Source organism: Lysinibacillus sp. JK80, from assembly GCF_027557635.1.
Lineage (GTDB): Bacteria > Bacillota > Bacilli > Bacillales_A > Planococcaceae > Lysinibacillus > Lysinibacillus capsici.
Window position 1 is genome coordinate 3,547,091 of the sequence record NZ_CP058997.1, and the last position, 230,686, is coordinate 3,777,776.

At 35.2% G+C, this 230,686-nt stretch carries 217 protein-coding genes, 1 other RNA gene, 5 pseudogenes and 1 riboswitch (2 of these 224 cut by a window edge); of the genes and pseudogenes, 55 read left to right on the plus strand and 168 right to left on the minus strand.

Annotation, left to right across the window (positions count from 1 at the left end):
* Together HXV90_RS17855 and mnhG are read left to right on the plus strand one after the other, a co-directional pair.
* Positions 1-124, plus strand: the final stretch of a protein-coding gene (locus tag HXV90_RS17855) for a Na(+)/H(+) antiporter subunit F1 (RefSeq protein WP_004228375.1). It extends 158 nt beyond the left edge of the window; only the last 124 of its 282 coding nucleotides appear in the window; its start codon lies off the left edge, out of view; the stop codon is at positions 122-124.
* Positions 108-476: a monovalent cation/H(+) antiporter subunit G gene (gene mnhG, locus HXV90_RS17860; protein ID WP_004228373.1), complete on the plus strand. Its 369-nt coding sequence runs from the start codon at positions 108-110 to the stop codon at positions 474-476. The genes HXV90_RS17855 and mnhG overlap by 17 nt, the downstream gene beginning before the upstream one ends.
* 44 nt (positions 477-520) lie before the next feature.
* Here the strand turns inward: mnhG and cysC are convergent, their stop codons facing one another.
* The 4 genes from cysC to HXV90_RS17880 all read right to left on the minus strand — a co-directional run bounded on the left by cysC (position 521) and on the right by HXV90_RS17880 (position 4,099).
* Positions 521-1,114, minus strand: coding sequence for an adenylyl-sulfate kinase (gene cysC / locus HXV90_RS17865; protein ID WP_269897696.1), 594 nt, complete (start codon positions 1,112-1,114; stop codon positions 521-523).
* Complete coding sequence (sat, locus tag HXV90_RS17870) at positions 1,111-2,250, minus strand: sulfate adenylyltransferase (RefSeq protein WP_269897697.1); 1,140 nt, start codon at positions 2,248-2,250, stop codon at positions 1,111-1,113. Before sat ends, cysC begins: the two co-directional genes overlap by 4 nt.
* 70 nt (positions 2,251-2,320) lie before the next feature.
* On the minus strand, positions 2,321-3,385 hold the full coding sequence (locus HXV90_RS17875) for a sulfate permease (RefSeq protein ID WP_048394449.1): 1,065 nt from the start codon (positions 3,383-3,385) through the stop codon (positions 2,321-2,323).
* A gap of 12 nt (positions 3,386-3,397) precedes the next feature.
* Entirely contained in the window at positions 3,398-4,099 is a 702-nt protein-coding gene (locus tag HXV90_RS17880; protein ID WP_112116459.1) for a phosphoadenylyl-sulfate reductase, read from the minus strand.
* Positions 4,100-4,560: 461 nt separating this feature from the next.
* Between HXV90_RS17880 and HXV90_RS17885 the strand changes: the two genes are divergently transcribed.
* From HXV90_RS17885 to HXV90_RS17900, 4 genes are read left to right on the plus strand one after another with little or no spacing between them, the layout of a single operon-like run.
* Positions 4,561-5,613, plus strand: a complete 1,053-nt coding sequence (locus HXV90_RS17885; RefSeq protein WP_269897698.1) for a sulfate ABC transporter substrate-binding protein — start codon at positions 4,561-4,563, stop codon at positions 5,611-5,613.
* An 11-nt stretch (positions 5,614-5,624) separates the two neighbouring features.
* Positions 5,625-6,458: a sulfate ABC transporter permease subunit CysT gene (gene cysT, locus HXV90_RS17890; protein ID WP_048394444.1), complete on the plus strand. Its 834-nt coding sequence runs from the start codon at positions 5,625-5,627 to the stop codon at positions 6,456-6,458.
* A gap of 10 nt (positions 6,459-6,468) precedes the next feature.
* Entirely contained in the window at positions 6,469-7,344 is an 876-nt protein-coding gene (gene cysW / locus HXV90_RS17895; RefSeq protein ID WP_269897699.1) for a sulfate ABC transporter permease subunit CysW, read from the plus strand.
* 15 nt (positions 7,345-7,359) lie between these two features.
* Positions 7,360-8,430: a sulfate/molybdate ABC transporter ATP-binding protein gene (locus tag HXV90_RS17900; protein ID WP_269897700.1), complete on the plus strand. Its 1,071-nt coding sequence runs from the start codon at positions 7,360-7,362 to the stop codon at positions 8,428-8,430.
* A gap of 43 nt (positions 8,431-8,473) precedes the next feature.
* Here the strand turns inward: HXV90_RS17900 and cysI are convergent, their stop codons facing one another.
* The 7 genes from cysI to HXV90_RS17935 form a co-directional block, all read right to left on the minus strand.
* Entirely contained in the window at positions 8,474-10,189 is a 1,716-nt protein-coding gene (gene cysI, locus HXV90_RS17905; protein ID WP_054549433.1) for an assimilatory sulfite reductase (NADPH) hemoprotein subunit, read from the minus strand.
* Between the two features lie 123 nt (positions 10,190-10,312).
* Complete coding sequence (locus tag HXV90_RS17910) at positions 10,313-12,106, minus strand: assimilatory sulfite reductase (NADPH) flavoprotein subunit (protein ID WP_269897701.1); 1,794 nt, start codon at positions 12,104-12,106, stop codon at positions 10,313-10,315.
* Positions 12,107-12,149: 43 nt separating this feature from the next.
* Positions 12,150-12,299, minus strand: a complete 150-nt coding sequence (locus HXV90_RS17915; protein ID WP_004228347.1) for a YezD family protein — start codon at positions 12,297-12,299, stop codon at positions 12,150-12,152.
* Complete coding sequence (locus HXV90_RS17920) at positions 12,299-13,039, minus strand: sirohydrochlorin chelatase (protein WP_112116472.1); 741 nt, start codon at positions 13,037-13,039, stop codon at positions 12,299-12,301. The genes HXV90_RS17915 and HXV90_RS17920 overlap by 1 nt, the downstream gene beginning before the upstream one ends.
* A 12-nt stretch (positions 13,040-13,051) precedes the next feature.
* Positions 13,052-13,825: a uroporphyrinogen-III C-methyltransferase gene (gene cobA / locus HXV90_RS17925; RefSeq protein WP_112116474.1), complete on the minus strand. Its 774-nt coding sequence runs from the start codon at positions 13,823-13,825 to the stop codon at positions 13,052-13,054.
* A 352-nt stretch (positions 13,826-14,177) separates the two neighbouring features.
* Complete coding sequence (locus tag HXV90_RS17930) at positions 14,178-14,381, minus strand: hypothetical protein (RefSeq protein WP_016991509.1); 204 nt, start codon at positions 14,379-14,381, stop codon at positions 14,178-14,180.
* Positions 14,382-14,516: 135 nt separating this feature from the next.
* Positions 14,517-16,025, minus strand: a complete 1,509-nt coding sequence (locus HXV90_RS17935; protein ID WP_048394430.1) for a leucyl aminopeptidase — start codon at positions 16,023-16,025, stop codon at positions 14,517-14,519.
* 123 nt (positions 16,026-16,148) lie between these two features.
* Between HXV90_RS17935 and HXV90_RS17940 the strand changes: the two genes are divergently transcribed.
* Positions 16,149-16,631, plus strand: coding sequence for a divergent PAP2 family protein (locus tag HXV90_RS17940; RefSeq protein WP_048394429.1), 483 nt, complete (start codon positions 16,149-16,151; stop codon positions 16,629-16,631).
* Positions 16,632-16,720: 89 nt separating this feature from the next.
* Here HXV90_RS17940 and HXV90_RS17945 read toward each other — a convergent pair whose 3' ends face one another.
* The 6 genes from HXV90_RS17945 to HXV90_RS17970 all read right to left on the minus strand — a co-directional run bounded on the left by HXV90_RS17945 (position 16,721) and on the right by HXV90_RS17970 (position 22,926).
* Complete coding sequence (locus HXV90_RS17945) at positions 16,721-17,050, minus strand: YuiB family protein (RefSeq protein ID WP_004228336.1); 330 nt, start codon at positions 17,048-17,050, stop codon at positions 16,721-16,723.
* Between the two features lie 244 nt (positions 17,051-17,294).
* On the minus strand, positions 17,295-19,088 hold the full coding sequence (locus HXV90_RS17950) for a carbon starvation CstA family protein (protein ID WP_237898570.1): 1,794 nt from the start codon (positions 19,086-19,088) through the stop codon (positions 17,295-17,297).
* A 117-nt stretch (positions 19,089-19,205) separates the two neighbouring features.
* Positions 19,206-19,949, minus strand: coding sequence for a LytR/AlgR family response regulator transcription factor (locus tag HXV90_RS17955; protein ID WP_054549438.1), 744 nt, complete (start codon positions 19,947-19,949; stop codon positions 19,206-19,208).
* 6 nt (positions 19,950-19,955) lie between these two features.
* Positions 19,956-21,707 (minus strand): sensor histidine kinase, encoded by a 1,752-nt coding sequence (locus HXV90_RS17960; RefSeq protein WP_257962018.1) that lies wholly within the window; start codon positions 21,705-21,707, stop codon positions 19,956-19,958.
* 25 nt (positions 21,708-21,732) lie between these two features.
* Complete coding sequence (locus tag HXV90_RS17965; protein WP_036078588.1) at positions 21,733-22,230, minus strand: NUDIX hydrolase; 498 nt, start codon at positions 22,228-22,230, stop codon at positions 21,733-21,735.
* A 321-nt stretch (positions 22,231-22,551) separates the two neighbouring features.
* Entirely contained in the window at positions 22,552-22,926 is a 375-nt protein-coding gene (locus tag HXV90_RS17970; protein WP_269897702.1) for a HesB/IscA family protein, read from the minus strand.
* Positions 22,927-23,112: 186 nt separating this feature from the next.
* On the opposite strand from HXV90_RS17970, the gene HXV90_RS17975 reads away from it, so the two are divergent.
* Positions 23,113-23,805 (plus strand): DUF2225 domain-containing protein, encoded by a 693-nt coding sequence (locus HXV90_RS17975; protein WP_269897703.1) that lies wholly within the window; start codon positions 23,113-23,115, stop codon positions 23,803-23,805.
* A 50-nt stretch (positions 23,806-23,855) separates the two neighbouring features.
* On the opposite strand, the gene HXV90_RS17980 is transcribed toward HXV90_RS17975, so the two are convergent.
* Entirely contained in the window at positions 23,856-24,092 is a 237-nt protein-coding gene (locus HXV90_RS17980; protein ID WP_004228295.1) for a NifU family protein, read from the minus strand.
* An 83-nt stretch (positions 24,093-24,175) separates the two neighbouring features.
* Here HXV90_RS17980 and HXV90_RS17985 point away from each other — a divergent pair, with 83 nt between their 5' ends.
* A complete protein-coding gene (locus HXV90_RS17985; protein ID WP_054549443.1) occupies positions 24,176-24,511 on the plus strand; it encodes a YuzD family protein in 336 nt (111 codons plus the stop codon).
* Between the two features lie 54 nt (positions 24,512-24,565).
* Here the strand turns inward: HXV90_RS17985 and HXV90_RS17990 are convergent, their stop codons facing one another.
* Entirely contained in the window at positions 24,566-25,630 is a 1,065-nt protein-coding gene (locus tag HXV90_RS17990; protein ID WP_004228288.1) for an NAD(P)/FAD-dependent oxidoreductase, read from the minus strand.
* 269 nt (positions 25,631-25,899) lie between these two features.
* Between HXV90_RS17990 and HXV90_RS17995 the strand changes: the two genes are divergently transcribed.
* A complete protein-coding gene (locus HXV90_RS17995) occupies positions 25,900-26,136 on the plus strand; it encodes a YuzB family protein (RefSeq protein ID WP_004228286.1) in 237 nt (78 codons plus the stop codon).
* Between the two features lie 79 nt (positions 26,137-26,215).
* Here HXV90_RS17995 and HXV90_RS18000 read toward each other — a convergent pair whose 3' ends face one another.
* Both HXV90_RS18000 and HXV90_RS18005 read right to left on the minus strand, forming a co-directional pair.
* Positions 26,216-26,968, minus strand: coding sequence for a TIGR01457 family HAD-type hydrolase (locus HXV90_RS18000; RefSeq protein ID WP_066038189.1), 753 nt, complete (start codon positions 26,966-26,968; stop codon positions 26,216-26,218).
* Complete coding sequence (locus HXV90_RS18005; protein WP_048394413.1) at positions 26,965-27,417, minus strand: DUF86 domain-containing protein; 453 nt, start codon at positions 27,415-27,417, stop codon at positions 26,965-26,967. Before HXV90_RS18005 ends, HXV90_RS18000 begins: the two co-directional genes overlap by 4 nt.
* 88 nt (positions 27,418-27,505) lie before the next feature.
* Between HXV90_RS18005 and HXV90_RS18010 the strand changes: the two genes are divergently transcribed.
* The gene (locus HXV90_RS18010) at positions 27,506-27,772 is read left to right on the plus strand and encodes a DUF3055 domain-containing protein (RefSeq protein WP_009371988.1); all 267 of its coding nucleotides are present in this window, start codon (positions 27,506-27,508) and stop codon (positions 27,770-27,772) included.
* An 83-nt stretch (positions 27,773-27,855) separates the two neighbouring features.
* Here HXV90_RS18010 and HXV90_RS18015 read toward each other — a convergent pair whose 3' ends face one another.
* The 15 genes from HXV90_RS18015 to sufC form a co-directional block, all read right to left on the minus strand.
* Positions 27,856-28,050, minus strand: coding sequence for a hypothetical protein (locus HXV90_RS18015; RefSeq protein WP_175400780.1), 195 nt, complete (start codon positions 28,048-28,050; stop codon positions 27,856-27,858).
* A gap of 51 nt (positions 28,051-28,101) precedes the next feature.
* A complete protein-coding gene (locus HXV90_RS18020; protein WP_066038191.1) occupies positions 28,102-28,629 on the minus strand; it encodes a D-glycero-alpha-D-manno-heptose-1,7-bisphosphate 7-phosphatase in 528 nt (175 codons plus the stop codon).
* A 113-nt stretch (positions 28,630-28,742) separates the two neighbouring features.
* Complete coding sequence (locus HXV90_RS18025; RefSeq protein WP_004228271.1) at positions 28,743-29,090, minus strand: YutD family protein; 348 nt, start codon at positions 29,088-29,090, stop codon at positions 28,743-28,745.
* 33 nt (positions 29,091-29,123) lie between these two features.
* The gene (gene lipA, locus HXV90_RS18030) at positions 29,124-30,041 is read right to left on the minus strand and encodes a lipoyl synthase (RefSeq protein ID WP_004228269.1); all 918 of its coding nucleotides are present in this window, start codon (positions 30,039-30,041) and stop codon (positions 29,124-29,126) included.
* Between the two features lie 107 nt (positions 30,042-30,148).
* Positions 30,149-30,946 carry a sporulation protein YunB gene (yunB, locus tag HXV90_RS18035; RefSeq protein WP_048394406.1) on the minus strand — a complete coding sequence of 266 codons (798 nt, stop codon included), beginning with the start codon at positions 30,944-30,946 and terminating at the stop codon, positions 30,149-30,151.
* A gap of 23 nt (positions 30,947-30,969) precedes the next feature.
* A complete protein-coding gene (locus tag HXV90_RS18040) occupies positions 30,970-32,079 on the minus strand; it encodes an HD-GYP domain-containing protein (protein WP_066038192.1) in 1,110 nt (369 codons plus the stop codon).
* Positions 32,080-32,112: 33 nt separating this feature from the next.
* Entirely contained in the window at positions 32,113-33,480 is a 1,368-nt protein-coding gene (locus HXV90_RS18045; RefSeq protein ID WP_269897704.1) for a bifunctional metallophosphatase/5'-nucleotidase, read from the minus strand.
* 20 nt (positions 33,481-33,500) lie between these two features.
* Complete coding sequence (locus HXV90_RS18050; RefSeq protein WP_054549446.1) at positions 33,501-34,325, minus strand: sulfite exporter TauE/SafE family protein; 825 nt, start codon at positions 34,323-34,325, stop codon at positions 33,501-33,503.
* Positions 34,325-35,182 (minus strand): DUF72 domain-containing protein, encoded by an 858-nt coding sequence (locus HXV90_RS18055; RefSeq protein WP_054549447.1) that lies wholly within the window; start codon positions 35,180-35,182, stop codon positions 34,325-34,327. The genes HXV90_RS18050 and HXV90_RS18055 overlap by 1 nt, the downstream gene beginning before the upstream one ends.
* A 156-nt stretch (positions 35,183-35,338) precedes the next feature.
* A complete protein-coding gene (locus HXV90_RS18060; RefSeq protein ID WP_257962015.1) occupies positions 35,339-36,337 on the minus strand; it encodes an ABC transporter substrate-binding protein in 999 nt (332 codons plus the stop codon).
* A 242-nt stretch (positions 36,338-36,579) separates the two neighbouring features.
* Positions 36,580-37,977, minus strand: coding sequence for a Fe-S cluster assembly protein SufB (gene sufB, locus HXV90_RS18065; RefSeq protein ID WP_016993620.1), 1,398 nt, complete (start codon positions 37,975-37,977; stop codon positions 36,580-36,582).
* 99 nt (positions 37,978-38,076) lie between these two features.
* A complete protein-coding gene (sufU, locus tag HXV90_RS18070; protein WP_016993621.1) occupies positions 38,077-38,502 on the minus strand; it encodes a Fe-S cluster assembly sulfur transfer protein SufU in 426 nt (141 codons plus the stop codon).
* Positions 38,492-39,721, minus strand: a complete 1,230-nt coding sequence (locus HXV90_RS18075; protein WP_048394396.1) for a cysteine desulfurase — start codon at positions 39,719-39,721, stop codon at positions 38,492-38,494. Before HXV90_RS18075 ends, sufU begins: the two co-directional genes overlap by 11 nt.
* On the minus strand, positions 39,721-41,028 hold the full coding sequence (sufD, locus tag HXV90_RS18080) for a Fe-S cluster assembly protein SufD (RefSeq protein WP_048394394.1): 1,308 nt from the start codon (positions 41,026-41,028) through the stop codon (positions 39,721-39,723). Before sufD ends, HXV90_RS18075 begins: the two co-directional genes overlap by 1 nt.
* Before the next feature lie 18 nt (positions 41,029-41,046).
* Positions 41,047-41,826 carry a Fe-S cluster assembly ATPase SufC gene (gene sufC / locus HXV90_RS18085; RefSeq protein ID WP_016994918.1) on the minus strand — a complete coding sequence of 260 codons (780 nt, stop codon included), beginning with the start codon at positions 41,824-41,826 and terminating at the stop codon, positions 41,047-41,049.
* Positions 41,827-42,467: 641 nt separating this feature from the next.
* On the opposite strand from sufC, the gene HXV90_RS18090 reads away from it, so the two are divergent.
* The gene (locus HXV90_RS18090) at positions 42,468-43,370 is read left to right on the plus strand and encodes a glutamate biosynthesis transcriptional regulator GltC (protein WP_048394390.1); all 903 of its coding nucleotides are present in this window, start codon (positions 42,468-42,470) and stop codon (positions 43,368-43,370) included.
* Positions 43,371-43,399: 29 nt separating this feature from the next.
* Here the strand turns inward: HXV90_RS18090 and HXV90_RS18095 are convergent, their stop codons facing one another.
* The 19 genes from HXV90_RS18095 to HXV90_RS18185 form a co-directional block, all read right to left on the minus strand.
* Positions 43,400-44,446: a glycosyl hydrolase family 18 protein gene (locus tag HXV90_RS18095; RefSeq protein ID WP_269897705.1), complete on the minus strand. Its 1,047-nt coding sequence runs from the start codon at positions 44,444-44,446 to the stop codon at positions 43,400-43,402.
* A gap of 22 nt (positions 44,447-44,468) precedes the next feature.
* Positions 44,469-46,220 carry a polysaccharide deacetylase family protein gene (locus HXV90_RS18100; protein ID WP_269897706.1) on the minus strand — a complete coding sequence of 584 codons (1,752 nt, stop codon included), beginning with the start codon at positions 46,218-46,220 and terminating at the stop codon, positions 44,469-44,471.
* Entirely contained in the window at positions 46,217-48,085 is a 1,869-nt protein-coding gene (locus HXV90_RS18105) for a glycosyltransferase family 2 protein (RefSeq protein ID WP_269897707.1), read from the minus strand. The genes HXV90_RS18100 and HXV90_RS18105 overlap by 4 nt, the downstream gene beginning before the upstream one ends.
* Entirely contained in the window at positions 48,082-49,515 is a 1,434-nt protein-coding gene (locus HXV90_RS18110; protein WP_241489981.1) for a polysaccharide deacetylase family protein, read from the minus strand. The genes HXV90_RS18105 and HXV90_RS18110 overlap by 4 nt, the downstream gene beginning before the upstream one ends.
* Before the next feature lie 17 nt (positions 49,516-49,532).
* Positions 49,533-50,858: a nucleotide sugar dehydrogenase gene (locus HXV90_RS18115; RefSeq protein ID WP_259949638.1), complete on the minus strand. Its 1,326-nt coding sequence runs from the start codon at positions 50,856-50,858 to the stop codon at positions 49,533-49,535.
* A gap of 467 nt (positions 50,859-51,325) precedes the next feature.
* Positions 51,326-54,505: a hypothetical protein gene (locus HXV90_RS18120; RefSeq protein WP_269897708.1), complete on the minus strand. Its 3,180-nt coding sequence runs from the start codon at positions 54,503-54,505 to the stop codon at positions 51,326-51,328.
* The gene (locus HXV90_RS18125; RefSeq protein WP_054549456.1) at positions 54,502-55,923 is read right to left on the minus strand and encodes a glycosyltransferase family 2 protein; all 1,422 of its coding nucleotides are present in this window, start codon (positions 55,921-55,923) and stop codon (positions 54,502-54,504) included. Before HXV90_RS18125 ends, HXV90_RS18120 begins: the two co-directional genes overlap by 4 nt.
* Positions 55,924-56,967: a HEAT repeat domain-containing protein gene (locus tag HXV90_RS18130; protein ID WP_269897709.1), complete on the minus strand. Its 1,044-nt coding sequence runs from the start codon at positions 56,965-56,967 to the stop codon at positions 55,924-55,926.
* A complete protein-coding gene (locus tag HXV90_RS18135) occupies positions 56,964-57,836 on the minus strand; it encodes a response regulator (RefSeq protein WP_269897710.1) in 873 nt (290 codons plus the stop codon). Before HXV90_RS18135 ends, HXV90_RS18130 begins: the two co-directional genes overlap by 4 nt.
* Before the next feature lie 202 nt (positions 57,837-58,038).
* Positions 58,039-58,890, minus strand: a complete 852-nt coding sequence (locus HXV90_RS18140; RefSeq protein ID WP_269897711.1) for a MetQ/NlpA family ABC transporter substrate-binding protein — start codon at positions 58,888-58,890, stop codon at positions 58,039-58,041.
* Positions 58,891-58,958: 68 nt separating this feature from the next.
* Positions 58,959-59,627 carry a methionine ABC transporter permease gene (locus HXV90_RS18145; RefSeq protein ID WP_004228234.1) on the minus strand — a complete coding sequence of 223 codons (669 nt, stop codon included), beginning with the start codon at positions 59,625-59,627 and terminating at the stop codon, positions 58,959-58,961.
* Positions 59,617-60,645: a methionine ABC transporter ATP-binding protein gene (locus HXV90_RS18150; RefSeq protein WP_004228232.1), complete on the minus strand. Its 1,029-nt coding sequence runs from the start codon at positions 60,643-60,645 to the stop codon at positions 59,617-59,619. The genes HXV90_RS18145 and HXV90_RS18150 overlap by 11 nt, the downstream gene beginning before the upstream one ends.
* Positions 60,646-60,727: 82 nt before the next feature.
* Positions 60,728-60,831, minus strand: a riboswitch (SAM riboswitch).
* A gap of 56 nt (positions 60,832-60,887) precedes the next feature.
* A complete protein-coding gene (locus HXV90_RS18155; RefSeq protein WP_048394370.1) occupies positions 60,888-61,199 on the minus strand; it encodes a thioredoxin family protein in 312 nt (103 codons plus the stop codon).
* A 14-nt stretch (positions 61,200-61,213) separates the two neighbouring features.
* Positions 61,214-61,555 carry a toprim domain-containing protein gene (locus HXV90_RS18160; RefSeq protein WP_004228229.1) on the minus strand — a complete coding sequence of 114 codons (342 nt, stop codon included), beginning with the start codon at positions 61,553-61,555 and terminating at the stop codon, positions 61,214-61,216.
* Between the two features lie 91 nt (positions 61,556-61,646).
* Positions 61,647-62,027 (minus strand): glycine cleavage system protein GcvH, encoded by a 381-nt coding sequence (gene gcvH / locus HXV90_RS18165; protein WP_004228227.1) that lies wholly within the window; start codon positions 62,025-62,027, stop codon positions 61,647-61,649.
* An 81-nt stretch (positions 62,028-62,108) separates the two neighbouring features.
* Positions 62,109-62,465, minus strand: a complete 357-nt coding sequence (locus HXV90_RS18170; RefSeq protein ID WP_004228225.1) for an arsenate reductase family protein — start codon at positions 62,463-62,465, stop codon at positions 62,109-62,111.
* Between the two features lie 182 nt (positions 62,466-62,647).
* Positions 62,648-64,432, minus strand: a complete 1,785-nt coding sequence (locus HXV90_RS18175) for an acyl-CoA dehydrogenase family protein (protein ID WP_269897712.1) — start codon at positions 64,430-64,432, stop codon at positions 62,648-62,650.
* A 126-nt stretch (positions 64,433-64,558) separates the two neighbouring features.
* Positions 64,559-65,731 (minus strand): acetyl-CoA C-acetyltransferase, encoded by a 1,173-nt coding sequence (locus HXV90_RS18180; protein ID WP_036078642.1) that lies wholly within the window; start codon positions 65,729-65,731, stop codon positions 64,559-64,561.
* A gap of 50 nt (positions 65,732-65,781) precedes the next feature.
* Positions 65,782-68,166 (minus strand): 3-hydroxyacyl-CoA dehydrogenase/enoyl-CoA hydratase family protein, encoded by a 2,385-nt coding sequence (locus HXV90_RS18185; protein ID WP_036078644.1) that lies wholly within the window; start codon positions 68,164-68,166, stop codon positions 65,782-65,784.
* A 380-nt stretch (positions 68,167-68,546) separates the two neighbouring features.
* Between HXV90_RS18185 and HXV90_RS18190 the strand changes: the two genes are divergently transcribed.
* Together HXV90_RS18190 and HXV90_RS18195 are read left to right on the plus strand one after the other, a co-directional pair.
* Entirely contained in the window at positions 68,547-68,864 is a 318-nt protein-coding gene (locus HXV90_RS18190) for a thioredoxin family protein (protein ID WP_036078646.1), read from the plus strand.
* Positions 68,865-68,922: 58 nt separating this feature from the next.
* Entirely contained in the window at positions 68,923-69,426 is a 504-nt protein-coding gene (locus HXV90_RS18195; RefSeq protein WP_258860853.1) for a C39 family peptidase, read from the plus strand.
* 16 nt (positions 69,427-69,442) lie between these two features.
* On the opposite strand, the gene spoIIP is transcribed toward HXV90_RS18195, so the two are convergent.
* The 11 genes from spoIIP to HXV90_RS18250 form a co-directional block, all read right to left on the minus strand.
* Positions 69,443-70,324: a stage II sporulation protein P gene (gene spoIIP / locus HXV90_RS18200; RefSeq protein ID WP_269897713.1), complete on the minus strand. Its 882-nt coding sequence runs from the start codon at positions 70,322-70,324 to the stop codon at positions 69,443-69,445.
* A complete protein-coding gene (locus HXV90_RS18205; protein WP_269897714.1) occupies positions 70,314-70,853 on the minus strand; it encodes an RNA polymerase sigma factor in 540 nt (179 codons plus the stop codon). Before HXV90_RS18205 ends, spoIIP begins: the two co-directional genes overlap by 11 nt.
* Positions 70,854-70,965: 112 nt before the next feature.
* Positions 70,966-71,853, minus strand: a complete 888-nt coding sequence (locus HXV90_RS18210; RefSeq protein ID WP_016992340.1) for a 5'-3' exonuclease — start codon at positions 71,851-71,853, stop codon at positions 70,966-70,968.
* Positions 71,854-71,968: 115 nt separating this feature from the next.
* Complete coding sequence (locus tag HXV90_RS18215) at positions 71,969-72,955, minus strand: agmatinase family protein (RefSeq protein WP_269897715.1); 987 nt, start codon at positions 72,953-72,955, stop codon at positions 71,969-71,971.
* 378 nt (positions 72,956-73,333) lie between these two features.
* Positions 73,334-74,326, minus strand: a complete 993-nt coding sequence (locus HXV90_RS18220) for a polysaccharide deacetylase family protein (protein ID WP_036078656.1) — start codon at positions 74,324-74,326, stop codon at positions 73,334-73,336.
* A 4-nt stretch (positions 74,327-74,330) separates the two neighbouring features.
* Positions 74,331-75,077: a hypothetical protein gene (locus HXV90_RS18225; RefSeq protein WP_231595696.1), complete on the minus strand. Its 747-nt coding sequence runs from the start codon at positions 75,075-75,077 to the stop codon at positions 74,331-74,333.
* Positions 75,058-76,731: a GNAT family N-acetyltransferase gene (locus tag HXV90_RS18230; RefSeq protein ID WP_269897716.1), complete on the minus strand. Its 1,674-nt coding sequence runs from the start codon at positions 76,729-76,731 to the stop codon at positions 75,058-75,060. The genes HXV90_RS18225 and HXV90_RS18230 overlap by 20 nt, the downstream gene beginning before the upstream one ends.
* A gap of 1 nt (position 76,732) precedes the next feature.
* Complete coding sequence (locus tag HXV90_RS18235; RefSeq protein ID WP_199768277.1) at positions 76,733-77,863, minus strand: glycosyltransferase family 4 protein; 1,131 nt, start codon at positions 77,861-77,863, stop codon at positions 76,733-76,735.
* A 10-nt stretch (positions 77,864-77,873) separates the two neighbouring features.
* Positions 77,874-78,509 carry a sugar transferase gene (locus HXV90_RS18240; protein WP_048394351.1) on the minus strand — a complete coding sequence of 212 codons (636 nt, stop codon included), beginning with the start codon at positions 78,507-78,509 and terminating at the stop codon, positions 77,874-77,876.
* Positions 78,510-78,650: 141 nt separating this feature from the next.
* Positions 78,651-79,100, minus strand: a complete 450-nt coding sequence (locus HXV90_RS18245; RefSeq protein WP_054549471.1) for an SACOL1771 family peroxiredoxin — start codon at positions 79,098-79,100, stop codon at positions 78,651-78,653.
* A gap of 68 nt (positions 79,101-79,168) precedes the next feature.
* Positions 79,169-80,770, minus strand: a complete 1,602-nt coding sequence (locus HXV90_RS18250) for a Na/Pi cotransporter family protein (protein WP_257962037.1) — start codon at positions 80,768-80,770, stop codon at positions 79,169-79,171.
* A gap of 224 nt (positions 80,771-80,994) precedes the next feature.
* Here HXV90_RS18250 and HXV90_RS18255 point away from each other — a divergent pair, with 224 nt between their 5' ends.
* Positions 80,995-81,612 (plus strand): 3-ketosteroid-delta-1-dehydrogenase, encoded by a 618-nt coding sequence (locus HXV90_RS18255; RefSeq protein WP_269897717.1) that lies wholly within the window; start codon positions 80,995-80,997, stop codon positions 81,610-81,612.
* A 38-nt stretch (positions 81,613-81,650) separates the two neighbouring features.
* Here HXV90_RS18255 and HXV90_RS18260 read toward each other — a convergent pair whose 3' ends face one another.
* The 3 genes and pseudogenes from HXV90_RS18260 to HXV90_RS18270 all read right to left on the minus strand — a co-directional run.
* A complete protein-coding gene (locus HXV90_RS18260; RefSeq protein WP_269897718.1) occupies positions 81,651-83,264 on the minus strand; it encodes a GNAT family N-acetyltransferase in 1,614 nt (537 codons plus the stop codon).
* Between the two features lie 133 nt (positions 83,265-83,397).
* A complete protein-coding gene (locus HXV90_RS18265) occupies positions 83,398-85,086 on the minus strand; it encodes an FAD-dependent oxidoreductase (protein WP_269897719.1) in 1,689 nt (562 codons plus the stop codon).
* A gap of 232 nt (positions 85,087-85,318) precedes the next feature.
* Positions 85,319-85,536: pseudogene (locus HXV90_RS18270) on the minus strand (glutathione-dependent formaldehyde dehydrogenase); the annotation flags it as partial.
* A gap of 208 nt (positions 85,537-85,744) precedes the next feature.
* On the opposite strand from HXV90_RS18270, the gene HXV90_RS18275 reads away from it, so the two are divergent.
* A complete protein-coding gene (locus HXV90_RS18275; RefSeq protein ID WP_231595704.1) occupies positions 85,745-86,431 on the plus strand; it encodes a ZIP family metal transporter in 687 nt (228 codons plus the stop codon).
* Positions 86,432-86,471: 40 nt separating this feature from the next.
* Here the strand turns inward: HXV90_RS18275 and HXV90_RS18280 are convergent, their stop codons facing one another.
* Complete coding sequence (locus tag HXV90_RS18280; protein WP_269897720.1) at positions 86,472-87,443, minus strand: S-layer homology domain-containing protein; 972 nt, start codon at positions 87,441-87,443, stop codon at positions 86,472-86,474.
* Between the two features lie 513 nt (positions 87,444-87,956).
* Here HXV90_RS18280 and HXV90_RS18285 point away from each other — a divergent pair.
* A complete protein-coding gene (locus tag HXV90_RS18285) occupies positions 87,957-88,856 on the plus strand; it encodes a 3-hydroxyacyl-CoA dehydrogenase (protein WP_004228188.1) in 900 nt (299 codons plus the stop codon).
* Positions 88,857-88,907: 51 nt separating this feature from the next.
* On the opposite strand, the gene HXV90_RS18290 is transcribed toward HXV90_RS18285, so the two are convergent.
* Both HXV90_RS18290 and HXV90_RS18295 read right to left on the minus strand, forming a co-directional pair.
* Complete coding sequence (locus tag HXV90_RS18290) at positions 88,908-89,099, minus strand: hypothetical protein (protein WP_269897721.1); 192 nt, start codon at positions 89,097-89,099, stop codon at positions 88,908-88,910.
* 3 nt (positions 89,100-89,102) lie between these two features.
* The gene (locus HXV90_RS18295; RefSeq protein ID WP_048394336.1) at positions 89,103-89,651 is read right to left on the minus strand and encodes a sigma-70 family RNA polymerase sigma factor; all 549 of its coding nucleotides are present in this window, start codon (positions 89,649-89,651) and stop codon (positions 89,103-89,105) included.
* Positions 89,652-89,824: 173 nt separating this feature from the next.
* Here HXV90_RS18295 and HXV90_RS18300 point away from each other — a divergent pair, with 173 nt between their 5' ends.
* A complete protein-coding gene (locus HXV90_RS18300; protein ID WP_082148167.1) occupies positions 89,825-89,980 on the plus strand; it encodes a YvrJ family protein in 156 nt (51 codons plus the stop codon).
* A gap of 421 nt (positions 89,981-90,401) precedes the next feature.
* Here HXV90_RS18300 and HXV90_RS18305 read toward each other — a convergent pair whose 3' ends face one another.
* Positions 90,402-90,899 carry a GNAT family N-acetyltransferase gene (locus tag HXV90_RS18305; RefSeq protein WP_048394335.1) on the minus strand — a complete coding sequence of 166 codons (498 nt, stop codon included), beginning with the start codon at positions 90,897-90,899 and terminating at the stop codon, positions 90,402-90,404.
* Between the two features lie 108 nt (positions 90,900-91,007).
* On the opposite strand from HXV90_RS18305, the gene HXV90_RS18310 reads away from it, so the two are divergent.
* Entirely contained in the window at positions 91,008-91,586 is a 579-nt protein-coding gene (locus HXV90_RS18310) for a DinB family protein (protein ID WP_269897722.1), read from the plus strand.
* A 76-nt stretch (positions 91,587-91,662) separates the two neighbouring features.
* Here the strand turns inward: HXV90_RS18310 and HXV90_RS18315 are convergent, their stop codons facing one another.
* On the minus strand, positions 91,663-92,001 hold the full coding sequence (locus tag HXV90_RS18315; RefSeq protein WP_066037157.1) for a hypothetical protein: 339 nt from the start codon (positions 91,999-92,001) through the stop codon (positions 91,663-91,665).
* A gap of 169 nt (positions 92,002-92,170) precedes the next feature.
* A complete protein-coding gene (locus HXV90_RS18320; RefSeq protein ID WP_269899045.1) occupies positions 92,171-93,019 on the minus strand; it encodes a pyridoxamine kinase in 849 nt (282 codons plus the stop codon).
* 178 nt (positions 93,020-93,197) lie between these two features.
* On the opposite strand from HXV90_RS18320, the gene HXV90_RS18325 reads away from it, so the two are divergent.
* Both HXV90_RS18325 and HXV90_RS18330 read left to right on the plus strand, forming a co-directional pair.
* Positions 93,198-93,752 carry an ECF transporter S component gene (locus HXV90_RS18325; protein WP_269897723.1) on the plus strand — a complete coding sequence of 185 codons (555 nt, stop codon included), beginning with the start codon at positions 93,198-93,200 and terminating at the stop codon, positions 93,750-93,752.
* A gap of 132 nt (positions 93,753-93,884) precedes the next feature.
* Positions 93,885-94,325, plus strand: a complete 441-nt coding sequence (locus HXV90_RS18330) for a cell wall hydrolase (RefSeq protein ID WP_004228176.1) — start codon at positions 93,885-93,887, stop codon at positions 94,323-94,325.
* A 153-nt stretch (positions 94,326-94,478) separates the two neighbouring features.
* Here HXV90_RS18330 and HXV90_RS18335 read toward each other — a convergent pair whose 3' ends face one another.
* From HXV90_RS18335 to HXV90_RS18345, 3 genes are all read right to left on the minus strand, one after another.
* A complete protein-coding gene (locus HXV90_RS18335) occupies positions 94,479-96,701 on the minus strand; it encodes a 5'-nucleotidase C-terminal domain-containing protein (protein ID WP_269897724.1) in 2,223 nt (740 codons plus the stop codon).
* A gap of 200 nt (positions 96,702-96,901) precedes the next feature.
* Complete coding sequence (locus HXV90_RS18340; RefSeq protein ID WP_269897725.1) at positions 96,902-98,188, minus strand: MFS transporter; 1,287 nt, start codon at positions 98,186-98,188, stop codon at positions 96,902-96,904.
* A 134-nt stretch (positions 98,189-98,322) separates the two neighbouring features.
* Entirely contained in the window at positions 98,323-99,783 is a 1,461-nt protein-coding gene (locus HXV90_RS18345) for an amidase (protein WP_269897726.1), read from the minus strand.
* Positions 99,784-99,913: 130 nt separating this feature from the next.
* Here HXV90_RS18345 and HXV90_RS18350 point away from each other — a divergent pair, with 130 nt between their 5' ends.
* Positions 99,914-100,645: a response regulator transcription factor gene (locus tag HXV90_RS18350; RefSeq protein WP_269897727.1), complete on the plus strand. Its 732-nt coding sequence runs from the start codon at positions 99,914-99,916 to the stop codon at positions 100,643-100,645.
* A 164-nt stretch (positions 100,646-100,809) separates the two neighbouring features.
* Here HXV90_RS18350 and HXV90_RS18355 read toward each other — a convergent pair whose 3' ends face one another.
* From HXV90_RS18355 to HXV90_RS18380, 6 genes are all read right to left on the minus strand, one after another.
* The gene (locus HXV90_RS18355) at positions 100,810-101,706 is read right to left on the minus strand and encodes a hydroxymethylglutaryl-CoA lyase (RefSeq protein ID WP_066037149.1); all 897 of its coding nucleotides are present in this window, start codon (positions 101,704-101,706) and stop codon (positions 100,810-100,812) included.
* A 19-nt stretch (positions 101,707-101,725) separates the two neighbouring features.
* The gene (locus HXV90_RS18360; RefSeq protein WP_016995237.1) at positions 101,726-103,081 is read right to left on the minus strand and encodes a tripartite tricarboxylate transporter permease; all 1,356 of its coding nucleotides are present in this window, start codon (positions 103,079-103,081) and stop codon (positions 101,726-101,728) included.
* Entirely contained in the window at positions 103,078-103,518 is a 441-nt protein-coding gene (locus tag HXV90_RS18365; protein WP_048394316.1) for a hypothetical protein, read from the minus strand. The genes HXV90_RS18360 and HXV90_RS18365 overlap by 4 nt, the downstream gene beginning before the upstream one ends.
* A gap of 3 nt (positions 103,519-103,521) precedes the next feature.
* A complete protein-coding gene (locus HXV90_RS18370; protein ID WP_048394314.1) occupies positions 103,522-104,778 on the minus strand; it encodes a hydroxymethylglutaryl-CoA reductase, degradative in 1,257 nt (418 codons plus the stop codon).
* A 137-nt stretch (positions 104,779-104,915) separates the two neighbouring features.
* Entirely contained in the window at positions 104,916-105,464 is a 549-nt protein-coding gene (locus tag HXV90_RS18375) for a helix-turn-helix domain-containing protein (protein WP_112116562.1), read from the minus strand.
* Positions 105,465-105,716: 252 nt separating this feature from the next.
* Positions 105,717-106,094 (minus strand): DUF3221 domain-containing protein, encoded by a 378-nt coding sequence (locus HXV90_RS18380; protein WP_269897728.1) that lies wholly within the window; start codon positions 106,092-106,094, stop codon positions 105,717-105,719.
* A 384-nt stretch (positions 106,095-106,478) separates the two neighbouring features.
* On the opposite strand from HXV90_RS18380, the pseudogene HXV90_RS18385 reads away from it, so the two are divergent.
* A pseudogene (locus tag HXV90_RS18385) lies at positions 106,479-106,771 on the plus strand (IS3 family transposase); the annotation flags it as partial.
* A gap of 624 nt (positions 106,772-107,395) precedes the next feature.
* Here HXV90_RS18385 and HXV90_RS18390 read toward each other — a convergent pair.
* The 6 genes from HXV90_RS18390 to HXV90_RS18415 form a co-directional block, all read right to left on the minus strand.
* Positions 107,396-107,545, minus strand: a complete 150-nt coding sequence (locus HXV90_RS18390; RefSeq protein WP_004228154.1) for a hypothetical protein — start codon at positions 107,543-107,545, stop codon at positions 107,396-107,398.
* Positions 107,546-108,509: 964 nt separating this feature from the next.
* A complete protein-coding gene (locus HXV90_RS18395; protein WP_269897729.1) occupies positions 108,510-109,055 on the minus strand; it encodes a hypothetical protein in 546 nt (181 codons plus the stop codon).
* A gap of 686 nt (positions 109,056-109,741) precedes the next feature.
* The gene (locus HXV90_RS18400; RefSeq protein ID WP_269897730.1) at positions 109,742-111,559 is read right to left on the minus strand and encodes a DUF2357 domain-containing protein; all 1,818 of its coding nucleotides are present in this window, start codon (positions 111,557-111,559) and stop codon (positions 109,742-109,744) included.
* Positions 111,543-113,447, minus strand: a complete 1,905-nt coding sequence (locus HXV90_RS18405; RefSeq protein WP_269897731.1) for an McrB family protein — start codon at positions 113,445-113,447, stop codon at positions 111,543-111,545. The genes HXV90_RS18400 and HXV90_RS18405 overlap by 17 nt, the downstream gene beginning before the upstream one ends.
* The gene (locus tag HXV90_RS18410) at positions 113,422-113,700 is read right to left on the minus strand and encodes a hypothetical protein (RefSeq protein WP_269897732.1); all 279 of its coding nucleotides are present in this window, start codon (positions 113,698-113,700) and stop codon (positions 113,422-113,424) included. The genes HXV90_RS18405 and HXV90_RS18410 overlap by 26 nt, the downstream gene beginning before the upstream one ends.
* A gap of 311 nt (positions 113,701-114,011) precedes the next feature.
* Positions 114,012-114,524 carry a hypothetical protein gene (locus HXV90_RS18415; RefSeq protein ID WP_269897733.1) on the minus strand — a complete coding sequence of 171 codons (513 nt, stop codon included), beginning with the start codon at positions 114,522-114,524 and terminating at the stop codon, positions 114,012-114,014.
* 268 nt (positions 114,525-114,792) lie between these two features.
* Between HXV90_RS18415 and HXV90_RS18420 the strand changes: the two genes are divergently transcribed.
* Complete coding sequence (locus HXV90_RS18420; protein ID WP_269897734.1) at positions 114,793-115,077, plus strand: hypothetical protein; 285 nt, start codon at positions 114,793-114,795, stop codon at positions 115,075-115,077.
* An 83-nt stretch (positions 115,078-115,160) separates the two neighbouring features.
* Here HXV90_RS18420 and HXV90_RS18425 read toward each other — a convergent pair whose 3' ends face one another.
* The 5 genes from HXV90_RS18425 to HXV90_RS18445 form a co-directional block, all read right to left on the minus strand.
* Positions 115,161-115,499: a nucleotide pyrophosphohydrolase gene (locus tag HXV90_RS18425; protein WP_269897735.1), complete on the minus strand. Its 339-nt coding sequence runs from the start codon at positions 115,497-115,499 to the stop codon at positions 115,161-115,163.
* Position 115,500: 1 nt separating this feature from the next.
* On the minus strand, positions 115,501-117,138 hold the full coding sequence (locus HXV90_RS18430; RefSeq protein WP_269897736.1) for a DUF2075 domain-containing protein: 1,638 nt from the start codon (positions 117,136-117,138) through the stop codon (positions 115,501-115,503).
* Between the two features lie 316 nt (positions 117,139-117,454).
* Entirely contained in the window at positions 117,455-118,519 is a 1,065-nt protein-coding gene (locus HXV90_RS18435; protein ID WP_269897737.1) for a Shedu immune nuclease family protein, read from the minus strand.
* A 135-nt stretch (positions 118,520-118,654) separates the two neighbouring features.
* Complete coding sequence (locus HXV90_RS18440) at positions 118,655-119,257, minus strand: hypothetical protein (RefSeq protein ID WP_269897738.1); 603 nt, start codon at positions 119,255-119,257, stop codon at positions 118,655-118,657.
* 44 nt (positions 119,258-119,301) lie between these two features.
* Positions 119,302-119,697, minus strand: a complete 396-nt coding sequence (locus HXV90_RS18445) for a hypothetical protein (RefSeq protein ID WP_269897739.1) — start codon at positions 119,695-119,697, stop codon at positions 119,302-119,304.
* Positions 119,698-120,426: 729 nt separating this feature from the next.
* On the opposite strand from HXV90_RS18445, the gene HXV90_RS18450 reads away from it, so the two are divergent.
* Together HXV90_RS18450 and HXV90_RS23535 are read left to right on the plus strand one after the other, a co-directional pair.
* Positions 120,427-120,552 carry a hypothetical protein gene (locus HXV90_RS18450; RefSeq protein ID WP_269897740.1) on the plus strand — a complete coding sequence of 42 codons (126 nt, stop codon included), beginning with the start codon at positions 120,427-120,429 and terminating at the stop codon, positions 120,550-120,552.
* The gene (locus HXV90_RS23535; RefSeq protein ID WP_442916340.1) at positions 120,528-120,686 is read left to right on the plus strand and encodes a helix-turn-helix domain-containing protein; all 159 of its coding nucleotides are present in this window, start codon (positions 120,528-120,530) and stop codon (positions 120,684-120,686) included. The genes HXV90_RS18450 and HXV90_RS23535 overlap by 25 nt, the downstream gene beginning before the upstream one ends.
* A 74-nt stretch (positions 120,687-120,760) precedes the next feature.
* Here HXV90_RS23535 and HXV90_RS18455 read toward each other — a convergent pair whose 3' ends face one another.
* The 16 genes and pseudogenes from HXV90_RS18455 to HXV90_RS18525 all read right to left on the minus strand — a co-directional run bounded on the left by HXV90_RS18455 (position 120,761) and on the right by HXV90_RS18525 (position 138,416).
* Positions 120,761-122,200, minus strand: coding sequence for an ApeA N-terminal domain 1-containing protein (locus HXV90_RS18455; protein WP_269897741.1), 1,440 nt, complete (start codon positions 122,198-122,200; stop codon positions 120,761-120,763).
* Between the two features lie 875 nt (positions 122,201-123,075).
* Complete coding sequence (locus HXV90_RS18460; RefSeq protein WP_269897742.1) at positions 123,076-123,963, minus strand: tyrosine-type recombinase/integrase; 888 nt, start codon at positions 123,961-123,963, stop codon at positions 123,076-123,078.
* A gap of 312 nt (positions 123,964-124,275) precedes the next feature.
* Positions 124,276-124,653, minus strand: coding sequence for a hypothetical protein (locus HXV90_RS18465; RefSeq protein ID WP_269897743.1), 378 nt, complete (start codon positions 124,651-124,653; stop codon positions 124,276-124,278).
* Positions 124,654-124,682: 29 nt separating this feature from the next.
* The gene (locus HXV90_RS18470; RefSeq protein WP_269897744.1) at positions 124,683-125,306 is read right to left on the minus strand and encodes a reverse transcriptase/maturase family protein; all 624 of its coding nucleotides are present in this window, start codon (positions 125,304-125,306) and stop codon (positions 124,683-124,685) included.
* 964 nt (positions 125,307-126,270) lie between these two features.
* Positions 126,271-126,771 (minus strand): annotated as a pseudogene (locus HXV90_RS18475) (TatD family hydrolase).
* Between the two features lie 126 nt (positions 126,772-126,897).
* On the minus strand, positions 126,898-127,959 hold the full coding sequence (locus HXV90_RS18480) for an adenine nucleotide alpha hydrolase family protein (protein ID WP_269897745.1): 1,062 nt from the start codon (positions 127,957-127,959) through the stop codon (positions 126,898-126,900).
* Positions 127,959-128,600: a hypothetical protein gene (locus HXV90_RS18485; RefSeq protein ID WP_258860370.1), complete on the minus strand. Its 642-nt coding sequence runs from the start codon at positions 128,598-128,600 to the stop codon at positions 127,959-127,961. Before HXV90_RS18485 ends, HXV90_RS18480 begins: the two co-directional genes overlap by 1 nt.
* 65 nt (positions 128,601-128,665) lie before the next feature.
* Positions 128,666-130,648, minus strand: a complete 1,983-nt coding sequence (locus HXV90_RS18490) for a DUF262 domain-containing protein (protein ID WP_258860369.1) — start codon at positions 130,646-130,648, stop codon at positions 128,666-128,668.
* Between the two features lie 207 nt (positions 130,649-130,855).
* Positions 130,856-133,279, minus strand: coding sequence for a CFI-box-CTERM domain-containing protein (locus HXV90_RS18495; RefSeq protein ID WP_269897746.1), 2,424 nt, complete (start codon positions 133,277-133,279; stop codon positions 130,856-130,858).
* 88 nt (positions 133,280-133,367) lie between these two features.
* Positions 133,368-134,570, minus strand: a complete 1,203-nt coding sequence (locus HXV90_RS18500) for a dynamin family protein (protein WP_269897747.1) — start codon at positions 134,568-134,570, stop codon at positions 133,368-133,370.
* Between the two features lie 10 nt (positions 134,571-134,580).
* Positions 134,581-135,150, minus strand: coding sequence for a hypothetical protein (locus HXV90_RS18505; protein WP_269897748.1), 570 nt, complete (start codon positions 135,148-135,150; stop codon positions 134,581-134,583).
* Positions 135,147-135,830 carry a hypothetical protein gene (locus HXV90_RS18510; RefSeq protein ID WP_269897749.1) on the minus strand — a complete coding sequence of 228 codons (684 nt, stop codon included), beginning with the start codon at positions 135,828-135,830 and terminating at the stop codon, positions 135,147-135,149. Before HXV90_RS18510 ends, HXV90_RS18505 begins: the two co-directional genes overlap by 4 nt.
* Before the next feature lie 54 nt (positions 135,831-135,884).
* Positions 135,885-136,046 carry a hypothetical protein gene (locus tag HXV90_RS23540; protein ID WP_442916326.1) on the minus strand — a complete coding sequence of 54 codons (162 nt, stop codon included), beginning with the start codon at positions 136,044-136,046 and terminating at the stop codon, positions 135,885-135,887.
* A gap of 184 nt (positions 136,047-136,230) precedes the next feature.
* Positions 136,231-136,506, minus strand: a complete 276-nt coding sequence (locus HXV90_RS18515) for a hypothetical protein (protein WP_269897750.1) — start codon at positions 136,504-136,506, stop codon at positions 136,231-136,233.
* Between the two features lie 306 nt (positions 136,507-136,812).
* Positions 136,813-137,049 (minus strand): hypothetical protein, encoded by a 237-nt coding sequence (locus tag HXV90_RS18520; protein WP_269897751.1) that lies wholly within the window; start codon positions 137,047-137,049, stop codon positions 136,813-136,815.
* An 89-nt stretch (positions 137,050-137,138) separates the two neighbouring features.
* Positions 137,139-138,416, minus strand: coding sequence for a dynamin family protein (locus HXV90_RS18525; RefSeq protein WP_269897752.1), 1,278 nt, complete (start codon positions 138,414-138,416; stop codon positions 137,139-137,141).
* Positions 138,417-138,614: 198 nt separating this feature from the next.
* Here HXV90_RS18525 and HXV90_RS18530 point away from each other — a divergent pair, with 198 nt between their 5' ends.
* Positions 138,615-140,258, plus strand: a complete 1,644-nt coding sequence (locus tag HXV90_RS18530; RefSeq protein ID WP_269897753.1) for a competence protein CoiA — start codon at positions 138,615-138,617, stop codon at positions 140,256-140,258.
* Here HXV90_RS18530 and HXV90_RS23545 read toward each other — a convergent pair.
* From HXV90_RS23545 to HXV90_RS18540, 3 genes are all read right to left on the minus strand, one after another.
* Positions 140,205-140,663: a DEAD/DEAH box helicase family protein gene (locus HXV90_RS23545; protein ID WP_442916341.1), complete on the minus strand. Its 459-nt coding sequence runs from the start codon at positions 140,661-140,663 to the stop codon at positions 140,205-140,207. The genes HXV90_RS18530 and HXV90_RS23545 overlap by 54 nt on opposite strands.
* A gap of 233 nt (positions 140,664-140,896) precedes the next feature.
* Positions 140,897-141,196 carry a hypothetical protein gene (locus HXV90_RS18535; RefSeq protein ID WP_048390948.1) on the minus strand — a complete coding sequence of 100 codons (300 nt, stop codon included), beginning with the start codon at positions 141,194-141,196 and terminating at the stop codon, positions 140,897-140,899.
* 1 nt (position 141,197) lies between these two features.
* Positions 141,198-141,488: a hypothetical protein gene (locus HXV90_RS18540; protein ID WP_066037122.1), complete on the minus strand. Its 291-nt coding sequence runs from the start codon at positions 141,486-141,488 to the stop codon at positions 141,198-141,200.
* A 115-nt stretch (positions 141,489-141,603) separates the two neighbouring features.
* On the opposite strand from HXV90_RS18540, the gene HXV90_RS18545 reads away from it, so the two are divergent.
* Positions 141,604-141,948: a helix-turn-helix domain-containing protein gene (locus HXV90_RS18545; protein WP_048390943.1), complete on the plus strand. Its 345-nt coding sequence runs from the start codon at positions 141,604-141,606 to the stop codon at positions 141,946-141,948.
* Positions 141,949-142,740: 792 nt separating this feature from the next.
* Here HXV90_RS18545 and HXV90_RS23550 read toward each other — a convergent pair.
* Positions 142,741-142,785 (minus strand): annotated as a pseudogene (locus tag HXV90_RS23550) (hypothetical protein); the annotation flags it as partial.
* A 924-nt stretch (positions 142,786-143,709) separates the two neighbouring features.
* Here HXV90_RS23550 and HXV90_RS18550 point away from each other — a divergent pair.
* The 3 genes from HXV90_RS18550 (at position 143,710) to HXV90_RS18560 (ending at position 146,645) form a co-directional block, all read left to right on the plus strand.
* A complete protein-coding gene (locus HXV90_RS18550) occupies positions 143,710-144,351 on the plus strand; it encodes a hypothetical protein (protein WP_269897754.1) in 642 nt (213 codons plus the stop codon).
* A gap of 444 nt (positions 144,352-144,795) precedes the next feature.
* Positions 144,796-145,704: a ParB/RepB/Spo0J family partition protein gene (locus HXV90_RS18555; protein WP_269897755.1), complete on the plus strand. Its 909-nt coding sequence runs from the start codon at positions 144,796-144,798 to the stop codon at positions 145,702-145,704.
* A gap of 20 nt (positions 145,705-145,724) precedes the next feature.
* Complete coding sequence (locus tag HXV90_RS18560; RefSeq protein WP_269897756.1) at positions 145,725-146,645, plus strand: ParB/RepB/Spo0J family partition protein; 921 nt, start codon at positions 145,725-145,727, stop codon at positions 146,643-146,645.
* A gap of 224 nt (positions 146,646-146,869) precedes the next feature.
* Here the strand turns inward: HXV90_RS18560 and HXV90_RS18565 are convergent, their stop codons facing one another.
* The 12 genes from HXV90_RS18565 to HXV90_RS18620 form a co-directional block, all read right to left on the minus strand.
* Entirely contained in the window at positions 146,870-147,937 is a 1,068-nt protein-coding gene (locus tag HXV90_RS18565) for a DUF4145 domain-containing protein (RefSeq protein WP_269897757.1), read from the minus strand.
* Complete coding sequence (locus tag HXV90_RS18570; RefSeq protein ID WP_269897758.1) at positions 147,937-148,104, minus strand: hypothetical protein; 168 nt, start codon at positions 148,102-148,104, stop codon at positions 147,937-147,939. The genes HXV90_RS18565 and HXV90_RS18570 overlap by 1 nt, the downstream gene beginning before the upstream one ends.
* Positions 148,105-148,307: 203 nt before the next feature.
* Positions 148,308-148,724: an MPN domain-containing protein gene (locus HXV90_RS18575; protein WP_269897759.1), complete on the minus strand. Its 417-nt coding sequence runs from the start codon at positions 148,722-148,724 to the stop codon at positions 148,308-148,310.
* A 52-nt stretch (positions 148,725-148,776) separates the two neighbouring features.
* On the minus strand, positions 148,777-148,992 hold the full coding sequence (locus HXV90_RS18580; RefSeq protein WP_269897760.1) for a YdbC family protein: 216 nt from the start codon (positions 148,990-148,992) through the stop codon (positions 148,777-148,779).
* Between the two features lie 6 nt (positions 148,993-148,998).
* Complete coding sequence (locus tag HXV90_RS18585) at positions 148,999-152,172, minus strand: helicase-related protein (RefSeq protein WP_269897761.1); 3,174 nt, start codon at positions 152,170-152,172, stop codon at positions 148,999-149,001.
* A 277-nt stretch (positions 152,173-152,449) separates the two neighbouring features.
* Positions 152,450-154,258 carry a hypothetical protein gene (locus tag HXV90_RS18590; protein WP_269897762.1) on the minus strand — a complete coding sequence of 603 codons (1,809 nt, stop codon included), beginning with the start codon at positions 154,256-154,258 and terminating at the stop codon, positions 152,450-152,452.
* Between the two features lie 241 nt (positions 154,259-154,499).
* Positions 154,500-156,728: a BREX-1 system phosphatase PglZ type A gene (pglZ, locus tag HXV90_RS18595; protein WP_269899046.1), complete on the minus strand. Its 2,229-nt coding sequence runs from the start codon at positions 156,726-156,728 to the stop codon at positions 154,500-154,502.
* Positions 156,662-157,003 (minus strand): hypothetical protein, encoded by a 342-nt coding sequence (locus tag HXV90_RS18600; RefSeq protein ID WP_269897763.1) that lies wholly within the window; start codon positions 157,001-157,003, stop codon positions 156,662-156,664. The genes pglZ and HXV90_RS18600 overlap by 67 nt, the downstream gene beginning before the upstream one ends.
* Before the next feature lie 186 nt (positions 157,004-157,189).
* Complete coding sequence (pglX, locus tag HXV90_RS18605; RefSeq protein ID WP_269897764.1) at positions 157,190-160,693, minus strand: BREX-1 system adenine-specific DNA-methyltransferase PglX; 3,504 nt, start codon at positions 160,691-160,693, stop codon at positions 157,190-157,192.
* A 49-nt stretch (positions 160,694-160,742) separates the two neighbouring features.
* Complete coding sequence (gene brxC / locus HXV90_RS18610) at positions 160,743-164,333, minus strand: BREX system P-loop protein BrxC (protein ID WP_269897765.1); 3,591 nt, start codon at positions 164,331-164,333, stop codon at positions 160,743-160,745.
* Between the two features lie 12 nt (positions 164,334-164,345).
* The gene (locus HXV90_RS18615; protein ID WP_269897766.1) at positions 164,346-164,894 is read right to left on the minus strand and encodes a BREX protein BrxB domain-containing protein; all 549 of its coding nucleotides are present in this window, start codon (positions 164,892-164,894) and stop codon (positions 164,346-164,348) included.
* Positions 164,872-165,483 carry a BrxA family protein gene (locus HXV90_RS18620; protein ID WP_269897767.1) on the minus strand — a complete coding sequence of 204 codons (612 nt, stop codon included), beginning with the start codon at positions 165,481-165,483 and terminating at the stop codon, positions 164,872-164,874. The genes HXV90_RS18615 and HXV90_RS18620 overlap by 23 nt, the downstream gene beginning before the upstream one ends.
* Positions 165,484-165,543: 60 nt before the next feature.
* On the opposite strand from HXV90_RS18620, the gene HXV90_RS18625 reads away from it, so the two are divergent.
* The 6 genes from HXV90_RS18625 to HXV90_RS18650 all read left to right on the plus strand — a co-directional run bounded on the left by HXV90_RS18625 (position 165,544) and on the right by HXV90_RS18650 (position 171,816).
* Complete coding sequence (locus tag HXV90_RS18625; protein ID WP_269897768.1) at positions 165,544-166,740, plus strand: competence protein CoiA family protein; 1,197 nt, start codon at positions 165,544-165,546, stop codon at positions 166,738-166,740.
* A gap of 408 nt (positions 166,741-167,148) precedes the next feature.
* Positions 167,149-168,609 carry a YfjI family protein gene (locus HXV90_RS18630; protein WP_269897769.1) on the plus strand — a complete coding sequence of 487 codons (1,461 nt, stop codon included), beginning with the start codon at positions 167,149-167,151 and terminating at the stop codon, positions 168,607-168,609.
* Between the two features lie 310 nt (positions 168,610-168,919).
* Positions 168,920-169,105 carry a helix-turn-helix domain-containing protein gene (locus HXV90_RS18635; RefSeq protein WP_258860346.1) on the plus strand — a complete coding sequence of 62 codons (186 nt, stop codon included), beginning with the start codon at positions 168,920-168,922 and terminating at the stop codon, positions 169,103-169,105.
* 79 nt (positions 169,106-169,184) lie between these two features.
* Complete coding sequence (locus tag HXV90_RS18640) at positions 169,185-169,466, plus strand: Arm DNA-binding domain-containing protein (RefSeq protein ID WP_269897770.1); 282 nt, start codon at positions 169,185-169,187, stop codon at positions 169,464-169,466.
* Positions 169,463-170,362: a tyrosine-type recombinase/integrase gene (locus HXV90_RS18645; RefSeq protein WP_269897771.1), complete on the plus strand. Its 900-nt coding sequence runs from the start codon at positions 169,463-169,465 to the stop codon at positions 170,360-170,362. Before HXV90_RS18640 ends, HXV90_RS18645 begins: the two co-directional genes overlap by 4 nt.
* 290 nt (positions 170,363-170,652) lie before the next feature.
* Positions 170,653-171,816 carry a site-specific integrase gene (locus tag HXV90_RS18650; RefSeq protein WP_269897772.1) on the plus strand — a complete coding sequence of 388 codons (1,164 nt, stop codon included), beginning with the start codon at positions 170,653-170,655 and terminating at the stop codon, positions 171,814-171,816.
* Positions 171,817-172,079: 263 nt separating this feature from the next.
* On the opposite strand, the gene HXV90_RS18655 is transcribed toward HXV90_RS18650, so the two are convergent.
* The 18 genes and pseudogenes from HXV90_RS18655 to HXV90_RS18740 form a co-directional block, all read right to left on the minus strand.
* The gene (locus HXV90_RS18655) at positions 172,080-173,402 is read right to left on the minus strand and encodes an HNH endonuclease (RefSeq protein ID WP_269897773.1); all 1,323 of its coding nucleotides are present in this window, start codon (positions 173,400-173,402) and stop codon (positions 172,080-172,082) included.
* Positions 173,395-173,748 (minus strand): hypothetical protein, encoded by a 354-nt coding sequence (locus HXV90_RS18660; RefSeq protein ID WP_269897774.1) that lies wholly within the window; start codon positions 173,746-173,748, stop codon positions 173,395-173,397. Before HXV90_RS18660 ends, HXV90_RS18655 begins: the two co-directional genes overlap by 8 nt.
* Positions 173,748-174,857 carry an AAA family ATPase gene (locus HXV90_RS18665; protein WP_269897775.1) on the minus strand — a complete coding sequence of 370 codons (1,110 nt, stop codon included), beginning with the start codon at positions 174,855-174,857 and terminating at the stop codon, positions 173,748-173,750. The genes HXV90_RS18660 and HXV90_RS18665 overlap by 1 nt, the downstream gene beginning before the upstream one ends.
* Entirely contained in the window at positions 174,839-175,621 is a 783-nt protein-coding gene (locus HXV90_RS18670; protein WP_269897776.1) for an SRA domain-containing endonuclease, read from the minus strand. Before HXV90_RS18670 ends, HXV90_RS18665 begins: the two co-directional genes overlap by 19 nt.
* A 959-nt stretch (positions 175,622-176,580) precedes the next feature.
* Positions 176,581-177,006, minus strand: a complete 426-nt coding sequence (locus tag HXV90_RS18675) for a hypothetical protein (RefSeq protein WP_269897777.1) — start codon at positions 177,004-177,006, stop codon at positions 176,581-176,583.
* Entirely contained in the window at positions 176,973-177,368 is a 396-nt protein-coding gene (locus tag HXV90_RS18680) for a hypothetical protein (protein WP_442916342.1), read from the minus strand. Before HXV90_RS18680 ends, HXV90_RS18675 begins: the two co-directional genes overlap by 34 nt.
* A 255-nt stretch (positions 177,369-177,623) precedes the next feature.
* Positions 177,624-178,157 carry an Eco57I restriction-modification methylase domain-containing protein gene (locus HXV90_RS18685; protein ID WP_269897779.1) on the minus strand — a complete coding sequence of 178 codons (534 nt, stop codon included), beginning with the start codon at positions 178,155-178,157 and terminating at the stop codon, positions 177,624-177,626.
* A gap of 167 nt (positions 178,158-178,324) precedes the next feature.
* A complete protein-coding gene (locus tag HXV90_RS18690; RefSeq protein ID WP_269897780.1) occupies positions 178,325-178,621 on the minus strand; it encodes a hypothetical protein in 297 nt (98 codons plus the stop codon).
* Positions 178,622-178,881: 260 nt separating this feature from the next.
* A pseudogene (locus HXV90_RS23555) lies at positions 178,882-179,961 on the minus strand (Eco57I restriction-modification methylase domain-containing protein).
* A complete protein-coding gene (locus tag HXV90_RS18700; RefSeq protein WP_269897782.1) occupies positions 179,925-180,221 on the minus strand; it encodes a DNA methyltransferase in 297 nt (98 codons plus the stop codon). Before HXV90_RS18700 ends, HXV90_RS23555 begins: the two are co-directional and overlap by 37 nt.
* Before the next feature lie 14 nt (positions 180,222-180,235).
* Positions 180,236-180,460 carry a hypothetical protein gene (locus tag HXV90_RS18705; RefSeq protein ID WP_269897783.1) on the minus strand — a complete coding sequence of 75 codons (225 nt, stop codon included), beginning with the start codon at positions 180,458-180,460 and terminating at the stop codon, positions 180,236-180,238.
* 194 nt (positions 180,461-180,654) lie between these two features.
* On the minus strand, positions 180,655-181,374 hold the full coding sequence (locus HXV90_RS18710) for a type I restriction endonuclease (protein WP_269897784.1): 720 nt from the start codon (positions 181,372-181,374) through the stop codon (positions 180,655-180,657).
* 483 nt (positions 181,375-181,857) lie between these two features.
* Positions 181,858-182,307, minus strand: a complete 450-nt coding sequence (locus HXV90_RS18715; RefSeq protein WP_269897785.1) for a hypothetical protein — start codon at positions 182,305-182,307, stop codon at positions 181,858-181,860.
* A gap of 580 nt (positions 182,308-182,887) precedes the next feature.
* Positions 182,888-184,015 (minus strand): XRE family transcriptional regulator, encoded by a 1,128-nt coding sequence (locus HXV90_RS18720; RefSeq protein WP_269897786.1) that lies wholly within the window; start codon positions 184,013-184,015, stop codon positions 182,888-182,890.
* Positions 184,016-184,036: 21 nt separating this feature from the next.
* Complete coding sequence (locus tag HXV90_RS18725; protein WP_269897787.1) at positions 184,037-184,744, minus strand: DUF5986 family protein; 708 nt, start codon at positions 184,742-184,744, stop codon at positions 184,037-184,039.
* Positions 184,745-184,963: 219 nt separating this feature from the next.
* Positions 184,964-185,146 (minus strand): hypothetical protein, encoded by a 183-nt coding sequence (locus HXV90_RS18730; protein ID WP_269897788.1) that lies wholly within the window; start codon positions 185,144-185,146, stop codon positions 184,964-184,966.
* Between the two features lie 674 nt (positions 185,147-185,820).
* On the minus strand, positions 185,821-187,533 hold the full coding sequence (locus HXV90_RS18735) for a rhomboid family intramembrane serine protease (protein WP_269897789.1): 1,713 nt from the start codon (positions 187,531-187,533) through the stop codon (positions 185,821-185,823).
* Positions 187,534-187,570: 37 nt separating this feature from the next.
* Positions 187,571-187,981, minus strand: a complete 411-nt coding sequence (locus HXV90_RS18740) for a hypothetical protein (protein WP_269897790.1) — start codon at positions 187,979-187,981, stop codon at positions 187,571-187,573.
* A gap of 197 nt (positions 187,982-188,178) precedes the next feature.
* Between HXV90_RS18740 and HXV90_RS18745 the strand changes: the two genes are divergently transcribed.
* Positions 188,179-188,520: a helix-turn-helix domain-containing protein gene (locus HXV90_RS18745; protein ID WP_269897791.1), complete on the plus strand. Its 342-nt coding sequence runs from the start codon at positions 188,179-188,181 to the stop codon at positions 188,518-188,520.
* Between the two features lie 180 nt (positions 188,521-188,700).
* Positions 188,701-189,624: a DUF5655 domain-containing protein gene (locus HXV90_RS18750; RefSeq protein ID WP_269897792.1), complete on the plus strand. Its 924-nt coding sequence runs from the start codon at positions 188,701-188,703 to the stop codon at positions 189,622-189,624.
* A gap of 80 nt (positions 189,625-189,704) precedes the next feature.
* Here HXV90_RS18750 and HXV90_RS18755 read toward each other — a convergent pair whose 3' ends face one another.
* The 3 genes from HXV90_RS18755 to HXV90_RS18765 are packed head-to-tail and all read right to left on the minus strand — an operon-like array spanning position 189,705 to position 194,502.
* Positions 189,705-190,988 (minus strand): McrC family protein, encoded by a 1,284-nt coding sequence (locus HXV90_RS18755; protein WP_269897793.1) that lies wholly within the window; start codon positions 190,986-190,988, stop codon positions 189,705-189,707.
* 6 nt (positions 190,989-190,994) lie between these two features.
* The gene (locus HXV90_RS18760) at positions 190,995-193,577 is read right to left on the minus strand and encodes an McrB family protein (protein WP_269897794.1); all 2,583 of its coding nucleotides are present in this window, start codon (positions 193,575-193,577) and stop codon (positions 190,995-190,997) included.
* Between the two features lie 37 nt (positions 193,578-193,614).
* Complete coding sequence (locus tag HXV90_RS18765) at positions 193,615-194,502, minus strand: HNH endonuclease (protein ID WP_269897795.1); 888 nt, start codon at positions 194,500-194,502, stop codon at positions 193,615-193,617.
* A 591-nt stretch (positions 194,503-195,093) separates the two neighbouring features.
* Between HXV90_RS18765 and HXV90_RS18770 the strand changes: the two genes are divergently transcribed.
* The 3 genes from HXV90_RS18770 (at position 195,094) to HXV90_RS18780 (ending at position 197,395) form a co-directional block, all read left to right on the plus strand.
* Positions 195,094-196,110, plus strand: coding sequence for a hypothetical protein (locus HXV90_RS18770; protein WP_269897796.1), 1,017 nt, complete (start codon positions 195,094-195,096; stop codon positions 196,108-196,110).
* Positions 196,111-196,112: 2 nt separating this feature from the next.
* The gene (locus HXV90_RS18775) at positions 196,113-196,694 is read left to right on the plus strand and encodes a lecithin retinol acyltransferase family protein (RefSeq protein WP_269897797.1); all 582 of its coding nucleotides are present in this window, start codon (positions 196,113-196,115) and stop codon (positions 196,692-196,694) included.
* A gap of 245 nt (positions 196,695-196,939) precedes the next feature.
* Positions 196,940-197,395, plus strand: a complete 456-nt coding sequence (locus tag HXV90_RS18780) for a JAB domain-containing protein (RefSeq protein ID WP_269897798.1) — start codon at positions 196,940-196,942, stop codon at positions 197,393-197,395.
* Here HXV90_RS18780 and HXV90_RS18785 read toward each other — a convergent pair.
* A complete protein-coding gene (locus HXV90_RS18785) occupies positions 197,392-198,645 on the minus strand; it encodes a hypothetical protein (protein WP_269897799.1) in 1,254 nt (417 codons plus the stop codon). The two genes, HXV90_RS18780 and HXV90_RS18785, sit on opposite strands and share 4 nt — an antisense overlap.
* 156 nt (positions 198,646-198,801) lie before the next feature.
* Here HXV90_RS18785 and HXV90_RS18790 point away from each other — a divergent pair, with 156 nt between their 5' ends.
* The 5 genes from HXV90_RS18790 (at position 198,802) to HXV90_RS18810 (ending at position 202,358) form a co-directional block, all read left to right on the plus strand.
* Positions 198,802-199,359, plus strand: coding sequence for a hypothetical protein (locus tag HXV90_RS18790; RefSeq protein ID WP_269897800.1), 558 nt, complete (start codon positions 198,802-198,804; stop codon positions 199,357-199,359).
* Positions 199,349-199,513 (plus strand): hypothetical protein, encoded by a 165-nt coding sequence (locus HXV90_RS18795; RefSeq protein WP_269897801.1) that lies wholly within the window; start codon positions 199,349-199,351, stop codon positions 199,511-199,513. Before HXV90_RS18790 ends, HXV90_RS18795 begins: the two co-directional genes overlap by 11 nt.
* 107 nt (positions 199,514-199,620) lie before the next feature.
* Complete coding sequence (locus HXV90_RS18800) at positions 199,621-200,871, plus strand: DNA primase family protein (RefSeq protein ID WP_269897802.1); 1,251 nt, start codon at positions 199,621-199,623, stop codon at positions 200,869-200,871.
* Complete coding sequence (locus tag HXV90_RS18805; protein WP_269897803.1) at positions 200,868-201,089, plus strand: helix-turn-helix domain-containing protein; 222 nt, start codon at positions 200,868-200,870, stop codon at positions 201,087-201,089. Before HXV90_RS18800 ends, HXV90_RS18805 begins: the two co-directional genes overlap by 4 nt.
* Before the next feature lie 102 nt (positions 201,090-201,191).
* Positions 201,192-202,358 carry a site-specific integrase gene (locus HXV90_RS18810; protein ID WP_269897804.1) on the plus strand — a complete coding sequence of 389 codons (1,167 nt, stop codon included), beginning with the start codon at positions 201,192-201,194 and terminating at the stop codon, positions 202,356-202,358.
* A 145-nt stretch (positions 202,359-202,503) separates the two neighbouring features.
* On the opposite strand, the gene ssrA is transcribed toward HXV90_RS18810, so the two are convergent.
* The 5 genes from ssrA to secG all read right to left on the minus strand — a co-directional run bounded on the left by ssrA (position 202,504) and on the right by secG (position 207,414).
* Positions 202,504-202,859: a transfer-messenger RNA gene (ssrA, locus tag HXV90_RS18815) on the minus strand.
* A 344-nt stretch (positions 202,860-203,203) separates the two neighbouring features.
* Positions 203,204-203,671, minus strand: coding sequence for an SsrA-binding protein SmpB (gene smpB / locus HXV90_RS18820; RefSeq protein WP_048390901.1), 468 nt, complete (start codon positions 203,669-203,671; stop codon positions 203,204-203,206).
* A gap of 71 nt (positions 203,672-203,742) precedes the next feature.
* Positions 203,743-206,214, minus strand: coding sequence for a ribonuclease R (gene rnr, locus HXV90_RS18825; RefSeq protein ID WP_054549540.1), 2,472 nt, complete (start codon positions 206,212-206,214; stop codon positions 203,743-203,745).
* A gap of 37 nt (positions 206,215-206,251) precedes the next feature.
* Positions 206,252-206,998 carry an alpha/beta hydrolase gene (locus HXV90_RS18830; RefSeq protein WP_269897805.1) on the minus strand — a complete coding sequence of 249 codons (747 nt, stop codon included), beginning with the start codon at positions 206,996-206,998 and terminating at the stop codon, positions 206,252-206,254.
* Positions 206,999-207,186: 188 nt separating this feature from the next.
* Positions 207,187-207,414, minus strand: coding sequence for a preprotein translocase subunit SecG (gene secG, locus HXV90_RS18835; protein ID WP_004228101.1), 228 nt, complete (start codon positions 207,412-207,414; stop codon positions 207,187-207,189).
* Positions 207,415-207,619: 205 nt separating this feature from the next.
* Here secG and HXV90_RS18840 point away from each other — a divergent pair, with 205 nt between their 5' ends.
* The 7 genes from HXV90_RS18840 to dltD all read left to right on the plus strand — a co-directional run bounded on the left by HXV90_RS18840 (position 207,620) and on the right by dltD (position 215,181).
* On the plus strand, positions 207,620-208,867 hold the full coding sequence (locus HXV90_RS18840) for a transglutaminase domain-containing protein (RefSeq protein WP_269897806.1): 1,248 nt from the start codon (positions 207,620-207,622) through the stop codon (positions 208,865-208,867).
* 148 nt (positions 208,868-209,015) lie between these two features.
* Positions 209,016-210,662 (plus strand): alkaline phosphatase, encoded by a 1,647-nt coding sequence (locus HXV90_RS18845; RefSeq protein WP_269897807.1) that lies wholly within the window; start codon positions 209,016-209,018, stop codon positions 210,660-210,662.
* Positions 210,663-210,942: 280 nt separating this feature from the next.
* Complete coding sequence (locus tag HXV90_RS18850) at positions 210,943-211,080, plus strand: teichoic acid D-Ala incorporation-associated protein DltX (protein ID WP_004228095.1); 138 nt, start codon at positions 210,943-210,945, stop codon at positions 211,078-211,080.
* Positions 211,081-211,097: 17 nt separating this feature from the next.
* Complete coding sequence (gene dltA, locus HXV90_RS18855) at positions 211,098-212,573, plus strand: D-alanine--poly(phosphoribitol) ligase subunit DltA (protein ID WP_103118779.1); 1,476 nt, start codon at positions 211,098-211,100, stop codon at positions 212,571-212,573.
* A complete protein-coding gene (gene dltB / locus HXV90_RS18860) occupies positions 212,570-213,733 on the plus strand; it encodes a D-alanyl-lipoteichoic acid biosynthesis protein DltB (protein ID WP_269897808.1) in 1,164 nt (387 codons plus the stop codon). The genes dltA and dltB overlap by 4 nt, the downstream gene beginning before the upstream one ends.
* Before the next feature lie 42 nt (positions 213,734-213,775).
* Positions 213,776-214,009 carry a D-alanine--poly(phosphoribitol) ligase subunit 2 gene (gene dltC, locus HXV90_RS18865; RefSeq protein WP_016994756.1) on the plus strand — a complete coding sequence of 78 codons (234 nt, stop codon included), beginning with the start codon at positions 213,776-213,778 and terminating at the stop codon, positions 214,007-214,009.
* Entirely contained in the window at positions 214,006-215,181 is a 1,176-nt protein-coding gene (gene dltD, locus HXV90_RS18870) for a D-alanyl-lipoteichoic acid biosynthesis protein DltD (RefSeq protein WP_269897809.1), read from the plus strand. The genes dltC and dltD overlap by 4 nt, the downstream gene beginning before the upstream one ends.
* 114 nt (positions 215,182-215,295) lie before the next feature.
* Here dltD and HXV90_RS18875 read toward each other — a convergent pair whose 3' ends face one another.
* From HXV90_RS18875 to HXV90_RS18925, 11 genes are all read right to left on the minus strand, one after another.
* Complete coding sequence (locus HXV90_RS18875; protein WP_269899047.1) at positions 215,296-215,460, minus strand: hypothetical protein; 165 nt, start codon at positions 215,458-215,460, stop codon at positions 215,296-215,298.
* Positions 215,461-215,595: 135 nt separating this feature from the next.
* The gene (locus HXV90_RS18880; protein WP_048390887.1) at positions 215,596-216,126 is read right to left on the minus strand and encodes a DUF6241 domain-containing protein; all 531 of its coding nucleotides are present in this window, start codon (positions 216,124-216,126) and stop codon (positions 215,596-215,598) included.
* 309 nt (positions 216,127-216,435) lie between these two features.
* On the minus strand, positions 216,436-217,728 hold the full coding sequence (gene eno / locus HXV90_RS18885; protein ID WP_048390885.1) for a phosphopyruvate hydratase: 1,293 nt from the start codon (positions 217,726-217,728) through the stop codon (positions 216,436-216,438).
* Between the two features lie 2 nt (positions 217,729-217,730).
* Positions 217,731-219,272, minus strand: a complete 1,542-nt coding sequence (gene gpmI / locus HXV90_RS18890; RefSeq protein WP_269897810.1) for a 2,3-bisphosphoglycerate-independent phosphoglycerate mutase — start codon at positions 219,270-219,272, stop codon at positions 217,731-217,733.
* The gene (gene tpiA, locus HXV90_RS18895; protein ID WP_048390882.1) at positions 219,265-220,026 is read right to left on the minus strand and encodes a triose-phosphate isomerase; all 762 of its coding nucleotides are present in this window, start codon (positions 220,024-220,026) and stop codon (positions 219,265-219,267) included. Before tpiA ends, gpmI begins: the two co-directional genes overlap by 8 nt.
* A 19-nt stretch (positions 220,027-220,045) precedes the next feature.
* On the minus strand, positions 220,046-221,230 hold the full coding sequence (locus HXV90_RS18900) for a phosphoglycerate kinase (protein WP_026023505.1): 1,185 nt from the start codon (positions 221,228-221,230) through the stop codon (positions 220,046-220,048).
* 542 nt (positions 221,231-221,772) lie between these two features.
* Positions 221,773-222,789: a type I glyceraldehyde-3-phosphate dehydrogenase gene (gene gap, locus HXV90_RS18905; protein WP_269897811.1), complete on the minus strand. Its 1,017-nt coding sequence runs from the start codon at positions 222,787-222,789 to the stop codon at positions 221,773-221,775.
* A gap of 126 nt (positions 222,790-222,915) precedes the next feature.
* Positions 222,916-223,968, minus strand: coding sequence for a sugar-binding transcriptional regulator (locus HXV90_RS18910; RefSeq protein ID WP_054549559.1), 1,053 nt, complete (start codon positions 223,966-223,968; stop codon positions 222,916-222,918).
* Between the two features lie 175 nt (positions 223,969-224,143).
* Entirely contained in the window at positions 224,144-224,266 is a 123-nt protein-coding gene (locus HXV90_RS18915) for a hypothetical protein (protein ID WP_004228055.1), read from the minus strand.
* A 261-nt stretch (positions 224,267-224,527) separates the two neighbouring features.
* A complete protein-coding gene (locus HXV90_RS18920) occupies positions 224,528-224,761 on the minus strand; it encodes a glutaredoxin family protein (protein ID WP_054549560.1) in 234 nt (77 codons plus the stop codon).
* A 52-nt stretch (positions 224,762-224,813) separates the two neighbouring features.
* The gene (locus tag HXV90_RS18925; protein WP_066037092.1) at positions 224,814-225,731 is read right to left on the minus strand and encodes a DMT family transporter; all 918 of its coding nucleotides are present in this window, start codon (positions 225,729-225,731) and stop codon (positions 224,814-224,816) included.
* A 122-nt stretch (positions 225,732-225,853) separates the two neighbouring features.
* Between HXV90_RS18925 and HXV90_RS18930 the strand changes: the two genes are divergently transcribed.
* Positions 225,854-227,224, plus strand: a complete 1,371-nt coding sequence (locus tag HXV90_RS18930) for an aminotransferase-like domain-containing protein (protein ID WP_269899048.1) — start codon at positions 225,854-225,856, stop codon at positions 227,222-227,224.
* A gap of 54 nt (positions 227,225-227,278) precedes the next feature.
* Here HXV90_RS18930 and HXV90_RS18935 read toward each other — a convergent pair whose 3' ends face one another.
* From HXV90_RS18935 to HXV90_RS18945, 3 genes are all read right to left on the minus strand, one after another.
* A complete protein-coding gene (locus tag HXV90_RS18935; protein ID WP_269897812.1) occupies positions 227,279-229,552 on the minus strand; it encodes a S9 family peptidase in 2,274 nt (757 codons plus the stop codon).
* A 147-nt stretch (positions 229,553-229,699) separates the two neighbouring features.
* Positions 229,700-230,449 (minus strand): TPM domain-containing protein, encoded by a 750-nt coding sequence (locus HXV90_RS18940; protein ID WP_269897813.1) that lies wholly within the window; start codon positions 230,447-230,449, stop codon positions 229,700-229,702.
* A protein-coding gene (locus HXV90_RS18945) for a LemA family protein (RefSeq protein ID WP_048390866.1) crosses the window boundary here: on the minus strand, positions 230,449-230,686 show its end. It continues 344 nt past the right edge of the window; only the last 238 of its 582 coding nucleotides appear in the window; its start codon lies off the right edge, out of view; its stop codon occupies positions 230,449-230,451. The genes HXV90_RS18940 and HXV90_RS18945 overlap by 1 nt, the downstream gene beginning before the upstream one ends.

Sequence of the window (230,686 nt, forward strand, 5' to 3'; positions counted from 1 at the left end):
AGTGGAAACAAGCTTCTTTCTTGAAATCATTTTATTGCTAGCAATTTTATCGTTTATCGGTACGATGGCCTTCTCTAAATTCATAGAGAAAGGAGATATCATCAAACGTGACAATTCTCGCTAATAGTTTAGTTATCTTTTTCATTACTGTTGGAGTACTCTTTATTGTCGTGACAGCTATCGGACTTGTCCGTTTACCTGATTTGTATACACGTGCCCATGCCGCTTCAAAAAGTGCAACACTTGGCGTCATGTGTGTACTGATCGGTGTATTCTTTCACTTTTGGCTCATTGAAGATCATTTCAACCCTCGTATTTTACTGGGGATACTCTTCCTCTTTATTACTGGTCCTGTTGGCGGACACATTATGACGCGTTCTTCCTATATTGCTGGTGTTAAGCCATGGAAAGGTACAGTACGTGATGAACTAGGTCCTGAAATTGACAGAATGAAAAAGGAACAAGGTGTAAAATAAACGTAAAAATCTGCCCGATTACTAAATCGAGCAGATTTTTTTAGTTAAATATATCCCTTGGCAGTTAAAATATTTGTCAGTTGCTCCACACATTCTTCAATGGAATGCTGTTCTGTATCCAAAATAACTTCTGGGTTAATCGGTTCTTCATATGGAGCGCTAATCCCTGTAAAATTAGCAATTTCAGCATTCCTTGCTTTTTTATACAAACCTTTAGGATCTCTTTTTTCACATGTTTCTACTGAACACTTTACAAAGACCTCTAAAAATTCACCATCCTCTACAAGTTCACGGACTACCTGACGATCTTCTCGATAAGGTGAAATAAAAGCCGTTAGCACAATTTGACCGCTCTCTATAAATAACTTTGAGACTTCACCTATTCGACGAATATTTTCCTTGCGCCCTGCCTCATCGAATCCTAAGTCACTATTTAAGCCATGACGCACATTATCACCATCTAATACGAAGGCTTGATTGCTCCTTTCAAATAATCGACGGGCAAATGCATTAGCCACTGATGATTTTCCTGAAGCAGATAAACCCGTAAACCATAAAATAAAGCTTTGATGTTGATTTTTTGAACGGCGTTCTTCTTTTGTAATGGAGGCTTCATGCCAAACAATGTTTGAACTCATTTCACTACCTCCTTACTCATGCCTTTAATTAAAATGTCTACGACTTCTTTACGACTGAATGTACTTGGTGGTACTTCTCCATTTCGTAGCATCTCACGTACCTTCGTTCCTGATAGAATGACATGGGCAGAGCTATCATGTGGACACGTCTTTGTCGTCGCCATGCCTTCACATTGCTGGCAATAAAAGCTATGCTCAAATTTCAGTGGGACAATTCCTAATTCATCTTCTGTAAACTGTTCAAAAATCTTTTGTGCATCATATGTGCCATAATAATCACCAACACCTGCATGATCACGACCAACAATAAAATGAGTACAGCCATAATTTTTTCTAACAAGTGCATGAAAAATAGCTTCCTTTGGTCCTGCATATCGCATAGCGGCTGGGAAAATACCTAATTGTACACGACTTTCAGGATAATAGTTTTCTAATAAAACCTCATAGCTCTCCATACGTATAGCAGCTGACACATCATCTGACTTTGTTTCTCCAACAAGTGGATTTAGAAATAACCCATCAATCGTTTCAAGTGCTGCCTTTTGAATATATTCATGCGCCCTATGGACTGGATTACGTGTTTGGAAGCCAACAACAGTTTTCCATCCCTTGTCAGCAAATAATTGTCGCGTTTCTATTGGGTCAAATGAATAAGCAGGGAACTTTTGTGTAAGACGTTTAATTAACGTAATTTTCCCTCCAACATAAATGGCAGGACGATCAAAAAGCTTTTGAACGCCCGGATGTGCTAAATCCTCTGTTCCATAGACAAGTAAAGCCTCTTTCCGTTTATTCGGCTCATAAATATCTGCTACTTCAATAACGCCATATACTTCATCACCATAAACCAGCTTCACCTCGTCACCAGGCTGTAAAATGGACGCTTTCTCTTTTGTAACAGGTAATGTAATCGGAATACTCCATACTACACCTGATGCTAAACGACTTTGTGCCACGACTGACTCATAGTCTACTTGTGTTAAAAAACCTTCAATTGGGCTATACCCCCCTATAGCAATTAGCTCTAAATCACTCAACGAAATTGCATCCAACTCAATTTCCTTATGAATAGTTGTGATTTTTTTTTCCGGATTAAATGCTTGCACAAGTAGTCCACCATGTGGTTGTAGACTCATAAAAATCTCCTCCTAATTCTAGTAAAATACTAAGTTTTGTAGTCAAAAGATAGTGATGATATGATTCAATTTAAATGCCTTCCCCTGCATCATAGATAGACTGCTCTTCTTCACGCATCGTACGCATCAGACTAATGACCCCTAGCGTCCCAACAATAATGCTGCCATTTAAAATAATGGCATAAAGGTCTTTTTCTAAAAATAACTGCACTAAAAAATAAGAAATGACTAATGAAAAGATGGGTGATACAACCCAAATACGTATAATTTTTTTCACAATATGCTTATGGAAGATTTGCTTTCCGTTTTTCGCCATCCCCATCCCAATGATGGATGAAGAAGTGACTTGTGTTAAGGGTACTGGAAGCCCAAAAATTGAGCTTACGCCAACAAGCAGTGCACCTGTACTTGAAATGAGAATGCCCTCTGCCTTTTGAAAGCGCACTATTTTTTTACCGTTTGTTTCAAGCACTCGTTTACCAAGTAGCAGAGCACCTATTGCGACAAATGCACCGCCAAGCACAATGCCCGTTGTCACATCCATCATTCCTGCTCCCACCAAGGGTCCAACTGCATTGGCAACATTATTCATCCCCGCTGAAAATGCTTCGAAAAATCCTGCTAAAACGAGAAGAACAGTTAAAATTGGCCGATCTTTCAGCAACCCTGTGTTTTGTAACTTATATAATAACTTTCCACATACAAGAGCAATGACAAAGGCAACAAGCGGTACAATCACCCAAAATGATATAATGACAAGCAGCGAATTGACGAATAGTACTTTATAGGCAATTCCTACACCCACGACAGCACCCACTGTTACTTCACTCGTTGATAAGGGAATGCCTAAAAGATTGGCGAAAAATAACGAGCTTGTCGCAGAAATCAAGATAATGATGACAACCTTTACCGTAATATATTCCTGGGGCATAATGCCTGAGCTTATCGTTTTAACTACCTCTCCTCCGCCTAATACAGCTCCACTGTAGACGCCTATCGCGCATAAAAGCAATGCTTGCCACGCTTTTTTGATGGCACCTGCCCCATAAGCAACACCCATTGAGGCTGCTGCACCGCTTGCTCCTATGTTCATCGCAAAAAATAAACTAATAGCTATTGCAAAATATTCAAGCATGGCAGAACTCCTTTATTCATGTAACCCGCACTCGGTTTTACCAGAACCTTGCCATCTACCTGAACGTAAATCCTCCATTGTAAATGCTGGTTTCGTACAATGCTCACAGCCGATGCTTGGATAGCCTTGATCGTGTAACGGATTATATGGCAAACTGTGCTTCGAAACATAACGCCAGACATCCTTCCAAGTCCAATGAATCAATGGACAAACTTTAATCGATTTAAATTTATCGTCACGATTTAAAAAGTTTGTTTGTTGACGTGTTGGTGATTGCTCACGACGTAAACCTGATATCCAAGCCTTTTTACCTGATAAGGCTTCGTGTAAAGGTTTTATCTTACGAATATCACAGCACTTATTTGGGTTAGACTTCCATAGTTCGTCACCATGTTGTGTAGCTTGTTGCTCAAGTGTAAGGGCTGGCTTTTTCATGACAATGTTAAGTTGTGGATATTTTTCTTTGACTTTATGAATGGTTTCATATGTTTCTTTAAAGTGTACATCTGTATCTAAAAAAACAATCGTAGCGTTAGGCTTTACCTTTGAAATGAGATCAATTAAGACAATGCCCTCAATACCAAAGCTACATGCATAGACGATTTCATCTCCATATTCTTGATAGCTCCACTGTAAAACCTCTAGTGCAGCCTTATACATATCATCAACCTGAAAATCAATGATCGGTTCTTGCCAATTTTCGTAAGTTAACATCGAATCCCCCTCATAGCAAAAAAGGCGTTCTAACAAAAGACATAGGAAAAACAGGTCTTTGTTAAAACGCCTCTAGTTTGACTAGCCAGCTCTATATTTAATGATTGTTCACTAGTAGTTGTTACCTCGTACTACAATCATTCTTCTTATTACCAAATATATACTAAAGTACACCAAGCAGTCAACTAGGTTTTTTAAATATCTTTTCCATACACCCATTATTTTTGCTCTTTGCTGCATATGATGAGTGGTATCTAAGGACACTTCTATTAATTTTCAAAATAAATAATCTTTTTTATAATTCCTTGTTGACTAATAGGAAATATATGTTTAATGTATTACTAAAGCTTTGACCTAAAAAACGCTGATCAGAGGATCTGAAGGCCATCTACCCAATGTTGTCATATCATTGTGGGGGATGGCTTTTTGCATTCTTAAGACAGAAAAGGGGCGGATTAACTATGAAAAAAAAGAGCTATGTTCTCCAATCATTGGCATTATTAACTATTCTAACGCTTAGTTTAACTGGCTGTGGAAGTGCTAATTCAGATGAAAAAGCAAGCGGTCAGGAAGACAAGAAGTCTGTAGAGCTACTAAATGTTTCCTATGATCCAACACGGGAACTTTACGATGAGTTCAACAAAGATTTTATAAAAAAATGGAAGGCTGATACTGGCCAAGACGTCACAATCAATCAATCACATGGTGGATCTGGCAAACAGGGGCGTGCAGTTATTGATGGTCTTGAAGCCGACGTTGTGACACTCGCACTCGCTTACGATATTGATGAAATTGCTCAAACTCGTGAGCTGCTGAATAAAGATTGGCAAACCGAATTTGATCTTAATTCGACTCCCTATACATCTACAATTGTTTTTTTAGTTCGCAAGGGCAATCCAAAGAACATACAAGATTGGGATGATTTGATTCAAGATGATGTATCTGTCATAACGCCTAATCCCAAAACATCTGGAGGTGCACGGTGGAACTACTTAGCTGCTTGGGCTTATGCCGAAAAGTTATATAACAATAATGAGACAAAAATAAAAGAATTTATGAAATCACTTTACAGCAATGTAGAAGTACTTGATTCTGGCGCTCGTGGAGCTACAACAACATTCGTAGAACGTAAAATTGGAGATGTCTTAATTGCGTGGGAAAATGAAGCATACCTCTCTCTCAATGAATTAGGTAAAGATGAATTTGAAATCATCACGCCTTCTTTAAGTATTTTAGCAGAGCCACCAGTTGCAGTTGTAGACAAAATCGTAGATAAAAAGGGGACACGTGAAGTCGCTGAAGCTTACTTACAGCATTTATATAGTGATACAGGGCAAGAAATTGCGGCGAAAAATTATTATCGACCACGTAGTGAAACGATTCTAGCAAAGTATAAAGATCAATTCCCTCAGCTTGAACTTGTTTCCATCGATGATTTTGGTGGTTGGTCACAAGCACAAGCAACCCATTTTAAAGATGGTGGTACCTTTGATGAAATTTACGTACCACAATAAGGAGCGTTTTGATGAGCAGTTTAATCATTCCTAAAAAATCGCGTCGAATTATTCCAGGCTTTCATTTATCTCTTGGTTATACAATGCTTTACGTAAGTTTACTAGTGTTACTACCACTTTCCATGATTTTCATTCATACCATGTCCTTAAGCTGGTCAGCATTTATAGATATCATTACAGATCCCCGTGCTGTTGCTTCCTACAAAGTGAGCTTCAGCACTGCACTGATTGCAGGCTTACTAAATGTTTTTTTCGGTACGACTATTGCATGGGTTCTCGTTCGCTATCAATTTCCCTTTAAACGAATCATTGATGGGCTTGTAGACTTACCTTTTGCATTGCCTACTGCTGTCGCTGGAATTGCTTTAACATCTCTTTATGCGCCAAATGGTTGGATTGGTCAATTTTTTGATTTTAAAATTGCCTTTACACCTCTTGGCATCATTATTGCTTTAACCTTTATCGGGCTACCCTTTGTTGTACGAACGGTCCAGCCCGTTTTACAAAATATCAGTGCTGAGGTGGAGGAAGCTTCGGCAAGCCTTGGAGCCAATCGTTTACAAACCTTCCGTAAAGTCATCTTACCAGAGCTAGTACCAGCTATTTTAACTGGCTTTTCCTTGGCCTTTGCGCGCGCTTTAGGTGAATATGGCTCGGTTGTTTTTATTGCAGGAAATATGCCGATGAAAACGGAAATTACGCCGTTAATTATTATGACAAAGCTTGAGCAATATGATTATGCGGGGGCAACTGCCATAGCTGTTGTCATGCTTGTGACATCCTTTATTTTGTTGTTCACCATTAACTTGATACAATGGCTAGCCAATCGTCGGTTTGTACATTAGGAGGTACTATATGGAACAATCAACTTTTATTCAGCAGGCTAGTACAGAAAAAAGGAAAGCAGCTACACAGACTGCTGCCTTACAGGAGCCTCGTATTATTCGCTATACGTTAATATTTATTGCCTTAGCTTTTTTAGCTTTCTTTATCGTACTACCTTTAGTATCTATTTTTATTACAGCCTTTCAAAAAGGATCCGATGTTTACTTTACTGCGATTACACATCCAGATGCATTAGCTGCTATTAAGCTTACATTAATCGTCGTAGCCATTACTGTACCCCTCAATGCAATCTTTGGCGTAATGGCTGCCTGGGCACTTACAAAGTTTAATTTTAAGGGGAAAAATCTATTGCTTACTATGGTAGATTTACCTTTTGCAGTTTCACCTGTTATCGCAGGTTTAGTATTTATTTTATTGTTTGGCTCACAGGGACTATTTGGTGAATGGTTGTTTGCACATGATATTAAAATTGTTTTTGCACTACCTGGCATTGTCCTTGCCACAATTTTCGTCACATTACCCTTTGTTGCACGTGAATTAATACCGCTGATGCAAACCCAAGGTATATCTGAGGAAGAAGCGTCCATTTCATTGGGGGCAAGTGGCTTTAAAACCTTTTGGTATGTCACATTACCCAATATTAAATGGGGACTATTCTATGGTTTGATTTTATGTAATGCACGAGCCATCGGAGAATTCGGGGCTGTGTCTGTGGTATCTGGTCATATTCGTGGCATGACAAATACGATGCCCCTTCATATTGAAATTCTCTATAATGAATATCAATTTGCAGCAGCCTTTGCAGTTGCTTCCTTAATGAGCGTAATGGCCATCTTTACATTAATTGTGAAAGACATTATTGCTTGGAAATCAAAATCTAGTTAAAAGGAGATGGTCTCAATGAGTATACAAATTCAAAACGTATCCAAAAAATATGGGTCCTTTCAGGCACTAGAGGATATATCCGTACATATTCAGTCCGGGGAGCTAGTAGCACTGCTTGGCCCTTCTGGATCAGGAAAAACCTCATTATTACGTGTGATTGCTGGGCTTGAAACAACGGATGTCGGCAATATTTTATTTGATGGTCAATCTATCACAGATCGTCATCCAAAGGAACGCAATGTGGGCTTTGTCTTTCAACATTATGCGCTTTTTCGCCATATGACGGTCTTTGACAATGTAGCTTATGGCCTGAAGGTACGTCCTCGAAAAAGCAGACCTTCAAAACAACAAATCAAAGATAAAGTGATGGAATTATTGCAACTTGTGAAGCTTGAAAATTTCTCAGATCGATATCCAACACAGCTCTCAGGTGGGCAACGACAACGTGTCGCACTGGCAAGAGCACTTGCTGTAGAGCCAAAGGTACTGTTACTAGATGAACCATTTGGAGCTCTCGATGCAAAAGTACGCAAGGAGTTACGTCGCTGGCTTCGAAAGTTACATGATGAATTTCATATTACAAGTATTTTTGTGACACATGACCAAGAGGAAGCTCTCGATGTTGCAGATCGCATTGTGGTCATGAATAATGGCAAAATCGAGCAAATTGGTAGTCCAGATGAGGTCTATACAAACCCCAAAAGTCCGTTTGTCTATGACTTCTTGGGCAATGTTAATCTATTTAAAGGTCGCTTACATAATGGTAAGCTCATGCAGGGTGAAGTTGCACTTGATGTACCTGATGCCCTAACACATTCAGAGGACAATGCGATAGGGTTTGTACGTCCACATGATATTCAGATTGAGAAAACAAGTATTTCAGGTACAGTTCCTGTTAAAATCAGCCACATTCATTTACTAGGACCTATCGTTCAAATTGAACTACGCCGTGAGGATCTTGATGAATTTTTAGAAGCGGAGTTATCAAAAGAACAATTTCATCTTCTTCAACTGAAGGTGGGCGATCAGGTATTTGTAAAGCCGAAACAATTAAAGGTGTTTATTCCTGAGGATTATTCTATATAAAAAACCATGTAGCAAATTTTTCTTTGCTACATGGTTTTTATTTTTAATGAAATTCTCTTCCATCATAGACAGCTGTGACATACCCAGCACGAATGACAAAGTCTCCAAAATGTTCGCCCTCTAAACGTTCCTTTGAAAAATGCAGAAGAATTGGTCGTAGCTCTGCTAAAATTTCCTCCTCACCAATATTTTCACGATAGATTTTATTTAAGCGATTGCCTGTAAAACTTGCACCAAGGTACATATTGTATTTACCTGGCCCTTTGCCAATAAAGCCGATTTCACCCATTGCTGCACGTGAACAGCCATTTGGACAACCAGACATGCGAATAACAATTTCTGTTTCATTTAAGCCAGCCTCATCAATAATGGCATCAATTTTTGTTATAAGAGAAGGTAAATAGCGTTCTGCTTCTGCCATGGCTAAGCCACATGTCGGTAATGAGACACAGGCAATGGAATTGCGGCGTAAGGCAGAATAATGCGCACCGTCTGTTAGCTTGTATTGTTCAATAAGCGTATTTATTTGTTTCTTTTTCTGGGGTGTTACATTGCTAATCATTAGGTTTTGGTTCGGTGTTAAACGAAAATCACCCGTGTGCACCTTAGCTATTTCACGTAAGCCAGTTAACAACTGATAATCCTCAAAGTCTTTTATACGGCCATTTTGAATAAATAACGTATAATGCCAATGACCATCTGCCCCTTTAATCCAGCCAAATTCATCACCTGTACGCTCAAAAGTATAAGGACGAGCCTGCTGAATTTCCCAGCCTAGACGACGCGTTAATTCTTCTTGGAACCATTCAAGTCCTCTCGCATCAATCGTGTATTTAAATCGTGCATTTTTACGGACAGAGCGATTCCCATAATCACGCTGTATCGTTATTATTTTTTCTGCTGTTTCTAGTAATTTATCTGGCGTTATAAAGCCAATTTCACGAGCAAGCTGTGGATAGGTTTCATGATCACCATGTGTCATGCCCATGCCTCCACCAACCGCTACGTTAAAACCAACAAGCTGATTGTCTTCAACGATGGCAATCAGTCCGATATCTTGTGAAAAAACATCTACATCATTACTTGGTGGAATCGCAATACCAATTTTAAATTTACGCGGCAAATATTGAGCTCCATAAATCGGTTCAATTTCTACATCCTGACTATCTACTACCTTTTCTCCATCTAACCATAATTCATGATAAGCGCGTGTTCTCGGCAGTAAATGCTCACTTAGTTTTGCAGACCAATTATAAACCTCTTCATGTAATGCAGACTGGTTTGGATTGACATTACACATCACATTACGGTTCACATCTCCACATGCAGCAAGAGAATCCAATAACACCTCATTGATTTCCTGCATATATTTTTTAACATTCCATTTTAAAATGCCATGTACTTGAAATGCTTGGCGTGTTGTTAATTTTAAAGAGCCATTGCCATACTTTCTAGCCATTTCATCCATCACAAGCCATTGCGCTGGGGTAGCTGCTCCACCTGGTGTTCGTACACGTACCATAAATTGATAGGCCGGTTCCAGCTTTTGTTTCTGACGTTCATTCCGAAGATCTCGATCGTCCTGTAAGTAACTGCCATGAAATTTCATAAGGCGATTATCGTCCTCTGGGATACCAGAGCTTAATGGATTATTCATGGTACGTTCGAGTGTTCCACGTAGGTAATTACTTTCGGTTTTAATACGCTCTACATCACTTGGTTTCCCGGGCTGTGGAGGTAACACTATTTTTTCAGTCATTCTTTATCGCTCCTTTAATCCATTACACCTCAGCGTATTGGGCATACCTGAGGGTTTACTTGCTAACAAAGAGATCAACTCATTAATAAGGGAAGGTTTTCGAGAAATTTGTGTTGAACTCCATTAATAAACGTCACGTTGGTAGCGTTTTTGCTGTTTTAATTCATTCACATAGGCTTTTGCTTCCTCTGGTGTTTTCTGTCCTTGCTGCTCAATAATTTGATGAATGGTTGCATCCACATCAGATGCCATTGATTTTTCGTCACCACATACATAAATGACAGCCCCCTGCTCCAGCCACTCATAAAAACTTGCGGCATTTTCATGCAATTTATGTTGAACATAGATTTTTTGGTCTGTATCACGTGAAAAGGCCACATGCATGTGACTTAATGTGCCAGCAGCTAGCCAACGTTGCCAATCCGTTTGATAGAGGAAATCCGTAACAAAATGCTGATCACCAAAGATGAGCCATGCTTTCCCCTCAATCCCTAACTCTTCTCGCTCCTCTAGAAAAGCTCGATATGGTGCAACACCTGTGCCTGCACCAATCATAATAATTGGCGTTTCATTATTCTCTGGCAATCTGAAATTCGGATTTTTATGAACATAGATTGGTAATGTATCACCTATTTGTATTCGTTCTGCCACACTTCCAGAGCAAACACCAAGACGTTGTCTACCTGCTGTTTCATAGCTTACCTTGCCAATCGTTAAATGAACCTCTTCGCTATTGGCCTTTTGGCTACTAGCAATAGAATAAAGTCGAGCTGGAATTTTACGCAGTAACTCTACAAATTGCTGTGCACTCCAAGTAAATGGTGTAAATTCCTCTACTAGGTCGAGCAAGTCTCTTCCTTTTGCATAGTCCTTCCAGGCTTTCGGTTCTTCAAATAGCTTAGAAAATTCTTTATGCTCTGTATAAGCAGCAATTTTTTCGAGTAACGGTTTAGATAACACCGTAATTTCTAATTTTTTCTGTAGTGCTTCTTTTATTGTTATTGTTTCATCAAAAACAGTCACTTCTGTCTCCGAATCAAATTGAAGTGCTGTCAGCAATGCATTGACTAATTGTTCATCATTCTCTGGCAGAATGCCAATGCTATCGCCAGGTTCAAAATGAAAATTAGCTCCCTCAATCGATAATTCAAGATGACGCGTCTCTTTATTGGAGCCACGACCATTTAGATTTATATTTTCAAGTACTTCAGCGTAAAATGGATTTTTTCTTGAATATGTAGATTCTTCAAGTACTTGCGCCCCTTCGTTGTGTGCTGAAGTAGACGTTGCTGAAGTTGTGTGCTGAAGAAATTCCTGTTGAACCGCAGAGAACCACTGTGCAGCTGCGTCATCATAATCTACATCGCAATCTATACGAGGAACAATTCTTGTTGCACCTAATTGCGCAAATCGCTCATCGAAGTCCTTACCTGTCTTACAAAAAAATTCATAGGAGCTATCCCCTAAAGCAAGAACCGAATATTGTAGGTGTTCTAGCTTAGGCGCCCGTTTGCTATGCAAAAATTCATAGAATTGTATCGCTTGATCTGGTGGATCTCCCTCTCCATGTGTACTCACAATAAGTAATAGATTGGTGATCTTTTTTAAATTACTAGCTTTAAATTTCCCTAATGATGAGACAGTTACATCTACCTGCTGCTCTTTTAAAGCTGCTGCATACTTTTCAGCTAATCCTTGACTATTGCCTGTTTGGGAACCATATAAAATTGTTATTGTTTTGGTAATCGGCTGGGCTGCTGGTGGTGCCTGTTCAACAATTGCTTCAAGAGTTGCTTGGGGAGCACTTAGGTAACCGTTTAGCCAAAATTTTTGTTCAATTGTTAATTTAGGGAGAAGCTCGTTTAATAACTTCACCTGCTCTTCATTAAATGGACTGTTTATTACTTGTAATTTCAATCTTTGCCACCTCACGAATCATCTTCATTTCATATTTTTTAATTTATCGAAGCCTTATTTTTTCCTTTTTCTCAATCTGAACCACATAGGAATTTTGAACAATCAATGTAATTGATCCGTGGTTCACAGTATTTAACATTTGGCGGACATTATCTAATGCTAGATTTACATTTTCAGTTCTTTTATCTACCATTACGAAACACCTTCCTCTTTAAAATGTAGTAATTCATCAATACGTTCCACTAATACTTTTTTCACATTGTCGTCATAGCCTAAGCTTTCACATAACATAATGTTTTGACTGTCAAAGCCTTGTAATCGCTTGGCAATACTTTGTCTTAAAATGCCTGTAAATAATAAATAAGGGACAATAAAAACTTGCTGTTGCTTCCCTTTAACTTGCAGTAACCAGTCTTCAAAGGTTGGTCCCATTCCGTATAAGAAGCATGTATCAACGGCTTTATAGTGATATTTAGTACGTAGCCTTTTGGCAATTTTGGCTAAATCCCTCTTGACGGCTGGATCACTACTCCCACGTCCTATGAGTAAAACACTCGCATTGCTGTTAGGTTGCTGTTTTTCTATTATCCTAGCTTGTAATGTGTCAATTAATCGTTCATGAATGCCAAGAGGCTCACCATATGTAAACTTTACATATGGGTATAGTTTTTGAGCTTTTGCCATTTCTTTCGGAATATCATGTTTTGCGTGTTGAGCAGCTAGTAGGAGAATAGGCATTACGGCAATCGCTGTTGCCCCTTTCCGAATACAGCTAGCAATGCCTTCTGCAATGGTTGGTGTTGCCAGCTCTAGAAAGCATATTTCCTGAATAGGTACTGTCACTTCTTGTTGTACACCTTGAAGAAAGTTTACGGCCTGCTCTACACCTTCCTTGACACGACTGCCATGTGCAATATATAAAATAGCCTGCATAATCCCACAACCTTATCCCGTTATTTGGATTGGCTGTGCGGGGTTTTGCTCAAACCAATGAATGGTTTCTCTTAAGGTCACAACCTTCCCTACTAATATGATGCTAGGGTTATGAATATTTTCTGTACGCACAATTTCCTCAATTGTAGCTAAAGTCCCCGTAACAGTTCTTTGCTTAGTAGAAACTGTTCCCCAGTGAATAACAGCCACAGGCGTTTTTTCATCACGGCCAAATTTGAGTAATTGTTGACGGATATACGGAAGATTACCAACACCCATATAAATGGCAATCGTATCAATTCCTTTTGCAAGACTTTCCCAACGGATAGCATCTTCTTTTCCATCCTGCATATGCCCAGTAACCATAGCAAAACTTGAACCTAAGTTACGATGTGTGACAGGAATACCTGCATATGCTGGAGCTGCTATACCTGACGTAATACCAGGCACAATTTCAAAGGGAATTTGATGCTTCGCTAACACATCTGCCTCCTCTGCCCCTCTACCAAAAACAAATGGGTCTCCTCCTTTTAATCTTGTGACAACATATCCTTGTTGGGCATAATCAACAAGCGTTTGGTTGATTTGCTCCTGAATCATGGCATGTTGCTGAGGCAATTTCCCGCAAAAGATTAATTTAGCGTCTTTCTTGGCATAGGCTAATAGCTCTTTATTAATGAGTCTGTCATATAAAATGACATCTGCACATTCAATGCAACGTAATCCTTTAATCGTAAGGAGGTCAACATCTCCAGGACCTGCACCAACAATATAAACTTTCCCCATTTCATCTCACTCCTTCTGTCAATTACGCCTCGTTGTCATGGCATTTCAGATTGATTAAACTTACTAATAAGGGTCCTCGATTTTCTAAACCTGACACTTTGCTTTCGGTACAAAAACCTTTACTAAATTAAGATAAAGAAAAAAGGCTAATATTATCCTTAGACACAAAAATGCCTATGAATAATAAAAGCCTCTAGTTTGCTAGTCAGCCACATATTTAATTCTTAGTAATATAATAAGAATAATAAATAATTTAGTATATTCTGTCAACACTAAATTTGATACTTCGTTAGGCACAATAAAAACCAGTTGTCGATATCAAGATCGACAACTGGCTGATCTAATTATGTGCTTACCATGGTCTACGATATCGCGGACCTGGTCGAAAATATGGACCTGGTGGATACGGTCGATAGTTTGGATAATATGGATTGTAAGGATATTGATTAAATTGAGAGCCAAGGAAACTGCCTAAAAAACCACCAAAAAACGGTGCGCCAAATGGCCAAATAAAGCCTCCAAATCCTCCGCCTGGATAACCTCCGAAATTGCGCATATGCTACCTCCCCTTTTTACTCTATCGTATGAAGGAAGATACATCTATCATATGTAGAATGCCTATTCTATCGGGATTAGTGCATAAATCACAAAAAATCAGCGAGAATAAACTCCCGCTGATTGACATGCTTTATTATTTTTCTTCCCCTAAACGTTGGACAAAATTCGCGAGTGTACGGACCATAACACCAGTACCACCCTTAGGTCCTAAATCATGTACAGCTACTGCATCAGATGTGCCTGCTATATCCAGGTGAATCCATGGTGTATCACCAACAAATTCGCCCACAAAACCGCCTCCGAAAATCATATGACCATCACGACCAGGTGAATTATTTAAATCAGCTACATCTGATTTTCGAATTCGTTTTTTATCATTTTCTGTTAAAGGCATACGCCAAACAAATTCATCGGTCTCTTTTGCAGCTTCCATAAATGCTTCAAAAAATGCATCATCATTTGCAAGAGCACCTGTTTTATCCATACCTAGTGCAGTAATAACGCCTCCAGTTAAAGTAGCAACATCGATCAGTGATGTAGCCCCTTGCTGTTTAGCATATGTAGTTGCATCTGCCAGAACTAAACGCCCTTCTGCATCCGTATTTAATACTTCTACCGTTTTTCCGCTGTACGTCGTAATCACATCATCTGGTTTAAACGCTGTATCAGACACCATATTATCTGTAGAACCGATAACGGCTACAACATTTTTATTTGGACGTAATTCACCGATAATTTTCATCGCACCAAGTACAGCAGCGGCACCGCCCATATCACCTTTCATACCAACCATAGAGTCCTTTGGTTTTAAAGAATAGCCGCCTGTATCATACGTTACACCCTTACCAACAAGGCCAATTGGATCTTCAAAATCTTCAGTCGCTTTATATTTTAAGGTAATTAATCGTGGTTCTTCATAAGAGCCTTGGTTAACACATAATATACCACCCATACCTAGTTCCTCTAATTGTGCTTTATCTAATATCTCTACTTCAAAATCGTATTCCACAGCAAGAGATTGTGCATAGTTAGCTAAATCCGTAGCTGTTAGTAGGTTTGGAGGTAAATTAATTAAGCTACGAGCTTCATTGACAGCATCTGCATAAATCACACCTACCTCAAAGCTTGCCACCACTTCATCTAAATCCTCTGCTGTAGTCACAAGGTGAACAGCATCAATACGTTTATCTACTTCGTTTGAAGTTGTTTTATAATGTGGGACAGCATAATAGCCAAGGCCAATTCCTTCACCTGCTAAAAATGCTACATCTGCTGTTGAAATTGACTCTGTTGTAAATGATTCAAGCCAGATGGAATACTCTTTTACTTTTAAAGATCTTAATTCTTTTCCCACTAAACCAAATGCTGTGCGAATATCACCTTCTGTGAGGTTTTTACGCTCATCTAAACCTACAAATACAATACGTTTCAGGTTAGCATGGTCTTTCACAAATGGTAATTTCGTTAGTTTCTTTAATTCAGTTGAGACGTCTCCTGCACTAATCCATGTATCAAGGGCTTCACCGTAAAAAGATGAAAAGCTTGCCCAGTCCTGCATTTGTTCACGATGTTTTGTGACTCCTACCACTAATAGTTCAGTAGAAATCGTTTCAAATGTTTTTGCTTCTTTTACAATATGCATGTAAATTCCTCCATTCCATATACTATTATAACGAAGTTTCTGAAAAGCGCGTAATATTTGCCTATATCTTCTTTTAGAAAATAATGAATGTTATAATAAAAGCAATTATTTGCGAAGGTTGTGATGAAATTGAGTTTACTCCACAATACCCCATTACTAATTGCCCTCTTTGCGGTTCTCTTTGCACAGTTTGTTAAAATCCCCATTCATTTTTTAATGACCAGACAAGTAAAATGGGGACTTTTTACCTCAACAGGTGGAATGCCTAGTTCTCACTCTGCTTCTGTCACTGGATTGGCAACCTCAATTGCCTATGAGACGGGTTTGGAATCCCCCATTTTTGCGGTAGCCGCAATGTTTTCCATTATCGTGATGTATGATGCTAGTGGTGTTCGTTACCAAGCAGGTCAGCATGCAGCCATTTTAAATCAACTGCGTAAGGATTTCCAAACATTGCTTCATGATTTAAAAAAATGGCCACAGATGGACGGACAAGAAAAAATGGAGGAATTAAAAACATTATTAGGCCATAAACGAAGTGAAGTATTTTTTGGGGCTCTAACGGGTATTTTTATCGCCATCATAGCCTACGAGTTTTTCATCTAACAGACATCAACACATCCTCTAGAGGAGGCTGTGTTTTTTTGTATAAAAAAAGTATTCTTTCTTCAATTGAAGAAAGAATACTAAGCACGTTAGAACATTCGATAGCCACTTTTACGTAAATAAATCATCACGATACCAGCCACAATAGAACCCGCAAAGCCACCTGATAAAATAGCAATATCCACAAACTGAAGTGCCTGTAATTTATCAATTAATGCTGGGAATGCAGAGCCTGGCTTAAAAATATAATCTAAGAAGCTTACTTCATCTACAATAAAGATGACAACAATTGGATACACAATTGCCATTAACCATGTCATCCGTAACAGCATATTTAACAAGAATCCGATACCAAAGAACATGACGAAAAATAACAAAATAGAAATGATTAACTGCACTAATGAAACTGGACCATCCATGTATGTATAACCTCCGTTTTCCTCTCATTAGTTTACATGATTACGACACCGCTTTCAATGAACATATCCTTGTTTTCGCTTGTTCGTCATATTTAGGAAAATCATCAATCGATCATCTATGGTTGATCTTTGAATTTAGGGGTATATGCTTCTTCCGCGGTATTTGCTTCTCCTTCGTCGTAGATGCTTTTTTCACCAAAAAACTATTGAAGACAAATGCTTATCTTCAATAGTTTCTATGATTTTATGAAGTTGATTGAGCTACTAAAAACTTTGGTGATTTCCAAAGCTGTGCCCATTTTTTAAATGCTGTCAGCACAATTAAGAAGCCAAGCATTAACATGATAACAGATAAAATCCCATTTAACATATTAAAGCCTGCAGCGGCTGGATTCCAGTATACATTTTTAATCATCCAATAGCCTGCAACGTTGACCGTAATGTATAAATAAGCCAATGGGATAAAGCATGTCAATGCATAGATGCGTTTATCTGCGACCTTCAATACCATCGTCACTCCACATACTAGACCAATGGCTGCCATTAGCTGATTGGATACACCAAATAATACCCAGATTGAGCTTATATCCCCTGAATACAATAAATAGCCCCACATAAAGCAGGCAAGTGCACTAGCAAAAATTGTACCTGGTACCCAATTGGTACGCTTCAGTGGTTTATAAACATTGCCACCAAAATCTTGTATTAAATAACGAGCTACCCTTGTTCCAGCATCAATGGCTGTAAGAATGAAAACCGCTTCAAACATAATGACAAATTGATAGAAATACGAAGATAACTCTGCGAACCAAGGAATACCTGTAAAGATATCTGTCATACCAACTGCTAGCGTTACAGCACCTCCTGTTCGTCCTTCCAAGTCCATGCCGATACTTTGAGACAATGCTTGTAGATGAACGGGCTCCATTCCTAATGTAGCAAATACAGCTGGTGCTGAGTTAATCGCAAAATAGTCGGCTGGATGAAGAGCAGTAGCTGCGATTAAAGCCATCACACCTACTAGTGACTCTACTAACATAGCACCAAAGCCTACAATACGGATGTCCTCCCAACGATCAATCATCTTAGGTGTTGTTCCTGAGCCTACAAAAGCATGGAAGCCAGAAATGGCACCACAGGCAATTGTAATAGAAACAAACGGCCACACAGGACCGGCAATTACTGGTCCACCACCATGAATAAACTCTGTCAATGGTGGGAATTGAATAGCAGGATTAACAAAGAAAACGCCAATAATTAGTGCAATAAATACCCCAATCTTCATGAAACTACTTAAATAATCACGAGGTGCTAATAAAAGCCACACAGGTAATGCAGCGGCAAAAAAGGCATAGATTGGTAAGATGATAGCTAATGTATCCCGATCAAATGTTAAAAAATCACCGAATGCTGTGCCTTGAATAAGCGGTCCGATAAATACCCCAATCATTAATAAAATAAAGCCTACAGTAGATGTAACAATTAAATTGCCTGTTTTACGATAGGCAATACCCACAAGCATGGCGATTGGTATCGTAATACCTACAGCAAACGTTCCCCATGGATTGCGCTCTAAAGCACCTAACACCACCATCGAGAGACCTGCCATTGTAATCGTAATAATGAATAGCATCGCAAGGCCTGTACAGAAACCTGCGATAGGGCCTAACTCCTCCTTCATCACTTCTGATAGGGATTTACCACCATGACGCATGGAAGCAAATAAAACAACAGCATCATGAACTGCCCCACCAATTACTGCTCCGATTAATAGCCATAGAAGTCCAGGCAAATACCCAAATTGTGCAGCTAGGATTGGTCCAACTAAAGGTCCTGCTGCTGCAATCGCTGCAAAATGATGCCCAAAGGTTACCCACTTATTCGTCGGAACATAGTCTTTACCATCTTCCAAAGCGTGGGCTGGGGTGGGCGTATCATCTTTTATTTTAAGTACCTTCTTTGTAAAGAAAATGCCATACAAACGATAGCTGATCATCAAAATACAAATAGACCCTATCACTATTGTAATCGCATTCATGCAAACACCCCTTTTACTTTTTCCACATCATAGCAAAGGAATGTCCATATTATTCGTAAAATAACTGAAATGTCAGAAATTAAAGTTGAAAGGTAGTAGTTGTCCATTGAAATGCAACTACTTCGATAGGTCAAAAATTTTCCGTACATCCTTCATATATAGCCTACTTACTGGAATGGAATGTCTGTTATGCACAATTAAATTAAATTTAGAACTACTCCAAGGCTCTAATTCCACAATATGCTCTAAATTGACAATATACGCGCGATGGACACGTACAAAGCCTTTTAAGGTAAGTCTTTTTTCTAACGCGGCCAATGATTCAGAAGCAAAAAAACGCCCCTGCTCTGTCACAACAACCGTTTTACTATCCTCAGAGGTACAATACAAAATATCCTGTATTTTCAATAATAAAATTCGATCGTTTACATAAACTGTTAACTTATCGAGCTTGTCCAACTGAGATGCCTTTAACTCCTCCATTGTTTTTGCTTGCGCAGCTCTTTTTTTAGCTAACAGTTTTTCCACAGCTGTTTGTACCCTTTCTGCCTCAAAGGGTTTCAATATATAATCAAATGCATTGACTTCAAATGCCTGCAAAGCATAGTCATCGTAGGCTGTAGCAAAAATAATTTCAGGTCTCTGTGCATTCAGTAATAATTGTTTAGCTAAGTCAAGTCCATTGTTCATGCCTAATTCAATATCTAGAAATATACAATCGACTTCTTCAAGCTGTGACGCTTTGCACAACTCCTCAAGATTTTCAGATTCACCACAAACATTCACTAATGCTGTTTGCTCTAATAAATATCGCAGTTCCGCGCGTGCTAAGGGTTCATCATCCACAATATATACATTCAAATTTTTCTACTCCCATCTAGTCGCCTTTAACGGCAGTTGAATCATAATTTTTGTGCCCACATCTAACGTACTTGTTATATGAAAATCCGCTTCAGAACCATAAATTTCATGGATCCTCTGATAAATATTCCAAAGAGCGGTTCCTGTCCCCTGTTCGGATTGCATTATACGCTTGCCAAGTTGTTTTACCTGCTCCTTCCTCATACCACAGCCGTTATCTTCCGTTAACAGGACCAGCTTATCATTCACACGTTGTACTTTGACATAGATTTTGCCTTCATTACGATTTTTAAAGGCATGATAAATAGCATTCTCGACAAGAGGCTGTAAGGTAAATGGAGGAATTTGCACATCAAAGAGTGTTTCATCCATGATAAATTCAACTTCGTAACGATTTGGAAACCGTGTTTGCTCAATAGATAAATAAGCTTCAACATGATCTATTTCATTTTTCAATGGAATGAGCATTTGCCGTGCGCCCTGCAAATTGCTTCTAAAAAATGTACTAAGCTTGATTAATAATGCTCTTGCCTCATCTGCATCTGTCCGAATCAAGCTTGAAATAGTATTCAGACTATTAAAGAAGAAATGTGGATGAACTTGTGCTTGTAATGCCTTGATTTCAGCATCCTTTAATAATTTACGCTGTTGCTCAATCTCAGCATATTCAAGCTGAGAGGAAAATAGTCTACTCAAACCCTCTGCTAGCTCCTTCTTCACCCCTGTCAAAGAATCCGCTTTAGTGAAATAAAGCTTTAAGCTTCCAACTGTTCGATGCTGTACCTTCAAGGGCAAGACAATGGCAGCACTTAATGGGCAGCTAGTGTGTGGACATTGAATTTCCTTTTGAGATGTAGCCATTAAAATTTTGCCTTCCTCTAATACTCGTTTTGTCAAAGCTGTCATGATTTCTCGATGAATTAAATGATGATCCTCACCAACGCCAACATGTGCTAACACCCCATTTTTATCGGTAATAGCGACCGCATCTACTTTTATTTCTCTTTTAATAATTTCTGCAACCGTTTGGCATGATTCTTCATTCAAGCCCTTACGAAAATGCTCAATTGTTTGTTGGGCAATTGAAAAAGCTTGATGGGTTTGTAATGCCTTTGTTCGCTCCTCTTCATCAATAAACGTTTTAATAATCATGAAAAATAAAAATATCCCAAAGGCATTCATTAAAATCATCGGCATTGCAATTAATGAGACTAACTGCAAGGCCTGCTCAAATGGCTTCGCGACTACTAAAATCACCAGCATTTGAATCGTTTCTGCACAGATGCCGATAATAACTGCTTTCTTATAGGAAAAAGTTTGACGTATTTTAAAGCGTTTACTTAAACCACCTGTAATAAAGCCAGCTAGAATCGTTGAAACACCGCAGGCTATTGCTGTAAAACCACCAAGTGTAATTCGGTGAATACCTGCAATAATTCCTACACATACACCAACAAGTGGTCCACCAAAAATTCCTGCAATGGCGACACCAATTAATCTCGTATTAGCAATGGCCTCCTCCGCATTGATCGTACTATGTATCATCTGATTTAAAGGATGGATTGTCCCACTTTCAATTTTAATCCCTGTATAACTGCTGATAATACATAGGCTACTAAAGATAATAATGAGCCATATTTTCTCTTTCGTTCCTTGCTCCTGAAACAGCTTTTCTCGAAAGAGTCGCCATCTTGACATTAAAAAGGCAAACACAATGATCAGCCCAACTCGCTCTAACATAAATAAAAACAGCTCCATCAAAGGTCACCTCCTAAAAGTCATATTATTTTTTAAAGAATAAACGATAAGAGGTATAACCAAAAATATCACCAGGATTAATCCCTTCTATCGCCTCTAATTGATGTCTTTCAAATTGATTGGAAGCCATTTCCTTTAACATCACAGAGGTTGTTTCATCTTGTGCTAGTTCCTGTGGATACAACCATTTAGCTTCTAAAATTTCTTTTTCTTGAATGGAAACCTGCTGCTGCTCATCTAGCATTCGACAATAAAAAATGGCCATATTATCACTGATGTCATCACGGATGACACCTGTTCTAAATCCAATTAAGCCTGAGACTCTACAATCGATGCCTGTTTCTTCTTTGATTTCACGAATGACCGCCTCATCTACCGTTTCTCCTGCATTAACAAAACCTGCTGGCAATGACCAACGTCCTTTCAATCCGCTATAAGCCTTTTTCACAACTAGCCATTGTCCAAGCTCATTCACCGTAACTCCTGATACACCCAACCATATTTTCCCTCGATCTTTTCTCATAACCTTCACCTCTATCTACCTATTATACCTGCTCACTTTCTATGGAATGAAGCATTTATTCTGAATTTTACAGTTAATCCACAGTGAAAATGCTTCTTTCATTCAACCTCAATGAAAGAAGCTATTATACATTGCCTTGAATTTCACTAAATAAGGTCATAAAAATTTGTTGGAAGTGTCAGATGATTTTTAACATAGTTACTTACAAACGGGAAAATAAAAAGAAAGAAAAAAGCTCCTTTCATTCATCATGTTTTGCAACATCATCAATCAAAGAAGCCTATTATTGTTAGCCCATTATTCGAATGGATTTATTTACTTTTACTCACAAACCTCAGGCGTACCTTCACGCTTTGCTGTTCTGAAAGACGTACCACAGCCACATGATGCAATGGCATTTGGATTATCGATTGTGAAGCCACCGCCCATTAGCGATTGTTTATAGTCAATTTTTGTTCCCATCAAAATCGGCGCATCTTCACGGGAAACAAGAATTGTTAAACCATGCTGAACATCTTCAAAATCATCATCTTTTTTCTCTTTATCAAAATGCATGCCATAGGATAGCCCGCTACAGCCGCCACCATTCACCACTACACGTAAAAAAGAACCTCGTTCTTCATTATGCTCCATCATTTCATTAATATGAAAGCCAGCAGCCTGTGTCACTTCTATAATTTGCTTTGTACTTGTCATCCCAATCACCTTCCTTCTTACGTATTATCATAACAATTTTGACCATTGTATGACAAACATTCAGCTTCAAGTCGATTTTAAGTTATAATTCTCATATTTTTCACATTAATAGTATTTTTTATTCATGTTAATAAAAACATCATTGGTATAATAGTTACAACGAATTCTTGGCAGGGGGTAATATATATGGAGATTTCACCATATTATGAGAAAAAAATTCAATGTTTAAATTGCAAAAAAGAATTTCCAACATTAAAAGTGCGTTCAAAATTTATTAAAGTAGATCATACGAAAACAGATTTTCAACCTATTTATGCAGATGAAGTGAATGCTCTCTATTATAATGTTTTTGTATGTGAACATTGTGGCTTTTCCTTTACAGAAGACTTTACAAAATATTTTGCACCGGGTATCCAAGATGATATACGTACACAAATTACAGAAAAATGGGTGCATCATGATTTCAAGGGTGAACGTACCGTATTTCAAGCGATTCAAGCCTATAAGTTAGCGTTTCTTTGTGGCACGATTAAAAAAGAAAAAAATGTAGCGATTGCTGGACTAACTCTACGTCTTGCATGGCTTTATCGTTCCTTAAACAATAGTGGACAAGAAGAGCGCTTTATGAAATTAGCACGTGATTATTATATGGAATCTTATTCTACCGAGGACTACAGCTCTACACAAATGTCAGCTGTCCGAATTATGTATATGATTGCTGAATTATCTAGACGTATTGGAGATATTGAAAATGCGACACGCTTCTTTTCTAGAGTCATTGAAAAACAAAGTGTCGGTGGTGAGGCAAAAATTATAGATATGGCGAAAGAACAGTGGGCCATTATTCGTGAAGAAAAAGAACATGCGCGTCATAAATAGGTAAATAAAAAAGTTCTAGCTTGCAAACAGCTAGAACTTTTTAAAAAGGCTTAGAATACTTGCTCTACTTCCACGATACCTGGTACTTCTTCTAATAATGCTCGTTCAATACCAGCTTTTAATGTAATCGTAGAACTTGGGCAACTGCCACAAGCACCTAATAAACGTAATTTCACAACGCCATCCTCAACATCTACTAATTCACAGTCTCCACCGTCACGTAGTAAGAATGGACGTAATTTATCTAATACCTCTTGAACTTGGTCGTTAATTGTTGCTTCTGCCATTTATCTCGACTCCTTTCCTTATAATGATTATAATGTTAGCAACAGAAAAAATCCAATATTGAATCACAAGGAGAGAAAATACTATGCCATCAACAAAACCTATGATTGAAATTTATGGAACAGCTGTCATCTGTGCTAGTTGTGTCAATGCCCCATCTTCCAAGGATACATATGAGTGGCTACAAGCAGCCATCAATCGCAAATATCCAGATCAAGCATATGATATTCGCTATATCGATATTGAAGGTCCAATTGAGAATGAACGCGACCAAGAGTATGCGTCACGTATTCAAGACGATGAATTTTTCTACCCCCTTGTCCTCATTAACAATGAGGTAGTTGGAGAGGGCTATGTCCAATTAAAGCCTGTATTTACGGCCCTTGAAAATTTAGGGTTTGTCCCAGACGAAACGGTTTAATAAAAATAAAGGGATTGTTTCAAAATGATTTTTGAAACAATCCCTTTTAGCTAATTAATCATTTTGACGTTTGTAATACCATAATAATCCTGATTTCATTAAGCGAGCGATACGCCCAGTTACTGTTGTATCAGCTAAGTATACAAAGCCTTGTTTTTTACCAAGAGCTCCCATAAAGCCTTTTAATTTAATATCTGGCATCTTCTCTGGTAAATGTTCACCTTTCCAACGCATACGAAGTACTTTCACAATTTGCTCCGCTTGTTCCTCTGCTAATTGTGCTGTTGGGGCTAAATCTGATGAAGCACAATCTCCTACAACATAGACATGTTCATCATCGAGTAAATTAAAATACTGTGTGACAAGTGGACGGTCATGTTTATCTTTCTCAACATCCATATCACGCACAATTTTGACTGGCTGGACACCTGCAGTCCAAACCACTGCATCGAGTAAAATTTCATCATCATGATTAAAAATTTTACCTGGCTCTACTCTTGTAATATTTGAATTGGCAACCACATCAACATTATGCTTAACAAACCAATCCTTTACATACTTACTTAGTTTTTCTGGAAAATCTTTCAATATACGTTGACCACGGTCAAATAGCTTGATTTTTAAATCTGAGCGACTTTCACGTAGCTCACTTGCAAGCTCAATTCCACTTAGGCCAGCCCCTATAATTCCAACTGTAGACCCAGCTGGTAACCCACAAAGTGCTTGGAATGTTGCACGTGATTTACCCATTGTTTGAATGCTGTACGTATACTCTTCCGCACCTGGTACACCATGATATTTATCTTCACAGCCAAGCCCAATGACTAAATCATCATATTCTATACGTTGTCCGTCTTCAAGAATGACTACTTTTTCCGCACGATTAATTTCAACGACTTCTCCATATACGGCTGTTAAACGTTCATGCTCTGGGAAGCTTACACGAATTTCTTTATCTGTTGCTGTCCCTGCCGCCAATGCATAAAACTCTGTTTTTAAACTATGGAAAGGGGCTCTATCTACTATAACTACCTCTCTGTCTAATGGTAGGCTGTTTAATAGACGAAGCATGACACGCATATTGCCGTAGCCGCCACCTAAAAGTACTAATTTTCCCATAATAGTCTCCTTTTATATCTCTTTTAATAATTGTTCACAAAGTATCCACAAACGAGTATAACCGATTGTGAGAAGTTTCACAATATCAGAATGAAATTTTGTGAAAGATTTCACAAAATAAACGAGAACCTGTTCATTTCTATTGATTTTTAAGCCATTAATAACAAATTCCCTTTATCTTTTATTAAAAAACGTTTCTTTTCTCTTAAACATAAATAATTGACGAAAATCGTAAAACCGAGTAGCATTACTTTGGTGAGGTGACATGGATGAATCCAATGGTTGAATTTTGTATAAGTAATTTAGCAAATGGCTCTCAAGCAACTTATGAAGTACTCGAACGCGATCCAAACATCGACGTTTTGGAATATGGCTGCCTCAGTTATTGTACAAAGTGCTCAGAATCCTTTTATGCAATAGTAAACGGTGAATTAGTAGAAGCAGATTCTCCTGATGAATTAACGAAAGCCATTTATCAATTTATTGAAGAAAATCCTTTATGGTAGTTTTCTAAAATACCTATATGAATAAATTTGAACAAATAAAAAGGATGTTATGCTGAAAATTAGCATAAACATCCTTTTATTACTTTAGTACGTCCACTACATATGTAGGTTGGCATTCTTTTTCGAGGACAATCTTTGTAGGCGTCACCCCAGTATTCACATGAATGGTGTCACAGCCAAATCGAATGCCACACATAATGTCCGTATCATAATTATCACCGATCATTACCATGTCTTCTTTCGCAATTCCATGTTCGGTCGCAATTACTTCCAGCATGGCTGGCGATGGCTTACCAATATAGATTGGTTCAACATCTGCAACTTCTCCTACCAATCGTGCAAAAGAACCATTGCCTGGTAAGAACCCGTATTCTGTTGGGAATTTAATATCTTGATTCGTGGCAATAAAGGTCGCTCCTTGCTGAACAAAAACCGTGGCCCTAGCAAGTGCCATATAATCAAGCGTACGATCAATCCCCATAACAAATACATCGGGCTCATCCTCAACAGGCACAATATTTTCATTGAGTAGTGCCTGACGAATACCATCTGTACCCATCATCGCTACTTTTTTGCTTGGAAAATGTAGGGCCACATACTTTGCTGTGACCAATGCACTTGAATAAATATGCTCTAATGGCGCGTTCACGCCAATAGACAGTAAAGCTTCTTGCAGTTGTTCTCGCGTCTTCGAAGAATTATTCGTTACATAGAATGGCTCAATTCCTGCTTGCTGTAAACGATGAATAAAAGCTACCGCAGAAGGAATACCTTCCTTCCCACGGTAGACAGTACCATCTAAATCAAAGCAATAGGCCTTATATTGTTTCATTGATGATCCTCTGGCAAAAATGCTGAAACAGGTCCTAATTCATTTGTTAAATAATTATGAACTGCTGGCGAGAACTGCTTTAAAGCCATTAGATTGGCTGTTAGTACATGGATAACCTCTTGGATATCTACCTCTATAAACTCACGCACTAGCATTTTACGTAAGCCAACAACTGCTTTGTATGGTGCTTCCAAATCAGCAGCTACAACTTTTTCATCGACTAAAATATCAATAATATCCTCGTAGCTTCCTGGATCGCGCATAATGAAACCGTCAATCATTAAATTTCCTACATCCATCATTGACTCCATAATGTTGTGTCCAATTCGCTCGATAGCTAATTTCTTTATATCATTCTGAAGCCAGTTATCCTCTGTCTCCAAAATAGTTAATAGCCCATCTAAGTACTGTAAATTTTTTGTGATTTTATTACGATCTACAAAATACACAAGGAAAGCCCCCATTCAAATCTTTAAAAGTTGATAGTCTTTTCTCTTCTATAGTACCATAACTATAGGATTGGAAGGAGATTAAAAGATGGAACGTTTTTTTTTATATGATGATGTAGAAGATACGAAAACAAGATTTGTTAGTTTTGCTGGACAAAAGCTACGTTATGATTTAGCTATATTACAATCTGGCCGCTTCTTTGGAAAAGTGCTTGTCATGGATATCCAGTTCGGTCGCTTTGCTATTATTGGTCCTGATGATGTAGAAGAGCCTGGGTACTTAGAACATGTGTACAATCGCACAGAGGAAGAAACAATCGAATTACGGGAATACTTGCGTGAATTATTGAACTAACACCCATTTTATTGGGTGTTTTTTTATATAACATAAAAAAATTTCGCTAGCCATGGGCGATTGCGAAATCTTTTTACGTATTGTTATTTATTTAAAGTGGATGGATTATCTTTATTATGGGGCTTGTCTTTATTTTCATTATCATTTTGCTTTTTCGCTTGCTGATTTTGACCAATCACAGCTAAATCGTCTACACTAATATCAAAACCATACCCATATTCCTCTCGATCTAATGGCTTTTTATTGCGTTTTTCTTTTGCCAACATCATCACCTCCATTCATAAATTATCCCTTTTTTAATGATTTATACGCCCTTTTTCTCAATACGTTTAAGCTGTGACATCCTTAATAATCCACTGGGCAGCGCTTATTAAATCTGGAAAGACAGCATCTGCTAATGAATCTTGTTCCCCTAGGAAAACACCCTTTGTTCCTGCCCGTTTTCCTGCAATAATATCCGTATCTGTATCGCCTACCATATAGGATTTTGATAAATCAATGTTATATTTCTTTCCTAAATCCACAATTAATTTGCTATTGGGCTTGCGGCAGTCACAACCTGACTTAGGTTTGTGCGGACAATAAACGACTTCATGGATCACTGCCCCTTTTTTCTTTAGCTCCTTCACCATATGTTCATGTATTTTCTGTAAGCCACTTTCCTTCATAAAGCCTAAACCAACCCCACCTTGATTTGTCACGACAAACACATAATCAAAATGCTTATTTAGCTTTCTGATTGCCTCAGGCACTTGCGGTAAAAAGTACAAATCCTTAGGCTTATTCACAAACTTCACACGATTGGTCAGTACTTCATTGATAACACCATCACGATCTAAAAATACGGCTCTTTTCATTTGCAACACACCTTCGATAAGCTGTTTTGTGCTCTAGTTTTCCCCAATTACACAAAAGCTAACAATCATGAAAAAAACCTGATGCCTATCACATCAGGTTTTTGTATAAGAGTTTATTCTGCTAAAGGTTCATGGTCTGTTGGCTTTGTTACTTCACTCATATCCACTACTTCTGGCTGTTTCATAACTTTCCCCAATTTACGTAATACGAAATAAGCACAGCCAAAATTACAGTATTCATATAGATAATCTTGAAGCGTACTTATTTTTGTATCAAAAGTGGATTTTTGATTTTTATCATCAAAAAACCCCTTTAAACGTAACTGGTTATAGCCCCAATCACCTACAATATAATCGTATCTGGCTAAGATATCTGAGTATCTTTCCTGAAAAACTTCCTCCTGAAAGGCCTCGCGATAATCTTCTATTAGTTCATATTCTAATCCTTCAACTATGATCAAAGTGACACCACCCTTTTCGTTCAGCCTTGACGTTTACACTTCCGCTTGTAATTGACGTTCTTTCGTTGCAGCATTTACTTGTTCGTCTGCATGATAACTACTACGTACAAGTGGGCCAGCCTCACAATGCTTAAAGCCTTTCTCCATGGCAATCTTACGCAGTTTACCAAATTCTATTGGTGAATAGTATTTTTTAACTGGTAAATGCTTTTTCGTTGGCTGTAAATATTGACCGATCGTCATAATATCTACATTATTTGCACGTAAATCGTCCATGACTTCTAAAATTTCTTCATGTGTTTCGCCTAATCCAATCATTAGTGATGATTTCGTTGGAATTTCAGGCTGCATCTCTTTAGCTAAACGCAGGAACTCTAAAGAGCGTTCGTATTTTGCACGAGCGCGCACTCTAGGTGTTAAACGGCGTACTGTTTCAATATTATGATTTAAAATATCTGGTTTTGCATCCATTAACATTTGAAGGTTCTCCTTCATCCCGCCTAAATCTGATGGCAATACCTCAACAGATGTGAAAGGACTTTTACGACGAATTGCACGTACTGTTTCTGCTAAAACTTGCGCTCCGCCATCCTTTAAATCGTCACGTGCGACCATTGTAATAACAACGTGCTTTAAATTCATAATGGCTACTGAATCTGCAACGCGCTCTGGTTCTGCCAAATCTAGTTCATTTGGTAAACCTGTTTTCACTGCACAGAAACGACAAGCACGTGTACAAACGGAACCAAGAATCATCATGGTAGCAGTACGTCTCTCTCCCCAGCATTCATGGATGTTTGGACAACGAGCTTCTTCACATACTGTATGCAGATTTTTCTCACGCATCAGCTTTTTAAGCCCTTTATATTCATCATTCGTGTTTAGTTTTATTTTTAGCCAATCTGGTTTTCTTACATGTTCTTCTTTACTTGTAGGTTTACAAGATGTCATACGAATATCGCCCCTATCAAAAATATACATTTTTTAATATTAACTATCTTCACTGTTGTCAATGTAACATATTAAAGGCACTCCAACAACTATCACAACAAACATTTCTATTTATAAGGGACAGGTATTTCTATGGACGGTTGTGGCGCGTCACTACTATTGGTATAAATGTTTGGAACAGGTCCCCTTGTTAGACCCATCGCTACAGGTATATCCTGGGCAACGGTAGAAGACTTACTAGCGAAAGGAACAATAATCTGAACATTTACCTCTAAATGAATACCTACCTCCACATAAGCACTATTGATTCCAAATTCTTGAATAGAGGATGTCACATTACTATGAACATTCCCAATCACATGGAAGCGAATCGGGATCTTTGGCCCCAAATTTCCAAGCAAGGGAATATTGGCTGCTTGACCAAGCGGTACAAAAAAGACAATGCCATCACCATCTTGGATCCTGTTAATATCATATTCAACATTATCTAATTCAGGTAAATGGGATAGCTCTCCCTGTTCAGCTTGCTCCAAATACATTTTAACAAGCTCTAATGTCTCTGCTCGAACACGATTAATGATTTCTGTATTAAACTTAGTCGTCATCATTTCAGACGTACCTGGAGGAATATCTTCAATGATATCATTTACATCTAATACATTAGAGGTACGTGAATTAATGGCTTTACTCACAACATATGAGGCAATCTTCGTAGTTTGCACTTCCGCATATTGCAAATAGGTTGGCATGAGCCGTTCATTTAAATAATAAATAAATAATATAAGGCAAACAACCATACTAACAATTAAAATCGTTAATTTATTAAGACGCATTCCCCTTCTACCATATGAGCGTAATTTCATTCTTTTTCGAGGGAAAAACAAAAAAATCTCCTCCTGTTCCATAACGTATGAACAGGAGGAGTAATTTATTCTACTTTTGCGGGAACCACATAATCCGTCTCAACATTTTCAATTGTTACATCAGGATAATCCACTAAATTAATTTCATATGTAGCTGCGAGCAATTGATCTTGTTCTTCAAAAATACGAATCCATGGTAATGCCGCATCCAACGTGTTTTGTCTAGATACAATCCCACGGCGTCCATCTGATAATTTTAAAATAACACCATTTGGATAATGAACAACAGCTCTTTTTAAAGCTTTTACAATTCGAGCATCATAAAGAGTGCCCGAGCCAGCTTCAACAATAGCTAGTCCTTGTGAAGGGAGCATCTTCTCCCGGTATACACGATTCGTTGTCACCGCATCAAAAACATCTGCAACACCAATTATCTTGGCAAATGGATGAATTTCAAAGTCAACAAGTCCTCTTGGATAGCCACTTCCATCAATACGTTCATGGTGTTGGAAAGCACAGTGCGCCACAAGCAGAGAGATTGAATGTAAATTCCGTAATAAATCAAAACCGTAACGAGCATGCATCTTCATCATTTCAAACTCATCATTCGTTAAACGTCCTGGCTTTGTTAAAATATCTTTCGGTACCATTAGTTTACCGACATCGTGTAATAATGCACCTATCCCGATCAAACGTAAATCCTCAGCAGAGTAGCCAAGTTCTTTGGCAATGGCAATAGAATACAATGTCACTTGGAAAGAGTGTTGATATAAATATTCATCAAATAAATAAGCATCTGTTAAAATGGTTAGAATTTCATTATTTCCAGTAACTGCAGAAAGTAATTCATCTACGATCGAAACAATTGTCTTTGATTGCTGATCTAATATATAAGAAGCATTTACTGGATTCAAACCATCAATGGACTGGAACGAATCCTTTATAGTTTTGATGACTTTATTTCGCATAGCAGGTGGAACGGTCTCTTCTACTTCTATTCCCTCAGAAATCTCATCGTCAATATATAAATAATGTGTATTTAACTGTTGAAGTCTTTGAATAATACGGTCATTAATGACAACATCTTTCTTTAAAAGCGGATGACCTGCCTCATTCCAAATGGTTCTTCCTAATACCATTCCTTCTTTTAATACATCGATTGAAATTAATCGCATGACTTCTTCCCCATTCCATTCTTTAAACTCTCTCTATTGTTTAAAGAATCTTTGACCATAATCTATCATAATGTTTCGTAAAAATTCAGGTAAAATATATTGTTTTTTTGCATATTTAAAACTTGGATAAAAATAACCAAATGTAAACAGATCCAATGTGACCAGTTTATAAATGTGATTTTGATCTGCTAGCTTACCATTAATTAATAATTGCCGATTTTCATTCATGGAAAATCCATATGTCAATATTTTTCCAAAAATGACGCCTCTAAACCCTAATCCTTTTAGTTCGATATAGGGCCATTCTTCATTTTTGGATTGCATATAAATTTCTTTCATTTCAGCGACGGATAATTCAATTGTACATAAATTAATTGGATGTGGAAAAATTCGGTGCAAATCTAAGGCAGTCACTATTCCCTTAGGAAGACCATCTAAAAATATTCCTGCATTGAATAATGCACAGTCCGCTCCGCTTTTTTCCAAAATTGCATGTGCAAATAAATCAGATAGCTGTGAATAATGGAACCATTCCTTGTTGTAGGCTTTCTTTGTTGTAAAAACTGGAGTATCCAATATTCTATTTCCTTCATCCTCCAAAAACTGTACCACTTTCTGTTCATTTTTAACAATTGGCAAATCCTTATTATGAATTAAAGTATCCTTTTTTTCAACAATTTCCCTCAATTTTTTATCATATTCTATGATAAGATGTCCAGTATATTGGCCAAACTTACCTCCACCTGTCAGTAAAACCCCATTAATCACTTTGCCCTCTGGTAGGACATGATGAGTATGAGAGCCGAATATAACATCAATTTCTGGACACTCATCCGCTAAGAGCTCATCCTCTGTAATGCCTAAATGGGATAAGCATACAACAATGTCTACTTCTTCACGTAGTTGATGCGCTAAACGTAGCAGTGTACTTCTAGCGTCGTCCATATGCCAATTTAATTCTTCATAATATACTTCAAACATGGCCGTGGCTGCAATGACGCCAATCTTCGTACCCATTGCTGTTGTTAAGATTACATAAGGCTTCATCCATGCTGGCTTCTTCCCGTGGGAGGCATATACATTTGCAACCACAACATCAAAATTAGCATTGTCATATAAGTGGAAGAGCTCTTCATGGGATAATGTAATACCTTCATTGTTGCCGATTGTCACCACATCGTAACCCGCCTCATTTAGCAATCGCACATTACCTTTCCCAACTGTTGCTTCTGTATAAATGTTGGAACGATCTAAATGATCTCCCACATCAAACAAATAGCTTGTTTCCCCGATATTCCCTAATTTATTGCGCATTTCTTTCACATAGCTTTGCATTCGTGGCCAATACTTAAAATGACTATGCAAATCATTTGTGTGAAAAATATGGATCTTTTCAAGCATTAAAGCCACCTCACTTCAAATTAAGCTAATATGCCTTCTATAATAGATCGAATTCCTAGTAATAATAGAATAATCCTTAAAGCTAGTACAAGTGTATCGGATTTAATCCTCTTATTTAACGCAGCACCCAGCTTTGCTCCAACATAAGCACCAGGAATAACTGGAATAGTATAAAGCCAGGGTACATGACCGAAATAAACATGGCTTGCAGAATTAACAATGGACGTTAAAAATACCATAAACATCGATGTTGCCACCGCGACATGTGGGGGGAATAAGAATAAAATAATCATTGCTGGCACGATCATGGAGCCGCCACCTATTCCAAATAAACCAGAAGCAAAGCCAATACCAAATGTTAATGTAATAGCAAACCAAATGGGATAGCCATATACATAGGTTTTTCCCTCAGAGTCAGTAAACTCTTGCTGCATACCATTTTTTACAAACCATTTTACAGGCTTCAGTTTGTCTCTCACAAGCAAAATAATCGATAAAATAATAAGTAAAATACCGAAATATAAATTAAAGGATGGTAAATCTAATCCTTTATTGACCCATGCGCCAAGGATTGTTCCTGGAATACTTCCAATAAAGAATATAAAACCACTTTTATAATCCACCGTTTTAGATTTCATATAGCTTAGCGTGGAGGCAAGTCCCGTGAAAATCATCATCACCACTGATAAACCGACTACTTTTTGTGGTGTAATATCTGGGATCATTCCTAAATTTAAGCCGATGTATAATGTTGCTGGTACTAATACTACACCACCACCTAGCCCAACTAATGAGCCAATTAGACCAGCAAGCAAGGCAATGATGACTAATAAAATAAACTCCATTATAGTTCCCCTTCAAACATGTTTAATTGTTTAGGTGCCAACCCGACATCGTTAATATTCAACATACCTTGTAGCTCCTTTGCGTTTTTCGCTGCATGATTACCAGAATTATTATTAAATAAAACGAAGAGTTCATTGACCTCTGGTTCAAGCTTTTTCATGCTATCCCCAAGCTGCTGTAATTCTTCTTTATTATAATCATATAAGAAGCGAACTTTACGCCAATTTTCTGCATTTCCTGTGTTCCGCCATCCATGTATATTGCGACCATGGAGACGAATCAACGCTTTATTTGCAGTCACTACAGGGTAGAAAGGAACAGATCCTACACCAGCCTGTGGTTCATCACAAATCGTATGGATAAATTGATGTTCTCGTAAGAAATCTATCGTCTGCTTGACAACATTTTCTGCATACCATGTTTGATTTCGAAATTCAATCGCTACTTCAAAATCCTTTAACTGCTGTCGGATATACAATAAATATTGCACATTTTTTCCTTGGCAATCAAACCATGGTGGAAATTGTGCTAATACCATGGCTAGCTTTCCATAACGTTTAAATTCATTGGCACATTCAATAAATGCATTGAACATATCATTTTTTGATTCAAAGGGAATCTCTCCACGTAAATGACCCGTCATTCCTTGGTAAGCTTTCACAACAAAACGGAAGTTTTCAGGTGTATCCTCACACCATTTCCGAACATGCTCTTTGGCTGGTATGGCATAAAAAGAAGTATCTACTTCAACCGTTAAAAAATGACCTGTGTAATCAAATAATTTATCCTTTGAAGTAGTCACTCCACTATAAAGTGAAGGGTGATCGCCCCAACCAGTTAATCCTACTACAATCATGTGACATCCTCCTCTATGTACATAATCATAGCACACAGTATGTCACTACAAATAAACATCATGTAAAAAATATACCTTCTTTTATCACTTAATTATGCCAAAGAAAAAGCATGAGTCCATATTCCATTGAACTCATGCTACTATAACAGGCGACGTTTATTTCACAAGATTTTGCTGAATAGCCTCTAAAAACTTAATTCGGCTATATGCAGGGCCACCTTCCATTAATGGATCTAGTACATTAACAAATACTTGGTCATTTTTAAATGCAGTAATATTTTGGATGATTGGATTCTTTTTAAAGTCTTCTAAAGCATTCGGCGCGTCCGCATTTTCATCTGTTGAAAACTGCACAAATAAATAATCAGGATTCATATCTGCAAGCTGTTCCACAGAAATGGCCTCTTGAGATTTTGCTTTAGCAACTTCATTAGGTACTGCTAAACCAAGCTCTCCATAAAGAACTGCATTTAAAAATACTTCTTTTGGATAAACATACGCTTGTCCCCCACGAATACGAATAGCCGCTACTTTTTGATCTTGTAGTTTTTCAGTTAACGTGGACTTAGCAGCTTCAATATCAGCTTTATATGTAGATAAGATCTTCTCAGCATCTGCTTGCTTACCAGTTAGTTCTGCTAGTAAATTCAAATTAGATTCCCAGTTCGTCGAAATATGTGAAACTAAAATTGTAGGTGCAATTTTCTCTAATTTACTTTGTACCTCTTCTGGGAACTTTGTGGACCCTAAAATGACATCTGGATTTAATTCTAATATTTTTTCAAAGTTTGGTTTAATCTTCTCACCAATAGATTCTGCTTTGTCTGTTACAGAAGCATAGATCTCAGGGAACTTGCCACCAATAGCAATAGCTCCAACTGGGTGAACATCCAGCACAACCATATCCTCCATTGCTTCCATAGCTCCTGTTACAACAATTCTTTCAACTTTTTCTGGCACTTCATAGCTTTCACCAAGATATTCAATCGTTCTTGTGCCATTTTCATTTGTTGATTCTTCTTTTGTCTGTGTCACTTCTTCTTCTTTTGGTGTATCAGTGGAAGATTCCTCTTCTACTGCCTTCTTCTCTCCACATGCGGCGAGAATGAGCATAAATAATGCTATGAAACTAATAAATAAAAACTTCTTTTTCATTTACCTATTCTCCTTTGAATGATGATTAACTATCTCATCTTGCTTATTGAAGTACTGCACATCTTCTAGATTTACCTTCCCCCTTTTTAATTGATATTGATTCTCATTATCATTTTAGTATGTAATCTTAAATAAATCCAGTACTATTTCGATATATTATAATTATCCACTTTCTTTCACGACGTAAAAACACAAAAAACCCCTAGTCACAATTTATGTTGTGACTAGGGGTGGCTAATAAATTAACCGATAGAACCTTCCATCTCGAATTTAATCAGACGGTTCATTTCTACTGCGTATTCCATTGGTAGTTCTTTTGTGAATGGCTCGATGAAGCCCATTACGATCATTTCTGTTGCTTCTTCTTCGGAAATTCCGCGAGACATTAAATAGAATAATTGTTCTTCAGATACTTTTGAAACTTTTGCTTCGTGCTCTAAAGATACATTATCATTAAAGATCTCGTTATAAGGAATTGTATCAGAAGTCGATTGATTATCCATAATCAGCGTATCACATTCGATGTTAGCACGTGCACCACTTGCTTTAGGACCGAAACGAACTTGTCCCATATACGTTACCTTACCACCTTGTTTAGCAATCGATTTAGAAACGATTGTTGAAGATGTGTTTGGTGCCATATGGATCATTTTAGCGCCAGCATGTTGATGTTGTCCTTTACCTGCTAATGCAATCGATAATGTCATACCACGAGCACCTTCACCTTTAAGGATACATGCAGGGTATTTCATTGTTAATTTAGAACCGATGTTACCATCAATCCATTCCATTGTACCGTTTTCTTCTACAACTGTACGTTTCGTTACAAGATTGTAAACATTGTTCGCCCAGTTTTGAATTGTTGTATAACGGCAATAGGCATCTTTACGAACAACAATTTCTACAACTGCTGAGTGTAAAGAGTTTGTTGTGTAAACAGGAGCTGTACAACCTTCAACATAGTGTACGTGAGCGCCTTCATCTACAATAATAAGTGTACGTTCGAATTGACCCATATTTTCTGAGTTAATACGGAAGTAAGCTTGTAACGGTGTTTCTACTTTAACACCTGGTGGCACATAAATAAATGATCCACCTGACCATACTGCTGAGTTTAAAGCAGCAAATTTATTGTCTGTGTAAGGAATCACTTTGCCCCAATATTGTTTGAAAATATCTTCGTTTTCACGTAGAGCAGAGTCAGTATCTTTGAAGACAATACCAAGATCTTCAAGGTCTTTTTTCATGTTGTGATAAACTACCTCAGACTCATATTGTGCAGATACACCTGCAAGATATTTTTGTTCAGCTTCTGGGATACCTAATTTATCAAAAGTTGCTTTGATTTCATCAGGTACTTCATCCCATGATTTTTGAGTAGCTTCTGATGGTTTTACATAGTACGTAATTTCATCAAAATCTAAATCCCCAAGATCGCCACCCCATTGTGGCATCGGTTTTGTATAAAATGTTTCAAGAGCTTTTAAACGGTATTCTAGCATCCATTCTGGCTCTTGTTTCATATTTGAAATTTCACGGACGATTTCTTCAGTTAAACCGCGTTTTGAACGGAAAATTGATACGTCCTTGTCATGGAAACCGTATTTGTAATCGCCGATATCAGGCATTTTTTTAGCCATCGTTTCTCCTCCGTTCATTGAGATGTATTTTTCTAGGTAATCATCCCTTGCTTTGAGTGAAGGCATAGTAGCTTTCACTCAAGAACAAGGAAGTAAGATTTATTTCACACCTTTTTCCATTGCTTTCCAAGCCAATGTTGCACACTTAATTCGTGCTGGGAATTGTGAAACACCTTGCAGTGCCTCAACATCCTCAAGGTCATATTTATCGCTGTACTCCTCACCCATCATCATTTTAGAAAAAATATCAGAAAGCTCAATAGCTTCCTCTACTTTTTTTCCTTTGATGAGCTGTGTCATCATTGATGCAGAGGACATAGAAATAGAACAGCCTTCACCATCAAATTTTGCATCCTCTACAACACCGTCTGTCACTTTCAATGTTAAGTGAATACGGTCGCCACAAGTCGGATTATTCATATCGATCGTTACAGCATTCTCATCTAAAGATCCTTTATTACGAGGATTTTTATAGTGATCCATAATGACTGAACGATATAGTTGATCTAAATTATTAAAAGACATCGCCAAAATACTCCTTCGCAGAACGTAACCCTGCAACTAAACGGTCAATATCCTCCTCTGTATTGTACAGATAGAAGCTTGCTCGTGCTGTCGCTACTTGCTGAAGACATTTCATTAGTGGCTGTGCACAATGATGTCCTGCACGAACAGCAATACCATTCATGTCAAGCACCGTTGCCACATCATGTGGATGTACATCATCTAGATTAAATGTTACTAATCCACAACGCTTCATAGGGTCACGTGGGCCAAAAATTTTCAAACCGTCAATTGTTTCAAGTTGATCCATTGCGTAGCCTGCAAGCTTATGCTCATGCTCTAGAATGTTATCTAACCCGATATCAGTTAAGAAATCAATAGCGGCTCCTAAACCTATTGCACCTGCAATAATAGGCGTTCCACCTTCAAATTTCCACGGTAATTCCTTCCACGTTGACTCATAAAGCCCAACAAAATCAATCATTTCGCCACCAAACTCAATTGGCTCCATCTTTTCAAGGTGTTCCTTTTTACCATATAGTACACCTATTCCAGTTGGTCCGCACATTTTATGCCCTGAGAAACCTAAGAAATCTACATCCAAATCTTGCACATCAATTTTCATATGTGGCGCAGCTTGTGCACCATCGGCTACCATGACAGCACCATTAGCATGTGCAATTTGAGCAATTTCTTTAATTGGATTTATTGTTCCAAGTACGTTTGATGCCATAGACACCGAAACAATTTTTGTTTTAGGTGTGACTGTCGCACGTACTTTCTCTAGGCTAAGAGTGCCGTCTGCTTCAAGCTCAATGTATTTTAAAGTTGCATTTTTTTCTTTGGCTAATTGTTGCCAAGGAATAATATTGGAATGATGCTCCATATGAGTAATGACAATTTCATCACCCTCAACAACATTTGCACGACCATAACTTGTCGCAACTGTATTTAAAGCGGTTGTTGTACCACGCGTAAAAATAATTTCCTGTGTGGATTGCGCATTAATAAACTTACGAACCTTTTCACGAGCACCTTCATATTTATCTGTTGCACGGTTTCCTAGTGTATGCACGCCACGGTGAACATTGGAATTATCAAATTCATAATAAGCTTTAATCGCTTCAATCACTTGAACAGGCTTCTGAGACGTCGCTGCACTATCAAGATATACAAGTCTATGACCATTTACATCCTGATTTAAAATTGGGAAATAGCTTTTAATGTCTTTATTCATCATTAGCGAACTTTCCTTTCAATAACCTCCGTCAGTTGCTTTTGAACGCCTTCAATTGGTAATTGCGTAACAACTGGCGCAAGGAATCCATGGATAACAAGGCGCTCTGCTTCTGCTTTCGAGATACCACGGCTCATTAAATAATAAAGCTGTAATGGATCTACTCGACCAACAGATGCTGCGTGTCCTGCTGTTACATCATCTTCGTCAATTAATAAAATTGGGTTTGCATCCCCACGAGCTTTTTCTGACAGCATTAATACACGTGATTCTTGTTGTGCATCGGCTTTTGTCGCACCATGCTCGATATAGCCAATACCGTTAAAGATTGACTGAGCTGCATCTTTCATTACACCATGCTTTAAGATATGCCCGTTTGAGTTTTTACCCCAGTGACGAACCTCAGTAGTGAAGTTAAGTTTTTGTTCTCCACGACCAACTACGACTGTTTTTGTATCTGCATGAGAACCGTCACCAATCAAATGCGTAATGTTTTCAGAGATTGTATCAGAATCATTCATTAGACCAAGAGCCCAGTCAACTTTTGCGTCACGCGCTAAACGTGCACGACGATTAACATATGTCGTAAATCCTTTTGCAAGGACATCTACTGCACCATATGTCACCTGTGCATTATCTTGAACAACGACTTCCGCAATAATATTCGCTTGCCCTTTTGCCTCTTCAACTGTTGAAACATAAGTTTCCACATATGTTACTGCTGAATTCGCTTCTGCTACTACTAAAACATGGTTATATAATGAAGCTTCCGCATTGTCATTAAGGAAAACAACTTGAAGTGGTTGCTCAATGATCACGTTTTTTGGTACGTATACAAACACTCCACCATTAACAAGTGCTGTATGAAGTGCTGTTAACTTATGCTCATCTACTTTAACAGCTTCTGTCATAAAGTATTTTTGTACAAGTTCGCCATGTTCACGAACTGCTGTGAAAATATCAGTAAAAATAACACCTTTATCAGCAAGTTCTTGTGATGCCTTAATATATGCTGGTGTATTATTACGTTGAATATATAGGTTTTCTTGTGCTTCAAGGTCAATTAAACCTTTTGCTTCTTCAGGTAGAGCATCCAATGAAGGGAATGCCTCACTATGAACTGCCAACACTGGGAAGTTCATGAAATCCCATTTTGTAATATTCGTTCTATCTGGTTTTGGCAAATCTAAACCAGCTACTTTGTCTAGTGCTGCCGCGCGAAGTTCTGTAAACCAAGTAGGTTCACCATTTGCTTCTGAGAACGAGCGCACGTCCTGTACTGTTACAGGCAAGTTAAGTTCCACTGTCATGCTAGTTCGTCCTCCTTCTTATGCTTCTTGTTCTTCTGTTTCTTCTTCGATTCCTAATTCTTTTTTAATCCAGTCATAACCTTCTGCTTCTAAGCGTTGTGCAAGCTCTGCACCACCTGATTTTACAACACGTCCTTGCATCATTACGTGTACATGGTCTGGTGTAATGTAGTTTAATAGGCGTTGATAGTGTGTAATCATTAAGCAGCCAAAGCCTTCACCGCGCATTGCGTTGATGCCTTTTGAGACAACTTTCAATGCATCGATATCAAGACCAGAGTCAATTTCATCTAAGATTGCAAATGTTGGTTTGATCATCATTAATTGAAGAATCTCATTACGTTTTTTCTCCCCGCCAGAGAAACCTTCATTTAAATAACGTTGAGCCATATCTTCGTTCATTTCAAGGAATTCCATGTTTTTATCTAATTCACGGATAAATTTCATTAATGAAATTTCATCGCCTTCTTCACGACGCGCGTTAATTGCTGAACGTAAGAAATCAGCATTTGTAACACCAGCAATTTCAGATGGATATTGCATTGCTAGGAATAAACCAGCTTGAGCACGCTCGTCTACTTCCATTTCAAGCACATCTTCGCCATCTAACTCAACAGTACCTGAAGTTACTTCATATTTTGGATGACCCATAATAGCAGAAGCTAGTGTTGATTTACCAGTTCCGTTTGGTCCCATAATTGCGTGAATTTCGTTTGTATTAATTGTAAGATTTACGCCTTTTAAAATCTCTTTTCCGTCGATAGCAACGTGAAGATCTTTAATAACTAAAGTTGACATGAAAATACCTCCATAGTGTTCAGTGAATGGGTCAACCATTCCTTAATTATCATCATTCTAATCTTAACTGAAAATCGTTCTCTATGCAAACCATTTCAATTACTTTCCCATTCCTTAAATAAAATCTTTAAAAATAAAGACTTTGTAAGCATTTTCAGATTATTACTACTTCACCTAAACAATGAGAATAGACTTTCTTCATTTTCAATAAAATCTCCCTAATTGAGAATTGATTTCATCTAGCTACATAGTGAAAACCTCGAGAAAAGTGCTAATTGTAGCGGTTTTGTGACAAATTAGCATAAACAACATATCTATACTATAACCTATTTCATTAAAATGGAATCAATTTAAGTTCATATTGGAAGAAAGAAATTTTGCTATAAAAATTAATGGATTGTATCCTCAAAAGAAAGTAATTTTAGGTAAATGAAAAGACAGAAACGTAGATTGTATCCAACATTTCTGCCATTTCTCCATTAATTTAGATGATATGCCCATAAATATCCTTTAGATACAGTAAAAATGCATCTAACAGCTTATAATTTTTATTTTGACATAAACAGTCATTTTTCATCTTAAATAATATATAATTAAGGTATAATCAATCTTATTTTTAGATTAATAGAGGTGAAATGTTAGTGGAGTTACGTCAATTACGCTATTTTGTAGAGGTTGCTGAACGTGAGCATATTTCAGAGGCTGCTGAGCATCTTCATGTAGCCCAATCTGCCATTAGTCGGCAAATCGCAAATCTTGAGGATGAGTTAGGCACTCCGTTATTTGAACGAGTGGGACGAAATGTCAAATTAACACCAATAGGGAAGACATTTCTTGAGCATACCATTACGGCATTAAAGGCCATCGATTTTGCAGCAAAGCAAGTAGAAGAATATCTTGATCCTGCAAAGGGCTCAATTAAAATCGGCTTTCCAACAAGTTTAGCTAGCTATGTTCTGCCAACCGTTATTTCAGCCTTTAAACGCGAGTATCCTGATTTACAATTTCAACTCCGTCAAGGGTCTTATCGATTTTTGATTGATGCAGTTAAAAATCGGGAGTTGAATCTCGCCTTTTTGGGACCCCTGCCCCCGAAGGACGAATCCATTCAATCAACCATTCTGTTTACTGAAAATATTGCCGCACTCCTACCAGCCAATCATCCATTAGCTAAAAGAGAAAGCATACAGCTTGCAGAGTTGAAAAATGATTTATTCGTATTATTTCCAGATGGTTACATTTTGCATAAGGTAGCGATGGATGCTTGTCGAGCTGCAGGCTTTTTACCAAATGTCATTTCAGAGGGAGAAGATTTGGATGCACTAAAGGGCTTAGTCGCCGCTGGCATAGGTGTTAGTCTATTACCAGAGAGCTCTCTTTATGATTCAGCAGCTCGCTTTACCATCAAGGTCCCTATTGAATCTCCTACAATCCCTAGAACTGTTGGTATTATTTCACCCGTAAATCGAGAAATTGCACCATCAGAAATCATCTTCTTAGACTTTGTGAAAAACTTTTTTTCTCGCCTTTCACAATTCCAATAAAAAAATCGCCTTTTGGGCGATTTTTTTTATTATTCTGTTGATTGCTCAGCAATCCATTCTATTGTTTTCTCTCCTAAGCCTCCTGCACGCCATAATACAACGTCATGATAGCTTTTCTTTTGAACGTAAGTAACCCATTTTTCTAGCGTTTCTTGATCAGCATACCAAACTTCATGGCTGACATTATTGTCATCTACATATGAAAAATAAACGGCTCCACTTGCTTGATCACGCTGCTTAGCTGCTTTTTTATCGGCTAGTAATTGTTCAGCCTCCAGCTCTGTTAAAGCGACTATTTTGCCCTGAGCTACCCAATCAAAACCTCCAGTGGCAAAGGCGATAGCTAAATCTTGATTAGACTTCTTCATTTTTTTTACTAAATCATCTAGAAAAGAAAAAGTAGCTTTAGCACCTGGCCCACTGTGGTAACCATGAACATTATAGGCCATTACTGTATAGTGAGGTCCATCTGGCAATTTCACATCAAATGGAAAGCGTGGTTCGAGTACAACATGCACTGTAACATCCTTTTTGGAAAGCTCTTGGTAAAGCTCTTCTAAAAATAGGATATAGTTTTGAAGGTCATCTTTAGCCACCTTTTCATAATCAATCTCAATGCCATTTACTTGATATTGTTCCACAACCCGCAAAATATTTCCAATATGCTTTTGCCTTGCTGAGGAATCCTGCAATAATCTATGCAAAAGCGTGCTATCCTTTTGAACAGATGGAGCATTCTCTGTTACATAATCATTGATGAGTGTTAGGATCACATGATGGGAATCATTAAATTGCTGCTTGGTCTTTTGCAACATATCTACGGCATTTTCTGTTAACAATAGTTCATCATTGCTATTAAAATATGCGCCAAAAACACGTATATCTTGTAATCCAAGTTGAGAATTTTCTACATCTTTCATGGCGGATTTATTTTGCCATTCTGGTAACCAAATAGATAATCGGAGCTTCTCCTTATCGTTAAATTCTTCCTTTGCTTTAGCTGGCTGTTCTTTACTATTACTACAAGCTGTAATAAATAGTAGCGCAATACAAATAAATAACATAATGTTCTTCACTTGACTCTAATTTCACCCCGATTTAGAAGGTCTCGATAAAGAAATCAACGACATGATTAAATAACTCAGTGGATTTATACTTAACCTTCTCGAAATTCGTATATTGGTTCGTAAAAATAGTTTGATTGTTTTTATCTGTAATCAAAATATCTTCAATTAATGTATCGTAAATATCATCTGCATACTGTTCGTGTGAAGTGTTCTTATTACTGTACAACGCACCAAATCCAATCTGTGCCCCTTGTAATTTCGGATTTATTTGAACGGTCTCGGATAATACATTATCTACATCTATTTCTATTTTATCCTTATTTATAGCAATGTTAAATACTCTTTTTTCCGTTAAGTTTCTTGGGTACTCTTCTTCATCTATACGTGACCCTTTTTGCGTATCATGATAAGTGTAAACTGTTGCTTTATTAAATGCGTATTCTTCTTCATTCCACTTAATTTCATTTAATGGAAAGCGTTCTTTTTCAACAATTCCCCCGCCTGGTAATTTTTCACTTATTACAATCTCATTATCGACTAGTACAATTCGTAAATAACTATTTGTTTTTTCATCGTAATTTACATAGAAAGCTTGTTGGCCAACCACATTCCCTTTAAACGCAAAATTCACATTATATTGATCTGGCAGTTCCTCCTTTAAAAGAATTCTGCCTTCACTTGATGGTGCTGAAGTTAAGGTAATCTCATTATTTTCATATTCTGCCGCACCATTTATCACTTTCCAGTGTTGTGCTACTTCCTGATCTCCTATCTTAAATTGTATGTTTTGCCTACTGGCCTGTCTGATCTTCATCATCACATGATTAGTTGACCAATATGGTGATACTTGTAATCTGCTTAAATTATAAATATCTGCCTCTTTATCATTGTAGGCTCCTAATTCTAGATTAAAATGCATACGAAACTTATCTTTAATTTCTTTGTTATTCACACTTTCTACGAGAGGATCCATATTGTTATAAAGTGAGTTTGCATGCATAATTGCGTAGGCTTTAGGGACTTCCCCCAACTCTTCATGATAGATATCCTGCATTAAATTGTAGTCCTTCTTAATACGAGCCTCCATCTCTTGTCGAGTTTCACTTGGTATCATATATTGATTACGAATAAAATCCATTAAATAATGATTATAGTATTCTATTGTTGTTTTATTAGGTACGTTATTTTCATCTATGACGCCTAAGGACTGTCCTTTATCATTAAAAATATTAATATAGGTTAACCTATATCCATTGGAGCCCATTTCCCAATAACCGCTTTTTTCCATCAGTTTTAAATCTTTGGGCTTTAAAAATTTATTATCGGTTGTATCCATTTTATTGGCATACGTAAACATCGTCGCCTTATAATTTAATTTTTCCATAATATTTTGAGCAAAAATACTAGAATCTGTACGTCCATCTTCAAATGATAGATACAAAGCTTTTTCTGGCAATGGTTTATCATGCTGATAGAAGTCTAAAATATCCTTTTGAGTAATGGTTTGATACCCTTGTTTTTCTAACAAAGTTAATTGTTCTTCTAAATTCTTTTTAGACACATATTTAGGTGATTCATTTCTACTGACACCAAAATAGGAAAGGGCAATAAAACCCTCTTTATTATTTAATGGAACTGTTTCAGCTCCCCTTTTCTCTGTTAGAAAAACAGCTTTAATTAAAATGACAGCTAACAATACTACTATAATTAATTGAGCGATCGAACGGATGATTTTCCGACGATTTTTTTTAGCTGGCTGAAGCTCTACACTTTTTCCGTTCATTCCTTCTCACCCTTTTTTCTAATTTTCAACATCGAAAATCGGGATTTTCGTAATTTTTGCTTTTCCATTTTCTTTTCCTTCGCTAGAACATCCTGGGGTGTTTCCCTTGTCCCCCATGTAGATTTCCAAAAAGTCACCCAAGCAACTGGCATCTGCCATAGCAAAATAAATTCATAATAGAGGACAAAGATAAAACCAAATCCCCATAGTTTACTTTTTCTAAAGAATAGATGAGCCAAACTCATAAGCATGGCCATTAATAGTAAACCTATTAAAAACGTTGTAGGAAAAATACCATACATGACTGGTACATAAATTAAGTTATAAACAACGACAATTGGTGCTGCAATCGGCACAATTAAACCAATAATGAAGAAAAGGAACATAAACGGTTCTTTTTTCCACATAAATAAAAATGCACGCAAAGATTCTCGAAGCCAAGAACGTTTCCATCTCATTTGCTGAGATAGAAAAACTTTTGTGTCAGATGGAACAATTGTCGAACAAATGGCATTGTCCTGATAGCCTGTTCGATGTGTTTTTAAAATATAGTTTGTCATACTACGGTCATCACCAAAAGTTGCTGGCTGACCAAGAAATTTTTGATTAAGCCATGCTGTTTCATTTTTTAAAATTAGCTCTTTCCGGTAACAGGCTAGTGGTCCTGATAAGCAAGTAACCGTATCAAACCATGCTTCAGCTGCTTTCATGATACGGAAGGCAATATAATAACGAACCGTCTGTAATTTAGTTAGCGCATTAGTAAATTTATTTTCAACCTCTGTTCGGCCAGCTACACCGCCCATTTTGGGATCTTGAAAAGGTTGCACTAAATTACGGATTGCGTGTGGCTCTAAAAAACTATCGGAATCCACAAAAACAACTAAATCATGCTTCGCTTGATGAACACCCGCAACTAACGCTTCCCGTTTCCCACCGTTTTGTGGAAGCTTATAAAACTTTAATCGATCATTCGTCTTAAATCGTTCACCCTCTTGATGAATAAGGTTAATCATGTCGTATGCCTTTTCCTCTGTACGATCTGTTGAACAATCATCTACAACGATTACTTCTAATTTATCTACTGGGTAATATTGATTGATACAACTTGAAATCGTGCGATGAATCCACTCTTCCTCATTAAAGACTGGAATAATAATGGAGACACCTGGTTCAAACTTTGGATTGATCGGTACATTTTTATAGAAAATACCAAATAAATATCTACTTAATAGAAATGTTGCTGCAATAATACTATAAAGATATAAAAATTTATTAAACCTAAAGTAAATCACGCTTTCTGCTCTCATTAACATGACAATAAGCGATACGACCAATAAAAATAAACTAGCCATAAAAATAGAAATGCCCCAACGTTTTTTTGTCATATATTCGTTTAAAGGCTGTAAAAATTCACAGGCAGCATAATAACGTAGTTCTCCATCCACTTCTTTCGTAAAATAACGGACAACCTTAGCCTTTAACTTCACTTTGGCTTCATAGCCCTCAGGCATTGCACCACCCGGTATGTTGAAATTCATTGTTAAAATTTCATTTATTAAAAATTCATGAGGTTGATGAGAGTAAACGAGGATACCCGTTACCGAAATATCCTCTGCAAAAAGTTTTTCTGCGTTCACTTGGCGTTTTGCCCTTTTAATATGAACCTCAAAATGAGTTTCGTAGCGTAAACTTAATTGTTGAAGTCGATAGATTTCATTCACATCTGTCGGATCAATTTCCTCTTTCTGATAGGATGCTCCACGACGATTCACAAGGCTCCTTACATTTTCGGGATCGGGAATATTTGAAAGAATCCGACGGTCAGAGCGTGGTATCGTTAAGATCTCTTTTTTTGTTTTCATTGTTCATTCACATCCCTATTTGAATCTTCTTCAATCCAAGTAGACATTTTGCTAAAGCTATAACCATCTTCTAGAAGTTTTTCAATGATGAGCGGAAGTGCTTCTACCGTATTTGTTCCATCTAGGATATGCATGACAATGACCTTGCCGGGCCCAACCCTAGAAATCACCCGTTCGTAAATGTCTTGTGCTGAGTAATCTAAATTCCAATCAAAAGAAGCGATATCGTACATAGCAATTGTTTTAATTCCCGCAGCAGTAATGATCTTGGCCGTTCGCTCATCCATTATTCCTTGGGCTGGTCGGAAATATAGAAGCGGGGGCTCTTGTAAAGCATAGGTTAATGCCTGATGTGCCTTCACTAAATCATCTTGTAATTCTTCGGGTGTCATTTTTGTAACATCTAAATGGTAATAGGAGTGGCTTGCTACCTCATGACCTTCCTCTACAATCATCTTCGCTAATTGTGGATTCTTCTCCACACCACTTCCTATTAGGAAAAAGGTACTTTTGATATTATATTTACGTAAAACATCCAACACTTCTTTTACTCGTTTTTCATGTGCCCAATCATCAAAAGTAATAGCTATTTCCTTTTTTGTTGTCTCTTTTCGATAATATAAATTCGGCTTGGCTTGCTCATAATTTACATTTGGACTGACAGCATCATATCCTGAAATTTCTTCCACGGACTTTGTTAAATAACGTTTATCCAATAGATCACTCAAAGTAGTAATGGTATACTCGCGTTCTTTAGCTAATTGAGCTAATAATGGTATAGCATCAATAATGGCAGGATTAATGTATGTGTTGAGATGAATAATAGAGCCCCTATCAATATATTTACTGATATAATTAATCAGCTCCTGAGCACTTTGCATTTTTCTATCAAGTGGGTTAATAGATAATCCAATAACGGCTTTCATATCAAGCGCCTTAGCTGCTAAGCGCATATTATCGGTAACATCGCCTGAACGACTACGAACAAATTTTGGTGTATAGCCTAAATGCTCTTCAAAAATTTGATTGGTTAACATGATTTCTTCATACGTTTGGTCATAATCCAAAGACGTTACATCTGGAAATGTCAATGTACCGTTTTGCACCTCATGTCCCCTTTTTAAGATATCTTTCACAAGCTCTGGCTCTTGAGCAACACGCATTCCCTCTAGAAAAAAGGTAGCCTTCATATTCGATTCATCTAGTTTCGTTAATAATGACTTCATTGTGTCGTTATCTGCTAAGCCATTAAATGTTAACGATACTTTTGGTACCACAATATTGGCATGACTAATTAATTCACTTTTAGTACCATCAGATTTTTTGACCTCTATAGAAGAATCAACTGGATGAATCGTTTCTTGTGTCGCTGACTGACAGCCTGCTAAGAACAGCATGATGAGCAGACCACATAGTTTTAGTCGTTTCATTTCCTATGAATTCCCCCTTATAGTTTGTAATAATTTTTATTTTCGAACAAAAAATGGGTATTACGTGTATCAAAAATTAAAGAAGCTTGTTGATCAATTAAAGAGTAATCAATAGTTGAATGATTCGTTAAAATTAATACTGCATCTGCTTGTTGGATTATTGGTGCGGTTAATGCAACCGTATTGAAATGGGATTGTTCGATAGAAAATGTTTGTATATAAGGATCAATGATCGTTAATTGGCATTGTTTATCTAGTAGTTGCTGAATAACATGAAGTGCTGGTGATTCACGTGAATCGTTTATATTAGGTTTATAAGTGACACCAATGACAACAATATTGGCTCTATACAGCTCTTTATTTTGAATACGTAAGTAATTACTTAATCTCTCTACTACAAAGTTGGGCATTGAGTCATTGATTTTATCAGCTGCTTCAATTAACGTTGCAGAGATACCATGTTGTTGCCCAGCCCATAGTAGATATTTAGGATCTACTGGAATACAATGCCCCCCCACTCCTGGCCCTGGTGTAAATGTCATAAAACCATAAGGCTTTGTAGAAGCTGCATCAATAACTTCCCAAATATCAATGTTCATCTTATAGCAAATCTGACTTAACTCGTTTACAAGGGCTATGTTAATTTGGCGAAAAGTATTTTCCAGTAATTTCTCCATTTCAGCCACTCTAGGGCTTGTCACAGTACACACATGGGTATGAAGAACTGTTTCATAAAAAATCTTTGATAATTCTAGGCATGTGGCTGTTATTCCCCCAATCACTTTTGGTGTATTCGACACGGAAAAGTTGCTATTTCCTGGATCAACACGTTCTGGTGAATACGCTAAAAACAAATCATGACCAATAGTAAAACCATATTTTTGTAAAATAGGCTGGACCATTTCTTCTGTTGTCCCAGGGTAAGTCGTACTTTCAAGAATAACTAGCACATTGGCGTTAATATTTTGACCGATGGCATGCGTTGCTTCTTCGATATATGAAATATTAGGTGTTCCATCAGGAGTAGTAGGTGTAGGTACACAAATAATCACAACGTCTGCTTGTGAAAGCATAGAAAAATCTTTAGTTGCTTCAAAATGTTTACTTTCGATCATTTGCTCTATATTTTCTCTCGGTAAATCAGCAATATAACTTTCACCATTTTGCAATTGTCTAATTTTTCCTTGATTCTTATCAAAGCCAACTACCTTAAATCCATTTTGAGCCATTTCCACGGCAAACGGTAAACCTACATAGCCAAGTCCAATCACTCCAATTGTTGCTTTTTTTGTTTGGATTTTTTTCAATAAAGCTGTACTTAGTGATTTCGTTTCGCTCGTCATTAAAATTACTCCTTTATTTAATCTGTATTTTCATTGTTTTTTCTTTATTTAATTGAGGAACGCATTCCATAAAGCAATGGTTCAATTCTCGTCATCTTTTGTAAAAACCCCCTTCAACATTCAAACTTACACAGGACTCTTTAGTCGAAATAGATCAGTAGGATTACACATCACTCAAAATAAGTTTATTAACGTTTATATAGTACTAATTGAAGCTAAACAATTTCTAAACAATTACACCCAAGGTAATAAAAACCTATTCCTATAAAAAACAAATCAAATTTTCATTATAAAAACGTCTATTTACGACGTTTTTTATATTAACCATTAACTGTAATTTTTTTTGTTTAGAAAAATTTTTCTTTCTACAATTCTAAAAATCCCCTTAAGCCTCGGTTGTCCACCGACACTTAAGGGATTGGTAAATAAAAAAGAGCTAAGGGCAGAACAATCTACCCTTAGCTCCTTTAATATGCTTTAAATAATTTTTGTAAAATATAATAGGATTGTTTTAAGCGCTCTTCATATTTTGGAACTTGCCATGTTTCCCATGTATAAGCAGACAGTGGTGGTAAAACACCATTAGAAGCTGCTGGCATAGATTGAACAACGTTGTTCTCTTTATCTACAAATAAAGCACCAATATAAATATTGTCTACTTTAACCGCCGCTTTATCGCCATCTTTATACAGGTTACCTATAAACTCACGCTGACTCGGATCTTTAGCTTGAATCAATAACCAAGGGATGCGAAGTTCGATAACATTGTCATCGGTCCAAGTATAATCAACTAAAGAATCATAATCTTTTGCTTCTGGATTAGCATTTCCTTGAAGTAATTTTCCTGTTTCGTAGATACTAAAATCAGTCGTTCTATTTTGCTCAGGTAAAAATAGTTGTTTATTTAACACATAGTAAATAGGGGCGAACTTTCCACTATTTTTCAAGGCATTTGCCATTCGGGGAGCAACTAAATTTAAACGGTGGCCATATAAATAATCATAGAAATCGTAGTATTCATCAATAACAACCCTAGATTGACCATTTTTATTGAGCTCAACTATAAAATCAACACCATTGGAAAACGTCATATTTTTTATAGATGTAGCAGACATATTTCCTTGACCTGGTACAACATCTAATAAAATGCGAGGGGAGGTATTGGCTAACTCCTCACTTTTTAATTTAATGTACAAATAACGCTCATCATAGTCTACTGCAAAATCTGTTGGGTTGTTTGGTGCAGTATCATATAGCTGTTTACCCGTCCATTCCGTTGTCTCTCCATCTACTTTTACCTTAAGTCTATCGAAGCTTAATAATCCAAACTGTTGCTCATTTGTTTGAGCATTGGACCAAAATGGTCGACGATTCGGATCATCATAATCCATCGTATTCCACGTTCGTTTAAACCACTCATCTTGCCATGTAAAAACAAGTCCTCCCATGAGCCCCTCATGCATAATATCCTCAAATAAATGTTGAAGTGTTTCTCCCTGTGCTTGCTCTGACATTTGCCCCTGATTCCAACCATATACATTATCATGTGTTTTACCACGTGATGCTGGAATACCAAATTCCGCAATAAGAACAGGCATAGTATGAGCTTCATGGAGCTCTTTTAAATAACCTGCATAGCTATTTTTGTTCCCTCGGAAATCGACATAATTTAAATAATCTTTATCGAAATTAAAGAAGTCAGGGTAGTAAGGATACACATGATAGGAAGCAAATTGTCCCGGTGCAGTCATCTCTCCTTTTGTATGAATAACATTTGGATTGACCCCTACTAAATCTTCATCCTCAGATGGCTCTGACGGATGTTCAAGAATGTCAGTTGTGACCCAGTTCGTGAAACTCATTGGACGTAGCCAGTTATATTTTTCCTTTTCATAAACTGACACCACATCCATTTGTTCTGCTAGCCAATGCTCAAACGGAGAGGCACCCTTTGTTTCAAAAAAAGTACCGTTGTATTGACCAATATTTGCATGTTTTTCATTCGTTCCCACAACCATGTGTGGATACCATTCAATTCCTAGTACCCATCCTATAACATATTTTGATACGTCTACATCATACAAGCCAGATGCATGTCCTGGGCGAGGCTCCACATAGATATTTCCATGAACGACATCTACCATTTGTTTCATTTCTAATTGGAAATCTTCTAACGTATCTTTATCATAGGCGTCCAATGAACCTGCTAAGCCCTCTTCATTAATCCAAACTCCATGTAAAACATATAATGGTTTTTTTGGATGTTCTTCATTATATTTAGCAAGTGCTCTATAAAAGCCTGGTGGATGTAATGTATAGACTCGTATCGTATTAGCATTCATGTCTGCTATTTGTTTAAACCATCGATAATATTCCTCTTCAGTAATTGCTGCTTCTCCAGGAAAGGCGCCAGGTTTCCCCATTCCGATATTGACACCCTTAAATACGATTGGTTCCCATTTGCCATCTCTTAGCACCTCAAAAGATTGTCCCTGAATTCGTGCATTATAATTTAATTTCTCATGATTTACAGTATCCTGAACCTCTTTGTGCTCAAATGAATCAAATATTTTATGCATTACTGGGATGTAAATGGACCAATAAAACGAACTGTCCGCATACTTCTCAGCATATTTATAGATTGTAGGTAACCCTTTTATTTTATAAATATTCGGTACCCGTGCGATATCATTAAAATCTCCCGCAAAATAATAACTAGATGTGTAGCTTTTATCTTGGCCTACAATTGCAGCAAATTGTTCTGGAATGCCATTATCCTTTAACAGCTCTGTTCCTTTTTTTGTTAAATCCCATTTATAATTTGCAAGAGCATCTTCAGCATATTTAGGTGTAATAATATCAAACCAATAATCGTATTGCGCCCTTGCAGATGAATGAAAGAATTTTTTCCCATTTTCAGTAAACTGCACTTGAATACCTTCAGAATTAACATGCTTGTTCATTTCTAGAACAAGAAGCTCCTCAGTTATTTCGTTAAATAGTAAAAAGCCTCCACCTTTATATGACCAATTATCGCCATGTTCATCGATCACCCATTGTGGTATTTCTAAATTTTTATGATAATCAAGCTCATCGAAATAACGTCCGATCCAGCCAGACCATGTAATTCCTAAATAATCCTGTAATTCTTTACGAACTTCCCCTGATGTTGGTGAAGCAAACGTGTTATACTCAGCAATTAACATGCTCTTTTTTTTGCTGGCTAAGCGTTCGACGATTGACTGCCATTCTTTTTGTTCAAGTCCTCCAACAATTTTTTCAGAACGTTCACCTAAACGTTTTGTTTGTTGTAAATCATCTTTATAAACTCCGTACGTATCTGCCAAATAAATGACATCATAGTCACTATAATCATTTGGCAAATTCTTTTCAACAACACTTTTAGTTTCATCATTTGGAACCGTACCATAGTAATCGCGTTCTACGTCATAAGGTTCATTATTTAATCTATATTTATAATGGTTTAAAAACCAATTCACTCCTAAGTGCTCTCGGTAAGACTCATTCGGAACGGTTTTATCTATAATGGCCACATTAAGCTGTTTTTCAACTTCTAAGTACCACCATGTAATAGGGATTATCATGAGGACTAGTACGACCATAACCCCTATATAGATTCGTTTCATACACTTTTCTCCTTTTCAGCAATGCCGACACGTTTCATATTACCCCAGTCACTTTTTCTTAAGACAAAACGAAGTAATCCCTCACAGCGCCAGAATAATGTTAGTGGGCGATACCAAAAAATTTCTGTAAACGCTAAAAGAATCATGCGTAACAACTCTCTTTTTTTCGGATACGTATTCATACTCCACGATTCAAATAATATTGCCGCTATTGAAAAAATAACACCATAAATAACGAATAGTAGTAGCAGCATGAGCGCAACTTCATAATAAATTTTCCCTAAGAAAAAGGCTATGACAATATAAATATATCCGCCTAACTCGACAAGAGGCCCTAGACATTCCACTAGCCAAAAATACGGGAACGAAAGAAATCCAATCATTCCATATCTAGGATTCAAGGTCATTTTTTTATGCTTCCATAGACTTTCAAATAACCCTTGATGCCACCTTCTTCGTTGATTGCGTAGTACTCCTAATGTTTGAGGTGCTTCCGTCCAGCAAACTGGGTCAGGTACAAATTCAATACGCTTATTTTCTTTTTTTTCTTTTATAAGTCGATGGATATTCACCACCAGTTCCATATCTTCCCCAATAATATTGGTTGAATATCCACCTGCTTCAACAGCCCATTTTTTAGAGAAAACACTAAATGCTCCTGAAATAATAAGGACTAAATTGAATTTACTTAACGCTATTCGCCCCATTAAAAATGCCCGCAAATATTCGATTACTTGCATGATTACTAGGTAATTACTAGGTAATTGAGTCTCATAAATAGAGCCAAACTGCATCTTTGCACCATTTGCAATACGAATATTACCTCCTGCTGCAATGACCTCACCATCAGATAAAATGATAGGCTTCATCACCCGCAGCAAGGATTTTTCATCTAATATGGAGTCCCCATCAATAGAGCAAAAATATGGATATTGAGATACATTAATACCCACATTTAGTGCATCAGCCTTACCACCATTTTCTTTATCAACTAAAATACAATTTTTATAGATTTCTGATTCATATATTTGTTTAATGTCTTTTGTAGGGATGTTAGTTCGAACAATTTTATTGATTGGCTTCATTTGAAAATGTTCGATGACCGTTTGAAGGGTTTGATCTGTAGATCCATCGTTAATAATGATAATTTCAGTTTGAGGATAACGTAAATTCAATAATGAATATACTGTATCTACAACTCCTACTTCTTCATTGTAAGCAGGAACAAGTAACGATACCGGTTTTGAATAAAAGGCATCGATATGTGCATCATCATACTCTGATAGATCAAGACGATAGCGTTTTCTTAAATCCAGCATAGCAATGATGAACATTGTACAATATGAAACAATAACGAACAGCATATAAAATAAAATAATGCCCCCAAAAAACATCATGCAATAATCAATTATTTTCATTTACTTCCCCTCTTTTCTCGCTGCAATTTCTTGGGCCATTTCAATTGCATATTGATCATTTGAGGATTCAATGAATTGCTGTAATTTGGCAATACCATGTCGATCTTCTACAATCGTTTTTGCCGCTTGGGAACGTACCCACCAATTCTCATCTTGAAGAAGCTGCTCTAAATAACTATAAGTGTAAGTAAGCGGTACATGCTTAAAAATTTTGGCAACCATTAACCTGGCTTCCCACATTTCAGAGGTCACAAAAGGGACAAAGGGATCCATCTCATCAATAATTCCTATTTCATATAGCCCTTTTAATGCTCTGATGTTAATTTCCGGTGTATCATGGTGTAATAATTTTTTTAATTCATCTAAATACTCCATATTTCTTTTTACAGCAGCAGTATCAATAACAGCAAATTGCATTTTGGCCGACAAACTATTAAAATCATGGAAAAATCGAATAAATACATTATCATCTAATAAGATAAATAGTCTTCTATATTCACTTTCAGCGTAATTTACATTGGAATTTTTTATTTTCTCCATAAATAAATCTGGTTGGAAAAGCGAGTATATTTTCAATAACTGGAAATGTTCTTCATCTGTAATGTTATTTTTTTCGAATTCTTGGCACTTCGTTAGCAATTCATCTATTTGTAAGTCTGCAATTCGATAGAGGGCATTCATTCGAATACTCCATCGTTTACTGGATAAATCTTTTTCGTAGAATGCTTTTAAATATTGATTGGAGAATTGTTTAATTTTTAGTTCCACCTGTTCATTCCTTATATTCTTTAAATAGGATGAAAAAATTTTTTCAATAGCTTCTACTTGGGCGCTTCCTCTAGGTACCAATACGATACTAAATAATGCGTTATTGAATAAGTAATCATACCAAAGTTGAGAATAATTTTGTAAATAACGGTCACGAACTTTCTCAAAATAGCTTTCACGCTGTCGCTGAACAAGTAAATACATAAAAAAGATAAAGAGTACAACTAATAAAAAGGAAATTATTACCAAAATTGTCGAAACAGTCAGCTTGATCATTGCCAAAACCTCGCAAACGTTCTTTTAATTTTGGCTTCTAGCAAACGTAAATTAAATGGTTTGACAATATATTCATCAACACCGCCCTCATAAGCATTAAGCGCTGCCCCTTCAGAATTGCGTTCTGACATCATATAAATAATAAATTTCTTTTCATTTGGCATATGTCGTAAGATATGCAATATTTCTAAGCCATTTTTTAGCGGTAAAATATCATTCATAAGAATTAGATGCATATGCCCTAATTTATAATCATCCGATTGTAAAAAGCTATAGCCATCCTCATAAACCTTTACATCTAAAGAAAAATAAGGGATATTTATTTGGTTAAGCGTTGACTCTAATACTTGTCTAAAAATTGCGTTTTGCTCAATAATACTAACTTTCACTAATTCAGTTGGTTGCTCACAGTAATCCTTTACCTCTGCTATACTCCATGTTAATTGCTCATCCCCTGATAACATCTGTTTATTTTTATTTAACAGCTCTTCAAAAATAACGTTATTATTTCTTATTTCTGTTATAGAGGCCTTTAATGCAATCTGTTGGAACTTTCGTTCTGCTTTTAAGATGGCAAATATTCGTTTTAAAAACGCCCTAGCTTCTACATCACTACTTTGTAAAAAGAAGATGCCCCAATGATCTCCGTCGGATAATTGAAAAAGCAAGTCTGTCTTGCGTATTTTTGATTGTAAAAACGAGGTAACTTGATCATTCACATTTTCATTCAGTTGTGTAGCATTAGCTGTTTTTAAAAAGACTGCTGTTATAGTAAGGCGTGATCTAATCACACTTTCTCGCCATATTTTAAAGTAGCGCTCTACTTCATGTTCTTGCATGATGTCATGGGTGAATTTTATATCATTCATTAGAATCACTCCATCTAGTTTTTTCTTATTATTACTTTCTATCATTTATTTCGTAGATTAACAACATTACTATAGTAATAAATGTGACTAAACAATAAATAGACGTCATAAAAAATACATAGTTTCTCATCAATTTAACTACAAATAAAAAAGAGTACATAAGTCGTTAAACTTATGTACCCTTTTATAAAATTTTTAATTCTTATTTTACCGGTACTACTGCACCTTTCCACTCTTCTAAAATGAAGTCTTGGATTTCTTTAGATGTTAATACTTCTAATAATTTTTTATTTTCAGGTTTTGATTCATCACCTGCACGTACAGCGATGATGTTAACATATGGAGATTCTTTATCTTCAAGAGAAATAGCATCTTCAATTGGGTTTAAACCGTTATCGATGGCAAAGTTAGAATTGATAAGTACTGCATCGCCTTCATCGTTTTCGTACATTTGTACAAGCATTTCTGGGGCAGTATTTGCATCGAATTTAAAGTTTTTAGGATTTTCTTCAATATCCTTTAATTCTGCTGCTGTTTTATCAATGCCTTCTTTTAATTTGATTAAGCCTTTAGCCTCTAACAATGACAGCATACGACCATGGTCAGATACTGAATTAGAAAGTAAAATTGTTGCGCCTTCAGGCAGGTCTTCTAACGTTTTATATTTTTTAGAGTAAATACCGATTGGTTCAATATGAACGCCACCTGCATTAACGAAATCATAGCCATTGTCTTTAATTTGTAGCTCTAAGTAAGGAATGTGCTGGAAATAGTTTGCATCAATATCTTTTGACTCTAAATCTTGGTTTGGTAGAACATAATCTGTATACGTTTCAATTTCAAGGTCTATGCCTTCTTTAGCTAAGATCGGTTTTGCTTTTTCTAAAATAACTGCGTGCGGTGTATTAGAAGCACCTACTTTTAATGTTACGTTTTCTTTGTTATCTGTTTGATCGCCAGATGCTGATTTTTCATCTTCTTTTTTATCTGTACCGCAAGCTACTAATGCTAGTACAAGTATTGATAAAAATAATCCTGCTAATAACTTTTTCATTTATGACACTCCCTTGTATTTGTTTTAAATATGTTAGCGGTAAAAACCGGAATAACCCCTTTTTCTTGCTAGCGTTTATCAATTTTTTCAGTAATTAAATCACCAATCCATTGAATAATAAATACGACTACTAAGATCAAAATAGTTGCCATTAATGTCACATCTTGGCGATTTCGCTGGAAGCCGTCTAAGAAAGCTAAGTTACCAAGACCACCTGCACCAATAATTCCTGCCATCGCTGTATAACCTACAAGAGCAACAGCCGTTACAGTGATACCAGAAATCAAAGCTGGTAATGATTCCGGAACCAATACTTTCCAAATAATTGTAGAAGTTTTTGCTCCCATTGAACGGGCTGCTTCAATCACACCTTTATCAATTTCACGTAACGCAATTAATACCATACGAGCATAAAACGGTGCTGCACCGATAATTAAAGCAGGTAACGCCGCATTGGCACCGCGAATTGTACCTAGTAAAAACTTCGTAAATGGAATTAATAAAATAATTAATACGATAAATGGAATGGAACGGAAAATATTAACGAGTGATCCTGTTAAAAAGTTAACGATTTTATTTGCCCATAACTGATTGGGGCTAGTTAGAAATAGAACAATACCAATGACTAACCCAAGAATAAATGTCACAACCGTTGATATAGCTGTCATGTATAAAGTTTCATACGTAGCTTGCCACATATTTTCCCAGTCTACATTCGGAAAGAGATTAGTTAGCATTTTCAATCACCTCCGTCTGTACTTCCACTGTATTTAAATAACGAAGGGCTTCAGTGACATTTGTCTGAGAGCCATCAATTTGCACAATCAATGTACCATATGCACCATTTTTTGTTTGTGAAATATTTCCGTGAACAATACTTACTTCTACATCAAATTGTTTCACAAGATGTGAGATGACAGGCTGTTCTGTTTTTTCACCAACAAAAATCAATTTGACAAGTTGTCCAGTTGGATAGTTTGTTTTAATTTGTGCTACCGTATCTTGTGTTTCCTTAGTGTCGGTAATTTGAGATACAAACTTCTTAGTAATAGCCGCCTGTGGGGCTTGGAAGACTTGTAATACCTCACCACGTTCCACAATTTCGCCTGCCTCCATCACCGCTACACGATGACAAATTTTGCGGATGACATGCATTTCGTGGGTAATCAGGACGATTGTTAAGCCTAAGCGTTCATTTATATCTACGAGTAAATCAAGAATGGCATCCGTTGTTTCAGGGTCAAGTGCGGATGTCGCCTCATCACATAGTAAAACCTCTGGATTATTCGCTAATGCACGTGCAATTCCTACACGCTGCTTTTGTCCCCCGGAAAGCTGGGATGGATATGCCTTATCGCGCCCTTCTAAGCCTACAAGGGCAATTAATTCCTTCACACGCGCTTCACGTTGAGCCTTTGGGAAGCCTGCGATTTCTAAAGGGAATGCAATATTTTCGGCAACTGTTCTTGACCAAAGTAAATTAAAATGCTGGAAAATCATACTTACCTTTTGTCTAGCTGCTCTAAGCTTTTGCCCTTTTATCGATGAAAATTCTTGATTGTTCACCGTTACTGTTCCTGCTGTCGGTTTCTCTAAACCGTTTAATAAACGAATCATGGTACTTTTACCAGCACCACTATAGCCGATAATGCCAAAAATTTCACCTTTATTAATAGTAAGGTTGACGTCTTTGACTGCCGTTAATTCGCCATTTGCTGTTTTGTATTTCTTTGTAATATTTTGAAGCTGGATCATAGCGAATACTCCTTTTCTCATATAGAAAACCCCTTCACTCACAGACAAGTAGAAGGGGTCACGTATGATACGTTAAACCGTTCTCTCATCTTTCAAAGAAAAATCTTTGGGTGATTTGGCACCTTTTCACATTGTGATGGTTGCCGGGCTTCATAGGGCACTTCCCTCCGCCACTCTTCATAAGAGTTCGATATATTTAATGTTTTAATAATATATTTGATACTTTACCACGCTAGTAAAGTTCAGTCAATTGATTTTTTTAACAATTCATATAAAAATGGTACGGATTGAAAAGCATAAATCTTTTCTGTCACTTTTCCGCCATCACTGATGAGTAGACAGGGAACACTTTCAATTTGATGCTCATAAGCTATGTGTTCCAAAAAGTTGATATTTGCTTTACCCATTTGTAGCTGTGGCAGTAATTGCTCAATAATGGACATCATTTTAGATGCCACTGCACACGTTCCACACATCGGTGTATATAAATAAAATGCAGTTTTCTCTCCCGACTGTTTAGCCGCTTCCCACTGCTCTATTGACCATTCTTCCATTTACTCACGCAACCTTACAAAATATATTCATTATGGATTGAAAAATGTGCACGCAGTAAAATCATTGCTAGCACTTTTCTTGGTGTCGTTTCTACTTCCTTGTATGTTGGCATTGTGCGCAGATGCTCAGCCTCTGGATAATGTCTGTCCATTAATGCACGTAGCTTATCACCAGAAGTATCTGCATCAAAAAAAGTAAATAGCTCACAGCCCTCATAGGGATCCAGTAGTTCTTCTAATTGATGCACACCAATTGTACCATTCGTACATAGTATTGTAACATTCTCATTCAAAATAGGCTCAATTTGTAGCTTATCTGAGCGCCCTTCTACTATCAAGCATTTTCCCTCGAACATTACGCCACCTCCATTTAGAGATCCCCACTTATAAGTCATTATATAACAAAAAACGCCGGTAGTTTCCGACGTTTTTCGATTATGGCTTGTCTTATTCAGCGATCATTTCTTCGTATTGCTCTGCTGTCATTAGTTTCTCAACTTCTGATGCGTCAGCAGGCTCAACAACGATCATCCATGCTTTTTCATATGGTGATTCATTAACGAATTCTGGGCTATCTTCTAAATCTGCATTTACTTCAACTACAGTACCTGAGATTGGTGCATATAATTCAGAAACAGTTTTTACTGATTCTACGCTACCGAATGGATCATCTGTTTTGATTTCGTCGCCAACTTGTGGAAGCTCAACGAATACGATATCTCCTAATTCAGATTGTGCGAAGTGAGTAATACCAATACGTACTTTTCCATCTTCTACTTTTACCCATTCATGTTCTTCAGAGTATCGTAAGTCTTTAGGTGTGCTCATGCAAAAAACCCCTCCATAAATATGTAATATATTCACTTTCAGTGTGCCATACTTCTCCTATAAATACAAGGTTTAATACGGTTATTTCCAAGCTTGCTCAAAATCTACTTCTTTAAAACCTAAAGTAACTTTTTTTCCATCTGTCACGATGGGACGTTTAATTAACATGCCATCTGAAGCAAGTAGCTCAAGCTGCTCATCCTCCGTCATTTCTGCTAACTTGTCCTTTAAACCAAGCTCACGATATTTCATGCCTGAGGTATTAAAAAATTTCTTCAAAGGCTGTCCACTAGCTTGCCAAATAGCTGTTAATTCTTCTTTAGTGGGAGGTTGCTCTGCGATATGTACCTCTTCATAGGAAACCTCATGCTCATTTAACCACTTCTGTGCCTTTTTACATGTTGTACATTTCGGATAATGGAAAAATTGAATCGTCATTACAATGCTCCTCTTCTGTCTTTTTCTGTAGTATACCATCATAGTTGTTTTCAATGGTGAACTTCACTCTTTTTTGTAAGTTTATCCACCAGTTGTGCAAATTTATCCGCTCCTTTTACAATTATCCATCTCATAAAAAAACCTAGCTATCTTTTGCAGATAGCTAGGTTAAATTTGCACTATTAAACAATATATTTTTCTGCATCAATTAATTTAACGGAAGCCTCACGCTTCTTCGCAATTAAATTATATGGATTATTACGCGTTAGCTTACGCAGTGCAGATAATGTCATACGGGCTGCATCGCCATCCGCTGAAGCAAGAATTGTGTCTTTTGCTTCTTTTTCGATTTCTGCGAATGCTTCTTGGCAGAAAATTTGTGTGTATAGCAATTTTTGATGTGCTTTTTCAGCACCGTCACGAGCAATTGCTTTTTCTGTACGTAAGACAGCTGATTCCATTGCAAATAATTGGTTAGCTATATTCGCAATGTTTACCAATACTTCTTGCTCTTGATCAAGTTTTGCACCAAAGCGTTGTGCTGCTAATCCTGCAGCTAATACAGCAATCTTCTTGGCATTTTTCACTAAATATTTTTCTTGTGCTAACGGCTCTGTACCGATTTCCTCTGGCATTAGCATAAGCAGCTCTTGCTGTAAATTTTGAGCAACTTGTAATAATGGCAGCTCACCTTTTAGAGCCTTTTTCATAAATGTACCAGGTACAATCATGCGGTTAATTTCGTTTGTACCTTCAAAAATTCGATTAATACGAGAATCACGGTAAATACGCTCTACCTCATACTCAGCCATAAAGCCATAACCGCCATGAAGTTGTACTGCTTCATCTGCAATATAGTCTAATGTTTCTGAACCGAATACTTTGGCAATAGAGCATTCAATAGCATATTCAGCAATCGCACCTGCAATCACTTTTCCTTGCTTTTGCTCTTCAGGGCTTAACTGACTTAAGCGGTCCTCAAATAGACCAACCGTACGATAGTTTAATGATTCTGATGCATACAGTTGAGAAGCCATTGTAGATAATTTCTCTTTTGTCAGATTGAAATCAGAAAGCTTTGTTTTAAATTGCTGACGTTGGTTTGTATACTGAATAGCTAACTCCAATGCACGCTTCGATCCGCCAATTGTGCCCACGCCTAGTTTATAACGACCAATGTTTAAAATATTGAACGCAATGATATGACCACGACCAATTTCGCCTAATAGATTTTCTACAGGTACTTCCGCATCTTCCAATACTAATGTACGAGTTGATGATGATTTAATCCCCATTTTCTTTTCTTCAGGGCCAACTGAAACACCATTGTAGGCACGTTCTACGATAAAGGCAGAGAATTTATCGCCATCAATTTTTGCGTAGACAACAAATACATCAGCAAAGCCTGCATTCGTAATCCACTGTTTTTCCCCATTTAAAATATAATGTGTGCCAGCTTCATTTAATTTGGCAGTCGTTTTTGCACCTAGAGCATCTGAACCTGAACCTGGCTCTGTTAATGCATAGGCAGCGATTAATTCACCTGAAGCAAGCTTAGGTAAGTATTTTTTCTTTTGATCTTCATTACCGAATAAAACAATTGGTAATGACCCAATTCCAACGTGAGCACCATGTGTGATAGAGAAACCACCTGCAACAGACATTTTTTCAGCGATTAAAGCTGAAGAAACTTTGTCTAATCCTAGCCCATCGTATTCTTCAGGCACGTCTGCTCCAAGTAAGCCTAATTCGCCTGCACTTTTTAGGAGACGCACTGAATGCTCAAATTCATGGTGCTCTAAATTTTCAACTACTGGTAAAACTTCATTTGCTACGTATTCCTCTGTTGTTTTAGCAATCATTTTATGCTCGTCAGTGAAATCTTCCGGTGTAAATACACGATCTAATTCCACATCTTCAATAAGAAATCCGCCGCCTTTAATGAAATCAGTTGTTTTTTCAGTCATGATTAATTCCTCCCAATATATCTTTTTGTTAGTTGATTCCCCTAATGATCATATATAGAAAAGCTTGATGTATACAATGTTCGGAGGCAACCGTAAACAGTACACCTCAAGCTGATCTAGCAAAATTTATAGAATTTCAAATACGCCAGCAGCACCCATGCCGCCACCAATACACATTGTCACGACGCCATATTTCTTCCCTTGACGCTTCAATTCATGAATTAGCTTTAAAGTTAAAATAGCTCCCGTTGCGCCTAATGGATGACCTAATGCAATCGCTCCACCATTGACATTGACTTTCTCTTGGTCGATGCCTAAATGACGTACCACCTGTAATGACTGTGAAGCAAACGCTTCATTAATTTCCCATAAATCAATATCATCGATGGATAAGCCTGCAATTTCCAACGCTTTTGGCACTGCCACGATAGGCCCGATACCCATTACTTCAGGGGGTACACCGCCTACTGCAAAGCCTAGGAATTTTGCCATTGGTGTCAGTCCTTGCTTGTCAGCTTCTTCACGATCCATTACTAGTACAGCTGCTGCACCATCGGAAGTTTGAGAGGCATTCCCCGCCGTTACACTGCCTTTTACATGGAAAGCTGGACGCAATTTTGCTAAACCTTCAACTGATGTACCTGGACGTACACCTTCATCCATACTGAATGTGAATTTTTTTACTTGTGGTTTATTGTTATCGTCTACGTAATGCTGTTCCACTTCGATTGGTACAATTTCATCATTGAATTTACCTTCTTTAATTGCCTTTTCAGCAAGCGTGTGCGAGCGAACAGCAAAAGCATCTTGATCTTCACGACTAACATTATATTGACGAGCTACTTCCTCAGCTGTATGTCCCATGCCCATATAATATTGTGGAGCCGTTTCCGCTAAAGTCGGATTTAAACGTGGTGTATTCCCTACCATCGGCACCATACTCATGGATTCTACACCACCAGCAAGAATGGCCTTTGAGTGTCCTAACATAATTCGCTCTGCTGCATAGGCAATCGCCTGTAAACCTGATGAGCAAAATCTATTAATCGTCAGAGCAGGGGTTGTATCTGGTAATCCAGCAAGTGCCCCAATACTACGTGCTACATTCATTCCTTGCTCTGCTTCTGGCATCGCACAGCCTAAAATTAAATCATCAATCGGCCCTTCATAGCCTGCTCTTTTCAGTGTTTCTTTGACTACGACAGCACCAAAATCGTCTGGTCTTACTGTTGCTAAAGAACCTTTTTTTGCTTTTCCAATTGGAGTTCGTGCTCCTGCTACAATAACGGCTTCACGCATCGTATTAATCCCCCTTTGTTTCATGTGCAAGATTGGTTTATTTCGTCAATTTAGTTACGAAGTGGTTTACCTTTTAACAGCATGTGTTGCATTCTCTGCTGTGATAGCGGATCAGCAACAAGGCTAAGGAATGCCTCACGCTCTAAGTTCAATAAATATTGCTCATCGACTAATGTGCCGTACGGAACCTTTCCACCTGCAATAACATAAGCTAATTTTTTAGCAATTTTTAAATCATGTTCGCTAATAAAGCCTGACTCAAACATCCCTTGCGCACCGATGAGTAATGTACCATAGCCTGATGCACCGACCACTGGTACTTTCGTTGGTACAGGTGGTTGATAGCCCGCTTCGTAAAGCGCTAATGCCGCCTGCTTCGCATCATACAATTGATGATCTGGATTAACTGAAATACCATCCGCAAAGTTTAGGAAATTATTTTCACGTGCTTCCTCACCAGATGTTGAAACCTTCGCCATCGCAATTGTTTCAAATACTTTATTAGCAATATGTTGATAATCTACCTCTACACCGTTTGGTAAGCCCTTTAGGAATTTTTGATAGAGCGCTTTATTTCCGCCACCACCTGGGATTAACCCAACCCCTACTTCCACCAAGCCCATATATGTTTCCATTGTTGCTTGAATATGTGCAGCTGGTAAGCAAACCTCTGCTCCTCCACCTAATGTCATAGCAAATGGTGCTGCTACAACAGGCTTACGTGAATATTTAATTTTCTGCATGGCATCTTGGAATGCCTTAATGACGAAATCTAGCTCAAATATATTATCATCCTGTGCTTCTACTAAAATCATTCCTAGATTTGCGCCAACACAGAAGTTTTTCCCCTGATTGCCGATGACTAAGCCCTTATAGTTAGCCTCTACTTCATCTACTGCAAAGTTAATCATCTGGATAATATCCAAACCGATCGCATTGGATTGCGAATGGAACTCAAGTAATGCAATTCCATCACCTAAGTCTATTAAACTGGCACCTGTGTTTGATTTAATCACACCATGCTTTTTCTTATAGCGTTTTAAATTAATCTCTTTTTCATTCACTGGCACTTTCACATATTGTGAACCATCATAGTATGCTAAATCACCGTCTAATTCTGTATAGAATGTCTCAAACCCATTTGCTAACATCTCTTTGACAAATGCAGGTACCTCTCGGCCTTCAGCCTCCATTTTCGCCACAGAATCTTTTACGCCTATAGCATCCCAAATTTCAAATGGCCCTTGTTGCCAGCCGAAGCCCCATTTCATCGCGTTATCAATGGCTACGATATCATCGGCAATCTCACCATGTAGCTGTGCAGAATAAAGTAGCGTTGGTGCAAAAATACCCCATAATAGCTCACCTGTACGATCCTTCGCATAGGTTAACGCCTTCACTTTATTGGCTAATCCACGAGTTTGTTTTGCCATTTCAATAGAAGGTGTTTTTAATTTTTTGGCTGGACTATACGTTAAGGTTGCTGGATCAATCTCATGTATCTCTTTTCCTTGTTTTAAGAAGAAACCTTGACCCGATTTTGCTCCTAGCCAACCGTTCGTGACCATTTTTTGTAAAAATTCAGGTACTGCAAATACTTGCTGCTCGTCACCTGTTGTTTGATCGTAAACATTTTTCGCTACATGAATGAATGTATCTAAACCAACTACATCTAGCGTACGGAAAGTTGCAGACTTTGGACGGCCAATAAGCGGCCCTGTTACAGAGTCTACCTCACCAACAGAGTAACCACCTTTTAACATTTCCTGTAAAGTGACTAGTAAACCATATGTTCCAATGCGGTTGGCAATAAAGTTTGGTGTATCTTTTGCAAGTACAACTCCTTTACCAAGCACATCTTCCCCAAACGTTTTCATGAAGCTAACTACTTCAGGTGCAGTTGTATTGGCAGGAATCACTTCTAATAATTTTAAATAGCGAGGTGGGTTGAAAAAGTGTGTGCCAAGAAAATGTTTTTGGAAATCATCTGAACGCCCCTCTGCCATCGCATTAATGCTAATACCTGATGTATTTGAACTAATGATTGTTCCTGGTGTACGAACAGCATCAATTTTTTCGTAAAGACTTTGTTTAATTGATAAATTTTCTACAACAACTTCAATAATCCAATCTACGTCTTTTAGTTTCCCTAGATCGTCTTCAAAGTTGCCAACCGTTAGTAGTGATAAATTTTTCTTAGAAGTAAGTGGTGCTGGCTTTTGCTTTAATAACTTTTGCAAAGCTCCGTTTACAATACGATTTCTTACAGCTGGATGCTCTAAAGAAAGACCCTTTGCCTCTTCCTCTTGCGTCAGTTCCTTTGGTGCAATATCCAATAGTAATGTTGGTATACCGATATTTGCTAAATGTGCTGCAATTCCAGAGCCCATCACCCCAGAACCTAGAACAGCTGCTTTTTTAATGTTGTAAGTCACAAGCAATTCCCCCTTATTCTCCCATTGAATGAATAGCCATTCATTTTTTGGCCAAAAAAATATCAAGTGTACCTTAGTAAATTTTTTGTCCTTTTGTTGAATGAGATTCCCTCCACTCAACCAAGCACGACTAAGGTTTATCTTCGTTCCAAAACGACACTTCTCAATGAATGAAGATAAAACTACTTTTCTGTTTTTAGTGTAGATTATTTTGTCTAATTTAGCAATCTTTTTTCAAGAATTATTTTTGCAGTATACATCTTTTTTTGTTTTTAACGAGCTAAAAGAGGACAAGAAGTAGCGATCGAAACGGCCAAACAGAAAACTTTCAGATTGCAAGAAAAATGTGTAGAATGGAAAGCAAGGAGAGTGAATACTTAATGAAAACTATTACTACTGCAGAACAATTTAACGAATTAATCGCTGGCGATCAAAAAGTTTTAGTGAAATTTTATGCTGGCTGGTGCCCTGATTGCACACGTATGAATATGTTTATCGATCCAATCATTGAAGAGTACAACCAATATGACTGGTATGAGCTAAACCGTGACGAACTTCCAGAAATCGCTGATAAGTACGATGTTATGGGAATTCCAAGTCTATTGATTTTCCAAAATGGTGAAAAGCTTGCACACTTACATAGTGCAAATGCAAAAACACCTCAGCAAGTAACAGAATTTTTATCTGCTCAACAATAATGGCGAGAGAGCTGCATTTCTTCTTGAAATGCAGCTCTTTTTGAAAGGAGATTCCATTATGCGTCAACAATTAATACTACTTGGAAAATCACAATACGATGAATCGATTGCGCCAAGCTATCGCAATTCTGCCTGTGGACCTACTACGATTCATGTCATCTTAAATTTTTTAAACGAGTCAACTCCTTCCATTAATGAGCTATATAAACTGCTTGGTGGTACAAAAATTGGCTTATTCAAATGGAGACTGATTCACAATCTTCGTCAACTGCTTCCAACCTGGGATATTCGAACTTGTTCATTAAAGGAAGCTCTACAGGAAATTGACGCAGGCCGACCAGTTGCTATGCGTTTTGATCGCTATTTTAGCCTTCAGTGGCGAGATAAAAAATCAACCTTTGCTTATCATTGGGTACCGCTTATTGGCTATGAGATAAAAAATGATGAACTATGGCTAATATTCCATGATAATGGTGGTCCACAACGTGATAGCCAAATTCGACAGGCTCTCTATAAAGATAACGAAAAGGTATTATCCTTTGTTAAATTAGCACCTTACTAGGGCAAACTACAGACTATTAATTGCTCTTTTTTAAGGTGTCTTTAATTACCTCTGCAAAAATATCAGCAGTTCGATAGGTTTCTTCCAGATTATTTTCTGACCCTCCAATATTTAGTAACAATGAATTTCCATGCAGGTCTTGATTATAGGTATTGGCTGGTCTCTCTCCTTTTTCTATAACTCCTCTCGATAGCCCAGGGTATCGTTGCTCCAATTGTTCATGAAGCTGTACAGCAAATTGTTTATTCTGCTCATAATTAATACTGATTTTCGAAACAATAAATTGGATCTTTGCGTATGATTTACCATTTATTTCGATCGTTGAATCACTTCTACTACTGGAATCTCGGTGAATGTCAAACACCATCTGAATACTGTCATTGTCTTCTAACGCTTTTTTTAAATAGTAACCAGAAAATAAATAGGCTTCTGTGTATTGCTTATTATATTTTTCTAAGACGCCAAAGATATCTGAATGATCATGAATGGCATTAATTTGCATATCATTTAATGCTTTACTTAACCTTTTCCCAACAAGCGTAACATTTTTCGTTTCACTCACTGCCGTCATCTTTTCCTTTTGTACGTCAAGTTCGGGAAAATAAGATTCCCGATTATGCGTGTGATAAATGTAAACTAGAGGCTTTGCTAACGTTTGTGCAGATTGTCCAAATGTATGGTTGACCCCATCTCTTTCAAGAATTAGCAAACAAAAAACGAAAATAGATACGAAAACGCCGCTTGAAATAATCGTCGTAAATCTTATAAATTTCCTTTTTTTCTCTAAGTCCCTCGCCTTCATTCGAAGCATCTTTTCCGTTGTGCTTTTAAACTCTTTTGATGGATGCTGAGGGTACAATTCTTTTAGCTCATCCATTAATTCCTGCTCATTTTGCATTTGGCAAAGCCCCCTCTACATCTATATTTAGTTTGTTTTTCAGAATCTTCAAAGCTCGATGGTAATCCACTTTAACTTTCGCCATACTGCATTGTAAAACGGCTGCAGTTTCACTTACTGAAAATTCATTAATACCTCTGAGAATGACAACAGCTCGAAAATTGGGCTTTAATTTTGCAATAGCCTCATGGATTAATCTTTTCGTTTCTGCTATTTCAAATTCTTCATCTGGTTTCTTATCGCTTGATGCTAACTGTTTAAAAAATCCCTCTTTAAATAAGGTCGTAAATCTCTTTTTTCGATAATGATCGATTGCTACATGTTTTGCTATTGATAATATCCAAGTATTTAAAGGATAGTTACTATTAAATTTTGGTAAACTTTTCAAAACTCGAATAAATACTTCTTGTGTTAAATCCTCTGCATCATTTTGATTACCCATAAAATAAATCAAAAACCGATATACATCCAAATAATACAAATTGTAAATTTCTACTATTTTTGATTCTAAATTAGACGAATCAAACAAGCTCTCCCCTCCTCCATGTATTGTCACTTATAATTCGTTTGAAAGTGAAAAAAGGTTACAAAAAATTTCAATAAAAAAAGCAGAGCATATGACTATACTCTGCGATGATCAACTAAATAAGGGTATACAAAGATCGGGCGTGCTTGGCAATTAGTGTGTAGCCACGCTCTTCTATTGCTTTAAAAATATGTGGTTCATACGTCGGTACCACAAGACTCGTAAAATCCGCATCAATTGGTACATTGGTTTGAATTGTTGCAAGCTCATGTGATAGCTGCAACATTTCTAAATTATCCTGGATTTTTGTTCTTTGGCCTGGCTTCAATTCACCAAGTGATGCCAGTATTTTGTCTATCGAGCCATATGTTTGAATAAGCGTTAACGCTTGTTTAGGGCCAATCCCTTTCACACCTGGATAGCCATCACTTGAATCACCCATAAAGGCTTTCACCTGTGCAAACTGTGAAGGTTCAATACAATATTCTTCTTTAAAGCGAGCGTGTGTATAAATATCGTATTCTGTATAGCCCTTTTTCATAAACGCAATTTCTGTAGATGGTCTTAAAAGCTGAAGTAAATCCTTATCACCACTAATGACCGTAATGTCTGCCTCGTCCTGCCATTTTGTAATCATGGAGCCAATTAAATCATCCGCTTCCATACCCTTCACGCCGAAATTTTGCCAGCCCATTTGCTGCGATAAATTTTTCGCCATATCAAATTGTGGTAGCATCTCCTCTGGTGGTGCTGGGCGATTCGCTTTATAGCCATCAAATAAATCATTGCGGAATGTATGTGCCCCCATATCCCAGCAAACCGCCATATGTGTTGGCTTCATAATAGTTTGTGCTGTTAGAACATGGCGCACAAATCCTTGGGCTCCATTCGTTGGTGTTCCATCTGCCAAGCGAATAAAATGCCCCATGGCAGCCGAAGCGAAAAAAGAACGGAATAACAGTGCCATACCGTCGACAATCAATAATTTTGGTTTTGTTGTCATAATAAATTTCCTCTCTATTACAATACAAAGTTTGTATTTATTTATTGTTTTCTACTTAAACATTATAGCAAACTTTCAAAAATCAGCATTGTTAATACTCGGAAATACGCTTGCTCTACAACATAACCTTCCCTTTTTTCGAAATACGATTGCGATGATCTAGCTGAATGCCTGTTAACCATTGCAAAAATGCCGTCACACCGATTTTAACAGTTTCTGGACGCAGTATGCCTTCTTTAGGATCAGCATAAACAAAGTCAATATGACGAACACCCTCATTTTCTCCAATAAGCTTGAGGATATCAAACAACTCATAAGCAGTTAAACCACCTGGCGAGGCTGCAGGAACATCACAGGCAAATACAATATCAAGTGCATCTAAATCCACTGACACATAAATACGATCTACTTCATACATAAGCTGACGTAGCATTTCACGTATTGTGAGCTGAATACCATCACGTCGCATTTGCTTTAACGTAATCATATGGATGCCTTGTTCTTTAGCATAATGTATCATTTCAGGTGAATTGAAAAATCCATGCAAACCGACATTATAGACATGTCTCCCCTCAACAACCCCTGTTGCAATTAACTGATGAATTGGAGAATCTTGCGCTAAACCAATTTCCTCTTGGTTTCTTGCATCTAAATGCGTATCAATCTGAATAATGCCAATCCGATCCTGTGGGAAGGCATTTTTTATACCTTTTATGGAGTGCGCGGTAATTGTATGATCTCCCCCAATTAAACAAGTGAAGCTTCTTTGAAAGGCTATACTTAAATTTTCTGCAGCAGCCTCAATGGCAGATTCCGAAAGCATTCTATCCTTTTCTAGAATCGCCACATCCCCGATATCCACAACTGAAAGGGCACGCAAATTCACCTGCTCATCTAGATTATACGATTGAAAACCTGGCCAAGCCTTACGAAACGCTGTTGGGTACTGTGCTTTTGATGACGCACCATTGGCATACGATAAAAGAGCACCATATACAACAATATCTACCTCATTTGGATTCGGATTTGCTTGCTGCTTTATCCACTGATGCATAGCTGATCCATTTTCCTGCTTCCATTGGCATTCTGATTGTATAAACATATTCATCTACCACCTTCTTCTCTATTCCACTCAAGTTAAATTGACCTACACTAATTGTTGCTCTCCTATAAATGTCCTAACATATTTTCTCTATAGTAATAGTACCATTCGTACAATGATTTTCGTCAAAGATTTTCTTTTTTCCTTTTATAGTTGAAAATATTCTTTTAATCAAACAAAAAAAGCAAACTTGAAATCAGTTTGCTCAGAAATTGCATGTATTTAAGTTAGGGTTATGCCAATTCTCTGCTTTGTGAGCGGGTTTCAACCTGCTTTTATCAAATACTCTTCAAATAGCCACCCTTATTTTTGCCAATACTTAGGTCAACTCTTCGTCGAGAAATCCCTCTTATCAAGCAGAGTCCCCCTCCATTTCGACTACTTTTGCTGTTTCGAATGGCTTTCGCAAAGTTCTGCTACCTCATACATGGAATAGCTTTGGAAATCATATTGGCTACGCAGCTCTTGATGATAACTTAATAGCTCTTCTAGCATCGCCAAATTCTTATCAGTATGCTTGCCAAAATTATGAGGGTGCCACCATAAATGATAAAAGGCTTGTGCCTGTGCAGCCTTGAGCATGCCTTCCTTTATTCGCTTTACTTTTAAATTTTCGAATATCCGCAATGGACTACAGTATGGCCTTAAAAAAGCACTTGATCGAATATTAATCAGTTGCTCCTCTTGCATTTCTTCCAAGGTGGCTATATGATGGCCAGTTATATTCCAATAGCTATCTATCCACTTCTTAGCACCTAAAAGTCTTCCCTTTTTCGTAAACTTTTGTGCGTCATATAGTACATGATTTTCGGTGCCTCTATAGCAAACATATCCCGCTTCTAAACAAGCTGTAAAATAGTCTTTGTTTATTTGATTACGAGGAAACACAATGGACTTCATAGGCGCAGTATAGCCGTCACTGATTGTTTTCGTTGCATGTAAATCCGCACAAAAGGCAGCTTTCGTTTGGCCCTTCTCCAAGCAATAAAAATGAGAAAAGGTATGACTTCCTATTTCCTGATGTGGTGTACGTTTAATTTCCTCAATTAATGATTTACCAAAATGCAGGAGATCCTCTTGTTCATTGTCGCCTACTTTTGCTAGCTGTGTATGTGCTGCAAAGCGCATATTTTCATATTTCACAGGGATACCTCGCAAATAATGAGCCATTTCTGCCTTTGATTCAGCAAACAATAATCCAACTGTAGCCCAAGTTGCATGGATGTCATATTGCTCAAATAACGCTAGTATCCTGGGCAAGGCTTTACGGACACCATATAGGTTTTTATTGTATTGGCCATAACGAAATACGTCATGGACACCCCAATTCAGCTCAAAATCTAATGAAATAACGAGACCCCCACCATTCATGTTGCTACTTCCTCCATTTTTGCACACCTAGTAAAAGTGCACGTATTTTTGATTGGATAATGTAGCCTGAGTAAACATGAACAACCTGGCCACCAAAGCTTAATTTAAAGGCTCGTACATTTCGATTGTCCGTTAATTCTCCCATATCATATAAGACAAAACCTTGCTCCTTTAGGTGTAGCAGGTTATGCCAAATTAAAAACCGATTTGCATAACGGAAAGGACGTTTTAATTGTGCAGGCAATGCGGTTGCATGACATGTTGCCTCGAAATAAGACATCGCTTTTTTCTCATGCACAATATCTAATCGATAACATAATGTCTGTCCACAAAAACTCTGGATCTCCGATAATAATAAGGCACCCTGTTCATTGAGGAGCAGAATGGTTTCCATTTGCGACTTGCCGATTGCTTCAATTTTTTTTCTTTTGGCAAATTGATTGTAAAATTGCTGAAAGGCTTTCAAATTTTCTATGGATGGCTCTTTATACAAAATGACTTGATAGGATTCTTTTTGGGCACGTCGTAAGATTTTACGATTACCTTCAGACAGTGCTAAATATAATGAAAGCTCATGTTCTTGCAAATAAATGTGAATCGTTTCGCTTTTTACAAGCTTCCGACTTGGTACTAATGAATGCGTATAGCCTACAACTTTCATAGACTTTCGAAAATTGGCTGGCTTTTCGAGAAAATAAAAATGCTGCATTGCGATATTCCATCGCTTACTTTTAATGGACAGAATGTACATCGCCCCCACTCTCTGTATATTTTTCTACACGGTGTCGCTCAAAACGAGCAAGTTTATAATGTTTCATTCGAGAAATAGGTTTATAGCCTAGTTGAACTAAGCGCTTGCGCTTGCGCCATTGCCAAAAACTTACCGATACCCACAATGTTTGTGCTGGTTTTATTTTCCGTAAAAAAGCTGTAATAATGTCGATTTGTTTGAAAACATCATAGGCTAAAAAATAGGTTTGCTTCGGTAAGGCTTCTACAATTTGCATTGAATCCACTCGCCAGTTTGTGGCATGTAATGCAAACGCCAGCTTATTCGTTTCCGCAAAGGAGTCTTTATAAATCGTATAGCCCTTATAAAGGAGGGCCATGACTTCTTCCTGATCAAGTTGCATCGCTTCCTGAATCGACATTTCTTCAAATAAGTTTCCGACAGGTTGCTGTGGTGATACGTCATCTGATGGGGATAATTCATACAGCTCCACTTGTTTCAAACGAATAAATTTTTCTACGAATTGTTGTCCATATTCTAGCCAATCTTTTACCTTTCCATACTTTACTAAATATCGTAAATGGCCCAGTGTGTTACGCTTCCAATCTACGACTCGTTGGTTCCCTTTCATAAATTCTTTGAGCCTTTGCTTTAACGATAAAAAACCTGCCAGTAGATTTGTACGTTTCGTACCGCTGCTAGCAAGCATCTGTCTTGTAAAATCAATGTCTGAGCGCCAATCAAATTTATAAGACTCATAGCCTATGCTCATATCATATAAGCGATAGTTAGCAGTAAACGTTCGCTGGATGGCTTCCTGAGTGACTATCCGACCAGCACCAAATAAATTAAAAGTTGGCTCATGTGCAAGGGCATATGTTACATAGCGGCCACGACAGTATAATCCATAGGTAAAAGCAATCCACTGGTTTTCAAAGACAAGTGCATCGACCTCTACCTGTAACGCCTCACCTTTAAGCATCGTTAAACGCTCAAAAAAATCTCTTTTCTTGCCTTTTGTAAAGCCACTTGTATCTAGTTTTTTTGCCCAACGTCGATCAAATAACCGAAACATTTGCCAAAGCTCATCCTGTGAAGCCTCACGTCTTTCTAAGGAGCCTAAATTTCTTAGTTTTCGTTCTCGTCGATCAACGCCATGCATTTTTCGACGTTGATTGAAATGGCGATGAAAATCAATTTCCGAAAAAGCAAGATAGGGTGTCACAACTCGGAACAGGCTTGTACGTAATTGTCTTTCTACAAAGTATTGCTCTAAGATCTTAGTAGACACCTTGCTTTCTAATAACCCATGCAAGGAAAAAAGAATATGCCGATGCTTTTTAATGAGCTCATCAAAAACAAAGGTTGTAACTTGCTGTAACCATTCCTTTTTAGCCACAACCCCTGTATAATTGGCGATGTTTTCTCCCGCAAAAGCATACACCCTTACCCCCCAACGAATAGACACTGTAAAAGGAAAAAAGGCCCTAATTGTCCCCTCATGTTCAATGGCGTAAAGCTCTACACGCACTTTCCGTCCTACAATTTGCCACCAATTATAAAACCAAGCAAATTCTATAAATGGATTATCATTGTTCTCTTCTTCTAAAATGGCATCCCAAATTTCCTTGTACCACATAAGCTCATCATCAGTTCTAATGCGAATTAATTGCAATTTAATCCCCTTTCTTCACTAGTTCTGAAACAGCCTGTTGATAAACCATTAATGTTTTTTGATACATGGGGATGAAGGTGAAGTACTGTAAATAACGCTGCTCACTTGCCGTCCCCATTTCCCCTCTTAAAGGAGCATCCATTAATAATTGATGCAGCCTCTTCTTCAATAATTCATTATTCTCTCGCTCCACTAAAAACCCATTGTCACGATCAATAATAAGCTCTTTCACACCCCCTACATTTGTTGCAATAATAGGAAGTCCTACACGCATCGCTTCAATAATCGAAATCGGCAAGCCTTCCCAATCTGATAACAGAACAAATAGGTGGCCTTTCTCAAGATAAGAATGAACGTCTAATTGATTACCTAAAAATGTTACACGATTGGATAATCGATTTTGTTCAACGAAATGTTCTAGAGCTGGACGCAGAGAACCATCTCCAATCAATTGAAGGTGCCAAGGGATATCTGTCAGTTCCGCTAAAGTCTTTAACAGGACATCTTGTCTTTTAGGCACTTCAAAACGAGCAACCATGACAATGACTGGCTGCTCCATGCATATCTTTTCAGTTGTCTTATTTCTCTCGATAGGGTCAATGCCGTTGTGAATAGTCAGCAATTTATGAGCAGGAGCGACCTTTTTCATTAGTGCTAGTTCCCGATCATATTCAGACACTGTAATAATTTTTGTCGTAAATGGCTGAATTGATCTTTCCATCCGTTGATAGAATAGCTTTTTCTTGTAAGGAACACCTTCTGTAAAGCTCCAGCTATGTGCCGTAAAAATAGTTGGAATTTGTAACAACCTACCAACTATGCGACCAATCACACCAGCCTTAGAGGAGTGGGTGGCTATAACATCTGGTTGTAGATGTTTGAAAACGGCTCTTAATTGCCAAAATGCTTGAAAATCTTTCGCTAGATGAATAGCCCGTTGAAGAGCAGATATACTGATAACAGGGATTTTATGCTCTTGTAAGTGCCACAGTGATGGTTGGTAGGAGCCCGTCACTACTGTGACATCATGCCCATCCTGTTTTAAGTGGATAGCAAGTGCCTCCACATGTTTTTGCGCACCTCCAACTTTATCCATTCGTGTAATAAGCTGAACGATCTTCAGTATGGCCACTCCTTATTTTTTAATAAGCACCTGTGCGTGCAACAACAACATAAATTGTCTTCAACAAAATTTGGACATCCAACCAAAAGGAATAATGATCAACGTATTCAATGTCATATGATATTTTTTGTCCATGTGAAATATTCGACCTACCATTAATTTGAGCGAGGCCTGTTAATCCTGGCTTTACCTCCAAACGCCGAGCCTGTAAGGAATTATATGCATTTGTGATCGTTGGTACTTCAGGACGTGGACCTACAATGCTCATATCACCTTTTAACACATTTAAAAGTTGTGGAATTTCATCAATACTGAGTTTTCGAAGAATAGCGCCCACTTTTGTGATGCGTGTATCTTGCTCTGTTTTAAAATAATAATCATCAGGGATACCATCAGCACAAATAGTCGGCATATTGACTGGAACTGCCTGAATACACATTGTTCGTAGCTTCCAAATCACAAAGCGGTGATGATCGAGGCCAGTTCGGATTTGTTTAAAAAAAATGGGGCGACCTGTCGTTATGAGTAAAATGAGGAATATAGCTAGCATTAGAGGAATTGTTATAAAAAGCAAAAATAATGCCCCAATAATATCGAATATTCTTTTGCCGTACTGACCATAGAATGTGAGATTCTGAGCTGTCTGAACGTGCAATACATCATCCTTTGCATTTTTTTAGCACTTAACTCTATATATTCATTTTGAACATTTCTAGAACTATTTTAGAAAAAGTGCTTATTTTATGAAAAAAAGAGTTATATCAGCGTTACTTGCTGAATAACTCTTGCTGTCTTATTATATGCTTGCTTCAAAAATTTGAACATCACATTCAATTACAACATTACCTTTTAATGCTTTACTGATCATACATGTTTGTTCAGCCTTGTGTGCTAAGCGTAGAAGTCTTTTTTCAAGATGTTCTGTTAGCTCTTGCACAATAATAGTCGGTTTATGGACAATTTTTTCATACGTAAAAATGCCATTTTCTACACTAACAAATCCATGGGCCTGCATGGATAATTCCAGTACATCTATTTCTGACCTTTCGAATAAAGCAGCTAGTGTAATTAAATAACAGGTTGCAGCTGCCCCTAAAAGCATTTCATCTGGATTTGTACCAATGCCAGGTCCATTCATTTCCCGAGGAATAGAAATTTGTGTTTGCAAATTACTAGCTTGGATATTTCCTGTACCGTTTCTTCCTTCTGACCAAGTTAAGTCCATTGTAAATTTATGCTGAACCATTCTAGATCCTCCTTTATTTGTAAAGCGAAGAAAAATGCCCGCTTACAAACGTAAGACGAGCATTCCATTTATTCAACTGTTACTGTATTTTTTTCTGTGTCAATATGACGACCTTTCTTAGTCACGGTTTGGTACTCTGCAAGACGAGCGGTCGTACGCCAATAGTGATAGACAAGTCGATCAATCCACAGCAAAGTCTCCACTTTCGATACAGCTGTCTCTAACTCTACCACATTTTCAACAGTGTGCTCAAAGTATGCGTTTCGTTTATCACGACGCACCGTAGCCATTTCAGAGGAAGTAACCTCAAGCAAGGTAGCAATCTCAGGTAGACGTTCATCCTCATCAATGATTAGTAGTACTTTTTCCAATACCTCTAACCACTTTTGGGTTAATGTCTCCTGTAATTGAAAGGCATTTGGATGTTGCTCACGTAATGCCTTTGACAAACGATATAAGTGGTCTAAAGCATGTAAAAGGGCAATATGCTTATACCTTTCTTTTTGAGAGGAAGATTGGATAGCATCCATAAATAAACGTGTTTTTTCGATTGCCTCATCTATTTGAGCCAATCTACTGTCTGTTTCAGCTGTGCGTTTTTTTCCTTGAATAAGGGAAACGAGTACTGTCGTCATTTCCTTAGTAATATCTTGCAATGTATTAAAGGATACCTCTACAGCAACTCCAGGTAGTTTGGCAACACTACTATCTAAATTACGAGTTAAATAATTTCCTTTTTCAGGTATCATTTTTTCAATGGCCTTTGCAAAAGGACGAACAAATGGCACAAAGAGTATCGCGCCAATCACACTAAATAATGTATGAAAAACAGCAATGCCGAGTGTTTCATCAAAGCTACCATTGATGGATTTCGTGACAAACTCTGTAAGAGCAAACATAAACCTTGCACCCAATGTCACTAGTATAGCAGTGACTACATTGAACATTACATGTGTCACAGCTGTTCGTTTTGCAGCTGTTGATGCACCAATCGCAGCAAATAACGCTGTAGCTGTCGTCCCGATATTTTGACCAATGACTAAATAAGCAGCCTGTTCAAAATCAATAGCACCTGCATATAAAGCTGTTAAAGTGGCTGCTATTGCAGCACTAGAAGCCTGCATAATAACCGTCATGATAAGACCCAAAACAATTAAAATTAGCTTGCCACTAATAGAATTTGCACTAAATGCATCGAATGGAATTTTATCTTGTACCGCAGCCATTCCTCCCTGAAGAACATCAATACCTAAAAATAATAAGCCAAAACCAGTCACTAGCCCTCCAATTGCTTTGTAATCACGTGGTGCGAGCAATTGGACAAATACACCAAGTGCAATAAAAGGTAGTGACATTGTCTGCATATTGATCTTAAAGCCGATTAATGAAATAATCCAACCAGTACTCGTACTCCCGATATTGGCGCCAATAATAACGCCAATCGATTGGACAAATGTAAGAAGTCCAGCACTGACAAAACCTATCGTAATCAAGGTCGTGGCCGTAGAGGATTGTACAAGCATTGTCATAAATGTACCAGATAGTACCGAGCTAATGGTCCCACCTGTAAAACGATTGAGCCATTTTTTCAAGGCATCTCCTGCCAATTCCTTTAAACCGTTTGTTAGCATCGTCATTCCAAGTAAAAATAAACCTATGCCCCCAAGCACATTGATCAACCTATCAACACTCCCTACTAAAATTGTATCTCTATTAAGAAAGCTCCTTTTTAAAGGAGTTTTATTCCCCAAACATTCTTAATAGTACCATTATTAATTTTGAGAAAATAGGGATATTTCCCTGCATTGTACAAAATCATCCATTATTTTACGAAAAACAATGTGATAATTTTTATGGTAGAATAGAATAAATAATTCTTTAGGAGATTTTCAAAATGATTTTAACAAAGCAAGAAGCAATACAAGCACTTAAAAAGAACAAATTCATCGGTTTTACTATTACAACGGGTAATATTATTATGAAAAAGATTAATAAAACCGAGTATAATATTTTTGTTTTCGAAGAAGGAAGAGAAAAACCATTACGCTATGTAGGCTCTATCATGAACGTGATGGCGACAATGAGCGATAAAGCTTCAAAAAAAGATTTTGTGATTGTTGAACAACTACCAGCAGGAAACAGCGCTAAAGAAACTCAATCTTCTGAACAAGAAGCAACGACAGAGGAAAAAGTAGCACCAAATGAAGAAAAGCCTTTAGTTGAAGGACAAGAAGAAAGCCGTGCGATTGCTGGCTATGAAGGCTTATATGAAATGACGGCAAGTGGTCGAATTATTACAGTAAGAGAAAACCGCCCATTGGCTCGCTGTAATGATGAATATGGCTTCCATATTGCGCAATTAACAAAGGACGGCAAAGCATCTAGCCATAATGTCTTTGAACTTTGGAAACAGACATTCCCAGAGCTGGAGCACACTCTTTTCAAAGGTGCCTTAAAAGCCAAGTATGGTACAGGCTGTAAGCTAATTGATAAACCTGGTATTCATTTTTAATGAAACACCCTCAGCAAATATGCTGAGGGTGTTGTTATTTACATATCGTATATTTTTTGCCACTTGAAAATCTTTATTATATTAATTTTAGCTACTTTATGGAAGCCTGCCTGCATGAGCTTTCTTCGTCTGGTTCTCTTATACCAAGGGACTATTGTACAGGCTGCTCTCCCTTCCCGCTGCACATCTGCAACGATCTCCTCTAGTCGCAAGCTATCATATTCTTTTATAAACGACATATTGTCTGACAGCTCATAGGAATAGTTAACCGTTTCTTCGGCTACCGTTTGATCGTGTCGCTTATAGATGACATGATCGCTATCTGCAAAGAGTCGATAGCCCTTATAGAAATCTGTAACATTTTTCTCTCGATCCTTCGTTGTCATGATGTCTTTCATTGATAATTCTTGAAATCTCACATTTCCGTTACTCTGTTGTTGCTTTGCAATATAAACATCTAAAATATGAATGGCTAGCATTCGTTGGAACATTTTTGTAAAAGCTCTTAGCCAATCTTTCGTGCTTGCATGCTTCAGAAAATAACGCAGTTCTCCTAATCGGTCTCGCTTCAATTTTACTAGCTGATGATTATTCGTTAATAGCCCTTTTAGGCGATTACGTATGACCATACATAATCGAATACTACGCTCTTTAACTCCCTTTGTACTCATCACAAATTTCCTAGTAAAATCAATATGTGTATACCATTCAAACTTATATGGCTCATAGCCACTTCCTAAGTCATAATAACGATAGCCAGCTTGATGTGCTTTTAGCATATTCTCTTTTTCAATGAGGCGTCCTGGACCAAATAGATTAAAATCTGGCTCATGGCCCATTGCCTGACAAAAATTGCGCTCTCTACAGCATAGGTCAATTGTAAAAGCAATCCACTGTCCTTCAAATTGTAAGCTATCGACTTCTACGCGAAGCTCCTTACTGTTGGTTTTAGCTAGCTGCTCATAAAATAGACGAGTTTGCTTCTCGGTAAAGCCACTTTTATCAATTTTCTTTTGCCATCTTCTCTTGAATAACGTAAACATGTCTTGTAGATGATTGTGATTCACTTCCTGAAAGACGACATGACCAAGAGACTTTAATTTATTTTCACGCCGTTTAAGGCTTTTGAATTTCTTACGATGCTTCTTTAGAAATGTTTCCATAGGAATGGTGTGGAAATCAATATAAGATGTGACAGTTCGAAAAATCGAATGAGGCATCTGATATTCAATCGCATATTTTTCTAATTCTTGAGAGGTATTTTTACTTTCTAATAATCCATGTAACACGATTAAATAACGCTTATATTTTCGTGAAAACTCCTTCAAAAGAAACGTAATGGAAGGTTCTAACCACTCCTTATCAGCAATCACTTCCATATAGGTCGCAAAACCTTGTCCTAAAAAGCTGAAATAATGGATTGTACCAAATCGTACAGAATGCACTAACGGAAAAAAGGCCACTGCTATACCTTGATGCTCCACTATGTAAATTTTGACATTGTCATGAATCCCGAGCGTTGTCCACCAAGTTGAAATCCATTCATACTCAATAAAAGGGTTATTATTATACTCTTTTTCAAGAATCTCTGACCAAATGCTCCGATAGGGCTCTAACTCTTCGATAGTCGTTATGAGTTTATAAGCTAGCAATGAACTAAATCGCTCCTTTTCATGTGATCATCGCCATACATTTAGTAGCCACTATATTCCTAGCAAGAAAGTATTAGAACATTACACCAACGTAAAAACCCCTCCTTATTAAAAAGGAAGGGCTTCGTTTCATTTACACGTTTACAAGTGATACCTCATCTTTTGTCACTGCATTGGCCATATGTGCTGTCGCCACAAAGCTTAGTGTCATACCAGGCCCAATGGTTGCGCCTGGGCCAGGATACGTTTCCCCCATGATAGACGCTGAACAATTGCCAGAAGCATACAACCCCTCAATGGGCTCGCCATTCTCCTTTATTACACGAGCATATTCGTCTACTACGAGGCCACCTTTTGTGCCGATGTCTCCAGGATATAGACGCAATGCATAGAATGGTGCTTTCTTGATTTCTGCTAAATTTGGATTTGGTAGTGTCGGGTCCCCGTAGTAATTATCGTAGGCACTACCTCCTCGATAAAAATCATCATCATGTCCGTTCCGGGCAAAGTCATTAAAACGATTCACCGTTGCTACTAGGTTCTCCGCTGGCACTTCCATTTGTTTGGCAAGCTCTTCAATTGTTTCCGCACTTTTTGCAACTCCATGCTCAAACCAACTTTTCGGGAATGCCTGTCCTGGGAACAATCCTGTAAAAATATAACGGCTTTTAGCTGAAGCATCAATTAATATCCAGGAAGGAACTGCCTGCTGTGTGACCTCTTGATGCTTATACATCGTATCCACGAATTCATGATATGGAGCCGCTTCATTGACAAAACGTTGCCCTGCACTATCCACTACAATCATATTGGGCACGCCACGATCTGCCACAAGGAAGAATGGATGTCCTTGTGGATCAATAACAGAAGGCGCTCCCCATACTTTATCCATTAAATCCAACGTTGCACCAATTTTTACGCCAGGTTCAAGGATGTCACCTGTTTGACCTTCTGGAGAAGAAGTCCATGCAGCATTCGTAGGACTTGGTAAATACTTTTCACGAAGTGTCTGATTATGTGAGAAGCCACCTGATGACAGAACAACACCTTTCTTTGCCTCAATTTTAAGCTCTTGTCCATCTCGTTCCACAATAATTCCAATTACTCTTCCTTTGCCCATAATGAAATCTTTAAAGGCCGTTGATAGCCAAAGCTCACCATTTGCTTCTGCAAGGGAGAGGCGTAAACGTGCAATTAAAGCTTCTCCTAAGGCTACTGGATCGCTCTTAGTCACCTTTGACTTGACTAAACGCGCCCCTAATTTCAATGCAGTAGTTTTACCTTTTAGCGTCCGGGTAATCATATTCACTTTATGAAACTCGTAGCTATTCATCGTGAAGCCTTTTGTTGATAGAGTTGCACGACGCATAGAATTTGCTAAGGAGCCCATTTTTGTTAAATCGAAAATAAGTGGTTCAATGGAGCGTCCCTGTGACAACCCACCTGGTTTTTCTGGATAATAATCCGAGTAGCCTTTTGCATATTGGAAGCGCATATGCTTTGTTTTATTGTATAAAAAGCGTAACATTTCAGGCCCTCTCGTAATATAAGTTTCCTTTAGCTCTTCTGGCACACGATCACCGATTGTTGAATCTAGATATTGGCGTGCAAGTTCATGTGTATCTGGGACACCTGCACCTTTAATGATATGATTATTAGGAATCCATAAAGCACCACCTGAAATAGCAGAAGCACCACCATAGCGATCTGTTTTTTCTATCACTAATGATTTCATTCCTTGTAACTTTGCTGTTAAACCTGCTGTCAATCCCGCTGCACCAGAGCCTACTACTACTACATCATAACTAGCATCCCATTTCATTCAACCATTCCTCCCTATATGAGCTAAATCGATGAATCTGTCCTTTCTATTAAAAAGTATAGAATTAAACCAATATTCAGTCAATTTAAACCATTCCCTATTTTTCCACAAAAAAAGGAGCATACTCACTCGATTTAAGGGTTTAGAATCAACTTTATACAGTTATCTTCCCGTCCACAAAATATTTCATAGGCTACTTGCTTCTTCTAATGGCAATTGATATGTAATGGTACGATACATTAAAAGGCAAGAGGACACGGTCACCCTTTTTCACTTTTGTCACATGCTCTTACCTATTACATAATTCTTATGTGACAGAATAGCGCCTTGGTAAATATGCAAATCAGTTCCACGAAGAGCAGTAGAAGTGATTTTCACAATAATATCGTCCTTCTTTTAACAGTTGGACCCTCTAATATCTTTATTTCCATGATAGGTTATAGCCTTCACGACAACACTCCCTTTGCATAGTATCATCACAACAAGCATATATTTTCGACTCTATTCTTTCCTTCGCTAACCTGCAGTATGCACATCTTTATCATGATCGTTTTTATGCAGGCAATTCAATGTCAAGCATATTCATTTCTACTTAGCATATAGTTTGAAAAAGGCATTAAGTTGATGATAGGGCGGAGGAATTTTACAGGTGAGTGCAATGATACTTGGCGGTTTTCTATTTTTCAGTGTGAGCATTGGGGGCGCGATTGCCTGGATTTTCTCTAAGCTATTTCAGCATACGACACAGGGGTTATCATTATTGTGCGGAGGTTTTTTAGTAGGCTTGCTTGTGCTAGATATCATCCCTTCTTCCTTTCAAATCTATCAATCATTTGGGATTATATTAGGTATTTTTATTGGTTATTTCATCTTCCAACTACTAGATACCTTATTTCATGCTTCTCATGCACAGAATCCCTCTGTCTCTCTATTAACACTAGCTATGATTATCCATACAATACCTATTAGTCTCACTGTTGGAAATTTACTTGGAAATGCTGCATTAAGTATTTCTCTCACAGCCTCCATTATTCTTCATCATGTTCCAGAGGGATTTGCATTATCTACTGCACTCATCTCTCAAGGTGAAAGGCTTTGGAGACTTTTCATTTATTTCTTCATCTTCTCTATTTTCTTTAGTATTTTCATCTGGTTTGGTCAGTATTGGGCTTTACCAGACAAAGCACAAGGGATCTTAATGGGCATTTCGATAGGATTGATTGCTACAGCTAGTATTTCTGAATTCATTTTGCATCAGCTACAGAAAGTCTCATTTAAAGCATTTTTTATGTATCTCTTTCTAGGTTATTTCCTAAGCTATATTTTCCATATACTTGTTGAATAACAAAGGGATGTCTCCGCGCATGAGACATCCCTTTCCTTTTTTATTCTTCTTCACTAACTAGCATTAAAGTAAGCGTTAAAATTTTAGAAACCTCTGCCCGAGTAAGATTACCTTTTGGGTTAAACTTACCATTCGTACCATTTAAAATACCTAGATGTTGCAATAGACCGATAGCCTCTACTGTTTCTTGACGCATTTGATTTTTATCTGTGAATGAATTGTTTTTGCTCACTTGCGCAACATTCACTTCCATACCTTCTAAATACCTAGCAGTAATATAGGCCATTTCCTCTCGTGTAACGGGCTTTTTCGGCTCAAATTTTTCACCATTGAAAATATCGATTAATCCATACTCCTCAAGAATCGCTACCTCCTTAGCACCCCAGAAACCACTAAGATCAGTATAAGAAGCAGGACCCTCATAATCTTCATTCACATTTAAGCCAGATGCACGGAAAATAATAGCCGCCAGTTCTCCACGCGTCACTTGTCCATTTGGATTAAACATAGTAGCCGTTGTCCCATTAATGATATTTGTTTGATATAGTAACTGAATATAGCTTTCAGCCCAATGACCAATAGCATCCTTGAAATATCCACCTGCTTTTAACTCAACGTCGGCACGAGCAAATACCTGTACCATATCATTTAAATCCTCTGTACTAACTGCTTCCCATTTGCCAGCTGTATATACCTCACTCTTATAGCCATTACTAGTTTGTGTAATTTTTATTTGAATCGCAGGCCCAAATAACTTCTTTAGTTCTTCATAGTTTTCCTTAAACTCTTTTTCTCCCTCAGGATAGAGGTTTGTACCATCTTTGTACGATTGAAGAATCGCCTCTAATGAAATTTTCACTGTAATACTATTTTTTGTTGTAACAATCGACACTTCGTTATTTTCAAAGCCTATTTTAGATAACAAAAGCATTTTATAAATATCTTGATAGGGCATGGCTTGTAACTGACTAGTGGCTGCAACATTCTGCTTTGAATGGATTATATTTGCCACATTTACTACATCCTGGGCATACACCTGTCCACCAACCCCTGTAAAACATGCAATCACCAGCTAACATTATTTTCTTCACTGTTTTTCCCCCTTCAATTCATAGATTCAGTGTACTAAAACAACAGTTTATAAATCTATAAAAATATGGGAATTAAACAATAATTATATAAAAGACCCATTTTTAACACATTATAATTTTCCTATTTTACGTTTGAGTTTGAAACTAGTTTAACAGAAAGACAAATTACTTAATGCTATCTACAACAATTACATATGTAATTAGATATATCTCTCAAATGAGGGCAGCTTAAAGGCTGTTCTTTGTTATATTTCTTTAACAGCGAGTACATACTTGGAAAGAAACTTCTTTCAATATACTTTATATTTATATAATGTTAGAGGCTTTCATTTGATTTTTATTCAACGGTAGAAGTAGTATGGAATTGTAACGAAGGATTGATCTACATATCCACACTATTATATTGATGTAACAATTTCAAAGGAGGAATTTCGATGAATTATCAAAACATTACGGTTGCAGGTAGTGGTGTATTAGGAAGCCAAATTGCTTATCAATCTGCTTTCAAAGGCTTTAATGTAACAGTGTATGACATTAACGATGAGGCGTTAAAAAATGCACAGGATCGTATTACAAAATTAAAACCATTTTATCAACAAGATTTAGGTGCTACACAAGAAGAAGTGGATGCAGCCTATGCACGTCTTACTTTTAATAGTGACTTGGCGCAAGCCGTTGCCAATGCTGATCTTGTTATAGAAGCAATCCCTGAAGTTGTGAGCATCAAAACAGAATTTTACACGAATCTTGGAAAAGTAGCACCAGCAAAAACAATTTTTGCAACAAACTCGTCTACTTTACTACCAAGCCAATTTGCTGAAGCAACTGGCCGTCCTGAAAAATTTTTAGCTCTTCACTTTGCTAATACAATTTGGAAAAACAATACTGCGGAAATTATGAAACACCCTGGTACAGATATGAAAGTATTTGATGAAGTGATTGAATTTGCACGCGCCATTGGCATGGTACCACTACCATTGCATAAAGAGCAACCTGGCTATATTTTAAACTCATTACTAGTTCCGTTTTTAGATGCAGCTGAATCTTTACTTGTAAAAGAAGTGGCCGATCCAGAAACAATTGATAAAACATGGATGATTGGTACAGGCGCTCCACTTGGACCATTTGCTATTCTAGACATCGTTGGCATTAACACTGCCTATAACATTGTGGAAGCGAAAGCAACTGCCACTGGTGATGAAAACATGAAAAAATTAGCTAACCTCTTAAAAACAGAGTACATCGAAAAAGGGAAATTGGGCCGCGCAACAGGTGAAGGCTTCTACACATATCCAAATCCAAGCTTTGCAAAACCAGATTTCTTAAAGGGTTAATGATTAAAAAGAGCAATTGTCCTTCTTAAAAGGGCATTGCTCTTTTTTTTATCATACAAAAAAATTCCAAAAACTAGGTGTGTTTTCAAATTCTTTCTTTGTCAGCTTTTCAATAATTTTCAGCTTAATCTCCTGCTCCAAGTCTTCTCTATCCTGGTAACTTGTTTGATGAAGACACTGCTTAATTTTTGGCGTAAAATTTTCAATAATTATTAGCATCTCCTCATTCATATTGTTCTGCATTGACTAAATCTCCTCCTTTCTAATAATATGATGAAGCTTCTTTAAAGCCTTTCGATGCAGGTTGGATATATTCTGTGGTGTTGTTTGTAATGTTTCAGCGATTACTTTTATAGAATAGTCTTTGACATAAATCATTTCTAAAATTTGCAGTTGCTTGTCTGTTAATTTTTGCAAGCCTTTAAAGAGCTGTTCATTTTCAATTTTTTCTAATAATCCTTCTTCTTCGCTCTCTTCGTCTCTTATACCGTCGTCCATTAGACCACTATCTGCGACTAATAAAAAGCGATTTTGCAATCTTCTCTTTTTTTTATCGAAATCCAAGCTAAAGAAATAAATTAAATTGCTGATATATTTTATTTTCTGTACCCTTTGATAATGAGCTTGAAATGTTTCATCAACCATTTTCAAATTACAATCATTGGGATATAAGATTGCATGTTGTACCAAATAAAGATTTTGGGCATCTGCCAAAAAACTCCTGATAATTGGGTTTTTAACCTGTTCTCTATTTCTGTAAAAAAACTCTTCTATTATTTTGTACTCATTACACATTCGCATCACTCCTATATATTCGCCTTCTTGTTCATTAAAGTGAATATTATATATCTATTATAAACCAAAAACAGAACAAATGTTCCCTAATTTATTCATTCATATTGATTTTATTAATCGTACGTTCACTTTTCATAACTGTAAGCATCACAATAATGAGGGAGGAAGATGTTATGATACCAATTGAAACTATACAAATGTGGGTTCACCTAATAGGTAATTCAGGTTTCCCTATTGCCATTACCATCTATCTCTTTATGCGTTTTGAGAAGAAAATAGAAAATTTGGAAGCGATCATCTTGAAATTGTTAGATAAAAGGGAAAATTAATAAGCCTATAAAAAAATATACGGCAGCATCCTTTAAAAAGGATGCTGCCGTGTGACTTAAAGATGCTTCTGCATACCATATATGTAAGAACAAATATGTAGATGGGGGGATTTTATGGAGCTTATATTGACCATTTTTCTCATGCTAGATATTCCCTACAATTACTTTCACCATTCATTCCCCATTATGATTGAATACTTGGGGAATCTTGGATTTTGGCTGGCACTCCCATTATCGGTCCTTACTATCTTGCTAAGTCTATGGTTACTTATAAAAAAAGTGGGCATTGTTAGCTCTTTACTTATTCTTTTTATTACGGGGATTCTTTTATTCCTTGCTTTAATTTCATTGTTCCATTGTTACTCATCCTAATAAATTGAAGCCTTTGAAGATGGAATACTTCAAAGGCTTTTTAGCATTTTTAGAAATACAGCACCATATAATCCTCATCAAAATATTGCTGCCCTATTTTTAAGGCGTTTCGTTCTGTTCCAAAAACGTGAAAACCTAACGATTTGTATAATCCTTTTGCTGATTCATTGGAAGAAACAACTGTTAAATTAATTTGCTCGACATCTACTAGTGTCTTTGCTTGATTGATGATCTCTACCATTAGTTGTTTTCCTATGCCCAATCCCCGTTTTTTTGAAGAAACATAAACGGCAAAAATACTCGCTTTATGCTTTAGCTTCATTTTATTTGCTTGCACCAATGTCGCCACACCGAGTAAATCCTCCTGGTCAAATGCCCCAAACGTAAATGTTCCCTGTCCTTCGAGCCTACTTGCAAACGACTCAATTGACAAATCCTTTTCTTCCTCGAAGCTAGCGCCAAAAGCTTCTGGATTTGTTTGCAATCCCTCTAATCTTAAATCTCTATATACCTCAGCATCTGCAGCTGTTAATTGTCTAATTTCCATGCCTTTTCCTCCTATCATACTTTTCCTATTTATCGGCCATAACGATTGGCATTTGATGTACTTTTCCAACAGTAATCCTTAAAATGGAAATAAGGGAGCTGAAAATCTATGGAATCTACTAATATGTCAAAACACTTTCTTACATTACAGGCACAACGAGCACACTATCTACCAGCTATTCATTCACTTTTACAGGAAGAACTATGGCGAGTAACACGCGAGGGAAAATGGTCCATTGGTGAACACTTTTATCACCTTTATTTGATTCTCAAAATGCTCCACACAGCAACCAAATATTCTTTATTCCTTACGCCTATCGCTAAAATGCGAAGAAACAAGCCATTCTCTACTGAAATACATGATATTTATGAAGAATATCAATCCAAAAAAGGACATGGAATGCGAGCACCCAGTATTTTGATTCCACCTAAGAAAATACGCTTTGTATTAAACAGTTATGATATCGAGCAATTACTTATCAACGAGACACTTGCTTTGCAAAAGTTAGTACAAAATATAGACGAGGATGTTGCAGGGCATATTGTTTTTCCTGATCCCATTGCGCATTATCCTAATCTCATTCAAGCTATTCAGTTGTTGGCTATTCATGAGAGGCATCACTTTAATAGGATGGAAGGGCTTTTAGGAGGAAAGAATTTGAAAGGTACAATTAAAGAAATCAAATAGAGCCAATTTGATTTTATGCCCATCAAAACTGGCTCTGGATTTTTCAGTATAGCAACTTTGTCATGGAAAAATTTTATTAGGAAACGCTACGAGCTCTTTGTTCTAGAACTACACTTAAAATTCCAAACAATAACAGCAACAACACACCCATTAACGTAATATTTGACCATTGTAACCGTGTATCGAATAGCTGAAAAAAGAAGGTGAATACAGGAATAAAACACAATGACATCATGACTAAAAATACTTCACAATATTGAATACCCTTCTGTAATAAATACATTGGTATTAACACACCGATGACGGTCATCAATAAAATCCAATCAATGTTTTCAAGCAAATAAGTAAACATGACATCATATGTAGCGATAAATGAAAGCAAAATGATACCATAAAATCTTTTTGATAATATCATCGAGCTTGTCCATCCTAATTGACTGAGCTGCTTAGAATAGACTGTACATAATACTGCACCAAGTCTAGACTATTTAATTTTCCTTCAACAAAAAAATCCGTAAAGGTCAATATGAATCTGACATTTACGAATTTTTTATCACTATTACTTATTATGGGCTTATTAACGTTTACAGCAGCATACGTAAAAACTTTTCAAAATGCACGCCAGCCTCACGAGGTACTTGCTCCTTCGAAGTAGCTTCAATTGCAGCGGCTAAAAATGTTTCTGCCAGTGTCATTGACTCCATTAAATCTTGTCCGCGCATCATGCCGCCCATTATGATGGATGCGAAGAGGTCGCCTGTGCCTGAATAGCTCTCACCATTATAGTTGCGGATATTATGAAAAGACCGCTCAGAATCGACAAACATATTGCCAACATAACGCTTGTCCGTATCCCCTACTGGTGGATTCAAACCCGTAATAATGACGTTTGCTCCAGTTGCTTGCTGTAACTGCTGACCTGCTTCCTTAAGGGCATGAATATAATCTGTATCATTTTGATAGCTCAATAGCCTTTCATAGGATAAACCTGTAAGCAAGCAACATTCCGTAACATTTGGCGTAATAATATCAGCACACTTTACTAACGCTTTCATACGATCAAGCAATTCACCAGTAAACATCTTATAGACCTCACCATGATCGCCCATTACTGGATCGACAAGCAACGTCGTCTTATTTGAGTGAAACACGTCTAAAAAGCGAAATATATTATCGATTTGCTCCTTACCTGTAACAAAGCCTGTATGAATACCATCAAAGGTAGCTCCAAGCTTACTCCACTCGTCTATAAAAGAGTCCATCTTTGACGTTAAATCTTCACAATAAAAGCTTGAATATCCTGTTTGTGCCGTTAAAATAGCTGTTGGTAGTGGGACTGCTTGCACACCCATCACAGAGAGTACAGGCATCGCAGCCGTCAATGAGCACTTTCCAAAGGACGACATATCTTGAATTACAGCAACTTTTTTCATCATACATTCCACCTAACTCATCCTGCTTTTACTCTCCTCATCGTATCACAATTAGAAAGATGCGAAAATAACCTCAAACTGACCCTTAACTTTTTTATGAAATTGACACTTTTACAATAGTCAGTCCTTTGTTAAAGTAAAAATCATCAAAATATTCATCATAGTGAGGAAGAGACAAATGCAAAATATACAAAGGCCAACATCCTATACAAAATCACGTACAAAAACATTTGATTTAGTCATTACAGCCATTTTAGCAGCACTTGTTTTCGTTGCTACAATGTTTATCAATCTTAAGCTACCGATTGGGCAAGGGGGCCTTATCCACTTAGGAACATCTATGCTGTTTATATCCGCTATTCTATTCGGGCCTAAAAAAGGAGCACTTGCTGGAGCTATTGGAATGGGTTTATTCGATATCGTAGGTGGCTGGTTAATTTGGGCACCCACAACCATTATTTCACGCGCATTACAAGGCTTTATTGTCGGTAAAATTGTTTGGTCAAAAGGACATAAAGGTGATAATCTTGGGCTGAATATTTTAGGAGCAGTAGTATCAATGCCCGTGATGATCGCTGTTTACTATGTTGGGCAAGCCATTATGTTCAACAGCTGGATTGCCCCGCTGGCATCCATTCCTGGGGACGTCATTCAAAACACCGTAGGCTTAGTTATCGCCATCCCAGTATGTGTTGTACTGAAAAAAACGCCATACTTCAAAAATAATTTTTAATGAAAATACACCATCTTGCTGTTGAACAGTAAAGATGGTGTTTTTTATGGAGTGATATACAAAAACAACGAATTTCAAGATAAAGTGAAACTAGCCTTGTTCTTTTTCATACTATAAGGTGGAGGTGGAAAAATGCCAAGAGTAAAATACCGTGATGCAGACGTTGCTTTAATGGCAAGGATGATGAGAGCAGAAGCAGAGGGTGAAGGTCAACAAGGTATGCTTTACGTGGGCAATGTCATTGTGAATCGTGCAGTGGCGTCCTGTTTAGACTTCAATGATGTAAGAACGATTGAGCAGGTTATTTACCAGGTACAAGGCGGAAACTATTCTTTCGAAGCTGTTCAAAAAGGCAATATGTTTTACCAACGAGCAAGAGAAACGGAAAAAAGATTAGCGAAACAAAACTTAGATTTCTGGCGAGAACATCCAGCAAAATACGCACTCTGGTACTTCAATCCATATGCACCATGTCCCCCAACATGGTATGGTCAGCCGTTTACAGGACAATTTAAGAATCATTGCTTTTATGAACCTGCTCCAGATACTTGTGCTAGTGTATATATGGGATAAGGTTTTTTGACTTTTAATAACCTACATTCACAAGTTTAATAACGCTCTACTACAATGACAAAGCCCAACGTGTTAATTGACTAAAAATCGCCGTATGTAAAGAGGCTGAAGGAATAGATGCAAATCTAGTTTCCTTCAGCTTTATGCTAGCTCTTATTTTTTAATCGTTACATATTTGCTATAAACATACCCCGATTTATTATTATAAGATATCTTATACCAGCCTTGTATTTCCTCTAAAATTGTAATTTCGGTATTCTTTGAAATTGTCCCATATACTTTTCCTGAGTTCGATGGCTTTGAACGAACATTTAAGTGGTAAGCCGTAACAATCCCTTTAAGTGATTCTGACTGAGTAATAGTTGGCTTCGATTTGTCTGGTGTTGTCTTACTTGGATTCACCGGTTTTTCTACTGGCTCATCTTTAGGTTTATTCAATGCTTTTACCAGCTTTTGATAAAATTCACCTGACGTTTTTACCCCAGTAAATTGGCTAGCATCTACTTTTGCTTTTGTTGCTAGCATTTTTATTTCTTCTTCTGTAATCAAAGCTTTGACATTAATAGATGCTATATTTGTATATTTACCATCTTCCGTTGTAGGAATGGCTAAAATATCTTTATTGATTAATTCAACAACAGCAGCACGTGCAGGCGATTTCATATCGACACCAACGATTTTCCAGTTATGCTGGATCACTGGCTCATACACACCGTTCATCTCTTCTTTTAGATATCGAATGGCTAGATTACGGATTGTACCGCCTGTTTCTCCATAGGCACTTTCTTCTTTAGAAGACCAAATCATATTAAACTTACGCCCTTCAAGTGCCTGACCTTTTGATACAAGAAAATCCATCCGATAAGAGTTCATACCAAGCTTTAAGTTGTCTTCTAGCTTAATCGGGGTACCATCTAATTTGCGTAGATTTTTTATTCTGTTACCTGGCTGCTCAGTTAAATCGATGTCATATTTTACATTTCCGAAATAATCATTCGTACTATATTTAGAGGAACGACGCGTTTTATCAAAACTAATCGTCACATCTCCATCTCGTGTGCTATTAAAATAGCCAACTGCCCATTCCATATAATCTTTTAAATCTTTGCCCGTTACTTCATAAACTGATACTTCTCCACCAGCAAATTGATAATTATAGGCGATATCCTTTTTCTTAATAGGACCTACATCCAATGAAGCTTTGTCATTATCAATCTGATGTGCTACCACATCTGCCTTACTATAATGTAGCATGACCTCATGGAAAAAATCTGATAAAGGTGTTTCTTGGATGTGTACAGCTGGTATACCCTTAATTTCATTTTTGGGAACAAGATTTGTTCCTTTAAGCTGTGCTACTTCGATATTAGCATCTTCACGTGCATACTCATGGTATGGCTTCAACGTTTTTTCTAGGTCTTTATCCGATTCAACAAAGGTCCCGTCTTCATTCTTTACAGGAATAGTTGAAGCATCTTTTTCTTTAAGCAACAATTTCTCGCCTTGGCGAGTAAATGTTAAATCAATTCGTGAAATATGTGTTCCATATTTATTAGGCTCTGTTATAAAAACACCGTTCACTTCTTCTTTATTTATCAGTACATGATTGTGTCCTGCAAAAATAGCAGCTAGTTCTGGTACGGCATTAGCCATTTCCTTCACACCCGTTCCTGGAACACCATTTTCATTTTCCAATCCCATATGCATAAGGCCAATCATGACATCTACTTTACCCTCTAATTCCTTAACTGCCTTTTTAGTCTCTTCTATCGGGTTTTTGACAACTAAACCATCAAGATGATTTGTCCCCTTCTCATACTCTGTAATCAAAGGTGTTACCATGCCAATAACCCCGATTTTAACCCCTTCACGCTCAATAATTGTATATGCAGGTAAATAGCGTTCGCCATTTTCTTTATAAACGTTCCCAGCAAGTCTTGCTCCATTAAATTGACTGGAAACTTTATCTAATACATCCAAACCAAAATTAAACTCGTGATTACCATATGTCCAAGCTTCATAGCCCATTTCATTAACAGCCACCATCATCGGTGACTGCGGCTGGTCATTAAACAATTCTGCAGAATTATCCTGTATTAAATCTCCATTTTCCAATAGGATGGTATTCGGATGATCTTTCCGGATATCTTTAATAATTGTATATAATTGCGTTAAACTTCCTGTGAGATTTGGTCCATCCACTGCGTAATCCCAAGGCATAGAGCGGCCATGAATATCTGACGTAGCCAGGAGTGTAATATGAATATCTTTCTCTTCCTCTTGTGCATTGACAGGCGTTTGTGTAAAGACAATTCCTGTTGCCAGAATCAATACAGCCATACTTAGTATTGTTATAACTTGTTTCAATTGATTCATTTCCTAGTTTTCTCCCTTTTTATTCTGAATTTTAAGATTCCTAATCAGTGTAGCATTTATGGAGATGTCTAACCAGGTAAAATCTATCATAAAAGTAATGTAATTTCATAAATTTAACAGATATTAGCGTGATTAAAGAGGAAAAAGCAATAGAAAATCGATATTCAACAAAAGTTTCACTCCCGTCCAATATCCCTATTTTAATAGGATTTATTTGATTCATCTGGATACGCTACAGCCACTCTCACACGTTTTTCATTTAATAACAGGACTCCCATCAAACCAATGAAGGAGAATATAACAGGCGAAATGAAGCCATAGTAGTACCCATCACTTACATTGCCTGTGGCAGCTTGAAAGTAATCTAAAATATACCCAAAAATAATGGGTAGCAATGCGGCACTTAGAAAGCCCCCAGTATTGGCAAATCCAGAAACAATGCCTGATTCATTTAAAGGGAAAGTTTGACGAACTGCCGCAAAGGTTAAGGCACTTGCACCATAGCCAAAGCCAATGATAAAGAACAGGACAATGAGCATGAAAATGGACGGATGCCCTTTCAGTAAAAGAAAGGCAAACCAACTCGTTAAAACCGCAATATGCACAACAATATAGGGTCTCTTAATCGTACCTAACCAGCCAGCAATCCAGCTCATTAAAGGTGCTCCTATAAGCGCTCCGACTAGACCAATCATAATTAGCTGACTAGCCTCTGATCGTGACATCTCATACATATTGATCCCATATGGTACTGCCCACGAGCTAATAAAGCCAACATACCCCCCCACAACGCCAAAATGACAAAAAAATAAAGCCCATGCTTGCCTGCTTGAAAATATTCTTCGTAATAATTTGGAGCTTTTTTCACGTTTTAGTTCTTTAGTTATGCTTACAGGTTCCTTTGAAAAAATGCGTTTTGTGTTTTGTACGAGCACAAAATAAAGAAGTACACCACATAAGCATAGTAAAAGTCCTGTAGAGAAAAAGGTGATTCGCCAACCTAATAAAAAAATCAATGTAGCAAAAGGCACTGTTGCCAATAAGAAGCCTAAGCTCCCTGTCATACCTGCAAAACCAATTAATCGGACAAACTCCTTTTTATGAAACCATTGTGCCAAAATAAGCACCATATTCACCCATATGGTCGCATCTCCTACACCAGTAAGCATTCTAGAAAAGAATAGAATGAACTCATGTGTACCTAGACTGTAAAGAATGGTTCCTATACCTGTAAGGATGGCACCAATGATGAGGAAAAGGTTTGGCCCAAATCGGTCAGCTAAAATCCCCATCGGAATTTGCAAACTCGTGTACACAAAAAATTGAATACTCGTCAATAAGCCAATTGTCGAAGCCGTTACCCCAAAATCCTCCATCAATTGATCTGTAATTAACCCTGGAGCAGTTCGCTGACTTGCCATTAACAAATAGGTAAACAATACAGCAACAAACACAATCCATCTGTACTTATGTTGTTGTTTGTCCAATAATCACTACTCCTATTAGCTTTTATGTTATGTATATGAGTTCGAGGTCAGGATAAAACCTGCTTTTAAGGAAGCTTGAAAATTACGACAGAAAGAAAACGCACCCAGTCTACACTAAGTGCGTTCATGCTATATTATACTGCTGGCTGAGGCTGTTCACTGACATGTACTGCTGGTTGACGGTCTTTCCAAGGCATGGCTTCCTCTAGCTGTCTACCAAGCTGTAATAACGTCAATTCATCTGCAAATTTACCTGTCATTTGTAGACCAATTGGTAGGCCTGATTTACTTTCGGCTAAAGGCAATGATATGGAGGGCTGACCTGTAGCATTGAATAAATTTGTAAACGGTGCATACGTGAAAATTTGCTCTGTCCATTCAACAGCCGAAATATTAGGATTGTTGGCATTTAACTCACCAATTTTAGCAGGAAGTGTGCCAATAGTTGGACTCAATAAAATATCATAGTCTTCAAAGAAGCCTGCAACTTGACGTGAAACGACTGCATTTGTATGAATAGCTTCCAATAAATCAGCCGCCTTTAATTGTCCACCATATTCATAGCATTTCCAAATGGCGGCTTCAATATAGTCTGGAGAAACTGCTTTACCAGTTCCCGCTGCAGCCCCCTTAATCATGTGATAAATATTCGCTGTCCAAATATCGACCGTCGCCTTTGTAAATGATGCTTGTTCATATTTCGGACGCGCCTCTACTACCTCGTGTCCTAGTTCTTTTAATACTTGAACTGTTTTATGAACCGCTTCTATACATTCCGGATCGACAAATGCCCCAGAATTTGTTTCAGTTGTCCAAGCAATTTTTAGCGGGCGCACTGTTTCCTGGATAAGTTGTCCATACGGTGCATGTGTTACTTCTAATTTGGAATAGCTTCCTAAGTCAGGACCTGCTACTTGATCCAATAGCACCGCTGTATCACGAATTGTACGAGTCACAGCGAACTCAATGGCAATACCATTTAAAGGCTCACTATTGAATGGACCAGCTGGAACTCTTCCACGTGTAGGTTTTAATCCCACTAACCCACTACAGGAAGCGGGGATACGAATAGAACCTCCGCCATCATTGGCATGAGCGATTGGCACAATACCACTTGCTACAGCTGCTGCTGACCCTCCACTCGAACCGCCTGGACTATGATTTAAATTCCACGGATTGCGCGTTGCACCATAAATAACTGCTTCAGTCGCTGCATTATAGCCAAACTCAGGTGTTGTCGTAGTACCTGCTAAAATCAGGCCAGCCTTTCTAAAGCGCGCCATTAATTCACTATCGACGGGGATAACCGTATTTTCTCCAATACGACTCCCCATACTATGCGGAATACCCTCTGCATGTAGCACAAGCTCTTTAATTAAAAACGGAACACCTGCAAACGGCGCATTTTCATCAACCTTCTCAATGGCTTTATCAGCCTGCTCTTCTAACACACTAACAACTGCATTAATGGATGGATTGACTTTTTTTATTCCTTCTAACGCTAGCTCCTTTAACTCCTGTGGTGTTACCTCCTTTGATTTTACTAGCTCTGCCAACCCAATACCGTCATAGGATGCATACTCTTGTAAATTCATATTATCACCTCGTATAGTAGTAATCTTGCAACTATAATGTACTGAATATTCTAAATTTAAGATATTACCCGAAAGGATAATTCTGTTTTAAGTAGAATATAAATGCATAATAGAGAAACGAGGTGTTTTCATGTTTTTAGAAAATGATTTAGAAAACATTCTTAAAGCAAGCTATCATATTTCGAATATGAATGTGAAACAAAGCACTGAAGGGTTTAAACATGAACTATTGCAAACAATTAGTCAGCATCTCGGCTATGACCATATGTTATTTTGGGAAATAGCAAATAATGAGCTAACCGCCCCTGTGCTTTTTAATATAGAGCGTCACACGATTAATGACTATTTACAAAGATATAAAAACTTTGATCCATTGCACCCCCAAAATATAAATACACAGCCTTCCATTCAGCTAATGAGTAGGAATGAAGTGATGTGCCTGCAAAAACAAACCCACTATAAAGAAGTATTTTTGAAAGAAAATCGTTATGAAGATGAAATGGCCATGTATTTAAGAATAGACAATAGGCTCGTAGCCGTTATTGGCTTTTTAAGGAAAACAGGAGAGAAGCTATTTAATGAAAAAGATATTTTAAAGTTAGTGTATTTGAAAAGAAATATCGAAAACATGTATTCTTTACATCACTTTTCACAGCCTTCCATCGTGTTGGAAATGACAGATCGAGAACGAGAAGTTTTAAAGTTTGTATTCAAAGGCTTGAAAAACATAGATATCGCCCAGCAATTATTCGTCAGTGAAAATACAATTAAAAAACATCTTCAAAATCTATATAGAAAATTTCAAGTAACCAATCGTACTCAACTGCTGGCAAAGTGTTTGAAGTATAGTGATCATGTTTAGTAAGGTCATCTATTGAATTCAAAGGTAGTATGATTAATTTGCTGATTAATTGGCATAAAACTATTTTTCCTCAGTAAAAAAATGCCCCACCAATTGGTAGAGTGTGTCTAACAATTGGTGGGGCATTCCTAATTTTAATTCTAACTATAGAGGTGCTCTTTTACTTAATTACTTTGCACTTTATACACTTTACTATCAAGCTGTCTATTTATTGCCTGCTGTAAAAATCGTGTGGCGGTAAATAGTTTTTCTTCATCAATATTCGTTTGGACGCCTAAACGATGCAGGAAATTTACTAAATCATTTGTTGATACATTGCCGCTTGCACCAGGGGCATAGGGGCATCCCCCTAAACCTCCAATAGCACTGTCGTATTTTGTAATCCCCAGCTCAAGTGCTGCAAATATATTGGCTAAAGCACGGCCATACGTATCATGAAAATGAAGGGCAAACAAATCACGATCGTATTGAGTGAGTAGCTCTGATAAAATAGCCTTTACTTGTACAGGATCCGCTACCCCAATTGTATCACCGAGTGAAATTTCAGAAACGCCCATTGCTAGATAGGCATCAATGATATCCTTCACTGTTTGAAGCTTTACTTCATCACCAAACGGACTGCCAAATACAGTTGAAATATAGCCTCTTAACGATATACCTTCACGATTTGCTACTTCAGCTACAGCTTTTAAGTTCTGTAAAGATTGGTTAATTGAAGCGTTTACATTACTTTGATTATGCTCCTCAGAGGCAGAAATAAATAAAGCAATTTCATCAACCTTGTGTTGAATGGCTCCTTCTATCCCTTTCAAATTAGGCACAAGAGCTGCATACGTTATTTTTTCATCACGTGCGATTTGCTCAAACACTTCATGATGATCGGCTAAAGCTGGTATCCACTTTGGACTAACAAAAGAGGATACCTCGATATGACGGACACCTGTTTCACTTATTAAATTAATCCATTGCACTTTCAAATCAGTTGGAATAAAAATTTTCTCATTTTGTAAGCCGTCACGAGGACCAACTTCTCTTATTTCCACTTGTTTTGGTAAAGTCATAAAGATACACTTCCTTTAATTAAATGCCGAACAGCTGTAGCATAATCCAGCTTGATGCGTAGAATACCATGAATTGCACACCAGCCCCCACACCTAAAATACGATTCAATAATCCACCAACAGTTGCAACTGTAAATGTTAACACTACTCCTAGCAATTGTGCCTCGTTATAGGCAAGCAAAAATGCTAATCCGATGAACATCGCTACGATTGCTTCCTGGCTAATATATTTTAATACTAATACAGATGCTTTACGTGCATAATTCATCGCAAATGGATAAGCAATTAAAGCGGCTACACTAATACCGATTAACCCAAAAATGAAAAAGTCCCATGAAGACATTAGCGTGTGTAAGTTGTTAACTGGATCTACTGTAAAAATAGGTGGTGCATTAAATAAAGGTGATGCTGGTCCAAGTGCTACTGGGCTTAACGGAATACCGAATGCAATTAATGGAATAATCGCTTCAGCTATATATGTCGATTCCGTTACACCATTCATGACAGTAAGACTCGTTGTTGATTTTTTATAGGCACCTTTTGTACGTGAGCCTACAATTTCTCCCATCAATGACGTCATCCCGACAGGACTGAAGACAAATGTAAGGGAGGAAAGAAACGTTGTAATGCTCGTAAAAATGGTCTGCCTTTTCGATAAAATTTTAAATGGATTCGGGAAATAGCCTTTCCATGATTTCGTTTCGGGAGCAAGATTATATTGATTTGGCTTACTGCGTGCTAGATCATTTTTAGCAACAGAAGAAGCCGCCATTAAAATATTACAAAACATCGGTCCAATGGCAATTCCTAAAAAGAATGTAATACTTAAATGTTTATCCAGCATCGCGAAGCTAACGCTATCTAAAGCTTTTATGAAAAATGCAAATGGAATAATAATTAAAATACTTGCCCATTTTCCCTTTGAAAAGAATGCGATTAAAATAGCGGCAAGTGTAAAAATGATGCCTGATGAAGATTTAAAAAAGTCGGCAAATTGACCTAAAAACTGACCTAACAATACAGCGGTTGGTAGGGCGATAAATGCACCGATTACACCGCCAGAAATCATTTTACGTAATGCAACGTGTGGCATCCCTAAACGGCGTAATGTATTGGCATGATCGATCAACGGTACAGCCGTTGTATCCCCTGGAATTCCTAATAACGCAGTTGGGACAGCATGTGTTAAATGCTTAGCTAACACGCCCGCCATGAAAAAGGCGAATACCCCTTCAGGAGGCGCTCCCAGCAAAATAACTAACAATGTAATTGGTACCATAATTGCTGTTTCATCTGTACCTGAAATAAGTCCTATTATAGTAAAGATAGCTGCACCAAGAAGTGCAAATAAAAGAGCTATTAAATAAATACTCATTTTTTATCCGCTCCCTTCAAGCCTTGTAAGCTAGAAAGAATTCCAAAATCCTCAAGTTCCTTTTTTGTCACTGGATCTTCCTCGATTAAACGTATTTCCTCGTCTATATCAATTTGTAAATCCTCAAATGCTTCCTTTAAAGAATGACTAGATGCTTCATCCTCTACTAAAATACGCTTTGGTTTAAAAAGAATCGTATTAATAGCGACAACAATCAGAATACCCGTGATTCCTGTTAACAATGAATAGGAGTTAATCATCTGAGGGTCTGCAAACTTTGGAAAAACCCACTGACCAAACTGATAGCCTAAAAAGCTTGCGGCAACGCTTAAAATAATTGAAATAATTAATTGATTACCAGAAACCGTGTCTCCTAAAATTTCAATAAACTTCTTTTCCTCTACATTTTTTTGCTCATTGTATGGAGTATTCGCCATGTATTATTCACCTCGCAGAGAGTTTGTAATCTCTAAAACACGATCATAACGGAAATCCTTCTCTTCTACCGCCTGCTGCACAACACGATCAATAATATCGCCTGTAGCCCCAGCCATTACAGCCAAGTTTTTCGCATGCAGACGCATATGACCAGATTGAATACCCTCTGCTGAAAGTGCGCGTAAGCTTGCTAGATTTTCTACTAATCCTACTGCTGCAATGTAGCTAGCTAGCTCCTCTGCAGATTGCACATCCATAATTTTTAGCGCTGCTTTTGCAACAGGATGAGTCTTCGTAGCCCCTCCCACAATACCAACTGCTAATGGCAATTCCAACGTACCAACAAGATTGCCTGCTTTATTCAGCTCCCACGTTGTTAAAGAACGATATCTACCAGAACGAGCAGCATAGGCATGAGCACCAGCCTCAACAGCACGTGTATCATTACCTGATGCTAATACCGCAGCTGTAATACCATTCATAACCCCTTTATTATGTGTGGCAGCCCGATACGGGTCAGCATCTGCAAATTCGTAAGCACTTACAATATTTTTCGCAATCTCTATCCCCCCGAGCATTTCTGTCGAGAATTCACCACGCGCACGGACAATACGCTTATCTGCTAAATTTGAAATAATCCGTAGCACAACTCGTCCATTTGTAATACGTTCGATTAATGGTGACACAGATTCCGCCATCGTATTAACAGCGTTTGCCCCCATTGCATCTTTCGTATCTACGATTAAATGCACAACAACCATTGTTTCTTTTGCTGTGTCGATTAAGTGCACTTCTATATCCTTCACTCCGCCGCCTAACTTGACTAATGTTGGATCCTTTTCATTACAATGCTCGATGATCTCATTTTTGTGTTCAAAAATTTTCGCCCTTGCTGCATGAGGGTCCTCAATATTTAATACCTGAATCTGTCCGCGCATAACTGTTCCCGAGCTGGAAGTAAAAATACCACCTAACTCATATGCTGCACGGGCCGCATTACTAGCCGCAGCAATTACTGATGGCTCTTCAGTAGCCATCGGAATAAATACCTCTTTGCCATTCACCTTAAAGTTGGCCGCTACCCCTAGAGGCACTGAAATATGTCCAATAACATTTTCAACCATTGCATCTGCAAGCTCTAATGAAATTCCACTTTTTAAAGCTTCAACTTCCTCGTTGGTTAAATTTGATTTTTCAGCGATTAACTTAATTCGCTCTTCTACTGAAAGTAAATAAAATCCCTTAATACGTGAAGTCATCCCCATACCCCCAAAATTAAAAAAGTGTAATATAATTCAACTTAGTTGAATAACATTACACCAATTGTAAATTGTCTGAATAGTATTGTAAACAAGAAATTTGTATTTTCGATAATATTTACGTTTAAAGGAAAGATTTAATCCTCAACATAAATCGTTAATACCTTTGAGTTTTCTACAGAATTATTAATAAAGATATGCTCCTTTTTCCCAGAAAAATACGCAGAGTCCCCCTCTTCTAAATTGTAAAATTTATGATCGTATTTCAAGACGATACTACCCGAAATGACATAAATAAATTCATCATTATCGTGAGTATAAGGCGCTAAATTTTCCGCCCCATTATGTACAGTAACAATAGAAGGATTGATATTGCTCATATAGCTCTTATTCGCTAACAGCTCATATTGATAGCCAAGTTCATTTGTCTCAACCGTCTCATTGCGTTCTTTTTTCGATACAATCGAAATGCCATCAAATTGATCCTGAATAACAAACCAAGCCATTGGCACATCAAATATTTCCGCAATCTTGGACAATGTCACCAGACTCGGTGTCGCTTTGCCATTTTCTATTTTGGAAATATGACTTTTCGTTAAATTAATCTGCGAAGCTAAATCATCCTGAGACATTTTATTTTTCTTCCGCATCTGCTTTATTTTTACTCCAACTTCTAGTAAGTTCATCTATTCCAGTCCCCTCGATCATTTCGGTTTTTACAATAACTATACTATATTTTTAAATGATGGATCGAAAAATACGGAAAGTATAGCCCTCCTTCATTGTCGTCTGTTCAATTAAATTCAAAAGGGTGTGCTGAAAGCTTCTCGACTTTAAAATTAATTTTGAGAAGCAATAATCAGCTTAAATAGAGGAAATAAACGGGAGTTTTATTTATAAATGATATTAAATTACATTTAGTAAAAACGAAATGTTGGTCACAGTTTTTCTATCCGAATAACTTTGATTTTTGCTGGATTTGACTCCAAAATTTCAGAATACCAAATCCTCACTTCATCTCCACTTTTAATTCCTTTCATAGAAAGTTTCGATTCATTAATTAAAATTGAAACTGATTCAAATTTATTTGAGAACAGGAGATTTTCATTAGAGAGACTCTCTATATCTGATTGTTGAACGTCCTTTCCTTGAATAAAATAGACTATTCCTTCATGTATTACTATATAACCAATTTCACTTTCGGTATTTTCTTTACTAGCAAATAGTTGGCTAACATTACCTAAGAACCATAAAGCAACAAGAAAAAGTAACAATAAGACTGTGTTGATAATAGGTTTGGGGATTCTATTCTTCATTCAAACCACCACCTTATACATTTAATAATTTTCATATCATTTTAAATGTACATAATATACCAAATACTGTGCTCACCTCTATTCTACAATACAAAAAAATACTTCACTTGTTATACTTCCTAAAGAAGGAATACAGAAAATATTTTGAAGTTTTCAATGCAATTGGATGGAATTAGGAAAATAAAAAAACTTGTATTGAACTGCCGAAGATAAATTCCAAGCTGTTGAGCTCTCCTTGAGAGGAATGGAATGGAAAGCTCCTATGATATAGCTAAATCTATGGGGACTAATAATAAAGCAATCCTTAAATGGATTAAGCAATATGAAATACAGTATAGTTGAGGCTATTATTCAGCCGTATACAAATTAAACACTAGAGTTTACTCTAGACCAACCTATTCACTTGTTTCAGACATGTTGAACAAAGCACTCGAACGTTTACCTGAGCACCACCAGTTACTTATGCATACCGATCAGGACTGGCATTATCAAATGAATAAATACTGTCGCGCCTTAGAATCAAGAGGGGTTGTTCAAAGTATGTCTCGTAAAGGAAATAGTTACAACAACTCTGTCATGGTGAATTTCTTTGACATTATGAAATCCGATTTCCTTTACATGAGGGAATTAGAAAGTATAGAGCATTAAAAATAGAATTAGAAAAATATATAAACTACTAGGCAAAATTAAAAACGAGTCCGGTACAATACCGAACTCATTTATCCAAGTAGCCAAATGAAATAACGAAGCTAACATAAATGAATTAACTATTTAATTCATTTATGTGTAACCTACTTAATTGCGCTCTGATTTTTGGAATGCTACAAATAAAGATAATTTTTTATTAGAAAAACCTTAGTTACCTCTAATGACATTAGTCTCTATTATTGAAAGCAGATGCAAATAAAAAAAATACTAAGAGACTGAGACATTCAGATGTAAAACAATTATTTAAATTAATACCCAAAATAGAGCCTTTGAAGAGTTTGATATGCATATATTCACATGAATTCTTTCACATTTAACCAAAAACGATGGATATCAGTTTAAAGAGATAAACGGGTGGTTATCTCGCTTTATGACTACTCCCACTCAATCGTCGTTGGAGCTAAGATGTAATATCATACGGTAGGTTTTAAGATTATTATCAAAACAGAAAAATGCATTCAAATCATGTAATTTTTTGTCCTCAATTGTAGATGGTGACTCCCATTTATATGTCTATGTCGTTTCATTGTCTTTATCATCAATTTAAAAGAAAAACATAGGGAAATTTTAGTCTTCCTATGCTTTCATTCAAATTATTGATCTGTTTGTTCTTGCTTCTTTTTCAAATACTCCGCACGTATTTTCTCAAGTTGCTGCTTTTTATCAAATTTGGCCGGCTTGTTTTTTTCATGATACTTTGCCACAGCCACCTTACCTTTAGTATCCAATTGATATTTTCCCACTTTGGTTCACCTACTTTTCCTGCCTTTAAAGAAATCTATTCAACAAATATAGTATACCTTATTTTGCTGATATAAACCTTTTTCCTATATTGTTGTACTGCTTAACCTTAATTTCGGAAAAAGCTTAGTAAATAATTCAATGCCAAATGTATTTAAAGTATCTGTATCCGCACTCATTTTAGATGCTGTTACCTTTATTCTTATTTAGCGTTAATTATTGCTCACCTTTATGTATGGAGACGGCTGGTCTTAAAACGAGAATTAATAAAAGTGCTGAAAATACAACTTTTTCAAGAGGTTTTCGGCACCAGTTTTAATACCTGACCCACAGTTTGACCCAAAAATAGAAAAGAGATAATTTTTAGCTTACGGAGGCAATTATTAAGCCATCACTTAATCCAACAAAATAATATATCAAATCTCCACGATACATGCATTATTGTTAATAGCTCTTGCTACAGATAGATTATCATTAATCTTTGCCACAAATAAGTAATCAAGACGAGAGTGAAATTCAGTGAGAATATGGTTATTTATTAAATCCAATAGAGTATGTTTAAATACTCTATCACTACTATGTGCCTCATTATGTAAAATCTTTTTTCCCAATCAGTAAGATTTAATTTTGATACTCTCACTTCTATGATCTTAAACCTTACTACTCTACGCATTTTAGTTTGTATTAGCCCATCATTAAAATTGAACCTCTTAAAATAACATACTTAGATACCTCCTATTAACTTATTTTCACAAGTATCAAAAAATCCTATTTTTTATTGAATTGGCTAAGCCTTTTGAATTTTATTAGAATAGCAACGGTTTATATAGAGATAGAATCCTATTTCACCTGTGCTATAGTGTAATTTTGAACCTATTGAAGATAAGAGTACTAGAACATTACATTTTAACGCTCTAAGGCAAGGGAAAATAAGATTAAATTATAAATTTCTTAATTATAAGATTTTTAATTACTTTTTTTATTCACTATCGAATATATATAATAATGGATAATGTATGAAAATGCTCCAATTAAAAATACCATTAAAATAAATTGATCACTGTTAATGATAGCTTCAGCTATACTTCTTTTTTCATCTTCCGATACCGTTTCTTTTTTCTCCCCAACATACATTGTATCAGTAAATACATAAACTGTTACTAGCGCAATTAAAATGTTTATAGTTGCTGATAAACTACCTTTTTTCTTATCTACTAATTCTAAGACGGCCTGCTTTCTCTTTTTAATGATTATATCAATACCTCTTTCAGATAAATTCGTAAATATTATTGTTAGTAATATTGAAACAACCATTCCTATGTTGAATAAATTTCTTTCTAAATCTATTGGTGAATTATAAAAAAATAATATTATTAGTGCCCCAAAATAAATAATACTAATAAACACTACATATTCTAAATTTCTTTTTGCTATAACTGTATCCTTACCATTCTTTTTAAATAGAAAAATAAATGACATTAATCCTATAATAGATAAAATAGCTAATAGCATAACTTTAAAATTATTTGCTGATATTAATTGTATAGTTAAAAAGACAACCAGTATAATCCACGTTGAATTTACTATATACTTAAATAAATTTATTAAAGATATTAAAAAATATCAATATCACTATATCCCTTTATAATAGAAGTCAAGTATTCAATAATCCCCAGTAATAGGTTAGTACATGCACATATAATAACCAATGTTAAAATAGTATATGTAACCTCTCCAAAAAAAGGTATTAGAAAATCATATATTTCTGCAAAATTATAACTTCCTAACGTTATAAAAAAGACTAACATTAAAATAGTGGCTATCGAGAATATAAGTTTTAAATATTCTTTATCTAATTTCGATATTTTCTCCATAAAATTACCTCTTAATTTAATATGATCCTGTCATTTTGATTTAAAATTTATCATCATATTAGACAAATAAAGTATTTAATTATCTTATTCTTTAAGGCAAAAAGCGCACCGCCAAATGCTACTTTAAATCTTTAAATCTAACAATTGGCGATGCACTACATGTGTAGACTATATTTTGCAATACAAGAAGTTATTGAGTTTACAAAATCCAGTAAATAATTCCCATTCCTTCAGGTCCCTTTACTTCTGTCTTACTCTTTCATGTATAGATATATTTCTTCCTCTTATCATAATGACTTTATAGTAAATAGAAGGTTTTTTTACTTACTTTGTTATATCCTGGACAATCATTTTCATCTCTTCAATTGCTTCTAAAATATGTTTTTTGAAATGATGATTTTCTTTCCCAGGAGTCAAATCCATTGGACGTACAAAATATTCATCGACATCCCTTCTCCGCTCTTTGTCAACTTTATAAGGAAAAATTGGCCATACCTCTGCAACGGGACGGAAGCGGTTCAGTATCCTACTCATTGCCCTCCCTTTTAAAAACCAAGGACTGCGACACGCTGTAGTATATGCATCAAGTTGCTTCATAGTCTTAGTTTGTTTACTCGTCTTAATCAATTGTTTATTCCATATAGAAGATAAAGGGCGATATTTAAAGTCTAACAGCAAACTTCCAATGTGGCCATGTTCATCATAAACATCAATTCGACAATCTGGCAATCGATGATGAGAACTTGTGTATAAAGGATTCTCAATGCCGGTATCCTCTGCAGAAGAAGGTAATTCTTCCTCGTATATGACCCGAACACGAAGTGTTCCATCCGTTAACTCCACATAAGAACCTTTTCGCAATTCGGGAACAGTGATTCCGTTCTCAACATCAGTTATATCGAACAACCAACCTTTTGTAGCTGAAAAACCCATTTCTTCTGATAAGAATACCCTAATGACCTGGATAAATCCCCAGATTTCATATAAATAGTCAGTTCTCTTCCAGTGATATGTATAAATCGGATCTAAGGTCACAGAAGTATTGTCTTTTTTTAGATCTCGATATATTTGATATAGGATTCGATATCTACTATCTGCTGAAATGGCCATTGGTATTTCTTGTAGAGATGTTTTAGAAAAATTTTGTACCCAGGGTGCATGTAACCATCGGCTCCATGCACTTCGAAACTGATTTGCATCTCGTTTCATCTCTTGAATCTGGTTCCAAACCTTCTCCTTAATCCTGATACGTCCCTCTGCCTTTTTCCCCCAACGACGTAGCTCTTTCATTTCTCTATTGAGTACATCCTCATATGAAAGTAAAAATTGATAAAGCGTTTGTGTTGTAGTTGCTAAGGTTTGAACTATATGCAACATCCAACGGTTTTCTGGCAAATTGTAGCTAATAACCGACTTTGCCTCTTTAATAACGTCTTTCTTGTCCGGATGCTGTGAACGAAATTTGATAGTTTCTTCACCAATATGTTTCGCTAAAGCATCAGGGACAATTTCATAGTCTTTCACAATCTGGTAACGGGGCGCTTTTTGAATCTCCTCAATCGCATTTAACAAACGTGACTTTTCATTCCTGAGCAACAACCATTGCCTCATATAAGTAATTGGAATGGGTACATCTTCTTCACTCGTGAGATTTAAGTTTTTTCGGACCAAATCTTGCGCCAATCCTTGCAGTGTGTCCTCAATCTCTTTGCGCATGGTTTCCCACTGCTCTTCAGTGACTTGTTTTGGCTTTACTCGTAACAACGTATAATAAAGTTTATCTTCTATTTCCACCTTCACTTGATAAAATCCCGGTATCAATGGGTAATATGTATATCCATTTTGCTCACCATTTGCAAACAAGATTTGCTCAGTTGGCGAAGAAGGAAGATATACATCTCCTAAATTATCAGACTCTACTTGACTCTCTGGCAACATATCTAATCCATCCATATAAAACTTAGCTGAAGATGAACATATAAATAGCACAGATAAATCTACATTTTCTGTAACTTCCACAATTTTATCTTCAGGAATAGAAAATATCGATTCCTTGTTGTCTACAAACACTGACACTTTCTTTTCTTTTCGGTATTCCTTGGAAGGAGAATGAATAAATACTAAGCTACATGGTGTATCCATTTAGTTTTAACTCCCTTGCTTTACTAATAACATTGGTACGAGCCAAAATAAAATCTGATACCTGACTATACTTTTCAAACAAGTGAAACAATTTACTCTCAGAGACAGTATCCTCTCCTTCTATGTAGACTCCTACCAAACCTTTGAGCATCTCTTCAGGACCACGAACCTTAGTTAACACTCGTTGTAATATTTGAAAATCAACAGCCTCTCCTCTAATAAAAGGGCATGATACAGGCATATTTTTTATATATCGATCGATTTGTCTAACGACGCGAGGGCCGATCCCCATTTTTAAACTGGTTTCTTGCAACAAACGATGTAAGTCCCATAAAAAAGACAGCTCTTCTTTTGTTAATTGAACTGAACGAAGATGTTTATCTCTATATGAAGCATATTCACTAGCACTTGTGCTTCCTTTTTCGTTTGGCTTACTTTCCTTCTTCTCTTCAATCTCTAAAAGTTGATGATAAGGAAGCACCTCTAACTCAATTACATTCGCCCTGTCTAGTACCTTATCACTAAATTGGTGAGTTGTTTCATCGATATTTACAGTTCCAACAAACATCACATTTTCGCGAATCGAAATAAACGGCTTGTATTGTTCATTATTATAAAAACGATGCTGCAAGTCTTCATTGTATAACTTTAAGACTCTATTATCTGTTTCTAGCAATGATAAAAACTGCGCAAAATAATGCTCTACCCTAGCTAAGTTCATCTCGTCAAAACATACAATAAATAATTGGTCTTTTTCACTTTCAGCACGGATAAGTGTATTTACCAACCCAGAGTCCCCTGGTCGGTAGACATTATGTAAAGTATCTGGATATCCAATTAAATCAGTATCATCTGTCCAAGAAGGACGAACTGGTATAAAGTTAACTTGGGAGGTGGGCAATCGTAAGGCCTTCGCATATGCATGAACGAGTTGTGATTTTCCAGTTCCACTCATACCTGCCAAAATTACAAGTGACTGAGTTTTCATAGCAATATGAAAATTATACAAATCCCTTTCAGAATAAAATAGTCCTAGCTCTTTCGTTTTTGCTATAAACTCTTGTAAAAACTCTTCTTCTTTATTATTATCTTCAACTGCTTCCTTTACCACAAATGCTTGTGATACTTTATCCTCTTCCATCTGCTGATAGACAGGAGATGATTTCGATAATTCCTGTAATACTTCTTCATTTAAATAATCTGGGAAAAACCAAACTGCTCCTCCCTCCCAATCATATACTTGCTGTAGGAATTTCTGATCACAATTTAACTCTTTTAGTTTACCTTTTTCAATAAACCGGAATCCCCCATGAGCTACTGTATGAGATTCAAATTCTCCGTAAATCTTGATGCTTCCCTTTTTATCTTTCCATACTAAAAAAGATGGAGTGTCTTCTTCATGTTTAGAAATATCAGGGTTATCTCCGATATAATTACGTTCCAATAACCTAGACTTAAACTCTTCTTCGTCAATTCCATCTTCTTCTTCGAATACTGGTATCGGAATTAAAGAAACATCTCGTGTAAAAGACTCTTTCTTTCCAATAAGATATACATTGGTTGCTACATGAAATTCACGAAAGTTACTCGATATTTTTAGTTGTGGTTGAAATACCAAGAGTGATTCTTTTAAAAATTCTTTTATACGCTCTGTACGTTCATAATCATTCAGGGTTAAATCATCCTCAAATCCCCACTTTTCTAGTTCTTCAGCATAGCAGGTAATATGACGTACATTTCTTGGAAAATCGTTTGGTTCATAGGAAATGATTTTTAAGTAAAATTGAAGAGTATTATTTTGGTTAACAAATACACTTCTTCCTTCGACTACTTCATGTTCTTCAGCAAGTACACTTACTAATTTAGCTTCCCACTTTCTGTTTCGCATACTCCTCACGGCCCTTCTCAATTTCTTGTTTCAATTGTTGAAATGTTTCAATCTTTTTGATGGATATATTTGTTTGTCTTTGAACATTCTTAAGGAGTTGTGGATCTAATTTATAAGTAAGTCCCCAAATCTCTTGACTGTCAGTAAAGTCGACTTTATCTAGTTCTTTTCGTTCCACAATTTTCACGTCAAAAGGACAATTGAGAAATATGGAACTGTTATGAGGATTTCCCAGTAAATAGATTTTTCTCATAGTCTTTCTATCTTTCTCATTCTCCAGTTTATTTTCTTGGTTCAACAAATTAGAGTAACATTGTATTTTTTCATTTTGTATTGTCTCTATTTGGAGAAGTAGTGCTACTTTTTCTTTTTCCCAATTCTCTTTTGCTACATGGTAAGATAATTTTTCACTTTGGTATTCTTGTTGTAGTTGATTATACTCGGTTTTAAGAAGTTGATATTCTTTTTTCTCCTCCTTTTCCTTTTCTTTTTTCTCATCCTGGTAAGCTTTATATTCCGATTGTAACTGTTCAAAATCATCTTGTAAGATTTTTAATTTTCGCTCTAATTTCTTTTGAATTTTCTCCCATTTCCCTCCCTCTTTTGACGACGCCTCAAGTTCTTCCTTAAAAGACTCTTTTTTTCATTATCTTTCTTAACAGAAGTAAGCCATGTCTCCATAACAGTCTTACGTTCCTCTTCCATCTTTTGCAACCCTTCTTCACCATGCTCTCTCTTCCAACAATCGAAAAGAGTGATAGCTTTGTCTTCTTCTTTTCCTGAAAGTAATTTTAATAGTATAAGTGAAGGTGGAATATTTTTAATTGATTCCAATTCTTTGTCTGACATATTTAAAAAATCATATGCTTCATCTAGTTCTCCACTTAGTGAAATAGAGCTATTTGCCATTCGTTGTATATATTTTGGTTTCAATAGTTGCATAATCATTATATGCTTAGGTGGTAATTTACTACCTTTTCGAAAACCTGGAATTACAACCTGAACCGTATTCACTATTTCACTTATCTGTTGGTCTTCCTGTTGATTTAGAACCCATTTCCAAATCTCTTTTAACACGTTTATCTCCCTCATTTTCGTTTTTCCTTTTTATGAATTTGTTCCTTTAATAAGGTCAAGTGACCATCATTATAGTACTAATGATACTCTAATTATACCAAAATTTTCTTATAAATAGTTCATGATTAATAATTAATGGAATAAATCAAAATTAGTAAAGCTATGTATTTCAATCCCATACTCGGGTTGAAACCTTTTTTTATTAAAGGACTAAATACACTATCCCATTCTATAAGTTTAGTGACAATTTGGTCGAGGCCATAATCCCATGTTGAAGAATCAAGTGACACTCTTTTCACGGATAGAAAGCGGCATTCAGGAAGCGAATTATACACTGTTAGGTGAAATTTGCGAGCAATTTGGACTAACGCTTAGCTCATTCTTTTTATTACTGGAAAACAAAGTTGATACAACTATTAAGATTCCACAAGATAAATTTCTACAAAGTGAAAATATAGATGACGAATTATTTAATATCATTAAAAATTTATCAGAGGAACAAAAAAAGGATTATATGTACTATTACTCCCCTATATCAAATAAATTCTCATAAGAAAACCTTAGTTTTTCGTATTTAAACGAAAACTAAGGTTTTTTAAATTCTTTTTAAATTCCTTTTAAATTTGTTTTATAAATTTATATCTCATTGTATTTAGTATTTTTTCCAGCAAACTTTTCAATTGGATATTTTTCATTATTTTTTTGAAGTTTATTATTTATTATTTTTACTAAGTCCAAATCCGTTTCATTCGCAAACAATATCGCATAAATCAAAACATCCGCTAGCTCCTCCTTCATCTTATCTAAATTCTTTTCAACTGCTTCCTCACTCGTTTTCCATTGAAATAGCTCTAATAATTCACTTGCTTCTAATGTTAAGGAGAGTGCTAGATCCTTAGGATTATGAAATTGCTGCCATTTACGTTGGTCTCGGAATTGCAAAATACTTTCACGTAGTTGTTCTAACTCACTCATACTATTCACCTGCTTTTTGATATTCTAGAAGTTTATTGCGCAACGCTTCATCACTTGAATAAATGTACAGACCTTTAATTCCACGCTTCATCAAGATATTGATTGAGTTTAGGACGATTTTTTCCTTTGCTTCATTTACATTTTCAATTCCGTCCATACCTGTATATGCACCTTTGTCCATATACTTACTCGTATCAATGATGATTTCATCTTTAGCAGCGTCGTATTGAACAGATGGACCAAGCACGACCCCAACATAATTTAAATCAAAGCCCTGTATTGTATAAATAGAACCAGCCTCATGAACTGTTTCTGCTTTTTCAGCCCACGTATATTTCGTACTCGTTGTATTCCATGGCAGTTGGTATTCACCATTCGATTCCTTCACGTAGTATATTCCACCGTCTTTTTTATGTATGTAATCAAACGTTGATACAATACGACTTAAACCGTGCTTGTTATTTTTAACTTTAATTTTATCATGCATGTCTTTCATCGATTCAAACACTTTAAATTCATAGTTTTTATCTTTAGGAAGCGGCATTAACTTTTTACGCTTAAACTCGTTTATCCAATTGATTACGTCATCATTTGCCTGCATGCGGAATTGGTTTGTTAGCTGGTATTCTTCGTGAAAAGTACTTAATTTTTTGAGCCCTTCTAATGTTGCTGCTCCCCATAAACTCTTCAGTTTCAATACTTGGTCTTGATCATAGATGATAACAACCACTTTCGCTAGCTTTAACAGCTCCTCCAAATGATTATTGCCATGGAAGCTATTATAAGTATCTGGTTTTGTTAACAGTAAATGCGCTTCATCAACGAAAATGATATCAGCCTTTTTTTCCTCTTTTTGCAATGTATTAACCAGAGATGTTGGTTTTGCAAAGTTTTTCCCTTTTAAATGCTTCACCTGTTTAGCTATATCTTTATATGTTTTAAACATTTCCTCATGGTTCACGACTAAATAATTTTCTGTACGATATAAATTTGAAGATGCTTCTTCTGCTCTTTCTTGAATAGTGTTGAAAATAGAACTTAGCACAACGCTTTTACCAACGCCCGCTTCACCTTCAATGACTAATAGACTCCCATATTCACTAGAGCTCTGGGTTACATGTTTCTCACAAAATTCGAGTACTTTATCTTTTAACTCAAGTTGTTCTAAAGATAATTCTTTGAATGGAGATAATTTAAAAATATCTTTGTTTTCAATCACATGCAGTTCATTGTCGACAAGCTCTTGTTCATATAGCTTCTGCCAAAGTTCTTTAAACAGTTGTTGATCGTAGTAAGACTTGTTGTAGTAGTTGTGAGTAAAATCGCTAGCTGTTTTACTTTTATTTTGAAGCGTATATTTTTCATCACCTAGGAAGTAGTTAATCAGCTTAGTCTCAAGATGAAACGTTGCTGAACGATTAAACTGTTCATGCTTAATCAAGTTTACTTGGTTAATATTTTTACGTGCTTTTAAATGAGCTTTCATACGATTTTTAAAATAAACAGTTTCACCAATATAAGCTTCTTTGTTGCCATTTAAAACATAAATGACTGGATAATTTAAATACTGCTCTTTGTTGTTGATTTGATTAATGCGTTCTTGTATAAAAGGCCATGATAGAATTTCGATAGCTGTCATTTCTCTACTCCTTATTACTTTGTAAGGCAATTTCTTCATTATATTTTTTTAACATTCTCTGGGAACGCAATTTTTCATATTATCTTTTTTAATAAACTCAATTGGTGGTTTCATTTTCTATTCCCCCTAGAACATTCTGTTATCACATATTTTAACATCAAAAAGTTACACCTTTCCATAATTCGACAACAAACAACATGTATTTTGTTTAAATACCATAATCGTTTGTGTTTTTATATCAAAATTAATTAATAAAAAAGTGTCTCAATATTTGAGACACCCTTAATAATCATTCATATTTAATGTCTAAATTAAATTACCTTCTTAGCTTTCTTATCCAAGTATCCCAAGTCTCCACTTTCAAAGACGGGTTGGTATTATTTTCATAGTCCTGTCGTTTCTTACTTTCACTTAAATCGTCCACTGTTCTACCAGCTATTAAAACTGGATAAATGTTTATATCTTTATTAGGATCAACTTGTAAAACCCCTTGTGGACCAATCAAAGCATTATGTATCATTTGACCTGATTCAACAGTCTCTCTTATTTTATGGGCTTCTTTTCTAAACTCTTCATAGTTTCTGTAAATGTAACCCAAACGATTCCTAAGTTGCCCAGCTGCCTCTTCAACCTTGCTAGAGAAATTGCCATAGCTCCCCCGGTTGACTAGGTTAAAGTTAGCTCCTTTAACTTCAATTAAAAATATATTCATTCTTGATCTACCTGTAAAAACAGCGAAATCTACCCTGCCATTCAAAACAGGAAACTCTGAGAAACAAATATACTCTTCTGAAGGGTTAGAATAAACTTCTCCAAATAAAGATAAATCTTGTTTTAGAAGTTTCAATATATCTTGTTCTTTAGCGCCATCTTCGATTAATTTGGCAATACAGTCTTTACTAATACTTTTAGATTCAATTTCTAACCTACGTCTTACAACTTCTGGATCTTCACGATACGGAAAATCCAATAAAGGATTTATGTCGTATCGCAACTTTTCAATTTCACTGATTAGTCTAGGGTTTGAAGAAGTTTTTTGGTTTAATTCAATTTCATCACAGTTTAGTAAATCTAAAACTGTTTCTAGCCTTAATGATTTCCAATTTGGAGATCCAGTAAATGAAACTAAATCAAAACTTAAACTATTTTCATAGTGTTCTATAATTTGGGATTGTAATGGGATAATTCCCCTCTCTATAAGAGCATCATAAATATATTCAATAGAATTTGTGACGGAAGCAGAAGGATTTTTATCTCCAATATCTGTAATTAGTACATATATATCCTTGTTTTTCCCAACAAATGTCCTCACTCTACATAGGCCATCATTCCGAAAAATTGAAGAGGATGGGTATCTAAATATTGTATCGGTAATCTTCAAATAAGTTCACCTTCTTTTTTTAATATTACTGACTACATGTAATAGAGTGCCATATAATACAGTTACAAGTTACCACTTATATATATGTCGGAGAGAACATATATAAGTATAATGGAAATTTTTTATATAAATATTTTAAATCTCTTCTGAAATGAAAATAGGATATGCTAATAAATCATTTACTCTTGTTTCTTTACTGTTAAATATGTAGCACTGCTCATTTGTAATATAACGTTTCTGGTAGAGACAAGTTATTTCTTTAGTACTCCCTTTTTTTGCACCTAAACTAATTAATTTATCTATAGGGTGTTGAAAATTACTTCTACCAAATCTCTCACTTCCTCCATGGAGAATGGTATTCAGTATTGGTCTGCCTTCTAAATAGTTAACTATTGCTTGAAGGGCGGAACATCCAGAACGTATAGGCGAATACCAACCATTGTCTAGCCACATTTGAGTGATGTACAAAAATGTTCCAGTATAGTTAAGAATTATTTCTCCATGTTGAATATCACTTGTATTAGGATTGGAAATCCAAAGAGCAAAATATTTAAGGTCAGGAGTATCTTTTAAAGATTCCGGTGGAAATATTATTTGTGTTGCTTTCATAGTTTCAAGAACAAATGCTTTTCCATTATTATTAAATGAATCATACATATCCCTAGATCCAATATATTGTAAAGCATCCTTACTTTTAAGATATTTTAACAGCAGCTCAATTTTTTCATGATTATTCATGTTTCGAACTACGTTTTCTTCACTAAAGTCTGCTTTTATACCTGCTAAGCTAAAAGAGACTGTGTTTCTTTTTTATAGTCTCTTGGATATAAATTTCTAGGTATTTGATCTACAAAGCTATTTAAAATAGTTTCATTTATAAAAATATCATTTCTCATAGTCCAAACTTTTCCCCCATGCCCGTAAGCTTTGCTGCTGCTAAAATATCTAATCGCTTTCAGAATTTCTTCTATTAGCATTTCTATCTTATGCCCTTCAAATTTTCTAATAATATAGTCTGAAATTCTATCTTGTTTATACTCTTCAAAATCCGGTATTACATCATCTTCAGTATCTTCAATTCTTTCAGGAATTGGTTTATGGATTACTTGCCAGTTATTCTTATACATCTCTTTAATGCGTTCCTCAGCATTATTTTTATGTATTTTATAAACAGTCATAAAAACTCCCATTGAAGACAAGATATCCTGTTCAAATCTGTCTCTAGGAACATCTAATGAAAACCCACCTACATCTCGATAGTGGAAATAAGGATTTTCCAAGTTTGAATTGTATTTATAGTCACCTGTTATCTTACCAAAATGAATCGTTATTAAGTTACTAGGTAATACAATCCGATCGCTATTCGATGAGCAATAGGATATATTTGTGAAGCCCAATTTATTGCTGTCTTTTCTTTTTCTAAATCATATACTTTTCAACCAAAAACGAATATAATTCTTCTTTTTTTGGAATTTATTTAAATCAACATTTAATTCATCCTACGTCAAATATACACGGTTATCCTGTATAACCTTACTTTCATACTCACCATGGGAACCTGCTCGAAATAACCAAATGCTCAATGCAAAATCCTATTTGTAATTCATTATCAACAGTATACCAAAAATACTTAGTAATATTTTCACTCATTTTACAAAAAATGAATTATAGATCAGCAAAAAATACATTCAAAATGAAAATGACCCCCTAATTCAAACTGTTGCCGCATTTTAATAGGAGGTCATTCGATAAATATTCAGTTCTGTTAAAACTAGGTTAGATAAAGCGTAGCATACTGTCTTTTAATTTTCTACTCCCAGCAAAAGAAGAAAAAATAAAATTTACTCTTAAAATATATAGATTCGTCGGCTATATTGTTTTATACAAAAAGCAAAGGAGCCAATAAAATGACAGAACGAGCAGTAAAACTATATCTAGAAGAATTGAAAATTGAAATAATTACAGCTATTACTGAGCAAGTAACCAAACCTAATAAACAGTACTCACAATTAAGGAAGCCTCAGAATATTTAGGAGTATCATATAATACATTTCAAAAATTTAGGTACGAGGGATTAAAAATATTTGAAGTGGACGCCATTAAACGAATCTATAAACATGAGTTAGACAAATTTATTGAAGATAATTGCTATTATTACTTTATATAAAAAAGTAATAAACAAAAATAATTAAATATGTAAAAAAGGCTTCCATTTAGAAATTTTACGGAAGCCTTTCCTTATTAATTCAATACTTTTTTTGCTTTAGGTAAATGCCATGAAAATTGATTTGTATTCTTAATTTTATCAAACACAAAATTCTCTTCTATCCCCAATTCCTTATACATAATTACTATTTGAAGGGCTTTTAACCTTTGCGTAGCATAAAACAGTTCATCAAAACTTTCTAATAAATTTGCTTTTTTTCCTTTATCGAAATGCGTCAAATAATTTCTTGTATCAACTAATTGTTGTATGAATTTTTTCTGTTTAGGTTTCTCACCTATGATATATTCTTTAATATCCTCGCCCATATTCCCCAATAATTCTTTTATTCTCTTACTTAATGAAACTTCATTACCATATCCAAGCATACCTTCTATTTTAGATGCAAATTCTGGTGTTTCTTTCTTTGCATATTCAATAATTTTTTCAGCAAAACTGCTATAAGTTTCTTCATTAAAAAGTTTAGTATTAAATTTTTTCCTATGATATGTTTCTAAAGATTGAATAGCACTTAAAAAACTCGAATTTATGTACCTAGTTTTATAAAATTCACTTGTATATAAATCAAAAATTGTTTCATATTCAGCTTGGACTTTAAACCAATTATTTATAATGAATTCAAATGAATCTTCAATATCCCTAAATTTTACGAACGCAGACGATTCATCAAATTTAGGCTTAATAGTTAAGTTCCTAACAGTTCTAAAATAACAATACTTTTTTCTATATTTTTCATTTCCTCCTATTGTTGTATCAATATCACCATAAAAATTGTATCTAATAATATGAATTGGTTGATTAATAATTAATGTTAATAGATTTTTTAAGCTGTGAGAAACGTCCAAAAACCATTCTAAATTCTTCGTTTTGTTTGGGGTTATTTGTAGACCTGTTTGAGTAGTCCAATTGAATTTATGTTGTGTATTAGCCGATTCATTTATGTACTGTATCTCTTTAATATTTACATTTAATTCCTCAACCCTATACTCAAAAGCTACACTATCTAGCCATTCAATAGATTTCAAATTTCTATTTTCGTCATACTTCCCAATAAAATTTCTTCTATCCAACCATTCAGCTAAATATGTAGGATATATAGACATTGAATAAAATTCAATTTCTTCTTTACTTTTAAAATTTGCCCCTACAATAAATTCACTAACTAAATAACTTTCCGTTAATATCCCTGGTGCATTAAAAGAAAACGTACTCATATAAACGTCAAATAAAGTAAATTCTTCCCCTTTATCAGAAAAACCATGAACAATATCATATCTATTTAACTTATTTGGAATATCATATTCATCTCCAAAACTGCCTAACAGTTCCAGAGTTATTTTATCTTTACTATAAAAAAGAATGCCCGATACTTCTTCTTCAGATTCTGGTAACTTCCAAAATCCTTTGATTTCAAATTCATCAAGTATATTCATTTTCATCGCTTTAGTTCCCGACACTTTTACCACCTCGCATAACTTTTTCTAATTATTTATATTCGATATTGTTTTACAATTTCCTTTATACTTAAATTCTCGCACCAGATTCTATATTTTCAGTTGACATACAAACGACTTCGCCCCCAACATGAAGCTGGCAATAAGGACAACGGCTTGGTGCAAAAAATGCCAGCCTTGTTCTCAATGACTAAAAAAATAATCAAGGAACAAGACCAGCATTTGCATTATGTATTTACATGAATCAGTATAATTAAGGTATCCGTATATGTATGCCCTTGTTAAATGCGTCATTTCTGACAATACACCTACTATCTACTTCTGCCCCCGATAGCGTTTAAAGTCCGTATAATCGCCTTGCAATTACCGTTAATGCCTATACGTCTATTTGCGTAACTCAACAACTTCTTTAAACAGTGGTGTATTCTGCAACAGCCTTAACTGTTCAGACCTTCCACACCTAGCCGTTAATGGTCGCTAACACCATTCAGATACTTGCACCAACAAGGAAGTGCTTTATTGTATCCTAGACTTAGTTATTGCAGCGGTTAAGTCATAACCTTTCAAGTTTAGTTTTGATTGGTGTGAGTAGGCATTCCATCAAAGAATTTCACCTAAAAAAGACAATAGGAAACTAGACCTTTACAGATATACTTTTTTTCGAGTAAAATAAAGGCATTGAAATTCGTATTTAATTAACAAGGTTAAATCGATTTGTACTAACGTGTCGCCAAACACTTAGTACGTGGGAAGGTGTAGTCAGCACCTTCTCTTTTTTATTTACAGGAACTTCTTCAAACTATTAGCAACTTCATCTGTACTTAAATCTAAATATTGCGTTGTTACTGCTAAATCTGAATGACCTAACGTTTTACTGATTAAGGAACACTAGCACCTTTTTCTAGTAAGTTTTTAGCGTATGCCCTTCTGATAGCGTGTGCGTTAATATTTGGTAAATTGTAACGCTGACTGTATTTAGTCAATTGTTTAGAGATAGCACAATTTGATGACTTGCTAACGTCCATATTCAGCCCTCTTTGTGTTATAAAAACGTGTGTGTTGTGTCTGTTGTAATACTTGCGAATTTTTTTATTTGAATCTATTAATGTCCGCAATCTTTCAATAAGTTCTTCATCAATCGGCAACTTCAAAAATTTATGATTCTTCAATGTAGAACCGTCTAAATTTAAGAAACCATTTTCTAAATCTAGATGACGTTCTCGTAAATTACATAGGGTTGTAATTCTTATCCCTGTCTTAAACATCAAAAGGATAGCTGTTAAATCACGGAAACCAATAAAACTTGATTGGTCAATATAATGAATCAATTTAAAAATGTCGCTTTCCTTTGCTGAAACTTTAATTTCTCTATCTGTTTTGATATGGATATTAAGCCAGAACCGTTCCGTTAACCAATTGTTAAAATAAAATTTACCTAATATAGCTTTGAGAGACTTTAAACGTATTTTTTTCGTTCTGTCAGAAACCTGTAATACATCTAAATAGTTGTAAATGGTTTGGGCAGTTATTTCTTCAGCAAATACAATGTTATTAGCTTCACAAAACTGTTTAAAAATATAGTCATAACTGTGAATGGTCCTTGGTCTGTTGCCAGCTAGTTCCATTTGTTTGAATACAGTTTTTAAACAGTAATCAATAGGTGTCCACTGCTTGCTTCGTAATTCTTTTTCACTGTATTGACTACGTGGCACACTGCCCTTAACACCTTCTACTGTAAAAATTCCTTGCGTACGGCTTTTAGACATAAAAAAACCTCCTAACCGTATAGATTAGAAGGTTAAACAAACTTTCAATTTAACTGTAATTTACCAAAAAAGAAAAGGCATTATCCAATGGGTAATACACCCTTGAATAACACCTTAACTGTTAAAACACTGTAATACCAACGGTTTAATACGTTGGAAATGTATGGAGACGGCGGGTGTTCAGTCTATAAAACAGAAAAACCTTATTATATCAACGTTTGAAGGGCATTTTCGAGGGTCAAAAATGGCTCTTACAAAGGAATTAATAAGGTTTGATAAAAATGCTTACGGACTTAAGAATTTTTGATTAAGTTATGGATATATATTAAACAGTTCTTTATAGGGATCTTCTGTTGCGTATAAATCCTGATTCATACTTGTACACTTACAAGACGTTGTTTCTTTTTTTAACTGTTTACGATACTCATAATAAAGTTTTTCTAAAGATGGAAAATCAAATTTTTTCAAGCTGTTTTTAGGTAACCTTTTTCCCGTGGCCTGAAAATAATAATAATTAATTGATTTATATACCCAATTATCTAGCGTATTTAATTGATTATAGTCTGTAATAATTAAAAAAAATCGCACCCAATTTCTAGATTTTTCAAATTCACCACAATTTTTGCATTTATTTTTTTTGTAATCATTTCCAAAATATTTATAACTCATTCTTAACTTTAAAAGTTCCAAGGACCTCTTTTTACTAAAATCTGTCGTATTTAAATATTTTCAATTCTTTTTTTGAACTTCAAAACATTCGATTGTTTGATACTAATATGCCTATTGGAAATTGTAAATCCAACAAAGTTTATTCCTCTCTTACAATTCACCTTACTAATCTTAGTTTTTTCAGGGTCTGGATGTAATGTTAATTTAATACTATTTAAATATTTTTCACACTCGTCTTTTACTTTAATAATATCTTTTTCGGATTTAGCTAAAATTACAAAATCGTCTGCATACCTAGTATATCTGATATTATGTTTGGATTTTAATGTCGACATTACCCAGCAGTCAAATTGATGTAAATAAATATTTGCTAGCATTCCCGAAATAATTCCACCTTGAGGAATCCCTTCATTTCTTTTTACTCTTATAACCTTATTTTTATTCTTCCTTTTATAACCCTTATCTACATGAATAAAACGATATAAAAGTTTTTGGATTTTTGGCATATCATTAAAGAAAATCTTAATCTGATCGTAAAGTTTATCATGAGGTATATTATCAAAAAAACCTTTTAAATCAGCATCCAAAGCGTATATATATCCTTCATTTAAATCATTATAAACTTTTTGAGCTGCCTTTTGGGCATTCACATTCTTACGATATGCAAAACTCACATAAGGTAATTTAGTAAATTCTCTTTCAGTAATCGGGCTTAAAAATCATATAACATCTTTTGAGTCAGTACATCTCTTATTGTAGCAATTGATAAAACTCTTGTTTTCCCAAGCTTCTTTGCTTCTTCTATATTTAATTGAGGGTCTTTAGAAATTTCTATCTCTCTTAAAGGATAAAAAAAGTAATTTCCTCTTCTAATTCTTTTATAAATCATATCTATCTGATGAGGAAGGTTTTTTTGAAATAGGATGTAATCGATATATCTAGACCTTCTGGGACTTTCACTTTTTTTCCTCAGTCAAATTATCAGTCTTTTGAGCAACATATTCTTCAAATACATTTTTAATATTTCTTTTATCACTATTTTTTCAAAAAAAATTTTTTCTTCCATAAAATATGGTATTCCTCCATTTTCTGCGGCGGTGGGCAAGGAGGAATGGGATTCAACCGCCTCCCTATCTTAATAAGATAGGTTAAAGTTCTAACAGCCTCATATGTAATATAAGACTGCTGGATAAACTGATAAGTCAATTAATAGTTGCATTAAGAGATTCATTAGCATTATCCTCCATTCAATTCAGCGTCTATAATTATATTATAAATCGTCGAAACGAATGCCCTATACCGATTATCGGGACGCGTGTGTAATACACACGCTATAGGCTAAAACCTACGTGTTAAATTTAACATAAAAAATATTTTCGGGATAGTCTAATATTCACGGTGCATATACACTATGTTATAAATCCTTTTCAATTAAATCTTCTTCGAAAGTTCGAAAAGCAAATTTTATCAAATCCATCTACTTCCTTATCAACAGCAGAATAAAAATTTGGAATATCTTTAGGGTAAATAGGTTTTCGATCAATTCGAGCAAATGGTCCATCCGTTTCAAAAAGTATTTGTTTAACTGGAATATGGCAATTATATTTAATCCGTTTTTAGTCATTAACATTTTCGGATTTATAGAAAAAAATATCCTTTTTCAACCGCTTGTTTCAAAACACTAATTTTGCCTGTGTACCAATGAAAAATTGCATGTTTAACTTCATTTTCAAGCAAAATATCAAGTACTTCCCTCTCAGCGCCTTTACTATGGATAGTATATATACGCCCTTTATTAAACCTTTGACTAGAAACATATCGAAAGCCTCTATTTGAATGCTTTTTCTCTATCGCTTATTCCAGAAAAAAATCTAACCCTACCTCCCCAATGTATCTAGTGGTAGCTATATATTTTTCGAAAAGGTCTTTATTTAAAAGATATTCATTTGAAACTTGTGGATGATATCCTAGGCATAGTCGAATGTATTTAAAGTTTGAAAACCTACCGAAGTACTTTTCGTATAACTCAGGTAAATTAGTTACAAATAATGTGTAGATTTTGCTTGTTTCATATTCTAAGGCCAACTCATACGGATTAGGATAGAAATCAATATGCACGTGCGTATCGATGTAAGTCATACTTTTCCATATACCTTTCAAATTCTTTAGCAAACTTATTCAGCATTTCATTCGTTTTAACTAAATAATCAGCCTCATCATAGTACTTTGACTTAATGTTTAATTCACTAAAAATTTCGTTGTTTCTTATGAGCTGCACATATTTTTGAAAGTATTGCACATTAGAAATAAATTCATAATAATATACATCTGGTTCAAAATTCTGTTCTTCATAATCAAAGTAATATAAACATCATACTGTTCATTGTCATATGCAGCCATTGAAATTTTTCTCAATAAGCATGGAATACATACTCCACATTGCCCAACATGTACTTTTAATACGTCCGATCTTCCAGCTCCACATGTGAATGAATCTTTGATTACACCTTTAAAATCTAAATTCATTTCATTTATTGATTCACCTTTTGTTTTAAATAATAATGGATGTTTAACTTGTACATTTATGTTTAAATCCTCCAATAAATTATTGTATTCAAACAAAGTTTTGGGATGTGTTGTCTTCGTCGTAAATCTATCATAAAGGTTTGGATTTAATGTTAAAACACCATTTTCATACAGGTTAACCTGATTAGATTGATTATAATATGCCTTAGCTACTGCTAAAGAAAAATAGAGCAGTGAACGGGTTGCTTGTGTATAGTGTCGTTTCTTATCAACTGGTTTCTCTATCAAAATTATATCAGGGGTAGGATTTAGTTTTTTCTTATAAAAATCAGCAAGGAACCTCTGTTTAGTTGCTTCTTCTCGTTTATTGAGAAATCCAATATAATCGCTAGAAATGTCATTTTTGAAATTATAATACGCTCCTGTTAAAGAATCTAATCCTCCTGAAAATAAGCTTACAATTCTTTGATTTGGACCATATAACGATAATTTCATTTGTCTTTCTTTTCTTGCTATTAAATCCTTATTAAATGGCTTAAAAGAAATTTGATAGTCTTCACCGGAAACCCATTTTAGTAAAAGTCTAAGTCTATTAGTTAAACCTTGCCAAACTTCAACATGGAAAACTGGAATCTCAATAGAAAGATGGGTTTTCCTGGCAGTTACAGATACATCAACGCAATATACTGAACCCATTACTGTAATTAAATCGACAATAGTTTTATCTTTGTCCTTAAAATAATCAACCTCAAATTCCTGCATCAATTGAAGATGTAAGTTCTCGTTTACTAATCCGTTCATTAGAACTCACCAAACGTTACATTTTTAGCAGCTTCAACAACAGATTTTAGTACTTCACTAAACTCTAAGTCTTTTGCTATATATTGATCTATTTTACGCTGTGTTTCATTATCTATAATTTGATTTGAGACATTATTAACCATTAATTCAATATCATCATAATTTAATTCATCATAAACTTCTTTTAATGTATCATGTAATTCCCCTATAAGTATTTGCTTTACTACATTAAATAATAATTTTTCGATAAAACTCGTTAGAACTAAGTCTTCATTCTTCAAAAAATTTGTCATTGTAATTTTAAAGCTTCTTTCTAAAAGAGCTTTATCTGCGAATAAATTATCCTCATTATCTATTAAATCCAAGATATGATTTACAAATTGCTCGGTTGTAATGGGATCGTTTTTTATTTCTTGCTGAGTAATGCCATTAAAGCCTTCCTTACTTAAAACTTCAAATTGATTAGAAATGATACTGATACATTTGTTTAAAGTTGCTTCATCTAAAAATTCTGTATTTATTCTTTTCAAAGTAATTATTTTCTTTGTAACATCTGGTGTTTTGTCATTGATTTTTTCAACAGGTACATCTTGCAGCATTTTCTTGATTTCTTTATTAAGCTTTCTTTTTGAAGTTCCCATAAACACTCACCTTTTCTTATATGCTAAAAAACGATAATTATTTGAAAACAATTGAACTTAATAATTTATTTCATCTCAACCTCTACACCCCATGTATCAGCATCAAAACCTGCATCAATAAATAACTTCTTACATGTCGTGTAAATACTTTTTGCACTAAAATTAACTTCTATAAAATGCCCATTCGACAATTGCTTAGCACTACGCATCTCGTTATTCTTCTTTTCTACTGAGATTAGTAATGATCTCGTCTGCAACAATTCTTGGTAGTATTCAGGATTATTTTTGTAAATGAACAGAATAGTATGTTCTAAAACTTCTCTCCAAACTTTTACCTTAGTCGTTTCATCACCTATGAATAATAAGCGTGGCGAGCTACCTGTTACATCATTGTCTTTAACACTAGCAAGTCCAAAATACGGCCATGCTAAAATGAATTTTTTATATAATTTTTCTGTTCTGTCAGTGATTGCTTGTTCATCCCAAGTATTATATTTAACGAGATCCTTATTCAATTCAAAATTGCTCTTACTATAATATTTTTTCTTAGTAGAGAATGATTCGTTCGATAGCTCTGAATTATAGCCACTTAATGTTAAGTTCCCAATAACATGCAAATATTTTTCGTGAACTTCTTCAAAATTGCTACCTAATTCAGCTTCCCAAGATTCAGTTAAAGTTTGTGGCATGATATGTTCAATGGTAGCCTTCGTTAAATCAACTTTCTCTTTATGACCAAAGCTTTCTTCAAGTACACTTAAAATAAACTTACATTTCTCTCTCTTATCACCAGCGCCATATAAAGGTGAATTGATTAATTCATGAAGAACTTCAGTATCCTTAGGGTAGCCTCTCACCTGTAAAAATGCTTTTAATTCTTGAATAGAGTCAGCTTCACTAAATGGTTTTAACTGGTTATATAGCGAACCAAACATTTTATTTAATGGTTTCGATTCGATATTGCAAACGTATCTTCTAACAATGAAATTATCGATTATCGACAAAATTTCAATGAATTGTTCCAGACTGTATTTCTTCACATCAAAATCACGATAAACATAAAGTAAAAATGGAAAAGCGGTACGTGCTTCAAACTGTTGAATACGCTTTAAGTAGTATTGAATTTTTTCATTAGACTCTTTTTCTGGATGTAGTAATTTATCATAGTAAGTTGCAAATACAGCCAGCTCCTTCAAATAATCAATGACATTCGCTTTATCTGCTTGCTGCTTTAATTTCACATAAACATCTTTCTTTTTGACATTTAAGTTTACACCCATTAAAAAATGTCTGATGAACTCAGTTAAAGAATCGCCTAAATTCGTTTGCATTGGCAGCCAATAGCCTTTATACATTTCTTCTTGCTCTGATGGTTCGATACGCATAAATAAGTAGTTTCGAATTAAGTCTGCTTCTGTTAATGGTTGTCCTTTTGCATTTAAGCTTTCAAATACTAAATACGGATTATCATCTGGAGACAGTACAATACTAACTAACGAAAGATTATGTAAAACCCCATTTTTCAACTGCTCCACATCCGTTGTTAAATCTTGCAACTTATTTTTAAAGTAGTCATAGCATTTTACAAGCCCACTACTTTGATCTGATTCTAAAACTTCTTTTTTTATAATTCTTTTAAAGATATCTTTATCAACTTGCGTTGGTAACAATTTAAAATACTCTTCACCTTTTTTAAAACGATTTACAAGCATCGTTTCGTTAATTTCAGCAGCTAATTCAGGTAATCCATCTTCCTCTGCTTTGTCACGAATAACGCTTAATAGAACAAGTAATGTCGTTAATCGTTGTTGTCCATCAATTACTAAAAATTGTTGCACGCCAGTAGGATTTGCATTTACCGGTATAGATACGATTGATCCGATAAAGTGATTTTCATAATGTTGTGCCTCATCAACTAACTCCATTAAATCTTCCCATAATGTTAGCCATTGTTTTTGATCCCAACTATATGTACGTTGAAACATTGGTATGATATATTGCTTCGAGCCTTCAATTATTTCTTGTAAATTTGTTTCATTTGCTTTCACTTAAATCACTCCAAATTTATAGGGTCGATGTATATAGTTTTGCTTACTTTCAACCTTTTTTGATAAGTTCAATTTACCACATTTTTACTTTATTTATAATAAAAGCAGAAGTAAGCAATTGCGCTCTCTTCTACTCTTTAATTACAAGCTTTAATTTAAATTTCATAATAAATAGACTAGCATCAAGTGAACACAGTCCCTCTTTTATTAATATTGAAATGGCACAACATTATACTTTTCACATAAATTTTTCACCATCTCTATATAAATCTTTTTTGCATTAACTAAATCATTTTTTTGTAAGTAGTCATATCCAACTTTTATATATTGATTATATAAGTGTAAATATAACGCTTTCGGATTTGGTTCGGCATCAATTTTTTCCACAATTACAGGTGCAATGCGATAATACTCTACTATTAAGTCTCTTCCATCATCATCGAAACGTAAATGCTCATCACGATATTTTTTATAATTTAATATTTCATCACAATTATCTTCTTTCCCTAAAGCAATACAAGTTGCTGTTGTTAAGAAACACCAAGATTTACTTGATGAGTAGCTTGAACTTGAAGAAGAAGAACTATACGATCTACTACTGCTATAACTTTGCTTCACTTCGTTTGATTGAATCCAACCGGTTACTTTATGTAGCTCTATTTCTGCATAAGAATGTGACTGCCTTACAGCTTTTTCAAAATAATTTTTGGATTTTTGTAAGTCCTGCGACAATACATTACCGTATTGATAAATTTTCCCGCACATAAAGTTACATTCTGCGTTATCTACTGTTGATAAATAATTAATCGCTTTGCGATGATCTCCGTCCCAATAATATAACTTCCCTAAACGTTCTGTTACTTCTTTTGAGCGCTCTTTTTCATGAACGTAGTGATTTAATTTTAGTGCATTCGAAAATACAACCACTAAGCGATCATCTGGTAAATTGTTTCGACCTTTTCTAAAACGATTAAATTCTATTTCTGCTAGTTTTTGCAATGCTTGAAAATGTTCAAATGTCGCGGCAATCTTTAAAAACGTTAACGCTTTGCTATATTTGCTATTTAAATAATATTTTCCTACTAGATAGCAAGCTTCAGGAACTAATAAACGTGCAATGCTTTCTACCTCTATAATATTCTTTTTATTTATAAACGATAATAAAAGCTCGGCTGCTTCAGAATTACCGAGATTCATTGCTTTTTTAAAATAAAATTGTGCATCGACATTATTTGAAACTGAAATTGCAGCTTTACCTAAATACAGATTAACCTCTGCATCGTAGTTATTGTGATAAAACTTTTTAAGCTTGTTATAAAGAGATTTACTTTTAATAACTGAAAAATATTTAATACTAATATATGCTGTCACATCGTTTAATGGTAATTCATTTAAAATATTTATACATTTAACAATTTCTTCTTTTTTACCTTTTGAATAGGCCTGAATGATTGATGTATAAATAGAGTCAGAATTTCTCAAACGCTCAATTTCTACTTTATATCCCGTATTATCTTTTATTTCAAGTGCGACAAGTGCCTGTTTTGCGATGTAAAGCTGAGCTTTGTTAGAGAAAATGGCATCAGAAAGTATAGGACTTACAAATAATTTTTCAATCTCCATTAAATGTTTGTTGCATTGTAATAAATGTTTAACTAAATTTTTGTGGGATATTTGTTTAGCCTGTAACTGTTTCTTTAAATTATTGCGAATTGATATAATATTTGCCTCAAGCTCTTCATCGCTAACCGTTACTAAATCTTTAGAAAGCCCATTTACTAAATATTGCTCATAAGCTAACTCTTTTGTCACATTAATTAAGTAATCTTGATATGTTTCAGTAAAAATATCATAGATCGCCGGCATCATACATGGCTTATTAAGCTGCTGAAGTAATACTGGCACTTCTTCAAGTATTAAAGAAGACAACTCTGTTTCTACGTTTTCTCCAATAATAAAACGTTGTTTAGCATAGTTCGGTGCTTTATATTGATTCAATTGCTTATGAAGCGGTTCAATCATAATCGATGCTTCTGCCATATTATGTAGCATTTTATATATTTCACTTTGTCTTGAAACAAATTGTGGTAAGTAAATAAATGCAATATGCTCAAACGGACATTTTGCTTCAATATAAAACACTTGAATAAATTGATCTACATCGAGCTTTTCTTTATATAATTGCTGATTCACATGTCGAAATTCATCGGGCGATAACTTTGATAAGTTTTCTAATGTATTTTGTGCAACAATCGTTGTTTTTTCTGATGCAGATAAAATCATCGGAATGTTTGCGTTTTGTCTAATAAATTTTGCATATTCCTGCATTTGATTTTGCTCAAACCATTGTGGAACGGCATGCTTTTTACCCTCTATAACAACTAGCGTTTTATTTTGCAAATGGGGTGTGCGAACGATAAATTCAATTTCCCGTATAGCAGATTTTAAATTGATTAAAAAATTAGTTTTATTTTCATAGCTGCTTTTATCAATGACTGGATAAACTTCTGTTGTTACATATTGTAAAAACGATTGAAATTGCTGATTTGCTTTGACATTGTTAAACTGTGAGGTTGTTTCCTCTGTTAATAACTTTCCTAATACTTGAAAGGTTTTTTCGATTTTTGTCATTGGAAACCTCCAGAAACAAGAGCATTGAATTGATTCAAAATTTGTTCCTTTGTTTTTGCTAAATTTTTTCTACAATTACTAATTTCTTTTATTTCTTGTTGTTTGCATAAACCTTTGTTAACGTTTGAATTTCTGAAATATCGTCAGATTTAAAAATAAAGTTGCCAACATCATTACGTCTTTTTTGCACCGCATTGAAATACTCATCAATTTGATGCTCTAGCTGATTAATGATTTTTTGAATTTCCTCTTCTAATGGTACAAATGTATTCGATTTACGGTTAATTTCCTTAAAGTACGTTTTTAAATAGTTGCGATTTAAGTACTCTTTTTCATCTTGAGCAGAATAAGCAACTACCTCATACAAAGTAATGTTTGATTTTTTCAAATATTCCTTTGTTGTATTAATAATATTTTCCACATCCGATTCTGTTTTTTTGTCGCATTTGTTAAATACAATTAGAACCGGATTTTTCATATTTAATAATTCAATAAAATCAATATCCGCTTGCTTAATAACGCCATTTTCCACATCAATTAACCAAATTAAGTAGTCGACAGATTTTAATTGCATTAATGCCTTTTCATTATCTGTAATCGCTTGCTTTTTCGTTGTATCAACTTTTGAGTACCCTGGTGTATCTAAAATCGCAATCGATTCGTAGGGAAATACCGGTGTTGAAATAACTAAGTTATTGATGAAGTGCGAAAATCCTAAATTGTACGTACTGTAAAACGCGTGACTTAGCGCTTTTACGGCATCTAAATCTAACTGTACAGATTGGTTGTTTTTTGTTAAAGCTTCGATAAACAAGTTGTCGCCTTTTACGATATACGTAGCAATCGATGTTGTTGGCACTTGGTCTTCTGGTAAAATTGCCTCACCAATAACCGAATTAATAAACTTTGATTTTCCCGCGCTAAATTGACCGCCAATACCAATCGTTTTCTTTTTTTTCAGTAAAGCTACTTTATTTTGCTCAAATAATTTATCACTTAATTTTACAAGCTCTTGATACAAATGAACTTCATTTTTCAGTTGAATTTTATTGATAGATTGCAATAGCTTGTTATCAATGAGAGTGTCCAGACGACGTATATTTCGTAATTTACTTTTCGTTTCATCAGTTACGCCTAATAAGTTTGAAATAAGGTTTAACCCTTTAGCTGAGTCCGCTAAATAAAGGTTTTCCGCCTCGTACTCTTTCTCTAAACTAAAATCAAATAAATCATCATCTGCAGCAAATAAATCGGAATCATCAAGTGAAAATAAATCCATTTTCTTCGTCATATGAATTCTCCTACTGCGCTAATTGTTTTTTAAACACATTTAATTTCAATGCAATTTCTTCCATTCGTTTCAAGTTTGCTTCTTTATCTTTTAATAGCATTTCGATTTTTTTTGCATTTACCGTAATTTGCGCTTCGATATCGTCGATGAAATTCGCTGCATACTTTTCTAATAGCAACTCAATTTCTTTAATTTTGCTGTCAATTTCAGATTTGATATCGTTTGCTACTTGTTGCAAAATACGTTCCTGCTCTAGCTGTAAGTTCGAAATTTCTTCATTACGAACAGATGGCGATGAAAAAGTGGAAGTGATTTTTGCATCATATTTACTTTGGTCAACTTCGATATCTTGGATAACAATTTGATTTAACACAATTTCTAAAGCACGCTTAATTTCAGATTCATTAAATTCATTACTTATTAATTCAAAGGCGCCTACTACTTCGTTTGCGACATCCTTTTTCATATTTTGTAAATCAAATAAGCGTTTAAATTCGTTATTAATCATTTCACGAGATCTTGTAATATATTTCCGAATACTTGCGACTACCTCTGTTACTTCAGCTGTATAGTTTGTCATTGTAATCGTATAAGATTCACGTTTAAGCCAAGAAATCCTGTTCGTCTAGTACCTGTATCTGATGAAGTAGAGACCGCCACTTTCACACCTGTATGATTATTGATTTCCTTTTCTACATCAATTTTAATATCAACTAGTATACGGCTAGCTTTTAAATAATTTGCTGTAAAAATATCATTCACATTTTTTCGAATAGATTGGAGCTTCGAAGAAATTTTTTCGACTTTATTTTTCAAGCCCGAAACATCGGAATGCTTCATTTCTTGAATATTATCAATCGTTTGTTCTTCCATTTGGCGAATTAAACGTAAAAATTCAATATGCTGATCTTGAATAATCGTGGATGAACGTTCAGTAATAATATTGTCTTTTTCTGTTTTTACTTTCGATAAAATTTTCCCTTCTATTGTGTGTACATTTGCAAGCTTCATCAGCTCTTTAGGACTTCGGCTAAAACCCTCAAAACGCTTTTCAAACTGCTTTAAAATATGCTCTTCTGCTTTTGTTAATGGCTCATTATGATAAAGCTTCATTGCACTGCTATACATAAGTCCTGAGGTTGGGTGTGGCGGGAGATTTGCTTGAATTACCTTTACTACAGCTGGAGTATTTTGCTGTGTAATGCTCTCACCAATTGTTGTAGTTGCTTGTTGATTAAGATTAAATAACGTATGTTGCACAGTGGAGCTTTTTTTGTTTATAATCTAATATTGCCGAGTCAAATTTACTAGCAATTAAATATGCATGGCTAATTGAGTTTTCTGGTAACGAGCGAGTAAGTAAGCCCATTTCTTCCTGTGATAAAAATGCCCTGCATAGCTTAAAAAGAACACTACATCACAATTCATTAAAAAATCTGAAGTTACAATCGTTCTACTTACGATTGGATCATTCATCCCCGGTGTATCGACAATTTCAATATTTTTTAAACGTTCATTATTTAGCTTAATTACCGAATATTTTTACAATAGGTGTAAACTGCCTTCTGCGCCAACATAATGATTTAATTTTTCAATATATTCATCTTGCTCATCAGCATTGATTTCAATTTTTTGACCAATATATTGTGATACATTTAAATTATTTTTTCAGCCATTTCAATAAGCTCTTTACAAGCTGAATATTCTTCGGCACATCATCTTTTTTAAAAACACAAAATTGTTCAAAATCCATCGCATATGCACTTTTTTCCATTTCTTGCTCGTACAGCTCTCTTAAAAATCGGTCTGCTAAATGCGCGTTATGCTGAATAATGTTCCAGTCATTTTCATCGTAAAAAACAATTTCTGCTTCAAATCTGTCACCATAGCTAATTTTCGTAAGTGCCGCAGTCATTGGCGTTGGGGCTTTTGGCAAAATATCTTTACCATCAAAATTAGAGCATTAATAAATGAAGACTTCCCTGCTTTTACTTCACCAATAATCCCAATTTGCAAATTACGCTTTGATTTCATAATTCCTTCTAAATTTTTTTAGTTTCAGGTAATTGTTTGGAATAGTGCAATGCGGTCTTCGCTTAAAAACTTATTGTACTTTCTAAGTTCGTCTGATATATGTTGAATTTTATCGATAAATTGAATAGCTTCTACATTCATACTGTCACCAACTTCTCAACTTTTTGTAATTCATCACGTACTAAATCTAGTGTTGTTTTATATTGTACTAACTTTTATCATGTTCTATCTGCATGTCATCCTGTTGATTTAACGCTGCTTGTAAAGCTTCTTCTTCAATGGAAATGATTAATCTTAAATTTTCTTCTAGTTCTTCAATCATAACATCTTCCATTTCTGCTAAAGATTCTTGAATTGCTGGACTAAGTTTCTCAATGACTTGTGGAATTACCTCTGATTCAATAGATTGCTTTACTTTGTTGACCTGAGATTGTTTCCCCCCCACACCTAATAGTTTTAAAATTTCAGGAAGGAATAAAATAATAATCTCTAACCAGGGTGCAACAGCTGTTGTTGCAATGGCTAATGCACCTGTTACCGATTTATAAACTTTGTTGAAATTGTCTGTTCCTTCGTTTTTTGAGAAAAAATCGACTCTACTTTACGAATTTTATCCGTTACGGTGTAAACTATTTCTTCTGTTTTATCTACTAACATTTCTGATAAATTAACATCCCTTAAAAATTCTTCAAAAGAAATATTTGTATATTTCTTTGTATTTTCAAGAAGTACCGGACGTAAAATCGAATTCATACGAATGCTAAATGCATTTGAACCTGATATTGCTGCATTGGCAAGCTCTGTCGAATGAACATATAGTGCATTTTCAACTTCGGCAATAATGCTAGGCAATACTTGTGAGGTCATTCGATTAGTTAACTTCGAACATTCCTGTTGAAGCTTGTATTCTAACTCACTTTTAGCCTTTTCCCTTTTTTGAATCTCTTCTCTTAAAGCACTATCATCAAAAGCTAAAGATTTAATCGACTGTTCTAACGCTAACTCCAAGAATTGATAAATTTCTTTTATTTTTGGCAATATAGCTTGTTCAAAAATTTGTTGACTATTTAGTGCGTGGATAGTATCCAGTAAACCTTGCTTCGTATCGTTATCATGTTTGCTATATTTTACAACTGGAACATCATATCCAAATAAGTACGATGCTTGCGCTTTAATTTTTTGTTCAATTACTTGCACATCTTCCGCGGCTTTTTTATCTACCTTTGAAAGCACAATAATTAAATTGTGATCGTATTTACGTATTTCTTCAACAAACTCTAAAACCGAGGCTTTCATTCCACCCTCTTCGCAATCAATTACTAGTAAGTACGCATTCCCTCTCTCTACATATTGCAAAATTGCGCGGTTATGCTGTTCAATATTTGAGTTAAAGCCCGGCATATCTACAAATACATAGTCTTCAAATGTTTGTAAAAAATTATTATTTAAATTGTAACGAATATTTAAGCAAACATTCGGATTTACGGATTGAATTTGTTGTTTTTCTACATATTTACGCTCTTTATTTACATCAACTATTTCGTAGCTTTCCACTAGGCTATATTTTAATTCTGTTGCAATGGCCGTTTCAGGTGTTTGCTCTTCAGTTAGTAATTCTTCTTCAAGTAAAAAGTTCATCAAAGCACTTTTTCCAGCACTGAATGACCCAATTGCTAAAATTTTAATTGAAAATTCATCACATATACTTTTTAATTCCTCTATTCGATTGATAATTTCTTGATTAATTTTAATGTCATTACCAATTTCCCCTAAAATATTTAAATGTTGTTGTATAATTGTTTTATCAATCATATTTATCACCTTTTATCGAATTTTTACTTAATTACCATCGTAAATCTTATATTAGAATCTATTTTACATCTTGAAACGGACATAATATGACCCAAAAAGTAATAAAGTGTATTTTTTATATAACTATTATACCACCCGGTGAATAAAACAGCTTTCATTTTCTATATTTATCAAATTTTAAAAATTTGAGGTGATTAGATGTTTGTAGCAATAAATCCAAATGGTGAAAAACAATTTGCCTTCCATGACGATAAAGAACGCCTATATTCTTTAGCTAAAGCCAAAGAATTATACTGTCCACACTGTCAGAAGAACGTTTTCTTTCGTGGCGGAACTAAGAAGATTCATCACTTTTATCATGAACGTCATGTCGAATGTAGTTTTGTTGGGGAGCCTGAAACGCAGGAACATCTCGGTGGTAAACTTGCGATTTATAATTGGTTAAAAGAGAAATATCCAAACGCTTACGTTGCTTTAGAAGAACGTATTGCTAAGACCAATCAAATCGCGGATGTGTATGCGGATTTTAGAAATGGTCATAAGTTTGCTTTTGAAATACAATGTGCGGAACAAACAGCTGAGAAATGGCTAGAACGACGGAAACTTTATGCAATTGCGGAGATCAAAGACATCTGGCTTTTTGGTGCGAATTATTATAAAGAAATAACAGCTAAAGATATCGAGGATGATGAGGTTGTTCTGCGCTTAAAATACCCGCAGCAATTAGTGAATGAAAAGGAACGCAGCGTTTACTTCATTGACGTTGAGAATAACCTTGTAAAACACATTGGCAAATTTTTCGGTATTAGGTATCGAACTGAAACGAGATTTGTTGTAAAGTTTCAAGAAATTGCAATACCTGAAATGACAATTGCTAAAATACAATCGCCATGCAAATTCGTTTTATATAACAAACTTTCCTATGAGAAAATTCAACATTATTTAAATGATAGAAAAATTGAAGCTGCTGAACTTTGGAAAGAACGTAAAGTGCAAAGCGCAGCACGTATGCAAATAATTCGTCAAAAACAAGAAAAGCAGAAACGGTTCCACCAATATAAAAGATATTTAAGTAATTTCAATATAGATAAAGTATTACAACGGATGTCGCATCGAGAGCAAGTATTGTTTAGGAGACTCGTGAAGGAATACGGTTTAACAGATACTAATTTCCCTGGCATTTTTAATATCCAGATGGAAAATTATAAATGCATACATACACCCTATCCTTTATGGCAATTACTCGTTTTTCACAAAGCGATCAAACACAATTACAGTAAGAAGCAACTGATTTTCTCGAATTATTTATTTCAAGATATTAAAGATCAGCTTCGATATGATATTAAGGACAGCAAGCTGGTTGCAACATTAATTCATAGCTACCTTGTTCTATTGGAGAAATGCGGATTTTTGTATAAACAAACATTATATCGTAAGTACATACACCCTTTTAAAATTGAAAACAATGTGCTACCGCTAGTAGATCATAAAGAGCTTAATACACATGTTGCTTTATATTTTTCGGAGTTTAATTTATTTGCCATTGGTTGGGGCGATTATTACGATATAGAAATATTTTCCACTGATAAGCTACAAGAACTCTTAGAACAAGATGCCCAATATTATCAAAATCTTGTGCTGCATAACATGGAGTCCCCTTTGCATATTGAAGAAGGTCTAATAAAATGGGTTCAACAAGCTGTAACAGATAAAATAATTGAAACAGAAGCCCACGAGGCAGAATTTATCGAGCATTTAATTGAATTATTACGAGAAGGGAAATTCATTTCACAAGCAATGCATGATACATTCCTGGCATTGATAGAAGAAAAATTTAACTAGCTTTTCCTGTTCACTACCCTTTTTAAAACCTTGATATAGTAAAGCTTTCGGAAGTCGATCTGACTTTAAAACAACGTTATATTTATACAAAAATGAATTTTGAGGATTAAACACTGTATCAAATTCATCAAAAACCGTTCTTCTAACAACTTTTCCTGGAGTGATTAATAGTACTTTTCCTTTACAATTAGCAAAAGGTAGAATAGACATTAAACCAGTTTTACCAGATCCAGTAGGCATAACAACTAACACTTCTCTTTTTTTAAATTCTGGAAATTGTTCGTAATAATTTTGAACGGCATGATATGCATCAATTTGAGCTTGATATAGTTTGCTATTTTCTATAATGTTTGCGTAAGTAGAATTAAAAATTACTATAATATACCTTTTTGTTAATTCTATAATACCATATTTATACCTTTAGATATTATATTGTTTTAAAATCCCCAACTTTCTGTTTTACAATAACGAACAAAGGTTTTATATAATCTTAGATTAATAAATAGCAATGGAAAACCCCCAACTCATGAAGTGACTCACACTGTCACTTTATTAGAGTTGGGGGTTTTTTGCCTTGAGTAAATTAGTATTAATAAAACGTTAAACAATCAATAAAATGACTGCTTAACGTCCAATTATTAAAAATAGATTTTAGTAACAGTAGCTTTTCCTCGAATTACATCTTCTTTTGCTTTCGCTTGACGAACAGTTTCTTCTAACCCTTCAATGTCAGTCGAAGTAGCATCGCCAGCGAGTTGCAAATCAAAGCTAACGAAATTTGAAGAGTAGCCCTTAGCCTTCACTAACTCTTTTAATTCAGTTAAAAAATCGAGATTAATAGCATCGTGTGCAGAGTTGCGTTCTTTCGTGCTATCTTCTTGCGCCTCAACAATTGTACCTAACTGAATTGTAATTTGACCTTTGTACCATTTATGCATTTTATAAGACCTCTTTCATTTTAGAATCAAGTTTTAATCCATCCAGAAAGCCAACTAGATAAATTTGCTGCAGAATATTATGCTGATACTCAAACACTAAATCATGAATTTTTTCTGTAAATTCATCCTTTGCCTCTTTATTCAAGGATAAATTAGATTGATTTAGCAATTTATCGATACTCTGCGATAAACCTTCTTTTTTTACATTTGAACTAATTTCATACAATACTCCATCAACGCGTTGATTCAAAAATTGTTGCATTGCTGCATTAAAATTATCGATAATAGCCATCTCCTTTTATGCAGTTTTTTAGAATTCTCAATAATAGTATAAAACATTAAATATTGATTGTAAAACGGAATAATTGTACGCTTAAATTGACTAATTAACTGGAGTTGATAGGACGATGAATGCTGTCTCAATCGGACGTACAATAAGAAGTTTACGAAAACAAAACAATATGAGTATGCAAGAATTAGGCGATAAGGTTGCACTATCTCAAGCCTCAATCTCTAGACTAGAAAGTGGTGTCACTGATATAAACTTTGCACAACTATCAAATGTATGTGAAGTATTTGAACTTACACTAACTGAATTTTTTGCTATGGTCGAAAAGCAAATGGACTTAAAATTAGATGTCTCTCCTGTAGAAGTTAAAACAATCGACGACAAATTAATTGATATCATCCAACAGTTATCAGATGATCAAAAAAAGGGGCTGTATGTTTTACTACAACCATATGTAAAATGAAAAAATCGCTACTTAGAATCTAAGTGGCGATTTTTACGTTTTAAAGATAATACCTGGAAGTGTTTTTGTTTCAAAATACTAAATTTACTACTAAAAAAGCAAAAATTGAATACGCGAAATATACTCAAAGCCGAACTATTTAAAAAAATCATTATTTACTCTAAAGACTGTCTAATATTAGAATGACAAAATGGAAGGGCAGCGTTAGAAATTGAGCTTATTCCTTTACATGCTGTATATAGAGTTAAAACTTTATTTACTATAAGTAAAACCAAATGTTTGCCTTTAGGAGAGACTCTTAATAGTTACCAATAGTGGTTACCATTACTGGCTCTTTTATAGTAACCAATAGTTTCAATTGATAATATTAAACATATTGCAACTTGACTAAACTGGTCATCCCCCCTTTATAGAAGGGATTCTGAATAGTCACCAATAATGGTTACTATAGCATTTTTTATAGTAACTATTATTAGTTATCATATTGGCAAATAAGTACTTTCAATATTATCTATTTGATATCATTTAGGATTTCAAATGAAGCGGTTTCTCTAATTATTAGGGATCTAGCTATCTGTTATGATGTAAATGGCATTACCAATATTTCCCTTACATATTATATGATAGAAGGCTATAGCGATTTTTAATAGTGGCAAAAGTTAATTAGCCATTCTCTTCATAAATTGAATAACTCAAATTTATATAATCATCTACCGTTGTTCCTTCTTCTTGATTTTTTAATGCCCATCCAAACTTCTGATATTCTTTGCCTCCATCCACAAAAATCGAGCCACATTTACAGTACCTAAAATCATAATTATTCTTAGATTCAATTATGTCATTACATCTTTTTCAACGTACTTTATTGCGAATGATTATTTTCATTAATTAAGCCTCCATATTTCAATTTTTTATAAATTTCTAATTTCTTAATCTATTCAACCATCGTTTCATACACTTAAGGGGGTATAGCTAAGTATACCCCTTTAAGTGTATGAACGACTTCATAACCCCAAACCTATATAAGGCCTTTATACGTCTATGTTTCATACGTGCAATTACATGGCTTCCGAGCAGACAAATATCTCTGGAAAACCCCTATAATGATTAAAAAAATATATAAGTCACATCACTTTTATGGGGACTATTTTGTAATATTTTTAGCTTTAATTCAGAGTCTTTTAGTGACTTCAAATACCTAAGGATTAAAGGTATTCTATTTCTCAAAGGCACTTACAATTTAGGCATTTATTATTTTATTTACTTTCACACTCTTCTTTAACTACAATAATATAAACCACCTTTTTAGCAAATGCTATCAACTTTTATTCCAAGTCTCTTATAAAGTGAATGTTCATCCCCTAACACATCCTGCGACATTTCTTGTTGGTGCTGTTTTGATAAAAACGAAGTAAGTAAGGATTAATGGCATGTTTGGCTAATAGTGGTTACAAAGAATACAACGGTCCTAGCAGCACTGAAAAAAAGCTAATCTCTACACTCCGGATTACCGAATGACTAAACTACCAAACAACTCCTCCAACTTATCTATAACTCAATGTTTGCAATAGAACGATCTCTTTTTAAATTCAAGAACCGAAAAAAATTCTATTCAAAGTACTTTGCATTACCTAAAAAAGGTATTTATACAGTTATTTAGAACCATTTTACTGATTCCACCCCGTTTCCTTCTTGAATAAGGACTTAATAACTATTATCATTTCATTATTATTAATTACTTTAGAAAAAGAGGTCTATATAATGAATGATGACATCTTCTTAATATTGTTATCAACAGATTTTAAAGACATAAAGTCCATTACTCATCTAGCTCATAAGTTACCTTTTAAAGGCGAGTATATAAGTATGGAAGATTTTTTTCCTTTGCTTTATAAACTACTTCCTCGAGAAGATCTGAAAAATATCACAGATAAACTTACAGTTGAAAACTTTATTTTTGTGTCTTTTAATAACGCAGGATTCCTAAATAGTCTAACTAATGAAATTAAAATGTTATTAGATGACTTAAAAAAGAAAAGTACATCTGGAAATGCTATAAACCGAATTTATAGCTTGATTAACTCAGAGATTTCTGTTGTTAATCCTGAACTACAAATTGTACCAACTCTTACAGATGCTTCACCTATACTTACTTTTAAATTTAATACCGTACGAGAATATCTCTTTTTTATTACCGCTAAATACATCCACATGAAAAAAGAATATTACATTTGTAGTTTCTGTAGAGAGCCTATTTTTAATGTTACACCAAAACAAAAAAGTAATTTAAGCAATCATAGAACCATTCTCCATCCTCACTGCCGAGATGAATATAAAAAACAAAAAGATCGTGAAAGAAAAAGAAAAGCTTCAGAAAAACAAAAACTAATTTTGAACATATAGGATTCTATAACTATGCAAACTAAAAAACTCATTCAGGCTGATATAAATACAGTCATTCTTAATCCCAAAAACCCAAAAAAGGACCCTAATTTCAAATCAAAAGAAATGAAACAAAATTCTTAAGACTAAAACGATCTTTTTGTTTAATAATATTCATCTCAAAAGACTGAAGAAAAAGAAAAGCATCAAAAAACAAAAACTAATTTTGAACATATAGGAGTCTAAACTATGCTAACTAACAAACTCATTTGGGCTGATATAAATAGAGTCATTCCTAATCCCAAAAACCCTAGAAAGGACCCTAATTTCAAATCAAAAGAAATGAAACAAAATTCTTAAGACTAAAACGATCTTTTTGTTTAATAATATTCATCTCAAAAGACTGAAGAAAAAGAAAAGCATCAAAAAACAAAAACTAATTTTGAACATATAGGAGTCTAAACTATGCTAACTAACAAACTCATTTGGGCTGATATAAATAGAGTCATTCCTAATCCCAAAAACCCTAGAAAGGACCCTAATTTCAAATCAAAAGAAATGAAACATATTCTTAAGACTAAAGGGTTTGAAGAAGCTATCGTTGCTTATAAATCTGGTCCTTTTTACTGCATACTTAGTGGTCACAGAAGATGGCAAGCGAGTCAGTCTCTTGAATTGAAAGAAATCCCTATTTATTTAGTTCCAGAACCTAAAAACACCTTGGAAGAATTAGAAAGATTGGGATCAATTCAAGGTAATCAAACTGATTGGAGTCCATATGAATGGATTACGCACACTATAAATTTATTTGAAAATGATTTAAATTCTAAAATCGAAGATATTGCAATTAAATTAAGTGAGTCTATTCCCACAATAAAAAAACGCATTGCTGTGGGTAAGTTTTACGAGAGAAATGAAATTGAAGTTCAGTTAAACAATAATACCTACTCTGTAAATATGTTAGATACCATTCGCCTATGGTGTATGAGAGTAAAAAAATTCCATCCCGACTTGTACCATGATTTAGGCGAAAAATATATTAAAGAGATAATGCTTAGAAAATTTGAAAACAAGTGTCTACACAGTGAAATTTTAAAGGGCAATTATATAGAAAAGGCTACCCAAAATGAGTTAATGACTTTTCTCTTTGACCCAAATAAGAAAATATCTTCTTTTATACAAGAAGTAAATTTATTAAATAATACAACTAAAAATTATGATGTCAAAACAAATGTATCCATCATAAAAAAGGCAACAAAAAACATTACTGGTATTAAATACAACAGAAAAAATGAAGCATCAAAAATACTAGAAGAAATCAGGAACTTAGAGAATCAAGTTGAAACCTTATTAAAAAAATTAAATTCTAATTAATAATAGATAGGAGTAATCAAATGACACGTTTACATTTAAAATATATCCCTATAGAACAAATAAAACCCAACCCTTTAAACCCCCGCAAAGACTATAAAATTGACTCTGAAAAATTACAACGTATTCTTGAAAATCGTGGATGGGAAACTGCTATCACTTGCTATCCGAAAGATGGAAAATATATTATTTTATCTGGTCATCGTAGACATTATGCAGCTAACCAAATTGGAATGAAGCAAATACCAGTATATGTTGTTTCTCCTCCTGAGAGTATTGAAGAAGAATTAGATAGACTTTCTTCAGCTCAAAGAGGTAAGGAGGATTGGACTACCTATGAATGGGGTAAATATATTTTTGACCTTTCTAATAATAGTACAGAAAATTGGACTATGAAAGAGCTTGCATATAAAACGGACAAAGGAGTGAAAGTTGTACGAGAAGCTTTAAAAGTTTTTAATTATTATCCTCATATGGATATTGAAGAAAAACTTCAGAAAAAGAATCTTTCCATTACTATATTAGCAAGAATAGCAGATTTTATTGGGCAATTAAAACAACATCACCCTGATATTGTAGAGGAACTTTCTGAACAAATGATTCGTGCTAGTCTAGTTAATAAAGCTGAACATAAAAGAATTACTTCCAATCATTTGAGATCAGACAAATTGTTAGAAAATGCTCCTAAATCCGTTCTAAAAACATTTTTTAGAACACCTAAAATGAATTATATGGAAGTATATTCTTTGATTGAAGAAGATGAAATAATCATCGATTCAAAAATTAAAAGAGAGATTAAAACATTACAAAAAAGAACTACCGAAATTTCTCAAATGGACACTAATAATACTGAAGACTCCATTAAATTGTTTAAAGAGCTAGAATCACTAGACATTTTTATTAAGTTGAAAAAAGATGAACTTGAAGAATACTTAAATAAATAACTATATTTGTACATGTGCCAAATCTTTAAAGGCATATGTACTTTTAGTCAACCCTTTAATATATCCTTCTTCCTTCGTAACACTTACTGGAGTCCAGAACCGATGAATGGGTAATTAGGTTATCTTCTTACACTTTATTTGCTTGTAGCATATTTTCTTCTTATATATATTTCTTTATACTAGAGTAACACTTATTTAAGCCATCCCTATATCCTTTACTAACCTTAAATCTCAATCTTTGTAAACTCCATTCCCTTCACTTTCAGCTGATTAAATAAATTCGCTAATGCCGTCTCGCCGACATTGCGGTATTTGCCTAATAGCACTAGCTCTTTTGGGAAATCTTTAACATGTAAAAATCCTTGCTCTTGTAACGAGTTAAGCAAGCTTGTTTGGCCAGGAAAGTTGTCCTTCGTTAACGCAACATTTCCTAATGCTTCTGTTAAAATAACAAAATCTGATTTGTAAAATAACAAGACTTCCCCGCGATATTGCTCCATTAGTATTTTGCGTTTTTGTTCTTCTTCAACGAATAATTGTAATTCTTCAAAGAAGCATTCATCATTAGCTTCTTTAAATCGCTTTATATGCTGGTGCATACCGTCTAATTGATACGGTAGTTCACTCATAATACGCGCTTGCTGTTCGCCATTCAAACGAATTAAAAACGTTGTAGATTTTGGGAAACGCTGTGGCAATAAAAATGCATCTCGTAAAAAATCAGGTATCTCAACAAATTGATCTTTATAGTAAATTCTACGACTAACCTTTTGCTCGGTTACAACATTTACTGGCACCGGCTCTTTTTGCACAAACGTCTGCATTAATGCTTCTATATGTTCAATTAAATATTCACTATCAGCCGCACTTTTCTCAGGAACTGGCTCAATATACTCTGGCACCTCAATATCTGGTGAAGCATATGTTTCGATAAACCATGTCAAAATCAAATGCTGATACTCCCAACAAGTTAATGCTTCTCGAATTAACATTTTGCGCGTACCATCATGACTTGCTGTGTTTCCTTGGCGACGAACGAAGTGAATCGCATTATCCGTTGTCGGCGTAATGATACCCTCATTTTTCAACTTCATTTGTAATTCGCCGAAATTCAATTCGCTATGCTCAAGCTCTTCCAATTGCGCAACTTGACGAACTAATGTTTCTGCCATTGTTCGCGTTGTTTGCATCGCTGCACGTGGTGAAATAAAAAGGAGCTTTTCGATATCTTGCGTTAGCTCAGCTAAACTTGGATTAATTCCGTATAAAGTTTCTTGTAATTTTTGCGACACTATTTCACACCTACCTGCTTAATTTTTTCAATCAAATATGGAATTTTTTCTTTATACTTATCTTTGTTTTCTAAGCGTAAAGAGTACTCTAGATTTTTCAAATGATACATTGCTTCTTTTGGTAATTGTTCGAGTATGATGTTGTATTGATGTAATAATAGATTCATTTCCACTTCGGATGAGTATAGCTGTACTTCTTCTAGCGCATGTCCTGTCCAATGATAAGCACGGATTTTAAAATCATAGTCTTTATAATGGCCATGTATAATATGTCCGTCATGACTAATTAGCTCAGCTCTAGGGGCATCACTAGCTTTAGAACCTTTTACGTCAAAAAATCGGTATTGTGTATCGTTCGAATATTCATATTTTAATGTTGTACTTGGGGATCCTTACTTTTAACAATTGCAAAAATAAGTTCAATAGTAGAGTTCACATCTTTTGAAACACGTATATCGCCAATACTTGGATCTGCCCAATTTTCATAAATTTCATCATATGGATGGCTATGATAATACGCTACAAAATCACTCGTTGTTACTAATTTTCTAGCTTCTTTAATAATGTCATTTACTTGCTCATTCGCATTTACACTTGAAGCAGTTTTACTTTTTACATTTGCGACTGGAAAGGTATATTCTCCAATAACCTTTTCATTATTCTCACCAAATATTAAACCAAAGCATTCCTTTTGCTGACCGCACTTTGGATAATGGCTGATACAGTCAAGAAGCATGGTTGTTAATGTATTATTGATTAATTCTAAATGAATAATAAACCCCTCCATAAATTTATTATGAAAGCGTACCAGTTTAAAAACATGATACGCTTTCTTATTGTTATATTTGATTTAATAAGCTTTTTAACGCTTCAAACTCTTCCTCCGACAACGTAACACCTTTCCCCATCTTCTCACGGTTTGGCGCCCATTCACGTATGTCGTATTTCGGCGCATTACCATTCCAGCTAATACGGTTCAGCTCTTTCTTCCAACCCTTAGCTGATTCTGAAAGTACTCCGATATGATCTACAACTTCGTATTTGATTTCTGCCATTGTTCTTTACACCCCCACTAATTGTTCCATCTTAATTTCCTCAATAATCTTTCCTTGTTGTAATATATAAATATAAACTGAACCATTTAATTCTTTATAATCCTCTATAATAATTTGATCATCCAATGCTTTTAAAAATGGTGTTACTAAAATAAAGCGCGTATTTCCATCCGCTTCTTCACTTGTGAAATCAACCAGTCCGTATGCTTTCTTTTCACGAATATTTAATCGTCCATTGTCATATTCGTATTGCTTAACAACCTCTACATAATCAGCTGGTATAATCCGCGCAGCACTACTAATCGGTTGCACATGCAATTGCGTAAGCGATTTAATCGATTGAAGTTGGATACTTCGTTCACGTTCGATATCCTCTAAACGTTCTTTACTGCGCTCTTCTAAATCTTCAATTTGCGTGTATGTTTGATTAATTAATGCGCTATTTTTATTGTTCGGATTATCATCTAAATAGTTCGTTAAACGTTCCTGTAATACTTGCATTTGTTCATCAAATGAGCGACGTAAATACGTGCTTTTTCGATTTAAATAATCATCACGCTTCATTTGAACGGATTGTAGCACTTTTTTCGCTTGAATAATTGACTCTCGTTTAAACGACTTATCTTCGTTAGCTTCACTATTTACAAACTTTAATGGCTGTTGGAATAAGAAATACGGATCGATTTGAATAAATTCTCCTGTTTCTCTTTTAGCAAGTAACATCAATTCCTGCTCCAATTCACGACTATTCCCATCAACTACACTTATACGACTTAATTCAATAATTAACGGCTCGCTTACAGTTGCTTTTACATTACAAACAGGTAATGCAACCTGCTGCAACTCCTGACTTGCTAGTTCCATTGCTAGCTTCTTGACAGGGTGATCATTAGGCAGTAGTGTTACATCTTCCGTCTGTTTAGATGCACTTAATGAAAATCTTAACGATTCGTCTGTTCGTAATGCATATTTCTTTCTCTTTATTAATTCACGAATATTTTTAGGGAAACGATCAATTCGAACTGCTTTGCTATCATTTGAGAAATTCAATTTGATTCGAGAAGTTTCAAATTGCTTTACTGCAAATTCACCGTATACGCGAGGTGGCATACTATTGATTGAAATTTCTTGATAAGCTCTTCTCGCTCCAGGTAAATCGAAACTAGAATCATCTAAACGCTCTTGTTTCGCGAGTTCTAACAAGCGTTTATGCTCATCAGATAACGTTTTTTCCATCGTTGCCACAAGCTCATCTAAATTTTCACGCCCACTTATTGCACGTTCCATTAAATTCGCCAAATCTATATTATTTTCTTCGAGTACCTCACCGATAAAATCATATACTTGATCTTGCCCTAAGTCTTCACGCATTTGATCCATTTTCGTTAATAAACGAATAAGTACGTCACCTTCTCGTGTATTACTCGCAACTAGATTGAAAATAAATACTTCATTCTTCTGACCAATACGGTGAATACGCCCCATACGCTGCTCTAAACGGTTCGGATTCCACGGGATGTCATAGTTAATCATTTGATTACAGAACTGAAGGTTAATAGATTCCCCACCGGCATCTGTTGCCAGCATAATTTGCACATCATTACGGAATCTTTCAACCTGTTCACGACGCTGATCCATCGAAAAATTACCGACAATTTTTGTAATTTCAGGCACATGATTTAATAGCTTTCGTTCTAGGTAATATAAAGTGTCCTTAGATTCTGTAAAGATTAAAATTTTCTCACCTTTAGAAAGCAATCCATCCTCACCAAATAAAGTATTTTCTAATTCTGCATACTTGACCTCTACATCTTGATAAACTAGTCTTTCTGCTTTCTGAACTAAGTCATTTAAAATCTCAATTTCAACACGTAATTCCTCAATATCAATAACATCTGTTTCACCTTCGATTAGTGCCTCAACTTCCTCTTGCTCATCAATCGAAAGTTCGTCGTATTCAAAAGGTTCAACCATTTTTACTGTTGATAATTCCGATTCAAGTAATTCTTCTAATTTTTCTTTTCGTCGTTTTAACGATAAATAAATCGCGTCAATGGATGAACTTAAACGACGCTGCAAAATCATCATCGCAAATGCAACATTCGGTTTATTATTTTGCTTGGCACGATTAAAATGCTCTCGCGCATACGCAGTTACTTCTTCATAAAGCTCTTGTTCTTCATAGCTTAAGTCGAATGCAATCGTTTTCGTTGTACGCTTCGGGAATAACGGAGTGCCATCAAAGTTTTTCATCGTTTCTTTTAAACGACGAATAACAAATGGATTACTCTTTTCATAAATAGAATCTCCCGTATTTAATCGTGAAAAAATATCATGATCTACTAAGCTCATCAAATGACGGAAGTTTTCTTTATCGCCCTTATGGGGTGTAGCAGTTAACAATAAGCAATGCTCAGTATGGCGAAGTAAACCTTCTCCTAGCTGATAAATCTTCGTACGACTAATTTTCCGCTTCTTTACACCATGCGTATAGGCAGCCATTTTATGTGCCTCATCGACAATGACTAAATCAAAATTAGCCTTCATTATGTAAGTTTTAATTTCTTCTCTTGCAGCCCAATAAAGTGATGAAATGATTTTGTCATGTGATTCAAAAGGGTTCACTTCGCTCGAACTATTCAACAAGCTACGGTTAACAATTGTAAACTCTTCCCCGAACTTATCCTTTAATTCCTCCTGCCATTGCTTTAATACTAATGGAGGTACTAAAATCAAAACTCGCTCTGCAGCTTGTCTTGCCATTAATTCGCGAATTAACATACCCGACATAATCGTTTTCCCTGCCCCTGGATCATCGGCAAGTAAATAGCGTACTTGCGGTGACTGTAGCATTCTACTGTAAACAGCTTCAATTTGGTGCGGAAGCGGAATGACCTTTTTATTGCCACGTGCGCGGGATTGGGAATATTTTTCTTCCGTTTTTAAAATGTAATACTGTAAATAATGTTGTAAACGCTCAGCAATGAATGTACTTTCTTCTTCCTGAATATTTTCCAATTGGCTAAGCTGCACTTTATCTAAATACTGTTCATAATACTTATTCGTTTTACGTCCAATCGATTCTACTAAATATAAATCTTCATCGATTTCTTCAAAGTGCTTTATTTCTACTATTTCTGGCCAGAATGAGCCTTTGATTATTTCTCCGATTTTTAGCAAATATATCCCTCACAATCTTTACATCTTTTTCTATTAAAAATTATACAGCTAATTACCCAATTAAAGAAGAACTCACGAAATACCATTATAAAATATGTAAAATATATTACGAAAGCTTATACTATTCCATAGGTATTAATTTCGAAATTAGGAGACCAAGATTAATTTCATAAAACAAAATAACAGCACTTCCTTCTAAATCAAAGGACGTACTGCTACTTGTTTTCATTATTTAATTACAAAAGTCCAAACCTTTTAAATCAATAAATCATAAATTTTATATATCAAGAGTGCCTTTCCAACCATTTATAAAGAGACTTTGAGTATCCACTTTAGTTAAAATTCGAATTAACTCTTCACGGTAGTATTTAAACACAGCATCTCGATAGTTCCCTTCTGGCCACTCCCCTTTTCCATATTGTTCAGTTGCTTTTTCCCAGAAGATTGGTTGAAACTCTCTAATAACCGCTTCTTTAACTAATTCGGTAATTTCTAACCGTATAGAGGAGAAACGATTAATAAAATCATCTAAAAATAATTCATATTCAAATCTCTCTAATTCCGATAAATTACGTAAACTTAAAATACTAGATAATTTGGTTTCAACTTCTTTTTTTGATCCCTCAAACAAACTATTAAAAGCGTCTTCTGTCGCTAAAGCTAAATAATGGTAATAATTATAAGCTGAATAGTGACCTCTATATCTGTTAACCGCATCTAATCTTGCAGGATGAACATTCCGTAATTTATCTGAGATAAATGTACCTAATACCGTAGCTAGCACGTTTGAATTATCAGGCTTACTTTCGATTTCCTCTTTCAAACTAAGAAGTTTTTCATTGGCATATTCGCTGTTTTCAAAATCATATTTCAACTTTTGGAATTTCTCATAGGCTTGCTCGCATTCTAATATATGCGCATCACGTTCTTTCAAGAGGTTGTTATTAATTTGTGAAATAATTTCTGCGTTTATCGGTTCATTTTTCTTTGAATTATAAAAAAGAATGTGATCTTCTGAAAACGGAATTCCAAGATGCTTAAATTTACTAATTATATTATCTTTACGATAGTTAATACCTTCAGATGCTGTTTCTGCTATTCCATCATCAGTCATTACTTCACTTGCTTCTTCGTTATAAACATTAATTAATAAATAAAATTTATTTGCATGATGTTTATCACGAATACGCGATTTTAGTAGATTCGATATATCAGAACTAGGGGCTGGTTTGAAACCATCAACAACTACATAGATAGATTCATTTTCTCTCTTATCTAAATACTCCAAGATATCTTCCCGTCTAAAACGATCTATGTTTTTTCCATCGGAGTCAATACCTCTAGTATCAATAATACTGTTCACAAAAGAGTAAGAATCGAAATCTATAACATCGGGGGTTGCATGAATGATAATTTTCTTAGGGAAAGGAATTGTTGGTACTTTACCTAAATTAATTAACTCAAAAATTTTCACAGAACTTTCAAAATATGATTTTTCATCATTATAAGCTACATCAACAATTAATTCTTTACGATTCTCAAGATTTAATTCCGCTTTAAAGAATTGTAAAAAATCTTCATGACTTGTAAATTCACCATACTTTTCTTCTAAGGCTACTTTTTTATAACCCGCCATATTTCTTAAAAAACGCTCTATCTCATTTGGTACATAGAGTGTTTTAGTTAATTCCTCTGTTTGAAAACTAGCACAATAGTCTTCAATATATTGGTGAACCAGCTGTTCATCTTCTGGTATTACTTCAAAATATGATTTATTATTTTGACTTCGCTGTATTACTACTTCACATACAGTTGTCCCGCCAGCAGCTGTTGAAAGGAGACCTTTTTCATTTTGAATTAATTCGAATAACCTTAAAATTGACGTTGTTTTACCAATACCTTTTTCACCTATAAATACAAGATTAAATTTCAAAAAGTCTAGAATCATTTTTTTACGGATTAATAAATCATAAATCTTTTGAAAATTTTTCGCCTTTGCTTCCGGCAAATTTTCTGCATTTGTTAATTCATATTGAACTTCTAAAATTATCTCATCAATTGTCTTAGAACTATATGTTTGCCCCATTCTCCCAACCCCTTTTAAATAAAATTAATACGAATATACCTCCATTTTAAAACATTGAATCAAATACCACAATTAGAATATAATTACATAAAAATGAACTAAACTAAATATGTAAACAAATCCTCGGCTACCAAGCTCGTAACAGTCATTTTACTCCAGATTAATAAATTCATTTGTTAATTGCTCTGCTAATATAACAATAAAAGTGGTCACTCATTGAATTAGAGAACCACTTTCATTATTAATACAACGCATTATACATATGAATTGTAAATTCCGCTTCACTATAAGGCGTTACTTTATTTCCTTCCACTGTCGCCATTTTCAGTGTGCATTTTTGACCTGCTTTATAATATTGCTCGGTTAAATCAAATATCAGTTTCGCAGTACGTTCGTGATTTTGTCCCTGCATATTAAATGTATAATCGACCTCATTTGAAATACGTTCCCCTTCTAAATAAAATGCAAAACGAACGGTATGCGCCATAGATTCTGTCGAAATACTATGTTCTTGATACATCGGCACTTCAACACGGAAGTTTTTAATAACACGTGATGGCATTGCTACACTAATTTCAACAGGCGTTGCTTGAGACGTACGACGATAATCAATTAACGGTGTAATGGCCTCTTGTGGTGTTGCACCACCATGTACAAATTGTAAACTGCCACCACCTACGAAACGGTTAATCCCTTTTGCAATAGCTTTCTCCGCATCTTGTAGCGTCGTAAAGGTTTCTGGTAAGGCAATCGCCCCAGCACCAATAACTAAGTTTTTACCAACAACAAAACGACGATTACCATCAAATTTCTCGCCTTCAACACTCACTACTTTCTCGGCATTTTCAACTTTTGAATTTTGATATAAGAACCCGTGATCTGCCGTAATAAATATACGTTTCGCCTGCCATCTTGAAAGCAGGTCTACAAGCTTCGCTAAATCATCCATCGCTCGTTCAACTGCTGCATACGTTTCACGCTCTGATTTAACTGAATCACCCGCAGCGTCAATCACGTCATGATACACATACACTAAACGTTTACCCTTTAACTGCTCATCTGCTGTAGCACGTGACCAAGACGAAATTTCATCAAATCGGAAGGCAATCGCTTCTGGCTCAGATTTTTGTAAAATCTTAATGCGATTCGTTAAACCATTTGTCGGCTCACCATCTGCTAATACTGTTCCGTTCGGTGCAATCGTCAACTTTTTATGCGGTAATAGCGATGCCATACCAAGCTGTGTATAAGTTGGCATATTCGCAACGAGTGGACTAATCGTAGCACTACCATTTGCACGTGCATCTAATCGCTCACGTAGCTCTGCCCCTGCTTCAAAACGTAATGCATCTGAAATAATGACGAATACACGCGTTGATTCCTTTTGCATAATCGGTTCAATATTTTCCTTATAGAAAGTAGCCTGTTTTGGGAGCTTCCCTAATTCCTCTTGTTCTAAAGTAAAGTTCGTTTCTTCCGCTACTTTTGATATATACTTATTTTCATACCAGTTCGTTAACTTTTCAGCTAACTCATCTAATACTTCTCTATTTTCAAGTTGCATGTAACCTACTATAAAACGTCGATATGCCTGATCAATTAAGTATAAATCACTTGCATACTGCACATATAACGGAATACGTGTATCATATTGTTTTAACAAAGTTTTATGCATCGTTAAATCTATCACATGTACTAAGACTGTTAATAGTCCACGAATACGCTCGTTACGATTTGCCCAATGCATGTTTAAACGTTTTTGTAAAATCTCTTTCCATTCCTCTAAATTAGAAGTTTGATGCAGAAGTTCTGTCGTCAGCTTTTCAATTAATAAAACATCTATAATCGGGAACGTTGAAATATTTGCATAATGCTCTACCGGACGATCATTTAACAATTCAACAATCGAAAACGCCCATTCGATTTCTTGCATATATTGCTCTAAAACTTCACGGTCCTTTGTCTGTAACCAATCATCCACAAATAATGCGCTGGCATTGGCACGTGTCGTTTCATACTTTTTCTGCAACGTAGCATCCTCAAACTGCGCATAACGTTGGAAATGGGCATACAAAATATGCTCCATTAAATGTTGTAATGTATATGCCTCAATATGAACACCGAAATACTGCCCTAATAAAACAAAGAGTTGCTCTTTACTAAAACGCTTCACTATTGATTTATATAACTCATTCGAATCTTCTAGTAAGCCCGCCATCAATAAATTTTGCGCAATTTTGTCCATATCCGCAACTTGCGCCCCAGTTAATATAGCTAACATCGCATACTCAAATTCACGCTCACTTGCTTGTGGCTTCAAGACTTTTTTCAACTTTTCTTTACGCTCCACACTTTTAAAAAACTCGGGATACTTTTGCATCATGTCACGCAGCAATGTATCACTCACTTGTAACTGTTCTGCAAATAAAGCCGTTGTATCTGCTTTAAATTCTGTACCGTACAGCTCCATATCAAGCAAATAATTTTTTCCTTTTCTGGTTTTGCAAAATTCGCATATATTAAAAACGATTCGTCTTTTTTCTCTGTTTCAATTTCAATTTTTAACGAAAAGAAATTATTACGTGTCAAAGTTCGTACATGAATCGGCTGATCTGCTAATTCTTCCTTTAGCGATTCCACCGTATGCTCCCCCTGCTCGTCATACCAAAAAACAACCGTACGGGGCTTGTTCTTTTTATGTAATTCATCTTCTATGCGTTCTTTTAATAATTGTAATACGTTCAATGTGAAGCTCCTTTCTAAAATGATTTATAGCGCAACACTTTTATAAAAAGCGTGTATATTATTCAGAATACCATTTAATCATCATCTATCCCCACTGCCCTAGCAAGAGCTATGGTGTTTTTATTTTATATAGTAAAACATTCGTCACACTATAAGATAGTATAACGAATGTTTTATGACCAGTAACTATTTAATCTTTGCTAAAACGCCCTTTCCACCGCGATAGAACTTCTCGTAATTCACCTTCACACCGTCATCTAAATCAATTTCAATTTCCTCAGTTGCAATGGCAGCTAAACGTTTATCAAACTCACGAAGCTCATCGATTTTCTTCTCAAACGATACTTTCTCAGCATTTAACTTCTTCTTATCCGTTGCACTTAAATTAGGATTTATTAAACGATTTTCTAAGTCCACAATTTCTTGCTGATACTTCGCTTGTATTTCTTGTAAATGTTCGAAGCGAATCGTTGCCATTGTATCCGGTTGGTAACGATGCATGTAAATTAATGTGCGTAAGCCTTTTTGTTTACCTGAGTCAACCAGCCAGTAAATTGGTCGTTTTTGATACACCTTACAATGATCTGCAAAGAACTCATCCATAAAGTAACGACGTAACCTACTTTCTGCATTTTCACCATTTTTCATTTCAAGTGATTCTGCTAACCATTGTATATTTTCATCAACTGTATCTGGAGTGAAAGCAGCTGAAAGAAATTCACGTAGGCGCATGATAATATCGCTCTCAAAATAGGAACCATCTGTAATTTTTATAATTCCTTTAAGATTTGGTTTAAATGTTTTGAAGTTACTATTGTTATATTCTCCACCAGCATATATTAATCCATCTTTATCTAAAGAATATCGCCCCGTAAGACACCCTACGAAATAGGAAAGAAAAGAAATCGTATCTCTTAGTTTATCTGCCTTTCGAATCGAAATATCTTTATCGTCTACATGATAAGTCATCTCATTTTGTAAATCAGCAGCTTTAATTATTATTTTATTTATCTCTTCTTCATTATTTTTAATTTTATGAAACTGCTTGTCACTAAAATTTCCCCATTCTTTAAATACTGTTTCCAAATTCCCGGAATTTCTATAATTAATAAAAGGATGTCTCTCAAAATGCATAGACGTTTCAAAACTATCCCAATCATCTTTTGATATTTTAATATTTTCCTTTACAAAATCAATTATTTTACTTTTATCTAGCCTTAAAGCAGGCAACTTATTAAAGTAACCTACATCGAAATGCATTGTTGGACTAATTGCTTTAATGATTATATTAATTAGCTTGCTGTTTAAAAGTGCCAAAAGTTCATATTGATCTATTTCGTTATTTGGAAATGAAGCATGTCCACCAGAACCAAATATAAAGCCACTTGGATAATATCTAAATGAGTTATCGGAAGATGTAATGTCCGACCAAGAGACTGAAGGCAGGAAATAATATTTAGGATTCCTAATGACTGAACCAGGTGAATTAGTTATAATCCCTCCATTCAATTCCCAGTTAATTACATACTCTTGATTACCATACCATTTCCTATACTTCCCTCCTTTGTTTAAAGGAATCCATTTTTTAGTATTAGAATTATCTTTTTCTAAAGATTCCCTACCGAAATCAATGGAAACAAAATTGCACTCATGCCATAATCTAACGAATTTACTATTATCCCCTGTGGATAACCCTTGCTTTGCTTCTACAATACTTCCCAATGGTTGGGTAAAAGAAAATAGATTCACTAAATTTTCGTTTAACCAATAAGTAATGGGTTTACCCGGAATATTATTGAAGTTAGATTGTTTGAAATTAAAACGATAAGAAACCGTTGGATTAATTACAGCTTCCTTAGTATAAATCGGCTGTAAATGTGCTCCCTTAAAATCTGAAAGTCTCAAATAATCGCCTTTAAGCCCTGCATCATAATTACGTAATGTAAATGTACAAATAGGAACAGTCGCCTCTTCAAATGCTGAATATTCTAATTGTATTAAATTATTAATCGTACTTTTTCTAATAATTTTCGTACGTAATTTTTCGTACGAAGAAATAAACATCCATACAAAAGGGGTCATATAACCTAATTGTCCGTTTTCCTTTACCAAACTAAAGCTACGTTCAATAAATGCAGCAAATAAATCTGTTTTTACATCGCTATGATATTCTGATAAGAAAGTCGATAAATTTGATACTAACATTTTATTATTAATATATGGTGGATTCATCACCAAAACATCATACTCATTACGCATAATCTTCGTCTGTTGAATCAAAACCGGTAATATTGATTTTGCAATTTCATGTTGCTCTCCATGAAATAAATCTTCCACTGGATTATTTTTAATGTGTTCAAATCGCTCTTCAATAAATGAAATCTCACGTTCTGTAATATTAATTAATGAGCCATATGTTTTTGCATTATGGTATTGATTAAAGAACGCCTTCACTCGGTTATATTGCTCTCCAACTTCTTGTTGTGTAATATACGTTATTACATCTTCAGAAATATGATTTGTTTCTTGAATCGATGCTAAGTTTAATTGAATGCCTTCACGTTCTACACTGCGTAAAAAACGCCGTGAATATTGCGCCGCCTTCATTACAACCGCAAATGCTGCTAATTGATAAGCACGATCGTCAATATCTAAACCATATAAGTTGTGTTCTAAAATAAGGCGTGGGATATCACGCTCTGGGTATCCGCACTTCTCGTAAATTTCATAGAATACTTCAAAGGCATACACTAAAATATGACCACTTCCCATTGCTGGATCTAGTAATTTAATGTCTTCTACCTTTAATTCTTTGTTCACATACGGTGAGATTTTTTCATGGAAGTCCTCTTCTTCATGCTTGATAAAGTATTCCCAGTTATCGATTAAATCTTCATCTTCTCGATGTGCTTCTGTCCAGTAACGCCCAAGTGAGTTTTGTACCATATATTGTACAATCCATTTTGGTGTAAATAACTGTGTTGCAAATGGAATTTCTTCTTTTTTATACTTCGTTTTTTGAGCAAACACACGGTCTTTTTCTTCAGCGATATAGTATTGATACAACCAACCAATCACTTCAATTTCCGCAAAACTCTCTGTTAATTCTTCACTTTGTACAAGTGTTTTAATGACTGATTCTGCATCTAATAAGAAATCAGGTAATAAAAGCTCTGTATAATCTTGAATTGGTTCAAACATAAACGGCAAAATGCGATTTAACGCATTACATTGGGCGACAAATAAAATGCGGAATGCCACCTCTGTATTACCAGCATTAACTAGCTCACGTACTTCCTCTTGCTTATTAGTTAAATCCATCGTGTCATATTCAAATAAAATATCAGGATCCACTCGTCCAACACTGCTTGAAAGCACATTCACTCTCTCTGGTAAGTATTCATGTACTTCCATATAGCGAATGGCAATGATTCGGTTAAACCATGTGTACGCTACTTCTTCAAGTAATTGCTTATAGCCTTTTTGCTCTAACTGCTGTTTTAAAGCCGTAAATGCATTTTTCATCGATAACGGATACGTTTGTCCATTAATTAATAATTGTCCAAACTGCTCTTCGATATGTAAACCGTTCTTTTCATCAATTCCGTATAAAAGAGCTTTTGTTTGGACTTGCTCAATTAATTTACGACGTGACCAAGTTGCAAAGTTTTTCAATGCGGTTTTATTCATAATTTCACTCACCTCTTATAAGTAAAAGAAGGGGAGATCCCCCTCCCTTTTATAATTCAAATTTCAACGTGTTGTCTTTTAACTCTTTTAATAGCTGCTGTTTTAGTTCTGCTAATAAATCATCTAATTCTGACTGTGTTTGAATTTCTGTTTTTACTAACATGCCGCGTAGTGTTTGCGATGAAATGACTTTCGTACCTTTTTCTCGTACAACCCGCGGTGGTGTATCCCCAGGTGGTGTTTCACCTACTGGCTTCTTTACTACACGAAGCAATTCGTCCTCTTTTTGTTTTGCCGCTTGTTGAATTTGTGCTGTCACATCTCGAAGCTCACTTAATTTCATTTGAATCATAATTAAACTATCAGCTTCTAGGAGTTGTTGCTGTGCATTCGTAAATCGAGGCATTCTTTCAGCAATTAAGCTACTTACCGCTTCGTTATTTGAATAGTATTCTTGAAGCTCACTTAATTTTTGCTCCAGCTGTGTAATTTGTGTACCAACTGCTTTCTTATGTTCAACGACTTCCTTTGCAATTGCCTGCTGTAGCTTTTCAATGATTGACGGAATTAACGGAATATCACGATATGGCTCTGATTTCACTAAAATGTCGGTTAACTGTTTCTTTAACATTTTCACTTCGTCCGATTGTGTATGTGTTAAATCATTTTGAATCGATTTTAAATATTGTACGGCTTCGTCAAACCGTTTAATTGGTGCATTTAAATAAAATCCTACTAAACCTTCTAGCTGCTCTTGTGCATCAATTAATTCATCCTCAGCATCGATGAAAGCCATCACTAACTGTTCCGGATCTCGAATTTGCATAAGGCGCTTTATGTCATTTGATATTGCAACTACTTTTGTATATTCAGGATACGGATATTGCGCTGAATTACCTCTCTGATAACAATCCGTAATATTTTGAAGTGGTTCGCTAAAATGTTTATCCATTGCCGCATTTAAAGCTTCTGCAAAATCTTGATAAGAATCTCCACTATCTAATCGACCAAATAAATCTTTATATAATGCTATGAATTCTCGACGTACTTTCGGGTCAACTTCAATTTCAGGTACTACACGGATTTTATCGCGATCTGTTGCACGGTTTAATTTTGTATAAAAGTCCGTTGCAATAGTTGGGCTAAATAGTTCATCTGTAATCGTAAATTTCAATTTACTATCATGTATTAACGCTAACAAAATTCCAATTGTATCAATTTCTGTCCAACCATATGGCACTTGGCTATATTTATCTAGTACCTCTTTTAACGATGGCTTTTGATGTAAACGAATCAGCTCTTCTAAATAACGAAGCACTTCATTATAAGCTCTAATATTCCCTGTTGTATTTAGCAAATCTTGCTGAATTCCTTGTTCATATATACGTTTCCATTCAACCGTCACATTCTTCATAGGGATTGGCTCATCGATATATTCTAAGTATTTATAAGTGTTTTGTACGAGCATTTCAAATGCATCATTTACTTGCTTTTCAAAGCTACCACGGAATGTTCGCTCCTGCATTTGAATATAAAACGTTGCTGATTCACACGCTTTTGCTAATAATTTTTTTGCTTTTTTATCATAATCATCGACACTTGCTAATTTTGTATCGTAAATGCGGTGCTGCGCTTGTGTTGTACTTGGGTTACGCTTTGCAGATACATAACGTCGAATTTGCTCCGATAAACGAATCGCTTCTTCCGCCTCTGCCACTAGCTCTTCGTTTAAGTAGACAACCATTTGTCCTTCAACAGATTGCAAAGCAGCTTCTGCTGATGACATAGAGCCTGTAATAACTTGCATCGTTAACGGATATTTCATATTCGATTTAGAATAGTTATCAAAGCGTTTATTGTATTCAAAGATAAAGCCTTTGCTGTTTGCAAATTTCGCTTTATCGTACATTTCAGAGAAAAATGTCTCTGCTAAGTTTGCCTTGATGGTACTCGCATTCACATCTACATTACGAATTTCACTATTAATTTCTTGTTCCTCATCTGAAAGGAACGAATACGTACCGTCCGCATGTTTTTCGATGAACATCGTTTGCTCTAAACGATTTAACGATTCTTTAATTGCTGTTTCGTTTTGCTCGGCATCAATGCGTGTTAAAAGGAGAGCTACAATATTACTTGGTGTCGCTTGAATATGATCAATCCCTTTAATTAAGTAAAGGACTTTTAAAATATCAACATCTGCTGCGTACAGACCTTCGTTATTCGCTGCTCGGCTTTCCGCTTTCGTAATCGTTTGTACAATCGTTGACTCTAAGTGCTGTCGAATCGTTGGGTAAAATTCGGCCATCGTTACTAATGTACCAAGCTCATCATCATTATGCTTAATCGCTGCATCTTGGAATGATTTTAACAGTGAACGTTCCCCTCTTGATGCGTAAGAGCTTCCTTCACCGTGAATACCGATTTTTTCTAGCACAGCTTGTAATAGTTCTACTTGATAAGGTACAAACGGATAAATCGCAACAAATTCTTCAGTAGTGCGGTAAGATGAACGGTATTGTGTTTTTTCTTTATCAAAAGATAGACGGTTACGAATTAATTGTTCATTTGGCTCATATATCGTTTCGAGTGTCTTCTTGGCTGTTTCATTTTTTTCTAATAAGCGGCGCTTTAATACTTCATCTGTATTTGAACTCGATAGATTGATACGTGTTTTGAAGCGGCCTTGGATTTTCGAAAAGCTTGTTGTATCGACTACGTTTGCTACGGATTTAATACTTTCTTGTGAAGTAATGGCAATCCAAGCTTGTCCGTTTGTTGCAGCACCGATTTCTTCCACTGCGTTTTGTAAGTCCAACATTAAATTATTGTCCATGCCTATGTATTGTCCTACTTCATCGATTAGGAATACTAAACGGTAATCTGAACCTTTGGACTCGCAATATTCAGCGATTAGTTTCCCTAGTTCTTTCGCTGAAATGCTAAATTCCTTTTGCGCATTACGTACCATAAAATCAGCAGATGTTTCGTCATAGCCAATCGCAGTCAATGCCGCAATCATTTTTCCAAAACGCATACGGAATTTTAAACGATAGTCTTGCCACGTTTCGCCATACAGTTCTTCAATTTTATTAGTGAAAGCAAGGTACTTCCCTTCACGCTCTAATTGGCGCTCAAAATCTGCCACCCAAAGTGTTGTTGAATAGCCTACATGCTCATTGAAAATACGTAAAATGATTTCTATAATACTTTCTTTACTGCCACGAGTCGCATTTGTACTTGCCTCAGAGCCAACATTGAATAATAGGGCATCGGACTCTTTAGCACCGATTCGACGCATCGCTGCTAATAACGCGTCATCCTTAATCTTGTCCTCGAAATACTCAAATGGCGCACGGCCTTTAATTTCTTTGTTGTCTAGTAGATATGAAAGAATTTTTAAAAAGTGCGATTTACCTGAACCGAAGAAGCCAGAAATCCATACTCCTACGTCCTTTGTAGGCACTTTATAAACGTCCTCATAGTTTTTATAGAAATCCTTTAAACTATTCAAAATTTCATCTGTGACAACGTATTCCCTTAACTCCGTATAAATCGTTTCTTCATCTGTTTGTCCGGCTTGTACAACACCATTGATAGGACGATTAATGTCTTCTCTAAAAATATCTTTAATGATCATTTGAAGCACTCCCTATGAAATTCGTGTAATTTGATATTCGTCTTCATGACGGAATTGATTATATAAACGTAAATCAAGACCTGTAAAATGGCCTGGATAAAAAAGTACTAATGGCGTTCTAAATGCATGGTTCGATAGCTTCTTTAATAAATGACTAGACCTTATAAACGGATGTACTGTGCCTACCCCTGTGATAAAGATTAGCACTGCATCCTCTGCTTTTTCAATAAAGCTATCTACTAATAACGTTCGATCTTCAAGAACTGTTTGAATCGCTTGTGAAAGTTCTTCGTATCCTTCTTCAGCTAATTCAATAAGTTCCTCTAAATCGTCTTCAAATAACGCAAGCAAGAATTCAAATAAGTTGATTTCTTTAATATTCAATGACGTACGCTTTAATAATCCTTCTGTATATGTACGGACGATTAACTCGTCTTCTGCTGGATAATCAAATACAAAGTGCGGGATTTCACTGCCAATACCAGTAGGCTTAGTAAAGCCCTCTTGATGAATTCGTGCTTCTAATTGTTCTAGCCTTTTATAAATCGTCAATATTTCCACCTACCTGTAACGTAATTATTGCCGTTAATAATGGATCATTTTTGAAAGCGTATTTTTTTAATTGTGGACTTACATGTAATGGTGAAATTGTATAAATACCTTCACTTGGGTCTATTATACCACTGGCTTTATATAATAATAGTAGTGTATTATTGATTCTTTTCTTAGAAACAATACTCCAATTCGCAATTTTGTTCGATTGTTGCTCCTTTTCTTCCATAAATGATTCTAAATGGGCTAAAACCAATTGCTTATTTTTCTGTTGATAGCGATAAATAATTAATTCATATAAACTTTCATATGCATAGCGATATGTTTTTAAAAATGTATATAAAATTAATGCTTTTTGATCGTATTTAGTTCCTGATAAATAGTAGCTCCTAAGCTCGTTAGTTAAACTAATAGCTCTTTTATAAGCTAACTGAAATCTCTTTTGTAAGGCAGACTCTGTTTTCACTAAAAATGGATTTTCATTTAATACAATTTCTCGAATTTCTTCTCTACTCAGACCTTTTTCTAATAAGGCCAAAACATACTCAATATCTTGCTGGTACCAACGTTCACTTGTAATTCCTGCAGAGTATTCCATATTATGACCTCCATTTTTATTCTTACTATAAGTATAACGATTGCCTATGCAAATGGGTAATTGATTTATATTCCAAATAGTGAAACCTTCAATATAGTTACTCGTATAACTTATAAATACCATTTTATAGGAGGTTCTATTATGAGAGAAGCTTGGCATACAAACGATGATAGACTTTATATAATCTCGCAAAATTTACCCGCACCTGAAATCGATAATCATAAACAAATTGCCAAAAAAGGGACGTTTATTTGCCCATACTGCAAAGCGCAATTATATGTAAAAAGCGGAGAGATTTTAGGGAATTTCTTTTCACATTTGCACGGGGAGAGTTGCGAAGCGTCTAAACAAAGCGAAGCACGTTATAGCAAGTATGAAAAGCAAAAGAAGAATGATACACCACGCCAACCACACATAGTAGCTCTAATAAACGACGAATTAAATGTATTAGCAAAAGTTTATCCACACGTTACAGTCATTCTTGGATATCTAAACCAGGACTTTTCAAAACACATCCCAGACATCACTTTAAAAATTAATGATTATAAGTACGCAATTACAATTGTCACTAACATTACCGTCTCTACAGATCAGGCTATTGCAAAATCTATTCAAAATCAAAAAAATTATTATGCATCATTAGGTTATGAACCGCTATTTTTCATTGAGCGCAACCATTTGGGCATTGATATTGATGGACAATCACTTGTGCTATGGAAAACAGAGCTACAGGCGTTAACAAGTCAAAAAGCAGATATTCATTGGAAAGATTTTTTAAAACAATTAGGGGAATTAGAGGACCTACAGGCGGTACTAAAGCTACCTAAAACAGACTTAAACGTGAAAAGTATAATGTATATTACGCCTGCTAATGAAGCCATTTCTATTGAAGCTTTCCATGTTTTAGAACATCCAAACACTTTACCACCTAAAGCACACTTCTTCGCAATGCCTTATAAACTAACATTTTCTCAAGCATTTAAAATAAACGATGAAAATCTTAGCCTAGCGGACCTAGACATCGAAATTAATAATCAATCAAAATACGCTGAACATTTTTTACAGGCAAAGGAAGCTTTTGAACGCCAACTTGAAGAAAAGGCTCTTTTAGCTAAGTTAGCGGCGGAAGAAAACAGAAAACAAGCTATCGAAAACCAGCAAACATATTTAGAAAGATATAGTCAAAGTAACTATGTAAAATCAGATAAGGATAAAAAGCGTGAACTAGTAATGAAAGCCTTCCTTTCTAATAATTAAATGCAAAATTTGTTTTTCCTCAATTGAAACCAAATCATATATCAAAGAGCGAAAAGGGTTGTCCTAACGGGTGACCCTTTTTGCTTTTTTCATTGCTAATTACAAAACTATTTTACAACCTTCAAAAGGTTCTTTAGACCTATAAGAATTAAAAAATCTAAAGATATACTGAATTGCAGATTTGAAACAATTCACTGGCACATTTACATTAAAAAATTTTTTCAAAAAAATGATCAAAGCTATTTGAATATTTAAAATGCCCTGGTAGAATACTTCAAATTTTGTATAACAAGCTTTTTAGTCCTTCTAGGATTCAACAGCCCCTATCCGGAAGGGTTACTATCAATGCATTTTTTCATGTCTAGGTACCTAGGCATGAAAATTAGTAATAACGGAGGAAAATGCGATATGCAAAACAATCAGGAATGTAATGAATTTGAACAAGAAGAAGATCAAGAAGTAGAAAACGATTTTTCAGAACTAAAATTAGCTGAAGCTAAATTAGAACTAGATTTTGAAAGTGAAATCTCACCTAATGTTAGAAGCAGTGGACTTCAATTAAGTAATAATCTCTTTGAAGAGTTGTACGAAAGCATTAATAGCCTAGATGAGTATGGGTTTGAATGGCAACCACCCATAACATTTGAAGAATCAGCTCTAAAGCAATTTGACGTTAATGTTTTTCCGAACACCTTGAAAGATATGGTTTTAGCAGTAAGTCGCTTTACACAGACCCCAGTAGATCTTGCTGCAATTTGTTTAATTGGTGTACTATCAACTGTTTTACAAAAAAGGTTTCACGTTGAACCAATCAAAGGATGGCAAGAACCTTTGAACACTTACACAGCCGTGCTATTACAAGCATCAAATCGTAAGTCGACTGTTTTTAGATTAATGATGGGACCTATATTTGATTATGAATCGAACCTTATTAAATCGCATCAAGAAGTGCAAAAAAGGAATGAAAAACAACTATCTTTACTAAATAAGCGTATAGATAAACTTGAAAATGAATATGCAAAATCAGGTGATAATGAGCTGCTAGACGAGTTGGAAAATTTGTGGACCTTAAGAGAAAAATTAAAATCAAAACCAGCTCCGGCCCTCATTTTAGATAACTCAACTGAAGAAGTAATCATCTCTAGGATTTCCCAAAACTCCGAACGTATTACGATTGCTTCTTCAGAAGGAGATTTATTTGAACGATTAAAATCATCTATCAAATTAGAAGCAAGTAAACTAGATGTATATTTAAAGGGTTATTCTGGTGACCCCCTGCGAACTGACCGAATCTCAAGAGATACTGAACGAATAGAAGAACCTTTAGTAACAATTTGCATCTCAGCCCAGCCGACCGTTATTCAGAATATGCCTCAGAAAATCATTGATCGTGGCTTAATTCCTCGATTTTTAATCGCTATGCCTGAAGATTTATTAGGTAAACGAAATGTGTACAATGCTAAACCAGTAGATTCTGAAATTAAATATTTATATAACAATTTAATTTCTAAACTACTAAATTTCGAAGATAAAGATTCTATTGCACTTGAACTTTCCTCGGAATCATACGATGTCCTGAAGAAATTTGAACACCATGTGGAGACATTATTTTTACCAGAACAGCTATATTGTGACTCTTTAAAAAGTTGGGGTGGGAAAATTATCGGTAATTTATTACGAATTACAGGTTTATTACATGTTGCTAAACACACCGACATTGCAAAGGACAAATCAGATATTCCTACAACAATTGAAGTAAAAACTTTAAAGGCAGCACTAAAGTTAAAGGAATATTTTGATTCCCAAATTATTAACGCTTATGGCATCATGTTTAGCAAAGAATCGAACGATATGGCTCAATATTACTAGGTAAGTTAGAACTACTAACAGAAGAAAAGAAACAGCGTAAAGTTTCTAAGCAAGATTTATGGCAAAAGACAAAAAAGATTTTTACTACTGCCCCAACCTTTAACCTATCATTAAAAATTTTAGAAGAGCGCGGTTTTATCCAGTTTGACTTAGGTGGTAAATCAGGACGAAAAGAATTTATTATCTTATCACCTTTTGTAAACAAAGATAAAAAAAATTAACAGTAGCTATTCGAATATGAAAAAACGGCTGTTATTATATTTCCAGCTTTTAAACAACAAAGCTAGATTAGAGAAAGGTAGGAAATTCAATGCAACCACGTGAATTAGAAAATGAAGAATGGATGAATTTAAAAACCGCTGCTGAGTATTTAAATGTATCTTACAAAACGCTAATGTCTTTTCGTGCAAAGGGATTAGAGGTAGCAGAGATCGGTCGTATTCGACGTGTATCAAAATCAGCATTAGATGAATTTATGAAACAAAATAGCTTTTAAAACTAGGAATTTGAGGGGAATTACTTCGCAAAATTAATCTCTTCAATTAAATAAAATTCAATCGATGAGGATATATAACATGCAAAATATTTCAAAAAAGTACCCACAAATTAAATCATATCAATTAAAGGATGGAACAACAGTATTTCGTTTTACCGTATACCTTGGCGTTGATCCTTTAACAGGTAAAGAAAAAATCGTAACCCGAAGTAAATTTAAAACTGTAAAACAAGCAGAGCGAGCAATTGAAAAGTTAAAATTTGAATTTAGTAACGGGCTAAATCCCTCAAATATGTTAAAGACGTTTAAAGATGCTTATGTATTTGGGACGAAGCATATAAAGTATCAGGAATTACGATGAGTACTTACTCTAAAACAGAGGGTTATTTTAAAAATCATATTTTACCGTTCTTCGGCGAAAAGAAATTAGCAAAAATTAATGTCGCAATGTGCGAGCAATTTGCTATCGGACTTTCAAAAAAACTGAAGTATTTTCATCACATTGTTAACTATGCTTCAGATGTTATGGAAACAGCGTTTCGTCTCGGAGATATTCATAAAAATCCTTTCAAGTTTGCACGAATTCCAAAGGAAGTACCTCATACTCAAAACGATAATTACATCGAAGTAGCAGATTTCAAAAAATTACTTCAAGTTTTACCCGAACTAGATTATAAAAAACAATGTTTATTACGTCTTCTTATGTATACAGGGATGCGTAAAGGCGAATTATTGGTTTTAACCTGGTCTGATGTAGATTTTGATAACGGACAACTTTCGATTCATTCAGCTTACTCCTTTTCAAAACATAACAGGGGTAAAAATGTTGGTCTTACCAAAGGGAAAATTAGTCATATTATTCCTTTAGACCCTACAACCTTAGAGATGTTGAAAACATGGGAAGAGTTACAATTTAGACAGTTGAAGCAATTGGGTCTACCTCGTAAATCGGATAACGAACAGATAATTTTCAATAACACAGTCAATAAATATTTAAAAACAAGTTCTCCAAATGACTATCTAACTGAAGCTATTGATAAAGCTAATATCAAGTATGTTACAGTTCATGGTTTACGCCATACCCACGTGACACACCTTCTTGAAGCCGAAGCAGACTTTTTTGGTATTAAGGATCGTGTAGGACATTCAAAAAAGGAGAATACGACTCATATGTTTTATTCGCATGCTACAAATAAAATAAAACAAAATACTTTACAATGTTTACTTGATTACTATAAAGAATTTGATATCAATTAATCAGGAGGAAAAACAGAAAAATGAAATTTAAAAGAAAATACCAGACTTAAAATGTGCGAAGAATACCTCACGAAGGAATTCACTTCATTCGATGACTTTTCACTCTTTACCTTCACATATCTAGTCGCATAAACATATAGTTATACGCAATAGAGCCTCAAAACTCTATTGCGTTTTTTGTTGACTTACAATGTCTTATTTGCTAAAGCGTCGCCTATCACATAAACTGAAACTGTAGTACTAGTTACTACAACCTCTTTGTCTCCGTAAGCACGAAGCAGGAGGAACATATGGTTAATATTAAAAGTTACAAACTAAAAACTAATGAAATCCGATATAAATTCCACATTTATATTGGCACAGATCCATTAACAGGCAAGGAAAAAACAACTACTCGTAGCGGCTTTAAAACAAAGAAAGAAGCTAAAGAGGCTTATTATGAGTTGCAACAAGAAATTAAAAATGGTACTTTTGGAAAAGTTTCTAAAGACACGTATCAAGAGGTCTATGAATTATGGTTAGAACAATATGAAAATACAGTAGAGGATAGCACCCTATTAAAAACTAAACGTATTTTCAGCAATCACATTTTAACTGCCTTCGGATCATATCGAATTGCTAATATTGATGCCGCAATCTGTCAAAAGCATGTAAACCAATGGGCAAAAAAACTAAAGCGCTTCAAAATGGTGAAGAACTATGCAGCTCTTGTTATGAAGTACGCTATGAAACATGGCATCATTGATAATAACCCTTTTGAATTAATCGAAATGCCTATTATCAAAGCAAAAATTTCAATTGATGAGGACGATGAAGAGTTTGAAAATTTTTATTCGCGTGAGGAGCTTGTACAGTTCTTAACCCTTTTACAAGAAGACCCTAATATTAAAAAGCGAGCTGTTTTTCGTTTGCTCGCTTTCTCTGGAATGCGTAAAGGGGAAATTTTCGCTTTAAAATGGAAGGATATCGACTTTGATACTTTTGATGTTCGAATTACTAAAGCAGTGAAACGTGGCGAGAAAGGGCTTTATCTTGGACCAACAAAAAATGGTAAACCTCGAACAATCAAAATTGATGAAGAAACCATTGAGATTTTAAAATTATGGCGAAGTGAGCAAGAAAAGATTTTTGCTGAGAAAGGGATTAACACTAATAAGAAGCAACAATTAGTGTTCTCTAATATTTACAACGTTCTTCAAGACCCTAATAAAACTGTACAATGGCTTTCAGACTTCCTTGTAAAACACAGTTTGGTGCATATTACGACACACGGACTACGTCACACACATTGCTCGTTGTTATTCGAAGCGGGTGCCTCGATTAAAGAAGTTCAGTATCGTTTAGGCCATAACGATGTGAAAACAACATTAGAAATTTATGCCCATGTTACGCGAAAAACGAAAGAAGGTACTATTAATAAATTTACAGCCTTTTTAAACAATGAATCCGATTAATTTCTAACAAAGGTTTAACAAAGGTTAATAAGGTTTTTAATAAGGATTCAATCAATTTCAGTACAACTCAAAGTCATAAAAAAAGTGTCATAAACGTTGGTATATCAACGTTTATGACACTCAGTGAAATTCAGTACATTTCAATGTATGGAGACGGCGGGAGTCGAACCAACCGTCTCGGAAAGTTGTTATATCAATGGTCGCGGGGGCATACACTTTGTATAACTATAATTTTGACTATATCTCTTGGATTATTTTTATAGCTATAAAATCCCTTCGATCTGCTTTAAATCTTCACATATTTTTAAAGTTGACTTCAAATTTTTAGAATCATAACTCATATGGTTAAACCAATCATGTAACACTGGAATATGAGAAATTCCTTTTAAATGTAGATTATCATTATTTATTTTTGAAATATCTATAGTTTTCTGTATCGATTGGGGAGTTAAATCTAATAATAATGGTATAAAGTCTTTATTCGACGCTATATTTAACATTTCCTTACATATATACTCAATTATTTTTATGTTTTTAATTAAATAATTTAATATTACAAAATCAGTTTTCGTTAAAATTAGACAGTCCCTCTTTTTAATAAAAAATCTTTTAACTCTATTATCTATATTAATATTCCCTGAATCGCACTCTTGTTTAAAATACATAAATTCATCATGACTTTTTAATATATTAGATAATGTTTTTTTTTCTTTAAATGAAACTAAATAATTTTCTATTTCTCTTTTGATATTTACTTTTTCATTTATATAATTATATAAATTTATATAATAATTTAGCATATATCCTTTTTTCGAAAAATATGCGAATAACTTTTTGTTCCTCTCATTAAATAAATGAACATTCTTAAATTTTATAATGCTATACCCTATATCAAAAATTTCTGGTGTACTGAGTACTTCATTAATTAATTTAAAATTCTCTAATTCTTCATCAACCCCATCAATAATTTTTCTGATTTCACTTTCGTATTCTTCATTACTTTTATTCTCAAAAATCCCAGTAACTTTCGTATATGCTTTTCTTTCAATTTCTTTTTCTTTCATAATTGCTTTTACTTTATCTTGGGTCAATTGCAATCTATATAAACCACACATTAAAATCGTTTGCACACCCTTTGAACTACCAGCCTTTGCAGTTATAAACAAATTATCCTCTAACTCTATATGATCTTCATAATTATCGAAATACGCATGAACGATCTCATAATCATGGGAATTAAGAGGGTAATCATTATAAGAATATGTAACTCCTCTTAAACCTTCTATTAGTGTATCATTGGTTCCTTTAGTAGTGTTACATTCTCGACAAGACCAAACTAAATTTTCCGGTCTAAAAGTAAAACTACGGTAATCACCTTTCGGGACTATATGATCAATTTCAGCCTTAGCATTTCCTGTTTGTAACTCCACCCCGCAATAGAAACACTTCTCTTGAAATTGCTCTCTTAAATGATACCTTAACTTTCTTTTAATATAACTACTATCACTGCTACTCCAATTGTCATTACATTTTAATAACCTTTTGGCGAGTGTAGGGCTGTATTTAAAAACAATTGCATTAGACAATATCAGTCACCTTCTTATATACAACCATTATCAATTCTTTTAATGGATCTGATTCTTTTAAATAATCTATCATCGAATACAATTTATGTGCTTTATCTCTAATACCATCATTAACTCTATTTAAGCTAATGGCCTGCAGAATTTCATCTAAATCTTTTCCGATATAGTAATTTCTTGATGTGGGCATATTAAATACTTCATATAAAATATCTTCTGCTGAACGGCCATAAACTGATTCGTTTATATTTTTAGAAATTACTAATTCATTAGATTTTGATTTTAACTCAATTAAGCTTGAAGACTCATTTTTTAAATCCGAAACCATAAAATGAGAATGTGTGGCCATTACAAAATGACATTCATTATATTCTTTAAATTTTGTCCAAAACCGACATATATTTGTACTGCCAAAACCGACATATATTTGTACTGCCAGTTCGGATGTAAACTAGTTTCTGGTTCGTCTATTAAAATTAAAGATTTAGATTTAATTTTCGTTAATATATTGATCATAGTAGACAGATATTGAAACTCCCCTGAACTAGATCCTTCAATTGAAAACCATTTACCGTTTTTTTTCATTTCTATATCTGGTATGGCGAAAACACCTAATTTAATTTGTTTTTTTATTTCATCAAAATCTTCATACATTTCTTCGTAATCTACTGATCTACTAAAATCAAAAAATATTTCTAAGCCATTCTCAATATAATTAATAGTTTTATTATTAGAATCCACCAGATTATATGTTCTATATTTTTTCCAAAACGCTATAATATCAGCTGCTACTATAGATTTTTCATTTGCATTTGTAAGAAGTTTTTTCACATAAATATTATTTCTCATATCCTCCAACGAATTATTTCCTTTGAATGATAGACGAATTTTTAATTCCGCTCCAAATCCAAGAAATTCTGTAACGTTTTTAAGATCATTTAAAAACTTATTATCTGTTAATACTGCGTCTATAATATTTGAAGTTAAATATTCAAGTAAATATTTAAACTTCTTATTTTTCAATCCAAGATACTGATACTCTTCTAAAACTTTTGCACTCGTTGTTGAAAATCTATCTTCAACATTAAAGGCACAACTTATAACCCGTTCAGGTAATACTATCTCTTTTAAGCTTATTTTCAAGTCATTTTTATAAAATGTAGTTTTACCATTTTCTTTTAAGAGTTTGAACTTATTCTCACCTATTGTGTATATAAGTTCATACTCGATATCTTTAGCATGATTTTCTTTTCTAGAAATACTCAGTAAATACATGTCTAAAAATATTTTCTGAATAGTAGATAAAACAATACTTTTCCCTGTACCATTAGGACCTAAAATTAAAGTTGTATAAAATTTATCTTTGCCACTTAACTCTTGACCTTTGTTGAAAAAATCGATTTTATAGTTAACGTTGTATAATTTAAAATTCAATGTTCTTAATCTAAATTTACCCAAATTTTTTCATCTTCTACATTATTCAAATTATCTTGTTCACTATACACAAGAGAGGCAGAAAAATATGGATTTATGTATTTATTTTGACCAATAAATAAATTCTTTTTATCTTCAATATCTTGGATTTTTCCCCACCCGTCTTTTGAATATTGATTATAAAAATAACCTTTACTATTAAAGAACCAACCATCTGAGCCAATTAATGTATTTACTTTATTGGCCGCCATTAACTTTAATATTGCGTCATACTTTTTAGAAGCTAAATAATTTGTTGACCCATCAATAATTTCCTCTTTTAACAGAATTTTAAATCCAATATTATTTAAGAAATCAGTTATATCTTGAGAATTCCCTACAGGCTCCAGTGGAAAAATTAAAAGTTTTCTATTCTTATTAGGATCTTTTATATGTTTTGGTTCACCTATTAGAATTACTTTGCCTATATATTCGTAACTATTAGGCGCCTCTTTTTTAAATAAATGTAAATCCACATTATTTTTATTTGATTCATATAAAGTTTTATTATGCTTATAATCTATACTTTGATCACCATTATCCCCCATCCCACAATATTTCCAAACATAATTATCATCTTTATCTGGCTTTGCATCTAGGTATGTATCATCAGTGTAATCGGTAATTAAAACTAAAGTATTGGTTTTTAAAGATCTTCGCATACCACCTTGTATTCCACATCTAAAAATTTTCATTAATTGATCATTACTTATAACTTGCCCTATAAATAAATCGGGTACAAAACTCATATACATTTCTCCTTAATGTATTAATTAAATTTTTTCTCAAAATTAAATTAGGTTCTTGCATTTACTAAATTCTTTATAATCTTTAGAGAGTCCAGCTGACGCAATTTATCATCAACAAAGATGTGCGTTTGAACTTCTGATGATCAATTTTTTTGCACGTGTAATTTCGACTTTTCTTTTCGTCTAACATGCGTATCTTTTGCAATTGCAACGTCAGTACTTATCTCAAGTTATTTCAGCAATTCTTTTGTTTGCACCAATTTCGTCTTTTATTGCCTTGACCTTAAATTCAAGCTCTTTAAAACTAACTTCTGGCTCTAACTCTATGTACTTAAATTTTTAATACTATACACTTCCATAAACCAAATAGATAGTTGATAGGCTAGCTCTATTAATTATTTCTCTTCTTTTGTCGTAACATAAGATACTTCATGTGTAGCGGTTCCTCTTCGCGTAAGGTATGAAATATATCTAGCATTTCAGGCTTAGCTAAGCCTTATAACGGAAGTATTAGGATCATTGTAAATATTCCGTTCAGCACTTTCACCAAGCTTAACTAATACTTCCCATTTTCCTAAAGTTACTTATTACTATTCACCGCATTTTTGTTTGTAATTCAATTGTACTATAATGGGAATTACTGGACTAGTAGAATAATTATTCTACTTAACGTCTAGGTTATATTTCGCTTCATGGTGTGCGAATGTAATGTAACTGGATTACAATATTTTCTAGTACAAACAGTCTAGTTTGGAAAATAGCACCCTATCAGATTTCCTTGCATCTTCTTTACTCCCTTATCAACCTTAAATTGAACATCTCTCCAAAACAGTCTTTAAATCAAAATTATTAAGAACAATTAAATTCAAGGCATCTTCAGTTATATAGGGGCGTTTTGTGATAGTGGTATTTAACATAAACAAAAGCAAGGATGTGATTTTAATTCACATCCTTGCTTTTTATTTACTATATTTCCTATTAATACGCCTATCACTCATTTTTCTCCAAATAGCTCTTAATGCAGATACTTCTTCTATAGACAAGCCTAACCCTTTTATTAATAATACTTGATCTGTAATATCTAAAACTTCATCTATTTTATTTTGACGGATTAAATTGTCAATTAATGCGAAATCTAGTTCTATGTCATTTATATAAGGTATTAATAAATTTTCAGCTTCGCTTGGTTCAAAAGTTAAAACACCGCCTCCATAACTTCGCCCCATAATTTCAGAATGTGCAAAGGTTAAGCTGTTTAAAAAAGAAAGTGTTACCCTAGACCCGCTAACTCCTTCGTAAAATCTAACTCTATGAATTGTATCTGTACAAGTAGCCATAGCTTCATTTTTAATTAGTTTGGGATATAAATGAACTTGACGCAACATAAAGCATCAGGAACCCAAACCGAAGGAACTATATACCATTTCTTCCTTATTTTACATTTGTAACCCTTATGGACATTGGTAGCTTCACCTTTTAATATAAATTCTTGTAATTCTTCGTTCAGATTTGAAAATTCTTCATTAGGAGGAGTAAACATATAGGTTGGTAGATTGGCTTGCACATTATTATTCCAATCGGCAATAGTAAACTCCGCGCCTTCAAGATGTGCAGATCTACTAACGACTTTAGTTAAATTATCAAGAGGAATATTATTTTGAACCATTTCTTCTTCTGACAGTAAAAAAAACTTATTTTGCCCAGTTACTATACCAACGTCTACACTATAAAGCTCACCAGATCGAATTACATTTTCATTCTTTTTATTTTATTTAATAGATTAATTTCATCATTGTTTAAGAAATACTGTGTCCACTTATCTTTAGAATGATTGATTTTTTTTTCATCAATAGTGTCTAAAGTATCGAAATTAAAATCTTTCAAATCATCTATTGTATTTAACTCAACTACCTTAATCGTATTGATTTCGCTATTATTTTTTCACAAAGTAATATAACAACTTCTTGTTGGGCATCTTTCCAAATTAATTTCTGGAATGTAATTATAGTAATATTTGATAAAATTCACTTAGGAACTTTCTAGTTTCACCTGCATATCCTACTTGAAATAGTTCAGCTGGAATAACCATAGCTAATTTACCAGTATCTTTAATTAAAAATGATGATAAGACTAAAAAAGGTACCCAGAGATTTGTTAACTTATTTGGTTTAAATCCATAGGATTTCATAAGATTGAAAGCAATTTCTCGTTGATCTTCTTTAAAATCTTGGTACTTTATAAAAGGTGGATTTCCAAGAATTACATCAAATTTCTCTTGGGAGTTTAATTCATCTTGTAAATATTTGAAAAAGTCTTGATTAACAACAGTTGTTAAATTAACTGGAATATCTAATCCTCTAAGCCTATTCCAAGCTTTTATACTTTCAATATCGTTATATTCAATTCCAGTTATTAAATCTGCAATAGCATCATCACTAGTTCCTAACTTTCTTAGCGATTTTACAGCAGATTCCAAAAAATTTCCATCACCACAACTAGGCTCTAAAATTCTTGTATCGGGAGTTTGGATAGCCAATCAGAAATAAAATCACTTAAAAGTTGTGGTGTATAGTAACCACCTCTAAGTTTTTGCTCAGTTGGGACAGTTCTTGCCACTATAAAAAACCTCCATTAATATAAAAATACTCACAATGAAATAATCATTGTGAGTATCAAATTATTTTCAATCATTATATCATAAACTTAATATATTTTCTGTTCATGTTCAGTTAGATTATATAATGTAAAAATCTTATTTTCAATCTTCTTTTTTAATTGCTGGACTTTCTTCTCAGCACGAGCCTTATCTTTGGGCATTAAACCTTTTTCAACTTTCTCTGTCAGAGATATAACTTCTTGAACCCATAAGGTAATTTCTTTATGATGATTCATTTCAGAAATGTCATCAAAGTTGATTTCTCTAAAAGGTAATTTTTCAATAAATTGTTTTCCATGAGAATAATGTCCACCCCCAAAGAAGCTAGTATGTCCAGTTTTCAAAAAACTTTCTGTTATAGGATGAATTAAAATCGCATAAATGTATTCCAGAGAATGCTTATTATCTAAATTATTTTTTCTTAAAGCATAGTATGGACCATTTCCTCCACCTGTAAATAAGAAATCCTTTTTATCAATGAAATATTTTGGTTCATTAGTGACTACTGACCAAATAATTTTATCTTCATTTTGAAATTTTGTTAAACTTTGCGAACGCCCGTATTTATAAAAGTTGGTTTCATTAAGATCTGGTACTTTTCTTTTTAATAATTGGTTCTTAAAATTATTGAGGTACGCAAAGCAACTGGAAAGTTATTTTGAAGCTCTTCAAGTGAATATATAATAGCTTTATCTTGTTCAAATGATTTATAAGGAAAAATAGCAAAAGCTTGAATATCAGGTTCACTAAAAAGAGAAATTCCTTGTCTGTATAAGATTGGTCTAGTAATAGACCTTTCAATTTCCCATACTTTCTTTTCTTTATCAGTAAAATAAATAAATTTATCATCGTAGCTAATATTTTTCTTTAAAATAAATACACTGTCTGCACTAGTCTGTAATCCTACAAACGGCTTTGCAATATTTTCAATAGTTGATGGATTATTCACTTTAATACCATCTAAAATTGACTTGATTGTATTATTTAAGAATACCCATGTCTTATCGGGAGGGTATTTAGAAATAAGGTGTTCGCTACTTTCTTTTCCTTTTAAACTATTATGTCTCCACATTTCTAAATCATAAATATTATTGAAAATAAATTTATCACATTGTCCTTTATATAATGTCAAAAGACATGTATATGTATCTTTTCCTTGAAAAACCTTTTGAGAACCAAAGTTAGATAATTCGCTTAGTAATTTATTATTATAAATAATTGTTCTTAGAGCCTCACCAGACTGTATAGTTAAAAACTTATTTGGAATAATAAATCCTAATCGGCCAGTATCATTCAACAATTGAATTGATCTCTCAACAAATAAACTATACTTATCAAAATTATTATTCAAGCTACAAGTGTATCTGCTATCAGGATTTTATAATAATCGATTTCTTCTTTTCCATACTTAATCATATTTTGGATTTTATATACGGGGGTTGCCAATTATAAAATCAAAACCTCCTTTTTCAGAGAAAATATTTTCAAAACTCTCTTCCCAATCAAATATTATAATTTTGTCTTGGACAGTTTGTGACGCTGTAGAATAAATGTCAAGATAGTTACTATCTACTAATGAATTTCCCCAAAAAATGTTTTCATTCAGTGAAGGTAAAATTTGATTTTTGGTATGATAATTATATTCGTCTAAAGAGTTGGCATTTTCCCCTCTAATAATTTCAATAAAAGACTGAACTTAGCAACTTCAACAGCTTGATAATCAATATCTACGCCAAATATATTTTCTATTAAAATCCTTCTTTTTTCAGTAAAAGTAAGTTCCCATTCGTCAAGATGATTTTTTTTTATGTATTCTGTGTATAATTCTGGTGTTTTTTCACTGTATCTAATTAAAAGGGTAGACATTAAATATTCATAAGCTTCTAATAAAAATATTCCTGAACCCGATGCTGGATCACAAATTTTTATATTTTGTAGTTCCACCAGTGAAAGGTCAGCTACTTTTTATCAATAGTAGATTCTATAATTCTTTTAACTATATACTTAGGGGTAGTGACTACTCCATTAGATTCTATAATTTCTGGACTTTCTTTAAGAGTTAATTGCCCGTTTTCTATCTGTAATTTTTTAGATAAAAATTGCTCATAAATTTCTCCTAATATATGAGATTCAATTACTTCAAAAGAATAAGGACTATTAGGGAAATAAAGTTCTTTGAACATTTTTAGCATCGTATCATCATTAATAATAATTTGATCAACCCCATACGAGTCTAGAGATTCAAATAAACCAGAATTAAACTTTTTATCCGCTTTATCAAGATGTAATTTTAAATCGTTAAATTTGGCAATATCTAGAAGATTTTCATATTCTTCTATATTTCTATCTTCACATATCCGAAGAAAAATTACTTTATTTATAATATTTGAGTTACGGTATCAACTTCGTCCACAGAAAGTTTACTATTATTTTCAAGTATATCTTTAGCTATTTCTAATCGCCAATTTTGTATTTGTTTTAAGAAAAAATCGTCAATACTTTCCGTACCTTGGTTTTCAAACTGTAATATATGTTTTTCAAATTCCCCACTATACACAGCCTCTTTAGAATATGTATTATAAAATTCTTCAAATTTTTCCTGATTGAGTAGATCCTTAATATTTATAATTTTTATTCTACTATTATAGTGTGTATCATTAGCATTAGGCTTTACTATGCAATTATAAACTGCTATTTTTTCAAAGTTTGTTAAAAGCGATATTGGTAATTTAGCGTTCCAACCATATCTTCTAATTTGAAATGCGGCATTAGAATTCGTTTCAATATCAACCGAAGGTTTTTTTACCTCAATAAAAAATTTCCTTTCCCCATTCAGTCTTAAGGCATAATCTGGTTTTTTCTTTTCTATCTTCCCCTCGAGGTTTTCAACTTCTACAGTATCTTCCTCTAGTACATCTCTTAGATAATGTGTTTTACCTTCACAATTTTCTACATCCCAACCTAGGATTTTTAGAAAAGGATTAATAAATTCACTTCTAACTTGTGTTTCGTTATACTTACTACTCTTATAAAGTTTTTTATTTTTCTCAAATTTTTCAATTAATGCTGCCAGACTTTCAAGCTCTTTTTGAAACAAGTGTATCTCTCCTTCGATTATATTTGTTATTCTTACGACACTGATTATTGGAATACCTACCTTCTGGAAATCAGTCATGACTCTTCGGTAGTTGTTTCATTGATCTGGTGTACTATCTTTAGGGGTTGCATTTTCAGCTTGATTGTGCTTAAGCCTTAAGAGAGAAAACCTTATTCCATAACAGAAGATTGCGCTGTAACTGGTATGATAGCAGCCACTGCTCTAAACTCCCTTTTCTTGTTCTAGAGTAACCCATATAAATCCTACTCCGTTCTTATATCGACTTTTTTTCAGGTAGTTTACTTATTTTTTCTCTTTTGGCTAAGATTATGGCTTTTAAATCCGTTATAAGTTATATCTTTTACAGAGTCGTCAAAACTTTTTGTTTTTTATATTGAACGTTACTTTTTCTCCTATCAAACTTTCAAAATCTTTTTTCATAAAATTAATTACTTTGTCTAGCTCTTCTAGAAATATAATATTTTAATTATCTCTGATTATCTCTGATGCAAAAACTTTATATGGTATAGTATTAGAAACGTATATATTAAATTCCTTCCCCATCTCAAATCTAGCATCATTATATTTTCTAGCCTGTTTTTCTCTAAACTCTATCCACTCACAAAGTTTATCACTTGAAAAATGATATAGAAAATTTCTATGCGTATTAAAGGAATTAATTAATTTTGCTTTCTCACTACTATGTTCATATTCAACACCATCTATATTTCTTTTACGAATAATATCCAAATAATTATTATATGATATAGCTAATTTATCTACACTATAATCACCAATTAAATTTATCATTTCATTCTTTATTAAATTTATCGCTGAATTAAATAATTTGAATTTGTAAAAGTCAATATCAAAATCAAAATCTGTATCCTTATTCTCTATAATAAATTCTATTATTTTTTTATCATTATCCATAAGTTCTCTTTTATTTAATTCATATGCCAAATAGTTAAGTGATTCTAAACTTAATCTCCAATAAATATCTCTCTTTTTTTCTATGTATTCAATTATATGACCTAAATATAAATACAATCTTTTTTATTTTGTATTTCAAATTTTACTTTATTTTTTTCTGTTACTACCTTTCCCATAACTACGCTCCTTTACAAATAATTATAATTTACTTAAAGATATATTACATTTTATAACAAATCAATCCAAATATTATTTAAAAGAAAAAAGAGTCCCTTTGATACTCCTTCTTCCTTACTTAAATATCATTTATAGTTCTAAGCAAAATGGAAGACCAGACTTAGATTATAAAAGATTTAAGTTCACAATTAAAGGAACACCACAAATAAGACTATTCAAGTTTATGTGATTTAAAACTTGAATAGTCTTATTGTTTTCCAATTTTGGTTTATGTTTAGAAATTATTTATAATCGTTCGCTACAATAACTTTTTTGGTTTTCGATTTTAGCAGTTAAATGATTTTGAATGGGTAGCCCCATTAAAATCACGAACCTAAGTTACGTTTTTTGAAATCTTTTATCTTTAGAACCACTTTCGACTGTGAATTATCATTAAATATAGCTGGATCAACACCACAAATTTCACCGAGCATTTAGGTGTAAGATATAGCTGATATTGTTCCGCTAATCTCGTTGGTATTTCATGACCTTTTAAAACATTTTCATCCATCAATAATTCTAGCGATTGCTTAAATGCTACTGGTAATGTCATTTTTGTATCTAAATCAAAAGGCTCTGGATTTCTCCATTTTCGATAATGCATTTGTTTATATAATTTCATTTCCTGCTCAGTATTGATTAAACTAAGATCTCTCGCCCGTTTTATCATAGCAGCCATTGATACATTCCATTTCCTTTTTAAATTGTAATAGGTTTCGATTTCATCTACAATTAATCCACTTAGTTCCTCTCCAAATGAGACACTTGGCATTAAAAAAGTAGAGGCAAATTTATTTGCTTCATTCTCCATTACCTTATATTCATCTTTATCTAATTCTTGTGGGTTTAAATGTTGATGGAGAACCCAATGTCCTATTTCATGAGCTATGCTAAATTGTTGTCTAAAAAATGAACCTCTTTCCCCAATAGTAATAATAAAATATTCTTTATCATTGATTGTGTTCATACTACTAAATGCATCTACTTTATCTTCCTGATAATCCATATTTATAACAGCAAAGCCCATTAATTCAGCAACCTCTACAATATCATGAATAGGGGTAACACCCAAACCCATCATTTCTCTGATATCTAAAGCAATTTCCTCATAATTGTTCATTAACTCATACTTTGAACGATCAAGTAATTCAGGAAAATCAATAAACTGTTCTAAAAAATCCCTTACTATTACAGAATATTTTGTAGAGATAGTAGCAGGCTCTTTTGATTTCTGAGTTGCAGTTAAACGTGATCTAAAAAAAGTGCCTTCATTAATTATGGTAAAGGTTTCCTCTGAATAGAAGAACTCTCTGGGATATCCTAGTATATCAGTCAATAGTAATGATTTTTCAAAACTAGGATCGCTTTTACCACTTTCATATTTAGAAACCATTTGTTTTGTGACATTTAACTTCTCTGCTAAATCAGTAATCGATAACTTGTTATAAAGTCTCGCTTCCTTTAGTCGTTGTCCATTAAATATCTTTTTCATAATGCTATCTCCAAACTATTTCTATTTTTTCAATTGTACAATTCTCTTTTTAGCTGGTGCTTTAAGGTCTTTTTCAATTTTACTCTCCTTAGTTCCAGCATTTACATTATCATTTTCTAATACTAATTGATAGTTCGTATCGATTAGATGTGTTAATCCTTGTTCCCAAACTAATTGATTTTTAGCGTTGAAAACATAAGCTCTGACAGTAGAAATAAAAGATACATCAAACCCAAAAACTATAACTCGAGATGGATTTTGTTCTAATAACTGTAGCATCTCTCTCGCCTCATCGATATCAAATTTGCTTTCGTGCTTATTTGAAGCAAATAAATTAAACGAAGTCTGTTCAAACAATTCCTCCATTTTATTATAATGCCCGTTAAATAAATTTAATAATCTCAAGTAATGACTATCTTTAGCATTACGAATAATTTTCTGTAAATTCTTCTCTGCAAAAAATACATATAATTCATTCTCAGGACCAATAATGGATAACGCTTCCCAAAGCCTTCCACGTTTAATTTTCCAATATTTCAAATCAAACTTATCAGCTATTTTTAAAATAGTATTATATCTTTGATCCCATTTATGCTGATGTGAACTATTTTGTGTACCTTCACCAGATTCATTTAAAATTGATTGTAAATATAGCTGGCGCAGTTCCGGATCTGAATAAACTAATCCGTTTACAATATCTTTTAAAATTTCATCTTCTAAACTTATCATTCTTCAACCTCCTATCATATATATTATTTTAGATTTAATATAAAAAAAGTCAACTACAACTGATTTAATTTCAGGAAAATAAAATACAAATTATTTTAAATAAAAATAGTTTATCGTCAAGTTAATACTTCGATAAACTATTTATTGTATTTATTATAGAATTTTTGTAGGATGCTGCTTTAGCGTTTTTAGTATAAAAAGAACTTATTAAAATTCCCCTTATTCACTTACTACAAATAATTTTAAATTAATACCACTTGTTTCTTTTAAAAAGCTTTCAGTTACACCCAGCAAAGTTAAAATATCTTTTCCATTGTTTGATTTAGAAATGCTTGGTTGTACAATATATATTTCAAATTGCATCGGAATACGCCTTTTAGCCTTATCTTTAAGTAATTCCAAATCTTCTTTTGAACCTCTTTCAAGTCTTGAACATGTTTGTTTATCATATGTCTTTTGTTCTCTTCTTAAAAGATGTCTGAAAAAAATTCATCACCTTTTTTCGATTTCCAGGATATAGACTTTTGAGCTTGCCCACACACTTGATAAAGATTTTCTATACTCTTTGATATTTTCCCATCTTTTGCGTATTTCAAATGATACATTTCTATTTAAGAATTTTATATTCTTCTTTGATTGTAATAATATCCGCTATTTCTCCAGAGCCATCATCATCATAAATAACATGGTAATCCTTGTTTTTTAAATTTTGAATCATAGCATATTGAATAGAATTCTTCTTTGGATTTACATACTGAGATTCTTTGGCTATGTCTTCTCCCTTCCAATCATATGGGATTAATTTCTCTAAAGGATATTGATTAATTGTATGCTTCAGCTCAACATATTCATTTCCTGTTAACGAAGAACCATCAACAAACCAAAATTTCTGGTAGATTAGTAGAAACTTTCATTAGTACTCTCCTCCAAAAATCGTATTACTTTCATTTTACAAGGGTATTACTTATTTTAATAAACATTAGTCATAATTAACAGATTTGTATTACATTAGACCCTTGGTGCTCTAAACTAAAAACCCCAAGAATGGAAAAAACACTTCCGTTCTTGGGCTATTTTTAATAATTTAAAGGTGTTGTAATATAATTAATAATAGAGTAAATATCTTTTTGGTTTTCAAGTATTTCACCGTCATAAAGAATTCGGTGTACTGAAAAATAATCATCAAATTCAGGAATCAAAATAAATTCAAGATAAGAACTACGTCCAGGCATAATCTCCCCTTTGTAGTAACCTGAAATAAAAATAGACCTAGCTCTAACCTCAATGTTTAAATCAGTAAAAGAATTGTCATTAAAAATAGCATAAACAGAGGTATTAGGATATTCAACTAACATAAAATCCCCCATATCATTTGGAATGAAATAATCACTATTTAATCCGGATAGCTCTGGTTCATCATTATTATATAAAGTCGTTATCTTCTTTCGATCACTTTGCACTTTAGTATTATCTTTTTCGACTTTCTTTTCTGTAGTTTGGCTTATTTTATCAGATATTGATTGATCTTTATTTTGATCATTTCCTTCATGTAACATTGGCTGTTCATTTTTAATGTCATTTATCATACTAATAAAAATGAATAAAAGTAAACTTGAAACAATTAATACCATAAACTGCACTATACGAATAACACTATTTTTTGCTTTTTGAAAAGCCGTTCCAAATATTAATTGTAATTCGAATTCAACCTTTTTCATTAAAGTATTATGATTTATTTTATTTTTTTTCTGTTTATATTCCCTTACTACATCATGTCCAAGTTGTATTATAGATTGGTTATATTTAGTTTTTTTAGCTTGTTTATAGTAATAGCCATTCTTTATTAAACCCCGTAGCTTCCAACTTGTAAGAAACGTCTTTATAATCCAATAAATGATCCAGAGCAATAAAACAGATATTATTATTTCTATCACACTTCCATTTACAAAGCTCAAAAGTTGTTTTTGATTTTGCCCGGCTAACAATCTATCAAGATTATAAATTAACTTATCACTATAATAATTTGAAGACAGATACATAACTTCATTTCCAGTTTTATTTCGCATGTCTTGAATAAATGGTAAAGCAATATTTGGATAAAGTATTTTAGGTATACAAGTCATAATAACTATACCAATAAATGTAATTATTGATTTGATAAAACTCGTAACCCAATTTTCATCTACTTCTTGGTGAGTTTTAAATATTGCAGCAATAATTATTCCACTTATCAAACCTCCCATATGACCAGCAATAGATATACCTGGAATAAAGAAAGTCCACACCATATTTGCCCATAGCATATTCCATACCCAATTACGTGTTGTTTGATCAATCCATGGATCTTTTTTCAAAATTAAACCTACATATAACCCCATTAACCCATACCCTGAACCAGATGCCCCACCTACAATTGTATTTACTTCCGTGAAGATCAGGACAAATAGACCACCAAACATCCCTGTTATCAAAAAGAAAGCTGTGTATTTAATTGGACCATACACTCTTTCTAAAAAGGGACCTGTCACTAAAATTGCCCCTAAGTTCATTAATAAATGTATTGGACCACCTATTTGATGAAATGTATAAGTAATTGTACGGATTAATCCATCAGTTGTCGCATCTGGCGGTATGATTGAACCAAACAGTCTAGCTGTTTCGAAATCTGTTGGTCCATTCCCCCAAATATAACTGGCTATAAATGATAGTACTAGTAAAAAAACAAATAAAGTTGTAGCAGGTGATCTTTTAATTACATCCTTCAACAGCTCTAAATCAAAAACTCCCATGTACAAATACCTCTCACTATATATAATAATTAATGAATCATTCTTCATCTAATGACTCTAGCCAATTCTGGATTTTTTTATTTTCTTGTACAAAGTCTGACTTCATTACGGATGGTAATTTATTATTTAACAATTCTATGTAAGAATGATTATACTTTTCCACTTCCTTATTAATTATGGTTATGCCAATAAAAGTTAAATCCATACACAGTATTACAGCTAAAATTGGGACAACATAAGATTTTTTTAATTGCAGACCTTTATCACGAATAATTAAAAGGAAAATAATTATACCTACAATTGAAAGTGCTGTTCCAAGTGAAAACACTATTAAAAAGGTTAATAGTCTAAATCCTCCCTCACTATTCTTTAAGCTATATGCTGCAAGCAAACCAAGTATTATTCCAATTGTTCCCTTAACCCCAGCAATCACTGTCAATACGGTCATACTATAACCCCCACTTCAAATCTAATACTAAAAACATTTAGTAACTTTAATCCATCGTATTTTTTTGTAATTTTTTCTATCAATAGTTTAATTATACACACAGAAAGTATTAATAGTATATATATAAAAACAATAAGTATTAATAGTATGTAGAACAAGTAAAACCTTCCTACTAGGGTTATCTTAGGAGGGATCGAATGGATAGTTTAGTGGAATCAGTCGGAATACACATCCGTGTGTTAAGGAAAAGTAAGAAGCTTAGTCAAGAAGAGCTTGCTTTCAAAGCTAATGTTCACCCAACATATATTGGTCAAATTGAACGTGGAGAAAAAAACTTAACTATCTCTAGCCTTTATCAAATTACAAATGCTTTAGAAATTAATCTTGCGGAATTCTTTTCAGTTATTGAAACTGAATATAGTTCTACTGAAAATTTACCTTATCGCTTAATTATTAAATTACTACAAGATGTAGATATAACAGAGCAAAGAAAGTTATACGAAATACTAAAGCAAATTGTTGAGTGGAAAAAAACTTAAGAAAATCTATGTATGTCATGAGAGATTTTTGTATTTATGTCATTTATTATGTTCAGGAGTTGGAATTCCCCTAACTAATTGAATAAAATACTCTTCAAGCATATTCTCTTTATCAAATAACTTGCCATAACTAAATAGAAACTACTTTAATTTCATGGATTTACTGTTAGGAGGAACCAAATGGGGGATATTAAATTTTTTAAAATTGACAATGATAACGTGCAAGAATTACATGGACATTCAGTTTCACTTGAAAAATCATTACAAAATTTAATCGAAAATCACCTTGAAGCATTTCTTGGGATAAAATTTTTAGCTTCGGAATATTCAACTGGAAAACGTCATGGAGGAAGAATAGACACACTTGGATTAGATGAAAATCATTCTCCTGTTATTATCGAATATAAAAGATCTATGAATGAAAATGTGATCAATCAAGGTCTCTACTATTTAGATTGGCTACTTGACCATAAAGCAGAATTCGAATTGATGACTTTAAGAAATTTCGGTCAATCTATTGCAGACAATATTGATTGGAGTAGCCCACGTCTCTTATGTATTGCCGGTAACTTCACAAAATACGATGAACATGCCGTTCAGCAAATAAATCGCAACATAGAACTTTATCAATACAAACACTATTTAGGTGGATTTTTAATGTTGGATTTAGTGAATGCAACAACAGCCCAAACTGTTTATATTGAAGAAAGCTCTATAGATAGAACGCAAAAATCAAATACCAAAACATTTAAAACTGTTTCAGATTATTTGGATCAAGCAAATGAACAGTTAACGGATCGCTTCGAAAATTTAAAATCCTTTATGATTGCCATAGGTGACGATGTACAAATGAAAACGTTAAAATATTACATCGCTTTCAAACGTATTAAGAACTTCGCCTGTGTTGAAGTCCATCCACAGTCAAATTCAATCTTAGTATATTTAAAAGTAGACCCTACAACAGTAACTTTAGAACAAGGTTTTACACGTAATGTAACTAATATCGGACATTATGGGACTGGTGATTTAGAAATAAGAATCAATAATGATGAAGACCTTGAGAAAGCTAAATATTTTATCGAAAAATCATATGATATAAGCTAAAATAACTACCTATTGAGTTAAATTTAACTCAATAGGTAGTTTTATAATTTATAGAACCCTCTTATTTTTATACTCTTGATTTAAATTTTATATTTATTCATAAACACTTCTAAGCTTTCTTCAATCCGATGACAATCTACAAAAAACACCTTTACTTGCACACCATCGTCACTAGTAAAGCAGATTTCCTCATCCCCATTAAACTCATCGTTAATCGGATAAAAAAGACAAATCTCATTGGTTTCATATTTCTTCGCATAGGCATACATTTGATACATATCTGTCTGCGATATACCATAGTTACTACTAGGTGTATTTTTTAACATCTTCCACTTAGTATCAATAATAATTGTTCGTTGTCCTACTTCATTCCGTAAAACAATATCTGGCCTTAACGCAAATTGCTTCTCAAATAAATGATACTGTCGATCTTGCAAAAAAATCGACCATTCCTTCTGTTGCATCATTCTTCTCAAACTATGCCCAACATAATCCTCAAAAACTCTATCCATTGGGAATAAAAGTGCATGTACAAATGAAGTACCCACAAAAGTTGTAAAACTTTTATTGCGTAAAAAAATCTCAGACCAATTTAAGACAGTCTCATAATTCTTTGAATTACGGTCAATTTTCACTTGCGCGAAATCCTTTTCAATAGAAGGTGATAGTTCAACTAATTCGAAATTCGCTAGTAACTTTCGTAATTCTTTCATATTTTCCGTGCTCTCAGATTCTTTCGCCAGCTTTATTAATGTCGATTTAATCAAACGATTTTCTGGTCGGTTCAAACCAAATTCATCATATTGCACATAGAACCGTTCCTTATGCACTGAATTATGTTTAATTTGCTGTGAGAAATTCATCTTCCCTTTAAACACTCTGAGATTGTCTTCCACTTCATAATAGGCTGACTTCAATCCCAGTTTAATAAGATGCTGAACTTCCTGTATATACAATCGAATAAATATCTCAAAGATCGGCATTTTTTCAGTATTTAAGTTTGTTTCATTAAATGTCTTGCTCGGAAAACCCCTAAGTGTCTTTAACATTTTCAAAAATGTCTTTTTGGAGTCATCCTGTGTTCCACCATGAATTTTCGGAAGTATTTGTAGCTGAACACCATTATTTAATTGAAGCACACCAACATAGTTTTTTGCGCGAATTATTTTACCAACATTTCTTTTCGATGAAATCGACAAAAAATCAATTGCATCAGCTTCATTTGATTCGTTGAAAGTTAATATTAAGTTTTCTAATTGAGTAAACGAAGCCTTGTCTAAATAGACTGCCCCTCCCTCTTTACTAGTTTCTTGAATGCTTGTGATGATATCGTATTCCCTTAACTCAACTAACTTTCTCTTCATACTGACTTACTCATAAATTTCAATATAACTAGCATGCTTTTTAAAAGCTGCTAATTGAATCGAATACTTAGTTTCAGGGATATCGATGTCAGGATTCGCTTTAAATACTGCATTCGCTTGTACTGGTGTATCTAAAATAAACTTTAAATTATCTGCTTTTGCATTATCTCCAAGAACCAGTTGAATTTTGCTGTAGTCCTCAAAGAAGTATTCTTGCAGAAGCGGGATAATCGCATTTCTAAAAATATTCTCTAAGTTTTCAATCGTAGTGTCATGTTTTAATCCCATGAAATAAGCATGACCAATTGTGTGTTCACGATCGTACAGCACTTCAATTCGTTTGTTAATTGTGTCGACCATCTTCTGAATATTGATATTACCGACTTTAATTTCTTCTAGAAGTTGCACATTTGGCATCATTTCGATAAAGCGGAAACGTCTTCTTAATGCCGTATCCATCATCGCAATCGAGCGATCAGCGGTGTTCATTGTCCCTAATAAATAGACGTTTTGTGGCACGCCGAATTCTTCTTTTGAATATGGCAAACGAACTTTCATTTGCTCTGGAGCTCCAAGACGCTTCGTCGGTTCAATTAACGTAATGAGTTCACCTAAAATTTTCGAGATATTACCTCGGTTGATTTCGTCGATGATAAAGACATAGTTCTTATGGTTTTCTTCAACTGTTATTAGTTCATCTTGAGAGTGCTTTAAAATGAGCTCGTTGACACTATCAGTGGATATTCTTTTCAATTCATAAATAGTACGTAACGTTAAGTTTTTCTTTCCGTTTAAATCATACACATATTCATGAATATTTTTTGCAATCCATTTAACAGAACGACTACGTTTATAGTATTCTTCATCCACTAACCACTCTGGCTCACCTATAATAACGCCAATTGCATCAATATGCTTTTGGTCACCCAATGAAAATACAATATCTCCAATACTCATGACATCATAAAAGCAATCTAAAATATCTTTGACATTACCGGTGGGTTCTTCTTCATCTTCCGTTAAATCTTCACCAAAATAATCCCAACCAATACGAATACGATTATTTTCGAAGCAATCTTCTTTTACATCATTCATACCACTTCCACCTAGTGATACTTTCCAGACACGTGTATCAATCTCTAGAGCTTCGTTGTTATTTGTAACTTTAAGCTGCTGAGCGTTCTCACAAAAAGCCTTAAAAATTCCTGATTCGATCTTATACTGAAGTAGTTCGTCTTGTTCTTCATCTAAAGCAGGCTTGATCCCTTCAATAAATTCCTCATAACCAAACGACTGATGAAATGTAGTAAAATTAATTTGTCCTGATTTTTTATAATTGTTATAACGCTCTAAAATAGTTTGATAATCTTCTCTGAATAACGATTCAATGGAACAGTTTTCAATAATCGCTACTGCGTAAATTACCGTATTATACGTTTTCCCTGTACCTGGTGGACCATATAAAATCATATTTTTATCGTACATTGTAGCCTCCTCCTTATCTGGTAAATTACTTTCAACTTTACCTATGACTAAATTGTAGTATTCTATTAAATTTCCAAAAGCATTATCTAATTTTTGATAGATTATCTCATTTGTTAACGACTGCAATTGGATTTGTTCATTCGTCAGATGGTAGACAATTTGTACCTTTTTATACTCTCCATCCTGAATTCTCTTTTGGATTTCAGGTGCTGGTTCATTTGAAACTTCAGAATCCCAGCTTCTATTTACCTTTATGTAATAACAGTACTGATCGTTTTGGATTAATGATTTATTTAAAATCTTATGGTGTCGATCGAAGTCCGATTGCTTTGCCTTCTTTTCATCTAATTCAATTGAAATTCTAAATTGCACTTCTTCATCATTTTTCTCTGCAAAAATTGAAATGCTTGTTAAGACATTCTCATATTCTTCATATTTCAGTTGATTCCATAAATATCTTCGAACAACATCATTTCCACCAGTAAGCCACCTCGACTTATTTTTATTTTTCACTCCATACTTGAGTGCAAAGCTATCTGCTAGTTTATTTAACTCATTTACTGCGGCGCTTCCGCTTTCTCGTATCGCTAAGTAGAATTGTTTTTCCGGTTCATCCAATTGATAAGGGCTTTTATAGGGATGATTTGCATAAGTATTTAAATGTGTTATTATTTTTTTGAAATCAATTTTAGGGACAACTATAGACCATTCTTTATTATCAAAGAAAGCACGGTACTCAGTTTCAACAAAATAAATTAACTGATCCACTGAGATTTCTTCACCATTTGATAAAGTCAATGAATCTTGAAATTTTAAGTCAGGTCTTTCTTTCTCTCCATTAAACTCACCTGGATAGCTCAGTCTTCTGTTTTTCTCATTTATTTGCCTCAAAAAATTATGTAGTTTATTTTCGTGGTCCCCATTAAAATGCTGCGAAATCCTAGCACCTTCCACATTACTATCTGTTAAACTTTGCGCTCTCTTTTGAATATCAGCTTGTACAAGTCCTATATCTGAGATCGATTTTACTTGATCATTTTTAAATCGTTCATAAGTCATCAATGCTGCGGCTAACCAAACTGCTTGATTTACCGTTAAATTCATAATAAGCACCTCCCAGATTCATTGTATTTTGTTAGATTTATTTAATAAGATTTTGGTTATGCTCTTCCATATAACTCCACTGCTCTTCATTTAAGTTAACTCGCAACCCATCATTTACATTCAAAAATACTCGATCTATTTCATCTAATGATTGAGATATCACAATCTTTCCATCTAAATCGAACGAAATCAAATGTTTATCAAACAATGCATCATGATTTGGGCAAAGTAATAATCCATTATTCACATCAAGTCTCTCCGCATTTGTAGAAACACTCCATGGTTTAATATGACTTGCAATTAGAACGCGCGAATCTGTTACACCACATAATGCACATTTACACTCACGTTTGACTAGTAACTTTTTAAACTTCCCCTGGCCAATACGTGATTTGATCAACCGTTCTTTTTCAGTTCGTGATATGGGTAAGTTTTCAACTTGCTGAATTTCTTTAAATTCTTCTTGTAGCTCTTGATTATCTTCCATAACTGAAGGCAGTTTCGTAAACTTTGCTTTACTATCTATTAAGCGCAGTGGGAAAATCCATACAAGGCGCTGTCTGCCATCTTGATCCTTTTGTTGACCCTGATATGGCTCACCTGCAAGCTCTACTTGTCCGCGATATGTATATTCTCTTGGCTTCATTACCTCAAAAAAATGAATCTCTACTCCATTACTATCTGATTCTGCTAATGTCAAATTTTGACCACTCATCTTCTGATCACCACTCTGGCCCATACCTGTGTAATGATAAATATCATCAACAATCTTGTCATCATAAAGCTTCGTCTTATCTGAAATAAGCGTCAACGTATTAGTTCGATTCGACTTACGCATTCCTCCCTGAGGAGCACATAAAAACACCTCACAAAGCTGCTGATTATTTACAACTTCATTTATTGCTAAAGAACGTGTCAACGTCATAGAATAGCCTCCTATATTGCATTTTTCTATTTATTGGGTATTATAATCCAATTACACTAATAACACTTATGAAAGCCGTTATTAATTCAATTATATATTATTAATATAGAGCAGCTAATCCTTAACCTGGGGATTAGCTGCTCTATTTACATTTCAAAATGAAATTTTACGAAATATCTATTAAAGCTACAATGCCTGTATTTACAACATTCAGCCGAATTTTCATTACGCTTAAAAATTGAAAAATTTTTATTTTGAAATTCATTGATATATTAATAGATATTTTTAATAAATAATTTTCGTAAAAATAATCATTTTGTATATGTGTAAAAGAAACATAAAATATTGGGTTTTATCTCAACGAACAAAGGAGGTTCAAATTAAATGAAACTTGAAGTTATCGTCAATATTAATTCCGATTGTTTGTCCTTAATTAAATTCTAAAAAGTTTGCCAAAGTCACACAAGCGTTGATGAAACCTAATTATCCTTAAATTAAATATGAACCACCTTTGTGTAAAACGAAATTCATACAAAACCAACTAAATACAGTAAAAAATTTAAAAAAACTTTAAAGGACGTGAAAGAATTTATGTTCCCCTATGAGATCTCTCCAGCACACGATGTTGTTTTAAAATCTATTTCAAAGAAATTTCAGAATGCATTAATTAATCGTACTTCATTTCAAAATATTATTGATAACGAATTCAATGAGTTAAAATACACCTTACCTTTGGCATTAAAAGACCTTGTCGATTTTTATGAAATTAATAAAGTGCAAGATACAAATAATATCGGTATAAAAGATTTACCTTTTGAAGAAATAACGATACAAAGTGCCGAAGCAAAAGGCGACTGTGCAACGATACTTTTAACTCGCAAATTAAAAAATATTCATGATTTAAAAGTAGGCGTTATTTGTGATAATTCCGATTCAATTAAAGCAAATCAAAATCTTATAAAACTAAAGGCAACTTCAGAAACATTTGAAGCTATTGGATTAGATAAGAATGATTTTAACAACATAATCATGGCAAAATATTTGTCTTATTACTTTTTATCATCAGTTGGAAAAAATCAACTAATACTATGTCTTGAAAGGAAGGAAAATCAATCGTTCAAAACTTTAAAAATTAGTCGTTTAAAGGAGCTATCCATTCCTATAGCTCTCAATATCCGATACTTAGTAGAAAATATCGAAAATCAAATTTATTGGCATGATGCAGAACGATATTCTAGCCAGTTAGACAATTCAACATCTATGTTTAATACATTTGATAAAATAATGGATTCTTTAGTAAGTGAGAATCAACAAACTCATTACGTTTCTAGAAACTTATTTACTACACGTGAGTTTGGCTTTTTATTAGCTCAGTATATTGTAAATAAGCCATTATTCAGCAAGTTAAATATTTCAGTTGTTCTAGAAAGTATGGTACATTATGGATTATTTGAAAGTCATCAACAAAGTAGCTGGAATGATGTACCCATCGAATTTTATAGCCCACATCATGAAATTGAAGGCGATATTATAATCGTCATTAAACTGTTCGAACAGCCATTACGATTACCTGAAAATGCAAAAATAATTTATTTGAAGGAGAAATAATCATGGGAATTTGGGACGGACTAAAAATTGCTTTCGAAGGAATTTCAGCTGCAAATAAAGAACTTGTCGAAGGTATAAAAGAAATTATAACTGAAACAAAGCGTGACATCATCTCTGATTGGAAAAGAGAAGTTCCTGATGTTGGTAATACCATTGAGAAAGTGGATAGAACAATAACGACTTTAAAAAATGTTATGGAACAGATACCCGATACTTCATCAGGGCCATTTAACCCCAATATTAAGTTACGAAAAATCCTGAAAGAAGCTAATAAAGCGAGCAATATAACTTCAAAAAATTCCATCAAACGCGCTCAGCATTTAAAAGTAAGTCGAATAGGATATTCACATCATGCTCTTTCAATTAATGAATATGAAGTGATTCATTATCAAGACGGGGAAGTAAAAATTGAAACGATTGAAAGCTTCGCAAAAGGGGCAGCAATCCATGTTGTTGATACACCGAGGCTTTATAAAAAAGACGAAGTACTGGCCCGTGCTCACTCAAAATTAGGTGAGAAAGAATATAGCTTGATTTTCAATAACTGCGAGCACTTTGTTAGATGGTCTTTGAACGGTGATTAATATTATAAAAAGGCTGCCCTCACTTGGGCAGCCTTTTTCTTTATATCATATTCAAAAACATAAATTGTGCTGCTTCAGAACGCAACTATTTTTATTATTTCTAGAGTTTCTTCAATATTAACAGCTTTTCCCTTAAAGACAATTAATGTTGTATTTATAACGTATCAATTAAATATTCAAATATATATTACAAATTTGAATATACCTATGTATGTTCAATAAATAGCAATTAAGGAGAGGATTAGATGAAAATTAATACTGCTGCTAAGCGATTTCAAATCGTTCAAGTAAAATTAGTCCGTGAAAAATCACTATTGTACAAGGAAAGAAAAATTCGCTCACCTCATGATGCTTATACACTTATGAAAGAATTTATTGGTGATGCAGATCGCGAACACTTCGTAGTACTTTGTTTGGATACTAAAAACCAACCTACATGCATTCAAACTGTGCACATCGGTAGTTTAAATGCTAGTATCGTTCATCCACGTGAAGTACTGAAGTCTGCGTTACTAAGTAATTCCGCATCGATAATCGTCGGACACAATCACCCAAGCAATGTATGTGATCCAAGTGCAGAAGACATTCAAGTAACTGAACGCCTTAAAGAAGCTTGCAATATTCTCGGGATTGATTTACTCGACCACCTCATCATTTGCACAGATACATTTAATTCATTAAAAGAAACAGGTGTGATTTAATCTGAATTAGGAGGTTGTTCGTTTTGACCTCCTCTTCTCATTCTATTATATGCACTCATCTGTTCATGGTACTCATAAGCATCTTTATTCACATTAGAATTCTTATGTGTACTTTGTTCACATTGTTCACTTGTTTTTTTACTTTCTATTTTTTTAGTTTCATATGCCACTCTATAAGCATTTTTAGAAATATCATCGGAACATTGGACGTTTTTTAACTTAGACAAATAATCGCTATATAGTTCATTATCCTTTAATAAAAAATACAATAAAGCTTCATCAACTAATTCAGAGGGAATATCAATTTGATTTGACACCGAAAGCTCTTCTGTTAGTTTATTCTTTATATAATTTTTTTGGGATATAAAAAATGCATTGTAGCGACGAATTATTTCATTATAAGGAAAGTTAAGAATGCTAAATTCTATATTCTCAAAGAAAAATAACTTTGTAAGTAAACCATGTATATTTGTCAGAGCTACATATGGTTGAAGATCGACCTCAGTTGATTTTTTTATATCGCTATACATTCTTTTATTATCCATGTGAATTTTTTCTAAAGCAATATAGTTAAATTTCACTATTTCCGCCAATTGAAAAACATCTAACAAACTTGTATTTTTATTAAAATACAACAAGTTTAACGAGGAGTTAAATTGCTTTTTTGATACATTTAACATTTTCATATATGCATTATAATCATCTATTCCTTGTTTAGTATGTCTGTCGACATCATTTTTTATATCGAATAAAGGTATTTTTTTAGAATCAAAGATTTTGTTTATATTTTCGAAGTTATTTATTCTGCCTTCAATAACTTTACTTAGTCCATAGATATTCCAAGGTAATAATATTCTAGGGATCAATTTATAATAACTTGGTGATGCACTTTTTAAGTACTCATCTATTTCAGGATTAATCGTGACATAATGCAATTGTCTTAAAAAATTTGTATTATCCTCAAAAAAAATCCTCTTATAAAGGTCATTAAACTTATTCTTAGCAGTAGTCCTGTTATCAAAATATTTAATAATTTTTGATGTAGAATCAAAAATTATTTCCATTATTAAATCCCTTTTAAAAACGTCACAATACTCTTCATAATCGCTTTTTTCAAACTTTCCGTTTAATAAATGATGAAAAATCCGTAACATTTTTTTATGATCAATATTTAAATCAAAAATTACCGATCCATCTTTAAATTCTACATCAACTACTCTTTCTAAATAGAAATCTACATTTTTCTCCATTTTATTCACCCAAATCAAGTATTATATTAAATATTTATAAAAAAATACTAAGGCATAATGAATCTTATAAATCATTATGACCCAATATTTTTCTGTTGAATTTCCCTAAAATTTAATTATAAGCAACAGCTTAAATAAAATTTGGGAGTGTTTTACATGAACAAAGAAAAAATCGAAAGCAAGTATATCAATTTAATGAACTCTATCTTAAAAGGTGAACAATGTGAACAAGATGAACTCAAGTTGTTTGCTGTCCAAATCAAAGGGAACAGAATTCATTTATATGGCCCAACTAGTACCCCTCTCCCTCTTTTAAATGGGATACTTCTAAGTGATATTGGTAATAAAATTAAGTTTTATGGTTCTTTAAATGGAACAAACTACTCACTTAGCGAAAATGGAAGCGATATGGTAACAATTATAATCGATTTAACAAAAGAAAATAACCCTAAGATTTACATTGAAGACGGAGAGTTGAATTATATTTCATCAAAATCTACTTTTGGTAAAAAAGATAAATTATATTTCTACTGGCAGTACGGTGTTGAAAATTTTTTATTACTTATAAATTACGATCCTCAATCTGGAGCAGCAAACATTAAAGACATATGTTATCAAAGTAGCGAATATCTAAACGAGATAAATTTAATTACTCAGAATGTACATGACTACATGTTAGAAAAAATGAATAGAGGTATTTCTGATGATTGCTGATTCATTTACTGATGAAAAACACAATGTAAAAGGGAAATTTAATTCAACAATAAAAGTTACTAAAGCCAAAACTGAAACCTCGAAAGGATTTAAAAGTACAAACGATTTTAATTATGTTTTTTCAGAAAAAAAAAAAAATCTAGCAAAAAAATAAATATAAACAGTTTAATTCACGATCAAATAAATTCAAGTAATATAAATGAGACCGACGAAAAAATCCATAAAGAGACAACTTACTCATTGTCTCAAAAGTTCAAGGAAATGTTCACATTCAAAGTTTTTGAAGATGTACTTTATGTCTGGGATGAGAAACGGGGATTTTATATCCCCCTTTCTAACGAGAATGCAGATGTATTCTTTAGAAAGTATTCGCCAGAGCTTTTGAAATTCTTTATTAACTCAAGAAATATTAAGGAAATCGTAAGTTGGATTAGGGCAGAATGTGACATTAATTTAACAGCTACGGATTTAATAGAGAACAGGAACCTTGTCATATTTAATGACGGTATTTATAACACAGAGAATAGCAAGTTTTTTAATCTTAGTCCAGATAATAATATTCGTTCCAAAATCAATGCTAACTTTAGCACTTTATTAACTCAAGGGGAGTTTTTCGAAAAATTCATGACTGATATCTGCCAAAATGACGAAAAACTTTATAATCGTATACAAGAATTTTTTGGGTATGTAATCTCAGAAATTCGTGATTTGAAAATTATTATTTTTCTTATTGGACCAAAAGACTCTGGGAAATCGATTATTTTAAAACTGTTGGACTATTTAATAGGTGAAGATTTTTGTACAAGTTTGAGCCTAGACGAATTAAACCAAAGGGAATATTTAAATCGGCTATTATCTAAAAAATTGAATACTTGCGGAGAAGTTAGCGAAATCTCCATCAAACGTTTAGATAACTTAAAGAAACTCTCGGGTGGGGACAAAATCATGTCTAAAGCATTATACGATCAACCCGTATCATTCGTTAATAGAGCTGCTCTTGTATTTGCAGGAAATCATTTGCCTGAAATCAAAAATTTGGATAAATCGAATGCATTTTCAGAACGATTATTACTCATCCCTTTTCTATATCAAATACCGAAAGATAAGCAGGACCCAACTTTATTCAATAAACTTTTAAATGAAATTAACTATATAGCACAGTGGGCATTAAAGGGATTACTAAGATTAATAAAAAATAATTATAGCTTCACCGAAACCAAACAAGACTCCAAAATTATGGATAATTATAAACTACAAAGTAATTCTATCGAACACTTTATAAAAAATAAATGTATTATGAATCATGACTGTAAAATATTTAAAGCTGATTTCGAGAATGCCTACTACCAATTCTGTGAGGAAAATGACGTAGTAGCTTCAAATAGGATAGATCTACACAAATATCTAAAAGCTTCTCCTTATATAACATTTAAAAAGATCAGAATTGGTACACAGCCTAAAAATGGGTATGTCGGGATTCAACTAAAGATAGAAACGGAGGCTACTTTATGAATGAAGCAATTTTTCATGAGTTGAAGAAATTTATACTTGATAACCTATCGTCATACAAAGATTGGATGTCTTTGAACGAAGCAGCCAATTATGCAGGCGTATCTTACAACACTTTCATCAAATTCCGCACACTAGGTTTAAAAGTATGTGAAATTGATGGCATTAAACGCGTATCAAAGAAAGAAATCGATCGCTTTTTAGAAGGGCATAGTTTCTAAATACTACAAGAGGATTTTTCCCCAGTTAAATTATATATTATAACTGTGAGGATCAATCCTCTCTTTATATCTTGCCCCCGCAACGATGTTAGGAGGATCACTATGGCAAAAAATAATTCTTCACCCATCAAAAGTTATGAAAACAAATATGGAAAAATGTTGTATAAATTCCAAGTTTATTTAGGTGTAGACGAGCTTACAGGTAAAGCTCGCAGTACTACCCGTAGAGGTTTTAAAACGAAAAAAGAAGCTGAACTTGCTTTAGCACGTATCAAACTTCAAGTCTCCGAAGGCATATACAAACAAAAAAGTACAGAGACATATCAGGAAGTATACGATCTTTGGATCACTCAATACGAAAAAACTGTAGAAGAAAGTACGTTTGTTAAAACAGTCGGCTACTTTAAAAATCATATCTTACCTTCTATGGGTAGTTATCGTATCGAGAAAATTACGATTGCTATTTGTCAAAAACATTACAATGAATGGGCTTCAAAAGTTAAAAAAGCTCGTACGATTAAGTCTTACGCTAAAAAGGTATTAGATTTCGCTATTGTGCATGGCATTATTCAAACGAATCCCTTCACTCATGTTGAGACAAAAATTAAGAAACCATTTACCCAGAGTGCTAAAGATGAAAATGAAAACTTTTATACAAAGGAAGAGTTAATTTCATTTTTAGAGAAAGCAAAGGATCACCTTAACTATAAAGCATATGCGCTATTCCGTTTGATTGCATATACAGGTATGCGTAAAAGCGAGGCATTAGCTTTAACATGGAATGATGTGAACTTTGTTGAAAGTGAGATATCTATTAGTAAAGCTATAGGACGTGGGAAGCAGACACAGCTTTATTTGAAGACTACTAAGACTGGTAAACCTCGCATGATCAAATTAGATGAAACAACTTTATCGATCTTGAAAGAATGGAATAAGCTTCAAAAGCAGCAATATATTCAGTTAGGCATCAATACGCTGAAGAAAAATCAATTGATGTTTAGTAATACAAATAACGATTTTATCCAGCCTGGTCAAGTTCAAAAATGGATGTATAGTGTCCAAAACAAATACACTTTGAAGAAAGTGTCACCACATGGTTTACGTCATACACACTGCTCACTTTTATTCGAAGCTGGTGCGAGCATTAAAGAGGTTCAAGATCGACTTGGGCATTCTGATGTAAAAACTACTTTAGACATTTATACACATGTCACGAAAAAGGCGAAAGAAGGCGCTATACAGAAGTTTGTTAGCTATTTAGAAGGTTAAGTTTTTGACTTAGCTTTGACTAGAAATTGACTAGAAATTGACTAGATTTGAATGAAAACAGGTGATATTGGATGAAATTAAAAAAGTGTCAAAACCCTATCATATCAAGGATTTTGACACTCATTGAAATCATTTGATTTCTAAAAAATGGAGACGGCGGGAGTCGAACCCGCGTCCAGAAACTCCAATACTTCAGCTTCTACGCGTGTAGTTTGCCTATTTACGATTCACGTAACATTATGCCGACAAACAGGCGTCCTGTACGCTAACCTGGAAATCTCTTGCCGATGACTCAGGTGGCACCATCGACCGTATCCCACTAAAGTTGGGCCCCACGTTCTCTACATGGGCGATAGAGAGGCAGAGCGCTTACGAGCTTACGCTGCGAAAGCTAAGTTTTGTTGTTTGCCAGTTATTATATAACTGTCGTTGATGACGGAGCCGAGCCCTCCGACGCGCGACCAAAGCTTGAACCATCCCTGTCGAATCCGTAACGTCCCCTTGAATATGAAGCGAAGCGGCTTGGCCTCGTTCAAACAAAGAGCTAGAATTGCTTCTAGTACGGTGGGAGCTTAAAAGTACGCTTCCATGAAATCTGGCAATCAGTAATACATATTATAAAACAAAATGAGAGAGAGTTCAAGTGTACCGCTTTAATAGAAAAAATTGGCTTAGCTATAAATACTATCCGCCAGATTAAGTCTGCTATCCATCACTTTTGCTACTCTATCCGCCACTTTCCAACCTCTATCCGTTACTTTCACCATTCTATCCGCCAAACTCGCTCGCCCCACCCAACAACGAAAAAACTCACCGCTATCCGCAGTGAGCTTTCTCTAAATCTATTAATATTGATTTTTTGCCTTGAAGGCACGTTCCATCTCGCGTTTGGCTTCTTTTTTGCGCATGTCGCTGCGCTTGTCGTAGTCTTTTTTCCCTTTACCAATGCCGATTAGGAGCTTGGCGTAGCCATCCTTAATGTACATTTTCAGTGGAACGATTGTGTAGCCGTCACGTTTTACGGCTCCGACTAGCTCGCCGATTTGCTTTTTGTGGAGCAGCAGCTTGCGGGTGCGTAGTGGATCGTGATTGAAGCGGTTGCCTTGTTCAAAGGCGCTAACGTGCATATTGTTGATCCATGCTTCGCCATTGCGGACGCGGACAAAGGAGTCTTTCAGTTGAACTTTGCCTGCACGGATGGATTTGATTTCTGTACCTGTTAGGACCATGCCTGCTTCGATTGTTTCTTCGATGAAGTAGTCGTGGCCTGCTTTTTTGTTTTGTGCTAATACTTTACCAGAACCTTTTGCCATATCTTTCACCCTCTACTTAAAAGGTTGAGCTTAAGCGAAAGCACCCTTTCAATGGATACTTTCGCTTAGGCTTATTTACGTTTTGTTTTTTTCTTTTTGCCTTTTTTGGCAATGCCCTCATAGAACTTTTGCTTTTGCTTCACGCGTTTTTTTGGACCTGGGCTTGAGTCATCTTTGCGGCGTCCACGTGGATCACGGTCACTTTCGCGTCGTTCACCTTGCTTTGATGAGCTACGAGTTCCACGATCATCCTCTTGACGGCCGCCTCTACGATTGCCACCACGTCCGCCTTTTTCCTCATCATTGCGTGTGCTTCGGCGACTGCGTCCACCTTTGTTATCGCTGTAATTTTTACGTGCATGAATAACAGTTGGTGCTGCTTTGCGTGTTCGTCCATATGAAGTTACCATTCCAACGATTTCAAAGTCAATGGATGACTCCTCAATAATGACATTTGCCACACGAACTGTCACTTCATCCCCGATACGGAATTGGCGATTCGTTCGTTCCCCGATCATAATCATTTGACGATCATCGAAGCGGTAGTAATCATCAGTCATATTACTAATATGGACAAGTCCTTCGATGGTGTTTGGTAGCTCCACGAAAATACCGAAGTTTGTAATGGATGAAACAATTCCTTCGAATTCTTCGCCAATTTTGTCGGACATATATTGTGCTTTTTTCAGTGCGTCTGTATCACGTTCTGCATCAACTGCACGACGTTCACGCTCAGATGTGTGGTCAGCAATTTCATCCATTGCCATACTCCACTGTGCAATGGTTTCTCTCGATGTATCCTTGTTAATTAAATACGTGCGAATTAAACGGTGTACAACTAAGTCAGGATAACGACGAATTGGTGATGTGAAGTGTGTATAGAAATCCGTTGATAAGCCAAAGTGTCCAAGACTTTCTGGGTAGTACTTCGCCTGCTGCATTGAACGTAGGAGCATCGTTGAGATAACAGGCTCCTCTGGCATACCTTCAATTGCCTTCAAAACATCCTGTAATGCCTTAGGATGAACGGTATTACCAGTACCTTTAATTAAAATCCCGAAATTCGTGACAAATTCAAAGAAGCGTTGAAGCTTTTCAGGCTTTGGATCTTCGTGAATACGGTATAGAAACGGTACATTCATCCAGTGGAAGTGCTCTGCCACTGTTTCATTGGCAGCTAGCATGAAATCTTCAATTAATTTCTCCGCTACTGTTCGTTCACGTAATTCAATATCCACTGGCCATCCTTCTTCGTTTACGATCACCTTAGATTCTTTGAAGTCAAAGTCAATAGCTCCTCGCATTTCGCGTTTACGGCGTAAAATACCAGACAGCTCAGCCATGTTTTTAAACATTGGAACAAGTGGCTCATAGCGTTCAATTAATGCCTCATCTTGCTCCTCTAAAATTTTGTAAACGTCCTTATACGTCATACGCTCAGTCGTTTTAATGACACTTTGGAAAATTTCGTGTGCAACCACATTACCATTCGCATCAATAATCATTTCACAGGATAGTGTTAAACGGTCAACCTGTGGATTTAATGAACAAATGCCGTTTGATAAACGATGTGGAATCATTGGAATGACACGGTCTGTTAAATAAACACTTGTCGCACGATCGTAAGCTTCAATGTCAATGACTGAGCCTTGTGTTACATAATAACTTACGTCTGCAATATGTACGCCAAGCTTATACGTACCATCTACATTTTTCGTTACGGTTACTGCATCATCCAAATCCTTAGCATCTGCACCATCAATTGTCACAATCGTTTCATGACGTAAATCACGACGACCTACTAAATCGGCCTCGGTAATTTCATCGGGCACGCGCTGTGCAGCAGCAATGACTTCATCTGGGAATTCAGGTGGAATGTCATGCTTATATAAAATGGATAAAATGTCCACACCTGGATCATTTTTATGCCCTAAAATTTTTGTAATATAGCCTGTAGCGGATTTTAAATCCTCTGGCCATGTTGCTACCTCAACAACAACCTTATGTCCATCGACAGCTCCTAATGTATCTCCTTTGGCAATAAAGATATCCATTGGTAACTTTTTATCGTCTAGGACAACAAAGCCGAAGCCACGGTTAGCCTGAAATGTGCCGACAAAGCTTGTTTGCCCACGCTCAACGACCTTTGTAACCGTACCCTCACGTCGATCACCAAATGATTCCTTTAAAACACGAATCAGAACGATGTCTCCGTTAATGGCACCGTTAATTTCATGCGGTGGAATGAACACATCATCCATGCCCTCGACATCAGGTGTCACGAAGCCAAAGCCCTTCGCATGTCCGATAAATTTACCTCTTAGCAAATTCATACGCTCTGGTAGGCCATAGCGATTGGAGCGAGAGCGTACAACTAAGCCTTGCCCTTCCATGCGGACAAGTGTTTTCACAAGCTCCTTGAACTCCTCCGCATCCTCAAAGCCGAATTCATCCTCGATTTCACCGACGGTTAGTGGTTTATAATCATCTTTGCTGAAAAAATCGAGTAAACGACTTTGTAGTGTATCTTTTTGATCTTTCATACATATTCCCTCCTTCATGAGAAAATCCTATTTATAATTATTGTGCCCAATTTAGGCTTTCTAAAAAGCGATAAATGTCCTCATGTAATTGATCTTTTTCTTGATCTAATGTAATAACATGTTTTGAGTTTTCATACCACTTGATGTGCTTTTCAAGTGACTCAGTTTGATTATATATAATGTTGGCAGATTCTGTCTCTATTACTTCATCATTTGTAGCTTGTACGACGAAAATAGGCGCGTAAATCATGTCAATTTCTTGACGAGTGCGAGCTATAAATTCTCGTAGCTGCTGTAGAGATGGCATGCCTTTGTCAGCAATGCTTGCAACTTCAGCTTCAATTTGTTCTTCCTGTTTCCCTTGGAACTTTTTATAGTCCCTTGCATATTTCAAGACACCCTCAAACATAACGTCGGTTGTACGCATTGTCATAGGGGCACACATTGTCACAATTCCTTTAACAGGGTTATTTAATGCAACGTTTAATGCCATAACACCGCCTAATGAAAGGCCAGCAACAGCTATTTCCTGATAGCCAGCATCCTGTAACTGTTTGTAGGCGGCAATAACATCCTGCCACCAGTCTGCTGGACCTGTTGTGATTAGTTCTTCTGGTTCCTCACCGTGACCTTTATAGTGAGGTGCTAATGTAGTATACCCTTTTTTCTCTAAAAATCTACCAAGCATTCGTACGTCTGCAGAGCTTCCTGTGAAGCCGTGTAATAATAAAACAGCACGTGGTCCTGCCTGAAAGAAAAATGGCTGTGATAATGATTTGTTCACTGTAAGCACTCCTTCATTCTAAAACACTTATACATACTATACCCATTCTCGTCATCTCAATGATGCCCAGCGGATGACATTGGTTATTGCATTACCATTCATTTTTTACTCCAGAGAGAGAATTTACCATTTAACAATGATAAAAGAAAACGCCCAACCAATTCGGTTAGGCGATATATCTTCAACTATTAGATTTTTGTAATAGCGATTGCTAATAAAAAGAACACTATAGCTAACACAATTGTTGCACGGTGAAGGATTAAATCCATACCACGTGCTTTTTGCTTTCCAAATAGTTGCTCAGCTCCACCCGAGATGGCACCTGATAAGCCTGCACTTTTACTAGATTGAAGTAATACCACAACGATTAACGCTAATGATACGATAACTAATGAAACTAATACTACTGTATGCATTCACTGCACCTCCCGAACTTTGAAACATCACAACAGACTACATTATAACAAAAAAAGGTTACGATGACAAACTTCGCTTTATGTTTTGCTGGAAATTTTCCGCCTCATGCTTCCATCCTTGTCGACTTATGCTACTATTTGTGGATGTCACTCCCTATAAATTAAACTATAATGGCAAAAATGAATTTTTTTGGAGGGTGGGAAAATGAATAAAAAAATAGCAGCACTGCTTGTGCTATGCTGCATGATTCCGTTTCTTACTGCATGCTCAAAGGCCATTGACCTACTTCTTGAGGAAGAGGATGTAACAACTACGACCTTAGCAGAAGAAACAGAGTATGATATGAAAAAGCCAGAAAGTAAAGCGTTATCTGCCTCTTTTTCACCTAATGATCTTTTTTCAACCTCATTATTTAAGGAAGATCCTGCCTTACTACAATTCACTAAAAAAGTCGAAAAACAAGTAGCAAAGTTTGAACAGCACTTTGAAGTCCCTTATACCGGGAAGCTAAACTTCGAAGATTTTGAGGTGCAGCTGAATGACTTAAATAGCCTGCTTTCTTTCGTTGATCCCTATACAGCTGGTTATTTTCTTACTTATGAATGGACGGCTTGGGAAACCGAGGATGGCTATTTGGTAGAGTTGTCGATTGATTACTTAACAGATGCCAAAAAGGAGCAAAAGGTCGATCAATATGTAGAGGCTTTTGCTGACCAGTATATTACGAAAGATATGACAGATTTTGAGCGTGCTAAAATCATTAATGATACGGTCGTACAGTTAGCCACTTATACAGAACAAGGCTCTACTGAGGGACAAACGGTTTTTGAGCTGATAGACGAGGAAACTGCGGTATGTCAAGCCTATGCTCTACTAGCTTATCGCCTACTATTAGCATCGGATGTAGAAGCTAAATACGTATATGGCTATAGTGAGGATCAGCTGCATGCTTGGAATTTAGTCAGTATCGATGGCAATTGGTATCATCTTGATACAACGTGGAATGACGTGGATTCAGCGGAGCCTTATGCGATTTCCTATGAATACTTTTTAGTCAGTGATGAAAAACTAAGCCAAGATCATTTATGGGTAAAAGAAAATTATTTTACTGCTACAAATAACAATTATGATTTTATGCATGATATGTGGTATGCCAATACTGTGGATGATGTGATTTATTATAATAGTATCAATGATAATATGGTCTATTCCTATAATTTAGACACAAATGAAAACAATCAAATTACAGAAACGGCATGCTATTATTTAGCTACTTATGATGATTCCATTTATTGCAGTGACTATGACAATGCCGGTTATTTAACAAAAATTAATGTCCAGGACGGCTCCGAAGAAGTCTTATTTGAAGATGAAGTCCTCAATTTGTACATTGAAGAAGACATTTTATATTATGAAACAATTGATGGCGCACAACATCAGGAAAATTTGTAATGCCCCAAAAGAATCTGTGTGACTTTTACACAGATTCTTCCCTTCCCCAATATTTACATAATTACCATATTCCATTAACAAACCTTTAACGCTAGCTTTACACCATTCCTTTACACTTACAATTGAATTCACCTAAAGGAGGAAAATCATGAAATACGCAAAAAAATGGACCTCATTGTTCTTAGCAAGTGCAGTGACTTTATCCGCAGTTAGTATCCCACAGCAAGAGGTACATGCAGCCGAAGTAAAGAAACCGACGAATGTCATTATGCTTGTGATGGATGGTAGCAGTAATAATGCTGTCACCCTTTCTCGCTGGTATAAAGGTGAAAGCCTAGCAATGGATGAAATTTTATCGGGTGCTATGCGCACATATTCTGCTGAATCTGCCATTACCGATTCCGCGCCTGCTGCGACAGCATTAGCAACTGGGCATAAATCGAACGATAAATATATAGGTGTGCTGCCCTCTGTGATCAACTCCCCTGGATTAACGCAAATCGCTAAGGAAGATGCCTTCCGACCTGTAGCCAATGTGCTAGAAGGAGCTAAGCAGCAAGGTAAGGCCACTGGATTAATTTCTACTTCCGAAATTCAACATGCTACACCAGCTGGTTTTTCTGCCCATGTCAACAATAGAAGTCAATATGGGGATATAGCAGAGCAGCAGGTTTATCAAAATATTGATGTTGTCTTAGGCGGTGGATTGGAATCACTATCACCAGGCACATCGAAAAATGCTCGTCAAGATGGTGAGGATTTAATCAAGGTTTTGAATGAAAAAAATTATGATCTCGTTAAAACACGCGATGAGCTATTTAATAGTCAATCCTCAAAAATTTGGGGAAGCTTTGCGCCAAGTGCACTTGCTTATGATTTAGATCGTGCCAAAACAAGAGCATCTGAGCCTACACTTGCTGAAATGACAAATAAAGCAATCAATACGCTGAAAAAGGATGAGGATGGCTTCTTCCTCTTTGTAGAAGGTAGTAAGGTTGACTGGGCTGCACATGCCAACGATACTATTGGTATCATTAGCGATATTTTATCATTTGATGATGCAGTGAAAGAAGCGGTTGATTTTGCGAAGGAAGATGGTAATACTTTAGTCATCGCAGTAACTGATCATGGAAATAGTGGCATTACGATGGGGAACGCTAACACTACTAGTACCTATTCCAGCATTCCAGTCTCTGCGTACATCGACCCGTTAAAAAAAGCTACAATGACCATTGAAGGAGCTTTAAGCCAACTAAAAGAAGATCGCTCGAATTTAGTTGAGGTCGCTGCTCTTTATGGCTTAGATTCATTAACGGAGGACGAGCTTAAAACATTACAGTCTGCTAAAGACTTAGGCAATGAAATGGTAAAAATGCTAGCCAATCGTGCAAACATTGGTTATACAACAGGTGGCCATACGGGCGAAGATGTATTCTTATATTCATTTGGTCCTTCTAAATTGACAGGATTAGTAGAAAACACTGATTTAGCCCATACAATGGCACGCTTTATGGGCTTTGACTTAAACACATTAACAAATGAATTATATGTGCCTGCAACGAAGGCATTTACGAAAAAAGGATTTACAACAAAAATTGACTTATCGAATAAAGAAAACCCAACATTTATTGCACAAAAAGCAGATGTTACAGTGAAAATTCCAGTCAATAAAAACACGATGATCTATGAACAAACTTCAACAAACACGGCAAAGACTCATACATTTGATACAATCAATGTCTACAATGGCTCTGAATTTTATGTATCTAAAAAAGTTATTAATGAAGTGAAATAAAAATAATAGCGCGAACATAAGTTGAGATTATTCCCTTATGTTCGTGCTTTTTTTACATAACTAAACCAGCCAATAATTTGTAAAACTCTACATATCCCCCCAAAACCTTAAATTTACCTTAAATTAATCTTATGATTTACTGAATTCATCTTAATTCAGCAACATTTTTCTCCACATTCCGTCAAATCAGTGTTAAAAACATAAGGTAAGGATTTTTAACTAGTAAATTACTATTTTTTGAAAGTTTAATCCTATACTTTTTTTCATTGGAGGTGGACAAATGCAATCCATCAAAAATAATGAGTATCTACGCTTTATTGGCTTCACGTTGTTTTATTTGATTGTTTTGGTACTGTTGTTTCTTATACATGGCTTCCATGATATGAACGCTGGACCATTTATATATACGGAATTTTAAATAAAGGAGATTAAAATATGTTAAGTATTTTGGCAGCTATTGAACGTGTGGCCCTCCAGCAGCCACAAAAAACTGCTTATCAGACTCACAATGCCTCCTTAACTTATAGTGAGCTTTGGCATTTATCGGATCGTCTTGCCGATTATTTAATGAAGCTTAAGTTGCGGAGACAACAGCCTATTGTCATTTATGGACATATGTCCCCCCTACAAATTGTTGCGTTTATCGGAGCTGTAAAAGCTGGCCATCCATATGTGCCTGTTGATTCGTCAACACCATCAGAAAGATTACAGCTCATTACAGAAGCTTCTGGAGCAGGTTTAGTATTGACAACAGAGCTATTACAGATGCAGTTGAACCTGCCAGTTATGGCAGTGCATGATATTCTGGATGCCTCCTCAAAGGACGTGATCCTATCATCCGCAACATGGGTTCGAGATGAGGATATCCATTATATTATTTACACTTCTGGTTCAACAGGTCAACCAAAAGGGGTACAAATAACAGCTAGTAATCTAACACACTTTGTTAGGTGGATGCAGGAACACTTCCCTTTACAGCAAGACGGCGTATTTTTAAATCAAGCACCTTATTCCTTTGATTTATCTGTTATGGATCTCTACCCAGCTCTTGTTGGTGGACACACGCTTTATGCGATTACACAGCAAGAAATTGCTAATCCAAAAGCATTGTTTGATTCATTAGCGATGTCAAATACTCGTGTATGGACTTCTACACCTTCCTTTGCCAAGATGTGTTTGATGAACAAAGAATGGGATCAAAAACTCATGCCTGCATTGGATACTTTTTTATTTTGCGGAGAGGTTTTACCGATAGCGGTATGTAACGAGTTAATGCTTCGTTTTCCACAGGCAACAATTTATAATTTATATGGTCCTACAGAAACAACCGTCGCTGTATCCTATGTAAAAGTAACAAAAGAGCTAGCAGCACACTTCGAACAATTACCAATTGCCCCTATAACGGAGCCAAACGTTTCTGTAGCAGAAGATGGAGAAATTATTATTTCAGGGCCAACCGTTAGCGCAGGGTATTTGGGAGCGCCTGAATTAACAGCGAAGGCTTTCCCGATCGTGGATGGCGATCGCATCTATCAAACGGGTGATATAGGCTATGAGCAGGATGGTTATTTGTTCTTTTCAGGTCGTAAGGATTTCCAAGTGAAATTACATGGCTATCGTTTAGAGATTGAAGAGATTGAAAAACAAATCAATAACCTGCCACCTGTTTCAAGTTGTGTTGTTGTACCTGTTTATAAAGAGAAGGAAATCATTTCTCTTAGTGCCCATATTGTTTTACGTGAGCCATTAACAGGAGCAGCCTTCAAAACGACAAAGCAATTGAAGGCACTTTTATCGGCGTACTTACCTGCCTATATGATACCGAAAACGTTTAAATATATGGACGCTTTACCACTAAATCCAAATGGTAAGGTAGATCGTAAAGGATTGGCGGTTATGGAGACAGTATGACGCCTTATGGAAATATAGCATTTTTTGTGATCATCGGACTTTTATTACTACCTACCATCCTCCTAGGGTTACGAGGCAAATCTTCGAAACGTTATAATCTTTTTATATCGGTCATTGTCTTAGCATTAATCTTCGGACATTCATTGAATGGGACCATCTCGCTCGTACTATTTACTGTCTTTCAGGTAGTACTTATTGTGGCTTATCAGCGTTACCGACTTCAGCAAAATAGCGAAACCATTTTTATAATAGCAGTGCTTTTATCCATATTACCCCTGATTCTTGTGAAGGTTTTGCCGATTCTCGGGTTACATCATTTATTTGGCTTCCTTGGTGTATCCTACATTACGTTTAAAGCGGTGCAAATGATTTTAGAAACTCGTGATGGCTTGATGAAAGAGAAAATTTCTGTAGTAGAGCTAGTCTATTTCTTATTATTCTTTCCTACCGTATCATCGGGACCTATTGATCGTTGGCGTCGTTTTACAAAGGATTTTCATACCGTATCTTCCTCGGAGGATTACCAAAAGCTGCTATTGAGTGGCATTAACTATATTTTTGTCGGCTTTTTATATAAGTTTATTTTGGCTTATTTAATTTACAACTACACGCTTATTTATTTACCTAACCATACGTATAACTATTTGACACCCTTTCAGGGACAGCTAGCGTATATGTATATGTATAGCTTTTACTTATTCTTTGATTTCGCTGGCTACAGTGCATTTGCTGTTGGTGTGAGCCGGATAATGGGTATCCAAACACCGATTAACTTTAATCGCCCTTTTGCCAGCCGCAATATTAAAGATTTTTGGAATCGTTGGCATATGAGCCTTTCCTTCTGGTTTAGGGATTATGTCTATATGCGCTTTGTCCTTTGGATGACAAAGAAAAAATGGCTAAAAAATAAATTTGCTATTTCGTATATAGGCTTCTTTTTACTATTCTTTTTAATGGGTATTTGGCATGGTCTAGAATGGCACTTTGTGGTCTATGGACTCTATCATGCCCTATTGATTATCAGCTTTGATAAATTTGAACGCTGGAATAAAAAGCATAAGCGTTGGCCAAAAAATAAATGGACGCATGCTATTGGCGTAATCATTACGTTTCATGCTGTATGCTTTGGCTTCTATATTTTTTCTGGCACATTATTTTAAACAAAGGGCTATAAGAGCCTGTTCACTAAAGGAGAATTATTAATGGATCAACAACAAGTTTTAGAAATGCTAGTCGAGTTATGTGAAGATGAAATTATTGTAGAAAATCCAGATATTGATTTATTTGAAGAAGGTTTACTAGATTCGTTTGGGACAATTAATTTATTAGTTGAAATTGAAAACCGTTTTAATATTTCTGTCCCTATTACTGATTTCAATCGTGAAGAATGGAATACGCCTAATCGAATAGCAGGGAAATTAGCTGAAAGACAATGATCAAAAAAGGCTTTCTTTCTTTATTTATTGCATTTTCTCTTTTTACTGGCTTTGTCTTTTTTCCTAATGCTTGGATTAAAGCATGGATATCCAATGAGGATGTGGAGCAAGCCAAAACGAACATGTCTCCACTTGTATTTCAGGGCACATATTTACAGGAGCGAATGTTGCAGGAGCCTAATTCCATGCCACTTTATGGCTCCTCGGAATTAAACCGTTTTGATCCGTTCCATCCATACAATTATACGCGAGCAACAAATGCTCCGTATTCGACATTTATGATTGGGCGTGGAGGCATGCAGTCCATTACCCACTTCTTGAATTTCGCAGCACAAGAAAAGAATTTAAAGGATAAAAAAGTGGTCTTTATCATCTCCCCGCAGTGGTTTACAGAGAAGGGCATGGGTGAATTTCACTTTTCACCGAATTATTCCATGTTACATGCTTATGATTTAGCCTTTAATCAGGAGATGGATGCCAACCTTCGTAAAAGAGCTATGGAGCGCCTACTTGAATTTGATACTGTCAAACGAGATCGCCTCTTAAAGACCATGTACCAATATCAAATGTCTAACGGCAAGGAAAAACCAATTACTGGACGTATGGCCATGGTCGCGGGGCGTTTCCACAAGGAGTTACTAGAAAAGAAGGATTTATATTATTCCCTTTTCCCACGTAAAGGTCATGCATTAAAAAGTAATGACAAGCTCATTGCCAATCAAAGCTTTGAGCAACAATTGCAGCATGCAGAGGCATATGGGGAGAAGCGTGTATCCAACGACTATATGATTGAAGATCGCGCCTATCAGCGACTTGTAAATGCTAAATTTTCAAAGTTTAAAGATATACGAAAAAAAGAGGATTATACAAACTCTCCTGAATATGAGGATTTCCAACTAGTTATCGATGTTTTAAAGGATGCAGGTGCCAAACCACTATTCGTCTCCATTCCAGTTAATGGCTATTGGTATGATTATAATGGCTATCCTGAGGAACGTCGTCAAAAGTATTACGATAAAATGGAGCAAGTATTAAAGGATGCAAATGTTGCCTATGTTGATTTTTCAGATCATGAATATGATCCTTACTTTATTATGGATACGATTCATATTGCTTGGAAGGGCTGGGTCTATCTCGATCAAGAACTAGATCAGCATTGGTCACAGCCATAACAATAGTCAGGACAGTCTAATATTAGTAGACTGTCCTTTCTTATTATCGTAAGAGACCTTTTATGTAAAGCGCCATTTGCTCACTTATCTCATTTAGGTTTTTCAATAGCTTCACTAAATTTGAACCTGCTCTGCCTGAATATTAGAGGCTGCTTCAATTTGCTCCATGCTTTCCATAAGTGCTTGAATATTACTCGTAATCGTTTTAAGAGAGGTTTCAATTTGTTCTGTTGCTGTAGCTGTCTCACTAGAAAGCTTCCTTACCTCTAGCGCTACGATGTTGAAACCTGCACCGTATTGGCCTGCTCATGCCGCTTCACGTTAATCTTTTTTATATGTTAAAATGCCTCAAAGTTTGAATTAACTTTGAGGCATTTTTTGAAATTCGCCTATTTATCTTTCGCAAAATGGTATTCAATATAAGTCATATTCTAAATTGTGTTGAATATAAGCTTGCTCTTCAGATGGAGTTAATAGACGAATTGCTTTCCCTGAAGCTTCTTCATCGCCACCTTGCATTTCCCATATGGAATTGTGGTCGTCAACTGCATTTGAAAAATCACCCTTCGACCATCTTTCCAATATTGAAATGTAAAGCTCTTTATATTTATAATTGCTTTCTTTGGCTATAGCTAACAATCGGTCAACCTTTTCTTGTGTTATTTGCTCGTGACCCCATTTTATTTCCGCTTCAACCTTCTGATGAGACATACTATGAATGGTTTCGTTCATTTTGTGTTCTATTAGGTCATCTGGATATAATTCATTTTCTTTTTTTAGAACAGTTCCATCCTTAGAAGTTACTTCAACATATCCAGCGATTGTTTTTTCTTCCTCGGGAGTAGATTTATTCATATGCTCAGTGAATTTGATGTAACCAAATGCTCCACCGAAAATAATTAATATTACAATGATACTAATAACCGATTTGGTTTTTCTCTTCATGTTATTACCCCTCAGTAATTTTTTATCATTATGTAAATATGGTTGATATTAGTTAATTAGGTTAAATAATAACAGAATGTTGTAATAGGTTTCAATGAATAGATACTTAATGTCCGACACTTTCGGTTGTTCTAATTGAATAAGCTTACTCTGTAATTAGATAAGCAACTAAAAAACCCCCAATCTACAAGTGTTTATCACACTTATAAATCAGAGGTGAAGCAATACATAAGCCTAAATGTACAACATGGTTCAAATATAAAAGCTGTGTATTACTAAATTCAAAGTATTTTCTCTTCAATCAAATACTTATTTTAAGTTATAGAATGAATTTAAACCAAGATACTCTGCTGTTGAACCAAGTTGATCTTCGATGCGAAGAAGTTGGTTGTATTTAGCTACACGGTCTGTACGTGATGGAGCACCTGTTTTAATTTGACCAGCATTTGTTGCAACAGCGATATCAGCAATTGTCGCATCTTCTGATTCACCAGAACGATGAGAAATAACCGCTGTGTAGCCTGCACGTTTCGCCATTTCGATCGCTTCAAATGTTTCAGTTAACGTACCGATTTGGTTTACTTTGATCAGAATTGCATTTCCTACGCCTTGCTCAATACCTGCTGATAATTTTTTCGTATTTGTTACAAATAGGTCATCACCTACTAATTGTACACGATTGCCGATACGGTCTGTTAATAGCTTGTGTCCAGCCCAGTCGTTTTCGTCTAAGCCATCTTCAATTGAAATGATTGGGTATTTATTTGTTAACTCTTCGTACCAATCCACCATTTCCTCAGAAGTTTTGACAACACCTTCACCATCTAAGTGGTATTTGCCATCTTCTTTATTGAATAGTTCAGAGGATGCTACGTCCATTGCAAGTTTCACTTCGTCACCTGGTTTGTAGCCTGCTTTTTCGATCGCTTCTAAGATCACTGTAATTGCTTCTTCGTTAGAGCCTAGGTTTGGTGCAAAACCACCTTCATCACCTACTGCTGTGTTGTAGCCTTTTGCTTTTAGAACAGCTTTTAGGCTATGGAAGATCTCAGCGCCAATACGTAATGCATGACGGAATGATTCTGCACCAACAGGCATAACCATGAATTCCTGAATGTCTACATTGTTATCAGCGTGTGCACCACCGTTTAGGATGTTCATCATTGGTACTGGTAATTGCTTAGAATTGAACCCACCAAGATATTGATAAAGAGGTACATCTAAATAATCTGCCGCAGCATGTGCAACTGCCATGGATACACCTAAAATTGCGTTGGCACCAAGCTTGCCTTTGTTTTCCGTGCCATCTAGCTCGATTAAAGCTTTGTCGATGACTACTTGATCAAGAACAGAATAGTTACCTTCTAATTCTTCCGCAATAATTGTGTTTACATTTTCAACTGCTTTTAATACACCTTTGCCTAGGTAACGAGATTTGTCACCATCGCGTAATTCTACCGCTTCGTATTCACCTGTTGATGCACCTGATGGTACGATTGCGCGGCCAAATGCGCCTGATTCTGTAAATACTTCAACCTCTACTGTTGGGTTCCCACGTGAGTCTAAAACTTCGCGCGCATAAACTTGTGTAATAAATGGCATAATTAATTCTCCTCTTTTTCAATTAATGATTGTCCTGTCATTTCAGTAGGCTGTGACACCTCTAATAATTCTAACATGGTTGGCGCTAAATCGGCTAAAATACCACCATTTCTTAACATTATATTTGGTTTTGTCACAATTACTGGAACAGGATTTGTTGTATGAGCTGTCATTGGCTCACCTGCTAAAGTTAACACTTCATCAGAGTTGCCATGGTCAGCTGTAATAATAGCTGCGCCACCTTTTGCAAGGAGTGCGTCTACTACTCTCCCTAAGCATTCATCTACTGCTTCAATGGCTTTAATTGTTGGCTCCAGCATTCCACTATGACCAACCATATCAGGGTTGGCAAAGTTAAGAATAATGCCATCAAATTTTTCAGCCGCAATTTCTGCAAGTAAGGCTTCTGTCACCTCATAGGCAGACATTTCAGGTTTTAAATCGTATGTCGCCACCTTTGGAGAAGCAATTAAAATACGTTCCTCACCAGGGAATTTTTCCTCACGTCCACCACTCATAAAGAATGTAACATGTGGATATTTTTCAGTTTCCGCAATCCGCAACTGTGTTTTCCCATTCGTCGCTAATACTTCACCAATTGTATTTTTCAAGTTGTCATTTTCATAAGCAACCTGAGCGTTGACTTCATCACTATAGTGTGTGAAGGACACAAATTTTAAATTCTTTGGATGATTTGCAGATATAGCAAAGCCATCGAATGCTTCATTTGTAAAAACTGTTGACAGCTGAATGGCACGATCGGGACGGAAGTTAAAGAAAATCACTGCATCATGATCGCCAATTGTTGCTACTGGCTCACCATGCTCTTGAATGCTAAATGGGATGACAAATTCATCTGTTACCTCACGCTCATAGGATGCTGCTACACCACTTTTAGCACTTTCTGCTGTTTGACCAACGCCATCCACCAGTACATTGTAAGTCAGTGCCACACGATCCCAACGTTTATCGCGATCCATTGCATAGTAACGTCCATGAATAGAAGCAAATTGCCCTATGCCTATTTCAGCCATTTGCTTTTCCGCTTCTTCGATATAGTCTAATGCTGTTGTTGGACCAACATCACGACCATCTAAGAAGCCATGTACATAAACTTCCTCTAATCCCTGCTGTTTAGCTAGCTTTAATAGTGCAAACATATGCTCATAATGACTATGAACACCACCGTCTGATAATAAGCCCATAACATGTAGCTTTGACTGATGAGCTTTCACATGTGCTACTGCATCTAAAAAGGCTTGATTCGTGAAGAAATCTCCATCACGAATAGATTTATTTAAGCGTGTTAAGCTTTGATAGACGATACGTCCTGCACCGATATTTAAGTGCCCCACCTCAGAATTCCCCATCTGTCCTTCAGGTAATCCAACGGCTTCTCCCGCTGCTGTTAATGTCGCATGAGGAAATTGATGCCAATATCGATCAAAATTTGGCTTATTGGCCTGTGCTACTGCATTCCCGAATGTTTCATCTCGAAATGCAAAGCCATCTAAAATAATTAATGCTACTGGCTTTTTAGGCATTTGCTGCCGCCTCCAATAATGTTAAATAAGATTCTGGTTGTAAGCTTGCTCCACCAACTAAAGCACCATCAATATGTTCTTTGGATAAAAGCTCCTGAATGTTATCAGGCTTAACACTGCCACCATATTGAATGCGGACGGCATTCGCAGTTTCAGCATTATATAGCTCTTCTACTACTGCCCGAATCGCTCCGCATACTTGATTTGCATCGTCTGCCGTAGCCGTTTTACCAGTACCAATCGCCCAAATCGGTTCATACGCAATGACCATATGCTCTACTTGCTGTGCTTCAAACCCAGCAAGTGCCGCTTTAATTTGGCCAGCCACTTTTTGCTCTGTTGTGCCTGCTTCACGTTCTTCTAGTGTTTCGCCACAGCAAATAATAGGTACGATAGTATGTGCAAGTGCTGCTGCTACCTTCTTATTAATCGCTTCATCTGTTTCATTGTAGTATTCGCGACGTTCAGAGTGTCCTAAAATGACATAGTCAACATCCACACTTGCTAGCTGTGCTGGACTAATTTCACCCGTAAAAGCACCTTCATTTTCATAGTGCATAGTTTGTGCACCAATTGCCAGCTCTGACTCACTAGCAACTTGCACAAGTGTAGGTAGGTAAAGAGCTGGTGCGCAAATAACAGCATCTACTTTGTCATTGGAAGGAAGTTTTTCTTGTACAGCATCTACAAACTGAATAGCCTCTTCAAATGTTTTAAACATTTTCCAGTTACCTGCAATAATTGGTTTACGCATCATTTTGCCTCCGATTAGCTTATTTATCGTTTAGTGCTACAATCCCTGGAAGCTCTTTGCCTTCCATTAATTCTAAGGAAGCACCACCACCTGTAGAAATGTGATCCATCTTATCTGCTACTTCAAATTTTTCAACTGCTGCAGCTGAATCACCGCCACCGATTACTGTGTAGCCAGCTGTTGTTGCCATTGCATCAGCAACTGTTTTTGTGCCGTTTGCAAATTTGTCCATTTCAAAGACACCCATTGGTCCATTCCAAATGATTAATTTAGAGTTTTTGATAACTTCTGCATAGTTTGCAGCCGTTTTAGGTCCAATATCTAGACCCATCCAATCAGCTGGAATAGCATCTACATCAACGATTTGTGTTTCAGCATCCTGTGAAAATTCATTTGCCACAACAGCATCGACTGGCATATGTAATTGCACACCTTTTGCTTTTGCCTTCTCAATAAAGGACTTTGCTAGCTCAATTTTATCTTCCTCTAGCAATGATTTACCGATATCGTGGCCTTGTGCCTTAATAAATGTAAAGGATAAACCACCACCGATAATTAAGTGATCTACTTTTTCTAATAAGCTTTCAATAACACCAATTTTATCTTTTACTTTGGCACCACCAATAATGGCTGTAAACGGATGCTCAGGGTTAGACAATGCCTTACCTAGTACATCTAATTCCTTTTGCATTAAGAATCCAGATACAGCTGGAATATGCTTAGCAATTCCTTCTGTAGAAGCATGAGCTCGGTGGGCTGCACCAAAAGCATCATTAACATAAATATCTGCTAGCTGAGCAAATTGCTGTGCTAATGTAGGATCATTTTTTTCTTCACCAGCATGGAAGCGTACATTTTCAAGCAGTAGAATATCTCCATCTTGCATGTTTGCAACGGCTTCTTCCACCGCTTGCCCAATGGATTCATCAAGCTTCGTAACAGGCTTGCCCATTAATTCCGCTAAGCGAATGCCAACAGCCGTTAAACGCATATCCTCTTTCACTTCACCTTTTGGACGACCTAAGTGAGAAGCTAGAATAACTTTAGCACCCTGCTCTACTAAATACTCAATTGTAGGAATAGCTGCACGAATACGCGTCTCATCTGTAATAGCACCGTCTGCCATTGGTACATTAAAATCTACACGTACAAAAACGCGTTGACCCTTAACATCAATATCTTTCATTGTTTTCTTATTTAACATGAAGAAACTCCCTTCAAAGTTTGTTTTAGTCTTACACCCTTGTGTTTTACCCATCTTGGCTCTACACCATGCTTACTAAATTCAATAGTCATTTTGGTACTTTTTCAGCGTCACTATCTCGTGTAAGTATGATTCTCCAACTTTTGATAATGAACCCTAATACTTGTTTTTATAGTAGCAAAAGTTAACTGCGATGTCTTGCAATCAACATGTATCAATTACGCCTCAGCGTAATTGCGTCCAGATTTTTTTTGAACTTGCTCGAAACATTTCTCTTCAAAATCTGTGACGTTAGCTGACCTTTTAGCTTGATTCAGTCGGTGATTGAACACCAATGAATCAAGAGAGTCATTTGTGTAATCATCTCATTACCTATAGAGGTGGGGTTTTCTGCTGAATCTAGAAAAAAAGGAGTAAGGGTTATCCCTTACTCCCAATACCCTTGTATATTATATCTATTCGATATTATAAAGGCTATACTTTTTGTGCATAAAAAGCAGTAATATGTCACACTTTTTACTCAAAATGTCGAAATATGATACTTATTTATGGTTTAAGCCTTGTTCAGCAATGTATAAAGCTAGGTCCATTAAGCGAGTAGAGTAACCAATTTCGTTATCATACCAAGCTAAAACTTTCACCATTTTGTTTTCTAACACCATTGTTGAAAGGCCATCTACCGTAGAAGAATAATGGTTACCGTTATAATCAATTGATACTAATGGTAGCTCATTGTAATCTAAAATACCTTTTAATTCATTTTCAGAAGCTTCTTTTAATGCTGCATTAATTGTTTCTTTCGATACATCTGCTTTTAGCTCTACAACTAAGTCAACACATGATACGTTAGGTGTTGGCACACGCATAGAGAAACCATCTAGCTTACCTTTTAATTGTGGTAATACTTTTGATACAGCTATCGCTGCACCTGTTGTTGTTGGAATCATAGACACCGCTCCAGCACGTGCACGACGAGGGTCAGAGTGTGGGAAGTCTAGAATTCGTTGATCATTTGTATAAGAGTGAATTGTTGTCATCATACCACGTTCAATGCCAAATTTCTCATCAAGCACTTTAGCTACTGGTGCTAGACAGTTAGTTGTACAAGAAGCATTGGAGATCACATCATCAGTTGCTGGGTTATAATCCTCATGGTTTACACCCATAACAAATGTAGGCATTGCGCCTTTTGCTGGTGCCGATAGAATCGCTTTTTTCGCCCCTGCTTCAATATGCTTGCCTACTTCTTCCATTGAACGGAATCGACCAGTACATTCAAGCACTACATCTACGCCTAATTCGCCCCATGGTAATTGGGCAGGATCTTTTTCAGCATATACTTTTACACGTTGACCATTTACTACGAAAGAATCTTCATCTGCATTGACTTCAGCATCATAGATACCGTGTACTGAATCATATTTCAATAAGTGCGCAAGCTGACCAGCATCTGTTAAGTCGTTTACGGCTACTACTTCAAATTCATCATGCTTCATTGCCTCACGAAATACTAAACGTCCAATACGTCCAAATCCATTAATCGCTAATTTTAATGCCATTGTTAATTCCTCCAATAATGTGTGATGTCTGTCTCTATGAATAGAGACATCAAAATTTACTTTATGCTCATTCAAAAAATGCTTTAGCACTTTCTGAGATCGAGTGACATGTTTACAACTTTGCCATCATTCAAGATGCTTATTTTCTATAGAAGATATTTTAGCAGCAATTGCTTTGGCCGCTGCTTCATCTGTTACAAATATGGTTTGCTTAGGTGCTACTTTGAAATAAGAAAGCATTGCATTGACCTTCTGTTTTCCTGCTGCAACTGCAATGACCTGCTCACTGTTTTGTACCTGCTCAAGCTGGATACCAATTGTGCGTATACGATGTACTATTTCTCCGTCTGCATTGAAATAATAGCCGAAAGCCTCACTCACAGCGCCTTTTTCCTCAAGAATTCGTAAATCCTCAGGAGATGAGTTACGACGAATCGCCATTTCCTCTGCAGAGCCAATCCCATGAATGACGCAATCTGCTTGATCATAGAAGGCCATCATTTCTGTTACCATCGGCTCTGTTAGCATCGCTTGATAAGCTTGCTCACTTAAATGCTCTGGTAAAAATAAAGTACGATATTGTGTTTCCATTTGCATGGCAAATGTTGCAACAAGTGTATTGGCCTGCATTTGCATTTCATGTCCAATCCCCCCGCGTGCAGCTACAAAAGTGATATCCTTTTGTCCGTCTAAAGGATGTAAAAACTGCGCAAGTGAGGCAACAGATTTTCCACCAGTGACAGCTACAACTTGCTCATCAAAAGCAGCCGACATAAATTGCAATGCTGCTTCTTTGCCTAGCATGCTTAGGATTGTATGATCCTCATTGTAATCACCAGGAACTACGACTACACGTTGGATGCCAAAGTGGCTTTCAAGCACTTTTGCAAGCTGGGTTAAACCAGACCATTCATAAACGATAGCTCTTAATTTTTCAATGACTATTTCACCATCATCTGTACATACCATACCCGACTTTTGCGCATCTAATAACCCTTGTTCACGTAAAATATCAGTTTCTTTGCGTATTTCTCTTTCTGTCATTTTCAGTGAATCAGCTAGTGTACGTCGTCCGATTGGTTGCATAAGTTGAACGGCTTGCAATATTCGATATCTTGCTTGCAGAAGCGGATACATTTCAGGAAGTAGCCTTTGCTGTGCCTCTGGAACAGTTAACATATCTATCTACTCCCCTAATTAATAGTGGTGGGTTTGTTTTTAACCCACTTAATTATTTTGTGTCCCACTTATGCTTTTATTATAATATGCATTGTTTTAAAGTGCAAGTAGTTGTATTGTTCTGGATAAAAAAAAGCCTCATAGCTCTAAAAACAGCTACAAGACTTTGTTGAACTTATTTAGTGAAAGATAAAATCGCATTCTTTTTAAAACCTTCTAAAGCTTTTGTTGCTTCAGTTTTATTTGTAAATTCAAAAATACGAACGTCCTTTTTCTCAAATACTGTAATAACCCACATTGTAAAATCTCCCTTCACATCATTCATTTTTGTAATATAACAACCACTAAAATTTGTGATACATTTGCTAAACTGTTTTATAACAACTTCTTACTTGATACCTATTCTACTCCGATTTTTAGGAAAAGAAAGTCTAATGTGAAGGTCTTCACAAACTGTTCAAATTCAAACCGCTTTCATTGAACAATTTGTGAATTGTGAGAATGACAGCTAATAATAAAGTCATTTATACCGTTAATAATTCTTTATACTTTCAGTAGATTAACTGCCTAATCGCTCCATTAACGTGGCATAATCTAAATGACCATACTGAATGACGACACCCTCTTTTTCAACAACCGGAATCATTAGCATATATTTTTCATGTATACGATCATCCTGCTCTATATCAATTATTTCAATATCAAATAGAACATCTTCCTGAACAAGCTTTAATGTCTGTAGCCCTTCTACACATAAAGGACAATTCGCCCTACTAAAAAATTTAATTTTCATAGATAGCACCTCCTCCTTTATTATAAACGATGTGGCAATGAAGAAATGGCTACTATTCTTTGATGATGTTTATTTGAGCTGTCTTAGCATCCTTCTTTGTAATGGTTGTATTTTTGCCAACAATGACGGAAATCACGACAATCATTGCCACGACGATCGTAAACCAAGAGATGGATTCATTTAAAAATAGCGCAGCAAAAAGAATCATTAAAAATGGCTGTAAATATTGGATCTGACTAACTCTTGCAATACCTCCTAAAGCCATTCCCCCATACCAAGCAACATATGCTAAAAACTGACTGACAACAGCTAAATATAACAGGCTAACCCACGCTGTAAGAGGGGCATGTAGCATTTCCAAGGAAAATTGGGAAATGACAGGGACAATAAAAAAGGGAGCCGCCATCAAAATAGCCCAAGCAATCACCTGCCAGCTCCCTAATTCCTTCGCTAACTGTCCTCCTTCTGCATAGCTAAGACCTAATATTACAACTGCTGCTAATAATGCTAGATCTGCCATATGTAATTGGCCTAAGCCTAAAAAGCTAGCATAAATAATAACGGCTATAGCCCCAATAACACTCGATAACCAAAACTTAAATGAGGGACGTTCACCTGCTCTGAATAAAGCAAAACCCGCAGTCGCTAAAGGTAAAAGTGCTAATTCTACCGCTCCGTGAGAAACTGGTAACCTTGTCATTGCCCAAGATGTAAGTAAAGGAAACCCTAATACAGCCCCAAAAGATACTATTATCAAGCTTTTAAATTGTCTAGCAGTTGGTAGTCTTTCTTTTCTTACAAGTAAAACAATGGCTACGATGAACGCCGCAATGACAGCTCTCCCCAATCCTACAATTGTCGCTCCAAAATATGGTACAGCTGTACTTGTTGCAGGTAACGTTAGACTAAAGCAAATTACGCCCACAAATCCTAACAGCAAACCTATTTTTTCTTTTCTTTTATCCTGCATGTTCTCATCCTTTCATTTTCCTCTCCATCTGTCCCTGGTATAATCCATAGTAAGTGGCGCTATCTCAAAAATAAACAGAATTTTCTACCAACTGTCCTGGTACAGATAAAGGAGGAAGGATGATGATTGCAAAATATTTAGAAGTTGTAGAGGACATTAAAGAGCAGCTTGCTAATGGTGTGCTCCTTACAGGCAGTAAACTACCTTCCGTTCGACAACTGTCTGAGCAATTTTCCTGCAGTAAAAATACAGTGATAAGAGCGTATAATGAATTAGAAAAGGAGCATCTTATTTTTTCCAAACCCAAAAGTGGCTATTATGTTGTGAATAACATAGAGCAACCAACTACAAACCAACAAGTTATTGATTTTTTATCAGCTGGTCCAGACAAAAGCATTATGCCCTATATTGAATTTCAGCATTGCATCAATCAAGCTATTGACACATTTAAAGAGGAATTATTTAGTTACAGTGATCAGCAAGGGCTTTACTCGCTGCGTGTACAATTGGCTAAGTATCTACAGGACTTACAGGTCTTTACTGAACCTGATCGATTATTTATTGTCTCGGGCTCACAGCAAGCATTACATTTACTAGCGGCGATGCCTTTTCCGAATGGTAAAAATAATATATTAATAGAACAACCTACCTATTTTGGTTTTATAGAATCTGTCCATCTGCAACAAGCTACAACTTTCGGGATTGATTTAACAATGGAGGGCATTGATTTAGATCGTCTTGACTATATTTTTCGCAATAATGACATTAAGTTTTTTTATACTGTGCCGAGATTCCATAATCCTCTTGGTCATAGCTATACAAATGACGAAAAAAGAAAGATTGTGGAATTAGCAGAAAAATATGATGTTTATATTGTAGAGGATGATTTTTTAGGAGATTTAGATCCTAATAAAAAAGCGGATCCGTTTTTTTCTTTTAATCCCACTGGCAGGGTTATTTATATTAAAAGCTTTTCAAAGGTATTTCTTCCGGGTTTAAGAGTAGCGACAGTCGTCCTTCCCACTATAATGACAAATCATTTTCTACGTTATAAATTTAGTGCTGATTTCAATAGCTCTGTGCTCTCGCAGGGTGCCTTAGACATTTATTTAAAAAGCGGTATGTTTAATAGTCATATTAAAAAGATTAAAGAGCTTTATGTAAGAAAAATGAGCGTTTTACAGGAGGCTTGCGAATCATTACTTCCCACCTCTACTAACTATACGAAACCAGTATCAGGCTTTTATCTTTCCATTGTTCTTCCTGATAATGTAAGTGCTAGGCAGGTGGTTCATTTATTAAAGGAAAAAAATATATTGATGGATGACGCTGCTAGAATGTATCTACCAGAATTTAAAAAGGATAATCTTATTCGTTTAAGTATTTCTCAGGTAGATGAACCATTAATTTACACTGGTATTGAGGAACTAGCACTGTGCATTTCATCATTTGAACGTAAAATGCGCTATCCAAATCCCATTCACCTATTGTAATTAAAAAAGGCATTGATTGTGAGCAAGCTACACATCAATGCCTTTCGTTTTAAATTATTTTAAATGACTATCGAAGAATTTTACCATGGCATTATAGAATTCAATTCTATTTTCTTCATTTGCAAAGCCATGTCCTTCATTATCTTTTAGCATGTACTCTACATCCACACCCCTAGCGCGTAAGGCTTCCACAATTTGATCGGATTCTGCTTTGTTCACACGTGGGTCATTTGCTCCTTGTGCGACAAATAATGGTGTTTTGATTTTATCTGCATGGAAAACTGGTGAAACAGCAGTTAACAATTCTTTGTCTTTCTCTGGATGACCTACGCGCTCATAAAACATGTTACGCATAGTTTCCCAGTAAGGAGGGATGGTATTTAATAATGTAAATATGTTAGATACCCCTACATAATCAACTGCAGCAGCATATAAATCAGGTGTATACGTAATACCTGCTAATGTTGCATAACCACCAAATGATGCCCCATAAATACCGATGCGATCAGGGTCTGCAATGCCTTGGTCAATTGCCCATTGGACACCATCAGTGATGTCATCTTGAATCTTCAGACCCCATTGCTTATTACCAGCCTGAAGGAATTCTTTACCATATCCAGTTGACGAACGGAAATTTACCTGTAGCACTGCATAACCACGATTAGCTAATAATTGTACTTCTGGGTTGAAGCCCCACATATCACGTGCCCAAGGCCCACCATGAGGATTGACAATAAGAGGGAGATCTTTTGCTTCTTTATTTTTCGGTAAAGTTAAATAGCCATTAATCGTTAAACCATCTCGGCTCTTATATGAAATTGGATGCATTTCTGCCAGTTCATTCGGATTTAACCAAGGGCTTAAAGTGGCCAACTCGGTTAACTCATCTGTCGTAGAATCGTAATAATAATATTTTCCATAGACAGTATCACTTGAAACACTCACAATAAATTTGGTCATTTCTTTATTGTAATCATTGATACCAAGCTCACTTTCATGCACATTCAGCTTGCTTTGGATTTTACGGAAAAGCTTTTCAAAGTTCTCGTCAAAGAATTGGTAATGTGGTTTATCTGTTATATACGCACCATATAGCAATTTATCGTGTTCGGCACTATATAAGACACCAGAAACATCTACTTGATCATTAGACATAATTACTTCTTCATTACCTTTTAAGTCGTATTTCACAACTTCTACTTTGTCTCTACCTTTGTTAGATGTAGCGTAAATGTATTGATTGTCTTTTGAGAAAGCTAGTGGCATTACTTCATCTCCAGCTTCCATTTCAATAAATGGCTTGAATTCATCCTTTTCAGAATCTCGATAAAGAATCGTTCCTTCCACACCATCTGAGGCTACAGCAATTCGTACATTTCCATTGCGATCTGCTAGCCAGCTCGTAATATTACCCGGATTTTTTGCAACGTGAGTTGTTTCCCCAGTCTTTACATTCAACTTGTAGACATCAAAAACTGTTGCATCTTCCTTATTCATCATGATAAGAATTTCATCTTTAACACCCTGTAGACCACTTAATATCCCAACTGTGACATTTGGATATGGCGTTAGATCTTTTTCCTCAGAGCCATTAAATGTTGTAGAATAAATATGGAAATTCTCATCTCCACCTTTATCCTTTACGTAGAGTAAATTATTATCCTTCCAGTAAAATCCTGCAACGTCTCGATCTTTTGAATTGGAAACACGAACAGGCTCACTATCATCATTCATCTTTTTCACGAAAACATTCGCTCTGTTCTCCCAAGCAGAGGAAAAAGTAATGTAATTGCCATCTGGCGAAAGTTCATAACCAAAATTACCAGGATTTTTCATAAAGTCTTCAACTGAAATTTCCTTTACACCTTCATGATTGGAACCATTTTTTATTTGTTTTGCATTGTTTAAAATTTTTACTGCATCTTGTTTTGAAATTGCTTCTGTATTTAATGATAAGCCATTAAATAAACCAATCTTATTGGCCTTCTCTAAATAGTCAGCAAGTGAAGCTTCTTTTTCTTCTTTATTTAACGCTCTAACTAAAATACGAGCCGCTTCATCACGTTTAATTGTCAAACTTAAATCTGTGAATTCTCCAGCCTTGACCCATTTATCAATAATTTGTTGACGCATTGAATCTGAACCGTGCTGGAATGTTAAAGTTGTTACAGCTAAATTCAAAAATTCCTGCGCTGACACACGTTCTTCTTGTGCTGTTACTGTGCTATTAGTTTCATTTGCAGCACGGACTTCTTGCATTGTTGCAGGAATAACTACAGAGGTTGTTAAAATAATTGCTAACGATGCAGATAAAAATCTTTTTTTCAAAATGATTCCTCCCTATATCAGTTTACGCTATATCGTTTGTCGATATATTTAAATTATAACAATTCTAGCATTATTGTCAATAATTGAGAGGTTTTTAATTAAGCCAAAATGAAAGCGAACTATATAGAATAGTTCGTCATACCTCTATTAAAATTTCCTGCTTGCTCCCCCACCAGCAGAAGATCCGCCACCAAATCCGCCAAAGCCCCCTCTACTCGAATGTCCTCCACCAAAACTTCCTGGATAACCGCCATAGCCTCCAGAGCGAGGACCTCCGCCGCCTTTCGAAAAGAATGAATAGATAATAATAACAACGATAATGATTAGGATAATTAACCAAGTGGGTATGCCATCCTCTTCTTTTGTTTGCGCTGGCAAATCACCGTTCCAATTATACTCTTGGGCAACAGCGCGGAAAACTTCAGAATAGGTTGCTTGAAAAGCTTGGTCTAGATTACCAGCACTTGCTGAGGGATAAAATGCGTTATCTAAAATGCGTCCTAATTTACCATCTGGTAATGCTCCTTCTAATCCTTGACCCACGGCAATTACAACGTCGTTATTTCCTTCCCCTTGACCTAAGGTAGCTAAAATCAGGACACCGTTATTTTTTTCCTTGTCACCAATGCCCCATGACCGAATCAATTTTGTCGCATACATTTTCGGCTCTTGTCCATGAAGACTATCAACTGTGACTACCATGATTTCAGCACCCGTGCCTTGATCCAACTGCTCAGAATATAGATTTATCTCTTCTTTGACATTCGCAGAAATTACATTGGCAAAGTCATGTATATACGTATTTTTCATCGGTGATGGCATCGTTGCTTCTGCTAGATTCGAGAAAAAAAGAAGCACCGAACAAACGATGATCATCTGTACAATGCAACGTTTCATTAATGTGTACCCGATTGACTAAAATCGATAGATGGTGCTTTGTCCGCTCCTGCTGTGGCTTTAAAGTATTCTTTTTGTTCAAAGCCAAACATACCTGCCATCAAATTCCCCGGGAAACGTTTAACATGTTTATTGAATTGCTGTACCTCATTATTGTAATCCTCACGTGCTACTGCCAGACGATTTTCCGTACCTGCTAGCTCATCCATTAACTGGCGGAAGTTTGCATCTGCCTTT

Bases quoted from the DNA above. Each gene is read 5' to 3' on its own strand.
- HXV90_RS18115 (WP_259949638.1), bottom strand. From the start codon at position 50,858: ATGACGAGCGAAACGAAATCACTAAGTACAGCTTTATTGAAAAAAATC.
- HXV90_RS18640 (WP_269897770.1), top strand. From the start codon at position 169,185: ATGCAAAATATTTCAAAAAAGTACCCACAAATTAAATCATATCAATTA.
- HXV90_RS18255 (WP_269897717.1), top strand. From the start codon at position 80,995: ATGATTTTAACAAAGCAAGAAGCAATACAAGCACTTAAAAAGAACAAA.
- HXV90_RS18050 (WP_054549446.1), bottom strand. From the start codon at position 34,325: ATGGAGTTTATTTTATTAGTCATCATTGCCTTGCTTGCTGGTCTAATT.
- HXV90_RS18715 (WP_269897785.1), bottom strand. From the start codon at position 182,307: ATGGATAATGATAAAAAAATAATAGAATTTATTATAGAGAATAAGGAT.
- HXV90_RS18845 (WP_269897807.1), top strand. From the start codon at position 209,016: ATGAAATACGCAAAAAAATGGACCTCATTGTTCTTAGCAAGTGCAGTG.
- HXV90_RS17985 (WP_054549443.1), top strand. From the start codon at position 24,176: ATGCCATCAACAAAACCTATGATTGAAATTTATGGAACAGCTGTCATC.
- HXV90_RS18305 (WP_048394335.1), bottom strand. From the start codon at position 90,899: ATGGAAATTAGACAATTAACAGCTGCAGATGCTGAGGTATATAGAGAT.
- sufB (WP_016993620.1), bottom strand. From the start codon at position 37,977: ATGGCTAAAAAAATGCCTGATATCGGCGATTACAAATACGGTTTCCAT.
- HXV90_RS17950 (WP_237898570.1), bottom strand. From the start codon at position 19,088: ATGAATGCGATTACAATAGTGATAGGGTCTATTTGTATTTTGATGATC.
- HXV90_RS18925 (WP_066037092.1), bottom strand. From the start codon at position 225,731: ATGCAGGATAAAAGAAAAGAAAAAATAGGTTTGCTGTTAGGATTTGTG.
- HXV90_RS18810 (WP_269897804.1), top strand. From the start codon at position 201,192: ATGGCAAAAAATAATTCTTCACCCATCAAAAGTTATGAAAACAAATAT.
- HXV90_RS18265 (WP_269897719.1), bottom strand. From the start codon at position 85,086: ATGAAATGGGATGCTAGTTATGATGTAGTAGTAGTAGGCTCTGGTGCA.
- HXV90_RS18480 (WP_269897745.1), bottom strand. From the start codon at position 127,959: ATGAACGGATTAGTAAACGAGAACTTACATCTTCAATTGATGCAGGAA.
- HXV90_RS18635 (WP_258860346.1), top strand. From the start codon at position 168,920: ATGCAACCACGTGAATTAGAAAATGAAGAATGGATGAATTTAAAAACC.
- tpiA (WP_048390882.1), bottom strand. From the start codon at position 220,026: ATGCGTAAACCAATTATTGCAGGTAACTGGAAAATGTTTAAAACATTT.
- HXV90_RS18370 (WP_048394314.1), bottom strand. From the start codon at position 104,778: ATGACTTCACGTATTAAGGGATTTTATTTACTTTCAGTAGAAGAGCGA.
- HXV90_RS18660 (WP_269897774.1), bottom strand. From the start codon at position 173,748: ATGGCCACACATTCTCATTTTATGGTTTCGGATTTAAAAAATGAGTCT.
- HXV90_RS18505 (WP_269897748.1), bottom strand. From the start codon at position 135,150: ATGACAAACTATACAGCTGAAGTAACAGAGGTAGTCGCAAGTATTCGG.
- HXV90_RS18785 (WP_269897799.1), bottom strand. From the start codon at position 198,645: ATGGAGAAAAATGTAGATTTCTATTTAGAAAGAGTAGTTGATGTAGAA.
- HXV90_RS18015 (WP_175400780.1), bottom strand. From the start codon at position 28,050: ATGGAGGTGATGATGTTGGCAAAAGAAAAACGCAATAAAAAGCCATTA.
- HXV90_RS18535 (WP_048390948.1), bottom strand. From the start codon at position 141,196: ATGCATAAATGGTACAAAGGTCAAATTACAATTCAGTTAGGTACAATT.
- HXV90_RS18780 (WP_269897798.1), top strand. From the start codon at position 196,940: ATGAAAATTAATACTGCTGCTAAGCGATTTCAAATCGTTCAAGTAAAA.
- HXV90_RS18020 (WP_066038191.1), bottom strand. From the start codon at position 28,629: ATGAAAAGAGCCGTATTTTTAGATCGTGATGGTGTTATCAATGAAGTA.
- HXV90_RS18225 (WP_231595696.1), bottom strand. From the start codon at position 75,077: ATGTACATTCTGTCCATTAAAAGTAAGCGATGGAATATCGCAATGCAG.
- HXV90_RS18150 (WP_004228232.1), bottom strand. From the start codon at position 60,645: ATGATCCAGCTTCAAAATATTACAAAGAAATACAAAACAGCAAATGGC.
- HXV90_RS18310 (WP_269897722.1), top strand. From the start codon at position 91,008: ATGGAATCTACTAATATGTCAAAACACTTTCTTACATTACAGGCACAA.
- HXV90_RS18770 (WP_269897796.1), top strand. From the start codon at position 195,094: ATGTTCCCCTATGAGATCTCTCCAGCACACGATGTTGTTTTAAAATCT.
- HXV90_RS18245 (WP_054549471.1), bottom strand. From the start codon at position 79,100: ATGGTTCAGCATAAATTTACAATGGACTTAACTTGGTCAGAAGGAAGA.
- smpB (WP_048390901.1), bottom strand. From the start codon at position 203,671: ATGGCAAAAGGTTCTGGTAAAGTATTAGCACAAAACAAAAAAGCAGGC.
- HXV90_RS18540 (WP_066037122.1), bottom strand. From the start codon at position 141,488: ATGGCTATTATCGATAATTTTAATGCAGCAATGCAACAATTTTTGAAT.
- HXV90_RS18275 (WP_231595704.1), top strand. From the start codon at position 85,745: ATGATACTTGGCGGTTTTCTATTTTTCAGTGTGAGCATTGGGGGCGCG.
- HXV90_RS18140 (WP_269897711.1), bottom strand. From the start codon at position 58,890: ATGAAAAAGTTATTAGCAGGATTATTTTTATCAATACTTGTACTAGCA.
- HXV90_RS17960 (WP_257962018.1), bottom strand. From the start codon at position 21,707: ATGGAGCTGTTTTTATTTATGTTAGAGCGAGTTGGGCTGATCATTGTG.
- HXV90_RS18530 (WP_269897753.1), top strand. From the start codon at position 138,615: ATGTTTGTAGCAATAAATCCAAATGGTGAAAAACAATTTGCCTTCCAT.
- HXV90_RS17975 (WP_269897703.1), top strand. From the start codon at position 23,113: ATGGAGATTTCACCATATTATGAGAAAAAAATTCAATGTTTAAATTGC.
- sufC (WP_016994918.1), bottom strand. From the start codon at position 41,826: ATGTCAACTTTAGTTATTAAAGATCTTCACGTTGCTATCGACGGAAAA.
- sufD (WP_048394394.1), bottom strand. From the start codon at position 41,028: ATGACAGTGGAACTTAACTTGCCTGTAACAGTACAGGACGTGCGCTCG.
- HXV90_RS18915 (WP_004228055.1), bottom strand. From the start codon at position 224,266: ATGTGGGTTATTACAGTATTTGAGAAAAAGGACGTTCGTATTTTTGAA.
- HXV90_RS18125 (WP_054549456.1), bottom strand. From the start codon at position 55,923: ATGAAAATAATTGATTATTGCATGATGTTTTTTGGGGGCATTATTTTA.
- HXV90_RS18900 (WP_026023505.1), bottom strand. From the start codon at position 221,230: ATGTTAAATAAGAAAACAATGAAAGATATTGATGTTAAGGGTCAACGC.
- gap (WP_269897811.1), bottom strand. From the start codon at position 222,789: ATGGCATTAAAATTAGCGATTAATGGATTTGGACGTATTGGACGTTTA.
- cysW (WP_269897699.1), top strand. From the start codon at position 6,469: ATGGAACAATCAACTTTTATTCAGCAGGCTAGTACAGAAAAAAGGAAA.
- HXV90_RS18160 (WP_004228229.1), bottom strand. From the start codon at position 61,555: ATGTTCGAGGGAAAATGCTTGATAGTAGAAGGGCGCTCAGATAAGCTA.
- HXV90_RS18010 (WP_009371988.1), top strand. From the start codon at position 27,506: ATGGAACGTTTTTTTTTATATGATGATGTAGAAGATACGAAAACAAGA.
- yunB (WP_048394406.1), bottom strand. From the start codon at position 30,946: ATGGAACAGGAGGAGATTTTTTTGTTTTTCCCTCGAAAAAGAATGAAA.
- HXV90_RS18320 (WP_269899045.1), bottom strand. From the start codon at position 93,019: ATGAAAAAAGTTGCTGTAATTCAAGATATGTCGTCCTTTGGAAAGTGC.
- HXV90_RS17920 (WP_112116472.1), bottom strand. From the start codon at position 13,039: ATGCAGGCTATTTTATATATTGCACATGGCAGTCGTGTCAAGGAAGGT.
- HXV90_RS18795 (WP_269897801.1), top strand. From the start codon at position 199,349: ATGATTGCTGATTCATTTACTGATGAAAAACACAATGTAAAAGGGAAA.
- HXV90_RS18670 (WP_269897776.1), bottom strand. From the start codon at position 175,621: ATGAGTTTTGTACCCGATTTATTTATAGGGCAAGTTATAAGTAATGAT.
- HXV90_RS18215 (WP_269897715.1), bottom strand. From the start codon at position 72,955: ATGTTTATACAATCAGAATGCCAATGGAAGCAGGAAAATGGATCAGCT.
- HXV90_RS18500 (WP_269897747.1), bottom strand. From the start codon at position 134,570: ATGACGAAGAAAATGGATTTATTTTCACTTGATGATTCCGATTTATTT.
- rnr (WP_054549540.1), bottom strand. From the start codon at position 206,214: ATGAAAGATCAAAAAGATACACTACAAAGTCGTTTACTCGATTTTTTC.
- HXV90_RS18740 (WP_269897790.1), bottom strand. From the start codon at position 187,981: ATGACCGTATTGACAGTGATTGCTGGGGTTAAGGGAACAATTGGAATA.
- HXV90_RS18580 (WP_269897760.1), bottom strand. From the start codon at position 148,992: ATGGCAGAAATCAAATACGAAGTTGTAGATCATATCGGAGTACTTTCA.
- HXV90_RS18060 (WP_257962015.1), bottom strand. From the start codon at position 36,337: ATGAAAAAGAAGTTTTTATTTATTAGTTTCATAGCATTATTTATGCTC.
- HXV90_RS17875 (WP_048394449.1), bottom strand. From the start codon at position 3,385: ATGCTTGAATATTTTGCAATAGCTATTAGTTTATTTTTTGCGATGAAC.
- HXV90_RS18620 (WP_269897767.1), bottom strand. From the start codon at position 165,483: ATGGAATACTCTGCAGGAATTACAAGTGAACGTTGGTACCAGCAAGAT.
- HXV90_RS18440 (WP_269897738.1), bottom strand. From the start codon at position 119,257: ATGAATAATCATGAAAAAATTGAGCTGCTGTTAAAATATCTTAAAAGT.
- HXV90_RS18130 (WP_269897709.1), bottom strand. From the start codon at position 56,967: ATGATCAAGCTGACTGTTTCGACAATTTTGGTAATAATTTCCTTTTTA.
- HXV90_RS18650 (WP_269897772.1), top strand. From the start codon at position 170,653: ATGGTTAATATTAAAAGTTACAAACTAAAAACTAATGAAATCCGATAT.
- HXV90_RS18450 (WP_269897740.1), top strand. From the start codon at position 120,427: ATGACAGAACGAGCAGTAAAACTATATCTAGAAGAATTGAAAATTGAA.
- HXV90_RS18105 (WP_269897707.1), bottom strand. From the start codon at position 48,085: ATGAAAACAAAAAAAGAGATCTTAACGATACCACGCTCTGACCGTCGG.
- HXV90_RS18800 (WP_269897802.1), top strand. From the start codon at position 199,621: ATGTTCACATTCAAAGTTTTTGAAGATGTACTTTATGTCTGGGATGAG.
- cysT (WP_048394444.1), top strand. From the start codon at position 5,625: ATGAGCAGTTTAATCATTCCTAAAAAATCGCGTCGAATTATTCCAGGC.
- HXV90_RS18420 (WP_269897734.1), top strand. From the start codon at position 114,793: ATGTTGAAGAATCAAGTGACACTCTTTTCACGGATAGAAAGCGGCATT.
- HXV90_RS18645 (WP_269897771.1), top strand. From the start codon at position 169,463: ATGAGTACTTACTCTAAAACAGAGGGTTATTTTAAAAATCATATTTTA.
- HXV90_RS18300 (WP_082148167.1), top strand. From the start codon at position 89,825: ATGATACCAATTGAAACTATACAAATGTGGGTTCACCTAATAGGTAAT.
- HXV90_RS18560 (WP_269897756.1), top strand. From the start codon at position 145,725: ATGACACGTTTACATTTAAAATATATCCCTATAGAACAAATAAAACCC.
- HXV90_RS18405 (WP_269897731.1), bottom strand. From the start codon at position 113,447: ATGCGAAACAGAAAGTGGGAAGCTAAATTAGTAAGTGTACTTGCTGAA.
- HXV90_RS18135 (WP_269897710.1), bottom strand. From the start codon at position 57,836: ATGAATGATATAAAATTCACCCATGACATCATGCAAGAACATGAAGTA.
- HXV90_RS18735 (WP_269897789.1), bottom strand. From the start codon at position 187,533: ATGGGAGTTTTTGATTTAGAGCTGTTGAAGGATGTAATTAAAAGATCA.
- HXV90_RS17930 (WP_016991509.1), bottom strand. From the start codon at position 14,381: ATGCGCAATTTCGGAGGTTATCCAGGCGGAGGATTTGGAGGCTTTATT.
- HXV90_RS17970 (WP_269897702.1), bottom strand. From the start codon at position 22,926: ATGACAAGTACAAAGCAAATTATAGAAGTGACACAGGCTGCTGGCTTT.
- HXV90_RS18840 (WP_269897806.1), top strand. From the start codon at position 207,620: ATGAATAAAAAAATAGCAGCACTGCTTGTGCTATGCTGCATGATTCCG.
- cobA (WP_112116474.1), bottom strand. From the start codon at position 13,825: ATGGGGAAAGTTTATATTGTTGGTGCAGGTCCTGGAGATGTTGACCTC.
- HXV90_RS18760 (WP_269897794.1), bottom strand. From the start codon at position 193,577: ATGAATTTAACGGTAAATCAAGCAGTTTGGTTAGCCGCAGCATTGATG.
- HXV90_RS18425 (WP_269897735.1), bottom strand. From the start codon at position 115,499: ATGAGTGAGTTAGAACAACTACGTGAAAGTATTTTGCAATTCCGAGAC.
- HXV90_RS18395 (WP_269897729.1), bottom strand. From the start codon at position 109,055: ATGCTATTAGCTATTTTATCTATTATAGGATTAATGTCATTTATTTTT.
- HXV90_RS18040 (WP_066038192.1), bottom strand. From the start codon at position 32,079: ATGCGATTAATTTCAATCGATGTATTAAAAGAAGGAATGGTATTAGGA.
- secG (WP_004228101.1), bottom strand. From the start codon at position 207,414: ATGCATACAGTAGTATTAGTTTCATTAGTTATCGTATCATTAGCGTTA.
- HXV90_RS18000 (WP_066038189.1), bottom strand. From the start codon at position 26,968: ATGAAACAATATAAGGCCTATTGCTTTGATTTAGATGGTACTGTCTAC.
- cysC (WP_269897696.1), bottom strand. From the start codon at position 1,114: ATGAGTTCAAACATTGTTTGGCATGAAGCCTCCATTACAAAAGAAGAA.
- HXV90_RS17900 (WP_269897700.1), top strand. From the start codon at position 7,360: ATGAGTATACAAATTCAAAACGTATCCAAAAAATATGGGTCCTTTCAG.
- HXV90_RS18445 (WP_269897739.1), bottom strand. From the start codon at position 119,697: ATGACTGTTTATAAAATACATAAAAATAATGCTGAGGAACGCATTAAA.
- HXV90_RS18765 (WP_269897795.1), bottom strand. From the start codon at position 194,502: ATGACGTTGACACGTTCTTTAGCAATAAATGAAGTTGTAAATAATCAG.
- eno (WP_048390885.1), bottom strand. From the start codon at position 217,728: ATGCCATTTATTACACAAGTTTATGCGCGCGAAGTTTTAGACTCACGT.
- HXV90_RS18460 (WP_269897742.1), bottom strand. From the start codon at position 123,963: ATGTCTAAAAGCCGTACGCAAGGAATTTTTACAGTAGAAGGTGTTAAG.
- HXV90_RS18180 (WP_036078642.1), bottom strand. From the start codon at position 65,731: ATGCGTGAAGCCGTTATTGTAGCAGGAGCACGAACTCCAATTGGAAAA.
- HXV90_RS18100 (WP_269897706.1), bottom strand. From the start codon at position 46,220: ATGAACGGAAAAAGTGTAGAGCTTCAGCCAGCTAAAAAAAATCGTCGG.
- HXV90_RS17995 (WP_004228286.1), top strand. From the start codon at position 25,900: ATGAATCCAATGGTTGAATTTTGTATAAGTAATTTAGCAAATGGCTCT.
- HXV90_RS18590 (WP_269897762.1), bottom strand. From the start codon at position 154,258: ATGGGGCAAACATATAGTTCTAAGACAATTGATGAGATAATTTTAGAA.
- HXV90_RS18930 (WP_269899048.1), top strand. From the start codon at position 225,854: ATGATTGCAAAATATTTAGAAGTTGTAGAGGACATTAAAGAGCAGCTT.
- HXV90_RS17940 (WP_048394429.1), top strand. From the start codon at position 16,149: ATGAAATTGAGTTTACTCCACAATACCCCATTACTAATTGCCCTCTTT.
- HXV90_RS18120 (WP_269897708.1), bottom strand. From the start codon at position 54,505: ATGAAACGAATCTATATAGGGGTTATGGTCGTACTAGTCCTCATGATA.
- HXV90_RS18675 (WP_269897777.1), bottom strand. From the start codon at position 177,006: ATGTTGCGTCAAGTTCATTTATATCCCAAACTAATTAAAAATGAAGCT.
- dltA (WP_103118779.1), top strand. From the start codon at position 211,098: ATGTTAAGTATTTTGGCAGCTATTGAACGTGTGGCCCTCCAGCAGCCA.
- HXV90_RS18720 (WP_269897786.1), bottom strand. From the start codon at position 184,015: ATGAAAAAGATATTTAATGGACAACGACTAAAGGAAGCGAGACTTTAT.
- HXV90_RS18400 (WP_269897730.1), bottom strand. From the start codon at position 111,559: ATGGATACACCATGTAGCTTAGTATTTATTCATTCTCCTTCCAAGGAA.
- HXV90_RS18525 (WP_269897752.1), bottom strand. From the start codon at position 138,416: ATGATTGATAAAACAATTATACAACAACATTTAAATATTTTAGGGGAA.
- HXV90_RS18630 (WP_269897769.1), top strand. From the start codon at position 167,149: ATGCAAAACAATCAGGAATGTAATGAATTTGAACAAGAAGAAGATCAA.
- HXV90_RS18325 (WP_269897723.1), top strand. From the start codon at position 93,198: ATGCAAAATATACAAAGGCCAACATCCTATACAAAATCACGTACAAAA.
- spoIIP (WP_269897713.1), bottom strand. From the start codon at position 70,324: ATGCAAAATGAGCAGGAATTAATGGATGAGCTAAAAGAATTGTACCCT.
- HXV90_RS23540 (WP_442916326.1), bottom strand. From the start codon at position 136,046: ATGAATGATCCAATCGTAAGTAGAACGATTGTAACTTCAGATTTTTTA.
- HXV90_RS17945 (WP_004228336.1), bottom strand. From the start codon at position 17,050: ATGGATGGTCCAGTTTCATTAGTGCAGTTAATCATTTCTATTTTGTTA.
- HXV90_RS17990 (WP_004228288.1), bottom strand. From the start codon at position 25,630: ATGGGAAAATTAGTACTTTTAGGTGGCGGCTACGGCAATATGCGTGTC.
- HXV90_RS18880 (WP_048390887.1), bottom strand. From the start codon at position 216,126: ATGAAGAGAAAAACCAAATCGGTTATTAGTATCATTGTAATATTAATT.
- HXV90_RS18910 (WP_054549559.1), bottom strand. From the start codon at position 223,968: ATGTTAACTGTTCCAGAGGCACAGCAAAGGCTACTTCCTGAAATGTAT.
- sufU (WP_016993621.1), bottom strand. From the start codon at position 38,502: ATGTCTTTTAATAATTTAGATCAACTATATCGTTCAGTCATTATGGAT.
- HXV90_RS18175 (WP_269897712.1), bottom strand. From the start codon at position 64,432: ATGACTGAAAAAACAACTGATTTCATTAAAGGCGGCGGATTTCTTATT.
- HXV90_RS18170 (WP_004228225.1), bottom strand. From the start codon at position 62,465: ATGACGATTCAATTTTTCCATTATCCGAAATGTACAACATGTAAAAAG.
- HXV90_RS18545 (WP_048390943.1), top strand. From the start codon at position 141,604: ATGAATGCTGTCTCAATCGGACGTACAATAAGAAGTTTACGAAAACAA.
- HXV90_RS18750 (WP_269897792.1), top strand. From the start codon at position 188,701: ATGGGGGATATTAAATTTTTTAAAATTGACAATGATAACGTGCAAGAA.
- HXV90_RS18045 (WP_269897704.1), bottom strand. From the start codon at position 33,480: ATGCTTGAAAAGATCCATATTTTTCACACAAATGATTTGCATAGTCAT.
- pglZ (WP_269899046.1), bottom strand. From the start codon at position 156,728: ATGGAGCTGTACGGTACAGAATTTAAAGCAGATACAACGGCTTTATTT.
- HXV90_RS18495 (WP_269897746.1), bottom strand. From the start codon at position 133,279: ATGACAAAAATCGAAAAAACCTTTCAAGTATTAGGAAAGTTATTAACA.
- HXV90_RS18410 (WP_269897732.1), bottom strand. From the start codon at position 113,700: ATGAGAAAAATCTATTTACTGGGAAATCCTCATAACAGTTCCATATTT.
- HXV90_RS18110 (WP_241489981.1), bottom strand. From the start codon at position 49,515: ATGAAACGACTAAAACTATGTGGTCTGCTCATCATGCTGTTCTTAGCA.
- HXV90_RS18775 (WP_269897797.1), top strand. From the start codon at position 196,113: ATGGGAATTTGGGACGGACTAAAAATTGCTTTCGAAGGAATTTCAGCT.
- HXV90_RS18705 (WP_269897783.1), bottom strand. From the start codon at position 180,460: ATGTTCAAAGAACTTTATTTCCCTAATAGTCCTTATTCTTTTGAAGTA.
- HXV90_RS18485 (WP_258860370.1), bottom strand. From the start codon at position 128,600: ATGGGAACTTCAAAAAGAAAGCTTAATAAAGAAATCAAGAAAATGCTG.
- sat (WP_269897697.1), bottom strand. From the start codon at position 2,250: ATGAGTCTACAACCACATGGTGGACTACTTGTGCAAGCATTTAATCCG.
- HXV90_RS18355 (WP_066037149.1), bottom strand. From the start codon at position 101,706: ATGACTTTACCAAAACAAGTGGAAATAAGAGAAGTTGGTCCTCGTGAC.
- HXV90_RS18190 (WP_036078646.1), top strand. From the start codon at position 68,547: ATGAAAACTATTACTACTGCAGAACAATTTAACGAATTAATCGCTGGC.
- HXV90_RS18295 (WP_048394336.1), bottom strand. From the start codon at position 89,651: ATGTGTAATGAGTACAAAATAATAGAAGAGTTTTTTTACAGAAATAGA.
- HXV90_RS18375 (WP_112116562.1), bottom strand. From the start codon at position 105,464: ATGAACTTACTAGAAGTTGGAGTAAAAATAAAGCAGATGCGGAAGAAA.
- HXV90_RS18850 (WP_004228095.1), top strand. From the start codon at position 210,943: ATGCAATCCATCAAAAATAATGAGTATCTACGCTTTATTGGCTTCACG.
- HXV90_RS18335 (WP_269897724.1), bottom strand. From the start codon at position 96,701: ATGAATCAATTGAAACAAGTTATAACAATACTAAGTATGGCTGTATTG.
- brxC (WP_269897765.1), bottom strand. From the start codon at position 164,333: ATGATCATTAAAGATATTTTTAGAGAAGACATTAATCGTCCTATCAAT.
- gpmI (WP_269897810.1), bottom strand. From the start codon at position 219,272: ATGCCTAAAAAGCCAGTAGCATTAATTATTTTAGATGGCTTTGCATTT.
- HXV90_RS18575 (WP_269897759.1), bottom strand. From the start codon at position 148,724: ATGGAGGGGTTTATTATTCATTTAGAATTAATCAATAATACATTAACA.
- HXV90_RS17980 (WP_004228295.1), bottom strand. From the start codon at position 24,092: ATGGCAGAAGCAACAATTAACGACCAAGTTCAAGAGGTATTAGATAAA.
- HXV90_RS18550 (WP_269897754.1), top strand. From the start codon at position 143,710: ATGAATGATGACATCTTCTTAATATTGTTATCAACAGATTTTAAAGAC.
- HXV90_RS18290 (WP_269897721.1), bottom strand. From the start codon at position 89,099: ATGCAGAACAATATGAATGAGGAGATGCTAATAATTATTGAAAATTTT.
- HXV90_RS18315 (WP_066037157.1), bottom strand. From the start codon at position 92,001: ATGATATTATCAAAAAGATTTTATGGTATCATTTTGCTTTCATTTATC.
- HXV90_RS18285 (WP_004228188.1), top strand. From the start codon at position 87,957: ATGAATTATCAAAACATTACGGTTGCAGGTAGTGGTGTATTAGGAAGC.
- HXV90_RS17935 (WP_048394430.1), bottom strand. From the start codon at position 16,025: ATGCATATTGTAAAAGAAGCAAAAACATTTGAAACGATTTCTACTGAA.
- HXV90_RS18570 (WP_269897758.1), bottom strand. From the start codon at position 148,104: ATGAATCTATTATTACATCAATACAACATCATACTCGAACAATTACCA.
- HXV90_RS18350 (WP_269897727.1), top strand. From the start codon at position 99,914: ATGTTTTTAGAAAATGATTTAGAAAACATTCTTAAAGCAAGCTATCAT.
- HXV90_RS17915 (WP_004228347.1), bottom strand. From the start codon at position 12,299: ATGGTAGATAAAAGAACTGAAAATGTAAATCTAGCATTAGATAATGTC.
- dltB (WP_269897808.1), top strand. From the start codon at position 212,570: ATGACGCCTTATGGAAATATAGCATTTTTTGTGATCATCGGACTTTTA.
- HXV90_RS18155 (WP_048394370.1), bottom strand. From the start codon at position 61,199: ATGGAAGAATGGTCAATAGAGCAGTGGGAAGCGGCTAAACAGTCGGGA.
- HXV90_RS18940 (WP_269897813.1), bottom strand. From the start codon at position 230,449: ATGAAACGTTGCATTGTACAGATGATCATCGTTTGTTCGGTGCTTCTT.
- HXV90_RS18790 (WP_269897800.1), top strand. From the start codon at position 198,802: ATGAACAAAGAAAAAATCGAAAGCAAGTATATCAATTTAATGAACTCT.
- HXV90_RS18745 (WP_269897791.1), top strand. From the start codon at position 188,179: ATGGATAGTTTAGTGGAATCAGTCGGAATACACATCCGTGTGTTAAGG.
- HXV90_RS18380 (WP_269897728.1), bottom strand. From the start codon at position 106,094: ATGAAGAATAGAATCCCCAAACCTATTATCAACACAGTCTTATTGTTA.
- HXV90_RS18210 (WP_016992340.1), bottom strand. From the start codon at position 71,853: ATGACAACAAAACCAAAATTATTGATTGTCGACGGTATGGCACTGTTA.
- HXV90_RS17965 (WP_036078588.1), bottom strand. From the start codon at position 22,230: ATGAGAAAAGATCGAGGGAAAATATGGTTGGGTGTATCAGGAGTTACG.
- dltD (WP_269897809.1), top strand. From the start codon at position 214,006: ATGATCAAAAAAGGCTTTCTTTCTTTATTTATTGCATTTTCTCTTTTT.
- HXV90_RS18195 (WP_258860853.1), top strand. From the start codon at position 68,923: ATGCGTCAACAATTAATACTACTTGGAAAATCACAATACGATGAATCG.
- HXV90_RS18220 (WP_036078656.1), bottom strand. From the start codon at position 74,326: ATGAATGGTGGGGGTCTCGTTATTTCATTAGATTTTGAGCTGAATTGG.
- HXV90_RS17885 (WP_269897698.1), top strand. From the start codon at position 4,561: ATGAAAAAAAAGAGCTATGTTCTCCAATCATTGGCATTATTAACTATT.
- cysI (WP_054549433.1), bottom strand. From the start codon at position 10,189: ATGACTGAAAAAATAGTGTTACCTCCACAGCCCGGGAAACCAAGTGAT.
- HXV90_RS18920 (WP_054549560.1), bottom strand. From the start codon at position 224,761: ATGAAAATTAAATTTTTTAGTAGGGCGAATTGTCCTTTATGTGTAGAA.
- HXV90_RS18075 (WP_048394396.1), bottom strand. From the start codon at position 39,721: ATGATGAATAAAGACATTAAAAGCTATTTCCCAATTTTAAATCAGGAT.
- gcvH (WP_004228227.1), bottom strand. From the start codon at position 62,027: ATGAGCACACCTAAAGACTTACGATACTCTGAAGAACATGAATGGGTA.
- HXV90_RS18725 (WP_269897787.1), bottom strand. From the start codon at position 184,744: ATGATAAGTTTAGAAGATGAAATTTTAAAAGATATTGTAAACGGATTA.
- HXV90_RS18145 (WP_004228234.1), bottom strand. From the start codon at position 59,627: ATGCTAACTAATCTCTTTCCGAATGTAGACTGGGAAAATATGTGGCAA.
- HXV90_RS18055 (WP_054549447.1), bottom strand. From the start codon at position 35,182: ATGATTGTAGTAGGATTAACTGGTTGGGGCGATCACCCTTCACTTTAT.
- HXV90_RS18430 (WP_269897736.1), bottom strand. From the start codon at position 117,138: ATGACAGCTATCGAAATTCTATCATGGCCTTTTATACAAGAACGCATT.
- HXV90_RS17880 (WP_112116459.1), bottom strand. From the start codon at position 4,099: ATGTTAACTTACGAAAATTGGCAAGAACCGATCATTGATTTTCAGGTT.
- HXV90_RS18345 (WP_269897726.1), bottom strand. From the start codon at position 99,783: ATGAATTTACAAGAGTATGCATCCTATGACGGTATTGGGTTGGCAGAG.
- HXV90_RS18555 (WP_269897755.1), top strand. From the start codon at position 144,796: ATGCTAACTAACAAACTCATTTGGGCTGATATAAATAGAGTCATTCCT.
- HXV90_RS18805 (WP_269897803.1), top strand. From the start codon at position 200,868: ATGAATGAAGCAATTTTTCATGAGTTGAAGAAATTTATACTTGATAAC.
- pglX (WP_269897764.1), bottom strand. From the start codon at position 160,693: ATGAATAAAACCGCATTGAAAAACTTTGCAACTTGGTCACGTCGTAAA.
- dltC (WP_016994756.1), top strand. From the start codon at position 213,776: ATGGATCAACAACAAGTTTTAGAAATGCTAGTCGAGTTATGTGAAGAT.
- lipA (WP_004228269.1), bottom strand. From the start codon at position 30,041: ATGACATCTTGTAAACCTACAAGTAAAGAAGAACATGTAAGAAAACCA.
- HXV90_RS18330 (WP_004228176.1), top strand. From the start codon at position 93,885: ATGCCAAGAGTAAAATACCGTGATGCAGACGTTGCTTTAATGGCAAGG.
- HXV90_RS18365 (WP_048394316.1), bottom strand. From the start codon at position 103,518: ATGGCGAATACTCCATACAATGAGCAAAAAAATGTAGAGGAAAAGAAG.
- HXV90_RS18755 (WP_269897793.1), bottom strand. From the start codon at position 190,988: ATGAAGAGAAAGTTAGTTGAGTTAAGGGAATACGATATCATCACAAGC.
- HXV90_RS18360 (WP_016995237.1), bottom strand. From the start codon at position 103,081: ATGAGTATTTATTTAATAGCTCTTTTATTTGCACTTCTTGGTGCAGCT.